The organism is Rhodanobacter sp. FW104-R8 (genome assembly GCF_001617365.1).
Taxonomy (GTDB): Bacteria; Pseudomonadota; Gammaproteobacteria; order Xanthomonadales; family Rhodanobacteraceae; genus Rhodanobacter.
The window spans coordinates 57672-236691 of record NZ_LVJR01000029.1; the positions used below are offsets into that span (position 1 = coordinate 57672).

175 protein-coding genes, 1 tRNA gene and 1 pseudogene (1 of these 177 running past the window's edge) are annotated in these 179020 nt (G+C 68.6%); 69 read left to right on the top strand and 108 right to left on the bottom strand.

Annotated elements, in window-relative coordinates; genetic code table 11:
* The 12 genes from argH to RHOFW104R8_RS09975 all read right to left on the bottom strand — a co-directional run.
* On the bottom strand, window positions 1–389 hold the beginning of the coding sequence (gene argH / locus RHOFW104R8_RS09920; protein WP_068097722.1) for an argininosuccinate lyase. Its footprint begins 907 nt before the window's first position; 389 of the gene's 1296 nt are visible here — the first part of the coding sequence; the start codon lies at window positions 387–389; its stop codon lies beyond the left edge, outside the window.
* Between the two features lie 85 nt (window positions 390–474).
* Entirely contained in the window at window positions 475–1434 is a 960-nt protein-coding gene (gene argC, locus RHOFW104R8_RS09925; protein WP_068097719.1) for an N-acetyl-gamma-glutamyl-phosphate reductase, read from the bottom strand.
* 61 nt (window positions 1435–1495) lie between these two features.
* Window positions 1496–2830 (bottom strand): acetylglutamate kinase, encoded by a 1335-nt coding sequence (locus tag RHOFW104R8_RS09930; RefSeq protein ID WP_068097716.1) that lies wholly within the window; start codon window positions 2828–2830, stop codon window positions 1496–1498.
* A 20-nt stretch (window positions 2831–2850) separates the two neighbouring features.
* On the bottom strand, window positions 2851–3984 hold the full coding sequence (locus tag RHOFW104R8_RS09935) for an acetylornithine deacetylase (protein WP_068097712.1): 1134 nt from the start codon (window positions 3982–3984) through the stop codon (window positions 2851–2853).
* A 13-nt stretch (window positions 3985–3997) separates the two neighbouring features.
* Complete coding sequence (locus RHOFW104R8_RS09940) at window positions 3998–4345, bottom strand: nuclear transport factor 2 family protein (RefSeq protein ID WP_068097704.1); 348 nt, start codon at window positions 4343–4345, stop codon at window positions 3998–4000.
* 20 nt (window positions 4346–4365) lie between these two features.
* Window positions 4366–4818 (bottom strand): GNAT family N-acetyltransferase, encoded by a 453-nt coding sequence (locus tag RHOFW104R8_RS09945; protein ID WP_068097703.1) that lies wholly within the window; start codon window positions 4816–4818, stop codon window positions 4366–4368.
* On the bottom strand, window positions 4815–5321 hold the full coding sequence (locus RHOFW104R8_RS09950; protein WP_068097702.1) for a DinB family protein: 507 nt from the start codon (window positions 5319–5321) through the stop codon (window positions 4815–4817). The genes RHOFW104R8_RS09945 and RHOFW104R8_RS09950 overlap by 4 nt, the downstream gene beginning before the upstream one ends.
* A gap of 1 nt (window position 5322) precedes the next feature.
* Window positions 5323–6513 (bottom strand): argininosuccinate synthase, encoded by a 1191-nt coding sequence (locus RHOFW104R8_RS09955; protein WP_068097700.1) that lies wholly within the window; start codon window positions 6511–6513, stop codon window positions 5323–5325.
* Between the two features lie 29 nt (window positions 6514–6542).
* Window positions 6543–7016: an OsmC family protein gene (locus RHOFW104R8_RS09960; RefSeq protein ID WP_068097699.1), complete on the bottom strand. Its 474-nt coding sequence runs from the start codon at window positions 7014–7016 to the stop codon at window positions 6543–6545.
* Complete coding sequence (locus RHOFW104R8_RS09965; protein ID WP_068097696.1) at window positions 7013–7636, bottom strand: FMN-binding negative transcriptional regulator; 624 nt, start codon at window positions 7634–7636, stop codon at window positions 7013–7015. The genes RHOFW104R8_RS09960 and RHOFW104R8_RS09965 overlap by 4 nt, the downstream gene beginning before the upstream one ends.
* 9 nt (window positions 7637–7645) lie before the next feature.
* Complete coding sequence (locus RHOFW104R8_RS09970) at window positions 7646–8653, bottom strand: N-acetylornithine carbamoyltransferase (protein ID WP_068097693.1); 1008 nt, start codon at window positions 8651–8653, stop codon at window positions 7646–7648.
* Window positions 8654–9080: 427 nt separating this feature from the next.
* On the bottom strand, window positions 9081–9608 hold the full coding sequence (locus tag RHOFW104R8_RS09975) for a glycine zipper 2TM domain-containing protein (protein WP_068097691.1): 528 nt from the start codon (window positions 9606–9608) through the stop codon (window positions 9081–9083).
* Window positions 9609–9802: 194 nt separating this feature from the next.
* Between RHOFW104R8_RS09975 and cysS the strand changes: the two genes are divergently transcribed.
* Both cysS and RHOFW104R8_RS09985 read left to right on the top strand, forming a co-directional pair.
* A complete protein-coding gene (cysS, locus tag RHOFW104R8_RS09980) occupies window positions 9803–11173 on the top strand; it encodes a cysteine--tRNA ligase (RefSeq protein WP_068097688.1) in 1371 nt (456 codons plus the stop codon).
* Window positions 11174–11248: 75 nt separating this feature from the next.
* Window positions 11249–11680 carry a SufE family protein gene (locus tag RHOFW104R8_RS09985; RefSeq protein WP_068097845.1) on the top strand — a complete coding sequence of 144 codons (432 nt, stop codon included), beginning with the start codon at window positions 11249–11251 and terminating at the stop codon, window positions 11678–11680.
* A 144-nt stretch (window positions 11681–11824) separates the two neighbouring features.
* Here RHOFW104R8_RS09985 and dksA read toward each other — a convergent pair whose 3' ends face one another.
* Entirely contained in the window at window positions 11825–12979 is a 1155-nt protein-coding gene (gene dksA, locus RHOFW104R8_RS17685; protein WP_068097686.1) for an RNA polymerase-binding protein DksA, read from the bottom strand.
* Between the two features lie 115 nt (window positions 12980–13094).
* On the opposite strand from dksA, the gene yidD reads away from it, so the two are divergent.
* Window positions 13095–13367 carry a membrane protein insertion efficiency factor YidD gene (yidD, locus tag RHOFW104R8_RS16960; RefSeq protein WP_407071439.1) on the top strand — a complete coding sequence of 91 codons (273 nt, stop codon included), beginning with the start codon at window positions 13095–13097 and terminating at the stop codon, window positions 13365–13367.
* Between the two features lie 236 nt (window positions 13368–13603).
* Here yidD and folE2 read toward each other — a convergent pair whose 3' ends face one another.
* From folE2 to efp, 7 genes are all read right to left on the bottom strand, one after another.
* Window positions 13604–14551 (bottom strand): GTP cyclohydrolase FolE2, encoded by a 948-nt coding sequence (folE2, locus tag RHOFW104R8_RS10000; RefSeq protein ID WP_068097681.1) that lies wholly within the window; start codon window positions 14549–14551, stop codon window positions 13604–13606.
* Window positions 14552–14670: 119 nt separating this feature from the next.
* Window positions 14671–15516 (bottom strand): phytoene synthase, encoded by an 846-nt coding sequence (locus RHOFW104R8_RS10005; protein ID WP_068097678.1) that lies wholly within the window; start codon window positions 15514–15516, stop codon window positions 14671–14673.
* Window positions 15513–16193, bottom strand: coding sequence for a phosphoglycolate phosphatase (gph, locus tag RHOFW104R8_RS10010; RefSeq protein ID WP_068097675.1), 681 nt, complete (start codon window positions 16191–16193; stop codon window positions 15513–15515). The genes RHOFW104R8_RS10005 and gph overlap by 4 nt, the downstream gene beginning before the upstream one ends.
* Window positions 16190–16894: a bifunctional 2-polyprenyl-6-hydroxyphenol methylase/3-demethylubiquinol 3-O-methyltransferase UbiG gene (gene ubiG / locus RHOFW104R8_RS10015; protein ID WP_068097842.1), complete on the bottom strand. Its 705-nt coding sequence runs from the start codon at window positions 16892–16894 to the stop codon at window positions 16190–16192. Before ubiG ends, gph begins: the two co-directional genes overlap by 4 nt.
* Window positions 16895–16972: 78 nt before the next feature.
* Window positions 16973–17224, bottom strand: a complete 252-nt coding sequence (locus RHOFW104R8_RS10020) for a YciI family protein (RefSeq protein ID WP_068097668.1) — start codon at window positions 17222–17224, stop codon at window positions 16973–16975.
* 13 nt (window positions 17225–17237) lie between these two features.
* Window positions 17238–18569, bottom strand: coding sequence for a TRZ/ATZ family hydrolase (locus RHOFW104R8_RS10025; RefSeq protein WP_068097665.1), 1332 nt, complete (start codon window positions 18567–18569; stop codon window positions 17238–17240).
* Window positions 18570–18801: 232 nt separating this feature from the next.
* Window positions 18802–19368 carry an elongation factor P gene (gene efp / locus RHOFW104R8_RS10030; protein WP_068097662.1) on the bottom strand — a complete coding sequence of 189 codons (567 nt, stop codon included), beginning with the start codon at window positions 19366–19368 and terminating at the stop codon, window positions 18802–18804.
* Window positions 19369–19487: 119 nt separating this feature from the next.
* Here efp and epmB point away from each other — a divergent pair, with 119 nt between their 5' ends.
* Both epmB and RHOFW104R8_RS10040 read left to right on the top strand, forming a co-directional pair.
* Window positions 19488–20510: an EF-P beta-lysylation protein EpmB gene (gene epmB / locus RHOFW104R8_RS10035; protein ID WP_068097659.1), complete on the top strand. Its 1023-nt coding sequence runs from the start codon at window positions 19488–19490 to the stop codon at window positions 20508–20510.
* A 134-nt stretch (window positions 20511–20644) separates the two neighbouring features.
* Window positions 20645–22687 carry a GGDEF domain-containing phosphodiesterase gene (locus tag RHOFW104R8_RS10040; RefSeq protein ID WP_068097654.1) on the top strand — a complete coding sequence of 681 codons (2043 nt, stop codon included), beginning with the start codon at window positions 20645–20647 and terminating at the stop codon, window positions 22685–22687.
* A gap of 88 nt (window positions 22688–22775) precedes the next feature.
* On the opposite strand, the gene rplS is transcribed toward RHOFW104R8_RS10040, so the two are convergent.
* From rplS to ffh, 5 genes are all read right to left on the bottom strand, one after another.
* Complete coding sequence (gene rplS / locus RHOFW104R8_RS10045) at window positions 22776–23171, bottom strand: 50S ribosomal protein L19 (RefSeq protein WP_068097651.1); 396 nt, start codon at window positions 23169–23171, stop codon at window positions 22776–22778.
* Window positions 23172–23217: 46 nt separating this feature from the next.
* Window positions 23218–23991, bottom strand: coding sequence for a tRNA (guanosine(37)-N1)-methyltransferase TrmD (gene trmD, locus RHOFW104R8_RS10050; RefSeq protein WP_068097648.1), 774 nt, complete (start codon window positions 23989–23991; stop codon window positions 23218–23220).
* Window positions 23992–24025: 34 nt separating this feature from the next.
* Complete coding sequence (rimM, locus tag RHOFW104R8_RS10055; protein WP_068097644.1) at window positions 24026–24541, bottom strand: ribosome maturation factor RimM; 516 nt, start codon at window positions 24539–24541, stop codon at window positions 24026–24028.
* Between the two features lie 2 nt (window positions 24542–24543).
* Window positions 24544–24798, bottom strand: coding sequence for a 30S ribosomal protein S16 (gene rpsP, locus RHOFW104R8_RS10060; protein WP_068097641.1), 255 nt, complete (start codon window positions 24796–24798; stop codon window positions 24544–24546).
* A gap of 184 nt (window positions 24799–24982) precedes the next feature.
* Window positions 24983–26362, bottom strand: a complete 1380-nt coding sequence (gene ffh, locus RHOFW104R8_RS10065; RefSeq protein WP_068098862.1) for a signal recognition particle protein — start codon at window positions 26360–26362, stop codon at window positions 24983–24985.
* A gap of 96 nt (window positions 26363–26458) precedes the next feature.
* Between ffh and RHOFW104R8_RS10070 the strand changes: the two genes are divergently transcribed.
* Window positions 26459–27259: an inner membrane protein YpjD gene (locus RHOFW104R8_RS10070; protein ID WP_068090656.1), complete on the top strand. Its 801-nt coding sequence runs from the start codon at window positions 26459–26461 to the stop codon at window positions 27257–27259.
* 32 nt (window positions 27260–27291) lie between these two features.
* Here RHOFW104R8_RS10070 and radA read toward each other — a convergent pair whose 3' ends face one another.
* The 6 genes from radA to RHOFW104R8_RS10100 form a co-directional block, all read right to left on the bottom strand.
* Window positions 27292–28677: a DNA repair protein RadA gene (radA, locus tag RHOFW104R8_RS10075; RefSeq protein WP_068090660.1), complete on the bottom strand. Its 1386-nt coding sequence runs from the start codon at window positions 28675–28677 to the stop codon at window positions 27292–27294.
* 117 nt (window positions 28678–28794) lie between these two features.
* Entirely contained in the window at window positions 28795–30189 is a 1395-nt protein-coding gene (locus RHOFW104R8_RS10080; RefSeq protein WP_068090662.1) for a replicative DNA helicase, read from the bottom strand.
* Between the two features lie 243 nt (window positions 30190–30432).
* Window positions 30433–30882, bottom strand: a complete 450-nt coding sequence (gene rplI, locus RHOFW104R8_RS10085) for a 50S ribosomal protein L9 (RefSeq protein WP_068090664.1) — start codon at window positions 30880–30882, stop codon at window positions 30433–30435.
* A 135-nt stretch (window positions 30883–31017) separates the two neighbouring features.
* Window positions 31018–31248, bottom strand: coding sequence for a 30S ribosomal protein S18 (rpsR, locus tag RHOFW104R8_RS10090; protein ID WP_007081973.1), 231 nt, complete (start codon window positions 31246–31248; stop codon window positions 31018–31020).
* A gap of 14 nt (window positions 31249–31262) precedes the next feature.
* Window positions 31263–31691, bottom strand: a complete 429-nt coding sequence (gene rpsF, locus RHOFW104R8_RS10095) for a 30S ribosomal protein S6 (RefSeq protein WP_068090666.1) — start codon at window positions 31689–31691, stop codon at window positions 31263–31265.
* 183 nt (window positions 31692–31874) lie between these two features.
* Window positions 31875–32201 (bottom strand): iron-sulfur cluster assembly accessory protein, encoded by a 327-nt coding sequence (locus RHOFW104R8_RS10100; protein WP_068090667.1) that lies wholly within the window; start codon window positions 32199–32201, stop codon window positions 31875–31877.
* A 155-nt stretch (window positions 32202–32356) separates the two neighbouring features.
* On the opposite strand from RHOFW104R8_RS10100, the gene asnS reads away from it, so the two are divergent.
* The 7 genes from asnS to RHOFW104R8_RS10135 all read left to right on the top strand — a co-directional run bounded on the left by asnS (window position 32357) and on the right by RHOFW104R8_RS10135 (window position 38442).
* The gene (gene asnS, locus RHOFW104R8_RS10105; protein WP_068090812.1) at window positions 32357–33757 is read left to right on the top strand and encodes an asparagine--tRNA ligase; all 1401 of its coding nucleotides are present in this window, start codon (window positions 32357–32359) and stop codon (window positions 33755–33757) included.
* A gap of 14 nt (window positions 33758–33771) precedes the next feature.
* Window positions 33772–34596 (top strand): MalM family protein, encoded by an 825-nt coding sequence (locus RHOFW104R8_RS10110; protein WP_068090669.1) that lies wholly within the window; start codon window positions 33772–33774, stop codon window positions 34594–34596.
* Entirely contained in the window at window positions 34593–34907 is a 315-nt protein-coding gene (locus tag RHOFW104R8_RS10115) for a hypothetical protein (protein ID WP_063089709.1), read from the top strand. The genes RHOFW104R8_RS10110 and RHOFW104R8_RS10115 overlap by 4 nt, the downstream gene beginning before the upstream one ends.
* Before the next feature lie 19 nt (window positions 34908–34926).
* Window positions 34927–35718, top strand: coding sequence for an SDR family oxidoreductase (locus tag RHOFW104R8_RS10120; protein ID WP_068090814.1), 792 nt, complete (start codon window positions 34927–34929; stop codon window positions 35716–35718).
* A gap of 99 nt (window positions 35719–35817) precedes the next feature.
* A complete protein-coding gene (locus RHOFW104R8_RS10125) occupies window positions 35818–37305 on the top strand; it encodes an aldehyde dehydrogenase (RefSeq protein ID WP_201028742.1) in 1488 nt (495 codons plus the stop codon).
* A gap of 37 nt (window positions 37306–37342) precedes the next feature.
* The gene (can, locus tag RHOFW104R8_RS10130) at window positions 37343–38008 is read left to right on the top strand and encodes a carbonate dehydratase (protein ID WP_068090670.1); all 666 of its coding nucleotides are present in this window, start codon (window positions 37343–37345) and stop codon (window positions 38006–38008) included.
* Window positions 38005–38442 carry a RidA family protein gene (locus RHOFW104R8_RS10135; protein WP_068090673.1) on the top strand — a complete coding sequence of 146 codons (438 nt, stop codon included), beginning with the start codon at window positions 38005–38007 and terminating at the stop codon, window positions 38440–38442. Before can ends, RHOFW104R8_RS10135 begins: the two co-directional genes overlap by 4 nt.
* 54 nt (window positions 38443–38496) lie before the next feature.
* On the opposite strand, the gene RHOFW104R8_RS16965 is transcribed toward RHOFW104R8_RS10135, so the two are convergent.
* The 3 genes from RHOFW104R8_RS16965 to RHOFW104R8_RS10145 all read right to left on the bottom strand — a co-directional run bounded on the left by RHOFW104R8_RS16965 (window position 38497) and on the right by RHOFW104R8_RS10145 (window position 41060).
* Complete coding sequence (locus RHOFW104R8_RS16965) at window positions 38497–38763, bottom strand: hypothetical protein (protein ID WP_201029459.1); 267 nt, start codon at window positions 38761–38763, stop codon at window positions 38497–38499.
* Between the two features lie 179 nt (window positions 38764–38942).
* Window positions 38943–39731 (bottom strand): N-formylglutamate deformylase, encoded by a 789-nt coding sequence (gene hutG / locus RHOFW104R8_RS10140; protein ID WP_068090675.1) that lies wholly within the window; start codon window positions 39729–39731, stop codon window positions 38943–38945.
* Window positions 39732–39800: 69 nt separating this feature from the next.
* Window positions 39801–41060, bottom strand: a complete 1260-nt coding sequence (locus RHOFW104R8_RS10145) for an FAD-binding oxidoreductase (RefSeq protein ID WP_068090817.1) — start codon at window positions 41058–41060, stop codon at window positions 39801–39803.
* 199 nt (window positions 41061–41259) lie between these two features.
* On the opposite strand from RHOFW104R8_RS10145, the gene RHOFW104R8_RS10150 reads away from it, so the two are divergent.
* Window positions 41260–42606: a hypothetical protein gene (locus RHOFW104R8_RS10150; protein ID WP_068090679.1), complete on the top strand. Its 1347-nt coding sequence runs from the start codon at window positions 41260–41262 to the stop codon at window positions 42604–42606.
* A 265-nt stretch (window positions 42607–42871) separates the two neighbouring features.
* Window positions 42872–43402, top strand: a complete 531-nt coding sequence (locus RHOFW104R8_RS10155) for a C40 family peptidase (RefSeq protein WP_082823595.1) — start codon at window positions 42872–42874, stop codon at window positions 43400–43402.
* Window positions 43403–43551: 149 nt separating this feature from the next.
* Here the strand turns inward: RHOFW104R8_RS10155 and RHOFW104R8_RS10160 are convergent, their stop codons facing one another.
* Window positions 43552–44037 (bottom strand): peptidylprolyl isomerase, encoded by a 486-nt coding sequence (locus RHOFW104R8_RS10160; protein WP_068090683.1) that lies wholly within the window; start codon window positions 44035–44037, stop codon window positions 43552–43554.
* A gap of 238 nt (window positions 44038–44275) precedes the next feature.
* Here RHOFW104R8_RS10160 and RHOFW104R8_RS17370 point away from each other — a divergent pair, with 238 nt between their 5' ends.
* Together RHOFW104R8_RS17370 and RHOFW104R8_RS10165 are read left to right on the top strand one after the other, a co-directional pair.
* Complete coding sequence (locus tag RHOFW104R8_RS17370; protein ID WP_153021634.1) at window positions 44276–44530, top strand: hypothetical protein; 255 nt, start codon at window positions 44276–44278, stop codon at window positions 44528–44530.
* Between the two features lie 210 nt (window positions 44531–44740).
* Window positions 44741–45418, top strand: a complete 678-nt coding sequence (locus RHOFW104R8_RS10165) for a bifunctional 2-polyprenyl-6-hydroxyphenol methylase/3-demethylubiquinol 3-O-methyltransferase UbiG (protein ID WP_068090684.1) — start codon at window positions 44741–44743, stop codon at window positions 45416–45418.
* A 9-nt stretch (window positions 45419–45427) separates the two neighbouring features.
* Here the strand turns inward: RHOFW104R8_RS10165 and RHOFW104R8_RS10170 are convergent, their stop codons facing one another.
* Entirely contained in the window at window positions 45428–46660 is a 1233-nt protein-coding gene (locus RHOFW104R8_RS10170) for an MFS transporter (RefSeq protein ID WP_068090685.1), read from the bottom strand.
* Between the two features lie 325 nt (window positions 46661–46985).
* Here RHOFW104R8_RS10170 and RHOFW104R8_RS10175 point away from each other — a divergent pair, with 325 nt between their 5' ends.
* Window positions 46986–48314 (top strand): DEAD/DEAH box helicase, encoded by a 1329-nt coding sequence (locus tag RHOFW104R8_RS10175; RefSeq protein WP_068090686.1) that lies wholly within the window; start codon window positions 46986–46988, stop codon window positions 48312–48314.
* Window positions 48315–48434: 120 nt separating this feature from the next.
* Here the strand turns inward: RHOFW104R8_RS10175 and fghA are convergent, their stop codons facing one another.
* Both fghA and RHOFW104R8_RS10185 read right to left on the bottom strand, forming a co-directional pair.
* Window positions 48435–49283, bottom strand: a complete 849-nt coding sequence (fghA, locus tag RHOFW104R8_RS10180; RefSeq protein ID WP_068090818.1) for an S-formylglutathione hydrolase — start codon at window positions 49281–49283, stop codon at window positions 48435–48437.
* A gap of 72 nt (window positions 49284–49355) precedes the next feature.
* Window positions 49356–50105, bottom strand: a complete 750-nt coding sequence (locus RHOFW104R8_RS10185) for an SDR family NAD(P)-dependent oxidoreductase (protein WP_068090687.1) — start codon at window positions 50103–50105, stop codon at window positions 49356–49358.
* 115 nt (window positions 50106–50220) lie between these two features.
* Between RHOFW104R8_RS10185 and RHOFW104R8_RS10190 the strand changes: the two genes are divergently transcribed.
* Both RHOFW104R8_RS10190 and RHOFW104R8_RS10195 read left to right on the top strand, forming a co-directional pair.
* Complete coding sequence (locus RHOFW104R8_RS10190) at window positions 50221–52062, top strand: DEAD/DEAH box helicase (protein ID WP_068090689.1); 1842 nt, start codon at window positions 50221–50223, stop codon at window positions 52060–52062.
* A 260-nt stretch (window positions 52063–52322) separates the two neighbouring features.
* A complete protein-coding gene (locus RHOFW104R8_RS10195; protein ID WP_068090691.1) occupies window positions 52323–53105 on the top strand; it encodes a dioxygenase in 783 nt (260 codons plus the stop codon).
* 18 nt (window positions 53106–53123) lie between these two features.
* Here RHOFW104R8_RS10195 and RHOFW104R8_RS10200 read toward each other — a convergent pair whose 3' ends face one another.
* Both RHOFW104R8_RS10200 and RHOFW104R8_RS10205 read right to left on the bottom strand, forming a co-directional pair.
* Window positions 53124–53510, bottom strand: a complete 387-nt coding sequence (locus RHOFW104R8_RS10200; protein WP_068090820.1) for a YkgJ family cysteine cluster protein — start codon at window positions 53508–53510, stop codon at window positions 53124–53126.
* 167 nt (window positions 53511–53677) lie between these two features.
* Complete coding sequence (locus tag RHOFW104R8_RS10205) at window positions 53678–54538, bottom strand: neutral zinc metallopeptidase (RefSeq protein WP_068090692.1); 861 nt, start codon at window positions 54536–54538, stop codon at window positions 53678–53680.
* A gap of 122 nt (window positions 54539–54660) precedes the next feature.
* Between RHOFW104R8_RS10205 and RHOFW104R8_RS10210 the strand changes: the two genes are divergently transcribed.
* Window positions 54661–55053, top strand: coding sequence for an MAPEG family protein (locus RHOFW104R8_RS10210; protein ID WP_068090693.1), 393 nt, complete (start codon window positions 54661–54663; stop codon window positions 55051–55053).
* 3 nt (window positions 55054–55056) lie between these two features.
* Here the strand turns inward: RHOFW104R8_RS10210 and RHOFW104R8_RS10215 are convergent, their stop codons facing one another.
* The gene (locus RHOFW104R8_RS10215; RefSeq protein WP_068090695.1) at window positions 55057–55833 is read right to left on the bottom strand and encodes a class I SAM-dependent methyltransferase; all 777 of its coding nucleotides are present in this window, start codon (window positions 55831–55833) and stop codon (window positions 55057–55059) included.
* Window positions 55834–55966: 133 nt separating this feature from the next.
* Between RHOFW104R8_RS10215 and RHOFW104R8_RS10220 the strand changes: the two genes are divergently transcribed.
* Complete coding sequence (locus RHOFW104R8_RS10220; RefSeq protein WP_068090699.1) at window positions 55967–56716, top strand: CPBP family intramembrane glutamic endopeptidase; 750 nt, start codon at window positions 55967–55969, stop codon at window positions 56714–56716.
* Here RHOFW104R8_RS10220 and RHOFW104R8_RS10225 read toward each other — a convergent pair.
* From RHOFW104R8_RS10225 to RHOFW104R8_RS10260, 8 genes are all read right to left on the bottom strand, one after another.
* Window positions 56700–57275, bottom strand: a complete 576-nt coding sequence (locus RHOFW104R8_RS10225; RefSeq protein ID WP_068090822.1) for a nucleoside triphosphate pyrophosphatase — start codon at window positions 57273–57275, stop codon at window positions 56700–56702. The two genes, RHOFW104R8_RS10220 and RHOFW104R8_RS10225, sit on opposite strands and share 17 nt — an antisense overlap.
* A 5-nt stretch (window positions 57276–57280) precedes the next feature.
* Window positions 57281–57730: a GNAT family N-acetyltransferase gene (locus tag RHOFW104R8_RS10230; protein ID WP_068090701.1), complete on the bottom strand. Its 450-nt coding sequence runs from the start codon at window positions 57728–57730 to the stop codon at window positions 57281–57283.
* A gap of 21 nt (window positions 57731–57751) precedes the next feature.
* Window positions 57752–58222 carry a 23S rRNA (pseudouridine(1915)-N(3))-methyltransferase RlmH gene (gene rlmH, locus RHOFW104R8_RS10235; protein WP_068090702.1) on the bottom strand — a complete coding sequence of 157 codons (471 nt, stop codon included), beginning with the start codon at window positions 58220–58222 and terminating at the stop codon, window positions 57752–57754.
* Window positions 58223–58236: 14 nt separating this feature from the next.
* On the bottom strand, window positions 58237–58623 hold the full coding sequence (gene rsfS, locus RHOFW104R8_RS10240; protein WP_082823587.1) for a ribosome silencing factor: 387 nt from the start codon (window positions 58621–58623) through the stop codon (window positions 58237–58239).
* A gap of 107 nt (window positions 58624–58730) precedes the next feature.
* Window positions 58731–59813 (bottom strand): nitronate monooxygenase family protein, encoded by a 1083-nt coding sequence (locus RHOFW104R8_RS10245; RefSeq protein WP_068090706.1) that lies wholly within the window; start codon window positions 59811–59813, stop codon window positions 58731–58733.
* Between the two features lie 92 nt (window positions 59814–59905).
* Window positions 59906–60178, bottom strand: coding sequence for a pentapeptide MXKDX repeat protein (locus RHOFW104R8_RS10250; protein ID WP_068090708.1), 273 nt, complete (start codon window positions 60176–60178; stop codon window positions 59906–59908).
* Between the two features lie 117 nt (window positions 60179–60295).
* Window positions 60296–60988: a DUF1345 domain-containing protein gene (locus RHOFW104R8_RS10255; protein WP_068090713.1), complete on the bottom strand. Its 693-nt coding sequence runs from the start codon at window positions 60986–60988 to the stop codon at window positions 60296–60298.
* A 21-nt stretch (window positions 60989–61009) separates the two neighbouring features.
* On the bottom strand, window positions 61010–61285 hold the full coding sequence (locus tag RHOFW104R8_RS10260; protein WP_068090715.1) for a GNAT family N-acetyltransferase: 276 nt from the start codon (window positions 61283–61285) through the stop codon (window positions 61010–61012).
* A gap of 145 nt (window positions 61286–61430) precedes the next feature.
* Between RHOFW104R8_RS10260 and RHOFW104R8_RS10265 the strand changes: the two genes are divergently transcribed.
* Window positions 61431–61856: an OsmC family protein gene (locus RHOFW104R8_RS10265; RefSeq protein WP_068090717.1), complete on the top strand. Its 426-nt coding sequence runs from the start codon at window positions 61431–61433 to the stop codon at window positions 61854–61856.
* A 13-nt stretch (window positions 61857–61869) separates the two neighbouring features.
* Here the strand turns inward: RHOFW104R8_RS10265 and RHOFW104R8_RS10270 are convergent, their stop codons facing one another.
* Entirely contained in the window at window positions 61870–62964 is a 1095-nt protein-coding gene (locus RHOFW104R8_RS10270; protein WP_068090722.1) for a 3-deoxy-7-phosphoheptulonate synthase, read from the bottom strand.
* 234 nt (window positions 62965–63198) lie between these two features.
* Here RHOFW104R8_RS10270 and RHOFW104R8_RS10275 point away from each other — a divergent pair, with 234 nt between their 5' ends.
* Together RHOFW104R8_RS10275 and RHOFW104R8_RS10280 are read left to right on the top strand one after the other, a co-directional pair.
* Entirely contained in the window at window positions 63199–64146 is a 948-nt protein-coding gene (locus RHOFW104R8_RS10275) for an oxygenase MpaB family protein (RefSeq protein ID WP_068090724.1), read from the top strand.
* Between the two features lie 52 nt (window positions 64147–64198).
* Window positions 64199–66067, top strand: a complete 1869-nt coding sequence (locus RHOFW104R8_RS10280) for a 3'-5' exonuclease (protein WP_235604399.1) — start codon at window positions 64199–64201, stop codon at window positions 66065–66067.
* 6 nt (window positions 66068–66073) lie between these two features.
* Here the strand turns inward: RHOFW104R8_RS10280 and nadD are convergent, their stop codons facing one another.
* From nadD to RHOFW104R8_RS10320, 8 genes are all read right to left on the bottom strand, one after another.
* A complete protein-coding gene (gene nadD, locus RHOFW104R8_RS10285) occupies window positions 66074–66733 on the bottom strand; it encodes a nicotinate-nucleotide adenylyltransferase (RefSeq protein ID WP_068090730.1) in 660 nt (219 codons plus the stop codon).
* 85 nt (window positions 66734–66818) lie between these two features.
* Window positions 66819–67829, bottom strand: a complete 1011-nt coding sequence (holA, locus tag RHOFW104R8_RS10290; RefSeq protein ID WP_068090732.1) for a DNA polymerase III subunit delta — start codon at window positions 67827–67829, stop codon at window positions 66819–66821.
* Window positions 67829–68377 carry an LPS assembly lipoprotein LptE gene (gene lptE, locus RHOFW104R8_RS10295; protein ID WP_068090824.1) on the bottom strand — a complete coding sequence of 183 codons (549 nt, stop codon included), beginning with the start codon at window positions 68375–68377 and terminating at the stop codon, window positions 67829–67831. The genes holA and lptE overlap by 1 nt, the downstream gene beginning before the upstream one ends.
* Window positions 68378–68382: 5 nt before the next feature.
* Entirely contained in the window at window positions 68383–71022 is a 2640-nt protein-coding gene (gene leuS / locus RHOFW104R8_RS10300; RefSeq protein ID WP_068090734.1) for a leucine--tRNA ligase, read from the bottom strand.
* Window positions 71023–71126: 104 nt separating this feature from the next.
* Window positions 71127–71717: a membrane integrity-associated transporter subunit PqiC gene (locus RHOFW104R8_RS10305; RefSeq protein ID WP_153021635.1), complete on the bottom strand. Its 591-nt coding sequence runs from the start codon at window positions 71715–71717 to the stop codon at window positions 71127–71129.
* Between the two features lie 38 nt (window positions 71718–71755).
* Window positions 71756–73444 (bottom strand): intermembrane transport protein PqiB, encoded by a 1689-nt coding sequence (locus tag RHOFW104R8_RS10310; RefSeq protein ID WP_068090738.1) that lies wholly within the window; start codon window positions 73442–73444, stop codon window positions 71756–71758.
* Window positions 73437–74090 (bottom strand): paraquat-inducible protein A, encoded by a 654-nt coding sequence (locus RHOFW104R8_RS10315; RefSeq protein ID WP_068090740.1) that lies wholly within the window; start codon window positions 74088–74090, stop codon window positions 73437–73439. Before RHOFW104R8_RS10315 ends, RHOFW104R8_RS10310 begins: the two co-directional genes overlap by 8 nt.
* The gene (locus tag RHOFW104R8_RS10320; protein WP_068090745.1) at window positions 74087–74704 is read right to left on the bottom strand and encodes a paraquat-inducible protein A; all 618 of its coding nucleotides are present in this window, start codon (window positions 74702–74704) and stop codon (window positions 74087–74089) included. Before RHOFW104R8_RS10320 ends, RHOFW104R8_RS10315 begins: the two co-directional genes overlap by 4 nt.
* Window positions 74705–74841: 137 nt before the next feature.
* On the opposite strand from RHOFW104R8_RS10320, the gene trxA reads away from it, so the two are divergent.
* The 7 genes from trxA (at window position 74842) to rapA (ending at window position 83126) form a co-directional block, all read left to right on the top strand.
* Window positions 74842–75705, top strand: coding sequence for a thioredoxin (trxA, locus tag RHOFW104R8_RS10325; RefSeq protein WP_068090748.1), 864 nt, complete (start codon window positions 74842–74844; stop codon window positions 75703–75705).
* Window positions 75706–75870: 165 nt separating this feature from the next.
* Window positions 75871–76323 carry a DUF4442 domain-containing protein gene (locus RHOFW104R8_RS10330; protein WP_068090749.1) on the top strand — a complete coding sequence of 151 codons (453 nt, stop codon included), beginning with the start codon at window positions 75871–75873 and terminating at the stop codon, window positions 76321–76323.
* A 199-nt stretch (window positions 76324–76522) separates the two neighbouring features.
* Window positions 76523–77188 (top strand): DUF502 domain-containing protein, encoded by a 666-nt coding sequence (locus tag RHOFW104R8_RS10335; protein ID WP_068090751.1) that lies wholly within the window; start codon window positions 76523–76525, stop codon window positions 77186–77188.
* Between the two features lie 150 nt (window positions 77189–77338).
* Window positions 77339–77563 (top strand): hypothetical protein, encoded by a 225-nt coding sequence (locus tag RHOFW104R8_RS10340; protein ID WP_343123787.1) that lies wholly within the window; start codon window positions 77339–77341, stop codon window positions 77561–77563.
* Between the two features lie 116 nt (window positions 77564–77679).
* A complete protein-coding gene (locus tag RHOFW104R8_RS10345) occupies window positions 77680–79809 on the top strand; it encodes a M13 family metallopeptidase (protein ID WP_068090756.1) in 2130 nt (709 codons plus the stop codon).
* 165 nt (window positions 79810–79974) lie between these two features.
* Window positions 79975–80181 carry a hypothetical protein gene (locus tag RHOFW104R8_RS18025; RefSeq protein WP_068090759.1) on the top strand — a complete coding sequence of 69 codons (207 nt, stop codon included), beginning with the start codon at window positions 79975–79977 and terminating at the stop codon, window positions 80179–80181.
* Window positions 80182–80285: 104 nt separating this feature from the next.
* Window positions 80286–83126: an RNA polymerase-associated protein RapA gene (rapA, locus tag RHOFW104R8_RS10355; protein WP_068090761.1), complete on the top strand. Its 2841-nt coding sequence runs from the start codon at window positions 80286–80288 to the stop codon at window positions 83124–83126.
* A gap of 42 nt (window positions 83127–83168) precedes the next feature.
* Here rapA and RHOFW104R8_RS10360 read toward each other — a convergent pair whose 3' ends face one another.
* From RHOFW104R8_RS10360 to RHOFW104R8_RS10380, 5 genes are all read right to left on the bottom strand, one after another.
* On the bottom strand, window positions 83169–84533 hold the full coding sequence (locus RHOFW104R8_RS10360; RefSeq protein WP_068090763.1) for an amino acid permease: 1365 nt from the start codon (window positions 84531–84533) through the stop codon (window positions 83169–83171).
* A 25-nt stretch (window positions 84534–84558) separates the two neighbouring features.
* Complete coding sequence (locus RHOFW104R8_RS10365; RefSeq protein WP_068090765.1) at window positions 84559–85176, bottom strand: rhomboid family intramembrane serine protease; 618 nt, start codon at window positions 85174–85176, stop codon at window positions 84559–84561.
* 159 nt (window positions 85177–85335) lie between these two features.
* Window positions 85336–86019, bottom strand: coding sequence for a C40 family peptidase (locus RHOFW104R8_RS10370; RefSeq protein WP_068090767.1), 684 nt, complete (start codon window positions 86017–86019; stop codon window positions 85336–85338).
* Window positions 86020–86200: 181 nt separating this feature from the next.
* Entirely contained in the window at window positions 86201–86935 is a 735-nt protein-coding gene (locus RHOFW104R8_RS10375) for a YggS family pyridoxal phosphate-dependent enzyme (protein WP_068090826.1), read from the bottom strand.
* Between the two features lie 37 nt (window positions 86936–86972).
* Complete coding sequence (locus RHOFW104R8_RS10380) at window positions 86973–88397, bottom strand: M20 family metallopeptidase (protein WP_068090769.1); 1425 nt, start codon at window positions 88395–88397, stop codon at window positions 86973–86975.
* Window positions 88398–88601: 204 nt separating this feature from the next.
* On the opposite strand from RHOFW104R8_RS10380, the gene RHOFW104R8_RS10385 reads away from it, so the two are divergent.
* The 3 genes from RHOFW104R8_RS10385 (at window position 88602) to RHOFW104R8_RS10395 (ending at window position 90071) form a co-directional block, all read left to right on the top strand.
* Window positions 88602–88964 (top strand): helix-hairpin-helix domain-containing protein, encoded by a 363-nt coding sequence (locus RHOFW104R8_RS10385; protein WP_068090773.1) that lies wholly within the window; start codon window positions 88602–88604, stop codon window positions 88962–88964.
* Between the two features lie 85 nt (window positions 88965–89049).
* On the top strand, window positions 89050–89523 hold the full coding sequence (locus tag RHOFW104R8_RS10390; RefSeq protein ID WP_068090774.1) for an SET domain-containing protein-lysine N-methyltransferase: 474 nt from the start codon (window positions 89050–89052) through the stop codon (window positions 89521–89523).
* A 5-nt stretch (window positions 89524–89528) separates the two neighbouring features.
* Window positions 89529–90071 (top strand): GNAT family N-acetyltransferase, encoded by a 543-nt coding sequence (locus RHOFW104R8_RS10395; RefSeq protein WP_068090775.1) that lies wholly within the window; start codon window positions 89529–89531, stop codon window positions 90069–90071.
* A gap of 33 nt (window positions 90072–90104) precedes the next feature.
* Here RHOFW104R8_RS10395 and RHOFW104R8_RS10400 read toward each other — a convergent pair whose 3' ends face one another.
* The 5 genes from RHOFW104R8_RS10400 to RHOFW104R8_RS10420 form a co-directional block, all read right to left on the bottom strand.
* Complete coding sequence (locus RHOFW104R8_RS10400; protein WP_343123774.1) at window positions 90105–91028, bottom strand: hypothetical protein; 924 nt, start codon at window positions 91026–91028, stop codon at window positions 90105–90107.
* Window positions 91028–93211 carry a M1 family metallopeptidase gene (locus RHOFW104R8_RS10405; protein ID WP_235604400.1) on the bottom strand — a complete coding sequence of 728 codons (2184 nt, stop codon included), beginning with the start codon at window positions 93209–93211 and terminating at the stop codon, window positions 91028–91030. The genes RHOFW104R8_RS10400 and RHOFW104R8_RS10405 overlap by 1 nt, the downstream gene beginning before the upstream one ends.
* A gap of 137 nt (window positions 93212–93348) precedes the next feature.
* Window positions 93349–94908 carry a flavodoxin domain-containing protein gene (locus tag RHOFW104R8_RS10410; protein ID WP_407071438.1) on the bottom strand — a complete coding sequence of 520 codons (1560 nt, stop codon included), beginning with the start codon at window positions 94906–94908 and terminating at the stop codon, window positions 93349–93351.
* Between the two features lie 261 nt (window positions 94909–95169).
* Window positions 95170–95484 carry a non-heme iron oxygenase ferredoxin subunit gene (locus RHOFW104R8_RS10415; RefSeq protein WP_068090777.1) on the bottom strand — a complete coding sequence of 105 codons (315 nt, stop codon included), beginning with the start codon at window positions 95482–95484 and terminating at the stop codon, window positions 95170–95172.
* Window positions 95481–96029, bottom strand: a complete 549-nt coding sequence (locus RHOFW104R8_RS10420) for a GNAT family N-acetyltransferase (RefSeq protein ID WP_068090779.1) — start codon at window positions 96027–96029, stop codon at window positions 95481–95483. Before RHOFW104R8_RS10420 ends, RHOFW104R8_RS10415 begins: the two co-directional genes overlap by 4 nt.
* A gap of 177 nt (window positions 96030–96206) precedes the next feature.
* On the opposite strand from RHOFW104R8_RS10420, the gene RHOFW104R8_RS10425 reads away from it, so the two are divergent.
* Window positions 96207–98252: a M13 family metallopeptidase gene (locus tag RHOFW104R8_RS10425; protein ID WP_082823589.1), complete on the top strand. Its 2046-nt coding sequence runs from the start codon at window positions 96207–96209 to the stop codon at window positions 98250–98252.
* A 66-nt stretch (window positions 98253–98318) separates the two neighbouring features.
* On the opposite strand, the gene panE is transcribed toward RHOFW104R8_RS10425, so the two are convergent.
* The 7 genes from panE to RHOFW104R8_RS10460 all read right to left on the bottom strand — a co-directional run bounded on the left by panE (window position 98319) and on the right by RHOFW104R8_RS10460 (window position 105675).
* Window positions 98319–99251 carry a 2-dehydropantoate 2-reductase gene (gene panE, locus RHOFW104R8_RS10430; protein ID WP_068090781.1) on the bottom strand — a complete coding sequence of 311 codons (933 nt, stop codon included), beginning with the start codon at window positions 99249–99251 and terminating at the stop codon, window positions 98319–98321.
* A 1-nt stretch (window position 99252) separates the two neighbouring features.
* On the bottom strand, window positions 99253–100167 hold the full coding sequence (locus RHOFW104R8_RS10435; RefSeq protein ID WP_068090783.1) for an acyltransferase: 915 nt from the start codon (window positions 100165–100167) through the stop codon (window positions 99253–99255).
* A 75-nt stretch (window positions 100168–100242) separates the two neighbouring features.
* The gene (locus RHOFW104R8_RS10440; protein WP_068090784.1) at window positions 100243–101490 is read right to left on the bottom strand and encodes a cysteine desulfurase; all 1248 of its coding nucleotides are present in this window, start codon (window positions 101488–101490) and stop codon (window positions 100243–100245) included.
* A gap of 52 nt (window positions 101491–101542) precedes the next feature.
* Entirely contained in the window at window positions 101543–102862 is a 1320-nt protein-coding gene (gene sufD / locus RHOFW104R8_RS10445; protein ID WP_068090785.1) for a Fe-S cluster assembly protein SufD, read from the bottom strand.
* Window positions 102859–103623: a Fe-S cluster assembly ATPase SufC gene (sufC, locus tag RHOFW104R8_RS10450; protein ID WP_068090787.1), complete on the bottom strand. Its 765-nt coding sequence runs from the start codon at window positions 103621–103623 to the stop codon at window positions 102859–102861. The genes sufD and sufC overlap by 4 nt, the downstream gene beginning before the upstream one ends.
* A gap of 91 nt (window positions 103624–103714) precedes the next feature.
* A complete protein-coding gene (sufB, locus tag RHOFW104R8_RS10455; RefSeq protein ID WP_162840149.1) occupies window positions 103715–105181 on the bottom strand; it encodes a Fe-S cluster assembly protein SufB in 1467 nt (488 codons plus the stop codon).
* Window positions 105182–105189: 8 nt separating this feature from the next.
* Entirely contained in the window at window positions 105190–105675 is a 486-nt protein-coding gene (locus RHOFW104R8_RS10460) for an SUF system Fe-S cluster assembly regulator (protein WP_068090791.1), read from the bottom strand.
* A gap of 144 nt (window positions 105676–105819) precedes the next feature.
* Between RHOFW104R8_RS10460 and RHOFW104R8_RS10465 the strand changes: the two genes are divergently transcribed.
* Both RHOFW104R8_RS10465 and murU read left to right on the top strand, forming a co-directional pair.
* Window positions 105820–106833 carry an aminoglycoside phosphotransferase family protein gene (locus RHOFW104R8_RS10465; protein ID WP_068090793.1) on the top strand — a complete coding sequence of 338 codons (1014 nt, stop codon included), beginning with the start codon at window positions 105820–105822 and terminating at the stop codon, window positions 106831–106833.
* A complete protein-coding gene (murU, locus tag RHOFW104R8_RS10470) occupies window positions 106830–107534 on the top strand; it encodes an N-acetylmuramate alpha-1-phosphate uridylyltransferase MurU (RefSeq protein WP_068090795.1) in 705 nt (234 codons plus the stop codon). Before RHOFW104R8_RS10465 ends, murU begins: the two co-directional genes overlap by 4 nt.
* A 272-nt stretch (window positions 107535–107806) precedes the next feature.
* On the opposite strand, the pseudogene RHOFW104R8_RS17815 reads toward murU, so the two are convergent.
* The 10 genes and pseudogenes from RHOFW104R8_RS17815 to RHOFW104R8_RS10520 form a co-directional block, all read right to left on the bottom strand.
* A pseudogene (locus RHOFW104R8_RS17815) lies at window positions 107807–108613 on the bottom strand (sterol desaturase family protein); the annotation flags it as partial.
* Window positions 108614–108829: 216 nt separating this feature from the next.
* Window positions 108830–109792, bottom strand: a complete 963-nt coding sequence (gene secF, locus RHOFW104R8_RS10480; protein ID WP_068090797.1) for a protein translocase subunit SecF — start codon at window positions 109790–109792, stop codon at window positions 108830–108832.
* Window positions 109793–109863: 71 nt separating this feature from the next.
* A complete protein-coding gene (gene secD, locus RHOFW104R8_RS10485; protein WP_068090798.1) occupies window positions 109864–111747 on the bottom strand; it encodes a protein translocase subunit SecD in 1884 nt (627 codons plus the stop codon).
* 100 nt (window positions 111748–111847) lie between these two features.
* A complete protein-coding gene (gene yajC, locus RHOFW104R8_RS10490; protein ID WP_068090799.1) occupies window positions 111848–112177 on the bottom strand; it encodes a preprotein translocase subunit YajC in 330 nt (109 codons plus the stop codon).
* Between the two features lie 165 nt (window positions 112178–112342).
* Window positions 112343–113485, bottom strand: coding sequence for a tRNA guanosine(34) transglycosylase Tgt (gene tgt, locus RHOFW104R8_RS10495; protein WP_068090800.1), 1143 nt, complete (start codon window positions 113483–113485; stop codon window positions 112343–112345).
* A 129-nt stretch (window positions 113486–113614) separates the two neighbouring features.
* The gene (gene queA / locus RHOFW104R8_RS10500; protein ID WP_068090801.1) at window positions 113615–114646 is read right to left on the bottom strand and encodes a tRNA preQ1(34) S-adenosylmethionine ribosyltransferase-isomerase QueA; all 1032 of its coding nucleotides are present in this window, start codon (window positions 114644–114646) and stop codon (window positions 113615–113617) included.
* A 66-nt stretch (window positions 114647–114712) separates the two neighbouring features.
* Window positions 114713–115315 carry a response regulator transcription factor gene (locus RHOFW104R8_RS10505; protein WP_068090802.1) on the bottom strand — a complete coding sequence of 201 codons (603 nt, stop codon included), beginning with the start codon at window positions 115313–115315 and terminating at the stop codon, window positions 114713–114715.
* 75 nt (window positions 115316–115390) lie between these two features.
* Complete coding sequence (locus RHOFW104R8_RS10510; RefSeq protein WP_068090805.1) at window positions 115391–116620, bottom strand: sensor histidine kinase; 1230 nt, start codon at window positions 116618–116620, stop codon at window positions 115391–115393.
* Between the two features lie 44 nt (window positions 116621–116664).
* Window positions 116665–117453, bottom strand: coding sequence for an ABC transporter permease (locus RHOFW104R8_RS10515; protein ID WP_068090807.1), 789 nt, complete (start codon window positions 117451–117453; stop codon window positions 116665–116667).
* 1 nt (window position 117454) lies between these two features.
* Window positions 117455–118384: an ABC transporter ATP-binding protein gene (locus RHOFW104R8_RS10520; protein ID WP_068090809.1), complete on the bottom strand. Its 930-nt coding sequence runs from the start codon at window positions 118382–118384 to the stop codon at window positions 117455–117457.
* A gap of 290 nt (window positions 118385–118674) precedes the next feature.
* Here RHOFW104R8_RS10520 and RHOFW104R8_RS10525 point away from each other — a divergent pair, with 290 nt between their 5' ends.
* The 3 genes from RHOFW104R8_RS10525 to upp all read left to right on the top strand — a co-directional run bounded on the left by RHOFW104R8_RS10525 (window position 118675) and on the right by upp (window position 121488).
* Window positions 118675–120186 (top strand): aminotransferase class III-fold pyridoxal phosphate-dependent enzyme, encoded by a 1512-nt coding sequence (locus tag RHOFW104R8_RS10525; RefSeq protein ID WP_068090810.1) that lies wholly within the window; start codon window positions 118675–118677, stop codon window positions 120184–120186.
* Window positions 120187–120337: 151 nt separating this feature from the next.
* Entirely contained in the window at window positions 120338–120721 is a 384-nt protein-coding gene (locus tag RHOFW104R8_RS10530; RefSeq protein ID WP_068098865.1) for a PsiF family protein, read from the top strand.
* Window positions 120722–120843: 122 nt separating this feature from the next.
* On the top strand, window positions 120844–121488 hold the full coding sequence (upp, locus tag RHOFW104R8_RS10535) for a uracil phosphoribosyltransferase (RefSeq protein WP_068096406.1): 645 nt from the start codon (window positions 120844–120846) through the stop codon (window positions 121486–121488).
* A gap of 114 nt (window positions 121489–121602) precedes the next feature.
* Here upp and pip read toward each other — a convergent pair whose 3' ends face one another.
* Window positions 121603–122562 carry a prolyl aminopeptidase gene (gene pip / locus RHOFW104R8_RS10540; RefSeq protein ID WP_068096405.1) on the bottom strand — a complete coding sequence of 320 codons (960 nt, stop codon included), beginning with the start codon at window positions 122560–122562 and terminating at the stop codon, window positions 121603–121605.
* Window positions 122563–122624: 62 nt separating this feature from the next.
* The gene (locus tag RHOFW104R8_RS10545) at window positions 122625–124016 is read right to left on the bottom strand and encodes an FAD-binding oxidoreductase (protein WP_068096403.1); all 1392 of its coding nucleotides are present in this window, start codon (window positions 124014–124016) and stop codon (window positions 122625–122627) included.
* A 122-nt stretch (window positions 124017–124138) separates the two neighbouring features.
* On the opposite strand from RHOFW104R8_RS10545, the gene serA reads away from it, so the two are divergent.
* On the top strand, window positions 124139–125371 hold the full coding sequence (gene serA, locus RHOFW104R8_RS10550) for a phosphoglycerate dehydrogenase (RefSeq protein ID WP_068096401.1): 1233 nt from the start codon (window positions 124139–124141) through the stop codon (window positions 125369–125371).
* A gap of 57 nt (window positions 125372–125428) precedes the next feature.
* On the opposite strand, the gene RHOFW104R8_RS10555 is transcribed toward serA, so the two are convergent.
* The 11 genes from RHOFW104R8_RS10555 to thrS all read right to left on the bottom strand — a co-directional run bounded on the left by RHOFW104R8_RS10555 (window position 125429) and on the right by thrS (window position 134628).
* The gene (locus RHOFW104R8_RS10555; protein WP_068096400.1) at window positions 125429–125764 is read right to left on the bottom strand and encodes a hypothetical protein; all 336 of its coding nucleotides are present in this window, start codon (window positions 125762–125764) and stop codon (window positions 125429–125431) included.
* 178 nt (window positions 125765–125942) lie between these two features.
* Window positions 125943–126692 (bottom strand): hypothetical protein, encoded by a 750-nt coding sequence (locus RHOFW104R8_RS10560; RefSeq protein WP_068096399.1) that lies wholly within the window; start codon window positions 126690–126692, stop codon window positions 125943–125945.
* A gap of 146 nt (window positions 126693–126838) precedes the next feature.
* A tRNA-Pro gene (locus RHOFW104R8_RS10565) sits at window positions 126839–126915 on the bottom strand.
* A 50-nt stretch (window positions 126916–126965) separates the two neighbouring features.
* Window positions 126966–127322: a MerR family transcriptional regulator gene (locus tag RHOFW104R8_RS10570; protein ID WP_068096398.1), complete on the bottom strand. Its 357-nt coding sequence runs from the start codon at window positions 127320–127322 to the stop codon at window positions 126966–126968.
* Window positions 127303–127602: an integration host factor subunit alpha gene (gene ihfA, locus RHOFW104R8_RS10575; RefSeq protein WP_063089695.1), complete on the bottom strand. Its 300-nt coding sequence runs from the start codon at window positions 127600–127602 to the stop codon at window positions 127303–127305. Before ihfA ends, RHOFW104R8_RS10570 begins: the two co-directional genes overlap by 20 nt.
* 1 nt (window position 127603) lies before the next feature.
* Window positions 127604–130033, bottom strand: a complete 2430-nt coding sequence (gene pheT / locus RHOFW104R8_RS10580) for a phenylalanine--tRNA ligase subunit beta (RefSeq protein ID WP_068096397.1) — start codon at window positions 130031–130033, stop codon at window positions 127604–127606.
* 21 nt (window positions 130034–130054) lie between these two features.
* Window positions 130055–131050: a phenylalanine--tRNA ligase subunit alpha gene (pheS, locus tag RHOFW104R8_RS10585; protein ID WP_068096395.1), complete on the bottom strand. Its 996-nt coding sequence runs from the start codon at window positions 131048–131050 to the stop codon at window positions 130055–130057.
* Between the two features lie 255 nt (window positions 131051–131305).
* On the bottom strand, window positions 131306–131665 hold the full coding sequence (gene rplT, locus RHOFW104R8_RS10590) for a 50S ribosomal protein L20 (protein ID WP_027493824.1): 360 nt from the start codon (window positions 131663–131665) through the stop codon (window positions 131306–131308).
* Window positions 131666–131676: 11 nt separating this feature from the next.
* Window positions 131677–131874 carry a 50S ribosomal protein L35 gene (gene rpmI / locus RHOFW104R8_RS10595; protein ID WP_008213504.1) on the bottom strand — a complete coding sequence of 66 codons (198 nt, stop codon included), beginning with the start codon at window positions 131872–131874 and terminating at the stop codon, window positions 131677–131679.
* A 283-nt stretch (window positions 131875–132157) separates the two neighbouring features.
* Window positions 132158–132682, bottom strand: coding sequence for a translation initiation factor IF-3 (infC, locus tag RHOFW104R8_RS10600; protein WP_317616006.1), 525 nt, complete (start codon window positions 132680–132682; stop codon window positions 132158–132160).
* A 44-nt stretch (window positions 132683–132726) separates the two neighbouring features.
* Window positions 132727–134628 carry a threonine--tRNA ligase gene (gene thrS, locus RHOFW104R8_RS10605; RefSeq protein ID WP_068096391.1) on the bottom strand — a complete coding sequence of 634 codons (1902 nt, stop codon included), beginning with the start codon at window positions 134626–134628 and terminating at the stop codon, window positions 132727–132729.
* 258 nt (window positions 134629–134886) lie between these two features.
* Here thrS and RHOFW104R8_RS10610 point away from each other — a divergent pair, with 258 nt between their 5' ends.
* Window positions 134887–135891 carry an NAD-dependent epimerase gene (locus RHOFW104R8_RS10610; protein ID WP_068096389.1) on the top strand — a complete coding sequence of 335 codons (1005 nt, stop codon included), beginning with the start codon at window positions 134887–134889 and terminating at the stop codon, window positions 135889–135891.
* A gap of 83 nt (window positions 135892–135974) precedes the next feature.
* On the opposite strand, the gene RHOFW104R8_RS10615 is transcribed toward RHOFW104R8_RS10610, so the two are convergent.
* From RHOFW104R8_RS10615 to map, 3 genes are all read right to left on the bottom strand, one after another.
* Entirely contained in the window at window positions 135975–136424 is a 450-nt protein-coding gene (locus RHOFW104R8_RS10615) for a CopD family protein (RefSeq protein WP_068096388.1), read from the bottom strand.
* Between the two features lie 61 nt (window positions 136425–136485).
* Window positions 136486–139128 (bottom strand): [protein-PII] uridylyltransferase, encoded by a 2643-nt coding sequence (glnD, locus tag RHOFW104R8_RS10620; RefSeq protein WP_068096387.1) that lies wholly within the window; start codon window positions 139126–139128, stop codon window positions 136486–136488.
* A 129-nt stretch (window positions 139129–139257) separates the two neighbouring features.
* The gene (map, locus tag RHOFW104R8_RS10625; protein ID WP_068096385.1) at window positions 139258–140022 is read right to left on the bottom strand and encodes a type I methionyl aminopeptidase; all 765 of its coding nucleotides are present in this window, start codon (window positions 140020–140022) and stop codon (window positions 139258–139260) included.
* Between the two features lie 314 nt (window positions 140023–140336).
* Here map and rpsB point away from each other — a divergent pair, with 314 nt between their 5' ends.
* From rpsB to dnaE, 16 genes are all read left to right on the top strand, one after another.
* Window positions 140337–141209 carry a 30S ribosomal protein S2 gene (gene rpsB / locus RHOFW104R8_RS10630; RefSeq protein WP_007512047.1) on the top strand — a complete coding sequence of 291 codons (873 nt, stop codon included), beginning with the start codon at window positions 140337–140339 and terminating at the stop codon, window positions 141207–141209.
* A 102-nt stretch (window positions 141210–141311) separates the two neighbouring features.
* A complete protein-coding gene (gene tsf / locus RHOFW104R8_RS10635) occupies window positions 141312–142193 on the top strand; it encodes a translation elongation factor Ts (protein ID WP_068096383.1) in 882 nt (293 codons plus the stop codon).
* 226 nt (window positions 142194–142419) lie between these two features.
* Window positions 142420–143142, top strand: a complete 723-nt coding sequence (gene pyrH, locus RHOFW104R8_RS10640) for a UMP kinase (protein ID WP_068096382.1) — start codon at window positions 142420–142422, stop codon at window positions 143140–143142.
* Window positions 143143–143214: 72 nt separating this feature from the next.
* Window positions 143215–143772 (top strand): ribosome recycling factor, encoded by a 558-nt coding sequence (gene frr, locus RHOFW104R8_RS10645; protein ID WP_068096380.1) that lies wholly within the window; start codon window positions 143215–143217, stop codon window positions 143770–143772.
* A 17-nt stretch (window positions 143773–143789) separates the two neighbouring features.
* Window positions 143790–144530 (top strand): polyprenyl diphosphate synthase, encoded by a 741-nt coding sequence (uppS, locus tag RHOFW104R8_RS10650; RefSeq protein WP_068096379.1) that lies wholly within the window; start codon window positions 143790–143792, stop codon window positions 144528–144530.
* Window positions 144531–144538: 8 nt separating this feature from the next.
* The gene (locus tag RHOFW104R8_RS10655) at window positions 144539–145357 is read left to right on the top strand and encodes a CDP-archaeol synthase (RefSeq protein ID WP_068096377.1); all 819 of its coding nucleotides are present in this window, start codon (window positions 144539–144541) and stop codon (window positions 145355–145357) included.
* 2 nt (window positions 145358–145359) lie between these two features.
* Window positions 145360–146535 carry a 1-deoxy-D-xylulose-5-phosphate reductoisomerase gene (locus RHOFW104R8_RS10660; protein WP_068096376.1) on the top strand — a complete coding sequence of 392 codons (1176 nt, stop codon included), beginning with the start codon at window positions 145360–145362 and terminating at the stop codon, window positions 146533–146535.
* Between the two features lie 36 nt (window positions 146536–146571).
* Entirely contained in the window at window positions 146572–147918 is a 1347-nt protein-coding gene (gene rseP / locus RHOFW104R8_RS10665) for an RIP metalloprotease RseP (protein ID WP_068096375.1), read from the top strand.
* 198 nt (window positions 147919–148116) lie between these two features.
* Window positions 148117–150534: an outer membrane protein assembly factor BamA gene (bamA, locus tag RHOFW104R8_RS10670; protein WP_068096374.1), complete on the top strand. Its 2418-nt coding sequence runs from the start codon at window positions 148117–148119 to the stop codon at window positions 150532–150534.
* Window positions 150535–150655: 121 nt separating this feature from the next.
* Window positions 150656–151684, top strand: coding sequence for a UDP-3-O-(3-hydroxymyristoyl)glucosamine N-acyltransferase (gene lpxD, locus RHOFW104R8_RS10675; protein WP_068096372.1), 1029 nt, complete (start codon window positions 150656–150658; stop codon window positions 151682–151684).
* Window positions 151677–152150 carry a 3-hydroxyacyl-ACP dehydratase FabZ gene (fabZ, locus tag RHOFW104R8_RS10680; protein WP_068096370.1) on the top strand — a complete coding sequence of 158 codons (474 nt, stop codon included), beginning with the start codon at window positions 151677–151679 and terminating at the stop codon, window positions 152148–152150. The genes lpxD and fabZ overlap by 8 nt, the downstream gene beginning before the upstream one ends.
* A complete protein-coding gene (gene lpxA, locus RHOFW104R8_RS10685; RefSeq protein ID WP_068096368.1) occupies window positions 152147–152920 on the top strand; it encodes an acyl-ACP--UDP-N-acetylglucosamine O-acyltransferase in 774 nt (257 codons plus the stop codon). The genes fabZ and lpxA overlap by 4 nt, the downstream gene beginning before the upstream one ends.
* Window positions 152921–152983: 63 nt before the next feature.
* Window positions 152984–154204 carry a lipid-A-disaccharide synthase gene (gene lpxB / locus RHOFW104R8_RS10690; protein ID WP_068096366.1) on the top strand — a complete coding sequence of 407 codons (1221 nt, stop codon included), beginning with the start codon at window positions 152984–152986 and terminating at the stop codon, window positions 154202–154204.
* 49 nt (window positions 154205–154253) lie between these two features.
* Window positions 154254–154874: a ribonuclease HII gene (gene rnhB, locus RHOFW104R8_RS10695; protein ID WP_068096365.1), complete on the top strand. Its 621-nt coding sequence runs from the start codon at window positions 154254–154256 to the stop codon at window positions 154872–154874.
* Window positions 154875–155088: 214 nt separating this feature from the next.
* Window positions 155089–155292 (top strand): hypothetical protein, encoded by a 204-nt coding sequence (locus RHOFW104R8_RS10700; protein ID WP_068096364.1) that lies wholly within the window; start codon window positions 155089–155091, stop codon window positions 155290–155292.
* 529 nt (window positions 155293–155821) lie between these two features.
* Window positions 155822–159361, top strand: coding sequence for a DNA polymerase III subunit alpha (gene dnaE / locus RHOFW104R8_RS10705; protein WP_068096410.1), 3540 nt, complete (start codon window positions 155822–155824; stop codon window positions 159359–159361).
* 121 nt (window positions 159362–159482) lie between these two features.
* Here dnaE and RHOFW104R8_RS10710 read toward each other — a convergent pair whose 3' ends face one another.
* Window positions 159483–159857, bottom strand: coding sequence for a YajD family HNH nuclease (locus RHOFW104R8_RS10710; RefSeq protein WP_068096359.1), 375 nt, complete (start codon window positions 159855–159857; stop codon window positions 159483–159485).
* Window positions 159858–160016: 159 nt separating this feature from the next.
* Here RHOFW104R8_RS10710 and RHOFW104R8_RS10715 point away from each other — a divergent pair, with 159 nt between their 5' ends.
* The 6 genes from RHOFW104R8_RS10715 (at window position 160017) to RHOFW104R8_RS10740 (ending at window position 165831) form a co-directional block, all read left to right on the top strand.
* Window positions 160017–160973, top strand: a complete 957-nt coding sequence (locus tag RHOFW104R8_RS10715; protein WP_068096357.1) for an acetyl-CoA carboxylase carboxyltransferase subunit alpha — start codon at window positions 160017–160019, stop codon at window positions 160971–160973.
* 319 nt (window positions 160974–161292) lie between these two features.
* Window positions 161293–162405 (top strand): hypothetical protein, encoded by a 1113-nt coding sequence (locus RHOFW104R8_RS10720; RefSeq protein WP_068096355.1) that lies wholly within the window; start codon window positions 161293–161295, stop codon window positions 162403–162405.
* A 177-nt stretch (window positions 162406–162582) separates the two neighbouring features.
* Window positions 162583–163317, top strand: coding sequence for an NYN domain-containing protein (locus tag RHOFW104R8_RS10725; RefSeq protein WP_068096354.1), 735 nt, complete (start codon window positions 162583–162585; stop codon window positions 163315–163317).
* A complete protein-coding gene (gene tilS / locus RHOFW104R8_RS10730) occupies window positions 163314–164615 on the top strand; it encodes a tRNA lysidine(34) synthetase TilS (protein ID WP_068096353.1) in 1302 nt (433 codons plus the stop codon). The genes RHOFW104R8_RS10725 and tilS overlap by 4 nt, the downstream gene beginning before the upstream one ends.
* A 75-nt stretch (window positions 164616–164690) precedes the next feature.
* On the top strand, window positions 164691–164948 hold the full coding sequence (locus RHOFW104R8_RS10735; RefSeq protein WP_068096351.1) for an exodeoxyribonuclease VII small subunit: 258 nt from the start codon (window positions 164691–164693) through the stop codon (window positions 164946–164948).
* Entirely contained in the window at window positions 164932–165831 is a 900-nt protein-coding gene (locus RHOFW104R8_RS10740) for a polyprenyl synthetase family protein (protein WP_068096350.1), read from the top strand. The genes RHOFW104R8_RS10735 and RHOFW104R8_RS10740 overlap by 17 nt, the downstream gene beginning before the upstream one ends.
* A gap of 63 nt (window positions 165832–165894) precedes the next feature.
* On the opposite strand, the gene RHOFW104R8_RS10745 is transcribed toward RHOFW104R8_RS10740, so the two are convergent.
* Window positions 165895–166296 (bottom strand): DUF4870 domain-containing protein, encoded by a 402-nt coding sequence (locus RHOFW104R8_RS10745; protein WP_068096409.1) that lies wholly within the window; start codon window positions 166294–166296, stop codon window positions 165895–165897.
* Between the two features lie 200 nt (window positions 166297–166496).
* Window positions 166497–167864, bottom strand: coding sequence for a metalloprotease PmbA (pmbA, locus tag RHOFW104R8_RS10750; RefSeq protein WP_068094938.1), 1368 nt, complete (start codon window positions 167862–167864; stop codon window positions 166497–166499).
* Between the two features lie 105 nt (window positions 167865–167969).
* Between pmbA and RHOFW104R8_RS10755 the strand changes: the two genes are divergently transcribed.
* Window positions 167970–168239 carry a DUF1653 domain-containing protein gene (locus RHOFW104R8_RS10755; protein ID WP_068094935.1) on the top strand — a complete coding sequence of 90 codons (270 nt, stop codon included), beginning with the start codon at window positions 167970–167972 and terminating at the stop codon, window positions 168237–168239.
* 29 nt (window positions 168240–168268) lie between these two features.
* Window positions 168269–168820 carry a ribosome biogenesis factor YjgA gene (gene yjgA, locus RHOFW104R8_RS10760; RefSeq protein ID WP_068094933.1) on the top strand — a complete coding sequence of 184 codons (552 nt, stop codon included), beginning with the start codon at window positions 168269–168271 and terminating at the stop codon, window positions 168818–168820.
* Between the two features lie 311 nt (window positions 168821–169131).
* Here the strand turns inward: yjgA and RHOFW104R8_RS10765 are convergent, their stop codons facing one another.
* From RHOFW104R8_RS10765 to rng, 4 genes are all read right to left on the bottom strand, one after another.
* Window positions 169132–170517, bottom strand: a complete 1386-nt coding sequence (locus tag RHOFW104R8_RS10765; protein ID WP_235604403.1) for a cytochrome C — start codon at window positions 170515–170517, stop codon at window positions 169132–169134.
* 165 nt (window positions 170518–170682) lie between these two features.
* Entirely contained in the window at window positions 170683–172122 is a 1440-nt protein-coding gene (gene tldD, locus RHOFW104R8_RS10770) for a metalloprotease TldD (protein WP_068094928.1), read from the bottom strand.
* 60 nt (window positions 172123–172182) lie between these two features.
* Window positions 172183–176076, bottom strand: coding sequence for a YhdP family protein (locus RHOFW104R8_RS10775; RefSeq protein WP_068094940.1), 3894 nt, complete (start codon window positions 176074–176076; stop codon window positions 172183–172185).
* 36 nt (window positions 176077–176112) lie between these two features.
* Complete coding sequence (gene rng / locus RHOFW104R8_RS10780) at window positions 176113–177585, bottom strand: ribonuclease G (RefSeq protein ID WP_068094925.1); 1473 nt, start codon at window positions 177583–177585, stop codon at window positions 176113–176115.
* Window positions 177586–177742: 157 nt separating this feature from the next.
* Between rng and RHOFW104R8_RS10785 the strand changes: the two genes are divergently transcribed.
* Window positions 177743–178447, top strand: coding sequence for an ATP-binding protein (locus RHOFW104R8_RS10785; protein WP_068094924.1), 705 nt, complete (start codon window positions 177743–177745; stop codon window positions 178445–178447).
* A complete protein-coding gene (locus tag RHOFW104R8_RS10790; protein WP_068094921.1) occupies window positions 178431–178952 on the top strand; it encodes a mismatch-specific DNA-glycosylase in 522 nt (173 codons plus the stop codon). Before RHOFW104R8_RS10785 ends, RHOFW104R8_RS10790 begins: the two co-directional genes overlap by 17 nt.
* Window positions 178953–179020 lie beyond the last annotated feature (68 nt).

The window sequence follows — 179020 nt, forward strand, 5'->3', positions numbered from 1 at the left end:
AGCGCGGCCAGCTTGTCCTTCAGCCACAGCCGCGTGGCGACCAGGATCTGGTCGTTGCGGCTGCGCCCGGTATGCACGCGGCGGCCGGCATCGCCGAGGCGCTCGGTCAGGCGCGCCTCGATGGCGGAGTGGCCGTCCTCGTAGCGCTCGTCGAGCACGAAGCTGCCGTTGCGGAAGTCTTCGGCGAGCGCGTCCAGTTCGCGCTTCAGCGCCGCCGCCTCGTCGGCGCTGACCACGCCGATGTTGGCCAACCCTTCCACATGCGCCTTGCTGGCGGCGATGTCGTGCAGGAAGAACTCGCGGTCGAGCAGCACGTCGTCGCCGGCGAGGAACTGCATGATCCTCGCGTCGATCTGGATGCCGGATTTTTGCCACAGCGGCTGAGTCATCGTGGGAGATCCTGTAGGAGCGCACCCTGTGCGCGATGGCTTGATGGTTGGCTCCGGGCGAAGCGGTCGCGCACAGGGTGCGCTCCTACGGCTCCACCGGAATGGCGGTGTACTCGTCCACGCCGATCGCGCGGTTAATGTTCTGCATCGCCTGGGTGGCGGCGCCCTTGAGCAGGTTGTCCAGTGTGGCCACGATCACCACGCGCTTGCCGTCGGCCGACAGCGCGAAGCCACCGATCTCGGTGTGGTGCTTGTGGGCGATGCGGCTGACCCATGGCGCCTCGTCCAGTACCGATACCAGCTTCTCGTCGCCATAGGCATGCCGGAAGCGCTGCAGCACTTCCTCGCGCTTCATCGGCCGCGAGAGATACAGGTTGCTGGTGACGGTGAGCCCGCGGAAGTGCGGCGCCACGTGCGGCATGAATTCCACCGGCACGCCGAGCTGGAACGAGGCTTCCTTCTCGTGCATGTGGCCGGTGAGCGCGTACGGCATCAGGTTGTCGCGCAGCTTGTCCGGATCGTTCTTGTCCGACGGCGTGGTGCCGGCGCCGGAATAGCCGGAGACGCCGAAGCACACCGGCGGCGCGGCCAGCAGGTCCTTCAGCGGCGCGACGGAAAGCTGCATGGCGGTGGCGTAGCAGCCTGGGTTGCTGATCCGTTTCTCGCCCCGCCACTTGCCGCGGGTGAGTTCGGGCAGGCCGTAGTACCAGGTCTTGTCGAAGCGGTAGTCGGCGGAGAGGTCGAGGATCAGCGTGTCCGGCTTCGCCGCGCCGATGGCCGCCACGAACGGCGCCGCCTTGCCGTTCGGCAGCGCCAGGATCACCACGTCGGCGCCCTGCGCCGCCACGGCGGCCGGGTCCAGGCTGGCGTAGCGCAGTCCGCCGGCGAAGCCGTCGACGTGGTCGGCCACGCACTGGCCGTCCAACTCGCGCGAGGAGACAAAAGCCAGCTCCAGCGCGGGATGCGCCGCGATCAGGCGGATCAGCTCCACGCCGGTATGGCCGCGCGCGCCGACGATGCCGATGCTCTTTTTGTCGTTTGTCACCGCTTCACTCCTGCCAAGCTTTTGCCCCTCCCCCTGCTTTACAGGGGAGGGAGTCGTTGTCTCATCCCACCAGCGTCGGCTGGCGTTGCGCGCAATGCGCCACGCAGCGGGCGATGGTGTCGAAGTTGCCGTCCAGCCCGTACCAGAACACCTTCCAGCGCGGCTGCTTGAGGCAGCCGTCGGACTCGGCGTAGTAGAAGATGTTGACCTGGTTGTTGTGGCGCGAGCGCCAGAACAACTGCGGATTTTCCTCGCGCATCACCTGCCACACCGCGCGGCCCAGGCCTTCGCCCTGCGCGTCGTCGAGCACGGCGAACTTGTCCAGGTACGGCAGGCCCTGCTCGTTGTCGACATGTTCCATGGTGAGGATCATCGCGGCGCGGTAGTTCTCGCTGACGTAGATGCGGAACGCCCTGGTGCGCTCGAAATAGTCCGGCACCAGGGTGCGGCCGAAGCTGGATTCGATCAGCTCGCGCATGCGTGCGCGGTCCACGCCTTCCCAGGAATCGAAGCGCAGCACCTTCTCGCCACGCCGCACCAGGGTGCCCGAACCCTTGTGGGTGAACAGTTCCTTGGCCAGCTCGGACGGCCGGGTGATCGACACCGACGAGGTCAGCGGCAGGTCGGCCAGCAGGTCGGCGATCTGCTCGATCTTCAGGCGCATGCCGCCGCTGATCCACGGCTGCGCCATCAGGTGGTCGAACTCGGTGCTGAGGTTGATCGAGTCGATCACCTTGCCCTGGCCGTCGAGCAGGCCGCCGGTGCCGGTGAGGAACACGATCTTGTACGGCTGCAGCACGCGCACCAGTTCGTTCGCGGCGACGTCGGCGTTGACGTTGAGGATCTGCCCCTCGTCGGTTTCGCCCAGGCTGGCGATCACCGGGATGGAGTTCGCGCGCAGGCTGGCCTCGATCGGCGCCAGGTTGATGCTCTCCACCTTGCCGACCAGCCCCAAGGTGTCGCGGTCGAGGTAGCTGGCCATGAACACGCCCGACGGCACCGCGGTGGCGCGGGTGTCCATCGACTGCAGCGCCTCGACCAGCTTCAGGTTCTGCTGCATGAACACGCGCCGCACGATGCCCAGCGCCTTTGGCGAGGTCACGCGCAGGCCGCCCACGGTCTGCTTCCCGATGCCGGCGGCGGCCAGTTCCTCGTCCAGCTGCGGGCCGGCGCCGTGCAGCACGATCGGGGTCAGTCCCACCTGCTGCAGGAAGGTGAGCGAGGAGGCGAGGTCGGCCAGCTCGTCGCGCAGCACCGCGCCGCCGACCTTGACCACGGCGAAGCGCTTGGCGTCCAGCTCGGAGAAGCGCTTGAGGTATTGCTGGATTTCCTTCGCGCTGCCCATGCTCGAGAGCAGGCGCACGATCGTCTTGCGGGTGTGCTTGTGCGTTTCCATGGTTATGTTTTCCTGTGCGTTCATCCGTGAACGCGAGAGTCAAAAAGCGGCCGTCCCTGGCCGCACTTTTCAACAAGACGAAAAGCAACTTCTGCGTAGTGTTGGAGCTGGTCGAGCGCGACCCATTCGTCGGCGCTGTGCGCCTGGGCGATGTCGCCGGGGCCGTACACGAAGGCGGTGTAGCCGGCGGCGGAGAACAGCGCCGCCTCGGTCCAGAAATCCACCGCGTTGCCCACGGGGATTCCCAGCTCGTCGGCGAGATCGCGCGCGGCCAGCCGGCGCGCCTCGGCGGTGGCGGTGTCGCCCGCCGGCAGCGAGGGGCCGCGGAAAGTCTCAGCGAACTCGGCCGGCATGGGCTCGACCAGGGTGCGGAAACGTTCCAGCAGGCCGTCGGGATGCATCGTCGGCAAAGGCCGCATGCCGAAGCGCACCTCCGCACTGGGTGCGATCATGTTCGCCTTGATGCCACCCTCGATGCGGCCGATGTTGAAACGCAGGCCGGTGAGTCCGCCGAAACGCTCGTGCGCCTGCGCCGCCACGAAATCCAGCGCCGCATCGCCCCAACGCACCGCCTGGTGCAGCGCGCTGTCGCCAGGCTTCTGCTCGCCCGAGGCGTGGCCGGCGTGGCCGGCGAAGCGCATCAGCACCGACTGGATGCCGCGATGCGCCAGCACCGCCTCGCCCTTGGTGGGCTCGGCCACGATCACCGCATCGTAAGCCGGCTTGTCCGCGAGGAAGCCGGCGATGCAGCGCGGATCGTTGGCCTCTTCGTCCGTGGTGAACAGCAGCGCCATGTCGCCGCTGCCGGCGTTCGCCACCGCCAGCAATGCCGCCGCCGCACCCTTGATGTCGCAGGCACCGAGGCCGATGGCGCGGTCCGTCGTCACGCGCAGCTCGTGCGGGCTGGCCGTCCACGCCGGCGAGTCGGGCACCGTGTCCAGGTGCACGTTGAACAGCAGCTTCGGCTGGCCGCGCATCGCATGCAGACCCACGGCGCCGGCGCCGTGGTCGGTAACCGCGACGTCGAAGCCGGGCAAGTGCGCGCGGATATAGTCGAAGATGCCCCCCGTGGTGATCGCGCGCGGAGGGTTGCGGGTATCGAACGACACCAGCGCCTTGAGGTGTTCCAGTGTGGATTGCAGTAAGTCGCTCATTTCGTCATTGCGCTCATTGCGGGTTCGCGGAATAGAACCACGCCGATTGGATCAATCCCTCGCATACCTCGAACACCGCCATGTTCTCCAGCGGCGGCTCGCCAAGGCCATGGATCAGCTCGTGGTCGAACACCTTGTTGCCGACCACGGTGCGCGAGATCAGCTCCGCCTTCAGCTTCGGATTGTTGAAGCGGTGCTCGGCGTAGAAAGCGGCCAACGCCGGCTTGCCCTGTACCGACGGCGTTTCCGTAGGCATGCGCCACGAACGGAAGTCGTCCGAAAAACAGGCCAGGAAGGCTTCGAGATCGTGGGGGTTGCACGCTTCGAACTGCCGAACCACAGGAGCGGCGATATCAGACATGCAGGAGTCCGCGTGGGAATTCATGGGATGGCCACCGCGCTTCCGGCGGCCTGGGTGTAGAGATCGGGGCGAAGGATTTCCATCAGACGTTCGGGCCGGGCGGACGGTGCGAAGCCGAATTTCTCGTACAGACTGTGCGCATCGGCCGTGGCGAGCATGAAGCGCCGCAAGCCCTGCAATTGCGGATGCGCCATGACCGCCGCCACCAGCGTCTTGGAGTGGCCATGCCCACGGTGCTCCGGCAGCACGAACACGTCCGCCAGATAGCCGAACGTGGCGCCGTCGGTGACCACCCGCGCGAACGCCACCTGGCGTCCGTCGACATAGCCGCCGAAACACAGCGATCCGGCGACGGCCCGCTCCACCGTTGCGCGCGGGATGTCGCGGCTCCAGTAGGCCTCGGTGGAAAGGAAGCGATGGATCAGCCCGATGTCGAGGCTGTCCTTGTCCGTGCTGACCTGCAGGATATTCACCGGCCGACACCTCCGTGCTCACGACGCCATGGCTCCGCCGCATGTAGATAGACATTGATCGTGTCGGCGGGGCGCGGCAGCGACAATGCATCGAGGATCTGCCCGACCGCGCCGCGGTGATAGGCGCCATGCACGATCAGGTGCTGCAGCATCTCGGCGCGCGACATATCGCCTGCCTTGCCGTCGGTGAAACGGAAGCGGATGCGCTCGCCCAGTTGTTCCGGAGGTAGTTCGCGCGCATAGCCGGCCAGCCACGCGTCGCCGGCGCGGATGCTTTCCGTCAACGCCGGCAGCTCCGGCGTATCCTCGGTGTTGGTGGCGGCATGCGGGTTCGGTTCGCCTGACAGATGCGCCGCAAAGATCCGATCCACCACGAACGTGTGGTTCATCACGCGAATGGCCTTGCGCCGCTGCTCGGGGAAACGCTCACCGTCGATGGCGAGCATCGCCTCCAGCATGCTGGCGTTTGCCCACGCCTTGTACGCGAACAGGGACGCGAACATGTCAGCGGTTGACCTCCGCCCACAGCGTGCTGCTCATGCCGAACAGCTTGATGAAGCCCTCGGCCTCGGCCACGCCCCAGTCGGCCGATTGCGCATAGGTGGCGCCCTTGGCGTTGAGGATGTGCTTCGACGCGACGGCCACGGCGTTGACCACGCCGCCGTTCGTCTCCAACGTAACCTCGCCGTTGACGGTGGACTGGCTGGAAGCGAGGAAGGCCTCCAGGTCGGCCTTCAGCGGGTCATGGAAGAAGCCCTCGTACACCACCTCCACCCACTTGCGCGCCACGTCAGGCTTGAAGCGGTTCTGCTGCTTGCTCAGCACGGCCTCTTCCAGCGCACGATGCGCCGTCAGCAGCGAGATCAGGCCCGGCGCCTCGAAGATGATGCGGCCCTTGAGGCCAATGGTGGTGTCGCCGGTATAGAGGCCGCGGCCCACGCCGTAGGGCGCGAACAGCGCATTGAGCTTCGCCAGCAGCTGGTGACCGGCGAGCTTCTCGCCGTCCAGCGACACCGCCTCGCCCTTCTCGAAGCCGATCTTCACGCGTAGCGGCGCGGCCGGCCATTCGGCGCGCGGCTTGCACCAGCCGCGCGCGCCCTCGCCCGGGGCTTCCCACTTGTCGATCTCGCCGCCCGACATGGTGACGCCCAGCAGGTTTTCGTTGATGGTGTAGGCCTGCTGCTTGGCGCGCACGCCGAAGCCGCGCTCCTCCAGGAACTTCTGCTCGTAGGCGCGCGTCTGCGTGTGCTCCTTCTGGATCTCGCGGATCGGCGCCACGATCTCGTAGTCGCCGAGCGACTTCACCGCGAGGTCGAAGCGCACCTGGTCGTTGCCCATGCCGGTGCAGCCGTGCGCGATGGCCTTCGTGCCCAGTTCGGCGGCGCGCTTCAGCGCAGCCTCGACGATCAGGTAGCGGTCGGACACCAGCAGCGGGTACTGGCCCTGGTAGCCCTCGCCCGCCCACACGAAGGGCTTCACAAAGCCAGCCCAGATCGCCGGGCCGCCATCCACGGTGACATGGCTGGCCACGCCCAGTTCCTGCGCGCGGTGCTCGATGAAGGCGCGTTCCTCCGCATCCACACCGCCGGTGTCGGCGAACACGGTGTGCACGGCCCAGCCGCGCTCCTTGAGGTAGGGCACGCAGAAGCTGGTGTCGAGGCCGCCGGAGAAGGCGAGGACGATGTCTTTGCTCATGGTTTGCTGATCCTGGAAAGATGGGAAGGTCAGGCGGATTCAACGACGATGCGCGGCTCGCAGCGCACCGGGAAATTCACGGAATTGGCGATGAAGCAGGCATGGTGCGCCGTTTCGTGTGCAGCCTCGGCCCTGGCCGGGTCGCTGGCGGCGCTGATGGTCACGGTGGGATGCAGCACCACCTCGGCGAAACGGCCGCCGTCGCCTTCGGTGGCCATCGTGCCTTCGGCAGCGTCCGCGTAGGCGGTCACCACCACGCCGGCCACGGTGGCCATGTGCAGGTAGGACAGCATGTGGCAGGTCGACAGCGCAGCCACCAGCATGTCCTCGGGGTTGTGCCTGGCGGCATCGCCGCGGAACGTGGGGTCGGACGAACCGGCGATCGCCGGCTTGCCGTCGATGCGGATCACGTGGTCGCGGCTGTAGCTGCGATAGCCGTCCGTACCGCTGCCGAGGTTGCCGGTCCACTCCACGTCGACGCGGTAGTGATGCTGGTGGTTCACGGTTTCGATTCCTCTTGCTCAGCCATCAACGCGGCCAGCTCCGCGTCACCGTCGCCGTCGCGCTCGCGCAGGCCGGCGACCACGCCGGCGCGGTTGCGCGCGGGATGGTTCTGGCTCAGCTTGAACTTGCCCTCGATGCGCCCGATCGCGACCTCGAGGCCGACGATCGCGCGCAGCGACTTCTCGATGTGATCGTCCGGCGCATCCGTGATCTTCCACGGCTGCGGCTGGCCGGCCTCATGGTGATCGGTCAGTGTTTCCAGCAGGCGACGCAGCCAGATGGCGTCGTCGATCACCCGCAGGCGGCCGTGCACGTGCACTACTGCATAGTTCCACGTCGGCACTTCGCGCCCGGTCTCGTGCTTGCTCGGGTACCAGTTCGGGCTGATGTAGCCGTCCGGCCCCTGGAAGATCAGCAACACCTCGGCGCCATCCAGCTGCGCCAGTTCGTTGCCGCGGGCGACATGGCCGTGCAGCACCTCGCCGACCAGCTCGAACGGCAGGTGGTTCGCCGTCAACCCGTCTGCCGCACGGGTCACCACGGTGGCGAACGGATACGCGCGGATCAGCCCGTGCAGGGCCTCGACGCGGGTTTCCACAAAATGCTTTGGCGTATACATGAGCGCTCCTCAGCCCTGACCGATCAGCGACGCCATCACCGCCTTCTGCACGTGCAGGCGGTTCTCGGCTTCGTCGATGGCGATGCAGTACGGCGCGTCCATCACCGCGTCGGTGGCCTTGACGTTGCGGCGCAGCGGCAGGCAATGGCTGAAGAGCCCCTTGTTGGTCAGCGCCATCTTGGCTTCGTCCACGATGAAGTGCTTGTGCGCGTCGCGGATGGGCTTTTCCTTGTCCCACTGGCCGAAGTACGGCAGCGCGCCCCAGCTCTTGGCGTAGACCACGTCGGCGCCCGCGTAGGCTTCCCCGATGTCATGGCTGACCTTGAGCGAGCCGCCGTTCTGCTCGGCGTTCAGACGGCCGAACGCCATGTAGCGCTCGTCCAGCACGTAGTCGGGCGTGGGACACAGCAGGGTCACGTCCATGCCCATCTTCGTGGCGATCAGCAGCGCCGAATTGGCGACCGCGGTGTTCAACGGCTTGGGATGGTAGGTCCAGGTAAGCACGTACTTCTTCTTGGTGAGATCGCCCAGGTGCTCCTTCATGGCCAGCGCGTGGGCCAGCTCCTGGCAGGGATGGGTGATCGTCTCCATGTTGATCACCGGCACCGTGGCGTACTGCGCGAAGGCCTTGATCACCTTGTCCTGGCGGTCCACCGACCAGTCCTGGAACTTCGGGAACGCACGCACCGCGATCAGGTCGACGTAGCGGCTGAGCACGCGCGCCACCTCGGCGATGTGCTCCTCGGTGTCGCCGTCCATCACGCTGCCCACCTCGAACTCGATCGGCCACGCATCCTTGCCCGGCGCCAGCACGATGGCATGGCCGCCGAGATGGAACGCGCCCAGCTCGAAGCTGGTGCGGGTACGCATCGAGGGGTTGAAGAACATCAAGGCGACGGATTTGCCGGCCAGCTGCTGGCCGCGCGGCGAGCGCTTGAACGCGGCGGCCTGCTCCAGCAGGGCGTCGATCTCGGCGCGGCTGTAATCCTGGGTGGTCAAGAAATGCCGAATGCTCATGAAGTCAGGCCCTTGCTCTTCTCGATGCGTCCGGCCACGAATGGCCGGGATGGGTGGATGGATCCACGTCAGGCTGTGTGGTCCGGCCACGGATGGCCGGGGTTTCGCGGACGGATCCGCGCAAAATGCACCAACAAAAAACCCGGCACGAAGGCCGGGTTTATCGTCGATGCACGTGAAACGCGTGCGACTGCCTACCCGGCCGAATATCCACCCAGCGGTCGGCGCGCACGCGACGTCATGCCAGCGGCCGCGCGGGCGCTGGTGAGTACGGTGGCGGTATAGACGGCTGTGGACATTGCGGAACCCGGATGACTGGCGCCCATGATGGCGGCAATTTCGCTGCCTTGCAACAAAAAAATCAGCCTCCGGAACCACAACGCCGCCAACGGGTGGCGGCGTTGTCGTTCCAGAAGCGGCGAGCGGGTCAGTCGGCCGGCTCGACCTGCACGCGCACGCGCAGGCGCTCGCCGGGATCGTAGCTCAGGCGCGAGGTGTAGATCTCGCCGCGGTAGCGGTATTCCACGTCGTAGCCGACGACCCGGCGCTGCTCGCTGACCGAACTGACCTGGCGGCACTGGGTCTGGCTCGTCTCATAATCGCGCCCCTGGCCGGACACCCGGTTGCCGACCGCACCGCCGGCGACGGCGCCGACCACGGTGGCGGCCTTGCGTCCGTCGCCCTTGCCCACGGTGTTGCCCAGCACGCCACCGATCACGGCGCCAAGCACCGTGCCGGCCGTGCTGTTGCCGCCCTCGTGGCGCACCACCGGCTGCTCATAGCACTCCTGCCGCGGTACTTCGGTGCGGGTGACGGCCTGCACCGGATCGGCCCGCAGCACGTCGGCCCAGCCGTAATGGGCATTGTCGTCGGCGCTGGCGTAACGCGCGTCCTGCGCATGGACGCCGGACGCCATCAAGGCGAGCGCCAGTGCGGAAAGCCACAGCTTGGTCATTGCGACCTCCAATTTCGGAACAACGGCGCGCATCTGCGTGCGGACTGGCAGCATTCCAGCAAATTCACGCTGAATACACCCTTAGAATCCGCCCCTGGCGGGGCTTGCGCGACCCGGCTGCTTACACCTTGTTAAGATGCCGGGCTGGCCGCGCCCTGCCACCGCCCGGCGCACCCATGTTGCGGATCCCACCGATGCCGATTTCGCTCTACAACAGCCTCACCCGCCGCACCGAACCGTTCGCCCCGCTCGATCCCGAGCGCGTGACGATCTACCTGTGCGGTCCCACCGTCTACAACTACGTGCATATCGGCAATGCGCGCGGACCGGTGGTGTTCGACGTGCTGGTGCGGCTGCTGCGGCGGCACTATCCGCAGGTGGCGTACGCGCGCAACATCACCGACGTCGACGACAAGATCAACGCCGCCGCGCAGCAGCAGGGCGTGCCGATCGGCACGATCACCGAACGTTTCGCCCAGGCGTACCGCGAGGACATGGCCGGGCTCGGCGTGGCGCCGCCGGACATCGAGCCGCATGCCACCACCCACATCGGCCCGATCATCGCGATGATCGAGAGCCTGCTCGACGGCGGCCATGCCTACGCCGCCGAAGGCCACGTGCTGTTCGACGTCGGCTCGTTCCCGGCCTATGGCGAGCTGTCCGGCCGCGACACCGACGAGCTGATCGCCGGCTCGCGCGTCGACGTGGCGCCGTACAAGCGCAGCCCCGGCGACTTCGTGCTGTGGAAACCGTCCACGCCGGAGCTGCCCGGCTGGGACAGCCCGTGGGGCCGCGGCCGCCCCGGCTGGCACATCGAGTGCTCGGCGATGAGCGCGGCGCACCTGGGCGAGACCATCGACATCCACGCCGGCGGCATCGACCTGCTGTTCCCGCACCACGAGAACGAGATCGCCCAGTCCACCTGCGCGCACGGCGGCAAGACCTTCGCGCGCTGGTGGATGCACAACGGCATGCTCACCTTCGACGGCCGCAAGATGTCCAAGTCGCTGGGCAACGTGCTGCTGCTGCACGACCTGCTGGAACTGCACCCGCCCGAGGCGCTGCGCCTGCGTCTGCTCAGCGGCCACTACCGGCAGCCGCTGGACTGGTCGGAAGCCGCCATCGCCCAGGCGACCAGCACGCTGGACGGCTGGTACCGCGTGCTGCGCGACCTGGCCGCGGTCGAACTGCCGGGCGGCGAATTGCCGGTGCCGGAGCGCATCGAGGCGGCCCTGTGCGACGACCTCAACACGCCGCAGGCGCTGGCCGAACTGTCCGTGCTGGCCGATGCGGCGCGCCAGTCCGGCAGCGCCGAGGCGAAAGCCGCCCTGCTCGGCGGCGGCGCCCTGCTCGGCCTGCTGCAGCAGGATCCGCAGGCGTGGTTCCGGCGGGGCGAGCATGCGGTCGACGCGGCACGCATCGAGGACCTGCTGCAACAGCGCCAGGCCGCCCGCGCGGCCCGCGACTTCGCGCGCGCCGACGCGATCCGCGACGAACTGGCCGCCATGCACGTCACCATCGAGGACAGCGCCCAGGGTACGCGCTGGAGCATCGCCAAGGCCTGATCCTTCCAGCAGCGCACCCATGTATGGGCGACGGCGCATTTCGCTTATCGCCGGCACCCGCGCGATAATATGCGCATGAACGCCATCGCCACCACCAACGCTGAACAGGCACAACAGGAGATCGCCGAGGAATTCGCCTTCCTCGGCGACTGGACCGAGCGCTACCAGTACCTGATCGATCTCGGCCGGCAGCTCCCGCCGTTCCCTGAAGAACACAAGATCGAGGCTTGGCGTGTGCACGGCTGCCAGTCGATGGTCTGGCTGGTGCCCAGCGGCGATGCCGCACGCATGCATTTCGAGGCGACCAGCGACTCGGCGATCGTGTCCGGCCTGATCGCCCTGGTGCTGCGCGTCTATTCCGACCGACCGGCGGCGGAAATCCTCGTCACCGAGCCGGCCTTCATCGCCACGATCGGCCTGGCCAAGCATCTCTCGCCCACGCGTTCGAACGGGCTGGCGGCGATGCTGGCGAAGCTGAAGGGTTACGCCGCCGCCGCGGTGAGTTAGGAGTGAGTGGAGAGGAGTGGGCAGTGAGAGAAAAGCTGGAGCGCAACACGCCGTTGCCTTCTCTCACTGCTCACTCCTCTTCCCTCACTTCTTAAAAAAAGCCCCGCATCGAGCGGGGCTTTTTTCGCGACGCGGCAGCGACGCTCAGTCGCCCATCTGCTTCTGCAGGTGCTCGCGACGCTCCTGCGCATCCAGCGACAACGTGGCGATCGGACGCGCATCGAGACGGTCGATGCCGATTTCCTCGTCGGTCTCCTCGCAGAAGCCGTAGCTGCCTTCCTCGATCCGGCGCAACGCCTTGTCGATCTTCGAGATCAGCTTGCGGTAGCGGTCGCGGGTGCGCAGCTCCAGCGAGTTCTCGGTCTCGCGGGTGGCGCGCTCGGCTTCGTCGCCGACATCACGCACTTCCTCGCGCAGGTTGTCCATGGTCTGGCGCGACTCTTCCACCAGCTGATCGCGCCAGTCGCGCAGCTTGTCGCGGAAGTAGGCCAGGTGCATCGGGTTCATGTACTCCTCGTCGGACGAGGGGTGGTATCCCTTGGGCAGGTTGATGATGCTGGTGGATGGCAGCGCATACCGGCCATCTTCGCGGGTGATGCCGTTGTCGAGTTTCTTTGCAGCGGATTTATTCATTGAGGACGACGAGTTTTTCGGGCTTTTGGAGGAAGAGGCATGGCCCGCGGCGGCTGGGGCTGCGCGCGGCGTCACCATGGCGGTTGCACTCGCCACCTTGCCCTTGAACAGGGTGCTGGCGGGTGCCGGGGATACGTTCTTGGCAGCGGCCGCCGGCGCTGGCTTGGCTGCCGGCTTGACCGGCTTGACCGCCGGTTTTGCAGGCGCCACCGCTTTCCTGGCGACCGGCTGGACGGCGGGCTTCGCCACCGGTTTTTTGGCTGCGCTGCCCTTGGGCTTGATGTTCTTGGCAACGACCTTGTGGACCGCCACCTTCTTGACGACAGCCTTCTTCGGCGCAGGCTTTTTCGCGACGACCTTCTTGACCGCCACTTTCTTCACCGGTGCCTTCTTCGCAACCGGCTTCTTCGCCGGAGCGGCCTTCTTCGCTGGCGACCTGGCGGCGCTCTTGCCTGCCACCGGCTTCCGGGCCGCCACCTTCTTTGCCACCGCCTTGCCGGCGGGTTTCGCCGCGCTGCGGCCGGCCTTCGCGGGGGCCTTGCTGGTGCCCACCGCCCGTCCCTTGGCTGCCGCCTTCGGCTTGCCGACCCTGGCATCACGCACCTTGGTCGAAGCCTTGCCCTTCTGCGCCTTGGCGGCGGTCGAATTACGCGTCGTTTTCGCCATATCCCTTCACCGTTTTTGGCCGTGGCGGCCGGGTGTTATAGCCCATGTGTCCTACACCAGCAAGCTTGCTTCTGGAATACTTGTACCACTACCTGCCGCAAGCCGTGCCGGCGTCGTGAATGCCTTGACCCGATTGATACTGTGGATGCTGCGTTTGTACAAGCGCTGGCTCAGTCCCCTGCTCGGCTCACGCTGCCGCTTCCACCCTACCTGCTCCGATTATGCACGGATTGCGGTCACGCGCTTCGGCCCGTGGCGCGGCATCCTGCTGGCTGGCTGGCGGCTGCTACGCTGCCAGCCATTGTGCACCGGTGGTCACGACCCGGTGCCCGAGCACTTCCATTACCCCCGCTGTCGTTCCCAAGTAGATTCCCCCGACGTCCGCTGACTGGTTCATCAAGAACGCAGTGAGGAGATCACCTGGATGCTGGTCGAAGCCCGCATCGACGTACGTCAACACTTGCGTCAACGGCCAGCGCGTGTGGAACGGTTCGACTGTCGACGACAGCATGCGCGGGCAGCGACTGGCATTCGACCGCTGAGCGGACCCTTTGGACGGGTACTGCCCGCCGGCTTATGACATGCAGGAGCGGCGGGCAGTGCCCACCCTACGCGGCGACTACCTCACGGCGTGGAGCCGTAGCCGCCTTCCACGCCCTTGCTCGCATAGGCCACTGCATCATGCGGATGCAGGCTTTCCTGATGCTCGACGCGGATGTGGAAGTCGCTCAACGCGGCGTCGGCGTCGAGCGCCTTCTGGATGCGCCGGGCGGCGTCCTCGCAGAACATCAGGTTGCTGCCGTTGGCCAATGCGAAGGCCTGCTCGTCTTCGCGCTTCACCGCCGTCTGCACCGGCGTGCCGAGCGCGTGCTCGACGCGGTCGATCAGGCCGATCAGGTGGAAGCCCGCGCCGATCACCGGGCGGGTACGCAGGCGCGCCACGCTGCGCTGGGCATGCGGGGTGGCGACGATGCCGCGCTCGCCGCCGAGCCAGGCCAGCACCGCAGCGTGGTCGAGCGGCTTGCCTGCGTCGAAGTCATTCGCGAACTGGTCCTGGATCAACTGCCGCGATAGCGCCGCCGAGGCCGGACAGGTGGAGGAATAAACCACCTCGGTGCCGAACTCGAGCAGGAACTCGTCGCCGGTGAGGCTCGCTTCTATGCATACCGGGTACGCGCGCCAGCCGCTGTTGGCGCTCTTCAGCGCGGGGCGGCGCACCAGGTGCTCGAAATGGATGCTGAGGCAGGCGCGGTCGGACAGGTCCCTGTGCGAATCGAGGAAGCCGCGCAGCAGCGCATGCAGCATCGACGCATTCAGCGTCTGCGTGCTCAGCGCCTGCTCGACCTGCAGGTACAGGCGCGACATGTGGATGCCGCGCTTGTCCGGCCGGTTCAGGTTGACGAAGGCGCCGACCCGCGCGCTGGAACGCTGCGCCTGGCCGTCGCCTGCGTCGAACAGCACCGGCACCTGGATGTCGGCCATGCCGACCCAGTCCAGCGCGCCGGCGAGATGCGGCTGTGCATGCACGGCGACGTCGGGCAGCAGGCGGGCGGTATTTTCCTGGTTCGGCATGGTGGGGATCCTGGCATCGGCGAACGGATCGCCGTGAAGCGCTCAATCTTGGGGCAAGCCGGCCGCCGCTCAATAGTGGCGTGGTGGAAACGCTGCGTCCCGGGGTCGTTCTACGCCATCTACCGACGCCATGCACGGGCGGCCTGCCACGCCTGCAGCGCGGTGGCCAGCCCGGTGCGCGCCTGGCCGGCCCGCAATACCGCCAGCGCATCGCCGGCCCGCGCCGCGCGCCGCGCCAGCCCACTGGCGTGGCGTGACTCCAGCGCGCGGAATACGCTGAGCGGCCCGGCCAGGGCGGCCGATGCCTTCCAGCTGGCCAGCAGGTCGTCCAACTGCGCCCTGATCGCCTGCTGCCGCGCCGCGCCGGCCGTGCGCAGCTGCGCGCGGCCCAGGCCATGGCGGGCCAGCCGCGCCATCGGCAGCGGCAGACGATCGCGTTCGACGTCCTGCTCCAGCCGCAGCAGGGCATACAGCAGATGGTTCAGCACGGCGACCCGCGATGCCCGCTCCGGCGACGCATCGGCGCCGTACCACCAGGCGGTTTCCAGCGCGGCCAGCGCACCGTGCAGCGGCAGCGCCGCCTCGACCTGCGCGGGGAAGTCGGCGGCGGTGCCCTGCTCCAGCTGGGCCATCGCGGCCAGCACCGGCGCCAGCCACAGCTCGCCGGCGAGGGCATGCGCCCGCTCCTCGTCGAACAGCACCTGGGTCAGCGGATGGCGCCCGCCGCTGGCCGACGCCCCGGCCAGCTCCTCGGCCCACCAGTTGAGCTTGGCCACCGCCACCTGCGGCTCGCGGATGCCGTAGGCGGCGCCGAGCAGTTCCTGTTCCAGCGCGGCCAGCGCCACGTGGCCGGGATAGCGCCGGCCATCGACGAAGGCCAGCGCCACGCGCTGCTGCGGCTGCACCGCCAGCCACTTGTCGATGAAGCCCTGCAGTACCGCGTTCTGTTCGACCAGTTCGATCATGCCGGGACCGGTTGCAGTTTCAGCAGGTCGGCCAGCTCGGCCGGATGGTCCAGCACGGCGTCGGCGCCCCAGCGGCGGGGATCGCCGCCGTCGAGGTAACCCCAACCCACCGCCACCGTGTACAGGCCGGCGGCGGCACCGGCCTGGACGTCGCGGCGGTCGTCGCCGACGAATACGCAGCGCGCCGGCGCCACGTCCGCGTGTTCGCAGGCCAGCAGCACCGGCGCCGGGTCGGGTTTCTTCACCGGCAGGGTGTCGCCGGAGATCACCGCTTTCGCACGCCCGGCCCAGCCGATGCGGCGCACCAGCTCATCGGTGAGGAAAGCCGCCTTGTTGGTGACGATGCCCCAGCGCAGGCCGTGCGCCTCGATCCGCGCCAGCAGCTCGTCGATGCCGTCGAACGCGCGCGTCTGCTGCGCCATCACGTCCTGGTACAGCTGCAGGTAGCGCGGCATCAGCGCTTCCAGCGCCGGCTCGCCACGCGCGGCGAACGCACAGCGCAGCACTGCGCGCGCGCCACGCGACACCACCTCGCGCACCGGCGCGTACGGTGGCGGCGGCACGCCCTCTTCCGCGCACTGCACCCGCAGCGCGGCGTACAGGTCGGGTGCGCTGTCGAGCAAGGTGCCGTCCAGGTCGAACAGCACACCCTGGAGGTTTTCGGGCAACGGCTTCATGCCGGCTTGGACGCGCTGAGCAGGTAATTGACCGCGGTGATCCGGCTCAGCCAGGCCTTGCGGCTGAGCGGGTTGTAACCCAGCCCGGAAACGTCCTCCAGCTCCAGCCCGGCATGGCGCAACAGGCGGCCCAGCTCGGACGGCTTCAGGAACTGCGCGTAGTGATGGGTGCCGCGCGGCAGCATGCGCATCACGTATTCCGCGCCCACGATCGCCGCGCCGAACGCGGCCGGCGTGCGGTTGAGGGTGGACATGAACAGCCGCCCGCCCGGCTTCAGCATCGCAGCCAGGTCGCTTACCAGTGCCGCCGGGTCGGGCACGTGCTCGATCAGCTCCATGCAGCACACCGCGTCGAAGCTTTCCGGCTCGGTCGCCGCCAGTTCGGCCGAGGACTGCACGCGGTAGTCGACGCCGAGGCTGGATTCATGCAGGTGCAGCTTCGCGACGTCGATCACCTTGTCACCCAGGTCGATGCCGGTGACCTTCGCGCCGGCGCGCGCCAGCGCCTCGCTGAGCAGGCCGCCACCGCAACCGACGTCGGCCACCTTCGCCCCGCGCAGGTCGACGCGGGCGGCGATATAGGCGGCGCGCACCGGGTTGAGGTCGTGCAGCGGGCGCGACTCGCCGTCGGGATCCCACCAGCGCGCCGCCAGGCTGTCGAAGCGGGCAATCTCGTCGGGGTTGACGTTGGCGGTGATCATGTTCGAGTCCACGGTGGGTACACGAGTTTATTGAAAAGTGCGGCCATGGATGGCCGCTTGCTGATTTTCGCACTCATTTCAGGCCAGCCATTCGTGCACCGTGATATCCCAGCCGCCACTGACATGGGCCGGGTCGTCGTGCACGAGCGCGGTCGCCTCGGCCAGGTCCGCCGCGTGCAGCAGGTAGGCGCCGCCGGACTTGTCGCTGAACCCGCCGGACAGTTCCACCCGGCCTTCTTGTCGCAAACCCTCCAGGAACGCCAGGTGCAGCGGCACCACGGCCGGGTCGAGGTGCGGCCGGCGGATCAGCAGGACCAGGTAACGGTTCATCGAAGGCTCCGGGTCAGGCCGAGGCGATGCGTTCGCGCCAGGCGCGCGTGCGCTCCAGGATCGCGGCGGTGTCCATGCCGACCAGCTCGCGCGCGGCCAGCTTGCGCTTGCCGGCGATCCACACATCGCTGACCTGGTGGCGGCCGGTGGCATAGACCAGCTGCGAGATGACGTGGAACAGCGGCTGGGTCTCCAGGTCGCTCAATCGCACGGCGGCGAAGTCGGCCTGCTTGCCAACCTCGATCGAGCCGATCCTCGCCTCCAGTCCGATCGCCTTCGCGCCGTTGAGCGTGGCCGCGCGCAGCGCGAACGCCGCGTCGAACGCCGCGGCGTCGCCGGCGACCGCCTTGGCCAGCAGCGCGGCGGTGCGCATCTCGCCGAACATGTCCAGGTCGTTGTTGGAGGCGCAACCGTCGGTGCCCAGCGCCACGTTGACGCCGGCCCGGCGCAGCTTTTCCGCCGGGCAGAAACCGGAGGCCAGCTTGAGGTTGGACTCCGGGCAATGCACCACCGACACGCCGGCCGCAGCGCAGGCGGCGATCTCGCCGTCGGTCAGCTGGGTCATGTGCACGGCGATCAGGCGGTCGTTGACCAGGCCCAGCTTCTGCAGGCGCTGGAACGGGCGCAGCCCACTCCTGGCCTTCTCGTCCTCCACCTCGTGCGCGGTCTCGTGCGTGTGCAGGTGCACCGGGATGTCGAGCTGGTCGGACAGCATGCGGATGCGCTCGAAGCTCTCGTCCGACACCGTGTACGGCGCGTGCGGCGCGAACGCCGTGCTGACCAGGTGGTCGCCGCGGAAGCTGTCGTGCACCTCGCCGGCGCGCTCGAAGTATTCGTCCTGGCTCTTCGCCCACGCGGTGGGAAACTCGATCACCGGCAAGCCCACCACGGCGCGGAAACCGAGCTTGCGGTAGGTGGCGCCGATCACGTCGGGGAAGAAGTAATTCTCGTTGGCGCAGGTGGTGCCGCCGCGCAGCATCTCGGCCACCGCCAGCTCGACGCCGTCGCGCACGAACTCCGGCCCGATCACCTTGGCCTCGGCCGGCCAGATGTGCTGCTGCAGCCACACCATCAGCGGCAGGTCGTCGGCGAGGCCGCGCAGCAAGGTCATCGGGTTGTGCGTGTGGCTGTTGACCAGCCCGGGGATCAGCGCGTGCTCGGCGAGCGAAACGCGCTCGCGCGGCGCGTAGGCAGCATGCGCGTCGGCGATCGGCAGCAACGCCACGATGCGCTCGTCCTGCACCACCACCGCGTGGTTCTCCAGCACCACCGCATGCGGCTCGATCGGCACCACCCAGCGGGCTTCGATCATCAGGTCGACGGGCTGTGGGATGGTCTGGTTCATCGCTCACTCGCTTGCAAAGGATGGATATGAGAAGGGGCGGCACACCGGAGTGGTGCCCGCCCCCAATCGTCACGTCTCAGTATCGTCATTCCGGCGAAAAGCCGGAATCCAGCGTCTTTCCACCGGAACATGGCGAAGGCTTTGTGTGCTTCGCACGAGTGTTTCACTGGATCCATGCCTGCGCAGGGATGACGTATCGGCAAAATCGCGCGCAAGCGCGCGGGCCAATACGTCACTTGACGCGGCTGACGTACTCGCCGGTGCGGGTGTCGACCTTGATCACCTCGTCGGTGCCCACGAACAGCGGCACGCGCACCACCGCGCCGGTTTCCAGCGTGGCCGGCTTGCCGCCGCCGCCGGAGGTGTCTCCGCGCACGCCGGGGTCGGTCTCGACGATCTTCAGCTCGACGAAGTTCGGCGGCTGTACCGCGATGATCTCGCCGTTGAACAGCGTGACCACGCACTCCTCCTCGCCCTTCAGCCACTTCGCCGCGTCGCCCACGCCGGCCTTGCCGGCCTGGTGCTGCTCGAACGACTCCTGGTGCATGAAGTGCCAGAACTCGCCGTCGGAATACAGGTACTGCATGTCGGTATCGGTGACGTCCGCCACCTCGAACGAATCGCTGGACTTCATCGTCTGCTCGGTGGTGCGCCCGGTCTTCAGGTTGCGGATGAAGATGCGGGTGAACGCCTGGCCCTTGCCGGGCTTGATGAACTCGGCTTCGGTGATGATCCACGGATCGTTGTTGTGAAGGATCTTCATACCCTTCTTGACGTCGTTGAGACCGGCGGTGGCCATGCAATGAGCTCCGAGATATATGAATTTCAATGTTCAAGGGCCCGAAACGGGCCCCTGCGCCGCTGCCGGCGGCTAAAATAGGTGGTTTGACGGGCCAGCCGGCCCAGACAAGGCCATACATGATAACCGCAAGCCCCGGCGCACGCATTACACCCGACGCAGCGGCGGCCGGCGCCGACTGGCGGCAGCTGTGGCGCGACGCCGTCACCGATGCCGGCGAACTGCTGGCCCTGCTCGGGTTGTCGCACCTCGCCGGGCAGCTGCCGCCGGCGGATGCCGGCTTCCAATTGCGCGTGCCGCGCGGCTTCGTCGCCCGCATGCGCCAGGGCGACCCGCGCGACCCGCTGCTGCTGCAGGTGCTGCCGCAGCTGGACGAGCTGGACGAGGTGCCCGGCTTCGTCGCCGACGCGGTCGGCGACCTGGCCGCGCGCGAGGCGCAGGGCGTGCTGCACAAGTACCAGGGCCGCGCCCTGCTGATCGCCAGCGGCAGCTGCGCGATCAACTGCCGCTACTGCTTCCGCCGGCATTTCCCCTACGGCGAGGAAATGGCCGCCGCCGGCCAGTGGCGGCAGGCGCTGGAATACCTGAGGCGGGACCGCTCGATCAGCGAGCTGATCCTGTCCGGGGGCGACCCATTGGCGCTGGCCACCGGCAAGCTGGAGGAACTGGGCCACGGCCTGGCCGGGCTGCCCCACGTCACCCGCCTGCGCATCCACAGCCGCCTGCCGGTGGTGCTGCCGGAACGGATCGACGACGCCTTCGTCGCCTGGCTGGCCGGCCTGCCGCTGCAGAAAGTGGTGGTGCTGCATGCGAACCACGCCAATGAACTGGACGCCAGCGTCGACGCCGCCTGCGCGCGCCTGCGCGCCGCCGGCGCCACCGTGCTCAACCAGTCCGTGCTGCTGCGCGGGGTCAACGACGACGCCGACACGCTGGCGGCGCTGTCCGAGCGGCTGTTCGCCGCCGGCGTGCTGCCGTACTACCTGCACCAGCTCGACCGCGTGCAGGGTGCGGCCCATTTCGAGGTCGACGACGACCGCGCCCTGGCGTTGACGGAGGCGCTGCGCGCGCGGCTGCCCGGGTACCTGGTGCCCCGGCTGGTGCGCGAAGTGGGCGGCGACGCCTCCAAGCGTCCCCTGTGAACCGGGCAGCGATCACCGTTGCGCAGTTTTTTGCTGGCGACAGGTGGCGGAATCCGCTACAAACAACAGGTCGCGACTGACCGACGAAGCCGCCCCGCACCGCCCGCGATGATCAACGGACAGCATCACGCCCCATGAAAAAAGACTACGTCATCAAGATCCTCTTCATCGAAAGCTCGCTGGAAGAGGCCGAGCAGATCATCAGCCTGCTGCGCAACACCGGCATCGCCGTGCGGCCGGCCCGCGCCACCAACGTCGAACAGATGCAGGCCGCGGTGAACGAGCTGGAGCCCGACGTGGTGATGTTCGACCCGGCGATCACCAGCATCGGCCTGGAAGAGGCGGTCAAGGTGCTCGATGCCTACGGTCGCGACTACGCGCTGATGGGCCTGGTCAACAACATCGACAACCAGATCGTGGCGGACCTGTTCGTGCACGGCGCCCGCGGCGTCGCCTCGCGCAGCCAGCCGAAGCAGCTGGTCGCGGTGCTGCAGCGCGAGTTCGAATCGCTGCAGACACGCCGCCAGGTACGCCGGTTGGAAACCGCCCTGCGCGAATCGGAGCGCCGCTGCGACGCGCTGCTGGATTCATCCACCGACGCGATCGCGTACGTGCACGAGGGCATGCACGTGCGTGCCAACCATGCCTACCTGCAGACGTTCGGCTACGACGATTTCGACGACCTGCTCGGCCTGCCGGTGCTGGACATGATCGACTCGGCCAATGCGGAGGAGTTCAAGACGCTGCTCAAGGGCCACGCGCGGCAGGAAAAGCTGCCCTCCCAGCTCACCCTGCATGCGCGCCGCGCCGACGGCAGCCAGTTCGACGCCTCGGTGGAGTTCGCCCAGGCCACGTTCGAGGGCGAACCCTGCCTGCAGATCGTGTTCCGCCGCCAGTTGGTCGACCCCGGCATGCTCGAACGGCTGCAGCGCGACCAGGTTACCGGGCTGTTCAACCGCGCCCGCATGCTGGAATGCATCGACGATGCCGTGACCGCCGCCGCCAAGGGCAAGAAGGGCCAGTCGCTGCTGCTGGTCGAGCCGGACAACTGGGCAGCGCTGGTGGGCGGCATCGGCCTGGGCAAGGCCGACGAACTGCTGGCCGGCTTCGCCGACCGCATCCGCATGCTGCTGGGCGCCGACGACGTCGCCGGCATGCTCGCCGAGCATACGCTGGGCGTGATCCTGGATTCGCGCACCGACGAGGCGATCAAGGAATGGATCACCCGGCTGCAGCACAGCGTCAGCAGCGAGATCTTCGACGCCGGCTCGCGCTCGATCACGGTCACCGCCAGCGTCGGCGGCAGCCTGCTGGGCGAGAAGAACGCGAACACCGAACTGCTGCTCAACCAGGCCAGCCAGGCGCTGCGCACGGCGCAAAGCCTGGGCGGCAGCCAGGTCGAGCTGCACGACCCCGCCGCGCGCGAAAAGGCCGACGAGGAACGCGAGCGCTACTGGCTGGACCTGCTGCGCAAGGCGCTCACCGGGGAAGGCATGGTGCTCTACCACCAGCAGACCATCAGCCTGCAGGACGCCGAAGGCGACTATTCCGAGCTCCTGCTGCGCATGAACGGCCCGCAGGGCGAGGTGCTGCCGGGCTTTTTCATGCCGATCGCCGAGAAGCACGGCCTCACCGGCGCGATCGACCGCTGGGTGCTCGACCAGGCCATCACGGCGCTGCAGGCGCGCGAAGGCCAAGGCCAGCAGACCACCTTCTTCATCAAGCTCACCGCCGCCTCGCTGCAGGACAACCAGCTGTTGGCGTGGCTGGGCGAGCGACTCAAGCAGGCCCGGCTGAAGCGCGGCCAGCTGGTGCTGGAAATGACCGAGAGCAAGGTGATGACGCTGCTGCGCCCCGCGCAGGAGTTCGTCAACGGCTGGAAGAAGCTCGGCGGCCGCTTCGCGCTGGAGCAGTTCGGCTCGGGCCTCAACTCGTTCCAGTTGCTCAACCACGTCGACGCGGATTACCTGAAGATCGACCGCAGCTATATGGCCGACCTGCCGCAGCACCCGGAGAGCCAGAAGAAAATCACCGAAATCTGCCACCAGGCGCGCGAACTGAAGCGCCTGACCATCGCCGAGTGGGTCGAGGACGCCACCAGCACCTCGCTGCTGTTCGCCTGCGGCGTGGATTTCGTGCAGGGCAACTTCCTGCAGCAACCGCAGCGGCTGGAGTAGGCGCCGGGCGAGCCGCGCCGGCGCCGCCACGAAAAAACCCGCGGATCGCTCCGCGGGTTTTTTCATGCTGCGGCAACTGCGGCGCGGATTACTCGGCAGCGGCGGCGGCCTTGGCGCTCGCCTTGGCGGCAGCGGCGGCGGCGATGTCTTCCTTGATGCGCGCGGCCTTGCCTTCCAGGTTGCGCAGGTAGTACAGCTTGGCGCCGCGCACCTTGCCCTTGCGCTTCACTTCCACCGAGTCGATGGCCGGGCTGTGCGCCTGGAACACGCGCTCCACGCCGGTGCCGTGCGAGATCTTGCGCACGGTGAAGGCCGAGTGCAGCCCGCGGCTGCGCCTGGCGATGACGATGCCTTCGAACGCCTGCACGCGCTCGCGGTTGCCTTCCTTCACCTTGACGTTGACCACCACGGTGTCGCCGGGGCCGAATTCCGGCAGCTGGCGGGTGATCTGCTCGGATTCGAACTGTTCAATGATCTTGTTCATGGCGCACCTGTCGGTTCACGTAAATCGCTATCAATGGCTGCGACCGTCACCCGGCCGCATCGTCTTGCCGTGCCTGCCCTCGCGAGGCATGTTCACGGCGGAATTCATCCAGCAGGGTCCGGGATGCCGCATCCAGTCCACGCTGTGACAACAAGTCGGGCCGCCGCAACCAGGTCCGTCCCAGCGACTGCTTCAGGCGCCAGCGGGCGATCGCCGCATGGTCGCCGGACAGCAGCACCTCCGGCACGGAACCCAGCGCATCGTGCACCGGTTTCGCATAGTGCGGACAATCCAGCAGGCCATCCGAGAATGAATCCTGCTCGGCGGACTGCGCGTCGTTCAACGCGCCATCCTGCAAGCGCCCCACCGCGTCGATGACCACCGCGGCGGCCAACTCGCCGCCGGACAGCACATAATCGCCGATGGAGAGCTCCTCGTCGACCTCGTGCGCCAGCAGACGCTCGTCTACACCTTCGTAACGCCCGCAGAGCAAGGCGATGCGCGGCAACTTCGCCAGCGCTTCCACCCTGCCCTGCGTCAGCCGCGCTCCCTGCGGACTGAGATAAACCAGATGCACCGGTTCCGGTGCCGCCGCGCGCATGGCCGCCAGGGTCGTGCGCAACGGCTCGATCATCATCACCATGCCCGGACCGCCGCCGTACGCGCTGCTGTCCACGCTGCGATGCCTGTCGGTGGCGTAGTCGCGCGGGTTCCAGGTTTCCACCTGCAGCAGCTCGCGCTGCTGCGCGCGTCCCACCACACCGACGGCGGCGCACTGGCGCACGAAGTCGGGAAACAGGCTGACGACATCGATGCGCATGATCCTTGACCCTTGGGCCCGCGACCCGGCGACGTCAGAATTCAGGATCCCAGTCCACCACCATGCGCCCTGCGGACAGATCCACCGAACGCACATACGAACCCTGGACGAAGGGAATCAGCCGCTCGCGCTCGCCGTCCCTCACCACCACCACGTCGTTGGCGCCGGTGGCGAACAGGTGACTGACCCGCCCCAGCTTCACGCCTTCCGTGGTGACGACCTCGAGTCCCTCGAGATCGACCCAGTAATACTCGCCTTCCGCAGGAGGCGGCAGCTGCTCGCGGGCGACATGGATGTCGGTACCGACCAGCGCCGCTGCCTGCTCCCGGTCGTCCACTCCGGGCAGCTGGGCCACCATGCCCTTGCCCTGCGTACGACCCTTCACTCCGCTGACCTGCGTCTCCACGCCGGGCGCTGCACCGAGCAGCCACGGCTGGTAGTCGAAGATCCGCATGCGCGGCTCGGCCCAGGATTCGATCTTGAGCCAGCCCTGCACGCCGTACAACCCGACGATGCGCCCGATCAGGACGCGCCGACCGGCTGCAGTCACGCTCAGGCAGCCTGCTGCTTGCCGGCTTCCTTGACCAGGGCAGCGACCTTGTCGGTCAGCTGGGCGCCCTTGCCCACCCACTCCTTGACGCGCTCGACGTTCAGCTCGAGGCGCTTGTCCTTGCCCGACGCGACCGGGTTGTAATAACCGATGTTCTCGATGTTGCGGCCGTCGCGCTTGTTGCGCTGATCGGTCACCACGACGTGGTAGAACGGGCGGCCCTTGGCGCCACCGCGCGAAAGACGAATCTTGACCATGGTAGAACTCCAGAATTGCCGAACCGGCGGCAGGCACACGAGAGCCGTGCGCGGTAAACGGGGCATTTTAGCGGTTTTTCGTCAAAATGGAAGGGTCGGGAAGCAGGAGTGAGGGAAGAGGAGTGAGAGAAGGCGTTTTGCTTTTCTCCGTCTCCTCACTCCTCTTCCCTCACTTCTCGCTCTTTCAGCGCATCGGCGGCAGCCCGCCCATCCCGCCCATGCCCTTCATGGCGCCGCGCATCTGCCGCAGCAGGCCCTTGGTGCCGCCCTTGGACAACTTGGACATCATCTTTTCCATCTGCATGTATTGCTTGAGCAGGCGGTTGACGTCGGCCGGCTGGGTGCCCGAGCCGCGCGCCACGCGGGCGCGGCGGGAGCCGTTCAGCAGATCGGGATAGCGGCGCTCCTTCTGGGTCATCGAGCCGATGATCGCGATCATCCGCTTCATCTCGCCGTCGTTGACCTTGGACTTCACGCTGTCCGGCAGGCTGGACACGCCCGGCAGCTTGTCCATCAGGCCGGCCAGGCCGCCCATGTTGCCCATCTGCTCCAGCTGGTCTTTCATGTCGTTCAGGTCGAAGCGCTTGCCCTTCATCACCTTCTGGGCCAGCTTCTGCGCCTTGTCCTGGTCGACCTTGCGCTCGACCTCCTCGACCAGCGACAGCACGTCGCCCATGCCGAGGATGCGCTGGGCCAGGCGATCGGGGTGGAACGGCTCCAGCGCGTCGCTCTTCTCGCCGGCGCCGAGGAACTTGATCGGCTTGCCGGTGACGTAGCGCACTGACAGCGCCGCGCCGCCGCGGGCGTCGCCGTCGGTCTTGGTGAGGATCACGCCGGTCAGCGGCAGCGCCTCGTTGAACGCCTTGGCCGTGTTGGCGGCATCCTGGCCGGTCATCGAGTCGACCACGAACAGGGTCTCGATCGGCGTGATCGCGGCATGCAGCGCCTTGATCTCGGCCATCATCGCCTCGTCCACGTGCAGGCGGCCGGCGGTGTCGACCAGCAGCACGTCGACCACCTCGCGGCGCGCGGCGGCGATGGCGTCCTTCGCGATCTGCACCGGATCCTGGCCCGCCGCGGACGGGAAGAACTTCACCCCGACCTGCTCGGCCAGCGTGCGCAGCTGCTCGATGGCGGCCGGGCGGTAGACGTCGCAGCTGACCACCATCACCTTTTTCTTCTTGCGCTCGGTGAGCAGGCGCGCCAGCTTGGCCACCGTGGTGGTCTTGCCGGCGCCCTGCAGGCCCGCCATCAGCACCACGGCCGGCGGCTGCTGGGCCAGGTTCAGCTCGGTGTTGGCGGTGCCCATCACCACGGTCAGCTCGTCGCTGACCACCTTGATCAGCGCCTGGCCCGGCGACAGGCTCTTGATCACGTCCTGGCCGACCGCGCGCACCTTGATCCGCTGGATCAGCGCCTGTACCACCGGCAGCGCCACGTCCGCCTCCAGCAGCGCGATGCGCACTTCGCGCAGGGCTTCGCGGATGTTTTCCTCGGTCAGCCGGCCACGGCCGCGCAGGCGGGTGACGGTGGCGGAAAGGCGTTGGCTGAGCGACTCGAACATGGCGGAACCGGCAAACGGGAAAGTGGCCGATTATAACGGAGCGACCGCCCGGCTTCGCATGCACGCCGGCGCGGGCCTGTGCGACACTGCGCGACCATGGTCATCCACGTCTTCGCCCTGCTCGCCATCGTGCTCTACCTCGCCGCTGCCGGCGGGCTGGCGCGCCCGCTGCTGGGTGGCGGCCAGCCGCTGAACCGGCTGGCGCTGGGCCTGGCCGGCACCGCCGTGTTGACCCACGCCGGCATCCTGCTAGGCATGCATCGCGGCGCGCTGGACCTGCACTTCTTCGCCGCGCTGTCGCTGGTCGCCTTCGTGGTGTCGGCATTGACCCTGCTGGTGAACGCCTCGCGCCCGGTCGCCGCGCTCGGCGTGATCGTGTTTCCGCTGACCGCCGCGCTCCTTGCAGCGGACAGCTTCCTGGCACCAGCGACCCTGCCGCAACCGATGGACTGGCAGATCAAGCTGCACGTGACAGTGGCCCTGCTCGCGTTCGGCGTACTGTCGATCGCCGCCGCGCTGGCGATCCTGCTGGCGATCCAGGAGCGTGCGTTGCGCCACCGGCAGTTCGGCCGCTGGCTGCGCGCCCTGCCCCCGCTGACGCTGACCGAAACCCTGCTGTTCCGCCTCATCGGCGCGGGTTTCACGCTGCTCACGCTGACCCTGCTCACCGGCGTGCTGTTCGTCGACAACCTGTTCGGCCAGCACCTGGTGCACAAGACCGTGCTCTCGATCGTGGCCTGGCTGGTGTTCGGCGTGCTGCTGTACGGCCGCTGGCGGCACGGCTGGCGCGGCTCCCGCGCGGTCAATCTCACCCTGATCGGCATGGCGGTGCTGGTGCTGGCGTTCTTCGGCTCGAAATTCGTGCTGGAACTGATCCTGCACCGCACATTACCCTGAGCATCCGCGCCGGCCGTCAGCCGGCAGCTCGCTCAGCGGCAGGCGTCGATCGCCTCGCCCAGCCGCTCCACCCCGACCACTTCCATCTCGCCCACGCGTCCCTTCTTGGGCGCGTTCGCCTTCGGCACGATGGCGCGGCGGAAGCCGTGGTGGGCGGCCTCCTTCAGGCGCTCCTCGCCGTTCGGTACCGGTCGGATCTCGCCGGATAGGCCGACTTCGCCGAAGGCAATGGTGTGCTCCGGCAGCGGCCGGTCGCGCAGCGACGACAGCACCGCCAGCAGCACCGGCAGGTCGGCGGCAGTCTCCTGCACGCGGATGCCGCCCACCACGTTGACGAACACGTCCTGGTCGTACGCCGCCACGCCGCCGTGCCGGTGCAGCACCGCCAGCAGCATCGCCAGGCGGTTCTGCTCCAGCCCCAGGGTGACCCGCCGCGGGTTGCCCAGCGAGGACTGGTCCACCAGCGCCTGCACCTCGACCAGCAACGGCCGGGTGCCTTCGCGGGTGACCATCACCGCACTGCCCGAGGTCGGCCCCGCGTGCGTGGACAGGAAGATCGCCGACGGGTTCGGCACCTCGCGCAGGCCCTTGTCCGACATCGCGAACACGCCCAGTTCGTTGACCGCGCCGAAGCGGTTCTTGAACGCGCGCAGCACGCGGAAGCGGCTGCCGGATTCGCCCTCGAAGTAGAGCACCGCGTCGACCATGTGCTCAAGCACGCGCGGGCCGGCGATGCCGCCTTCCTTGGTGACGTGGCCGACCAGGAACACCGAGGTGCCGGTCTCCTTGGCGAAGCGGGTGAGCTTGGCCGCGGACTCGCGCACCTGGCTCACCGAACCGGGCGCGGCGGTGAGCAGCTCGGTCCAGATGGTCTGGATCGAGTCGATCACCAGCACCCGCGGCCGGCTCGCCGCCGCCTGTTCGAGGATCCGCTCGATACAGGTCTCGGCCAGCGCCTGCAGCGGCTCCAATGGCAGGCCGAGCCGCTGCGCGCGTGAGGCCACCTGCGCCAGCGACTCCTCGCCGGTGACGTACACGCTGGACAGCTGCCCGCCCAGCGTGCCCAGCATCTGCAGCAGCAGGGTCGACTTGCCGATGCCCGGATCGCCGCCGATCAGCACCACCGAACCCTCGACCAGGCCGCCGCCGAGTACGCGGTCCAGCTCGCCGACGCCGGTCAGCGTGCGTGCCTCGGTGGTCAGCGCCACCGCGGTCAGCGGCGTGATGCGCGGCGCGCCGGCAGCGGCGCCAGCGTAGCTGGAGCGCTGCGCGCCCACCGACGGCTTCGCCGCCGAGGCCGGCGCCAGCACGATCTCGCTGAGCGTGTTCCACGCCCCGCACTCGGCGCACGCGCCCTGCCACTTCGGGTGCTCGGCGCCGCAATCGGTGCAGACGTAGGCGGTCTTGGCTTTGGCCATGCGGGTTCCCGACTGGATCCGTGGAAGAAGCGAGCTTAGCCCGCAATCATCGCAAGCAGCGAGACGCGGCGGCGGCAAAAGCTGTCGGCTTCCGCCGCCGGCTGCGCGACTGCCCGCTCAGTCGAACGAACCGACGAACGAATCCGCCGCGTAGTTCTCGAACTTGGTGTAGTGGCCCAGGAAGGTGAGCTTGCAGGTGTCGGTGGGGCCGTTGCGCTGCTTGCCGATGATGATCTCGGCGATGCCCTTGTCGGCCGATTCCTTGTTGTAGTACTCGTCGCGGTAGATGAACATGATCACGTCGGCGTCCTGCTCGATGGCGCCGGACTCGCGCAGGTCGGACATCATCGGGCGCTTGTCGGCACGCTGCTCCAGCGAACGGTTCAACTGCGACAGGGCGATCACCGGCACGTTCAGCTCCTTGGCCAACCCCTTCAGCGAGCGCGAGATTTCCGAAATTTCGGTGGCGCGGTTCTCCTTGTTGCCGGGCACCTGCATCAGCTGCAGGTAGTCGATCACGATCAGGCCCAGCCCGCCGTGCTCGCGATGCAGCCGGCGCGAGCGCGAACGCAACTCCACCGGCGACAGGCTTGGCGTGTCGTCGATGAAGATCTTCGCCTCGGACAGGATCGAGATCGCGTTGGAGACGCGCGGCCAGTCCTCCTCCTGCAGGTCGCCGTTGCGCAGGTGCTGCTGGTGGATGCGGCCGACCGAGGAGATCAGGCGGAACGCCAGCTGCGAGGCGGACATCTCCATCGAGAACACCACCACCGCCTTCTTCGCGCGCAACGCGGCGGTCTCGGCGATGTTCAGCGCGAACGCGGTCTTGCCCATCGAGGGGCGCGCCGCCACGATGATCAGGTCCGACGGCTGCAGGCCGGAAGTGAGGTTGTCCAGGTCGGTGAAGCCGGTGGTGACACCGGTGAGCTGGCCGCGGTTCTCGTAGCGCTCGGTGAGCAGGCGGAACGCATCCTTCACCGCCTCGCGCATCGAGACGGAATCCTTCTTGCCGCGCGCGCCGGATTCGGCGATGTGGAACACGCGCTGCTCGGCGCTTTCCAGCACCTCGTGCACGCTCTTGCCCTCGGGCCGGTAGCCGTCCTCGGTGATCGAGGTGCCGGCGTCGATCAGCTGGCGCAGCACCGACTTCTCGCGCACGATCTCGGCGTAGGCGGTGATGTTGGCCGCGCTGGGCGTGCTGTTGGCCAGCTCGATCAGGTAGCCGGCGCCGCCGACCATCTCGGCCAGGCCGTTGCTCTCGAACCAGTCGCCCAGGGTCACCGCGTCGCACGGCATGCCCTTGTTCGCCAGCTCGTTGATCGCCCGCCAGATCAGCCGGTGGTCCTTGCGGTAGAAATCGTCCTCGCCGAGCCGGTCGGCCACCTTGTCTAGCGCGTCGGGCGCCAGCATCAGGCCGCCCAGCACCGCCTGTTCGGCGTCGATCGAGTGCGGAGGCACCCGCAGCGCTTCGATGGCCGGCGAGGAGGACTTGCGTTCGGGCACGAAGGACATCGACTTACCTCTGCAGAATGACCCTACAACCGGCACGCCATGCGCCGACATCCCGCGGGCGGTTGCACCTCCAGCATCATGCGCGGCGATGTCTCACCCGTCGAGACAATAAGTCTGTGGACAAGTTGGGGATTGCTGGGGATAACGCTGCCATCCGCCGCGGCGAATCCCCGATCCCGGACCCCGAAAAACAAACGGGCGCCTCGCGGCGCCCGTTCGTCCCGTCGCGGATGGCGGACCGGCTTACTTGTCGCCGACCACGACCACCTTGACCGTGGTCTGCACGTCGGCGTGCAGGCTCACCACCACGTCGTACTCGCCGACGTTGCGCAGCGGGCCTTCGCCCAGGATCACTTCGTTCTTGTGCACTTCGTGGCCGGCGGCGACCAGTGCCTCGGCGATGTCGCGCGGGCCGACCGAGCCGAACAGCTTGCCTTCGGCGCTGGCGTGCGCGGCGATCGTCACCGCCACCCCGGCCAGGCGGGCCTTGCGGGCCTCCGCGTCGGACAGCAGGGTGTTGGCCTTGGCTTCGTATTCGGCACGACGCTGTTCGAACGCAGCCAGGTTGGCGGCATTGACGCGCACGGCCTTGCCCTGCGGCAGCAGGTAGTTGCGGCCGTAGCCCGGCTTCACGGTGACCTTGTCACCGAGGGTGCCGAGGTTGCGGACTTTCTGCAGAAGAATGAGTTCCATGATGCTTTCCTGTTCGTTAGCACCGGTGCGGCCCGATGCAGCCAGAGGACGGTTGTCCGAAGGATGTCCGATGTCCCGCCCGGCCGAAGCCGGACAGGACCACCCGTCGCAGCGCCAGGCTGCGGACGGTCACGCTCAGACGTCGTGGTTGTCGGTGTACGGCAGCAGCGAGAGGAAGCGCGCGCGCTTGATCGCGGTGGCCAGCTGACGCTGGTAGCGGGCCTTGGTGCCGGTGATGCGGCTCGGCACGATCTTGCCGTTCTCGGTGACGTACTGGCGCAGGGTGTTGAGATCCTTGTAGTCGATCTCCTTCACGTCTTCGGCAGTGAAGCGGCAGAACTTGCGGCGGCGGAAAAACTTGGACATGTCTGTGCTCCTGATCAATCGTCGCTATCGCGATCGTTGTCGCGGTCGTCGCCGCGGCCGCGGCCTTCGCCGTCACCCTCGTCGTCACGGCGGCGGGTGGACTTGGCGTCGTCCTTTTCCTTCGACTTCAGGATGAAGGACGGCTCGGTGTCGGCCTCGTCGCGACGGATCACCAGGTGGCGCAGCACGGCGTCGTTGAAACGGAAGCCCGACTCCAGCTCGCTCAACGCGTTCTGGCTCACTTCAATGTTGAGCAGCACGTAATGTGCCTTGGCCAGGTTGACGATCGGGTAGGCCAACTGGCGGCGGCCCCAGTCTTCCAGGCGGTGGATCTTGCCGCCGTCGGTCTCGATCAGCGCCTTGTAGCGCTCGATCATCGCCGGGACTTGCTCGCTCTGGTCCGGATGGACCATGAACACGACTTCGTAATGACGCAGGGTCATTGTGGTTTGACTCCTTGTGGATGCGGCCTTGCGGCCTCGCAGCCTCCCGCCGGTGCGGTGAGGCAAGTGTCCTGCCGGCGCCTGTTGGAGCGCGGACAGAAGCGGAATTGTATGCGGGACGGGGAGTTGGGCGCAAGAGCAGGCCGATGGCCGGAAACGGGCCCGCGTGTCACCCCGCCCGGCTCAGCCCACCGTGAAGCTCTCGCCGCAGCCGCATTCGCCGGTGGCGTTGGGGTTGTGGAACACGAAGCTGGCGTTGAGGCCCTGCCGCTGGAAGTCGATCACCGTGCCATCGACCAGGGCCAGGCTCTTGTCGTCGACGACCAGCGGCAATCCATCCACCTCGACCAGCCGGTCGCCTTCGCCGATCGCCTCGGCCAGGTCGACCACGTAGGCGAAGCCGGAACAGCCGCTGCGCCGGACCCCGAAACGCACGCCGGCCGCGGCCGGCGTGCCGGCGAGGAAGTGGCGCATGCGTTCGTTGGCGGCGGGGGTGATGGTGATGCTCATGACTAATCGATCCAGCGTGTGGCGGATGCCCGGGAAGGTCGCGGCACGGGCAACGGCTACATTATCATGCCGGTTTGGCCTTGCGCGCCGCCGCGCATGCGCCGTTCATCATCATTGCGCGCCGACATGCGGCGCTTCAGCAGGAGTTTCAACCGATGGCCGTGGTCAGTGTGAAGCAGGCTCTTTCCGGCAAGTTCGACGCCGGCAGTGCGGTGACCGTGCGCGGCTGGGTGCGCACCCGCCGCGATTCCAAGGCCGGGCTGTCCTTCGTCAGCGTCACCGACGGCTCCTGCTTCGACCCGATCCAGGCGGTGGTGCCCTCCACCCTGGCCAACTACGAGAGCGAGGTGAAGCACCTCACCGCCGGCGCCGGCGTGATCGTCAGCGGCACGCTGGTACCGTCGCAGGGCAAGGGCCAGGCCTTCGAGATCCAGGCCAGCGGGGTGACCGTCACCGGCTTCGTCGACGATCCGGAAACCTACCCGATCCAGCCCAAGCAGCACACCATGGAATTCCTGCGCGAGGTAGCCCACCTGCGCCCGCGCACCAACCTGTTCGGCGCGGTGACCCGGGTGCGCCACACCATGATGACGGCGATCCACCGCCACCTCACCGAACAGGGCTTCTTCTGGATCAACACGCCGATCATCACCACCTCGGATGCCGAGGGCGCCGGCGACATGTTCCGGCTGTCCACGCTGGACCTGGCCAACCTGCCACGCGACGATAAGGGCAAGATCGACTTCCGCAAGGATTTCTTCGGCCGCGAGGCGTTCCTCACCGTGTCCGGCCAGCTCAACGTCGAGGCGTACGCGCTGGCGATGAGCAAGGTCTACACCTTCGGCCCCACCTTCCGCGCCGAGAACTCCAACACGCCGCGACATCTGGCCGAGTTCTGGATGGTCGAGCCGGAGATCGCGTTCGCCGACCTCGCCGCCAACGCCGACTGCGCCGAGGCCTTCCTCAAGGCGATCTTCAAGGCCGTGCTGGAGGAACGACCGGACGACATGGCGTTCTTCGCCGAGCGCGTGCTGCCGGAGGCGATCAGCCGGCTGGAGACGTTCATCGCCCAGCCGTTCGAGCGCATCGACTACACCGAGGCGGTGGACATCCTGAAGCGGTCGGGCCAGAAGTTCGAGTACCCGGTAGCCTGGGGCATCGACCTGCAGACCGAACACGAGCGCTACCTCGCCGAGAAACATATCGGCCGTCCCGTGGTCGTGATGAACTACCCCGAGGCGATCAAGGCGTTCTACATGCGGCTGAACGACGACGGCAAGACGGTGGCGGCGATGGACGTGCTGGCGCCGGGCATCGGCGAGATCATCGGCGGCAGCCAGCGCGAGGAGCGGCTGGACTACCTCGACCGGCGCATGGCGCAGTTCGGCCTCGATCCCGTGACTTATAGCTGGTACCGCGACCTGCGCCGTTATGGCACGGTCCCCCATGCGGGCTTCGGCCTCGGCTTCGAGCGCCTGCTGGTGTACGTGTGCGGCCTGGCCAACATCCGCGACGCCATTCCCTACCCCCGTGCCGCCGGGACGGCCGAATTCTGAGCAGCCCATCCGCCATGCCGTCCAGACTCTCCGCCACCGTCGCCGCACTGGCCCTGACCGTCCTGCTGGGCGGCTGCCACAGCGCCAAGGCGCTGCTGCCGCCGAACCTGCGGCCGCCCTCGGAGAACACCGGCGACGCGCTGAAGCTGGCCCGGCTGCAGTTGATGCAGGCCTCGCCGTGCTGCAGCAGCTTCGCCGACTTCTCCTATCGCAGCATGCTGCCGTGGCAGCCGCAGAAGTTCGTGCTGGGCAGCGGCAGCATGGTGGCCAACCTCAACGGCACGCAGAGCTACTTCCTCGCCTTCCGCCTGCCCACCGACGTGAAACTGCCGTACCAGGTCGCCCTGAAATCGGAATTGAACGGGCGCTGGCTGCACGCCAGCTACCTGTTCGCGCCCACCATCGTGCTGCTGGACGAGGGTTTCCAGCCGATCCGCTCCGAGGACATCGGCCTGTGCGAGCACATGGGCTGGAGCGACGAAAGCTCCGGCGCGTTCGGCAGCTTCAAGATCGACAACCAGCAGGCGCGCTACCTGCTGGTCTACAGCTCGGCCGAACAGCAGGCGGGCAAGACCTACTGGGAACAGTCGCCCGCCTCGATCGCCACTTCCAGCGCGGCGTCGCTGCAGATGAACTCCACCGGCAGCTTCAGCATCCCGCATGGCCCCGATGGCACGTTGTGGGTCGGCAAGATGAACAAGACCTACGAAAACGCCCTTGCCAACGCGATCTGCAAGAAGGCCGCCAAGGGCGACGGCGTGCTCAACACCCTGCGTACCGCCTTGCCGCTGCCGTGGAGCGGTGACAACGGCAAGCCCAACCATCACGGTTCGCCATGATCGCCCTCTATCTCGCCCTGCTGGCGAGCGGTATCGGCCTGTTCGTGCTTTCGTACGTCGCGCCGTTCCGGGTCGCCGCCCTGCTGCGCCGGCGCTACCCGGAGCACTGGCAGATCATCGCCCCGCCGGAGCACGGCGGGCTCTCGGGTTTCCGCATCTGGGCCCGCATGCAACAGGTGCTGCGCTCGCCGGCGCTGCCGGCCCTGGGCGATGCGGCCATCGATCGCTGGCGTGGCGTATGGCGCTACAGCCAGTGGCTGGGCTGGCTATGCTGGCTCGGCGCGCTGGCGATGCGCCTGTGGCTGCACTGAGCAACCGGGGGATGTGACCATGCAACTGGATCTGACGGGTCGCCACGCGCTGGTCTGCGGTGCCTCGCAAGGCATCGGCCGCGCCAGCGCGATCGAGCTGGCCGGGCTCGGTGCCAGCGTCACCCTGCTGGCGCGCTCGAGCGACGCGCTCGAGACCGTCGCCGGAAGCCTGCTGCGGACCCATGCCGCGCAGCGGCACGGCTGGTGCAGCGTCGACATGCTGGACACCGCCCGCCTGCAGGCAACCGCGACCGGGATCGCCGCCGGCGCTCCGGTACACATCCTGATCAACAACAGCGGCGGCCCCCCGGGCGGCCCGGCCTTCAGCGCGGAGCCCGCAGCCTTCGAGGCGGCGTTCCGCCAGCACCTGCTGGCCGGCCAGGTGCTGCTGCAGGCGCTGCTGCCCGGCATGCGCGAGAGCGGCTACGGCCGCATCGTCAACGTGATCTCCACCTCGGTGAAGGAACCGATCGCCGGGCTCGGCGTATCCAACACCGTGCGCGCCGCGGTCGCCGGCTGGGCCAAGACCCTGTCCGCCGAACTGGCCGCCGACGGCATCACGGTCAACAACGTGCTGCCCGGCTACACCCGCACCCAGCGCCTCGACGGATTGCTTGCCGCGCAGGCCGCGGCCAGCGAACGCAACGAGGACGCGATCGCCCAGGCCATGCTGGCCTCGGTGCCGGCCCGCCGCTTCGGCGAAGCCGGTGAAGTGGCCGCGGTGATCGCGTTCCTGTGCACGCCTGCGGCCGCCTACGTCAACGGCGTCAGCATCGCGGTGGATGGCGGCCGCACCCGCGCGCTGAGTTGAGCCACTCGTCCCGCACCTCCCGCTTTTCCACTCGCTTCCCGCTTGCGCATACGCCGGCGTCCGGTGCAATTGCGGCACGCTGGTTTTAAGCTTGCACCGATGTCCATCCCACGCCTAGCCAACCTGATCGACGGCCGCCTGCAGGCGCCGCAGCGCGACGCATGGCTGGACGTGCATGAACCGGCCACCGGCGCGGTGTTCGCCCATTGCCCCGATTCCGGCGCATCCGACGTCGCCGCTGCGGTGGCCGCCGCCGCTCGCGCCGCTCCAGGCTGGGCCAGTACGCCGGTCGAGCAGCGGGCGCGCCTGCTGCAGCGGCTGGCTGACCTGGTCGAGGCGCGGCTGGAAGAGTTCGCCGCGCTGGAATCGCGCGACAGCGGCAAGCCGCTGAGCCTCGCGCGCCGGCTCGACATCCCGCGCGCGGTCAGCAACCTGCGCTACTTCGCCGCCGCGATCATCGGCTGGGGCAGCGAATCGCACGCGATGGAAGCCGGCCTCACCGGCGCCGGCGCGATCAACTACACCTTGCGCCAGTCGCTCGGCGTGGTCGGCTGCATCAGCCCGTGGAACCTGCCGCTGTACCTGTTCACCTGGAAGATCGCGCCGGCGCTGGCCGCCGGCAACACGGTGGTGGCCAAGCCGTCGGAAGTGACACCGTGCACCGCCGCCCTGCTCGGCGAGCTGAGCATCGAGGCCGGTTTCCCGCCCGGCGTGCTGAACATCGTGCAGGGCCGCGGGCCCGGCGTCGGCCAGGCGATCGTCGAGCATCCCCGGGTCAAGGCGGTCTCCTTCACCGGCAGCACCGCCACCGGCGCGCACATCGCCGCCACCGCAGCCGCACAGTTCAAGAAGATCTCGCTGGAGATGGGCGGCAAGAATCCGGCGATCGTGTTCGCCGACGCCGATCTTTCCGACGCGAACCTGGACACCATCGTGCGCTCGGGCTTCGCCAACCAGGGCGAGATCTGCCTGTGCGGCTCGCGCCTGCTGGTGCAGCGGTCGATCTACGACGCCTTCCGCCAGCGTTACCTGGCGCGCGTGCAGGCGCTGCGCGTGGGCGACCCGCACGACGCCGGCAGCGATCTCGGCGCGATGGTCTCGCGGACGCACTACGACAAGGTGCTCGGCTGCATCGAACAGGCTCGCGCCGAAGGCGGCCGCGTGCTGTACGGCGGTGAATCGATCAAATTGCCCGGCCGCTGCGCCGGCGGCTGGTTCATCGCGCCGACCGTGATCGAAGGCCTGCCGTCCGCGGCGCCGACAAACCAGCAGGAGATCTTCGGCCCGGTGGTCAGCCTGATCCCGTTCGAGGACGAGGACGAGGCGCTGGCGATCGCCAACGACAGCCGCTATGGCCTGGCCGCCTCGCTGTGGACGCAGGACCTCTCCCGCGCCCACCGGCTCGCCGGCCGGCTCGAGTTTGGCATCGTGTGGATCAACTGCTGGCTGCTGCGCGACCTGCGCACGCCGTTCGGCGGCGCCAAGCAATCCGGGCTCGGCCGCGAGGGCGGCAACGAGGCGCTGCACTTCTTCACCGAGCCGAAAAACGTCTGCATCGCCTACGGCGCGTCGTCCGTACACCCCTAGGGCGCGCGAGTGCGCTGGCCCCATACCCGGAATCCCGATGAACTCACTGAAAGACCTGCTCGCCAACAACCGCCGCTGGGCCGCTCAGGTCACCGCGCAGGATCCGACCTTTTTCGAGCAGCTCTCGCAGCAGCAGGCGCCACGCTACTTGTGGATCGGCTGCTCGGACTCCCGCGTGCCCGCCACCCAGATCGTCGACCTGCCGCCGGGCGAGATCTTCGTGCATCGCAACGTCGCCAACGTGGTGGTGCATACCGACCTCAACGCGCTAAGCACGATCCAGTTCGCGGTCGACGTGCTGCAGGTGAAGCACATCCTGGTGGTGGGCCACTACGGCTGCGGCGGCGTCGGCGCGGTGCTGAAGGAAAGCCGGCTGGGCCTGATCGACAACTGGCTGCGGCACATCACCGACATCGCCATGAAGCATGCCGACAAGCTCGATCCGGCGCAGTCATTCGCGATGCGCCATGCGCACCTGTGCGAACTGAACGCACTGGAACAGGCGCTCAACGTGTGCCACACCACCGTGGTGCGCGAAGCGTGGGAGCGCGGCCAGCAGTTGGCGGTGCACGCCTGGATCTACGGCCTGGACGACGGCCACATCCACGACCTGGGCCTCGACGTGCGCAGCCGTGAGCAATTGCCCGAGGCCTACCACCAGGCGATAACCCAGCTGACCCGTCGCTGGGAAGGTGCTGCATGAGCGACGACAGCATCCGCACCGATGCCGCCCCCGCGCCGGTCGGCGCCTACCCGCACGCGCGGCGCGCCGGCAACCTGCTTTTCCTGTCCGGCGTCGGCCCGCGCCAGCCGGGCAGCAACGCGATCCCCGGCAACGTCCACGACGCGGGCGGCCGGCTGGTCGGCTACGACATCGAGGCGCAGTGCCGGCAGGTGTTCGCCAACGTGCGGGCGGTGCTGGAAGCCAGCGGGGTGCACTGGGAGGATCTGGTCGACGTCACCGTGTTTCTCACCGACATGAAGCGCGACTTCGCCGCCTACAACCGGCTTTACGCCGAGTATTTCGCCGGTGTCGACGCCTGCCGCACCACCGTGGGCATCGACACGCTGCCCACGCCGATCGCGATCGAGCTGAAGTGCGTCGCCTTGATCCCGGCACGCGATCCGCAAAGATAGAGACACCCCGCCGGCTTGCGCCGGCAGGGTTCCGATTCACCGCGAGCCGGTCAATCAGCCAGCCGTCGACGCCGCGGCCGGAGCTTCGGCTGCGGGCTTGGCGCTCTTGTGGCTGTGATGCTTGTGGTGCGACTTCTTGTGATGCATGGCCTTCGGTGCATCGGCCTTGGGTGCCTCGGTGGCAGCCGGTGCGGCAGCCGGAGCCGGGGTTGAGGCCGGGGCCGCCTGCTGCGCGGGAGCCGCGGCAGCCTGGGCCAACACGGAACCGGAAAGCGCCACGCCAGCCACCAGCAGGGAAGCAAACAGAACTTTACGCATCATGATGTCGAGCCTCGGACTAATGAGTTATCGCGAACCCGGCCGGAACCCGGCAACTCGGGTGGCGCGACGGGACCGACGATGCGACGCTCACGGGATACTGAAACTGAACAGGTTGCGGGATGCGCTGTGCGACGGTCGCGCAGGATCTTGACTTTCGCTTCGCCCGATCCTTGTCGCAATTACTTGCGAACGGCCAGACAGGTCCGCAGCAACTGGCCGATCAACGCCTGCACCTCCGGCGCCTTCGCCTCGTCGTAGGCGAAGCTGTCCTCATCCATGTAATTGAGCTGTGCCAACTCCAGTTGCACGGCCTGCACGCCGGCGGACGGACGGCCATAGTGGCGCGTGATATAGCCGCCCTTGAAGCGGCCATTGACGGCAACGCTGAAGCGCGACTGCGCTTCCAGGCAGGCCTGCAGCTGCTCCTGCAGCGCCGCGCCGCAACTCGCCCCAGCCGCCGTGCCCAGGTTGAAATCCGGCAGGCGGCCCTCGAACAGCATCGGCACCCGACTGCGGATCGAATGCCCTTCCCACAGCACCGCATGGCCATGCTCGGCGCATAGCCTTGCAAGTTCTTGCGATATGGCCTGGTGATAGGGTTGCCAGAAGTCGTTTATCCGCCGTTTAACTTCCGCTGCATCCGGCTCGTTCCCTTCCAGGTACAGCGGCTCGCCGTCGAAGCCGATCGTCGGTGCCAGGCCGGTTTCGCGCTGCCCCGGGTACAACGCGTGGCCGTCGGCGGGGCGGTTCAGATCGATCACGTAGCGCGAGGCCTTCGGCCTCAGCACGCTGGCGCCCAGCGCCTGCGCCAGCGGTTCGTACAACCGGCCCACGTGCCAGTCGGTGTCGGGCGAGCGGCGCGCCGCCGGATGCATCCGTGCGGCGATGTCGTCGGGAATGAAGCTGCCGTCGTGCGGCAGGCTGATCAACAGCGGCACGCGGCCGCGCCGCAAGGTGAAGGTATCCATCGGCGCATTGTAGCCGCTGGGAAATCGGCACCTGGACTCCCCCTCGGTCCGGCCAGCGCCGCGAAACCGCTACAGGCGGAAGCGTGCCGGCGAGTAAGGCGTCGCATCGATGGCGGCCGGCGCGCCGGCGAGCATCGCCGCAACCAGTTCGCCGGTCGCCGCCGACATGCTGACGCCGAGCATGCCGTGCGCGGTGGCCAGCAGCAGATTCGACCAGCGCGTGCTGGGGCCGATGATCGGAATCTCATCCACGCTCATCGGTCGCCAGCCCCACCACTCCTCCTGCAGCTCGGGCCCCTCCGGCTCGTGCAGGCCGGTGGCCGCGCCACGCCGCAAGGCATCGAGCCGGGTGCGATTGAGGCCTTCGGCGTAACCGGAGAACTCCATCGTGCTGCCCAGCCGGTAGCCGCTGCGCCAGGTGGTGACGCAGACCGACGCCTCGCGCAACACCAGTGCGTGCCGTGGCGCGCGGGCCGGCCGCGTATAGGTCAGCGAATATCCTTTGCCAGGCTGCATCGGCAGGCGCAGGCCCAGCTGCTTCGCCAGCAGCGGCGACCATGCGCCCAACGCCAGCACCACCCGCTCGCCCTGGAATGCGCCGCGGCTGCTGTACACCGTGTCGATGCGGCCATGGCCGGTATCGAACCGCTCGACCCGCGCGCCGCTCTCGATCACGCCGCCCATCTCGACCACCCGCCGCGCCAACTCGGCCGCGTAGCGGTCCGGCCGCAACCGCGCGTCGCCGGGATGGTACAGCCCGCCCGCCACGCCCGGCTTCAGCGCCGGCTCCATCGACTCGACCTGCTTGCCGCGCAGGCGCTGCACCTCGATGCCGCAGCGTTCCAGCACGGCGACATGCTCGCGTTCGTCCGCCGCCAGTTTTCGCGCGGTGCGGTAGACGTACAACTCGCCCTCCTCGGCGAATTCGCAGTCGAGGCCTTCCCCGCGGACCAGCTCGGCCAGCAGCTGGCGCGAGCGCTGCAGGATCGCCGCCCGCGCCGTGGCCGCAGCAGCGAAGTCGCGCCAGTTGCAGTGCCGCGCGAAACCCAGCAGCCAGCGCAGCCGCGGACCATCGAAGCGGGGGTTGAGATACAGCGGGGCATCGGCGCTCAGCATCGAACGCAGCGCCATGCCGACCACTCCCGGCATCGTCAGCGGCGGCGCATGGCTGGGCGTGATCGTGCCGCAATTGCCGTGCGAACTGCCGCAGCCGGGCGTGCCCTGTTCCAGTACCCGCACGCGGGCACCCGCCTTCAGCAGGAACAGCGCGCTCGCCAGGCCGATGACGCCGCCGCCAAGGATCAACACGTCGCTGCGCGAAGTATTCATGGCACCCATTGTAGCCAGCCGGGCCGGAACCGCCCGCCTCCGCACGCTTGCGCGGCTGGTGAGCCACGCCATGCCTTCCCTGCTGCCTCGCCCGTGCGCACCCGGATCCAGCCGCTCGCTGCCGCGGCCGCCGAGCCGGTACTTGCCCCGCGGCGGGTCCGGGGAGCACGCTGGGCGCAAACCGTCCCGAGACCTGGCCATGCCGAAGCAGAGGCTCTTCCCGCTGGCTTTCATCGCGATGTGCCTCGCAGCATCATCGAGAGCCCCCGCGCTGGCACAGGATTACAGCCCGGCTGCGGTCGACATGTTCCGTGGCCTGAAACAGCAGCCCAACGATCTGGCCCGCTACGACTACCTGTTCGGCGCGATACCGAAACTTCCGGTCAACGACCAGCAACTGGCGATGCAGATGTTCGCCTCGGTCGAGAACGAACTGGGGCTCTACAACGAGGCTCTCCACGACTTTCCGCTGAAGAGCCGCGTCAAGCCGGACACCACCCTGCCGACGCCAAGCGAGTGGAAGGCCGCCGATGCCGCCGAGGCCATCGCCAGGCTGGCCTCCGACCACCGGCTGGTCCTGATCAACGAGGCGCACCACGACGCCCATACCCGGCTCTTGACGCTGGCCCTGCTGCCCCGCCTGCGCGCGCTCGGGTTCGACTATTTTGCCGTCGAGGCCCTCTCGGGCAAGGACGACCGGCTGGCGCAACGCGGCTATCCGGTCGAGGAAAGCGGCACGATGTACCTGCACGAACCCGTCTACGGCGAGATTGTGCGGACCGCGCTCAAGCTGGGCTTCATCCTGGTTGCCTACGATGCGGACGCCGGCGCGACGCAGGACCGCGAGGCCGGCCAGGCGAACAATCTCTATCGGGAAGTATTCGCCAGGGACCCCCACGCCAAACTCTTCGTGCATGCCGGCTACGCGCACATCGACAAGGCGAGGGGGCGTCTCGGCAAGGCCCAGCCGATGGCCATGTACCTGCAGCGGCTGAGTGGCATCGAGCCGTTGTCGATCGACCAGACCCAGTTCCGCGAGCAGATCCCCCCGGAGCAGGACGCCTACCGGCAACTGGTCACGGACTTTCCGCCCGACGGCCCCATCGTGCTGGTCAACCGCAGCACCGGCCAGCCCTGGAGCGCCCAGCCCGGCCTGTACGACGTCAACGTGTTGCTGCCCCCCGCCGACACCGGCGGCGTCCAGAGCGGTTTCATCCAGCCCCTGACGACCGTGCACGACGCCGACCGCGACCAGCTCCAGCTGGTGCGCCGCCTCGAAAAGCTGCGCCCCGCCTGGCTGACGCTGCGCGGCGAACGCATCCCGTATGCGATCGGCACCACGCTGTGCAGGACGACCTTCCCCTGCGTCGTCGACGCCCATTACAGCGACGAGCCCGACGAGGCCGTCGCCGCCGACCGCTACGCGTTCATGCAGGGCGATGCGACAAGCCGGCTGTATCTGCGCCCGGGCAGTTATCGCCTGCGCGCGCGGGATATCCGCGGCCGGACCTTGTCCCGGCAGGTCATTACCGTCGGCAAGCGCTGAGGCTGCCCTTGATACGGGCCTCCGGAGTGCCTCCCGCAATCAAAATATCCGAGCGGTTTCGATCCACGCCGGCCATGCGCGTGCCGGTGCGGTTCAACCTGACGTCGCTTGCGGATGGGTCGGCGGAGGCAAAGCTGACAAGTTGAATTCAAAAAACACGGAAGCGAATTGATTTGCATGTGAATTATTGAATTGATAACCTCGGCGCACTCCACGCCGAGGCTATCCCGTGAGCCCGCAGCCCGTCGCCCGATTCGCCCAGTCGCTGCCACGGCTCGCGCGCGCGGCGTGGCTGCTCACGGTGATCGCCTTGCTGTCCGCCTGCGCCGGCAGCCCGCATCGGCGCCAGCCTGCCGGAACCTCGCATTCGACACTCGCCGACCTGCCGCCACGCGCGCCTTCCGCCGCCAGTGCCGGCGAGGCGAACGACATCCTGTTCCGCGCGATCGGCCTGGTCGGCACGCCGTACCGCTGGGGCGGCAACACGCCCGCCGGCGGCTTCGACTGCAGCGGCCTGGTCGATTACATCTACCGCACCGCCGCCGGCATCAGGTTGCCGCGCACCTCGTCCGACATGGCCGCGATGGACGGCCGCAAGGTGCGCCAGATGACCCAGCTGGCCAGCGGCGATCTGGTGTTCTTCGCCATCGGCGGGGCGATCAGCCACGTGGGGGTTTACGTCGGCAAGGGCCGCTTCGTGCATGCGCCGAACAGCGGCGGCACGGTGCGGCTGGACGACATCGACGGGCCGTACTGGGGAAGCCATTTCGCCTATGGCAAGCGGGTGCTGGATTGAGGCTGGCTTGCGGCCGCTTTGCGCGACCGGATGCGACGAGCGGGGTATGAAGCGAACCTCGGCTCCCACTCCAACGCTCCCCTGCAGGGGGTGGGGGCAAACGAAACGGCGCCCGAAGGCGCCGTCGGTTTTACTCGGTGAAGCGCACTTCAGTGCGCTTCGGCACCCGGCGCGTGGGCGTGGCCGTGCTGGATCTCTTCCTCGGTCGCCTCGCGCACTTCGCCGATGGCGACGTCGAAATGCAGCGTCTTACCGGCCATTGGGTGGTTCAGGTCGACGTCGACCGCGCTCATGCCGACCTTGTGCACGGTCACCGCGCGTTGCCCGCCGTTCTTCAACTGCAGCACGGTGGTCATGCCCGGCTTGAGGCGGCCGGCCTGCGTAAAATATTTCTTCGACATGCGCTGGATCTGGCCTTCCTGACGCTCGCCATAACCCTCGGCCGGCGCCACGTCCACGCTCAGCGACTCACCGGCCTCGTGGCCGTCCAGCGCCGCCTCCAGCCCGGGAATCAGCTGGCCGTGGCCGAGCAGTATCCACAGCTGCTCGTCGCGGTCGTGCGAGCTTTCCACCTTCTCGCCATCCACCGTCAACGTGTAATGGATCGCGATGACCTTGTCCTTGCCAGCCTTCATTGCCTGTCTCGTCGGGAATCAAACCGTGAATTCTAGCAGCCGGCGGCCCCTCCGGTACCGGCAACGCAGGTTGCTGCGGCACAACTATTGACTCGCCCGCCCCGACTCGCAGTTTTTCGCGGATCGGTACACCACGCCCCCCCGCGAGGATCGAGCGATCGCCAGACACTGCAGACGCGTACGACTCCGGGGGCCGAGGCAGACGCCGTCTACCCAACCGCCTGGGAGGAAAACGCCAATGACGCATAAACCACTTGCCGCTGCGCTGCTGGGCGCCATCGGCCTGATCGCCAGGTCCGGCGCCTATGCCGCCACCCCACGCGAGTGCAAACCCAGGCCATGGGCTAGATCACCCCGGCCGCGATGGCCGGCCGCATCAGCCTCGACGTTCAACTCCGGCGCCTGCGGCGCGGCCAGTGCCGCCGGCGACTACGGCTACTCGCACACCGATGTGGCGGCGGCGTTCGACCCCGTCGGCGTGACCTGCCGGTAACCGGAGCGGCAGCAACCCGCGAGGGCCGGCCCGGCGGGGCGGCCTTCGTCTCCGGTGCAGGCGCAAGTTCGACAAAGCCGGTCGCGTCGATGACACTGCACGCGTGATGCAACCGCCATGGCGCGATGGACCGGTATCTTTCCATGGCGCACCGCGGGAAACGTCCGGGCGGAGATCCGCGAGTCGCCACCGCCAGGAAACCGGAGCCGGATGAACCGTCTTGCCCGCCAGCGCATCGCCAGCCTGTACGACGGCCGTCTGCAGCGCTGCTACGTCCGGACCAAGCTGGCCAGCGATCCGGTCTACGCCGCCGTCACCGCGCTCGTGGCGGGCAGCGCGTTGCCGCTGCTCGACATCGGTTGCGGCATCGGCCTGCTCGGACAGTATCTGCATGCGCACGGACATGCCCTGCCCTACCTCGGAGTGGACCACGACCCGCGCAAGATCGCCGCCGGCCGGCGTGCCGTGCAACACGCCGGGCTGGCCGCGACGATGGGCCTGCATCGCGCCGACGTGACCGAACTGCCGACGACGCGCGGCCATGTCGCGCTGCTCGACGTGCTGCACTACCTGCCGGCCGGGCGCCAGCGCGAGCTGCTGCAGGCCGCCACCCGGCACCTCGCGGCGCAGGGCCGCCTGGTCATCCGCAACGTGCTGCGCGAGGACAACTGGCGCTTCCATGCCACCCGGGTCGAGGAGTTCTTCCTGTCCAGCTCCGGCTGGATTCCCGGCGGCGCCCAGCACTATCCGACAGCCGCCGAAGTGTGCGCACCCCTCGGGGATGCCGGGCTCGACGTGCGCATCGAGCCGCTGCGCGGGCTCACTCCGTTCAACAGTTACCTGATCGTGGCGCAGCCGACGGGATCCGACGGCGGATTCCCGCCATGATCCGGTCGACTAGGCCCTGCGTTGGCCGAAGCCCACGCCGCGGGCCTCCGGCCCCAGCCACAACAGTACCGCCAGCAGCAGTGCCACCAGCACCATCCACAATGCCATCGCGAACGCCAGGTCGCCGCCATGCCGCTGCGCCAGCCAGGCCTGCGCAGTAGCGGTGACCGCCGCCAGCAGGTTACCCATCTGGTAGGCAAACCCCGGCAAGGTGCCGCGCACCGCTTCCGGCGACAGCTCGTTCAGATGGGTCGGCACCACGCCCCAGGCGCCCTGCACCATCACCTGGATCAGGAACGCGCCCAGCCCCAACAGGATCAGCGAACCGCCGTACATCCACAGCGGAATCACCGGTATCGCCAGCAAGGCGGCGACCATCATCGCCCGGCGCCGGCCGATCCGCTCCGACAGCGCGCCGAAATACAGGCCGCCCGCCAGCGCGCCGAGATTCAGCAGCGCCACCAGCACGAAGGCCGTGGCGGAGCCGGTGGGCAGGTGCAGGCTGGTCTCCTCGAAGGTGTGGTACATGTCCTGCGAGCCATGGCTGAACATGTTGAACGCCATCATCAGCAGCATCAGGTAGACCGCCAGCTTCCAGTGCCCGCGCATCGCCTCCAGCAGGCCGGGCCGCCTCGCCGCCTGCGCGCCTTCCTTCCATATCGCCGATTCCGGCACCTTGCGGCGGATGTACAGCACCAGCAGCGCCGGCAGCGCGCCGACCACGAACAGGCCGCGCCAGCCGATGTGGTCGACCAGCAGCCAGTTCGCCAGGGCAGCGAGGAAAAAGCCGCACGGGTAGCCGCTCTGCAGCAGGCCCGACACCGCGCCGCGGGCCTTCGCCGGTATCGACTCCATCGCCAGCGAGGCGCCGATGCCCCACTCGCCGCCCATCGCGACGCCGAACAGGAAGCGCAGCACCAGCAAGGCGGTGAGCGACGAGGCGAATGCCGTGGCGAGCTCGAACAGCGAGAACAGGACCACGTCGAGCATCAGGATCGGCCGCCGCCCGAAGCGGTCGGCCAGCCGCCCGAACAGCAGCGCGCCCAGCGGCCGTGCCGCCAGGGTCAGGAACAGCGCATAGGTGATCCTGGTGGTGCCCACGTCGAACTCCTTCGCCACGGTGACGATGACGAAGGTCAGCAGGAAATAGTCGAACGCATCCAGCGTCCAGCCCAGGAAACTGGCCAGCACCGTGTGCCGCTGGGTGGCATCGAGTTCACGCAAGGGCGCAAGCAGGGACATCGGCCTCTCCTCGAACGGGGTGTCGCGCCGCTAGCGCGCCGGCGACGATGGTACCGTGCAGCCGACGGCGCAGGCTGCCACCGATGCCGACAACGGACCCGGCGGATTCGCATCGGTCCAACGCCAGCGAGATCGTGGTGCGGCTGCCTCACTGAATCGATATCCGCACAGCGTTCAGCCTGGTGCCGCGCCATCGTACGGTGCGGCGGCGAATCGGCTATACTCGCCGGCGCAGTCATCACCTTGGCTGCTGCGACGCACCGTCGCCCCCTTCCCCTTAGTCTGCAACACGGTATGAACACTCCGGGTTGCTCAGGAGTGTTACATGTCCTTCGATTCGCTGGGCCTTGCGCCCGCGTTGCTGCGTGCGCTTGCCGATTACGGCTACACCACGCCTACCCCGATCCAGGCCGCCGCGATCCCCGCGGCGCTGGAGGGCCACGACCTGCTCGCCGCCGCCCAGACCGGCACCGGCAAGACCGCCGCGTTCGCGCTGCCGCTGCTGCAGAAGCTCTCGACCAGCGGCCAGACCATGACCCGCCGCCCGCGCGCGCTGATCCTCACTCCCACCCGTGAGCTGGCTGCGCAGATCCACGAGAACATGCGCGACTATGGCAAGCACATCCAGGTCAGCGCCACCACCATCTTCGGCGGCGTCGGCATGGGCCCGCAGATCAACGCCCTGCGCCGTGGCGTCGACATCGTCATCGCCACTCCGGGCCGGTTGATGGACCACATGCAGCAGCGCACGCTGGACCTGTCCGCGGTGGAGACGCTGGTGCTGGACGAAGCCGACCGCATGCTCGACATGGGCTTCCTGCCGGCGCTGAAGCGGATCCTCGCCGCGCTGCCGAAGAAGCGCCAAACCCTGCTGTTCTCGGCCACCTTCGCCCCGGCGATCAAGGCGCTGGCGCTGGACTTCATGCGCAACCCGCGCGAGATCTCGGTCTCGGCGCCGAACACCGTCACCACCCTGGTCAGCCACCAGGTGCACCCGGTAGACGCTTCGCGCAAGCGCGACCTGCTGCTGCACGTGCTGTCGCAGGACAGCCGCCGCCAGACCCTGGTGTTCAGCCGCACCAAGCACGGCGCCGACAAGCTGGTCACCTTCCTCAACGCCTCCGGCCTGCGCGCCGCCGCGATCCACGGCAACAAGAGCCAGAACGCGCGCACCCGCGCATTGAGCGATTTCAAATCCGGCCGCATCACCGTGCTGGTGGCCACCGACATCGCCGCCCGCGGCATCGACATCGAGCAGTTGCCGATCGTGATCAACTTCGACCTGCCGTCGGTGGCCGAAGACTACGTGCACCGGATCGGCCGCACCGGCCGCGCCGGCATGGAAGGTTTCGCGCTGTCCCTGGTCAGCCATGACGAAAGCGGCCTGCTGCACGACATCCGCAAGCTGCTGAAGCAGGACATCGCGATCACGCCGGTAGCCGGCTACGAGCCGTCCGCCCCGCTGCGGCTGGATGCCGGCGCGCCGCGGCCGAAACAAGGCGGTGGCGGCCAGCGTCAGCCATCGCGTGTGCCGCGCCAGGGCAAGACCGCCGGCGCGGCACGGCCGAACGGCTACGCGCCGCAGGGCCGCGGCGAGCATGCCGCCGGCAACCAGCGCCGCCGCACGAACCGCCGCCCGGCCGCCAAGGCCTGATCCGGAAGGCCTGATCCAGACCTTCCGAAAACCTGCGCGCCCCGACTGCAGGAGCGCACCCTGCGCGCGATAGCTCTGATGCCGATCAGGGCCAAGAGCTATCGCGCACAGGATGCGCTCCTACAACAGGCCCAATGCTGCCGCGTGATGGCGCAGGTGGTCGTCGATGAAGCTGGCGATGAACCAGTAGCTGTGGTCATAGCCGGCATGCCGGCGCAGCAGCAGCGGCTGCCCCGCCTCGGCGCAGGCCTGGTCGAACAGCTCGGGTTTCAGCTGGGCTTCGAGGAACGGGTCGGCCTCGCCCTGGTCGATCAGGATGCTGCCGCCGAAAGTCTGCAACCGCACCAGCTCGCAGGCGTCGTAGCCGGCCCATGCCGCCGGATCGTCGCCGAGATAGCGCGGCAGCGCCTTCCTGCCCCATGGCACCTGGCTGGGCGCCACGATCGGCGCGAACGCCGATACCGAGCGGTAGCGCGCGGGATGCTTCAGCGCGATGGTCAGGGCGCCGTGCCCGCCCATCGAGTGGCCGCAGATGCCGCTGCGCGCCGTGTCCACCGGGAACCGCGCAGCGATCAGCGCGGGCAGTTCGTCCGCCACGTAGCTGTGCATGCGGAAATGCGCCGACCACGGCGCCGCGGTGGCGTCGACGTAGAAACCCGCACCCTCGCCGAACTCCCAGTCGCCGGTGGCGCCATCGATACCGGTGCCGCGCGGGCTGGTGTCGGGCATCACCAGCACCAGGCCCAGCTCGGCGGCCAGCCGCTGCGCGCCGGCCTTGATCGTGGCCGTTTCCTCGGTGCAGGTGAGCCCCGCCAGGTAGTACAGCACCGGGCATCTGCCCCGTGCCGCCTGCGGCGGCTGGTACACGGCGAAGCGCATCGGCCCCACGCAACTCGTCGACGCGTGCCGATAGAAGCCTTGCACGCCGCCGAAACAGGCCTGCTCGGAGAGAATCTCGATGCCGTCCATCACCACCTGCTCAAGCAAATGCCAATGCCGATCATAAACCGTCCGCCCGGATGCGCCGGCGCAACGCGACGTTCAGCGCTCCTGGTCGGTGGGCCGCATCAGGATCTCGTTGATATTGACGTGCGGCGGACGCGTCACGCAGAACGCGATCGCCTCGGCCACGTCGCGCGATTGCAGCTGGCGCATGCCGTCGGCCCAGGCGTTGAGCGCATCCCTGGTGGCGGCATGGCCGATGTGGTCGCGCAGTTCGGTCTGCACCACGCCCGGCTCGATCACGCTGACGCGGATGCCGTGCCGGTACACCTCGCGCCGCAGCGCCTCGGAGAACGCCACGACGCCGAACTTGGTCGCCGAATAGGCGGCCGCATTGGGGTTGGCGATGCGCCCGGCGGTGGAGGAGATGTTGACGACGTGGCCGTCGCCGCGCGCCGTCATGCCCGCCAGCGCCGCCTGGGTCGAGGCGATCAGGCTGAGCACGTTGAGCTCCAGCATCTGCCGCCAGCGGCCGAGGTCGGCCTCGGCCACCGGCTCCAGGTACATCACGCCGGCGTTGTTGACGAGGACGTCCAGACGTCCGAAGTGCGCCTCGGTCTCGCGCACCACGCGCTGCGCCTGCGTCTCGTCGAGCAGGTCGGCCTCCAGCACCAGCGGTTCGGCGCCGAGCCCGGCGAGCTGCACGGCGAGCTTATCCAGGCGGTCGCGCCGACGGGCCGTCACCGCCACGCGGGCGCCTTCCTCGGCCAGCGCGATCGCGGTCGCCTCGCCGATTCCCGAGGACGCGCCCGTCACCAGCGCGACCTTCCCCTCCAGACGCTTCGCCATGCCTGAATCTCCTGTGCCTTGAACGCATTACGACGCGGGCCGGGTGCCCGCGGACTGCTACAATAACCCCCATTCTCCCGCACGCCGTCCGGTGTGCCACCCCGAGGTTCCCCCGATGTCATCCCCCTCTCCCGACTCCGCCCCGGCTGCCGCCGGCTTCACCGCGCTCGGGCTGGATCCGAATGTCCTGCGCGCACTGGCCGACGTGGGCTACGAGTCGCCCTCGCCGATCCAGGCCGCCACCATCCCGCCGCTGATGGAAGGACGCGACGTGCTCGGCCAGGCGCAGACCGGCACCGGCAAGACCGCTGCGTTTGCGCTGCCGATCCTTTCGCGGCTGGATCTCAAGCCCGGCAAGCCGCAGGCGCTGGTGCTGGCGCCCACGCGCGAGCTGGCGATCCAGGTGGCCGAGGCGTTCCAGCGCTACGCCACCTACCTGCCCGGCCTGCAGGTGCTGCCGATCTACGGCGGCCAGAGCTACGGCCCGCAGCTGCACTCGCTCAAGCGCGGCGTGCACGTCGTGGTCGGCACGCCGGGCCGCGTGATCGACCACCTGGACAAGCGCACGCTGGATCTGTCCGAGCTGAAGTACCTGGTGCTCGACGAAGCCGACGAGATGCTGCGCATGGGTTTCATCGACGACGTCGAGAAGGTGCTGCAGGCGACCCCGCCCGGGCGCCAGGTCGCGCTGTTCTCGGCCACCATGCCCGCGCCGATCCGCAAGATCGCGCAGCGGCACCTGAAGGAGCCGGTCGAGGTCACCATCAAGTCCTCCACCACCACCGCGGCGAACATCCACCAGCGCTACTGGTTCGTCAGCGGCATGCACAAGCTCGACGCGATGACGCGCATCCTCGAGGCCGAGCCGTTCGACGCGATGATCATCTTCGCGCGCACCAAGCAGGCCACCGAGGAACTCGCCGGGAAGCTGCAGGCGCGCGGCCTGGCCGCCGCGGCGATCAACGGCGACATCGCCCAGCCGCAGCGCGAGCGGGTGATCCAGCAGCTGAAGGACGGCAAGCTCGACATCCTGGTCGCCACCGACGTGGCCGCGCGCGGCCTCGACGTGGAGCGGATCAGCCACGTGCTGAACTACGACATCCCCTACGACACGGAGAGCTACGTGCACCGCATCGGCCGCACCGGCCGCGCGGGACGCAGCGGCGAGGCGATCCTGTTCGTCAGCCCGCGCGAGCGCGGCATGCTGCACGCGATCGAGCGCGCCACGCGGCAGCCGATCGAGCAGATGCAGCTGCCATCGGTCGAGGTGGTCAACGACGTGCGCATCGGCAAGTTCAAGCAGCGCATCAGCGACATGCTGGCGCAGGGCGACCTGGGCCAGTTCCAGCAGCTGATCGAGCAGTACGAGCAGGAGCACAACGTGCCGGCGGTCGAAATCGCCGCCGCGCTGGCGCGCATCGCCCAGGGCGACCAGCCGCTGCTGCTAGCGCCGCCGCCGAAGCGCGAGAAGCACGAAGCGGCCACACGCGAACACAAGCCGCGCGAACGCGATAGCGCCAGCCGCGCGCCGCGCGAACACAAGCCCCACGCGCACGAGAATGCGCCGCCGCGCGAGGGTGCCCACCGCCCGGTGCGCGCGCACGCCACCGAGCAGGGCAAGCGCACCTACCGCATCGAGGTCGGCCACGAGCACGGCGTGAAGCCGGGCAACATCATCGGCGCGATCGCCAACGAGGCCGGCCTGGACAGCCAGTTCATCGGCCGCCTCAGCATCCGCGACCATTACAGCCTGATCGACCTGCCCGACGGCATGCCGAAGGAGGTGTTCGAGCACCTGAAGAAGGTATGGGTGGTGCAGCAGCAGTTGCGCATCCACGAGTGGGACGGCAGCGACACCGGCACCAGCGCGCCGCCGGCACACAAGCCGGGCGGTTTCAAGAAACCCGGCGGCTTCAAGCCGCGGCCCGGCGGTGCCAAGCCGCCGCGGCGCAAGTAGCGACAGCGCGACAGACAGCGACGACACGGCATCGGCCGGGTCGCCGCCAACGGGCCACCACCCGGCCCAACCGTCGGACCTCGTCCAGGTCGCGCCATCAAGCCGCGGCTCGATTGGCTTGTGCCCGTTGTCGTGCAACGCTTGCAGGCGAGGAAGCCACGGGCGTTCGTCGCACGCAACGCTGCGTTCCTCGCGGCGATGGCTGCAAACGGCCGGTGCCGCCCCATCATGGTGAGATGGAATTCCACGGAACGTCGCCCATGAGCACCCTGCCCAGCCTGTACGTCTCGCACGGCTCGCCGATGACCGCGCTGCAACCCGGCCTCACCGGCCAGCGGCTGGCCGAGCTGGCCGCTGCGCTGCCACGTCCCAAGGCGATCGTGATGGCCAGTGCGCACTGGCTGTCGCGCCGGCCACAGGTGGGTGCCGCGACACAGCCGGAAACCATCCACGACTTCGGCGGCTTTCCCGCGCCGCTGTATCAGCTGCACTACCCCGCGCCGGGTGCGCCGGAACTCGCCGAACGCGTCGCCCACTTGCTGGACCAGGCCAACTTGGCGCCGGCCATCGACTCCGAACGCGGTCTCGACCACGGCGCGTGGGTGCCGCTGCGCCTGCTGTATCCGCAAGCCGACATTCAGGTGGTGCCGATCTCGATCCAGCCCGAACTCGGCCCCGCGCACCAGTACGCACTGGGCCGGGCGCTGGCGCCATTGCGCGACGAAGGCGTGCTGGTGATCGGCTCGGGCAGCATCACCCACAACCTGCACGACTTCGCTTCCGGCTACAGCGACCAGCGGCAGGCGCCGTACGTGAAGCCGTTCATCGACTGGATCGAGCACAAGCTCGCCGCCGGCGACATCGACGCCTTGCTCGACTACCGCCGCCAGGCACCGTTCGCCGAACGCGCGCACCCCACGGACGAACACCTGCTGCCGCTGTTCGTGGCGCTCGGCGCCGCCGGCACGGACGCCCGTGCGCAGCGGATCGACGCCGGCATCGACATGGGCTTCCTGGCGATGGACATCTACCGCTTCGATTGAAGCCGGAAGGAGCGCCGCTCAGGCGCTCTGCGGCAGCGGCGGCTCGCCGGCATCGAACGGGTCGAGCCAGTCCTCCGGGGTCAGTACAGGCAAGCCATGCGCGAGGCGCGCCTTGTCGCACTGCGGGCTGGCCGCGCCGAACTCCCACGACGGCTGCACCTCGCGGCATACCGACGGCCGCTGCGGGTAGATGCCGCAGTGCGCGGCCTCGCCCACCGTGCCGTGCAAGGCCACGCAACGCGGCTGCGCGGCGTTGGTGCCGCGCATCGCCAGGCGGTGCGGATCAAGCTTCTCGGTCAACTCCGGCGGCACCTTGCCACCGAGAAAGGCTTCCGCTTCCGACCAGTGAAACGCCACGCGAAAGAACGCGCAGCAGGCACCGCAACGCAGGCAGGGATGTTCCATCGAACCCATCAAGAGCGCCCCGAGGCGCGCAGGAGGCGAATTCTAGAGCAGCGGGCGTCCGGTGCGCAGCAGGGAAGCAAGCGCTCCCCCCTCCCTGCCCTCCCCTGCCGAACAGGGAAGGAGATTCCGAAAGCCGGCAACCGCTGCGCGGCTGCCGGCCTGGTTACTCATGGCTCGCCGGCGAAGGTATTGCACTGGGCGATGTCGCCGTCCTCGAAGCCGGCCTTGAACCACTTCACCCGCTGCGCCGAGGTGCCGTGGGTGAACGTGTCCGGGCGCACGCGACCCTGCGCCTGTTGCTGCAGGGCGTCGTCGCCGATGTGGCTGGCGGCGTTGAGCGCCGATTCGATGTCGCCCGGCTGCAGCCAGTTCAGGTCCTTCTGGCTGTGGTTGGCCCACACGCCGGCATAGCAATCCGCCTGCAGTTCCTGCCGCACCGACAGGCCATCGGCACCGTCCATCGGCGCGCCGCGGCGGCGCGCCTCGTCGACCTTGTCGAACACGCCGGTCAGCTTCTGCACGTGATGGCCGACCTCGTGGGCGATCACGTAGGCGCGGGCGAAATCGCCGGAGGAGTGCAGCTCGTCCTGCAACTGCTGGAAGAACGCCAGGTCCAGGTACACCTTCTGGTCGCCCGGGCAGTAGAACGGGCCCACTGCCGTGGTGGCGCCGCCGCAGGCCGTGTTCACGCCGCCGCCGAACAGGTGCAGCTTGGGCTCCACATAGGTCGCCCCGTGCGCCTGGAAGATCTCGCCCCAGGCCTGTTCGGTCGAATGCAGGACCGCGCTGACGAAGGCCTGCTGCTGGGGATCGACCTGGATGGGCTGCCCGGTCTGCGTGGGGGCGCCCGGCTGGGTACCGCCCTGGTCCAGCAGCGCCAGCGGGTTCTTGAAGAAGATCCAGCCCAGCAGCGCCAGTATGACCAATCCGCCCAGGCCCATGCGGCCGCCACCGCCGAAACGCGGGCCGCCGCCGTCACCGCTGTCGATCTCGACGTTGTTGCTGCTGCCGCCTTTTTGCCAATCCATCAGGAACCCCTCGTTGACTGGTGCGCGCGCCCCCTGCCGCGTGGCGACGATAACGCGTCGGCCACGGCGGCGCCATGCGCTGGCCGCGGTTAAAGTAGGCATCCACCCACGAGGATTCCCGCATGACCCACCTGCCCGCCCTGGTCACCCTGTTCGCCGTGCTGCTTCAGTTCGGCGTCATGTGGGCCGTCGGCCATGCCCGCGGCAAGCACGGCATCAAGGCACCGGCCACCAGCGGCCATCCGGCGTTCGAACGCGCCTACCGGGTGCAAATGAACACGCTGGAGAGCACGGTAATGTTCCTGCCCACGCTGTGGCTGGCGGCGAACTACGGCTTCAGCGGCTGGGCCGGCGTGGCCGGTCTGGTCTGGATCGTCGGCCGCGTGTGGTACGCGCTGGCCTACCTGAAGGATCCCGCCAGGCGTGGCCCCGGCTACCTGGTCGGCATGCTCGGCTGGGCTGCGCTGCTGGTCATGGCCTGCCTCGGCGTGGGCCGGGCGATGCTCGCCGGCTGAATGTCAGCCCAGCAGGCCGGGCGCGATCGCCGCCAGCGTCCACACGCGGTGCGGCACCGCCATCGGCTCGGCGGCGTGGTGGGCGGCCAGCAGGTCAGCCAGTTCGGCATCGAAGCGCTGCGCCCTCGTCTCGTCCAGCGTGGCGCCAATGCCGGCGCTGGCGCGGATGCGGCCGCGCCAGTCGGCGTGGCTGTACGACACGTCCAGGTCGAACGACCAGGTGCGCAGGTCGGTGAAGCCGGCCTCGGCCACGTCCTTCAGCCAGGCCGGGTACAGGCCACTGCCGCTGTGCATCGTCCACCCGGGGTTGCAGGCGAGGATCAGCCGTTCGGTGTCCTGCACCAGGTTGCCGTTCAGCGGCACCCAGTCGAAATGCGCGATCAGCAGCCGCCCGCCCGGCCGCAGCCACGTACGCGCCAGTGCCGCGCTACGCGGACGATCGAACCAGTGCCAGCACTGGCCGGCGGTGATCACGTCGAACGAGGCCGGCGCGAAGTCGGCGTTCTCGACCCGCGCACGCACCTGCTTCACCACGACGCCGGCGGCGCGATCCAGCTCGGCGGCCTGCGCCAGCAGCGGCGCGGAGTGGTCCAGCCCGGTGACCTCGCAGCCACGCAGGGCCAGCCCGCGGGCGACGCTGCCGGTGCCGGTGCCCAGATCCAGCACCGCATCGCCCTTGCGCACGCTGCCGTCGGCGAGCAGGCGCTCGAAGAAGGCTTCCGGGAAGCCGGCGCGATGGCGTGTGTAGTCGCCGGCGGTCCTGCCGAAGTCGGTAGCCATCGACGTCTCTCCCCTGTGGGCATCCGTGCCACCGGATGTTACCGGGATGGCCCGGCGCCGCAAGCGGCACCGGTACCCCTGACGAAGGCCCGATTGCGCCCGCAACCGGGGAGGCACTAGCTTGGTACTCCGCATGCCAGCCTTCCGCACCGACCTCTCGCCCCTGCCCGCTCCCGGCCTGTGGGCTGCCACGCTGGCGATCGCCGGCTACTTCGCGCTGCAGTTCGTCGTCGGCAACCTGTTCGCGCTGGCGCTCGGGCCGCTGCTGGTCGGGACGCACGCCGCCGCAGGGCAGCAGGCGGTGCTGGCCATGCTCACGCTGGGCGTCGCCGTGCCGCTGACGCTGTGGCTGGTGCATCGCCGCTGGACGCCGCTGTGGTCGCAAGCCGGGCCGCCGGGCTTCGGTTTCACCGCGCCGCGCCGGCGACTGTACTTCGTGGCGGCGTTGGCCACCGGGCTGGCGGCGCCGATCCTGGGCGGATTCGTCACGGAATGGCTGGCGCACGGCCACCGGGCGACCCAGGACATCCAGCAGCTCGGCGGCGCCACCCCGCTCGGCTTGCGCATCCCGCTGGTGCTGGTGGTGGTATGCGTGGGGCCGCTGGTGGAGGAGCTGCTGTTCCGCGGCGTGCTGCTGTCGGCCCTGATGCGGCGCTGGCCGGTCGGCTGGGCAGTGGCCGGCAGCTCGCTGCTGTTCGCGCTGGTCCACCTGCCGGGGCTGGCATACCAGTGGTACGCGCTGCCGAACCTGCTTCTGCTGGCGCTCCTGCTGGCCGGGTTGCGGCTGCGTTCGGGCTCGATCTGGCCGGCGGTGCTGGCGCATGGCGTCAACAACCTGCTGGCCGCCGGCGCCTGGTTCGTGGCGATCAATCCGCCAGGCTGATCCCGCCACGGCGCAGCAGCCGCGCGGTCTCGAACAGCGGCAACCCCATCACTCCCGAATAGCTGCCGTCGAGGTGTTCGACCATCGCCGCGCCGCGGCCCTGGATCGCATACGCGCCGGCCTTGCCGAACGGCTCGCCGGTGGCGACATAGGCGGCGATGGCCGGCTCGTCCAGGGTGGCGAAGCGCACCTGCGACACGCAGACCTCGCACTGCTCGCCGCTGGCGCCGACCAGCCACACCGCCGAGATCACCGCATGCGTGCGGCCCGACAGCCGACGCAGCATCGCGGCCGCATCGGCGCCATCGCGCGGCTTGCCGAACACCTCGTCGTCCAGCACCACCTCGGTGTCCGCACCGAGCACCAGCGCGCCGTCCACGTGCGCCAATGCGGCCAGGCCGGCTTTCGCCTTGTCGCGCGCCACCCGGCTCACGTAGTCCCGCGGCGATTCGCCTGGCCCACGCTGCTCGGGCACGTCGACGTCGAGCACGGCGAAGTCCATGCCGAGCTGTTCCAGCAACTGGCGCCGGCGCGGCGATTGCGAGGCGAGATGAAGCACCGGCGTCACAGCGTCAGGCTGTATTCGCAGAACTGGCGGTCGCGCTGCCAACCCAGCGATTCGTACAGCGCCTGCGCCGGCGCGTTGTCCAGCGCGGTGGACAGCGACAGGCTGGCCGCACCCAAGGCATGTGCATGCTCCGCCGCCGCCTTCAGCAGCGCAGACGCCACGCCTTGCCGTCGTGCTGTCGCGGCCACGAACAAATCGTTGAGCAGCCAGGTGCGCACGGTGCGCACCGAGGAGAACAGCGGGTACAGCTGGGTGAAGCCGAGCCCCGCGCCGTGCTCGTCCAGCGCCAGCAGGACCAGCGACTCGTGGTGGCGGAAGCGCTCCGCCAGGAAATCGCGCGCCCGCGCCGGGTCCGCCGGCTGGCCGTAGAACTGGCGGTAGCCGTCGAACAGCGGCGCCAGCGTGTCGAGGTCGAGGATCGTGGCTTGCCGGATATGGAAGGACATGGCGGCTGGGTTCCGTGGAATTCAGGCACGATGGTAAGGGTGGCCGGCCACGATCGTGGTGGCGCGATACAACTGCTCGGCCAGCACCAGCCGCACCAGCATGTGCGGCAGGGTCAGCGGGCCCAGCGACCAGCGCTGGTCGGCGCGCGCCAGCACCTCGGGCGCGTGGCCGTCCGGCCCGCCGATCAGGAAGGCCAGGTCGCGCCCGGCCATGCGCCACCTAGCCAGCTGTTCGGCCAGCTCTTCGCTGGACCAGGTTCTGCCGCGACCATCGAGCGCGACGACGTGGATGTCGTGCGGCAGCGCCGCGAGGATCGCGGCGCCCTCGTCCTGGATCGCCCGCGCATCGTCGCGGCCCTTGCCGCGGTTGCCGGGCTTCAGCTCGACCAGTTCCAGCGGCAATTCGTGCGACAGCCGCTTGCGGTATTCGGCAAAGCCTTCCGCCACCCAGCCGGGCATGCGTTCACCGACCGCGATCAGGCGCGCGCGCATGCCGGGGGTTCGGCTCAGCCGGCTTGTGCAGCGTCGATTTCGTGCCCGTGGTCACCCACCGTCCACAGCCGCTCCAGACCATAGAACTCGCGGATGCGCGGCAGCATCACGTGGACGATCACGTCGCCCAGGTCGACCAGCACCCATTCGCCTTCCGTCTCGCCTTCCACGCCCAGCGGCATCACGCCCGCCTTCTTGGCGAACTTGCCCACTTCGTCGGCGATGGATTTGACGTGGCGCGCCGAAGTGCCGGAGGCGATGACCAGCAGGTCGGCGATGGAAGTCTTGCCACGGACGTCGATCTCGCGCACGTCCTTGGCCTTCAGTTCTTCGAGCGCGTCGATGACCGACTTGCGCAGGGTGGCCGTGGTGACGGCCTTGTTGCTACGGGCTGTGCTCAAGAGGATGGGCCTCGATGCGGGATCGCAGCGCAATATGGCGCGGGCGCAGTATAACCGCCCCGCCGCAACGGCACGTCAAGGTACCAGCCGGCCCGAGGCGCGGCCGCTCAGTGCGCCAGCGAGCGCCTGGCCAGGCGGTATTCGTGCATCAGCCGCGCCACCAGTTCGGCGGCCGGCTGCGGGCGCACCAGGCCGGCGGCCTGGCCGCACCATTCGGACAGCAGGTCGCCCCGGCCGGCCTCGGCGGCAGCACGCCGCAGCGGCGCGGTGAGCGCGTTCAGCACCGGATACGGCAGGCCCGCGGCCGCCTGCGGCATCGCCTCGACGAAGCGGTTGCGCAGGCCGCGCGCGGCGCGCCCGGAGAAGCCGCGGATGGTGGTGACCTGGTGTTCCCCGGCCCGCGGCAAGTCCCGCTTCCACGCCTCGGCGGCCGAGCACTCCGGACAGCCGAGGAAGGCGGTGCCGAGCTGGCTGGCCGCCGCGCCGAGCGCCTCCGCCGCCAGCATGCCGCGGCCGTCCATGATGCCGCCGGCGGCGATCACCGGCACCTCTCTTGCGTACCCGGCCATCGCCTGCACGGTCAGCGGCAGCAAGGCGAACAGGCCGATCATCGCGTCCTCGGCCTCGTGCAGGAAGGTGCCGCGATGGCCGCCGGCCTCGGCACCCTGCATGGACACCGCGTCGGCGCCGGCGTCGGCCCAGGCGCACGCCTCGGCCACCGTGGTGGCGGTGCCGATCACGTAGATGCCGCGCCGGTGCAGCTCACGCAGCTGCGCCGGCGCGATCACCCCGAACGCGAACATCGCCACCGCCGGGCGCGCCTCGCACAGCGCGGCGAATTGCTCGGAGAAACGCGGCGCCCAGCGCGGCGGCAGGCTGGTGCGCACGTCGAGGCCTTCGCGCGCCATCAACGCATCGAGCTGCTCGCGCGCCTTCGCCACTGCCGCCATGTCGGCCTCGAATTCGTCCGGCAGCACGAACAGGCCGATCGCGTACGGCCGGTCGCCGAGCGCACGGATCTGCGCCGCCTGCTCGAGGATCGCCGCCGGCTCCAGGTAGCCGGCGCCGAGCGAACCCAGGGCACCGGCGTTCGACACGGCGGCCACCAGCGCCGGCGGCGTCGAACCGGACATCGGTGCCTGGATCAGTGGATGCTCGATGCCGAGCCGGCTGGCGAACGAGGTGTCCATGCGTGGCGACCTGCGGCGGAAATGGGCCAAGTATCCGCCACCGCCGAGCGCGGCAGAAGCCGCCGGCAGCTCCGCCCGCCGGCGGCGGTCATTCAGCCGCCGGACTTCATCGCCTCGCCTTTCATGGCATCGCCCTTCACCGCACCGTGTTTCATGGCGTCATGTTTCACGGCGTCCTTCTTCATCGCCTCATGCTTCATGGCATCGTGCTTCATGCCGTCGTGCTCCATGGGCGTTTGCCGCATGGCGTCGTGCGCCATCGCCGTGCTGGAGCTGGCAGCCATGGTGTCCTGCGCGAACGCGGATGCAGTGGCGAGGCCGCAAACCATGGCGGCGGCGAGCAGGGTGGCAAGTCGTGCGTTCATCGGAAGATCCTCGAGAGAAGGAAAGGGAAACGGCCACGCCGCCCCTCGCTTCCTTCGCCGCCCGCCGGCCGGCGGTTACCCGGCGCGGCTCGGAGCCTGTGAAAAATTCACGGTACCTCAGCCGCCCTGCCCGGCCACGATGTTCACCGTGATCGCGATGATGAACACGTTGAAGAAGAACGAGATCACGCTGTGCAGCAGCACCACGCGGCGCAGGTACTTGCTGGTGATCTGCACGTCGGAGACCTGGAAGGTCATGCCGATCACGATCGAGAAGTAGGCGAAATCCCAGTAGTCGGGCCGGGGCGTATCGGGAAATTCCAGGCCGGCATGCTTGCCGCCGAGATCGCCGTAGTAGCCGTGCGCGTAGTGCAGCGCGAACATCATGTTGAGGAACAGCCAGCTCAAGACCACGCTGAGCACGCCGACCGCCAGCGCCAGCATGCCGCCGCCCCTGGCCGCGTGCAGCTCGTTGCCCAGTGAGGCCAACACCACTGCGGACAACAGCACGCCGCCCCACAGCACGCCCCAGCGCCCGATATCCAGCATCTGCGCCCGGCTGCGCATGTGGTCCGGCGTGGCCCGGTTGAACAGGCGCGCCAGGCTGCCCAGGTAGACCACCGCAGCCAGGTCGAAGCCGAGCAGCAACGCCGTGGTCGGGCGCATGCCGAAGCCCGACAACACCACGATGCTGGCGACAAGGATGGCCAGCGCCGCGATCATCCATGGCCGGCCCTTCACGAAACGCCACGGCCGCCAACCACGCGGCTTCGCGGTGCCCGGCGTCGCCCCAGCCGAGGATTTGTCCATGCGTATCTCCACGTCAGGGGCTCAGCCGAGCAGGTCGTGATATTCCGGGTGCCGCGGCATCCACGCCGCCACGTACGAACAGGCCGGCACCACCTTCCAGCCCTCGGCGCGGGCCGCCGTCAACGCCGCCTCCACCAGGGCCGAGGCGATGCCGCGGCCGCCCACTTCGGGCGGCACGCCGGTATGGACGATCGTCATCACGCCGGACGCCAGCGTGTAGTCGAGTACGCAGGGCACGCCATCCACCTCGGTGTGGAAACGGCGGGCGTTGCGGTCGTGCTGGATGGCAAAGGGCATGCGGGCTCCGGATCGAAAGGCAATGGACAAGCATACGGCCCGGACGGGCGATTGCGCGTGAAGCCGCGGTGCCGGTTCGTTCGCGCAAGCTGCATGGACCTCCCGGCATGCTGGGCGCCTGTCCACCACCGCGCAGGAGAATCCCATGAAGAAATCCGCATCCGCCCACTGGTCCGGCAGCATCACCGAAGGCCAGGGCACGATGTCGTCCCAGTCCGGCGTGCTGCGCGAGGCGCCTTACGGTTTCAAGTCGCGCTTCGCGGACGGCCCGGGCACCAATCCGGAGGAGTTGATCGCCGCGGCGCACGCCGGCTGCTACTCGATGGCGCTGTCGCTGGGGCTGGGCAGCGCCGGCTTCACTCCCGCCAGCATCGACACCGAGGCGGTGGTGACCCTGCTCAAGGACGGCGACGGCTTCAGCATCACCGCGGTGGAACTGACCTGCCGGGCCAGCGTGCCGCGCATCGACGCGGCCACGTTCGACCGCATCGCGCAGGCGACCAAGCTGGCCTGCCCGGTGTCCAAGGTGCTGAAGGCCACGATCACGCTGGACGCGCGGCTGGAAGGCTGACCCGCGCGGCGACTCAGGCGGCGACCTCCACGGTACGGGACAACGCCGCCGCGGCTTCGTCCCGGCGCCGCTGGCGCACCGCCTGCGCCAGATGCTGCAGCACCTGCACCGAGCTGTTCCAGTCGATGCAGCCGTCGGTAATGCTCTGGCCGTAGTGCAGCGGCTGGCCGGGCTGCAGTTCCTGGCGGCCGCCGAGCAGGTGGCTTTCCACCATCACGCCGAGGATGCGCCGCTCGCCGGCGGCGATGCGCGCGGCGATGTCCTCGACCACCCGCGGCTGGTTCTCCGGGTTCTTGCCGCTGTTGGCGTGGCTGGCGTCGATCATCACCCGTGCGGCCAGGCCGGCCTTGCCGATCGCGGCGCAGGCCACGTCGACGCCGGCCGCGTCGTAGTTCGGCGCCTTCCCGCCGCGCAGGATCACGTGGCAGTCGCCGTTGCCGCTGGTGGCGGCGATCGCGGCCTGGCCATCCTTGGTCACCGCCATGAAATGGTGCGGCTGCGACGCGGCCTGCACCGCGTCCACCGCGATCTTCACATTGCCGTCGGTGCCGTTCTTGAAGCCTACCGGACAGGACAGTCCCGAAGCCAGCTCGCGATGCACCTGGCTCTCGGTGGTGCGCGCGCCGATCGCGCCCCACGCCACCAGGTCGGCGATGTACTGCGGCGTGATCATGTCGAGGAACTCGCAACCGGCCGGCACGCCCAGCGTGTTGATGTCGCACAGCAGGCCGCGGGCGATGCGCAGGCCCTTGTCGATGCGGAAGCTGCCGTCCAGGTCGGGGTCGTTGATCAGCCCCTTCCAGCCCACCGTGGTGCGCGGCTTCTCGAAGTACACCCGCATCACGATCTCCAGCGCGTCGCCCAGCTCGCGGCGCAGCGGCAGCAGCCGGCCGGCGTATTCCAGCGCGGCGCGGGTGTCGTGGATCGAGCAGGGCCCGATCACCACCGCGAGACGGTCGTCGCTGCCGGCGAGGATGCCGTGCAGCGCCTGGCGCGAGGCGTCCACGGTGGCCATCGCGGCGTCGGTGGCGGCGCAATCGCGCATGACCTCGGCCGGCGTGCTGAGGCGGGTGATGGCGCGGATGCGCAGGTCGTCGGTGGTGTGCATGGCGGCTCTCCTGGAGATTTTTCAGGTGGCGGCCATAAAAAAACCGCCAGTGGTGGCGGTTCGGTGTGGTTGTGTCGATCAGATCAAAATGATCGCGCCCGCGCCGCCGCCGTTGGCTTCGGATAGCCGTAAAACCAGAAATACAGGCGGGCGGTGGCGGAGGACATGTCGCCATAGATAACACAATGGACGTCCAAATCAAACTCCCGGCCGAGCTGACGCTAGACTGGCGGCATGCTCTCGCCTTTCGACCTGCTGACCCGGCCCGCCCGCGAACCGATCCGCCGCTGGGTGCTCAAGGCCTTCCCGCGCCCCGACACCGGCAGCCTCGACTACGACCAGCCGCACGGCGATCCCGGCTTGTTCGGGCCGCACAGCGCGACCTGGCGCGTGCACGCGGATTTCCCCGGCATGCTGGCCGGCGGCCTCGCCGCGCTGACCCTGCAGACCCTGCACCCGCTGGCGCTGGCCGGGGTGTGGGACCACTCCGATTTTCGCGGCGACCTGCTCGGCCGGCTGCGCCGCACCACCGCGTTCGTGGGCGGCACCACCTATGCGCCGCGCGCGCAGGCCGAGGCGCTGATCGAGCGCGTGCGGCGGATCCACCTGCAGATCACCGGGCATGGCGAGGACGGGCGCCCCTACGCGGCGAATGATCCCGACCTGCTGACCTGGGTGCACGTCAGCGAGGCGTACTGCTTCCTGCAGGGCTACCGCCGCTACGGCCACGTGGCGCTGCCGGCCGGCGCCGCCGACCGCTACTACGACGAGGTGCGGCGGATCGCCGAGGCGCTGGGCGCGCGCGAGGTGCCTTCGTCCGAACGCGAGGTGGCCGGCTACTTTCGCCGCATCCGGCCTGAGCTGGCGTACACCGAGCGCTCGCGCGTGGTGCTCGGCCTGCTCGGACAGGTACGCCTGCCGGTGCCGGCGGCCGGACTGTCGCGCGACCTGTTCCTGTTCGCCGGCCACGCCCTGCTGCCGGACTGGGCGCTCGCGATGCTGCGCCACACGCCATGGCAGCGGCGCCAGGCGCAACTGGCGGCGCACGCGCTGTGGTCGATCGCACCGGTGTTCCATGCCGCCCTGAAGGACGGCATCGCCAGCCGCGCCTGCCGGCGCATGGACATGGCGCCGGAGCAGTTGCGGCGCTGGGCGCAGCTCCGCGCCGTCGATCGGCATTGACAGCATCACCCTATCGGCTAACGTCGTCTCGACACCTCAGCCAGGGGCGCCTGTGGCAACACTCATTCCGACCCGCAACAGCTGCCTGCCGCGGATGACCGGCGGCGAGAAACGCGTCTCCGAACGGCTGGAGCAGAAGCTCGAGGACGACTACCTGCTGTGGTACGACGTGCCGGTCGGGCTGAAGCAGCGCCATCCGGACTTCGTGGTGTTCCATCCGCGCCGCGGGCTGCTGGTGCTGGAGGTGAAGGACTGGAAGGCCGACACCATCCGCCATGCCGACAGCACCCAGTTCACCCTGGTCACCGAGCGCGGGCTGGTCAAGGAATACAACCCGCTGCTGCAGGCGCGCTCGTACGCGCTGGAAATCGGCGTGGTGCTGGAACGCGATCCGGCGCTGCGCCAGCCGCAAGGCTCCCGCCACGCCGGCAAGCTGATCATGCCGTGGGCCTGGGGCGTGGTGCTGGCCAACATCACCCGCCGGCAGTTCGTCGACGGCGGGCTCGACGCGGTGATCCCGGAACACCTGGTGATCTGCCGCGACGAGCTGTACGAGACGGTCGACGCCGAGGCGTTCCAGGAGCGGCTGTGGGCGATGTTCCCGCAGGTGTTCCCGGTGACGCTGACCCTGCCGCAGATCGACCGCGTGCGCTGGCACCTGTTTCCCGAGCTGCGCGTCGAGCCCGGCAGCGGCCAGTTCGGCCTGTTCGGCCCCACCGACGCGGCGGTGCGCCCGCTGGAGATTCCCGACCTGGTCAAGGTGATGGACTCGCAGCAGGAGCAGCTGGCGCGTTCGCTCGGCGACGAGCACCGGATCATCCACGGCGTCGCCGGCTCCGGCAAGACGATGATCCTCGGCTTCCGCGCGATGCAGCTCGCGCGTGAACTCGCCAAGCCCATCCTGGTGCTCTGCTACAACAAGACGCTGGCCGCGCGGCTCGAACAGCTGATCGGCGAGCGCGGCCTGAGCGAGAAGGTGCAGGTCTACAACTTCCACAAGTGGTGCCGCAAGATGCTGGTGGCCTACCACGTGCCGCTGCCGCCCGGCAGCGGAACGGCGTTCGTCGATGCGTTGCCGCCGGCAGTGATCGCCGGCGTGGACCGGGGCCAGATCCCGCGTTTCCAGTATGGCGCCGTGCTGATCGACGAAGGCCACGACTTCGAGCCGGACTGGTACCGGCTGATCGTGCAGATGATCGACCCGGCCACCAACTCGCTGCTGGTGCTGTACGACGACGCGCAGAACATCTACGGCAATGCCGATCGCCGCAAGATCAGCTGGAAGAACCTGGGCGTGCAGGCGCAGGGCCGCACCACCATCCTCAAGCTCAACTACCGCAACACGCTGGAGATCCTCTCGGTGGCGCGCGGCTTCGCCCACGAGCTGCTCGAATCGCGCGGCGACGATGACAACGGCGTGCCGCTGATCGCACCGCAAAGCGCCGGCCGCCGCGGCCCGGTGCCCGAACTCGTGCGCACCGATACCGCCGTCGCGCAGCTCGACGTGCTGATCGCGCGGCTGCGCGACGAACACGCCGGCGGCCGCGCGTATTCGGACATGGCCGTGCTGTTCCGCAACCAGTGGGAAGGCGAGAAACTGCACGAGGCGCTGCAGCGCATCGGCATTCCCAGCCGGCTCGCCGACAACAGCGGCAAGCACACCCTGTTCGCGGTCGAGGACAGCGTGAAGCTGGTCACCATGCACTCGAGCAAGGGCCTGGAATTTCCGTTCGTGATCATCCCCGGCCTCGGTTCGCTGCCCAAGGAAGGCCAGCGCGAGGCCGACGAAGCACGCCTGCTGTACGTCGCGATGACCCGCGCCACCGAACACCTGCTGCTGATCCACCATGACGACTCGGTGTTCAGCAAACGCATCCGCGATTCGATCAACGAAGTGCAGGCGCAGCTGGCCGGCGCCTGATCCCGGCTACTGCGCGGCCGGAGTGCGGTACGGCGCCAGCAGCGCGGGATCGTCGAACAGGCCGGCCGGCAGCAGGTAGCGCGGATCGCGCCCGGCGGCGAGCAGTTCGCGGATGCGCGTGGCGGAGATTTCCAGCGGCGTCACCACCAGCTCGATCACCTTGCCCGACGGCAGCGCACGCAACGCGGAGGCATCGGCGATGCGCCGTCCGGCCACTTCGCGCTCCAGCTCATCCGGCAGGGTGTCGGAAACCCCGGGCCGGCTCAGCACGCCGAGATGCGCCGCGTCGAACAGCTCGCGCCAGCAATGCCACGTGGCGAGGCCGGCGAACGCATCGGCGCCAAGCAGCAGCACCAGCGGGCGCTCGCCCTGCTCCGCGCGCAACCCGTGCAGGGTGTCGATGGTGAACGAAGGGCCGTCGCGCTCCAGCTCGCGCGTGTCGAGCGCGAGCCGCGACTGGCCGCGCAACGCGGCGCGCAGGATCGCCACCCGCTGCGCCGCCGTGGCGATCGGCGGCACGCGGTGCGGCGGCACGCTGGCGGGCATCAGGCGCACTTCGGCGTCGAGCAGTTCGGCGGCTTCCCACGCCACGCTGAGGTGGCCCAGGTGCACCGGGTCGAAGGTGCCGCCGAAAAGGGCGAGCGGTCTGGTGGGTGCCTGCGGCAAGAGCCCTACCTCTCTCCGGCCCGCCCCTGCAGGCAGGGGAGGGAACATGTCGCGAACCCCTCTCGCCAGACAGGGCGGTGGAATGTCATGCCAGCGCCCTGGCGGCGCGCGGTTCGGCAATCGCGGCGATCAGCCGTTCGGCCTCCTGCCACGGATCGCCCTGTTCGCGGCCCTTGACCATGCGATCGATCCGCGAGGCGCGAGCCAGGCATTGCAGCCAGTGCTCGCGCGGCGCGCGGCGCAGGGCCTGGCGGAACAGGGTTTCGCGGGCCTGCCACAGGTGTTCGGCGCGGAACTGGGCGGCGAGGTCCGTGGCATTGGCCAGGCGCAGCGCTAGTTGCAGCTGGTTGACCAGCCAGCCCATCAGCGCCAGCAGCTCGTCGCCTTCGGCGCGCAGCCCGACCAGGATGCGCAAGGCGCGCGCACCGTCGCCGACGAAGGCGGCGTCGGTGAGCTTGAACACGTCGTAGCGGGCGCTGTCGGCGACCAGATCTTCCATCGCGGCGGCATCGACGCGGCCCTGCCCGTGCAGCACGGCGAGCTTGTCGACCTCCTGCGCGGCGGCGAGCAGGTTGCCTTCGACGCGCTCGGCCAGCAGCGCCACCGCGTCGGGCGTGGCGGACAGGCCGCGCGAGCCGAGCCGCGCGGTGAGCCACGCCCCCCACTGGTCCGGCCGCGGCGCGTTGAAGACCACCATCGCGCCGCCGGCATCGAGCTTCCTGCTCCAGGCGCCGTCGTGCTTGTTGCTCCACTCCATCGCGGTGACCAGCAGGGTGACGTCCGGGGGCGGGTCGTCGCAGAACGCGCCGATCGCCTTGGCACCGTCGACGCCGGGACGGCCAGTGGGCAGGCGCAGGTCGATCAGCCGGCGGCTGGCGAACAGCGACATGCCGGCGGCCGCGCGGGCCAAGTCGTTCCAGTCGAAATGCTGGCCCACCTCGAGCACCTCGCGCTCGCCGTAGCCCAGCTTGCGCGCCTGCGCGCGCAGGGCGTCGGCCGCCTCCAGCACCAGCAGCTGCTCGCCGGCGAGCAGGTAGACCGGCTGCAGGCGGTCGGCCGCCAGCGCCTTCTGCCATTGGCCGGGGTTGAGCGGCATCAGTGCGTGCTGGCGGCGCTGGCCGGCGCCACCAGCCCGTGCCTGGTGGCGGCCTGCAGGCGGAACAGGATCGCCTGCACCATGTCGTCGTTGAGGCTGCGCTGGATCTCCTGCACCTGCGCCGCGTTGCCGACGCTGTTGCTGGCGTCGTAGCTGTATTCGCGCGACATGTCGATGCGCTGGTGCGGCACCAGCACCTGCCCGTCGGGGCCGAGCACGTCGAACTGCACCTGGTAGCGCACCGCGTATTCGCTGATCCGCACGTAACCGCCGGCGCTCAGCGTCTCGGTGCTGAAGGCCGCCACCGGCACGCGCAGTTCGGCGATGCCGGTACCGCCGGCATCCTCGATGGTGCTGCCGGAGGTTTCCAGCGCGCGGGCCAGGTGGCGCTCGAACTCGCCGCCGCCGCTGACGCTGAGGTGCACGCGCTGCATCCCCGCGGGCAGCACCGCGTTCTCGCGCAGGTGGAAGCCGCACGCACCCAGCGCAAGCGCGGCGGCCAGCAGCAACGGGGCTTGGAACAGGCGGCGCGCTTTCATGAAGCTCATGGATTTCATCCTGCGACGATGTTGACGATCTTGCCCGGCACCACGATGACCTTGCGCACCGTCATGCCCTCCAGGAAATGCTTCACCTGCGGCTGCGCCAGGGCCAGCGCCTCGGCCTCCTCCTTCGAGGCGCCGGCGGCGGCCTCGATGGTACCGCGCAACTTGCCGTTGACCTGAATGGCCAGGGTCAGCGTATCGCGCACCAGCGCGGCGGGGTCGGCCTGCGGCCACGACTGGTCCTCCAGCACGGTCTCGGCGTGGCCGAGCGCCTGCCACAGGGCGTGGCTGATGTGCGGCACCACCGGGTTGAGCAGCAGCACCATCGCCTCCAGCGCCTCGTGGCGCACCGCGCGGCCCTGCTCGCTCTGGTCGCCGAACTTGCCCAGCGCGTTCAGCAGTTCCATCAGCGCGGCGATCGCGGTGTTGAACGCGTGGCGCCGGCCGAAGTCGTCGCCGACCTTCTGGATCGTCTCGTGCAACTGGCGGCGCAGCGCCTTCTGGCCGGCGTCCAGCGCCGACGGATCGGTTACCGGATGGTCGGGCTTCGCCGCATGCGCGGCCACCTCGCGCCACAGCCGCTTGAGGAAGCGCGCCATGCCCTCGACGCCGGCCTCGTTCCACTCCAGCGACTGCTCCGGCGGTGCGGCGAACATCGAGAACAGGCGCACGGTGTCGGCGCCGTACTTGTCCACCATGGTCTGCGGGTCGACGCCGTTGTTCTTCGACTTCGACATCTTCTCGGTACCGCCGATCTGCACCGGCTGGCCGTCCGCCTTCAGCACCGCGCCGGTGATGTGGCCCCGGTCATTGCGCTGCACTTCCACGTCGGCGGGGTTGAACCAATCCCGGCTCCCGGTTCCCGATTCCCGGTAGAACGTCTCGGCGATCACCATGCCCTGGCACAGCAGGTTGGTGGCCGGCTCGTCCGAGTGCACCATGCCCGCGTCGCGCAGCAGCTTGTGATAGAAGCGGAAGTACAGCAGGTGCATGATCGCGTGCTCGATGCCGCCGATGTACTGGTCGACCGGCAGCCAGTAGTTCGCGCGCCCGTCGATCTGCGTCGCCGCACCGGGGCTGGTGTAGCGCGCGTAGTACCAGCTCGACTCCATGAAGGTGTCGAAGGTGTCCGTCTCGCGCTCGGCCGGGCCGCCGCACTGCGGGCAGGTGGTCTTGCGCCACTCCGGGTCGGCCTTGATCGGCGACTGCACGCCGGAGAACGCCACGTCCTCGGGCAGTACCACCGGCAGCTGGTCTTCCGGCACCGGCACCGCGTCGCACTTGGCGCAGTAGATCACCGGGATCGGGCAGCCCCAGTAGCGCTGGCGGCTGACGCCCCAGTCGCGCAGGCGCCAGTTGACCTTGCGCCGGCCCTTGCCGGCGGCCTCGAGCACGCCGGCGATGTAGTCGAACGCGGCGCGGTAGTCCTTGCCGTCCATTGCGCCGGAGTTGACCACGCGCATGTCGGCGCGGGTCTTGTCCGAGTACCAGTCCTGCCAGGCTGCCGGGTCGTAGCGCTCGTCGCCGGCGGCGATCACCTGCCTGACCGGCAGGCCGTACTTGTGCGCGAACGCGAAGTCGCGCTCGTCGTGGCCCGGTACCGCCATCACCGCGCCGGTGCCGTAGCCCATCAACACGAAGTTGGCCACCCACACCGGCACCTTGTCGCCGCTGACCGGGTGGATCGCGTACAGGCCAGTGGCCATGCCGCGCTTGTCCTGGGTCTCCAGTTCCGCCTCGGAGACGCCGCCGTGCTTCAGCTCGTCGAGGAACGCGGCCAGCTGCGGGTTGCCCTGCGCCGCCTTCAGCGCCAGCGGATGTTCGCCGGCGATGGAGACGAAGGTCACCCCCATCAGCGTGTCGGGGCGCGTGGTGAACACGCTCAGCGGCGCGGCTTCGCCGTCCACAGCGAAGTGGATCTCCAGGCCCTCGCTGCGGCCCAGCCAGTTGCGCTGCATGGTCTTCACCGCGTCGGGCCAGCCCGGCAGCGTGTCCAGGCCGTCCAGCAGCTCCTGCGCGTAGTCGGTGATCTTCAGGAACCACTGCGGGATCTCGCGCTTCTCCACGATGGCGCCGGAGCGCCAGCCGCGGCCGTCGACGACCTGCTCGTTGGCCAGCACGGTGTGGTCGACCGGATCCCAGTTGACGACCGAGTTGCGCCGGTAGACCAGCCCCCGGCGCATCAGCCGCGTGAACATGCGCTGCTCGTGCACGTAGTAGTCGGGGCGGCAGGTGGCGAACTCACGGCTCCAGTCGATCGCGTAGCCCAGCGACTTCAGCTGGCTGCGCATGTGCTCGATGTTGGCGTAGGTCCACTTGGCCGGCGCGGTGGCGTTCTTGATCGCGGCGTTCTCGGCCGGCAGGCCGAACGCGTCCCAGCCCATCGGCTGCAGCACGTTCCTGCCCTGCATGCGCTGGTAGCGGCTGATCACGTCGCCGATGGTGTAGTTGCGCACGTGGCCCATGTGCAGCGCGCCGGACGGGTACGGCAGCATCGACAGGCAGTAGAACTTCGGCCGCGCCGGATCCTCCTTCACTTCGTACGCGCGCTGCGCGTTCCAGTACCGCTGCGCGGCGGCTTCCACGGCCTGCGGACGATAGGCGGCTTCATCCTGTTCGGGGGAGGTCGGGGCTTGAATGTCCTGCATGGTTTTCGAGTGCCGTCTGTGCGATGGATGCGCGCCGGTGCATGCCGGCTGCAGTGAACTGGCCAGACTAGCCCAGCGCAGGCCGGGCGCCAAGCCTGGAGCTTTCAGCCGGGCGGGCAGGCGGCCGCCCGGCCGCCGCCCAGCGCCCGCGCCGCGTCGGCGATCTGCGCCGCCAGCTGGCCGATCGCGCGCTGGTGGCCCTGCACCAGGGCGGGGTAGCCCGGCCCCACCGCTTCGCTGACGCGGCTGGTGCAGGCCAGCATGGCGGGCTGCGCGCCGTGCAGCAGGCGCACGCTCCAGGCGGCCTCGACCAGTGCATAGCTGCCGGGCGCCGAGTCGAACCGGCGCAGGTCCAGCTTGATCCGCAGCAGCGGCCTGTCGTTGCCGGGCAGGCCGCTGACGTCCGCGCTGCGCAGCTCGCGCGCGAGATCGGCCGACAACGCGCTGCGCACCTCGTCGCCCAGCGGGGCGATCCAGCGTTCGCTGCCGAGCAGGGCCACGCTTTGCCCGCCTTCGCGCACCACCAGTTGCGGCTGGTCCACCTGCGCCGGCACGCCGACCGGCAGCAGCTCGAACGGCGGCGACGATGGCGACGGCGACGGCGACGCAGCCGCTGCGTCGGCCGGTGCGACCAGCGTGTAGTAGTGCGTGGGTGCCGAGGCACAGGCCGCCAGCAGCATGGCGGCTGTCGCCATGCCCAGATGCCTTGCGGCCGGCTTTCTTGCGGCATGGATCATGGCTTGTTTCCTTGCGGCGGCTGGGCGGCCGCCGGCGTGGTGGTGGCTGGCTTCGCGTCCGCGCCGCGGCCGCGGATCAGCGCTTCCGGATGCGCGCCCAGGTAATCGGTCAGCACGCGCAGCGAGCGCGCCATGCGCTGCAGCTGCTCCAGCGTGGCGCCCAGGTTCTGCTGCAGCGGCGAACCGGCGGACAACGCGTCGTTCGCCGTGCCCATGGTCTGCTGCACGCCGTGCAGGGTGTCCTTGAGCGCCGGCAGGGTCTGCCCGTTGACCTGCCTGAGCGTGGTGTCGAGACCGGCCAGGCTGTGGTCCAGGTGCTGCCCGATGCTGTCGAACGGCACCTTGGCGAGCTTGTCCACGATCCCGGCCATCTGTTCCTGCAGCTTGTCGAAGCTGCCCGGCACGGTCGGGATGGTCAGCGGACGGGCCGTGGGATCGAACGCCACCTTCGGCGTGCGCGGCACGAAATCCAGCGCCACGTACAACTGGCCGGTGAGCAAGTTGCCGGTGCGCGCCTGCGCGCGCAGGCCGTGTTCGACCAGGCGGCCGACCATCTGCGACAGGTCGGGGTTCTCGCCGTTCGCCTTGGCCAGGGCTTCCAGCTTGTCGTAGGCGGCGCCCAGGCGCTGCGGATAGATCACCGCCCCCACCAGCACCGGGAAGCGCTGCTTCTGCTCGTCGTAATCCAGCCGTACCGACACCACCTTGCCGATGTTGATGCCCAGGAACTCCACCGGCGCATCCACCGCCAGCCCGCGCACCGACTGCTCGAAGCGCATGCGGATGTAGTGCGGCTCGCCGTCCGGCGGCGCCATCGCGGTGGCCTGGTCGTCGAACAGTTTGTAGGCCGTGTCTTCCGCGGCCGGCGTGCTGTCGTGCGGCCCGGGCGGATCCTGGAACGCCACGCCGCCGGCCAGCACGGTGGCCAGCGACTGCGTGTTGAGCTTCAGCCCGTTCGCACCGATCGACACGTCCACGCCGCTGGCGTTCCAGAAGCGGGAGGAACGGGTCACGAAGCGATCGTTCGGGCCGTCGATGAAGATGTGCAGCGACACGCCCTTGCCGTCCTTGTCCATCTCGTAGGACGCCACCCGGCCGACCTGGATGCGCCGGTAGTACACCGGCGAGCCGATGTCGAGCGAGCCGAGATCGTCGCTGTGCAGCACGAAGCTGCGCCCCGGCGCGCCGTGGTTCACCGCCGGCGGCAGCTCCAGCCCCTTGAACTCGTCCTCCGGTTCCTGCGAGTCGCCCACGTCGGCGCCGATGAATGCGCCCGACAGCAGGGTGTCGATGCCGGACACCCCGCCCAGCCCGATCCGCGGCCGCACCACCCAGAAGCGGGTGTCCTTGGTGGCGAAGCCCTCGGCGCTCTTCTCCAGCGCCACCCGCACCAGCACGTGGCTGCGGTCACTGCTGAGCTGGATCTTGTTGACCCGGCCGATCACCACGTTCTTGTACTTCACCGGCGTCTTGCCGGCATCCAGGCCCTCGGCGCTCTGGAAGCTGATGGAGATCTGCGGGCCGGCCTGCAGCCAGTTGTTGATTACCAGCGACAGGCCGACCACCGCCGCCAGCGCAGGAATCAGCCAGACCAGCGAGGCATTGAAGCGGCGCCGCTTCACCACCGGCCGCGGCAGATCGCCGCCGCCCGGAGGACCCTGTTCGATGGATGTGTCGTCAGTCATCGGTATCCTTGCCGTCCCAGATCAGGCGGGGGTCGAAACTCATCGAGGCCAGCATGGTCAGCACCACGGTGAGGCCGAAGAAGATCACGCCGGGCAGCGGTTCCACCAGGCTCAGTACGCTGAAGCGCACCAGTGCCGTCAGCAACGCCACCACGAACACGTCCAGCATCGACCAGTACCCGATCAACTCCACCAGCCGATAGAGTTTTGCACGTTGCACCCGCGCCCAGCCGCTGCCGAGCTGGCTGCTCACCAGCAAGGTGCCCAGCGCGAGGAACTTCAGCATCGGCACCACGATGCTGGCCGTGAACACGATGATCGCCAGGTTGGGCGCTCCCTTGACCCACAGCTCCACCACGCCGCTGATGATGGTGTTGTCGTCGATGTCGTTGAGGCTGGCGGTGCGCATGATCGGCAGCACGTTCGCCGGGATGTACATGATGAACGCCGCGATCAGCAGCGCCCAGGTGCGCATGTAGCTGTCGGCCTTGCGCCGGCGCAGCGTGCTGCCGCAGCGCGGGCACGCCATGGCGTCGTCCACGCCGTCGCCATCCAGCTGCGGGTCGCCGGGCACATTGCGGCAGACCAGTCCGCACACCGTGCAGGCGATCAGGCCGAGCTCGGTGGCGCGCGGCAGGGCACTCATGCGGAGTGCTCCGGCACGTCGTCCCATAGCTGGCGCAGGTCCACCCCGGCGAAGATGGTGATCAACAGGGTCAGTGCCGCGTACGCGTAGATGCCCGAATCCGGCATCACGTCGAAATAGGTGTGCGCCTTGACGATCGCCACCAGCGCACCCAGTACGAACACCTCGCTCATCGTCCATGGCCCGAGGCGGTGCAGGATCACCATCAGCGGCACGAAACCCGGCGCGCGACGGCCGGCGCGGGCGAACCACAGCAGCCAGCCCAGCATCGTCATCTTCATCAGCGGGAAGAAGAACAGCGTGGCCGCCACCAGCACCGAGACCACCTTGGCCTGCTCCTGCCACATCGCGATGATCATGCCCCACAACGTGGTGCTGCTGAACTGGCCGCTCAGGCCCAGCGTCACGATCGGCCACATGTTCGCCTGCACGAACACGATCAGCGCGGTCAGGGCCAGCGCCAGCAGCGTGTTCGCGCCCAGCCTGTGGTGGCGCTCCAGCTCCGCCCCGCAGCGCGTGCAGCACGCCACGTCGCCGCGCGACAGCAACTGCCGGCGGTAGACCGTGTCGCAGTGCTCGCAGATCAGCAGCGCTTCGGGAGAGCCCATGCCCATGCACTCGGTGCCTTGCTCGGCGTGACAATGCCGGGATTCTCGCAAATCTGCCGCCGGCGCGCTGAACGGGGCGCGACCGCTTGATATGCTGGCCGGCGCCCCGATCTGAAACGGCACCCGCCGAACTGGAGCTCCCCGTGACCGATGCCGCCGCCGTTTCCCGCGTGTTCGACGTGGACCAGCAGACCTTCGAAGCCGACGTGCTGCGCGCCTCGCTGACCACGCCGGTACTGGTGGATTTCTGGGCCACCTGGTGCGAACCGTGCAAGACGCTCGGCCCGATGCTGGAAAAACTCGCCGCCGAGTACAACGGCGCGTTCCGGCTGGGCAAGGTCGACGTGGACGCGCAGCAGGAACTGGCCGGCATGTTCGGCATCCGCAGCGTGCCCACCGTGGTGCTGGTGAAGGACGGCCAGATCCTCGACGGTTTCACCGGCGCGCTGCCCGAGGGCCAGTTGCGCGAATTCCTGTCGCGCCACGTGCAACCGCTGGAAGCCCCGGAAGCGGCCCCCGCCGAGGCGCCGCTGGAAACCCCGCAACAGGCCATCAACCGCCTGCAGCAGGAGATCGCCGCCGCACCGGGCAAGGCCGAACTCAAACTCGACCTGGCGCTGGCGCTGCTGCACGCCGGCCAGACCGCGGCTGCCGAAGCCGAACTGGCCGCGCTGCCGGCCAACCTCGCCACCGATGCGCGCGCGGTGCGCCTGCGCAGCGAACTGGAGCTGGCCCGTGCCGTGCAGGATGCGCCCACCGTCGCCGAACTGCAGCAGCGGGTGCAGGCCGGTGCCGACGACTGGGCCGCACGCGACCAGCTCGGCGTGCGCCTGCTGCTGGAAGGCGACGCCGCGGCCGGGCTCGAACAATTCCTGGTGATCCTGCAGCAGGCCCGCGGCTGGAACGACGGCCAGGCGAAGAAGCGCCTGCTCGCCGCGTTCGCCACGCTGGACGACGCCGAACTGGTGGGCCGCTACCGGCGGCGGATGGCATCGCTGCTGTTCTGAGCCGGCTTTCTGCGACGCAGCGTGGCGTAGGGCGGGCACTGCCCGCCGGCTTTTGCTCTCCGGCGACACGAAAGCGGCGGACGGTGTCCGCCCTGCGGCAAGCTCGCCCCATACTGCAGCGTACGTCCGGGTATGATCGGCCTTCCCCGCCCGGATTCCCCGCTCATGCGCGCCTCAACCTTCCGCCGGCTGCTCAACCTGTGGCCGCCGTTCCTGGTCAACGCCATCCGCCTGCAGTCGCTCAGCGACGACTACAGCGAGGCGAAGGTGGTGCTGCGGCTGCGGCCGTGGAACCGCAACTACGTGCGCAGCCAGTTCGGCGGCAACCTGTTCGCGATGGTCGACCCGTTCTGGATGCTGCTGGCGATGCACCAGCTCGGCAACGACTACTACGTGTGGGACAAGGCCGGCACGATCGACTTCGTGGCACCCGGCCGCGAGGACGTCTACGCGCATTTCAGGCTGGAGCCAGCCGTGGTCGACGAACTGCGCACGGCCGCCGCCGGCGGCGGCAAGGTGCTGCGCTGGTTCGAGACCGAGGTGACCACCGCCTCCGGCAAAGTCATCGCGGTAGTGCGCAAGCAGATCTACGTGCGGCTGAAGCCGAAGGCGCGCTGAGCACGGGTTTTGCGCGCCCACACCAAGCACAACCGGAGGCGGGAGTAGACGGGTGAACCGCCAAGGGGGAAACGAGTGATCCATCGCCACGTCTCCCTTGGCAAAACCAGGGGGAGACACGGGCTATAGCGTTTCGCACGCGCCGGGGGAGCGCCCCTGTCGCCTACAATGCGGGATTCGCGACTTCCCGGACCACCCCATGCCCCGCCTGCGCGTCAAACGCTACCTGCTGACCGGCCTGCTTACCTTCATCCCGTTGTGGGTGACCTGGCTGGTGTTCAAGTTCGTGCTGGGATTGCTGGCCGGTATCGGCGCGCCGCTGGTGGCCGGGCTGCTGAACGGGCTGGCGCTGGTGGCGCCGCATGCGGCCGAATCGCTGAAGGCGGAGTGGCTGACCTTCATCGTGGCATTGCTGGTGACGCTGGCGGCGCTGTATCTGCTCGGCTTCGTGGCGAACCGGGTGATCGGCCAGCGCTTCCTCAACGCGTTCGATTCCCTCCTGGCGCGCATTCCGCTGGTGCAGACGATCTACGGCGGCACCAAGAAACTGATGGCGGTGCTGCAGAACAAGCCCAGCGGCATGCAGCGCGTGGTGCTGATCGACTTCCCGCGCCGCGGCTTGAAAGTGGTGGGTTTCGTCACCCGGGTGATGGTCGAGGAAGGCAGCGGCCGCGAAATGGCCGCGGTGTACATCCCGACCACGCCGAACCCCACCGGCGGCTACCTGGAACTGGTGCCGGTGGACGAACTCACGCCGACCGACTGGACGATGGACCAGGCGATGGCCTTCATCATCTCCGGCGGCGCGGTGGCGCCCGATACCTTGCCCGCTTCGCCTGCGCTGCCGCACCGCGACGAATCGTAGAGGCGTCTTGCGGGAAACGCGTAGGGGACATTGCCCGCCGTTGCGCAGAAATACTGGAAGCACCGGGGCCGGCGGGCCGTGTCCGCCCTACGAGGCACAAGCCGAGAAGACTCGCTTGCGAGCGAGCGGCTGGAACAGTTGGCGCGCGCGATGCTGGCGAAAGATCCGGCACTCAAGGCCGCGTTCGCGAAGAAACTGCACGGCGACCCCGCCTTCGCCGCCGACAGCCGCGCGCGGCTGGCCTTCTTCTTCGAACGTTCCCGTGGTAACGCCGTCCAGCACGTGGGCGCCTACCCCGTGCTGCGCCTGGGCGCGGCGCAACTGCAATCGCTACCGGCCCCCACCGCATCCGCCCGCCGGCCGCCGCAACCCTGACCTTTGACACTGGGCCGCCCCATGACGTTTGGCCTAGCGTGAACGGCCATGCCCGCGTCAGGGGGACCCGACGGCGCGGCCAGACGACACCACCCATCACTCACCGAGGGATATCCATGACCAAGCAGTATCTGAAGCCCCTGGCGCTGGCACTGGCCGTAAGCGCGGCCCTGTCGCTGAGCGCCTGCGGCAAGCAGGAGCCGGCCGCCAAGGCGCCGGCACCGGCCAGCACCGCCCCAGCCGCCGCCGGCACCACGGCCGCCGCCAACCCCGGCAAGAGCATCTTCGACGTCAGCGAGCTGGATCCGTCCATCAACGCCTGCCAGGACTTCAACGGCTTCGTCAATGCCAAGTGGGTCGCCGCCAACCCGATCCCCGCCGACCGCACCCGCTGGGGCGCCTTCGACCAGCTGGCCGAGTCCAGCCTGAACACCCAGCACGCCATCGTCGAGAAAGCCGCCAAGGGCGCCGCCACGGCCCCGGCCGGCTCGATCGAGCAGAAGATCGGCCTGCTGTTCCAGTCCGGCATGGACGAGGCTGCCATCGAGAAGGCCGGCTTCGACCCGATCAAGCCGAAGCTCAACGCCATCGCCGGCCTGAAGAACGGCGGCGACGTGGCCGACTACATCACCAAGAGCTACGTCGAGGGCGACGGCCAGGTGTTCCAGTTCGGCTCCAGCGCCGACTTCCAGCACGCCGACATGCAGATCGCCTACGCGTTCGAAGCCGGGCTGGGCCTACCGACCAAGGACTACTACAGCGACGCCAAGTACAAGGACATCCGCGACGCCTACGTCGCCTACATCGCCAAGGCGCTGGAGCTGACCGGCGTGGCCGAGGCCGACGCCAGGAAGCAGGCCGACGACGTGCTGGCGTTCGAGACCCGGCTGGCCGCCGCCTCGCTGTCGCCGGTGGAGGCGCGCAAGCCGGAGAACCAGTACCACTTCGTCAGCGTCAAGGACGCCGACAAGGCCACCCCGCACTTCAGCTGGGACAAATTCTTCGCCGCCCAGGGCGTGACCGTCGACAAGGGCTTCTCGCTGTCGCAGCCGAAGTTCTTCGCCGAGTTCGACCAGCAGCTGGCCAAGGCGCCGATCAGCCAGTGGCAGGCCTACCTGCGCTTCCACACCATCGACGACGCCTCGCCGTACCTCAGCAAGAATTTCCAGGACAACAAGTTCGACTTCTACGGCAAGACCCTGGCCGGCCAGCCGGAACAGAAGGTGCGCTGGAAGCGCGTGCTCGGCACCGTCAATAGCTCGATGGGCCAGGCGCTGGGCCAGCTGTACGTGGCCGAGGTGTTCAAGCCCGAAGCCAAGGCGCGCGCGCAGGAACTGGTCGACAACGTGCGCAATGCGCTGAAGGCGCGCATCCAGAACCTCGACTGGATGAGCGACGAGACCAAGGCCAAGGCGATCGCCAAGTGGGATACCTTCCTGCCCAAGATCGGCTACCCGGACAAGTGGCGCGACTGGTCGGGCCTGAACGTCACCGGCGACAGCTACTACGCCAACGTGCAGGCGGCGAACAAGTTCAACTACGACTACGACATCGCCAAGATCGGCAAGCCGACCGACCGCAAGGAATGGGGCATGACCCCGCAGACGGTCAACGCCTACTACAACCCGACCGACAACACGATCAACTTCCCGGCCGCGATCCTGCAGCCGCCGTTCTTCGACGCCAGGGCCGACGATGCGGTCAACTACGGCGGCATCGGCGCGGTGATCGGCCACGAGGCCAGCCATGGCTTCGACGACGAGGGCAGCCAGTTCGACGGCGCCGGCAACAACAAGAACTGGTGGACCAAGGACGACCGCGCCAAGTTCGACGCGCGCACCGACAAGCTGGTCGCCCAGTTCGACGAGTACGCGCCGATCAAGGACAAGCCGGACGCGCACGTCAACGGCAAGCTGACCCTGGGCGAGAACATCGCCGACCTGGGCGGCCTCAACGTGGCCTATGACGCGCTGCAGGCCGCGCTGAAGAAGAACCCGGAGGAAGCCGGCAAGCAGATCGACGGCTACACCCAGGACCAGCGCTTCTTCCTCAACTGGGCCCGCGTGTGGCGTGGCCACGTGCGCGAGAAGCAGGCTCTGCTGTCCCTCAACGTCGACCCGCACGCCCCGGCCGCGCTGCGCGCGATCGGCGCCCCGTCGAACATGCCGGCCTTCGCCAGCGCGTTCCAGTGCAAGCCGGGCGACACCATGGTGCGTGCGGACGACAAGCAGGTGAAGATCTGGTAAGACCGATGCCGTCGTGGCCCAGGCCACGACGGCAGGCCTGATCGACCCCGGACGCCGCGCAGATGAGATGCGCGGCGTTTTTTGTGTGCCGATGCCGCGGCAGCCATCACTCCCGCGCCACGTCTCCCATCCATCGCACTCGAAGTTATTGCTAATCATTGGCAGTTGCTTTATTGCCCGTCACTCAGCAAGGCCGCTGCACGGGGCTGGCAGCCTCGCGCTGCACGATTCCGTGCGCCCCCGCACGGCACGTGCCTGGGCCAGCCACCCCAGGCGATCCTGCAGGAGACCGGCGCGGTCTCGCTGCTCGACGCGCTGCTCGCGCTCACTGGCGCGTACCACAACCTGTTGCGCCAGTGGAACGAGGCTTGAGCGTGCCCGACCCGCCACGCTGATCCGGGCCGAAGCGCGCGATGGTTCCCAGCGCGGGCCGCGGGGCGGATAATCGTCGGCCCTTGGCGCAATACGGCTGAAACATGTTTGTCCCTGGTCAACGCTGGATCTCCTCCGCCGAACCCGAGCTGGGCCTCGGCACCGTGCTGCGCGTGGAAGGACGCGGCGTGCAGGTGCTGTTCGCCAAGGCCGGGGTGCTGCGCCCCTACGCGATCGACTCCGCGCCGCTGGTGCGCGCCGAGTTCCGCGCCGGCCAGCGCATCGCCGGCAAGGGCATCGCGTTCCTGGTCGAGCGCGTCGAGATCAAGGACGAGCTGCTGATCTACCGCGGCGAGGGCCGCGAGCTGCACGAGGGCCAGCTCGACGACGAGCAGAGCGTGAGCCAGGCCGACGACCGCCTGGTCGGCGGCCGCACCGATGCCGTGGCGCAGTTCGAGCTGCGCCTGGAAGGCCTGAAACGGCGTGCCGAGGCACGCCGTTCGCCGATGTGGGGCCTGGGCGCGGCTCGCATCGGGCTGGTGCCGCATCAGCTGCGCGTGGCCGGCATCGCCGCCGCCCGTCGCCCGCCACGGGTGCTGCTGGCCGACGAGGTGGGCCTCGGCAAGACCATCGAGGCCGGCATGATCGTGGCGCGCCAGCTCGCCACCGGGCGCGCCTCGCGCGTGCTGCTGCTGTTGCCCGACACCCTGGTCTACCAGTGGTTTGTGGAGATGCTGCGCCGCTTCAACCTGAGCTTCGCGATCTACGACGAGGAGCGCTGCGAGGCACTGGAACAATCCGGCGACGCCGACAACCCGTTCGAGGACGAGCAACTGGTGATCGCCGACTTCGGCTTCCTGGAAAACTCGCCGAAGCATGCGCAGCAGTTGCTGGACGCGCCGTGGGACCTGCTGGTGGTCGACGAGGCGCATCATCTGGCGTGGTCGCCGGAGGCCGCCAGCCTGCGCTACACGATGGTGGAAAAACTGGCCGCGGCGATCCCCGGCGTGATCCTGCTCACCGCCACCCCGGAACAGCTCGGCCGCAGCGGCCACTTCGCCCGCCTGCGCCTGCTCGACCCGCAACGCTACAGCAACCTGGAAAGCTACCTGGCCGAGGCCGACAGCTACCTGGCGCTGTCGAAGATCGCCGACCGCCTGCTCGATGGCCAGCCGCTCGACGATGCCCAGCGCGCCACCCTGGCCGAGTCCTTCCACGGCGACAGCGCGCTCACCGCCCGCCTGGCCGACCCGGCCCGGCCCGACAACGCACGCGAGCTGCTGGCCGCGCTGATCGACCGCCACGGCACCGGCCGCGCGATGTTCCGCAACAACCGCGCCGGCGTCGGCGGCTTCCCGAAGCGCCGCCCCGAGTGGCACCTGCTGCCGATGGCTGCGGTCGACGACAGCACGCGCCAGGCGCTGCTGGCCGAATTCCACGCCGACATCCAGCAACCGCCGGCGCTGATCGAGGTCGACTACGCCGCCGACCCGCGCATCGACGCCCTGGTCGCCCTGCTCGACGCGCACCCGCAGGACAAGTTCCTGCTGATCTGCCGCAGCCACGCCAAGGTGCTGGCGCTGGAGGAAGCGCTGCGCACGAGGAGCGGCGTGGGCGTGGCGCGTTTCCACGAAGGCCTCAGCATCGTGCAGCGCGACCGCAACGCCGCGTACTTCGCCCAGCCCGACGGCGCGCGCCTGCTGCTGTGCTCAGAGATCGGCTCGGAGGGGCGCAACTTCCAGTTCGCGCACCGGCTGGTGCTGTGGGACCTGCCGCTGGATCCGGACCTGCTGGAGCAGCGCATCGGCCGGCTCGACCGAATCGGCCAGAAGCACGATATCGACATCCACATCCTCGCCGTGGCCGACAGCGCCCAGCACGTGCTGGCGCGCTGGTACGACGAGGGCGTCGACGCGTTCCGCATGAGTCCGGCGGACGGCCGCGAGCTGCTGCGCCGCTACGGCGAGCCGCTGACCCGGCTGGCCGACGAGCACGCCCGTGGCGACGACAACCGCGATCAGGAACTGGACGCCCTGCTGGCCGAGACCCGCGCCAGCCACGAGCAGATGGCCGAGCTGATCCGCGGCGGCCGCGACCACCTGCTGGAGCTGGCCGCCAGCCGCGACCTGCACGCCGACGAGCTGCAGCAGGCGTTCGCCCGCGAGGACCACGACCCCGACCGCGACGCCTTCGTGCAGCGCCTGCTCGAGGCGTTCGGCATCCATGCCGAGGAACTCGGCGGCCAGGTGCTGCTGCTCGACCCGCAATACCTGTCCACCGACGCCCTGCCCGGCTTCGCCGAAGGCCCGCAGTCGGTGACGTTCGCCCGCGAGGTGGCGCTGGCGCGCGAGGAACTGCCGCTGCTGCGGCTGGATCATCCGCTGGTCGCCGGCGCGCTCGACCTGGCGCTGTCCGGCGAACAGGGCAACGCCGCCTTCATGGTCGACGACGTGCTGCCGCCGCGCACCGCGCTGCTGCAGGCGGTGTTCGTGCTCGAATGCGTGGCCGACCGGAAACTCGACGCCGAACGCTTCCTGCCGGTCCTGCCGATCGCGGTCACCGTCGACACCCGGCTCGCCGAACGCGCCGACTTCGCGCCCAGCGAGATCGCCCTGCGCAAGGCCGGCGACCGCAACATCGAGGTGCCGCGCTACCGCAAGTTCCTCGCCAAGCTGGTGCCGCCGATGCTGGAACGCGCCGAGGCGCTGGCCGGCGCACGCGGGCAGGCGCGCATCGACGAGGCCGTGACCCTGGCCACGCAGACGCTGGATGCGGAACTGTCGCGCCTGCTGGCGCTGCGTGCGGTGAACCCGTCGGTCAGCAAAGCGGAAATCGCCGCCATCGCCGCCGAACGCAGCACCCTGCTGGCCGCCCTGCCGCAGTCGCGCCTGCGCCTGGACGCGGTGCGTTTCGTGGTCAGCGCCGACTTCCTCGCGCTGCGCTGACCACCACTGCATCGCGCGGGGGACGAACTGCGAACCGCCTTCTCAGGCCGCTTCCGCCGGCACCTTGCGCATGCGCCGCTCCACGCCGAACGCGTAATACGCCGCGGTGAGCAGCGCGATCCACGCCACGCCCACGTACAGCGCCACGCGAGTGTCGGGGCTGTAACCCAGCATCACCCATACGAAGGCGAGGAAGGCCAGGCACAGCACGCTGGACAGCGGCCACGCGCGCAGGCGGAACCCCAGCGGCTGCGCCTGCCGACGGCGGAAGCGCCAGTGCGCCACCAGCACCATGCCCCAGGTCCACACCGTGTTGAACGCGAGGATGGACATCATCATGCCGAAGATGCGCCCCGGCACCAGGTAGTTCATCAGCACGCCGAACAGCAGGAACACCATGGTCACCAGCACGCCGCGCACCGGCACGCCCTGCGCGCTCACCCGGCCCATCGCCGCCGGCGCCTGGCCCTTGCCGGCCAGGCTGTGCAGCATGCGGCTGCCGCTGAAAGTGGTGGAATTGAAGCTGGACAGCGCCGCGGTGATCACCACGAAGTTGATCAGCCCCGCCGCGCTGGGGATGCCCAGCCGCGCGAAGGTAGTGACGAACGGGCTGCTGTGCGCGTCCAGCGCGTTCCACGGATAGATCGCCATGATCACGAACAGCGAGCCGATGTAGAAGATCAGGATGCGCCAGATTACCGAGTTCACCGCGCGCGGGATGGTGCGCTCCGGCTGCGCCGCTTCCGCCGCCGCCATGCCGATCGTCTCGATGCCGCCGAAGGAGAACACCAGCACCGGCAGGGCCAGCACCATGCCGGTAACGCCGTTGGGGAACCAGCCGCCGTGCGACCACAGGTTGGAAAGGCCCACCGGCTGGCCGCCGTTGCCCCAGCCCAGCCAGATCATCGCGCAGCCGCCGGCGATCATGAGCACCACGGTGAGCACCTTGACCAGCGCGAACCAGAACTCCAGCTCGCCGTAGACCTTCACCGCCAGCAGGTTCAGTCCGCCGATCATCGCCACGCTGGCGAAGGCCCAGACCCACTGCGGCGAGTCGGGGAACCACGTCTTCATGTAGATGCCCACCGCGGTGCTCTCGGCGATGCCAACGCCCATCATCAGGATCCAGTAGTTCCAGCTGGTGAGGTAGCCGGCGAACGGACTGATGTACTTGTGCGCGTAGGCGCCGAAGGAGCCGGCCACCGGCTCGTGCGCGGCCATCTCGCCCAGCGCGCGCATGATGATGAAGATCATCGCGCCGCCGAACAGGTAGGCGAACAGCACGGAAGGCCCGGCCAGCCGGATGGTACTGGCCGAGCCCAGGAACAGCCCGGCGCCGATGCACATGCCCAGTGCCATGAAGGTGATGTGGCGCGGGGTAAGCTGGCGCTGCAGGGACTGGGTCATGGATGCTTTCGCGGCGTTGAAACGTTCAGCGTAGCAGACGCCGCCGTGGCTTCCACGGCAACCGCCCGCGCCAGTACTGGATCAGCACCAGGCCGCCGAGCATGCCGCCGAGATGGGCGAAGTGGGCCACGCCCGGCTCGATCCCGGTCACGCCCATGGTCAGTTCGGCGGCCGCATACAGGCTCACGAACAGCCACGCCGGCATCGGGATCGGCAGGAAGATCAGCATTACCTTCTCGTGCGGATACAGCATGCCGAACGCCAGCAACAGGCCGAAGATCGCGCCGGAAGCGCCCAGCGTGGGGCCGTACTGGGCTGGCGGGAAGAACCACAGCACCGCTAGCTGCAGCAGCGAGGCGACGATCGCGCAGACGAAGTAGTAGACGGTGAACTCGCGCGCGCCGAAGGTGCGTTCGATGGTGCCGCCGAACATGTACAGCGCCAGCATGTTGAACATGATGTGGGTGATGCTGCCATGCATGAACGCGCTGGTGACGATCTGCCACACCCCGAACAGGCCGCTGCCCAGCGGCCACAGTGCGAAATACTGCAGCAGGAGCGTGCCCGTCACCTGCTGCAGCAGGAACACGGCGATGTTGGCGATCAGCAGGTTGCGCGTGACCGGCGGCAGATCGAAAGGCATCGGGCGGTTTCCATAGGTGGCAGGCTCAAGCGTAAGGGCGGCAAGGCAACGCCGCCAGCGACGCCCCGTTCCGACCGCAGCCGCTGGCGATCGTTCACTCGTGGTGGCCCATGAAAAAGCCGCCTTGCGGCGGCCCCCGGAAAACCGGCGACGCCGGCCTCAGCCCTTGTCGGCCGCTGCCTGCGCCATCGCCTCCGGGCGTTTGGCGCCGGCGAAGCGCTTGGCCCAGTAAGCCTCGCTGAGGCTGGAGATCTCCACCGACTTGCCGGCGGACGGCGAGTGGATGAAGCGGCCGTTCGAGATGTAGATGCCCACGTGCGAAATGTTTCGCCTGCCGTGGGTGCGGAAGAACACCAGGTCGCCCGGCTGCATCTCGTCGCGCCTGACTTTGAGGCCGGCGAGGAACTGCGAGGCGGAGTTGTGCGGCAGCTGCACGCCGACCGCATGGGCGAACACGTAGCGCACGAAACCGCTGCAGTCGAAGCCCTTGGACGGATCGCGGCCGCCACGCACGTAACGGGTGTCGCGCAACTTCATCGCCACCTCGAGCAGCGCCTTGCGCAGCTCGGTGATGTCGTCGCTGCTGGCCGCGACGGCCGCCGCATCACCCGGGTCGCCCGGGTTGGCGGCCAGCGAGGCGGTGTCGGGAAGCACGGACTGCGCCAGCGCCGACGCCGGGCTGAACACCGGCAACTGCCCCAGCAGGGGCGAACCGGCACGGGCCATGAACGCCGTGTCGACGGCTGGATCGGTCTGGGTGGGAAGGTTCCGGGCCTGGAGCGGGCCGGACAGCAACAACACGGAGGCGAGCGCGGCGAAAACGGTCAGGTGCTTGATGGGCATGCCGGGAAAAATCCCTTGTTGTTCGCAGGATTGGCCGCCCAGCAGAAGCCGACGACGTGACAATGCAGTGAACTTAACAAGAAGAAGGCGTGCAGATGTTCGATTGAGGTTAACTGAACCCTGCCGTTTCAAAAAACGACACGCGCAGAAATTTCACGCAAGGTGCTGAATTTCCACGGTTTCACGCCTCGGATGGCGTTTCCGGCCAGTAATGCGAATCCGGATAGGGCCGGGCACCGAAGATGGCGGTGCCGATCCGCACCTCGGTCGCGCCCTCGGCGATGGCGAGCGGGAAATCGCCGCTCATGCCCATGGACAGCCTCGATACGGCATGCCCCCGTGTCGCCTCGCGGTCACGCAATTCGCGCAAGCGGCGGAAGCAGCCGCGCACTTCGGCCGGGTCGGTGGAATGGATCGCCAGGGTCATCAGGCCGCGCACGCGCAGGGTGTCGTAGCCGCGCAGGGCGTCCAGGAAGCCGGCCAGGTGCTCGGGCGGCAGCCCGTACTTGCTGGGCTCGGACGAGGTCTTCACCTGCACCAGCACGTCGATCGCGCGGCCCTCGTGCTGCAGCCGCCGGTCCAGCGCCTGGGCCAGTTCCAGTCGGTCCAGCGACTGCACCTCGCTGGCCAGCCGCGCCACCTCCTTCGCCTTGTTGGTCTGCAGGTGGCCGATCATCACCCAGGCTATGCCGCAATCCGCCAGCGGTGCGGACTTGTCGCGGATCTCCTGCACCTTGTTCTCGCCGAAGCGGCGCATGCCCAGCGCCACGGCGGCGCGGATCAGCTGCGGGCCGAAGGTCTTGCTGACCGGCAGGATGCCCACCCCGGCCGGGTCGCGCCCGGCCGCACGACAAGCCTCGTCCACCCGGCGGCGGACGTCGGTCCAGTTGGCGGCGAGACGGGCATGATCGGGCATCTCGGCATTCATCGCAGCGGCGGCCGGCGATGGGCCCTCAGGCCTTGCCTGCCTGCTCGAAATGGCGCGCCACCACCTCGGCCACCACCATGCTGACCTTCTTGCCGGTGGGGATGTGCAGGAACTCATTCGGGCCGTGCGCGTTGGAATGCGGGCCCAGCACACCGGTGATCAGGAACTGCGCCTTGGGGAATTTCTCGCCCAGCATGCCCATGAACGGGATGCTGCCGCCCTCGCCCATGTAGGCGGCCGGCGCGCCGAAGTGGTTCTGCGAGGCGTCGGCCACCGCCTGCTCCAGCCAGGGCGACAGCGCCGGCGCGTTCCAGCCGCTGCCATCCTTCTCCAGGGTGAAGCTGACCTTCGCGCCGTACGGCGGATCCTTTTCCAGCAGCTGCTTGACGAACTCGCCGGCCTTCGCGCCGTTAAGCGTGGGCGGCACGCGCAGGCTGAGCTTCACCGCGGTGAACGGGCGCAGCACGTTGCCGGCGCTCTCCAGTGGGGGGATGCCGCCGATGCCGGTCACCGCCAGTTGGGGGCGCCAGGTGCGGTTGAGCACCAGTTCGGCCAGGTCGTGGGTAACCGGCTGCATGCCCTCGACCCATGGGAACTTGCCGTAGACGTCGTCGCCGAGGACCTCGGCCGAGCGCCGGGCCTGCTCGACGCGCTGCGGCGGGATCTCGACGTACAGCTCCTTCGGCTTGATCGTGCCGGTTTCCGGATCCTCCAGCCGCGACAGCAGCTCGCGCAGGATGCGGAAGCTGGAGGGCACCACGCCGGAGGCGTCGCCCGAGTGCACGCCCTCCTCCAGCACCTGCACGCTGAGGTTGCCGCCGGTCATGCCGCGCAGCGAGGTAGTCAGCCACAGCTGGTCGTAGTTGCCGCAGCCGGAATCCAGGCACACCACCAGCGAGGGGTTGCCGATGCGCGCGGCCAGGTGGTCGACGTAGTACGGCAGGTCGTAGCTGCCGGATTCCTCGCAGGCCTCGATCATGATCACGCAACGGGCATGCGGCACGCCCTGTTCGCGCAGCGCCAGCAGCGCGGCCAGCGAACCGAAGATCGCGTAGCCGTCGTCGGCGCCGCCGCGGCCGTACAGCTTGTCGCCCTTGAGCACCGGCGTCCACGGACCCAGCCCGTCGGCCCAGCCGGTCATCTCCGGCTGCTTGTCGAGGTGGCCATACAGCACCACGGTGTCGTCGCCCTGGCCCGGCACCTCGATATAGATGAGCGGGGTGCGCCCTTCCAGCCGCACCACCTCCAGCGTGGCGCCCGGCAACTGACCCAGCTTGGAGCGCGCCCAGCTTTCCATCAGCTTCACCGCGGCGTCCATGTAGCCGTGCTCGGCCCACTTCGCGTCGAACATCGGCGACTTGTTGGGAATACGAATGTATTCAACCAGCTGCGGCACGATCTCGTCGTCCCACAAGCCGCCGACGAAACGCGAAAGGCGGGCGGTATCCATGGTGAAGCTCCATCAGGCAGACAAGACCGGCATTGTAACAGCGCGCCTCCACCGCACCGACACGCGATCGGAAGCCGCCCACAGGCGAAAGCGCCCACCACGCACGCCGGTCCTGCGGCGCCTCCCACTGTGCGGCCCTTCGCCACGCGCCATAGTGCGCCGGCGGCACCCGGATGCCGCCACCACCGCCCAAGGAGAAAGGCCATGTTCAACAAACTCGCCGCTGTCGCCCTTGCACTCGCCCTTGCCCTGCCGGGGCTGCTGCTGGCCGCCACGCCGGTCAACATCAACCAGGCCGATGCGGCCGCCATCGCCAAGTCGCTGGACGGCATCGGCCCGTCGAAAGCGGCGGCCATCGTGGCCTGGCGCGAGGCCCACGGCCCGTTCAAGAAGGCCGACGACCTCAAGCACGTCAAGGGCATCGGCAAGGCCACGATCGAGCGCAACCGGGCCGCCATCCTGCTCGCCGACGACGCTGCCACGGCCGCCACCGGAGCGGATGCGCCCGCCAAGACGGCGCGCAAGAGCAAACAGCGCGCCGTCGCGGAGGCGGCGGCCGGGGAATAACCGGCAGGGAACCGGGCGGCGCGGCCTGTGGCAGGCCGCGCCGCCTGCGCTACACTCGCGCGCCCCAACCCGACGCCGCCCTGCCATGATCCTGCCGCATTACCACATCGCCGCCTCCGCCATCCGCGGCGCCGGCAAGGGCCTGTTCCTCGACGAAACCGTGGCGGCGGGGCGCATCATCACCGCGCCGGACGACATCGGGCGGACCTACCGGCACGCCGACATCATGGCCTCGCCCGAGCTGCGCGCGCAGTTCCACGCCAGCGCGCGCTGGTTCGAGGACCGCTACACGCTGTCGCCCGACTGGCCGGACGAGTGCTACATCAACCACAGCTTCACGCCGAACGGGCTGTGGCACCTGGGTTTCGTATTCGCGCTGACCGAGCTGCCGCCCGGCAGCGAGATCACCGTGGACTACCGGCACCTGCTGCCGCCCGGCCAGGCCGAGGATTTTGTCGATTCGGTCACAGGTGAGACAATCACCGGCTTGTCCTGGCAAGAGAGCCTTGCCAGCAGTACCCGTGCCCTGGCCGAGCTGCTGGCTGTCGCCCATCGTTGAATGTGATGCCTGTTGAAATCCCCACCATCGAAACGGCGCGCCTGCGCCTGACTGCACTCACCGAGCGGCACTTCGACGACTACGCCGCGATGCTGGCCGACCGGGACAGCACGCGCTGGATCGGCGACGGCCAGCCGCTGGACCGCACCAACGCCTGGCGCTCGCTGGCGATGCTGCTGGGCCACTGGCAGCTGCGCGGCTGCGGCATGTGGGCGCTGGAGCTGAAGGGCAGCGGCGAGTTCATCGGCCGCGCCGGCCTGATGTACCCCGACGGCTGGCCCGACCTGGAAATGGGCTGGATGCTGAAGCCCGAGCACCGCCACCACGGCTACGCCACCGAGGCGGGCGAAGCCGTGCTGGAGTTCGCCTGGAACCACCTGCGCGCCCAGCGCGTGATCAGCCTGGTGCGGGTCGGCAACGAGGCCTCCGACCGGGTGGCCGAGCGGCTCGGCGGCGAACACATCGAGGACATGGACTTCTACGGCAGCCACAGCCACGTGTTCGCCTACTACCCGCCGCACCGCGGGCACCGCCGCGCCTACGGCTGAGTCGCGGGCAGCCGGGGCCGGCCGCGGGGCCGCTCACAACGGCTGCGGCATCCTGCCGGCGCGTCGGCCGGACGACAGCGAGCGCGCCACCTCGGCCAGCGCATACACCCGCGCCACGCGCACCCAGCCCAGCACCAGCACCACCAGCTGCGCCAGCAGCACGGCCAGCACGGTGCCGCTCACGCCGAGCGCCGGTGTGTGCACCCGGACGATGCCGAGCGCCAGGGCGACCGCATAGCCGACCAGGCTGATCAGCAGGTAGCTCAGCAGCGTGCTGAACGGCCGCCGCAGCAACTGCATGAAGCCGCGGCCAAGGGCCCGTGTGGCCGAGCGCAGGCCGCTGTTGGCGATGAACACGGCCCGGGCGGACTCCACGATCGCCTGCGCCAGCACGAACAGCAGCACGGCCAGTCCGGCCGCCGCGTGCACGGCGCGATCGGCCTGCGATTCCAGCACGGCACGGGCGCCGATCCGGTCCGCCGCGCCGAACACCACGCCGATCAGCGCCGCCATCGCCGCGTACGGCACGACCGACCACAGCATCAGGCGGAACATGCGGCCGTATTCGACGATGCCGCACTGGAGCAGGTGGCCGAAGCCCAGCACGCGCCCGGCACGCCCGCTGCCGACCAGCATGCCGTTGAGGAACGGCGACAGCAGCAGGGTCAGCAGCAGGCCCAGCAGGACCGCGCCCTTGAGCCAGCCGGTGCCGTCGCCCAGCGCCGACAGGCTGTCGCCGAACATCAGCGGGCTGAAGTGCCCGGCCCACGCCTGCGCGTGCACCGAATGGTCGAGCAGGCCGGCGAGCGAACGCCATAACGGCACGCCGACCACGGCGGTCGGCAACAGCAGCAGCAAGGTCCACAGCAGCAGCAGGCGCCACTGCATGGCGGCCAGCGGCGCGCGCGCGACCGCGGCGAAATCGACCCGGCGGGAAGCAAGTTTGCCCATCATCATCACAGCGACCCCACCAAGGCATAGAAGGCCTGCAGCAAGGCGGCGGCATCGGCGCTCCAGCGGCGCGAGGCGGCGCCGTCGGCCCTGCTGGTCAGGCTGTCGTCGAGCTTGTTCGCGTCGAGCAGGATCTTCTGCGCCGGATCGAGCTCGGCCGAGACCACCTTGGCCGGCCGGACGAACTCGAAACGGGCCCAGCGCCGGGCATCGCTCCAGCGCACGTCCTCATGGCTGCCGTCGGCGAACGTCACCCTCAGCAGCTGCGGCACCGGCGCGCCGTCGCGGCGCACGGTGACGGTGCTGCGCCACGGGAACGGGCCGCTGCCCGGCTTCGCCCCCGGATGCGCCTGCGCCCAGTCCTTGCGCTGCCTATCGATCTGCCTGTCGAGGGCGTCGGCGTCGAGCTCGCTGCGCTTGCCGTCCTTCATCGCGCTGCCGGGCTGCGGCAACACCTCGACCGCGTCGATGCTGGCGACCCGGTCGTCGATTTGCGCGGTGCCGTAGACGTACTGGTCGAAGATCGCATCGACCGCCTGCGGGTTGCCGGAGACCTCGGCCAGGGTGGCGCGCAGATCGGCTACCGAAGGATGGCGGAAGCGCCAGCGCCGGTAGTACTCGTGCATCGCGCGCTCCAGCGCGGGCTTGCCCAAGCGTTCCTCCAGGTCGTGCATGGCGGTGGCGGTGCGTGAATACACCTTGCCGTAGCTGCTGCTGGACAAGCGATCCCAGGCGTTCGCGCCCAGCGGGTCGGGCGGCTGGCGCAGGCCGGCGGTCAGGCGCTCGGCGACGAAGGGCGGGATCGCGGGCGCGATGCCGAGGCGTTTCATCCAGCCGCTTGCCGCCACGATGTCCTGGCCGCGCCCGCGCAGCATGCGCTGGTCCCAGTACTCGTTCATGCCCTCGTCGAGGATCGGCTCCTCGAACTCGTTCGAGGCCAGAATGCCGTAGAAGTAGCCGTGGCCGAACTCATGGATGGTGACGAAGTCGAGCATGTACTGGGTGAGCGTGCCCGGCTCGACCCTGGCATAGCCCTCGGTGGTGAAGAACGTGGGGTACTCCATGCCGCCAGCTTCCGCGGCGTTGTACGGCGGCACCACTGCCGTCACCGTCTTGTACGGATAGGCGCCCAGCGTCTTCGAGAAGAACGCCAGCGAGTCGATCGCGGCCTGGAGCACCGGCCTGGCGCTGGCGGCGTACTCCTCCGGGTAGAGCACCCGCACGTCGACCCTCGGGCTGCCCGGCCCCTGCCAGCTGCCGTCCAGCGTCTTGTAGCCCTTCGCAGCCACCCAGGCGAAATCGTGCACGTCGCCCTGCACGAAGTGGTACGTGCTGTTGCCGTTCGCCGTCTCCGGCGGTCCCTGCAGCTTGCCCACCGCGCCCACGGTGTAGTCGCCAGGCACGGTGAGGCGCACGTCGTACAGGCCGAAGTCGGCGTAGAACTCGCTGTTGAAGTGGAACTCGTGCACGTTCCAGCGCGGCGCGGTGGCGCCGCGTTCACCGGCCAGCTCCAGCACGCCGATCTTGGGGAACCACTGCGCCACCAGGTTGAAGTCGCCCCACCAGCCGGTGCGCTCGACCACCCGCGGCAGCTGGCTGAGGAAGTCGATGTCCAGCGTCAGCGTGCCACCGGCCGGCACCGGCTCGGCCAGGTCGATCTGCGCCACGGTCTGGTCGGTGGCCGGGCCGTGGTCGGGCTGCACGAAGCGCCATTTCAGCGCGGCGTCGCCCTGCTTCACCTGCTGCAGCTCGATCCAGCCCCATTCGCCCTTCTTCAGCACCGCCGCACCGCGCGAACGGCCGTGCGCGGTGAGCACCTCGCGCTCGGTGAACCAGGTGCTGCCCTCGTTCTGGAACGCGTTGAGGTACAGGTGCACGTAGATGCGGTCGACCGGGCGATCGCTGCGGTTGCGCCAGGTCATGCGCTCCCTGCCGGTCACCGCGTGCTTCGCCGCGTCCAGCTCGGCGTCGATGCGGTAGCTCGCCACGCGATCGGACAGGGTCGGCTCGCTGCCGCTGCGCCCGCCGCCCCAGGCATTTGCGGCACTGGGTACGGCGACGGCGGCGGCATCGGCGGCCGCGAACGGAATCGCGGGCAACGCCGTGCCGGTCGGCGCCGGCGTCGATGCGGCCGGCGGTGTCACGGTCGATGCTGCCTGCTGCGCTGGCGCCAGCCAGGGCCAGGCCATGGCCAGCACACACAGATATCCCCACTTGCGCACGACCTGCCGCATGACGGTCACCCCCTGGACAACCCCATCAGACTGCTCCCAAGTCCCACCATCGGCATAGGCCATTGGTCATGCCGGCGACGGCGCCGCACGGCTCAGTAGACATCGCGCCGGTACCGCCCCTGCTCGCGCAGTTGCCCGACCCGCGCGTCGCCCAGCACGTCACGCAACACCGCCTCGACGCCCGGCGCCAAGCCGGCGAGGCTGCCGCAGACATAAATCGCCGCGCCGGCGTCGACCCAGCGCAGCAGCTCGCCGGCTGCCTCGCGCAGCCGCTGCTGCACGTGGACGCGCTCGGCCTGGTCGCGCGACCAGGCAAAGTCGGCGCGCTCGATCCAGCCGTCCGCGGCCCAGCGCTCGATCTCCTCGCGATAGAGAAAGTCATGGGCCGCATGCCGCTCGCCGAACAGCAGCCAGTTGCGCCGACGGCCTGCCGCCATGCGCGCCTTCAGCAGCGCGCGCAAGGCCGCCAGCCCGGTGCCGTTGCCGATCAGGAGCAGCGGCCGCGCATCCTCCGGCACATGGAAATTGACGTTGCGGCGCACGCGCAGGGCGATCTCGGCACCGACCGGCGCATGCACGGTGAGCCAGCCGGAACCGAGGCCGAGGTAACCGCCGCGGCCGCGCATCTGGCGCACCAGCAGGTGGACCGCGCCATCGGCCGGCAGCGAGGCAATCGAATATTCACGATGCGGCAGCAATTGCAGCATGGCCGCCACGGCCGCCTCGTCCAGGCCATCGACCTCGCCCGCCTCGGGCAGGCGGCAGCGCGCCAGCAGCTCGGCCAACGGCAGCCGCTCGCGGCCGAACGTCACCGTCGCGCCGCCGTCCAGTCCCTGCAGCGACAGCCAGTCCGCCACCTTGCCGGGCGCATGGCGGGGACCGACCTCGACCAGATCGCCGGCCTGCCAATCCGCGCTGCCATGCAGCGGCTGCAGCGCCAGGTGGAAACAGGGTTCGCCCACGCTGCCGGGATTGAGCAGGCGCCGCTCGGTCAGTCGCCAGCGCTGATACCTCGGCGCTTGCCAATCCGGCAGGTCGGCGGCACCGGACAGCATCGCCAGGCGATGCTGCCAGTGGCGCAAGGCGGCTTCGTCCTCGCTGTCGACCTCCACCGGGTCGAACAGCGGCTGCGCACCACTGGCCTGCAGCCAGCACTGCAGCTGGCGGCCGAAGCCGCAGAAATCCTCGTAATCGCTGTCGCCCAGTGCAAGCAGGCCATAGCGCAAACCGGCCAGCTGCGCCGGCCGCCTCATCGCCAGACGGCCGAAGGCCTGCGCCATATCCGGCGGCTCGCCATCGCCGGTGGTGCTGACCACGAACAGCACGCGCACCGTGCGGCGCAGTTCGTCGACGGTCAACACGTCGATGCCGTCCAGCCGTACCGGCATGCCGGCCAGTTGCAGGCTCTGCAGGGTCTGTCGCGCCAGTTGCTCGGCAAAGCTGGTCTGGCTGGCATAGACCACGCGCACGTCCGTTCCGGCCGCCACGGTGGTTGCGGCATCGGCAACGGCGACCGTGGCGGTGGCAGCGTGGCCGACCGCGGCATCCTGCACGCGCATCGGCTTGCGCGGTGACGGCAGCCGCCGCTGACGCACCCAGTCGACCAGGCTCGGCACCGAACTGATCCAGTGCCATGGATGCAGTTGTCGCATCCGGAATGGGGAGTACGACAACCACGCGGCTGCCGGCGATGTCGATTGCGGCTCCATCGGTTTCCGTGTTTCGCCCCCCGCAGCGCCGCAACCATGGCGGCCGGCGAGGGTTTGGCGGCGGTCATGCGCGACACCGGCAGGCAGGCCGCGCGAACCGCTCCATTTAATCGCAAACAAGAATCAATCTCAACAATTAACCGCCCCCGCCGCCATCCCGGGGCACCGGCCATGCCTGGCGGGTTCCGCTGCATCCGGCGGGCTTCAGCGGTCGTCGCGGGTCCAGATCGCGCCGTCTTGCTCATGCACCGGGAAGCTGGCGATCGGCTCGTACGCCGGCGGTTTCGTCACCGCGCCGGTGCGCAGGTCGAAGCGCGCGCCGTGGCGCGGGCATTCCACCTCGAAGCCGAACACCTCGCCGCCGGCCAGGTCGCCGCCGTCGTGGGTGCAGATGTCCTCGACCGCGTACAGCGCGCCATCGATGTTGTACACGGCGATCGGGGTGTCGCCGTCCCACACCACCTTGTATTCGCCCGGCAGGAAGTCGCTGCGGGTGCCGACCCGGACCCAGCCGTTCATGCGGCGGCCCCGTCGAAATCCTTGCGCAGCACCTCGAAGCGCAGGTCGTCGCGGCGCGGGATGCCGAAACGCTCGTCGCCGTAGGGGAACGGCTGGTATTCGCCGGTGCGCCGGTAGCCGCGGCGGCCATACCAGGCGATCAGTTCCTCGCGCTGCACGATCACCGTCATGCGCATCCCGCGGCAATGCCACTCCTCGCGCGCGATCCGCTCCGCCTCGGCCAGCACCTGCTTACCGAGGCCGCCGCCCTGCCCGGCCGGGTCGACCGCGAACATGCCGAAGTAGCCGTTGTCACCCTGGCGTTCGATGTGACAGCTGGCGACCAGCCGGCCGTCGCGTTCGGCCAAGAGGATGCGGCTGCCGGGCCGCTCGATCAGCGCGCGCACATCGGCCGCATCGGTACGCTGGCCGTCCAGCAGGTGCGACTCGGTGGTCCAGCCGCGCAGGCCGGATTCGCCGCGGTACGCGGATTCGACCAGGACCACGATGGCATCGACGTCGGCAGGGGTCGCCGCGCGGAAAACGGGAAGGGTCTGTGCGCTCATCGTCGCGATGATAGTGCGCCGCCCGGCGAGCCCACCATGACCTGGAACAGGCAGCCGGGCGTGACCTTCGACACTGGGCAGTTCCCCGCCCTGCTGCCTAGCCTGCGAGCTTCGCAATATGTTGCGACACCCGCCACGACCGGACGCCCGCGTCCCCCGACCCGAAGGAAACCACCCATGAAGCACCGTTGCATCAAGCCGCTGGCATTCGCCCTGGCGATGACGCTGGGCGGCAGCGCGCTGGCCGCCTCCACCGCCTCCACCACCGCATTCGACGTGGGCGAGCTGGACGGTTCGATCAAGGCCTGCACCGACTTCAACGGCTTCGTCAACGCGAAGTGGGTGGCCGCCAACCCGATCCCCGCCGACCGCACGCGCTGGGGTTCGTTCGATGCGCTGCGCGAGGACAGCCTCAACGTGCAGCACACCATCGTCGAGAAGGCCGCGCACGATGCGGCTGCCGCCAGGCCGGGCTCGATCGAGCAGAAGATCGGCTACCTGTACGCCTCCGGCATGGACCAGGCGGCCATCGACCAGGCCGGCTTCGACCCGATCAAGCCGCAACTGGCGCGCATCGCCGGGCTGAACAGCAGCGCCGACGTGGTCGGCTACATCCGCGACAGCTACGCCCGCGGCGAGCCGGTGCTGTTCCGCTTCTTCGGCAACGCCGACTTCAAGGACTCCAACCGGCAGATCGCCTACGCCGGCCAGGGCGGCCTCGGCCTGCCCACTGTCGACTACTACAGCAAACCCGACTACGCGAAGATCCGCACCGCCTACGCCGCGCACATCGCGAAGCTGCTCGAGCTGGCCGGCGTCGGCGCCGCCGATGCGCAGCAGCAGGCCAAGTCGGTGCTGGCGTTCGAAACCCGCCTCGCCGCCGTGTCGCTGCCCCCGGTGGAAATGCGCAACCCGAACAACCGCTACCACTACGTCAGCATCGCCGAGGCCGACAAGGTGACGCCGGGCTTCGACTGGGCCGCGTTCTTCAAGGCGCAGGGCGCCGACGTGAAAGACGGCTTCTCGCTGTCGCAGCCGAAGTTCTTCGCCGAGGCGCAGAAGATGTTGGGCGACGTGCCGATGGCGCAATGGCAGGCCTACCTGCGCTACCACGCGATCGCCAACGCGGCGCCGTACCTGTCCACGCCGTTCCAGCAGGAAGACTTCGCGTTCAACGCGCAGACCCTGAACGGCCAGAAGGAAATGAAGCCGCGCTGGAAGCGCGTGCTCGACGCCACCAACGACGGCATGGGCATGGCGCTGGGCCAGCTGTACGTGGCCGACAACTTCTCGCCGACCTCGAAGCAGCGCGCCGAGGAACTGGTCGCCAACCTCAGCGCGGCTTTCCGCACGCGCATCGAGCAGCTCGAATGGATGAGCGACGAGACCAAGCAGAAGGCGCTGCAGAAATGGGCCACCTTCGTGCCGAAGATCGGCTACCCCGACAGGTGGCGCGACTGGTCCGGCCTTGTGCTGACCCCGGGCAACTACTTCGGCAACGTGCAGGCGGCGAACAAGTTCAACTACGACTACGCCATCGCCAAGATCGGCAAGCCGGTCGACCGCGCCGAGTGGGGCATGACCCCGCAGACGGTGAACGCCTACTACAGCGCGCAGAAGAACGAGATCGTGTTCCCGGCCGCGATCCTGCAGCCGCCGTTCTTCGACGCCAGGGCCGACGATGCGATCAACTACGGCGGCATCGGCGCGGTGATCGGCCACGAGATGGGCCACGGCTACGACGACCAGGGCAGCAAGTTCGACGCCCAGGGCAACAACGTCAACTGGTGGACCGAGGCCGACCGCACCGCGTTCGAGACGCGCACCGCGAAGCTCGGCGCGCAGTTCGACGGCTACGAGGCGCTGCCGGGCAAGCACGTCAACGGCCAGCTCACCATGGGCGAGAACATCGGCGACCTGGGCGGCCTCAACGCGGCGTACACCGCGCTGCAGATGGCGCTGTCGAAGAACCCGGCCGAGGCGAAGCGCAAGATCGACGGCTACACCCAGGACCAGCGCTTCTTCCTCAACTGGGCCCGCGTGTGGCGCGGCAACATCCGCCCGGAGGCGCAGCTGACCCTGCTCAACACCGACCCGCACGCGCCGGCGCGGTTCCGCGCGATCGGCGCGCCGTCGAACATGCCCGAGTTCGCCCGGGCGTTCCGCTGCAAGGCGGGCGACGCGATGGTGCGCGATGGCGCGAAGCAGGTGAAGATCTGGTAATCAGGCGCACCTGAATCCGCCCGGAAGCCGCGGCCGCGAGGCCGCGGTTTTTTTGTCGGGACGGCCTCAGGCCTGGAGCGATGCCCGGCCGGCCTCGTAGACCTTCAGGTGGGCGTAGACCACCGCCAGCAGCGAACGCCCGTCGAGCGGCTGCCCGGCACGCGCCAGCATGTCGCCGATCACGTGGTCGGCCTCGATCGGGTAGCCGTGCCGCAGGTCGCGCAGCATCGAGGCGGTCAGCGTGGAGCCGGCCTCGGTCAGCACGCTGCGGGCGCGCTGCAGGGTCTGCTCGCTCGGCGCATGGCCGGAGCGCTCCGCCACCGCACGGCAATCCTCCAGCAGGTCCAGTGCTGCCGCGGTGCCACCCGGCGCAGCCACGATCTCGCCGATCGAGCCGCGCATCAGGCAGGTGATCCCGGCCAGCGAGGCGAGGAAGATCCACTTGTCCCACATGTCCTGCAGGACCGTGCCGCTCGGGCGCGCGTCGAAACCCGCGCCGGAAAGGGCTTCGGTGATCCGCCGCATGCGTGCCGACGCGCTGCCGTCGCGCTCGCCGAAAGTGAGGCTGTGCGACTGGTTGAGATGCCGCACGGCGCCCTGCCCGTCCAGCGTGGCGGCGATCACGCACTGCCCGCCCAGCACGTGCGATGCGCCGAAGCGCGCGTCCAGCAAGTCGAGCTGGCGCATGCCGTTGAGCAGCGGCAGGATCGTGGTATCCGGCCCCACCGCCGGCGCGATGTCGGCCATCGCCTGCTCCAGGCTGTACGCCTTGCAGCTCAGCAGGATCAGCTCGTACGGCGCGCGCAGCCCGCTCGCCAGCACGGTGGGCGGCGAAGGCAGGTCGGCGTCACCGGTGGCGCTGCGGATCAGCAAGCCATGCTGCGCCAGTTGCGCCGCACGCTTTTCGCGCACCAGGAATGTCACGTCGCGCCCGTGCTGCAACAGGCGGCCGCCGAAATAGCCGCCGGTGGCGCCGGCGCCAACGATCAGAATGCGCATATCAATTTCCCGTCGGTGCGGCATCCGCCGCCATCAACATGCTTGCGACCTGGGCGTCCTTCTCGCGCCACAGCGTGTTCACCCACGACTTGACGCGTCCGCGAAACGCCGCGTCCTCGTCGTAATTGCCCAGCAATCCGGCCTCGATCGCCCGCTCGCGCACGTGCACGCGGATATCGCGCACGCGGCCGGCGATGAGATCCGCCATCGTGCAGCGGCCTTCGGGGTAGACGATGGTGACGTCGAGGATCGCGTGCAGCGCGTCGCCCATCGCGTCGAGCACGAAGGCCAGGCCGCCGGCCTTCGGCCGCAGCAGGTGACGGTAAGGCGAAGATTGCGCGGCATGCTTGGCCGGCGTGAAGCGGGTGCCTTCGACGAAATTCATCACCGACACCGGCATGTGGCGGAATTTCTCGCAGGCGCGGCGGGTGGCTTCCTTGTCCTTGCCCTGCAGTTCCGGGTGCTTCAGCAGGGTTTCTCGCGAGTAGCGCTTCATGAAGGGGAAATCCAGCGCCCACCAGGCCTGCCCCAGCAACGGCACCCAGATCAGTTGCTGCTTGAGGAAGAAGCGCAGGAACGGGATGCGCCGGTTGAACACCCTCTGCAGCACCGGAATGTCGACCCAGCTCTGGTGGTTGCACAGCACCAGGTAGTTGCCGTCGCGACGCAGGCCCGCCAGCCCCTCGACCCGCCAGCGGATGCGGGTGAACAGGTCGAACAGGAAGCCGTTGACCCCGATCCAGCTCTCCGCGATGCGCACCAGCACGCGCGAGCAGGCCTGCCGGATCGCCGGCACCGGCACGACCAGCTTGACCAGTGTGAAGGCGAACAGCGGCAACACGTGCAGCACGATGTTGCCGGCGAGCAGCAGCAACGCCAGCGGAATGCGGATCAGGCCGGGAAGCTTGGCGAGCATGGGGTCGGTCGTGACGGAGGGAACGGGAAGCATAATGCCGGCGGCGGCGGCAAGGCCATGCGACCTTCCGCCGCCTCACAGCAGCAGCTTGCGCACCTTGAGCAGGGCCACGATGAACGCATCGATCTCCTCGCGGGTGTTGTAGAACGCCAGCGAGACGCGCAGCGTGGCGGGCACGCCGTAGAACTGCATCAGCGGATGCGCGCAATGGTGGCCGGAGCGCACGGCGACGCCCTGCAGGTCGAGCAGCGTGGCCAGGTCGGTGGCCTGGGCGCCTTCCAGCAGGAACGAGATCACCGGCTCCTTCTGTGCCGCTTCGCCGATGATGCGCAGGCCGGGAATCCCGTGCAGGCGCTCGGTGGCGTAGTGCAGCAGCTGCTGCTCCCACGCATGGATCGCCTCGAAGCCCACCGACTCGTAGTAGTCGACCGCCGCCGACAGCCCGACGAAACCGGCGATGTTCGGCGTGCCGGCCTCGAACTTGTGCGGCGGGGCGGCAAAGGTGGTGCCGCTGAAGCGCACCTCGCGGATCATCTCGCCGCCGCCGAAGAACGGCGGCATCGCCTCCAGGTGCTCACGCTTCGCCCACAGCACGCCGGTGCCGGTGGGGCCGAGCATCTTGTGCCCGGTGACCGCGTAGAAATCGCAGCCCAGCACCTGCACGTCGACCGGCCGGTGCGGCGCCGCCTGCGAGCCGTCCACCAGCAGCGCGATGCCGCGCTTCCTGCACTCGCGCGCGATCTCGCGCACCGGGTTGACCGTGCCCAGCACGTTGGAGACGTGGGTGACGCAGGCCAGCTTCACCTCCGGCGTCAGCATCTCGAGATACTTCTCCACGATCAGCTCGCCGCGCTCGTCGATCGGCGCCGCCTTCACCGTGGCGCCGCTGCGCGCGGCGACCAGCTGCCACGGCACGATGTTGGCGTGGTGCTCCATCACCGTGGTGAGGATGCTGTCGCCGGGTTTCAGCTGCGGCAGCGCGTAGCTGTAGGCGACCAGGTTGATCGACTGGGTGGTGCCGGTGGTGAGGATCACCTCGTTGCGCGACGGTGCGTTGATGAAGCGCGCCAGCTTGTCGCGCGCGCCCTCGTAGGCGGCGGTGGCCTCCTCGCCCAGCTGGTGCACCGCCCGCGCCACGTTCGCGTTGTGTTCGCGATAGTGGTTGTCCACCGCGGCGATCACCGATTCGGGCTTCTGGCTGGTGTTGGCGTTGTCGAGATACACCAGCGGCTTGCCGTGCACGGAGCGCGCCAGCAACGGGAAGTCCGCGCGGATGCGCCGGACGTCGAAGACGGTGGGCGTGCTGGCTTGCGATGCGGTCATCTTCGGCGTTTCCGTAAGTGGTTTCCTCCCCTGCCTGCCGGGGAGGAGAGAATCACGCGGGCAACTGGGAGATCAGCAGGCCCGACAGGTGCTCGCGCAGCGCTGCGTTCGGCAGGTCGTCCAGCATCGCGCGGCAGAACGCGGCGGTCAGCAGCGCGCGCGCCTCGCCCAGCGGGATGCCGCGCGAACGCAGGTAGAACAGCGAACGTTCGTCGAGCTGGCCCACGGTGGCGCCGTGCGCGGCCTTCACCTCGTCGGCGTAGATCTCCAGTTCCGGCTTGGTGTCGATCTCCGCGCCCGACGACAGCAGCAGGTTCTTGTTGCTCAGGTTGGCATCGCTGCCGTCGGCACCGGGCGCCACCACGATCGCGCCGCGGAACACGCCGCGCGCACGGTCGCCGGCCACGCCGCGCCAGTGCGAGCTGGAGGTGGTGTCCAGCGCCTGGTGGCGGATCGCCAGCTGGGTGTCGATGTGCTGGCGGCCGTGCGGCATGAACACCCCCCGGGTATGGAACTGCGCGCCGTCGCCGACCAGCTCCGCCCGCAGGTCGTGGCGCACCAGCGCGCCGCCGAGTTCCAGCACGTGCAGCGTCGCTTGCGCCCGCGCGTGCAAGCGCAGGCCGCTGCGGCGGATCAGGTTGGCGCCGGCGGCGGCATCCTGCAGTACCACGTGCCGCAGGCAGGCGTTGTCGCGCAGTTCGATGTCGCTGACCAGGGTGGCCAGCTGGGCCTGTTCGCCCAGGCCCGCATGCTGCTCGATCAGGTCCAGTTCGGCACCCTCGCCCAGCTCGATCACGTTGCGCACGTGCCAGGCCGTCTCGGCGTCGGCGGCCGTGCCCACGAAGACGAGCTGCACCGGTGCAGCGCTCCTCGTGTGGGCGGCGACCCGCAGCACCACGCCGTCGACGGCGCGGGCGGCGTTGATCTGCGCGAACGCGTCGCCGGCCTCGCGGCCGTGTCCGACCAGGGCCGCCCGCGACAGCGCGAAACGCAGCGGCTCCGCGTCGCCGCGCAGCGCCTGCGACAGCGGCTGCAGCGAAACCCCCGCGGGCAGCGCGTCGAGCGCCGACAGGTCGGCGCGGAACGCGCCGTTGACGAAGACCAGCCGCGGCCCGTCCACGCCGGGCAAGGCGAATGCCGCGGCATCGACCTCGCGGGTGGCCGCCGCCGCATCGCCGTCGGCGAAGCGGCGCTGGGCAAGCCCGCGCAATGCGGTGTACTTCCACGCCTCGATCCGCGTGTCGGGCAGCCCGCTGGCGGCGAACGCGGCGCGATGCTCGCGCCGTGCCGCATCCAGCCAGGCGGGACCGCCGGCCGGCAGCGGCGCGTCCAGCAGCGATTCGGCCAACGGCAGCGGTGCCGGCTGGTTCATGCCACGGCTCCCGCCGGGTGGCTCTGGCCGATCCCGGCGTAGCCATGCTGCTCCAGCTTCAGCGCCAGCGACTTGTCGCCGCTCTCGACGATGCGGCCGCCGGCCAGCACGTGCACGAAATCCGGCACCACGTAATCGAGCAGGCGCTGGTAGTGGGTGATCATCAGGAACGCGCGGTCCGGCGAGCGCAGCGTGTTGACGCCCTGCGCCACCTGCTTCAGCGCGTCGATGTCCAGGCCCGAGTCGGTCTCGTCGAGGATCGCCAGCCGCGGCTCCAGCACCGCCATCTGGAAGATCTCGTTGCGCTTCTTCTCGCCGCCGGAGAAGCCCTCGTTGACCGCGCGGTGCAGCAGCTCGTCGGAGATCTGCATCACCTTCAGCTTCTCGCGCACCAGCTTGAGGAACTGCATGGAGTCCAGCTCCTTCTCGCCGCGCTGCTTGCGCTGCGCGTTCAGTGCCGCGCGCAGGAAGTAGGTGTTGTTGACGCCCGGGATCTCCACCGGGTACTGGAACGCCAGGAACACGCCGGCCGCGGCGCGCGCCTCCGGCGAAAGCTGCAGCAGGTCGATGCCGCCGTAGGTCACCGTGCCGGCGGTCACCTCGTAGCCCTCGCGGCCGGACAGCACGTTGCCCAGGGTGGACTTGCCGGCGCCGTTCGGCCCCATGATCGCGTGCACTTCGCCCGCGTTCACGGTGAGGCTGAGCCCCTTGAGGATTTCCTTGCCCTCGACGCGGGCGTGCAGGTTTTCGATTTTCAGCATGATTTCAACTCGACACATTCCGTAGGAGCGCATCTTGTGCGCGATGGGGTTGCCGGCGAGGTCGATCGCGCACAGGGTGCGCTCCTACACATCAGCCGACGGCGCCTTCCAGCGACACCTCAAGCAGCTTCTTCGCCTCCACCGCGAACTCCATCGGCAGCTCGCGGAACACCTGCTTGCAGAAGCCGTCGACGATCATCGACACGGCGTCTTCCTCGCCGATGCCGCGGCTGCGGCAATAGAACATCTGCTCGTCGGAGATCTTCGAGGTGGTGGCCTCGTGCTCGACGATCGCGGTGGGGTTCTTCACTTCCATGTACGGGAAGGTGTGCGCACCGCACTTCTTGCCGATCAGCAACGAATCGCACTGGGTGTAGTTGCGCGCGCCCTCGGCGCCCTTCTCCATCTTCACCAGGCCGCGGTAGCTGTTCGAGCTGCGCCCGGCGCTGATGCCCTTGGAGACGATCTTCGACTTGGTGTGCTTGCCGAGGTGGATCATCTTGGTGCCGGTATCGGCCTGCTGGAAGTGATGGGTCAGCGCCACCGAGTAGAACTCGCCCACCGAACGGTCGCCGCGCAGCACCACGCTGGGGTACTTCCAGGTGATCGCCGAGCCGGTTTCCACCTGGGTCCAGCTGATCTTGGAATCGTCGCCGCGGCAGTCGCCGCGCTTGGTGACGAAGTTGTAGATGCCGCCCACGCCGTTCTCGTCGCCGGGGTACCAGTTCTGCACCGTGGAGTACTTGATCTGCGCGCCCTCGAGCGCCACCAGCTCGACCACCGCCGCATGCAGCTGGTTCTCGTCGCGCTTCGGCGCGGTGCAGCCCTCGAGGTAGGAGACGTGGGCGCCTTCCTCGGCCACGATCAGGGTGCGCTCGAACTGGCCGGTGTTCTGCGCGTTGATGCGGAAGTAGGTGGACAGTTCCATCGGGCAGCGCACGCCTTTCGGGATGAACACGAAGCTGCCGTCGGAGAACACCGCCGAGTTCAGCGCGGCGAAGAAGTTGTCGCCGGTGGGCACCACGCTGCCCAGGTATTTCTGCACCAGCTCGGGATACTCGCGGATCGCCTCGCTCATCGAGCAGAACAGCACGCCGGCGTCGGCCAGCTGCTTGCGGAAGGTGGTGCCCACCGAGACCGAGTCGAATACCGCATCCACCGCCACGCCGGCCAGCGCGGCGCGCTCGTGCAGCGGCACGCCCAGCTTCTCGTAGGTCTCCAGCAAGGCCGGATCGACCTCGTCCAGCGACTTCGGCTTCGCCTTCGGCGCAGCGTAGTAGCTGATCGCCTGGTAGTCGATCGGGTCGATGTTGAGCTTGGCCCAGTCGGGCTTGGGCATGGTCAGCCAGTGGCGATAGGCGCCGAGCCGCCACTCGGTCATCCATTCCGGCTCGTGCTTGATCGCGGACAGCGCGCGGATGGTGTCCTCGTCCAGGCCCGGCGGCAGGCCGGTCATCTCGATCTCGGTGATGAAGCCGGCGCTGTAGCTGCGGCCCAGCGCTTCGGCCACGCCGGCGTTGTCGCGCAACGCGGTGGCGGTGCTGCCTTCGTTGATCATGGTGTCGTTCATTCGGTGGTGATCCGTGCGGCCTTCGCCGGCATCGCGATCTGGCTCACGGGCACGGCGGCAATCCGTCGCGACGGCCGCGGTTGCGGCTTGAGCATGTCGGCCAGGCTGACCGCGCGCAGCGCGTTGTCCAGCACGTTGTTGATCAGCTGCCAGCTGCCGCGCACGCCGCACTGCGATTCGCGGTCGCACTGGCCCTCGGCCACGCCGCACTCGGTCATGCCGATCGGGCCCTCCAGCGCCTCGACGATCTCGGCCAGCGAAATCTCGCCGGCCGGCCGGGCCAGCCGGTAGCCGCCGTTGACGCCGCGGAACGATTCGACCAGGCCGGCGTGGCCCAGTGCCTTCAGCAGCTTGCTTACGGTGGGCAGCTCCAGCCGCGACTCGTCGGCGATCTGTACCGCGCTGAGCACCTCGCTGGGGTGCGCAGCGATGCAGGTCATCACCACGGTGGCGTAATCGGTCAGTCGGCTGACGCGGAGCATGGGGGAGGCTCGGGCTGGCGTATTTGAATCGGTACCAAAATGGTACTGATTTGCCGCCGCGCGGTCAATGCCGCCATGCGCCATCGCCTCGCCAGCGCGCCGGCGGCTCGCTAAGCTGGCGCGGTTCCGCCATCGATGGTTGCCATGATTTCCACGCCCGACCGCGCTACCGCCCGCCTCGCCTGGACCCGCCGCGCGCTTGACGACGCCGCGTTGACGCTGGAGCCCGCCTCGGCCGACGCCAGCTTCCGCAGCTACTGGCGCACCCGCCACCAGGGCCACGGCTGGATCGTGATGGATTCGCCGCCGGCGCAGGAGGATCCGCGGCCGTGGCTGGAAATCGGCGCCCGCCTGTCCGCCGCCGGGCTGCACGTGCCGGCGGTGCGCGCGCAAGAACTCGAGCAGGGCTTCCTGCTGATCGAGGACCTCGGCTCACGGCTGTACCTGCCCGCGCTGAACGACCGCACGGTGGACACGCTGTACGGCGATGCGATGGACGCGCTGCTGCGCATGCAGCGCGACGTCGACGTGACCGGCATGCAGCCCTACGACCACGCCTTCCTGCAGCGCGAGCTGGAGATCATGCCGGAGTGGTTCCTCGGGCGGCACCTGGGCTGCACGCCCGCGTGCGGGGAGTGGGACGTGCTGGAGTCGGCATTCACCGTGCTGCTGAAGAACGCGCTGGAGCAGCCGCGCCGCTTCGTGCACCGCGACTACCACAGCCGCAACCTGCTGATCACCGCAGCCAACAGCCCCGGCATCATCGATTTCCAGGGCGCCCTGGTCGGCCCGGTCACCTACGACCTCGCCTCGCTGCTGCGCGACTGCTACATCGCCTGGGATCGCACGCGGGTCGACGCCTGGGCGGAAGCCTACCGCCTGCGCCTGTGCGAGGCGGGGCTCGTCGATGCCGCGGTCGACCGCGAACGCTTCCTGCGCTGGTTCGACCTGACCGGCCTGCAGCGGCACATCAAGGTGCTCGGCATCTTCTGCCGGCTGTACTACCGCGACGGCAAATCCGGCTATCTCGACGACCTGCCGCGTGTGTACGGGTACGTGCTCGACGTGGCGGGGCGCTACCCCGAGCTGGCCGATTTCGCGGCGTTGCTCCGGCGCCGTGCCGGCGGGCGCGACCTGCGCTTGCCGGTGGCCGCATGAGACACGCGCTGATCTTCGCCGCCGGCCTGGGCGAACGCATGCGCCCGCTGACCGACCGCACGCCGAAGCCGCTGCTGCCGGTGGGGGGCAAGCCGCTGATCGCGTGGCACCTGGAAAAGCTGGCCGCGGCCGGCGTGCACTACGTGGTGATCAACACCTCGCACCTCGCCGAACAGTTTCCCGACGCGCTGGGCGACGGCTCGCGCTGGGGCCTGCGCATCCGCTACGCCTACGAGGGGCCGCTGCCGCTGGAAACCGGCGGCGGCATGCTCAACGCGCTGCCGCTGCTGGGAGCGGAGCCGTTCCTGGTGGTCAGCGGCGACGTGTGGAGCGACGCCGACTATGCCGCCCTGCCCGCCGAGCCGGCCGGCCTGGCGCACCTGCTGATGGTGGACAACCCCGCACACCATCCCGGCGGCGATTTCCAGTTGGATGCTCAGGGATCGCTGCACGCCGACGGTGCGGCGCGGCTCACCTACAGCGGCATCGGCGTGTTCCGCCGTGAGCTGCTGGACGGCTGGCGCGAAACCGTGGGCGACGCGGCGGGCGTCGATGCGAAACCGCCACGTTTCAAGCTGCGACCACTGCTGGAAGCGGCGATGGCACGCTGCGCGCTGGCCGGCTCGCTGCATCGCGGCCACTGGACCGACGTGGGCACGCCTGCGCGGCTGGCGCAGCTGGATACCGAGCTTTCCGGCTGAGCCACGGCACCCGTCGCCCGCCCTTCGGCATGTGTCAAGGGAATCTGGCTGGCTTCCAGCCGATGCAGGTCGAATTCGCGCACCGGCATGTAGCGTTCATCGAAAGCCACGTCGCCCGGTCGCCAGCCCGCGCGCCGGCGGAACGCGCCCCAGAAGCGGCGCAGCACGTACAACTGCTGGCCCACGAGGCCGTGGCGGTTGTCCGCATCCACCATCGGGTCGCCCACGCCGGTGGGGCGCAACGGCTCGACGAACAGCGCGGTGCCGAACAGGATGTCCCAGACCGGGAAGATGAAAGCGAAGTTGCAGTGATGCAGGCCGGGACGGTCCGGGTCCACCCGCATGTGGTGCAGCCGGTGGTAGTGCGGGTCGACCAGCAACTTGTCCAGCACCGGCCCGAAGCGCAGCCGCAGGTTGGCGTGGTCGAGGTTCTGCAGCAGCTCGCCGCTGAGCACCAGCAGCACGTAGTCAGTGGGCGACACGCCGACCAGCAGCGCGACGGCGGCCACGATCAGCGCCTCCAGCAAGTCATCGAGGTAGTGGTCGCGGTCGTTCGACCAGCAGCCCAGCTGGCGCTGGCTGTGATGCAGGCTGTGCAGCGCCCACCACCACGGGATCGTGTGCTGCAGGCGGTGGATGGCGTAGTACACCAGGTCGTAGAACGCGTAATAGACCAGGAACAGCAGCACCGGGTGCCACCCCAACCATGGCAGCAGACCCTGCAGGCTGAGCACGCCGCCCGTGTTGTCGCCCGCGCCGCCGATCGGCCGCGCCAGCGGCGGCAGCGCCAGATAGGTGAACAGCGGAAGCACACCGAACAGCTTGAGCAGGGTGTAGGCGCGATCGACCGCGGTGGCGCGGCGGTCGGCCCAGCGCTCCGCCGGCCACAAGCCTTCCAGCGGCCTGAACACGCCGGCGATGATCGTCACCTGCATCGCGGTGAGCAGGAAGTACTGCGCGATCTCGTGCGGCGGGTCGGCGACCAGTCGGGAAAGATGCAGGGCGGCGAGAACCGGCTCGACCACGCGCAACGCCAGCCAGTTCACCACCGCCGACCAGAGAGCGAGAATGGCGTGCATGGTCGGGGAAGGAGACTGCCGGACCGATTATAGGACTCCGGCTGCGGCGTGGCCGTCGCAAGCTTTCGCGATGACGGCATGGCGCCCCCTGAAAAACGAACGGCCCGGTGGAGACCGGGCCGTTTCGTTTCGTGGGCTACCCCTCTGCCCTGTGGGCATCTCCCCTGCGAGCAGGGGAGAGAACAGCGGAATCACCCGCTTTGCGGGCGATGTTACTCATGGGCGCCGCGCCAGCTCCGGGTTGTCGCGGGTGACCGGCATCAGGTCCTTCTTCGACACGCCCAGCCACAGCAGGATCGGGCTGGCCACGAAGATCGAGGACAACGTGCCGACCACGATGCCGATCAGCATGGTGATGGCGAAGCCGTGCACCGCGGTGCCGCCGAAGAAGTACAGCGCGCCCATGGTGATGCCGGTGAACAGCGAGGTGATGATGGTCCGCGACAGGGTGTTGTTGATCGAGCGGTTGAGGATCTCCTCCGGCTCGGCCTTGCGCGCCAGCCGGAACAGCTCGCGGATGCGGTCGAACACCACCACCTTGTCGTTGATCGAATAGCCGATCACCGCCAGCACCGAAGCCAGCACCGTCATGTCGAACTCGCGCTGCACCAGCGCGAGGATGCCCAGCGTCACCAAAGTGTCGTGCACCTCGGTGATCACCGCGGCGATCGCGAAGCGGCGCTCGAAGCGAACCCACAGGTAGGCCATGATGCCGAGGATCACGAACACCGCGGCCACCGTGCCGTCGCTGCGCAATTCCTGGCCCACCTGGGCGCTGACGTAGTCGCGGCTCTTCAGCCGCGCATCCGGGCGGGACACATGCAGCACCTTGATCACGTCGGTGGCGATGCGATCGAGGTTGAACTTGCCGGCGGCGTCGACGGCACCCGGGTCGTCCTTCGGCTGCAGGCGGATCGACACCTCACGGGTACCGCCCAGGCTCTGCACCATCGCGTTGTGGATGCCGCCCTTGTCGAGCGCATCACGTACCCCGGAGATCTCCACCGACTGGTCGTAGTCGACCACCATCGACACGCCGCCGGTGAAATCCAGCCCGTAGTTGAGGCCCTTGAACGCGATCAGCCCGACCGAGGCGACCATCAGGAAAATGGCGATGGCAATGGTGTACTTGCGCATCCCCAGGAAGTGGATGTTGCTGTCGTGATTGAAGATTTCCATGGTGGATTCTCTCTATGGAAGTCCATTTCCGGGCAAAAGCGGCCATCCATGGCCGCACTATTCAATAAGCCCTAGACCGACAGCGTCTTGAGCTTGCGGTGGCCGTGGATCGCCGCGGTGAACGCGTGGGTCAGCGTCACCGAGGTGAACAGCGAGGTCAGGATGCCGATCATCAGCGTCACGCCGAAGCCCTTGATCGCGCCGGTACCCATCGTGGTCAGCGCCAGGGCGGCGATCAGGTGGGTGACGTTGGCGTCGAGGATGGTGGACCAGGCCTTCTCGTAACCGGCGCGGATCGCCGCGTGCGGACTGGAGCCGTTGCGCAGTTCCTCGCGCACGCGCTCGCAGATCAGCACGTTGGCGTCGATCGCCATGCCCAGGGTCAGCACGATGCCGGCCACGCCCGGCATGGTCAGGGTGACGCCGATCAGCGACATCACCGCCACCAGGATCACCAGGTTGAAGAACAGCGCGATGTCCGCGACCAGGCCGAACAGCTTGTAGTAGATCGCCGCCGCCAGCAGCACCAGGGCCAGGCCCAGCAGCACCGCCTTGAAGCCCTTGTCGATGTTGTCCTGGCCCAGGCTGGCGCCGATCACGCCTTCCTCGACGATGTCCATCGGCGCGGCCAGCGCGCCGCCCTTGAGCAGCAGGGCGAGGTCGGAGGCCTCCTTCGGGCTGCCCAGGCCGGTGGTCTGGAACTGCCTGCTGAAGGGGCTCTGGATGGTGGCGTCGTTGATCACCGTCTCGGTGACCTTGGGCACGCGCACTTCCTTGCCGTCGATCACCTTCGTCTCGTAGACCTGCTCCACGTACAGCACAGCCATCGGCTTGCCGACGTTGGCGTTGGTGAAGTCGCCCATCTTCTTGGCGCCGGCCGCGTTCAGGGTGACGTCGACCTTCGGCGTGCCGCTCTGCTGGTCGATGCCCGAGGAGGCATCCACCAGCTGGTTGCCGGTCACGATGATCTGCTTGCTCACCAGCACCGGCAGGTTGCTGCCGCGCATGTAGTACAGGTTGGCATCCGGCGGGATGTTGCCGGTGCGCGCCGCTTCCGCCGCGCGGGGGTCGCCGGGCTGGCCGATGCCGGGCCGGTACTGCAAGGTGGCGACCGCGCCGATCAGCTTCTTCGCCTCGGTCGGGTCCTGCACGCCGGCCAGCTCGACCACGATGCGGCTGTCGCCCTGCTGCTGGATCAGCGGCTCGGACACGCCCAGCGCGTTGATGCGGTTGCGCAGCGTGCCCAGGTTCTGGGTGATCGCGCTGCGCGACAGCTCGCGCAGCTTCTCGGGCTTGACCGTCACGTTCAGCACGTAGCGGTCGCCGGTGCTGGCGCCGGAGGACACCAGCAGGTCGGTGTATTCGTTGGCGATCGCGTCGGACGCGGTGGAGCGGTCGTCGGCCGAGCGCAGGATCACCGCGATGCCCTGGCCGCCCGCGGCATTGCGGGTGACCGATTCGTAACGGATGTTCTTGTCGCGCAGCAGCGCGCGGATGTCGTCGGCGTAGCTGTTTTCCTGCTTCTCGATCGCGTCCTTCTGGTCGACCTGCATCAGGAAGTGCACGCCGCCCTGCAGATCCAGGCCCAGCGGCATCGCACGGGCGCCGATCGCGCCAAGCCAGCCCGGCACGTTGGACTGCAGCTTGAACGCCACCGTGTAGCCGTCGCCCAGCGCCGCCTTGATCGCGTCGGCGCCGCTCTTCTGCACGTCGGAGTTGACGAACGTGGCCAGCAGGTGGTCGCCCTCCACGAACACCCGGGTGACCGCGATGTTCTTGGCGGTCAGCGCCGCGGTCACCTTCTGCTGCACCGACTGGTCGATCGGCGGTGCGTCGCGGTTGGCCGTGACCTGCACCGCCGGCACCGGGGGAAATGCATTCGGCAAGGCGTAGATGACGCCGAACAGCATCACCAACGCGACCAGCGCGTACTTCCAGCGGGGAAAATCACTCATGATCCGGTCCTTTGCGATCGTCCGTGATCGCGAACGTCAAGAAGCGGCCGTCCGTGGCCGCGCTTTCGATGGGAATGCATCACCCTCGGGTGCCGCCGGCTCACGCGGACTTCAACGAGCCCTTGGGCAGCACCTGCTGGACCGCGGCTTTCTGCACCTTGACCTTCACGTTGGGCGCGATCTCGACCGTGATGAAGGTCTCGCCCACCTCGTCCACGCGCCCGGCGATGCCGCCGTTGGTGACCACCTCGTCGCCCTTGGCCAGGCCGGCGATCAGCGCGCGATGCTCCTTCTGCCGCTTCATCTGCGGGCGGATCATCATGAAGTACATCAGGCCGAACAGCACCACCATCATGATGATCATGGACATGCCGCCGCCCTGCGGCTGCGGAGCAGCCTGGGCGATCACGGGAGAGATCGGAAAACTCATGGTTTGTCTCGCAAGTTATGGCGCCGCCGGGGATTTCAGCTGAACGCTCGATAAAAGATTCTCGATTATGCCATGCACCCCCGGGCCATGCACGATGCCGCTGGCTGATCCCTGATGAGGGCAGCCGGCACCCGATGCAAGGCCATTTCGGCGGGTTCGCGCCCCCTACGAAACCGCAGCGCCCCGGCGACGGGCGTAGAACTCCGCCACGAACGCCTCCAGCGTGCGGTCGGCGATCGCCCCGCGCAGGCCGGCCATCAGGCGCTGGTAGTAGCGCAGGTTGTGCACGGTGGCGAGCTGGCTGCCGAGGATCTCGTTGCAGCGGTCGAGGTGGCGCAGGTAGGCGCGGCTGAAGCCGTGGCTGCAGGCGTAGCAGTCGCAGCCTTCCTCGATCACGCCGGTGTCGGTGGCGTACTTCGCGTTGCGGATGCGCAGCGTGCCCTCGGCGGTGAACAGGAAGCCGTTGCGCGCGTTGCGGGTCGGCATCACGCAATCGAACATGTCGATGCCGCGGCGCACCGCCTCGACGATGTCCTCCGGCCGGCCCACGCCCATCAGGTAGCGCGGCCGGTCCGCCGGCAGCAGCGGCACGGTGAAGTCCAGCGCATGGTTGCGCTCGGCCTCCGGCTCGCCCACGGCGAGGCCACCCACCGCGTAGCCGTCGAAACCGATGCCCGCCAGGCCATCCGCCGAGCGCCGGCGCAGGTTCTCGTACACGCTGCCCTGCACGATGCCGAACAGCGCGTTCGGCGGCTTTGAATCGACACGCTGCAGCTCGTCGAAAGCGCGGCGCGAGCGTTCGGCCCAGCGCAGGCTGAGTTCCATCGAGTCCGCCGCCACCTTTTCGGTGGCCGGATACGGCGTGCACTCGTCGAAGATCATCGCGATGTCCGAGTCGAGCGTCGTCTGGATCTGCATCGACACTTCCGGCGACAGGAACACCTTCGAGCCGTCCACCGGCGAGGCGAAGGTCACGCCTTCCTCGCTGATCTTGCGCTTGTGCGCCAGCGAGAACACCTGGAAACCGCCCGAGTCGGTGAGGATCGGCCTGTCCCAGCCGATGAAGCGGTGCAGCCCGCCGAACTTCCCGATGACCTCCAGCCCCGGACGGAGGAACAGGTGGAAGGTGTTGCCCAGGATGATCTCGGCGCCGATGTCGCCGACGTCGCGCGGCGTCATCGCCTTGACCGAACCGTAGGTGCCCACCGGCATGAACGCCGGCGTCTCCACCGTGCCGCGGGCAAACGCGAGGCGGCCGCGGCGGGCGGCGCCGTCGGTGGCGTGGATGTCGAACTGGAGGGAAGTCATCCAGGCATTATCGCGGGTTTGGCCAGGCCCCGCACTGCATGTAGGAGCCCACCCTGTGGGCGATGCTCTCGATGCGGGCTCGCCAAAGCATCGCCCACAGGGCGGGCTCCTACACAGGCGACGTGCCGATCACACGCCGTGGGGCAGGATCAGCATGGCGTCGCCGTAGGAGAAGAAGCGGTAGCGCTGCTCGACCGCGTGGCGGTACGCGCCGAGCATGAACTCGCGCCCGGCCAGCGCCGACACCAGCATCAGCAGGGTCGATTGCGGCAGGTGGAAGTTGGTGATCAGGCCGTCGATGCTGGTGAAGCGGTAGCCGGGGAAGATGAAGATCTGCGTCTCGCCGGCGAACGGGTGCAGCTCGCCGTCCTTGCTGGCGCTTTCCAGCGCGCGCACCACGGTGGTGCCGACGGCGATCACCCGCCCGCCGTTCGCGCGGGTGCGGCGGATCTGTCCGATCAGGTGCGCTCCGACGTTGAGCCACTCGCGGTGCATGCGGTGGTCCTTCAGGTCGTCCACCCGCACCGGCTGGAACGTGCCGGCGCCGACATGCAGGGTGACGTAGCCGAACTCGACGCCGCGCTCGCGCAGCCTGGCCAGGATCGCCTCGTCGAAATGCAGGCCGGCGGTGGGCGCCGCCACCGCGCCGGGCTCGCGCGCGAACACGGTCTGGTAGCGCTCCATGTCGCTGGCGTCGGCGTGCCGCACGATGTACGGCGGCAACGGCATCTCGCCCAGCTTCAGCAGCAGCTTCTCCAGCGGCTCCGGCGCCTCGAAACGCAGCCGGAAGAAGCTCTCGTCGCGGCCCAGCACCACCGCATGGCTGCCGTCGGCCAGCTCGATCCGCGCGCCCTCCTTCGGCTTCTTGCTCACGCCCAGCTGCACCACCGCCTCGTGCGCGCCGGTGACCCGCTCGATCAGGATCTCCACCGCGCCGCCGGTGTCCTTGCGCCCGTACAGCCGCGCCGGCAGCACGCGGGTGTCGTTGAACACCAGCAGGTCGCCCGGCCGCAGGAAATCGGGCAGCTCGCGGAACCGGCGGTCCTGCCGCGACTGCGCCGCCACGTCGAGCAGCAGCAGCCGGCTGGACGAACGCTCGGGCAGCGGCGCCTGCGCGATCAGCTCGGGCGGCAGGTCGAAATCGAAATCGGACTTCTTCAAGGCAGGTGCGGCCGGGATCGGGGAACGGGGCATTATCCCGCAGCGCGCCGATTCCGGCGCAACCGCCTACAACCAGCCCTTTTGCCGCGCCAGCCGATAGGCCTCGATGCGGTTGGCGACGCCGAGCTTGCCGATCGCCTCGGACAGGTAATTGCGCACGGTGCCGTGCGACAGGTTCAACTGCGCGGCGATATCGCCCGCCGACTGCCCTTCGCCGGCCAGTCGCAACACCTGGCGTTCGCGGTCGTTCAGCGGATCGGCTTCGGACCATGCCTCCAGCGCCAGCTGCGGGTCGATCGCGCGGCCGCCGCGATGCACGGTGCGCAAGGCCTCGGCGAGGTTCTCGGCGGGAGCGTCCTTCAGCAGGTAGCCGGACACGCCGGCATCCAGCGCGCGGCGCAGGAAACCGGGACGCGCGAACGTGGTGACGATGACCACCTTGATCGGCAGTCCCTGCCGCTGGATGCGCTGCGCCAGTTCCAGCCCGGTCAGGCCGGGCATCTCGATGTCGGTGACCAGCACGTCGGGCTTCAGCCGTTGCAGCTCGCGCCACGCCGCCTCGCCGTCGGCGGCGGAACCGAGCACCTCGATGTCGCTCTCCAGGTTCAGCAGCGCGGACAGTGCACCGCGCACCATCGCCTGGTCCTCGGCCAGCAGCACCCGGATCATGCGATGGCTCCACGGCGTCCGCGCGAGTGAAGGATTGGCGTCATGGTCTGTGCGGGCATGGGAACACGAATGGGCTCACGCGACGGGGCGATCCGGAAGCGGGTGCGCCAGCGGCCCGGCCGTCGACGGATCCGGCGCCGACCGGGACGATTCGACCAGGCGCATGATCGGCAGCGGCACCACCACCCGCAGACGCGATCCCTGGCCGCGCGGCGACTCGAACGCGAGCGTGCCGCCGAGCGCGCGCACCCGCTCGCGCATGCCGCTCAGGCCATTGCCGTCGCTCGCGATGCCGCCGCGGCCATTGTCGCTGATCTGCAGGCAGACGCTGCCCCGCTCGCGCGCCATTTCGACCCGGGCCCGGCTGGCACCGGCGTGGCGCGCGATGTTGGTCACCGCCTCGCGCAAGACCAGCGACAGGCCACGCTCGATGTCGCCCGGCAGGTCGGCGGGCAGCTCGCCGTAATCCAGATGCACCCGCGAGGATTCCAGCAGCAGCCGCGCCGAAGCCATCTCGGCGGCGAGATCGGTGGCGCGGATGCCGGTGACGGCGCAGCGCACTTCCGCCAGGGCGTGCCGCGCGACCTTTTCCGCTTCCTCGACCTCGCGCCGGGCGGCCTCGACGTCGCGGTCGAACAGCTTGCGCGACAGTTCCAGCTTCAGCGTGATCAGCGACAACGTATGCCCGAGCAGGTCGTGCAGGTCGCGTCCGATCCGTTCGCGCTCCGCCGTGGCGGCGAGCCGGCGCACCTCGTCGTGCGAAAGGCTGAGCGCAGCGTCCTTCTCGTGGTGGATCTGCTCGACCGTGACGATGGTGCAGATCACGAACACCGTGACCGGCATGATCACCAGCAGCGACTGCGGATAGCCGATCCACCAGGCCAGCGCCACGTAGATGGCATTGAGCAGCAGCACCTGGATCACATAGCTGCGGAAGCGCCGGATGTCGCAATGGGTCAGCATCACGCAGGCGTACACGAAATAGCTGAGCCCGCTGGGATACCAGCGCAGCAGGCCGAAACACAGCGCTGCCATGCCCCACGCATGGAGATACGCCGTTCGCCGCGGAGCCAGCTGCACCTTGGCGAACAGCAGCAGGAACACCGGATACGAGCCCAGCGTGCACAACAGCCACGTCAGGGTGTAGCCATGCAGGCCACGATCGAACAGCGGCGTGATGAAGATCCACAGCGACCACAGCAGGTGCACGCTGTCGGCCCACGGCGACTTGCCGCGGCGCAGGTCGTCGGCCACCGCGGAATCGGGTGCCGGCATGAACCATCGGGCGATCGAGGCGGGGATCATGGCATGGTCTGTCGCTGGCGGTCGGCTCTGCTGGGCATGCTACTTCAACCGTACCGGCGCAAGCGCCGCGCCGCCATCAAAAGGAAGGCCGCGGCAAAGCCGATCAGCGCCAGCACATGGCCACGCAGCGGGCCCTCGTTCATGCCCACCGCCGCCAGCGCCAGCCGGTCCAGGTGGTAGCTCGGCCACACCGGCGCGATCCGCTGCAGGAACGCCGGCAGCATCGGCAGCGGCATCCACAGGCCGGACAGGAACGACATCGGCAGGTAGATCAGGTTAAGCATGCCGGGCGCGCCCTGGCCCTTGATCAGGGTGCCGACGAACATGCCCAGCGCGCAGAACGGCAGCACGCCGAGCATGCCGGTGAGCAGCAGCGCCCCGGCCTGCGCCGGGGCCAGCGCCACGTGGCCCAGCGACAGCGCCATCGCCAGCAGCAGCAGGATCAGCACTCCGGCAGCCACCATCGCCATCAGCATCTTGCCCAGCAGGTAGGCACCCGGCGGCATCGGCAGCGCGCGCTTGAAGGTCAGCAGGCCGCCGTCGCGCTCCAGCGCCAGCGACACGCCGAAACCGAACAGGCCCGGGCTCATCACGCCGAACACGCCGTAGCTGGCCAGCAGGTAGCGCGCTGCGTCGGCGCCGTTCGACTTCGCCATCAGCACGCCGAACAGCAGGTAGAACATCGCCGGAAACAGCATCACCGGCAGCATGAAGCCGGGGGCGCGCAGGTAGCGCAGGCATTCGCTGCGGGCCTCCTCCAGGTAGGCGCCGATGACACGGCAGTGCGGCATCGCCGGCGGGGCCGCTTCGTTGGCAGGCATGACGGTTTCCATCTCAGGCAGCCTCGCGCTGATCGTTGGCCGCGACCCCGGCGGCGTCGCGGGTGAGTTCGGTGAACGCCTCGGCCAGGCCGGCGCGCTGCACTTCCAGTTCGCGCAGTTGCGGGTCGGCGTCGAGCAGGCGCCTCACCACGGCCTCGGCCTCGGCGGTCCCGATGTGCAGGCGTTCGTTTTCCCGACGCGCCTCGCTGACCTCGGGCCAGCCCCGCACCACCTCGAGCGGGACCGTGCCGAGGCAGCGCACGCGTTTCAGCGCCACCCGCGCGCGCAGCTCGTCGACCGTGCCTTGATGGATCATCCGTCCGCGCGACATCACGCAGACGCGGTCGGCTAGCGCCTCGGCCTCTTCCAGGTAGTGCGTGGTCAGCAGCACCGCGCAACCCTCGGCGACCAGCCGGCGGATCGCCGCCCACAGCCTCTGTCGCACCTCGATGTCCATGCCCACGGTCGGCTCGTCGAGGAACAGCAGTTCGGGCCGGCCGCACAGCGCCAGCGCGAACTGCACGCGGCGCTGCTGGCCGCCGGAAAGTTTCGCGTAGGGCCGCCGGAGCAGGTCGGCGACGCCGCCCAGCTCGGCCGACTCCTGCAGCGTGCGCGGGCTCGGGTAGTAGCTGGCGGTCAGCCGCAGCAGCTCGCCCACGCGCAACGTGGGCGGCAACGCGGCGTTCTGCAGCATCACGCCGATCCGGCGGCGCGCCTCGATCCGCTGCGGATCCTGGCCGAACAGCTCCACGCTGCCGCCGTCGGCGCGAAGCAGGCCCAGCAGCAGGCCGATCGCGGTGGTCTTGCCGGCGCCGTTGGGGCCGAGCAGGGCCAGCAGTTCGCCGCGGTGCAGCTGCAGGTCGGCGCCGGCCAGCGCAGTGAGCCGGCCGTAGTGCTTGATGGCGCCGTCGAGGCGGGCGATCGGGTCGTGGGCGTGTGGCATGGAAGTCCTCCGCTGCCGTGCATCCTGGGCTGCACCCGGCCCCGGCCGACAGTCGCCGGCGTCAACCGGCGCGGATGACAGCCGTCACCCGCTGCGGCGGCACGGGGTTACGGCGGCCTGCGCCGCGGGGTATCCTGACAAGCGTCGGGGCTCCCGGAAGCACGCCGGACGGCGGCATGAACGCCGAACATCCCGGGGAAATGCGTTCCACCTGGGTTCCCGCCGCGTATCAACCAATATCCGCCGATCCGGCACGCCGTGCCGCCCGGCGGAGCTACGGAGGATTCATCATGGGTGTGATCAACCAGCTGCGCGAACTGCGCGAATTCGGCGGCAAGCCGCGGACCACCGGCCTGGGCGACGCCATCATCGAGCGCATGGCGGCGAGCGATCCCCTGTTGAGCGAGGCGATCGCCGAAGCGGTGGCACGCCATCGCGAGCTGCGCGCCGAGCTGGGTGCGGCTGGCATGGCTGATTTCCTCAAGCTGGATGAAACCGAGCAGCTCGCCCGGGCGCAGGCCGGCTTCGTCAACTTCTACCCGGACGACGCGATCAACCCGTACCTGCCGGCGGCCGCGCGCGGCCCGTGGATCGTCACCCTGAAGGGCGCCGTGGTGCACGACAACGGCGGCTACGGCATGCTCGGCTTCGGCCACAACAACCCGGCGATCGAGGCTGCGCTGGCGCGTCCGCAGGTGATGGCGAACGTGATGACTCCCAGCGTCTCGCAACTGCGCTTCACCGCGGCGCTGAACAGGGAGCTGGGCCGCAGCCGCGGCGGCAGCCCGTACGCGCGCTACCTGTGCCTGAACTCCGGCTCCGAGTCGGTCTCGCTGGCCTGCCGCATCGCCGACGTCAACGCCAAGGCGATGACCGATGCCGGCGGCCGCCATGCCGGCCGCACGATCAAGCGCCTCGCGGTGAAGGGCGCGTTCCACGGCCGCACCGAGGCGCCGGCGCTGTATTCCGACTCCAGCCGCAAGACCTACCAGCAGAACCTCGCAAGCTACCGCCACGAGGACACCCTGATCACGGTCGAGCCGTACAGCGTCGAACAGCTGAAGGCGGTGTTCGCCGACGCCGACAAGCACGGCTGGTTCATCGAGGCGATGTTCCTCGAGCCGGTGATGGGCGAAGGCGACCCCGGCCGCGCGGTGACGCCGGAGTTCTACAAGGCCGCCCGCGCACTCACCGAATCGCACGGCACCCTGCTGCTGGTCGACTCGATCCAGGCGGGCCTGCGCGCCCATGGCGTGCTGTCGTTCGTCGACTACCCCGGCTTCGAGGGCCTGCCGCCGCCGGACATGGAGACCTTCTCCAAGGCGCTCAACGCCGGCCAGTACCCGCTGTCGGTGCTGGCCGTCGGCGAGCGCGCCGCCGGGCTGTACCGCAAGGGCATCTACGGCAACACCATGACCGCCAACCCGCGCGCGCTGGACGTGGCGCTGGCCACGCTGGGCGAACTCAGTGACCAGGTGCGCAGCAACATCCGCGAGCGCGGCAAGGAATTCGTCGACAAGCTCAACGCGCTGAAGGGCGAGCTGGGTGGCCTGATCACCAAGGTGCAGGGCACCGGCCTGCTGTTCTCCTGCGAACTGGCGCCGGAGTACAAGTGCTACGGCACCGGCTCCACCGAGGAATACCTGCGCGAGCACGGCGTCGGCGTGATCCACGGCGGCATCAACTCGTTGCGCTTCACCCCGCACTTCAACGTCACCAGCGCGGAGATCGACCTGATCGTCGCCCACGTGCGCAAGGCGCTGCTGGAAGGCCCGCGCAAGGCCAAGGCCGAGGCCGCCTGACGACAGAGGCCCACACCGGCTGCGGCGATGTACGACACGTCGCCGCAGCTGAATACTTCATGCACGCAAGGTTTTACGGACTGCCGTGGCGGCGTCCGCCCTGCATAGACTGACAGGGCCGGCAATCGCCGGTCACCAGGGAGGAGTCACCATGTCGTTGTCACTTCGTCTGCTTGCCATCAGCGCCACCCTCGCCTTCGCCGGCGCCGCCTTCGCGGCTGCTCCGGCCAGCACCGCCCCGTCAGCCGCCAAGCCGCATTCCGCCCAGCAGCAACGCATGGTCGACTGCAACAAGCAGGCGACCGGCAAGAAAGGCGACGAGCGCAAGGCCTTCATGAGCTCCTGCCTGAAAGGCCAGAGCACCGCCGCCGCCACTCCTGCCGCCGCGGCACCCGCCGCGATGCCTGCGGCCCATGAGACCCAGCAGGAGAAAATGAAGTCCTGCAATGCCGACGCCAAGACGAAGGCGCTCAAGGGCACGGATCGCAAGGCGTTCATGAGCAGCTGTCTCAAGGGCGCCCCCGCCACTCCGTAATACCCCGGCTCCCGTCGCCTCTCCGGCCCCGCCGGCGCATGCATGTCCATGCGTGCGCCGGCGGGGCCGCTTCGTTAAGCTCCCCGACTGTCGCGCCCCCGACGCCCGGAAGACAGCCGCCCATGAAGATCGCCGAAGTCCGCCATCCGCTGATCCAGCACAAGCTCGGCCTGATGCGCCGCGCCGGCATCAGCACCAAGGATTTCCGCGAGCTGGCCTCCGAGGTCGCCGCGCTGCTCACCTACGAGGCCACCAAGGACCTGGAAACCGTCGAGGAGCAGATCCAGGGCTGGGCCGGCCCGTTGCTGGTGCACCGGATCAAGGGCAAGAAGATCACCATCGTGCCGATCCTGCGCGCCGGCCTGGGCATGCTGCCCGGCGTGCTCGACATGATCCCGGCCGCCAAGGTCAGCGTGGTCGGCCTGCAGCGCGACGAGCATTCGCTGCAGCCGGTCGCCTACTACGAAAAACTCAGCGGCCGCATGGACGAGCGCATCGCCCTGATCGTGGACCCGATGCTGGCCACCGCCGGCACCCTGGTCGCCACCGTCGAGATGCTGAAGGCGGCGGGCTGCAAGCGCATCAAGGGGCTGTTCCTGGTCGCCGCGCCGGAAGGCCTGAAGCGCATCGAGGCGGTGCATCCCGAGATCGAGATCTACACCGCCGCGATCGACGAACGCCTGAACGAGCACGGCTACATCCTGCCCGGCCTCGGCGACGCCGGCGACAAGATCTTCGGCACCAAGCAGTTGCCGGCGAACGATTGACCCGACACCTACAGCGTAGGAGCCCGCTTGCGGGCGATGCTTTTGCCCGACCCCAAATGGCGATCAAGGCAGGAGCATCGCCCGCAAGCGGGCTCCTACCCGCCATCGCTCGCCTCAGCGGCGGAAGCGGTCGGTCGCCTCCACCAGCTCGTGCACGTTGCCCGGCTCGAACGCCGAGTGGCCGGCATCCTGCACGATGCGCAGGTCGGCCTCGGGCCAGGCGCGATGCAGGTCCCACGCGCTGCGCAGCGGACAGACCACGTCGTAGCGGCCCTGCACGATCACCGCCGGGATGTTGCGGATGCGCTCGACGTTGCGCAGCAACTGGTCGTCGTGCTCGAAGAAGCCGCCGTTGACGAAGTAGTGGCACTCGATGCGCGCGAAAGCCAGCGCGAACTCGTCCTCGGCGCTGGACTCGATGTGCGACTTGTCCTGCCACAGGAAGCTGGTGGCGCCCTCCCATACCGACCAGGCGCGCGCCGCGTCGATGCGCGCCTTCGCGTCCGGGCCGGTCAGGCGGCGGTGGTAGGCGCTGATCAGGTCGCCGCGCTCCACTTCGGGGATCGCCGCCAGATAGGTTTCCCACGCATCCGGATACAGCGCGTCGCAGCCCTTCTGGTAGAACCACTCCAGCTCCCAGCGGCGCAGCATGAAGATGCCGCGCAACACCAGCTCGGTGACCTTGTCCGGATGCGTCTGCGCATAGGCCAGCGCCAGCGTGGAGCCCCACGAGCCGCCGAACACCTGCCAGCGGTCGATCCCCAGATGCCGGCGCACGCGCTCGATGTCGGCGACCAGGTCCCAGGTGGTGTTGTCGGCCAGTTCGGCGTGCGGCGTGGACCGGCCGCAACCGCGCTGGTCGAACAGCACGATGCGGTAGACCGCCGGGTCGAAGAAGCGCCGGCATTTCGGATTGGTGCCGCCGCCCGGGCCGCCGTGCAGGAACACCACCGGCTTGCCGTGCGGGTTGCCGCTCTGCTCGTAGTACAGCGTGTGCAGCGGCGAGACCGGCAGGAAGCCGCTGTCGAACGACTCGATCTCGGGATACAACGAACGCAGCGGCGACGACGGCATGACGGCTCCCTCGAATCAACAGACAAGCCGCCAAGCCTAGCACGGGCGCGGCTTGCGGGCCTTCAGCCGTCCGCGAACAGCTTGCCCGGATTGAGGATACCGTTGGGATCGAACACCTTGCGCACGCCCCGCATCAGCGCGATTTCCGCCGCGCTGCGGGTGCTGTCCAGATACGCCCGCTTGACCAGGCCGATGCCGTGCTCGGCCGAGATGCTGCCGCCGTGGCGCTGCAGCGTCGCGGCCAGCAACGCGGTGACGTGTTCGCACTGGGCGATGAACGCGTCCTCGGCCAGGCCGTCCGGGCGCAAGACGTTGATATGCAGGTTGCCGTCGCCGATATGGCCGAACCAGACCACCTCGGCCCGCGGATACTCGCGCGCCAGCAGCGCCTGCATCTCGTGCAGGAACGCCGGCACCGCACTGATCCGCACCGACACGTCGTTCTTGTACGGCCGCCACGGCGCCAGGCTTTCGGTGATGCCCTCGCGCAGCCGCCACAACGCGGCAGCCTGCGCCTCGCTCTGCGCGATCACGCCGTCGCTGACCCAGCCACGCTCCAGCGCCTGCTCGAACGCGGCCAGGGCGGCCTCCTGCTGCCGTTCGTCGGCCGCGTCGAACTCGGTCACCACGTAGTACGGGTGGTCGCCGGCGATGGCGCGCTGCGCGCCGTGGGCCAGCACGTGCCGCAGCGCGTGGTCGGTGAAGAACTCGAACGCCTGCAGCGGCAGCCGCGTACGGAACAGCGCGAACACTTGCATCAACGCATCCATGTCCGGCAGCGCCAGCAGCATCACCTGCGACGGCGGCGGCGGGTCGGTCAGCCTGAGCGTGGCCTCCACCACGATGCCCAGGGTGCCCTCCGAGCCGACCATCAGCTGGCGGAAATCGTAGCCGCTGGAGTTCTTGATCAGGCCGCGGTTGAGTTCTAGCAATTCACCGTGGCCGGTGACCACCTTCAGCCCGGCGATCCACTCGCGCGTATTGCCGTAGCGGATCACCCGGATACCGCCGGCATTGGTGGCGATGTTGCCGCCGATCGAGCACGAGCCGCGCGCCGCAAAATCGACCGGATAGACCAGCCCATGCCCGTGCGCGGCCTCGTGCACGTGCTGCAGGATCACCCCCGGCTGCACGCTGAGCGTGCGATCGACGGCATCGAAACCCAGCACCCGGTTCATCCGCTCCAGGCTCAGCACCAGCTCGCCGTTCGCCGCCACCGCGCCGCCGGACAGGCCGGTGCGCCCGCCGGACGGCACGATCGCCACGCGCCGCTCGTTCGCCCAGCGCATGATCGCCAGCACCTCTTCCGTGCTGGCCGGCAGGGCGACCGCCAGCGGCGCGGGCGTCCAGCGGCGGGTCCAGTCGCGGCCGTAATGCTCCAGGTCGGCGGATGCGGTGAGCAGGCGCAGCCCGGGCAAGCAGCCGGACAATTCGGTGAGGCGAGGGTCGGACATGCTGGGCTCCGGAATCATGCCCACAGCCTGCCAGCCGCCTCGCGCCGCGTCCAGTGTTGCAGTGCCGCAAATCGTCTCCGACTCTGGCATAGTAGGGCCTCCACCCCTTGCCAGGACCGACGATGCAGACCTCCTACCCCCGCCAGGACATCAAGGTATTGCTGCTGGAGGGTGTCAGCGCCAGCGCGGTCGAAAGTTTCCACCGTGCCGGCTACAGCCAGGTCGAACTGCATGCGAAATCGTTGCCGGAAGCCGAACTGAAGGCGCGCATCAGCGACGCGCACATCATCGGCATCCGCTCGCGTACCCAGCTCACTGCCGAGGTGCTGGCGCAGGCCAAGCGGCTGATCGCCGTGGGCTGCTTCTGCATCGGCACCAACCAGGTGGACCTGGGCGCCGCGCGCAAGCTCGGCGTGCCCGTGTTCAACGCGCCCTATTCCAACACCCGCAGCGTGGCCGAACTGGTGATCGCCGAGGCGATCATGCTGCTGCGCGGCATCCCGCAGAAGAACGCGCAGTGCCATCGCGGCGGCTGGTCCAAGTCGGCCAGCGGCAGCTACGAAACCCGCGACAAGGTGCTGGGCATCGTCGGCTACGGCCACATCGGCACCCAGGTCGGCGTGCTGGCCGAGAGCCTGGGCATGCGGGTGATCTTCCACGACATCGAGACCAAGCTGGCGCTGGGCAATGCCCGTGCCGTCTCCAGCCTGGACGAACTGCTGGAGCGCGCCGATGTGGTCACCCTGCACGTGCCGGAAACCCCCGCCACGCAGCTGATGATTCGCCACGGGCAGCTGGCGAAGATGCGCGCCGGCGCGATGCTGATCAACGCCTCGCGTGGCAGCGTGGTGGACATCGACGCGCTGGCCGCGGCGCTGCGCGAGGGCCACCTGGCCGGCGCGGCGGTGGACGTGTTCCCGAGCGAGCCCAAGGGCAACGACGACCCCTTCGTCTCGGCGCTGGTCGGCATGGACAACGTGATCCTCACGCCGCACATCGGCGGCAGCACGCTGGAGGCGCAGGACAACATCGGCATCGAGGTCGCCAGCAAGCTGATCCGCTACAGCGACAACGGCTCGACCCTGTCGGCGGTGAACTTCCCGGAAGTCACCCTGCCCGAGCACCCGCACAGCCGCCGCCTGCTGCACATCCACCGCAACGTGCCGGGCATGTTGTCGCGCATCAACGAACTGTTCTCGGCCGGCAACATCAACATCGACGCGCAGTTCCTGCAAACCGACGGCGAAGTCGGCTACGTGGTGATCGACGTCAGCGCCGACGAGGCCCAGGCCAGCGACCTGAAGGCGAAGCTGGCGGCGATCCCGGGCACGCTGCGTAGCCGCGTGCTGTACTGACGACACGAGGGGCGCCGCAGCGCCCCTCGTGTCACCACCGCGACACGCCGGCCGATCTCAGTGGCCGATGTCCTTGCTGACCTGGTTTTCCTGCTGGTTCAGCGTCTTCTGTTCCTGCTTGGTGACGTGGCTGTGGTCCTGGCTGGCCATGTCGCGCTCTTCCTGGCGGATCTGGCGATCGTCCTGGTGCAGCTTGGCCGCCTGGGCCTTGCTCATGTCGCCTTCCTTCACTTCTTCATGGATGCGCGCGTTCTGGCGATGCAGGCGGTTGTTGACCTGTTCGCGGCGCGGATGGTGCTTCTGCCACTTGGTGTCGACGTCCTTCGCGACGCACACGGTCGTGCCCGCGACGGCAACCAGCAGGGTGGCGACAAGCAGGGACTGGATCTTCATGGTGTGTCTCCGTCGGTTCTGGTTTGGGATGACGGACACCGGCGCCACCGGCGTCCGTGAGGCGCATCCTACGGAGCTGTTCCGACGCGGCGCCAGTGGGTCGCACGCGCCGCCCATGCCTGCGGTTCAGATGCCTTCCTGGGGACTGAACGCAAGAATTAGCGATGCGCTCTTCGCGTCAACCGGAGCGGCCGGATACGCGTGTCCGCCCGGTTTGGGCAGGCCTGCCTGCCGCCATCTTTTTCTCCGACGCCAGCTTCGCCGCGGCGGCGCCTGCCGATCCCTTGCGCGCGCCGGCCGACTTGGCAGAGACACGGCTGCGCTCCAGGCGACGCTCCTCGCGGAACGCGTCCGCATAGGCCTTCAACTCGTCGCGCTTCTTCGCGCTGGCGTCCGGCCCGGAAAGCCGACCCTCGTCGATGCCCTGCAGCATCCGCTGCAGCAGGTCGTAGTCGTGGTAATCGCGGTAAGGCTTGAGGTCGAGATCCGCCGGCACCCTGGTCAGGCGCTCGTCGCCGACCGACTTCACGTACTTCTGCATGAAGCGGTCGTAGGCGGCCCAGGTGATCCGCTCGGCGTTCACCGCCGCTTCCTCGGCGCGCGTCGCGATCTGGTGCGCATGCAGATAGTGCAGGCCCAACTGGTCGATCAGGGTCTTTTCCACTTCCTCGTGCAGGATCAGGAAGCGGTCCACCTCGACGGTGCGCCCGCGGAACGTGAAGCTCTTCGGCAGGTGACGGTCGATGTAGATGGTCTTGCCGTCCTTGCTGTAGCCGGCGAGGTAGGGAATGTCGTGCGTGCGGTCGAGCTTCTTCACCCGTCGCAGGATCGCGTCCAACGCACGATCCAGCATCAACGCCGAAACGTACCAGTCGGGAGCCTTCAACTTCACGTGCGGCGCGCAGGGATGACAGCTGTTCGACGGCATGACGGTATCTCCCGGATGTGGAAAGCTCCAGCCGGAGCCTACCCCACGGCACGCACCCGGTGCACCACCGTCTTGCCCGGCCGCATGCACCGCCGGCGAAAACAGGAAACGGCGCCAGGGCGCCGTTTCTGTCGAATCTTCCGAATTGGTCGGGGCGGCCGGATTCGAACCGACGACCCTCTGCCCCCCAGGCAGATGCGCTACCAGGCTGCGCTACGCCCCGACGCTACGGCAAGCTGGCAAGTCTAGCAGCTTGTGCAGGCGGTCCGGAAGTCAGCGGCGCAGTAGCGCCAGCACTTCCTCCAGTTCCATCCGCACCTGGCGCACGATCTGGTGCGACATGCTCGCCTCCATCCGCGCCTGCGGGCCTTCCAGCCGCGCGCGCGCGCCGGTGATGGTGAACCCTTCGTCGTACAGCAGCGAACGGATCTGGCGGATCATCAGCACGTCGTGGCGCTGATAATAGCGGCGGTTGCCGCGGCGCTTGACCGGATTGAGCGCGGGAAACTCCTGCTCCCAGTAGCGCAGCACGTGGGGCTTCACACCGCACAACTCGCCGACCTCACCGATGGTGAAGTAGCGCTTGGCCGGGATGGCAGGCAGTTCGGTGTTATTCCCTTGGTCCAGCATAGCCCTCGACTCTTACCTTGAGTTTCTGCCCTGGCCGGAACGTCACCACGCGCCGGGCGGAGATCGGGATCTCCTCGCCGGTCTTCGGGTTGCGCCCCGGCCGCTGGTTCTTCAGCCGCAGGTCGAAGTTGCCGAAACCGGACAGCTTCACCTGCTCGCCGCTTTCCAGGGCTTCGCGGACCACCTCGAAGTAGGCGTCCACGAATTCCTTCGCCTCGCGCTTGTTGAGGCCCACGTCGAGGAAAAGCCGCTCGGCCATTTCCGCCTTGGTCAGCGCCATCTCATCCTCGCAGCTTCGCCTTGCATGATTGCTCCAACGCAGCTATCGCTTCACGTACGCAACGGTCCGCGTCGTCGTCGGTAAGGGTGCGTGAAGCGTCCTGCAAAATCAAGCCCATAGCGAGGCTTTTTCGGCCTGCTTCGACTCCCTTGCCGCTGTAGCGGTCGAACAGGCGCAATTCCTTCAGTCGCTCGCCCAGCGTGCGGCGGACCGTCTGCTCGATCTGTGACCAGCTGACCGATTCCGGCAGGTCCACCGCGATGTCGCGGCGCACCGCGGGGAACCTTGGCACCGCCCGTGCCTGCGGCAGGCGGCGCGCCAGCAGCGGCTCCAGGGCCAGCTCCAGCACGTGCACGTCGGCACCCAGGTCCAACACCCTGGCCAGCTGCGGGTGCAGCGCGCCCAGGTAGCCCGCCGTCACGCCATCGCGGACGATCCGCGCGCCACGACCCGGATGCAGCCAGCCCGGCAGGCCGTCGGCATGCACCGACCAGCGCCGCGGCTCGCCGCCCCAGGCGATCAGGGCGTCCAGGTCGCCCTTGAGGTCGTGGAAGTCCAGCGCACGCGCCAGCTCGCCCCACTGCTCGGCACGGGCATTGCCGCAGGCCACGATGGCCAGGCTTGGCGTTTCCACCGGGGGACCGCTTTGTTGAGAAGTCCGGCCAGGGATGGCCAGTTCTTCGCGCGGGGATGCGCCTTGATGAAATACCCGCGCCAGCTCGAACAGCCGCACCCGCTCCTGCTGGCGCGCGCGGTTGTGGCGCAGCGCCTCGATCAGCCCCGGCAGCAACGATGGCCGCATGATCGCCAGGTCGGCCGACAGCGGATTGGCCAGCGGCACCAGCCGCTCGGTGAAGCCCCAGTCCGCCAGCAGGTCGGCCGCCACGAACGACAGATTGACGGCCTCGTAGTAGTCGCGCGCGGCCAGTTGCTCGCGCAGCGCCAGCTCGCCGATGCGCGCCTCCGGCTCGATCGCCAGGGTCAGCGCGCCGGCCGGCGTCGCGGTGGGAATGTTGTCGTAGCCGAAGATCCGCGCGACCTCCTCGATCAGGTCCTCCTCGCGCTCGATGTCGAAGCGGCTGCTTGGCGCGGTGATCCGCCAGCCGTCGGCGGTCGCCTCCACCCGCATGCCCAGCGCGGTGAAGATGCGTACCACTTCGGCATCGGCCACGTCCACGCCGAGCACGCGCTTCAGGCGCGCACGACGCAAGGGGACCGGCGCGGGCCGCGGCAGGTCGGCCGGGTTCTCCGCCACCAGCACGGGGCCGGCCCGGCCGCCGGCGATCGCCAGCAGCAATTCGGTGGCACGCTCCAGCGCACGATGCGGCAGCTCGGGATCGACGCCGCGCTCGAAGCGGTGCGAGGCATCGGTGTGCAGGCCCAGCTTGCGGGCACGGCCCATGATCGCGGCCGGCGCGAAGTGCGCGGACTCCAGGAAGACGTTGCGGGTGGCGTCGGTGACGCGCGAATCGTAGCCGCCCATCACGCCGGCTACCGCCAGTGGCTTCTTCTCGTCGGCGACCAGCACGAACCCTTCGTCCAGCTTCGCCTCGCAGCCGTCGAGCAGCTTCAGCGTCTCGCCGCTGCGCGCGTGGCGCACCACGACGTCGCCTTCCAGCGTGTCGTTGTCGAACGCATGCAGCGGCTGGCCCAGTTCCAGCATCACGTAGTTGGTGACGTCGACCACCGCGCTGATCGGGCGCAGGCCGGCACGGCGCAGGCGCTCGGCCAGCCACAGCGGCGTGCGTGCGGCCGGGTCGATGCCCTCGACGATGCGGCCGAGATAGCGCGGCGCATCCTTGCCGGCTTCCAGCCGGATGCCGCGACGGGCCTCGCTGGTCACCGCTGCCGGCCCCTGCTCGCCGGTTTTCACGCGGCTGCCGAACAGCGCGGCCACGTCGTGCGCGAGGCCGTAGAGGCCCAGGCAATCCGGACGGTTCGGGGTGAGCTTCAGCTCGATGCTGGCATCGGGCAGGCCGAGGTAGCCCGCCAGCGGCTGGCCGACCGGCGCATCCGGCGGCAACTCCAGCAGGCCCGAGGCGTCGGCGTCGAGGCCCAGCTCCTTGGCCGAGCACAACATGCCGAACGACTCCACGCCGCGCAGCTTGGCCGCCTTGATCGTGATGCCGCCCGGCAGGACCGCGCCCACCGTGGCCAGCGGCACCTTGATGCCCACGCGCGCATTCGGCGCGCCGCAGACGATCGTGAGCGGCGCGCCCTGCCCCGCATCCACCTTGCACACCCGCAGGCGGTCGGCTTCCGGGTGTTTTTCGGCGGCGACGATCTCGGCCACCACCACGCCATCAAGGCCATCGCCCAGCGGGGTGAGCTCTTCGACTTCGAGGCCGGCCATGGTCAGCGCACGGGCCAGGGTGGCGCGGTCCGCCCGGATCTCGACCAGCTCGCGCAGCCAGTTTTCGGAAAATTTCATGTCGTGTCCCTTGCCTGGCGTTTACGCAAACTGCTTCAGGAACCGCAAATCGTTCTCGAAGAACGCACGCAGATCGGTGACGCCGTAGCGCAGCATGGCGAAGCGCTCGACGCCCAGGCCGAAGGCGAAGCCGGTGTAGCGCTCCGGATCGATGCCGCAGTTCTTCAACACGTTCGGATGCACCATGCCGCATCCCAGCACCTCGAGCCAGCGCGTCGAGCCGTCCTCCGCGTCCCAGCGGATGTCCACCTCGGCCGAAGGCTCGGTGAACGGGAAGTAGCTGGGGCGGAAGCGCATCTCGAAGTCGCGCTCGAAGAACGCGCGGATGAACTCGGCCAGCGTCCCCTTCAGATCGGCGAAGCTGGAGGTCTCGTCGACCAGCAGGCCTTCGATCTGGTGGAACATCGGCGAATGGGTCTGGTCCGAATCGCTGCGGTAGACCTTGCCCGGCGCGATGATGCGGATCGGCGGCTGGCGACCGGCCATCGAACGGATCTGCACCGGCGAGGTATGCGTGCGCAACAGGCGGCCGTCGCCGAAGTAGAAGGTGTCGTGCATCGCGCGCGCCGGATGGTGCGGCGGGAAATTCAGCGCCTCGAAGTTGTGCCAGTCGTCCTCGATCTCCGGACCGTCGGCACGCTGGTAGCCGAGCCGCGCGAAGATCGATGCGATGCGCTCCAGCGCGCGGGTGATCGGATGGATGCCGCCGCGCGCGCCATCGCGCCCGGGCAGCGTGATGTCGAGCTTCTCGGAGGCAAGGCGACGATCGAGTTCCGCCTGCTCCAGGCTAGCTTTGCGTGCACCCAAGGCGTCGGACAGGCGCTCCTTGACCTTGTTGACCTCGGCGCCGCGCAGCTTGCGCTCCTCCGGCGCCAGCGCGCCCAGCGTCTTCAGCGCGGCGGTGACGATGCCGCTCTTGCCGAGCAGGCCGACGCGCAGCGCGTCGAGCGCCTCCAGCGTGTCGGCCTTGTCGATTTCGGCCAGCGCCTGCGCGGCGCGGCTGTCCAGGTCGTCCATAGTGATGCGCTTCTCGCTGCTTCCCCTCTCCCCTTCGGGGAGAGGGCAGGGTGAGGGGCCACTCTTGCGTTGTCGCCGGTTCGAAGCGTGCTTTGATAAAGGATGGGGCAAGCCCCGAACCCTCACCTCAATCCTCTCCCAAAGGGAGAGGAGGCAATCGCAGAGAGCATTTTTCCAACAAAAACGGGGAGGAGGCGTTGGCCTCCTCCCCGCTTGCTTTACATCATATCGTGCTGGCGCCGCAGCGCCCGACGATCAAGCGGCCAGACTGGCCTTCGCTTTCTCGGCGATCGCGCCAAACGCCTTGATGTCGTGCACGGCGATATCGGCGAGGACCTTGCGGTCGACCGTGATGCCGGCCTTGCTCAGGCCATTGATCAGGCGGCTGTAGGACAGGCCGAACATGCGCGCGGCGGCGTTGATGCGGACGATCCACAACGCACGGAACTGGCGCTTGCGCTGCTTGCGGCCGATGTACGCGTACTGGCCGGCCTTGACGACGGCCTGGTTGGCGACGCGGAAGACCTTGCGACGGGCGTTGTAGTAGCCCTTGGCGCGGCCGATGATTTTCTTGTGACGACGACGGGCGGTGACGCCACGCTTTACACGAGCCATGGTCTATCTCCTCACAAGTACGGCAGCATGCGAGCCACGCCCGGGGCGTCGCACGCCTTGAGGTGGTTCGGGGCACGGAGACCACGCTTCAGCTTGGTCGACTTCTTGGTCAGGATGTGCGACTTGAACGCGTGGCCGCACTTGATCTTGCCCGACGCGGTCTTGCGAAAACGCTTCGCCGCCGCCCGGTTGGTCTTGATCTTGGGCATGGTAATGCTCCTTGTGTGGGACTCGTCCGCTCGGGACGGCCCGGTTTCTGACTGATCTGGCGGCGGCATCCCGGGAGGGATCTGGCCACGCTTTCCTTCCTGCCATGATCGGTGCACGACCCTTCCAAGCGGGTCGAACCGGCGATTATACGGAGTTCAGCCCCCGGATACCAGTAGGAGCGCACCTTGTGCGCGAATGCTCTTGGCACCGATCGCCATCAGAGCATCGCGCACAGGGTGCGCTCCTACCGGAAGCAGCCCGGCGCGATGGGCGCCGTGATGCCTATTTCTTCTTCGGGCCGATCATCATGACCATCTGGCGCCCTTCCAGCCGCGGGAAGGATTCGACCAGGCCGTTCTCGCCGACGTCTTCCTGGATCTTCTTGGCCAGGTTCTGGCCCAGGTCCTGGTGCGACATCTCGCGGCCGCGGAAGCGGATGGTGACCTTGACCTTGTCGCCTTCCTCGAGGAAGCGAAGCATGTTGCGCAGCTTGATCTGGTAGTCGCCCACGTCCGTGACCGGACGGAACTTCACTTCCTTGATCTCGACCTGCTTCTGCTTCTTCTTGGCGGCCTGCGCCTTCTTCTGGGCTTCGAACTTGAACTTGCCGTAATCCATGATGCGGCAGACCGGCGGATCGCCGTTCGGCTGGATCTCGACCAGATCCATGCCCGCTTCCTCGGCCGCGCGCAGCGCCTCGTCACGGGAGAGAATGCCGAGCTGTTCGGAATCCGGGCCGATCACGCGCACGCGCGGCACGCGGATTTCCAGGTTACGACGATTGCCCTTGTTGTCGGTGGTAGCGATACCACGATCCTCCAGAAGAAGTGATGAAACAGACCGCCCGGCGCTCAGCGCCGGATTTCGGTCTCCAGTCGTTCCACGAAGCCGGCCAGCGGCATGCTGCCCAGGTCCTCGCCGGAACGGGTACGCACGGAAACAGCACCCGTCTCCTTCTCGCGATCACCGACCACGAGAAGATAAGGCACTTTCTGCAGCGTATGCTCGCGGATTTTATAGCCGACTTTCTCGTTGCGCAAATCCGATTGTACCCGGAAACCTTTGTCGACAAGGGTTTGCGTCACTTCGCGGACGTAATCGGCCTGCGCATCGGTGATATTGATCACCACCGCCTGTACCGGGGCCAGCCAGGCCGGCAGCAGGCCGGCGTGGTGCTCGATCAGGATGCCGATGAAACGCTCCATCGAACCCACGATGGCCCGGTGCAGCATCACCGGATGCCGCTTCTGCGAATGCTCGTCCACGTACTCGGCGCCGAGCCGCTCGGGCATCATGAAATCGACCTGCATGGTGCCGACCTGCCAGGCCCGGCCGATCGAGTCCTTCATGTGGTACTCGATCTTGGGGCCGTAGAACGCGCCCTCGCCCGGCAGTTCCTCCCAGGCCACGCCGGCGGCGGAGAGCGCCGCGCGCAAGGCCGCCTCGGCGCGATCCCACACCGCATCGTCGCCGATGCGCTTGTCCGGGCGCAGAGCGATCTTCAGGCCGATGTCCTCGAAGCCGAAGTCCGCGTAGACCTGCATCGCCTGCCGGTGGAACGCGGTGACTTCCGACTCGATCTGCCCGGCGGTGCAGAAGATGTGGCCGTCGTCCTGGGTGAACGCGCGCACGCGCATGATGCCGTGCAGCGCGCCGGACGGCTCGTTGCGGTGGCAGCCGCCGAACTCGCCGTAGCGGATCGGCAGTTCGCGGTAGCTGTGCAGGCCGGTGTTGAACACCTGCACGTGGCCCGGGCAGTTCATCGGCTTCAGCGCGTAGGTACGCTTCTCCGACTCGGTGAAGAACATGTTTTCCTGATAGTTGTCCCAGTGCCCGGATTTCTTCCACAGCGACACGTCCAGCACCTGCGGGCAGCGCACCTCCTGGTAGCCGCTCTTCCTGTACACGCCGCGCATGTACTGCTCGACCTGCTGCCAGATCGCCCAGCCGTTCGGGTGCCAGAACACCATGCCCGGACTCTCTTCCTGCTGGTGGAACAGGTCGAGTTGCCTGCCGATCTTGCGATGGTCGCGCTTCTCGGCCTCCTCCAGTTGGAGCAGCCAGGCCTTGAGGTCCTTGTCGTTGAGCCAGGCGGTGCCGTAGATGCGGCTGAGCATCGCGTTGTTCGAATCGCCGCGCCAGTACGCGCCAGCCACCTTCATCAGCTTGAACGAATGCAGCTTGCCGGTGTTCGGCACGTGCGGGCCGCGGCACAGGTCGGTGAACTCGCCCTGCGTGTACAGCGACAGGTCCTCGCTGGCCGGAATACCCTCGATGATCTCCGCCTTGAAGTTTTCGCCGATGCCGCGGAAGAACGCCACCGCCTCGTCGCGCGACTTCACGCTGCGCGTCACCGGCAGTTGCTCGGCGACGATCTTGTGCATCTCCGCCTCGATCCTGGGCAGGTCGTCCGGGGTGAACGGGCGCTCGTAGGCGAAGTCGTAATAGAAGCCGTTGTCAATCACCGGGCCGATCGTGACCTGCGCGCCCGGGAACAGCCGCTGCACCGCCTGGCCCATCAGGTGCGCGGTGGAGTGGCGCAGGATCTCCAGCGCCTCGGGACTCTTCTCGGTGACGATCTGCACACTGGCGTCATGCTCGATCGGGAAGCTGGCGTCGACCAGCCGGCCGTCGACCTTGCCGGCCAGGGTCGCCTTGGCCAGGCCGGCGCCGATCGAGGCGGCCACGTCCTGCACGGTGACCGGATGGTCGAACGGTTTCCTGCTGCCGTCGGGTAGCGTGATTTCAATCATGGAGGCTTCTCTGGAAAAGCAAAAAAGGGCATGACGCCCTTTCTTTGATGACGAAGAAACGAAGGCGTGCTGGCGGTCAGTCGTGGAAGCGGGTAGTTGCCATGTCGCACACTCGGCCGGCGCGCAGCGCGGGCCACCTTGTCTGGTGATGGATGCAGAAACGCTAGTTTAGCCTGGATGGCCTGTCAATCCGCAGCCGGCGTGGCTTCGCCGGCCGTCGGCGGCGATACAATACCCGCGATCTCCCGAGGACACTCCATGCGCATCCTGGTCACCGGCACCGCCGGCTTCATCGGCGCCGCCCTGGCGCAGCGCCTGCTGGCGCGCGGCGACGTGGTCCACGGCTACGACAACCACAACGACTATTACGATCCGGCGCTGAAGGAAGCCCGCCTGGCGCGCTTCATCGACCACCCGAACTACACCCACCAGCGCGCCGACCTGGCCGATGCGGGCGCGGTGAACCATGCGTTCGCCACGTTCGGGCCGCAGCGCGTGGTGAACCTCGCCGCGCAGGCCGGCGTGCGCTATTCGCTGAAGAACCCGCAGGCCTACGTGTCGAGCAACCTGGTCGGTTTCGTCAACATCCTCGAAGCCTGCCGCCACGGCGCCGTGGAGCACCTGGTCTACGCCTCGTCCAGCTCGGTCTACGGCGCCAACCGCAAGCTGCCGTTCGCGGTGGAGGACGCGGTCGACCACCCGGTCAGCCTGTACGCCGCCAGCAAGAAGGCGAACGAGCTGATGGCGCACACCTACAGCCACCTGTACGGCCTGCCCACCACCGGCCTGCGCTTCTTCACCGTGTACGGGCCGTGGGGACGGCCGGACATGTCGCCGATGCTGTTTGCCGACCGGATCAGCCGCGGCGAACCGATCGACGTGTTCAACTTCGGCCGCCACAGCCGCGACTTCACCTACGTCGACGACATCGTCGAGGGCGTGATCCGCACGCTGGACCACCCGGCCGAACCGGACCCGGCTTATGACGCCGAGCGGCCGAACCCCGGCACCTCGAGCGCGCCGTACCGCGTCTACAACCTCGGCAACGACCAGCCGGTGCAGCTGCTGCGCTTCATCGAGCTGCTGGAACAGAACCTCGGCCGTACCGTGGAAAAGCGCCTGCTGCCGATGCAGCCGGGCGACGTGCCGGACACCTGGGCCGACGTGTCGGCGCTGCGCCGTGACGTGGGCTACGCGCCGCATACCTCGATCGAGGATGGCGTGGCGCGCTTCGTCGCGTGGTACCGCGAGTACTACAACTGACGTGTAGGAGCGCACCCCGTGCGCGATGACTCTTCGTCACGTAACGGAAAGCTCGCGCACAGGGTGCGCTCCTACACGCTACCTCAAAACGGCTTGGCGATTACCAGCCAGATCACGCCCAGCAGCAGCAGCACCGGCGGCTCGTTGAGCCAGCGCAGCGCGCGCGAGGACGGCAGCGCGCCGCCCTTTTCGCTGCGCTTGAGCAGCCGCCCAGCCCAGATGAAGTACGCCAGCAGCACGGCGACCAGGGTCAGCTTGGCGTCGATCCAGTGCGTGCCGGCGGTCACGTTTGGCAACGTCTGCGGAAACACGCGCCAGCCCTGCCACAGGGTCAGGCCGAACAGGAACGCGATGCCGAACATGTTGTGGCCGAACTTGTACAGCCGCCGCCCCATCAGCTGCAGCCGCGCCAGCACCGCCGGCTCGTCCGCCGCCTCGGCCATGTTCACCAGGATCCGCGGCAGGTAGAACACCGTGGCCATCCAGGCGATCACGAACAGCAGGTGCAACGACTTGATCAGCAGGTAGGTCATGGCGAAGCCGCGTGGCCGCTGCAATGCGCAGCGGCCGCGATGATAACGCGCAGACCGCCGCTCAATCCCGCGCCGGACCGATCCGTTCCAGCAGCGCCTGCAACAGGCGCCCCTGCAGCGCCTCGTCGAGCGGCGCGTCGTGGCGGTCGGTGAGCTGGAAGAAATCCTCCACGCGCTCGCCGAAGGTGGCGATGCGCGCGTCGTGCACGCGTACCCCGGTGGCCAGCATCACCTGCGCCACCGCGGCCAGCAGGCCGGGACGGTCGGCACCGATCAGGGCCAGCTGGGTGCGGCCGCCGGCGGCGTGGAAACTGATCTGCGGGGTCATCTGGAAATGCTTCTGGTGGCGCGACATGCCGCGCTTGCTCGGCTGCACGCCGGCCGATTGCGCCAGCGCGCGCTGCAGCCGCTGCTGCAATTCCTCCGCCCGCGCCGCGCTCACCGGCTGCTGGCTGTCCGCATCGAGCAGCAGCAGGGTGTCCAGCGCCATCCCGGTCGGCGAGCTGAGGATGCGCGCCTCCAACACCGAGAAACGCAGGCGATCCAGTACCGCGGTGATGGTGGCGAACAGGCCGTCGCGATCGGGCGTGTAGACGAACAGCTCGGTGCTGCCGCGCACCGACAGCGGATGCACGGCCACCAGCGGCAGCGCGCCCTGCGCCCGCAGGATCGCCGCGGTCTGCCAGGCGATCTGCTCCGGCCGGTGGCGCAGGAAGCTGAGCTGGGGGAAGTCGGCCCAGACCCGCACCACGTCGGCCTCGGCATGCCCCTCGTTCAGCAGCAGCGCCAGCGCATATTCGGAGCATTCGCGCGCGCGCGCGCCGATGTCGCGCGGCAGTTCCACGTCGCTGCGCAGGGCGTAGCGCGTGCTGGTGCACAAGTCGGCGAGCAGGCGGTCCTTCCAGCCGTTCCACAGCCGCGGGCTGGTGCCGATAATGTCGGCCACGGTGAGCAGGTACAGCTGGCCTAGCCGCTCGCGGCTGCCGACCACGTCGGCGAACCGGTGCACCACGTCCGGGTCGGTGATGTCCTGGCGCTGCGCGGTGGTGCTCATCAGCAGGTGCCAGCGCACCAGCCAGGCGACCCGCTCGACGTCGGCCGGCGGCAGCCCGAGCCGGCTGCAGAACGCCCGCGCATCCTCCGCGCCGAGCACCGAATGGTCGCCGCCGCGCCCCTTGGCGATGTCGTGGAACAGCCCCGCCAGCAACATCACTTCCGGGGCGGGCAGGCCGTGCCATATCTCGCAGCCGAGCGGAAACTCGCGCTTCGCCGCCGGGTCGGCGAAGCGCGCCAGGTTGCGCAGCACGCGCAGGGTGTGTTCATCGACCGTGTAGACATGGAACAGGTCGTACTGCATGCGCCCGAACACCTTGCCGAACGCCGGCAGGATCGCCGCCAGCAGGCCGTGCCGGTTCATCCGCCACAGTGCCTCCACCGCCGGCGCACCACGGCGCAGCAGCTGCAGGAACGCGGCCAGCACCTCGCCGTCGTCGGCCAGCGCATCGCCATGCGCGGCGGTGGCCTGGTGGATGCGGCGCATGGTGTCGGCGCTGAAGCCGACCACGCCAGGCTGGTCCAGCCGCGCGATGAAGATCTCCACCAGGGCAGCCGGCCGGCGCATGAACAGCTGCGGGTCGCGCGCCGCCAGGCGCTTGCCGTAGCGGATGAAGTCGGCACCCACGGGCACCGCCTCGCCCGGGGGCTCCAGCATTTCCACGAAGCGCTCGGCGACCTGCATGCCGAGCCGCTCGACCTGGCTGGCGGCGCGGTAATAGCCCTGCATGAACTGCTCGACGCCGAGGTTTCTTTCGTGTTCGTCCTCGAAGCCCAGCCGCGCGGCCAGCGCACGCTGGTAGTCGAACAGCAACCGCTCCTCGGGCCGGCCCGCCTCCAGGTGCAGCGCGTAACGGTAGCGGCGCAAAGTGGCCTCGGACTGCTCCAGCGCGGACTGCTCGGCCGGATCGAGCAACCCTTCCGCCACCATGTCGGCGAGTTCGCCCGCATGCGCCAGCCGCCGGCCCAGCCAGCGCAGCGAATCAAGCGTGCGCAGGCCGCCGGGCCCGTCCTTGAGGTTCGGTTCGAGGTTGTAGGCGGTGTCGTCGAAACGGGCGTGACGGGCATCGCGCTCGGCCAGCCGCGCCGCCAGGTACGCCGGCGCCGGCCACAGCGCGGGATCGTCGACCACGGCACGCAGCCGCGTATCGAATGCCGGGTCGCCCGCCAGCCGACGGGCGTCCAGCAGGCTGGTGAACACGCTGGCGTCCTGCGCGGCCAGCGTGCGGCACTGCGCCGGGTCGCGTACCGCATGGCCCACCTTCAGGCCGATATCCCACAACGTGGCAAAAAACTGCTCCAGCGCGCGCCGCCGGGCCGGCTCCGGCGCCTGCACCAGGGCCAGCAGGTCCACGTCCGAATACGGAAACAGCAGGCCACGGCCGTAGCCGCCGACCGCGAACAGCGCCGCCCCGGTCACGTCGCCGAGGCAGGCCGTCCATACGTGCGCCACTACCCGGTCGACCGATTCGCCGCGCCGCCGCGCCAGCATGCTGGCATCGGCGCCGTCGCGAAACGCCGTGGCCAGCGCCCGGTCGACGTCGCCCAGCAGTTGCCGCAGTGCCCGCCGCGCGTCGGCCGAGACGCCCGAACGCGGCACCGCCGCCGGCAGGCGCGGCAAGGGAGGAAGTACTGGGGAGCCGGTCGGCATGCGAAAAGCGGGGAGTGAGTGAAGAGAAGTGAGGAGTGAGAGGGGCAGTCTGCCATGTCTCCACAGCATCCGGCTTCAGGCGCCACGTGCCCGGCTCTCGTTTCTCACCCCTCTCCGCTCACTCCTGCTTCAAGCGTCGGGCCAGGGCGTGAGGATCTCGAAGCCGTCATCGGTGACCGCGATGGTGTGCTCCCACTGCGCCGACAGCGAATGGTCCTTGGTGACCACCGTCCAGCCGTCCGGCAGCTGGCGGGTCTGCGGCTTGCCGGCGTTGATCATCGGCTCGACGGTGAAGGTCATGCCCTTCTTCAGCTCCACCCCGGTGCCGGGCTTGCCGTAGTGCAACACCTGCGGCTCGTCGTGGTAGACCTTGCCGATGCCGTGCCCGCAGTACTCGCGCACCACCGAAAAGCCGGCCGCCTCGGCATGCTGCTGGATCGCGTGACCGATGTCGCCCAGGGTGGCGCCCGGGCGCACCGCCTGGATGCCGCGCATCATCGCCTCGAAGGTGGTGTCGACCAGCCGCCTGGCCAGCACCGACGGGGTGCCGGCGACGTACATGCGGCTGGTGTCGCCGTGCCAGCCGTCCTTGATCACGGTGACGTCGAGGTTGACGATGTCGCCGTCCTTGAGCACCTTGCCCTCGTTCGGGATGCCATGGCAGATCACGTGGTTGACCGAGGTGCACAGGGTCTTCGGGAAGCCGTGGTAGCCGACGTTGGCAGGAATCGCCTTCTGCACGTTCACGATGTGCTCGTAGGCGCGCCGGTCCAGTTCCTCGGTGGTGACGCCGGGTTTGACGTATTCCTTGAGCATCGCCAGCACTTCGGCCGCCAGCTTGCCGGCGACACGCATGCCTTCGAGGTCTGCGGGGGATTTCAGGGTAATGGCCATGGATTCCACTTCATATGGCGACAGAAGCCCAGGAAATCCAGCAACTTGCCGCGCCGCCGGCGGACCGGCTACAATCTCGGAGTTTTGCAGACCTGACAGGCCCGTCTTGACGGCCCGGCCAGCGCAAAGCGAACCGGGATTGTAACCCCCAGCGGTACAACACCCCAACCAACGCCACACACGCATCGGCACCGCCTTCGGGGTGCCGCGCCTCGCCCACCGACAACATCGGGCCAGTCGCGGTCGAAGCCGGGGATGCGTGGAGGTCCCAACCCCCGAGCCTGTCACCAGGCTCAACAATCGGAGTTACACCCATGGCCCAAGTCACCATGCGCCAGATGCTCGAAGCCGGCGTCCATTTCGGTCACCAGACCCGTTACTGGAACCCGAAGATGGCCCCGTACATCTTCGGCGCCCGCGGCAAGATCCACATCATCAACCTCGAAAAGACCCTGCCGCTGTTCACCGACGCGATGAACTTCCTATCGGGTCTGGCCCAGAAGCGCGGCACCGTCCTATTCGTCGGCACCAAGCGCTCGGCGCGCGAGCCGCTGGCCGAAGAGGCCGCCCGCGCCGGCATGCCGTTCGTCACCTCGCGCTGGCTCGGCGGCATGCTGACCAACTTCCGCACCGTGAAGCAGTCCGTTTCGCGCCTGAAGGAGCTGGAAGCGGCCGAGACCGACGGCAGCTTCGAGAAGCTGGTCAAGCACGAAGTGCTGGCCCGTCGCCGCGAACGCGACAAGCTGCAGGCCTCGCTGGGCGGCATCAAGGACATGAACCGCCTGCCCGACGCGCTGTTCGTGATCGACATCGGCCACGAAGACATTGCCGTGCAGGAAGCCAAGAAGCTCGGCATCCCGGTGATCGCCGTGGTCGACACCAACTACAACCCGGAACTGGTCGACTACGCCATCCCGGGCAATGACGACGCGATCCGCGCGATCCAGCTGTACGCCCGCGCCGCCGCCGACTCGATCCTCGAAGGCAAGGCCGCCGCGCCTGCCGCCGCCCAGGGCGACGCCAACGACTTCGTCGAGCTGGACGAGGAAGGCAACCCGGTCGCCAAGGTCGATCGCAAGCCGGCTCCGCGCCGCGACGCCGCCCCGCGCAAGAGCGCCCCGCGCCGCGATGGCGGCCGTGACGGCGGCCGCGGCCCGCGCAACGACGGCGCGCCTGCCGCCAAGTAAGCGCGGCGACGGCGGCCCGGCGCCGCCGTCGCATCCGCACGCGATAACCGCGCGGTGGCGCTCCATCGCCGCCGCGCAACTGACGCATTCAGAGGATTGACGATGAGCAATATTTCCGCACAACTGGTCAAGGAGCTGCGCGAGCGGTCCGGCGCCGGCATGATGGAATGCAAGAAGGCGCTGGTCGAGAACAACGGCGACATCGAAGCCGCGATGGAGTGGCTGCGCAAGTCCGGCCTGGCCAAGGCCGACAAGAAGGCCAGCCGCGTCGCCGCCGAAGGCCGCATCGTGGCCGCCCAGGCCCCGGGCAAGGCCGTGCTGGTCGAGATCAACTGCGAGACTGACTTCGTCGCCAAGGACGCCAGCTTCCTGAAATTCAGCGACACCGTCGCCGACGTCGCGCTGAACTCCGGCGCCGCCGACATCGACGCGCTGAAGGCGGCCGCCTACCCGGGCGCCGCCAACGTGGAAGAAGCCGCCAAGACGCTGATCGCCACCATCGGTGAGAAGATCGACGTGCGCCGCCTGGCCCGCGTCGCGACCAACGGCATCATCGGCAGCTACATCCACGGCGGCCGCATCGGCGTGCTGGTGGCGCTCAAGGGCGGCTCCGAGGAGCTGGCCAGGGGCATCGCGATGCACGTCGCCGCGATGAACCCCGCCTATGTCCGCGCCGAGGACGTGCCGACCGACTTCCTCGCCAAGGAAAAGGAAATCGCGCTGGCCGCCATGTCTGACAAGGAAAAGAACAAGCCCGCCGACATCCTGGAGAAGATCGTCTCCGGCAAGGTCCACAAGATCGTCTCCGAGGTCACCCTGCTCGGCCAGCCCTACGTGCTGGACACCAACGTGACCGTGGCCGAGGCGCTGAAGAAGGAAGGCGCCGACGTCCTCTCGGTGGCCCGCCTGGCCGTCGGCGAAGGCATCGAGAAGGTGGAAGAGGATTTCGCCGCCGAAGTGATGAAGCAGGCCGGTTTGAGGTAATAGTCGTCCCTGACCGGCAGACCGGCCATCCATGGCCGGACTGTCTAGAAAAAGCGATGCTTCGAATCGAGGGCCGCGGGAAACCGCGGCCCTTTTCGTTTCCACGGTCTCCGGAGACCCGGCGGCGCGCACCCGCATTTTTCGCTCCTTTCCGTTCGCGCCCGCCCCGTCGCCACCCGCCCTCCGCTACAATGTGACGGTTTGCCCCACACAATCCGGAGACCCCATGAGCGACCAGCCGAAGTACCACCGCATCCTGCTCAAGCTCTCCGGTGAAGCGCTGATGGGCGACGCCGACTACGGCATCGACCCGAAGGTGATCGGCCGCCTCGCCGACGAGATCATCGAGGTGCGCAAGGCCGGGGTGCAGGTGGGCGTGGTGATCGGCGGCGGCAACATCTTCCGCGGCGCCGGCCTCGCCGCCGCCGGCATGGACCGCGTCACCGGCGACCACATGGGCATGCTGGCCACGGTGATGAACGCGCTGGCGATGGCCGACGCGATCGAGAAGCGCGGCGGCTACGCACGCGTGATGAGCGCGATCCAGATCCACGACGTGGCCGAGGACTACATCCGCCGCCGGGCGATCCGCCACATCGAGAAGGGACGCATCGTGCTGTTCGCCGCCGGCACCGGCAACCCGTTCTTCACCACCGACTCGGCCGCCGCCCTGCGCGCGGTGGAAATCGGCGCCGACCTGCTGCTGAAGGCCACCAAGGTCGACGGCGTGTACACCGCCGACCCGGCCCGCCACGCCGACGCCACCCGCTACGAACAGCTCACCTACGGTGACGTGATCCAGCGCAACCTGCAGGTGATGGACACCGCCGCCATCGCGCTGTGCCGCGACCACGGCATGCCGCTGCGCATCTACGACATGACCGTGCCGGGCAGCCTCATGCAGATCATGCGCGGCGAGCCGATCGGTACCCTGGTCGACGGCGGCTGACCGCGCCGCAGCAAGCCTCGCCGGCCTCCACTGCTATAATCGAACGTTGCCAGATTCACCGGGAAGCGCCACATGCTCAACGACATCAAGAACGACGCCCAGACCCGCATGGGCAAGAGCATCGAATCACTCAAGCACGACCTCACCCGCATCCGCACCGGCCGCGCCAGCACCGCGCTGGTGGACGGCATCAAGGTGCCCTACTACGGGTCCGACATGCCGTTGACCCAGGTCGCCTCGGTCACGCTGTCCGACGCGCGCACGATCATCATCACGCCCTGGGAAAAGACCATGGTGGCGCCGATCGAGAAGGCGCTGATGGCCTCCGACCTGGGCATTACGCCGACCACCGCCGGCACCGTGATCCGCCTCAACATGCCCGCGCTCACCGAGGAGCGCCGCCGCGAGCTGGCCAAGCACGTCGGCCACGAGGGCGAGAACGCCAAGATCGCGATCCGCAACGTGCGCCGCGACGCGTTGCAGCAGGTCAAGGACCTGCTCAAGGAAAAACTCATCACCGAGGATGAAGACCGCCGCGTCGACGACGAGATCCAGAAGCTCACCGACCGCGCGGTGAAAGACGTGGACGCCGTGGTCAAGGCCAAGGAAGAGGAGCTGATGGCGCTCTGAGCGCCATCGCATCCGTCATGCCCGGCGCTGAAGCGGCCCAGGTTCCGCGCCATATCGCCATCGTCATGGACGGCAACGGCCGCTGGGCCAAGGGCCGCCACCGCCCACGCAGCTTCGGCCATGACGCCGGCCGCAAGGCCGTGCGCGAGGTGATCGAGGCGTGCCTGCGCGAGGGCGTCCGGGTGCTGACCCTGTTCGCCTTCTCCAGCGAGAACTGGCAGCGCCCGCAGGACGAGGTGGGTGCCCTGATGGGCCTGTTCGTGCGTGCGCTGGACAAGGAAGTGGACGAGCTGCACCGCCACGGCGTGCGGCTGCGCTTCATCGGCGACCTCGACGCGTTCGACGAGCCCCTGCACAAGCGCATGCACGCCGCGATGGCCCGCACCGCCGGCAACGACAAGCTGCAGGTGAACATCGCGGTGAGCTACGGCGGCCGCTGGGACATCGTGCAGGCCAGCCGCCAGGCCGCCGCCGCGGTGGCGCGCGGCGAGCTGCGAGTGGACCAGCTCGATGAGGTCCGGCTGGGCCGGTGGATGAGCCTGGCCGAGCTGCCGCCGCTGGACCTGTTCATCCGCACCGGCGGCGAATGCCGCATCAGCAACTTCCTGCTGTGGCAGGTCGCCTACGCCGAGCTGTACTTTACCGACACCTTGTGGCCCGATTTCGACCAGGCTTGCCTGCGCCGGGCCATCGAAGACTATGCCCGCCGGGAGCGCCGCTACGGCCGCACCGGCGAGCAGGTCGCCATCCCTTCCTGAGGATTCCCATGCTGCTTCAGCGCACCCTCACCGCCCTGGTGCTCGCGCCGCTGGTGATCCTGATCATCCTGCTGTCATCGAACGCCGTGTTCGCGGTGATCGTCTCGCTGGCCTTCCTGGCGGCCTGGTGGGAATGGGCCCAATTGAGCGGCCTGCGCAGTCAGGCGTGGCGCATCGGCCTGCTGCTCGCGGCGGCATGCGTGTTCGCGTGGCTGTGGAGCGCGCGCGCCACCGCGCTGGCCCCGCTGCTGCTGGCCGCCGGCGTGGCCTGGTGGCTGCTGGCCTGCCTGTGGCTGCGCCACTTCGCGTTCGGCGCGGCGCCCACCCGCGAGAACCTCGCGTTGAAACTGCTGGCCGGCGCCTTGGTGATCCTGCCGGCATGGATGGCCCTGGCCTGCATCCATGCCCGCGTGCCGCACGGCCCCTGGTGGACCCTGCTGGCGCTGGTGATCGTGTGGGCCTCCGATATCGGCGCCTATTTCAGCGGCCGCGCGTTCGGCAGGCGCAAGCTGGCCCAGCAGATCAGCCCGGGCAAGACCTGGGCCGGCGCGTACGGCGCGATGGTGGCCGGCGTGCTGGTGGCGACAGCGGGTGCCTGGCTGCTCGACGTGCGCGGCGCCCGGCTGGTGGCGCTGGCACTGCTGGCGGTGCTCACGGTCGCCGTGTCGATCGTCGGCGACCTGATCGAGAGCCTGATGAAGCGGCATGCCCAGGTAAAGGATTCGGGCAGCATTTTTCCCGGCCATGGCGGCCTGCTGGACCGACTGGACAGCGTATTCGCCGCGCTGCCGGTATTCGCCGCCGGCCTGCTCCTGCTGGACCTCTGACCATGCGCAACGTCGCCGTCCTCGGCGCCACCGGTTCGATCGGCGGCAACACGCTCGATGTCATCGCGCGCCACCCGCAGCGTTTTCGCGCCACCGTGCTGACCGCGCATCGCCAGGTCGAGGCGCTCGCCGCGCTGTGCGTGCAGCATCGGCCGGAGCTGGCGGTGATCGCCGATCCGGCGCTGGAAGCCGAGCTGGCGCGCCGCCTCGCCGCCGCCGGCGTGCGCTGCGAGGTGGCCAGCGGCCCCGCTGCGCTGACCGCCGCCGCGGCCGGCGGCTTGTGCGATACCGTGGTGGCCGCGATCGTCGGCGCCGCCGGGCTGGAGTCGACGCTGGCGGCAGCGCGCGCCGGCAAGCGCCTGTTGCTGGCGAACAAGGAATCCATCGTGATGGCCGGCCCGCTGCTGCTGCAGGCGGTCGCTGCTGGCGGCGGCGCGCTGATCCCGGTCGATTCCGAACACAACGCGATCTTCCAGTGCCTGCCGGGCGGACGCCCCGAACTGCGCGAGAGCGGCGTGCGCCGGCTGGTCCTGACCGCTTCCGGCGGACCGTTCCGTGGCCGTACCCGCGCCGAGCTGGCCGACGTCACGCCCGCGCAGGCCTGCAAGCACCCAAACTGGGTGATGGGCCGCAAGATCTCGGTCGATTCCGCCACCCTGATGAACAAGGGCCTGGAGGTGATCGAGGCGCACCACCTGTTCGGCGCGCCGGCCGAGGCGATCGACGTGGTGGTGCACCCGCAGAGCCTGGTGCATTCGATGGTGGAGTACGTCGACGGTTCGGTGCTGGCCCAGCTCGGCAACCCGGACATGCGCACCGCGATCGCTTGCGCCCTGGCCTGGCCGGAACGGGTCGAGACCGGGGTGACGCCGCTGGACCTGGCCGCCTGCGCCCCGCTGCAGTTCGAGCGGCCGGACCTGGCCACCTTCCGCTGCCTGGCGCTGGCGTTCCAGGCGCTGCGTGCCGGCGGCGATGCCCCAGCCGTGCTGAACGCCGCCAACGAGATCGCGGTGGAAGCCTTCCTGGCCGGCGCGCTGCCGTTCCTGTCGATCGCCGACGTGGTCGAGGCCGTGCTTGCGGAACTGCCGGCGCAGGCCGTGGTCGATGTTGAAACCCTTCGTGAACGCGACCGCACGGCCCGGGAAACGGCACGCCGCGTTCTGCGCAATGCTTGCTGATATTCTTGTCTCGATGACTTTTCGCCACGGTACTTGATGACTTCCTTCTTCGGCTCGGTGTTCTGGTTGCTGGTCACGCTGGGCGTGCTGGTCACCTTCCATGAGTTCGGCCACTACTGGGTCGCGCGCCGCTGTGGGGTCAAGGTGCTGCGCTTCTCGGTCGGTTTCGGCAACGCGATCTGGAAGCGCATCGGCCGCGACGGCACCGAGTACCAGATCGCCGCGATCCCGCTGGGCGGCTACGTGAAGATGCTCGACGCGCGCGAGGGCGAGGTCGACCCCGCGTTGCGCGGGCAAGAGTTCACCGGCAAGCCGGTGTGGCAGCGCATCGCCATCGTCGCGGCCGGGCCGGGCTTCAACCTGATCTTCACCATCGCCGCATTCTGGCTGATGTTCATGCTGGGCCGCCCGGACGTCGCCCCGGTGGTGACCGCGGCGCCGCAGAGCATCGCCGCCAGCGCCGGCATCCAGCCGGGCGACCGCATCCTCAGCATCGACGGCCGCAGCGTCGGCACCTGGACCGATGCGATGGATGTGGTGGCCAATGCCCTGCTCGGGCGCGCGCCGCTGCCGCTCGCCGTGCGCGGCCAGGACGGGCGCATGCGCGAACTGGTGCTGCCGCTGGACGAATTGCCGCCGGGGCAGGACGTGGGCCAGTACCTGGGCAAGCTCGGGCTAAAGCTGGCGCCGCCGCCGGCGATCGCCGCGACCGTGATGCCCGGCCAGCCGGCCGCACAGGCCGGCATGCAGGGCGGCGACCGCATCCTCAGCGTCAATGGCCAGGCGGTGGGCGACTTCGCCGCGTTCGGCAAACTGGTGCAGGCCGAGGCCGTCAGGTCGCCGGTGCTGGCGGTCGCGATCGAACGCGCCGGCCGGCCGCTGCAACTGAACGTCACCGCCAGGTGGGAGTCGCTGGAGGGCCAGCCGCCGAAGTGGGTGCTGGGCGTGGGTGCGCCACCGGTCGAAACGGCCACCGTGAGTTACGGCCCGGTCAGGGCCATGGCCGCCTCGCTCGGCGCCACCTGGCGCAACACCACGCAGACCTTCAGCATGCTCGGCAAGATGCTGACCGGCGAGGCCTCGACCCGCAACCTGTCCGGCGTGATCGGCATCGCCGAGGTCGCGAACGCCTCGGCCAGCATGGGCCTGCCGTGGTTCCTGCAGTTCCTGGCGCTGGTGTCGCTGAGCCTGGCGATCCTCAACCTGCTGCCGATTCCGGTCCTGGATGGCGGGCACCTGCTGTATTATCTTGTGGAGTTGATCAAGGGCAGCCCGGTCAGCGAACAGACGATGGTTGTGGGCCAGTACATCGGCCTGGCCCTGCTGTTCACCCTGATGGGGCTGGCTTTCTACAACGATATCCACCGCATGCTGCTGTCGTGATACCGATGCCCGACGCCTGCAGCATGCCGACGACACGCCTGCCTGCGTCCGCCGCAGCATGGCGCGGCGGTGTGTCAACCCGTGCACTACCCTGGTGGGGTGCGGATTCCCTTTCGAGGCAGGGCCTGTCCCTGCCTCATGCGTTGATCGGGGCGGCTGCGCTGGCCGCTCCATCGAAATAACCCAACGGAACCGACGATGAAGCGTATCGCCGCGCTGATTTTGCTTGCCTCCCTCTCCGCCAATGCGTTCGCGTTCGACCCGTTCGTGGTGTCGGACATCCGCATCGACGGCCTCAGCCGCATTTCCGCCGGTACCGTCTTCAACTACCTGCCGATCAACAAGGGCGACCAGCTGACCAACGAAGGGGCGCAGCGCGCGATCCGCGCGCTGTACCGCACCAAGTTCTTCAGCGACGTGGAATTCGACCGCGAAGGCAGCATCCTGGTGATCAAGGTGGTCGAGCGGCCGTCGATCGCCAAGCTGACCCTGCGCGGCAACAAGGACATCAAGACCGACGACCTGAAGAAGGGCCTGAAGGAGATCGGCCTGTCCGAAGGCGAGACCTTCGACCGGCTGGCACTGGACAACGTGCAGCAGGAACTCACCCGGCAGTACTACAACCGCGGCAAATACAACGTGTCGGTCGACCCGCACGTGACGCAGCTGGACCGCAACCGGGTGGCCGTCGAGATCGAGGTCCGCGAGGGCAAGGCGGCCAAGATCAAGGAGCTGAACATCCTCGGCAACCACGCGTTCACCGACAAGCAGATCCGCGACGGCTTCGAATCGAACACCACCAACTGGATGTCGTGGTACTCGAAGGACGACCAGTACTCGCGCGAGAAGCTCTCCGGCGACCTGGAGAAACTGCAGTCCTACTACATGGACCGCGGCTATGCCGACTTCGGCGTCGACTCCACCCAGGTGGCGATCGCGCCGGACAAGCGCGCGATGTACATCGATGCCAGCATCAAGGAAGGCGAGGTCTACAAGGTCGCCGACGTCAAGCTGCTCGGCGACCTGATCCTGCCCGAGGCGACCATGCGCCAGCTGGTCTTCGTCAAGACGGGCGACACCTTCAACCGTGGCGCGATCGAGGCGAGTTCCAAGGCGATCAAGGGCCTGCTCGCCAACATCGGCTACGCCTACGCCAAGGTCACGCCCATCCCGAAGCTGGACAAGGAAAAGCGCACCGTCGACCTGACCATGTACGTCGAGCCGGGCCAGCGCGTGTACGTGCGCCGGGTGGTGTTCCAGGGCAATACGCGCACCGAGGACAACGTGCTCCGCCGCGAGATGCGCCAGCTCGAGGGTTCCTGGTACTCGCAGGCGGCGGTCGACCGCTCCAAGGTCCGCCTGCAGCGGCTCGGCTACTTCAAGAAGGTGGACATCGACAAGAAGCTGGTGCCGGGCACCCAGGACCAGGTGGACGTCAGCGTCAAGGTCGAGGAGCAGTCCGCCGGCAGCATGCAGTTCGGCATCGGCTACTCGCAGTACTCCGGCATCATCCTCAACGCCTCGGTGTCGCAGAACAACCTGTTCGGCACCGGCGACAGCTTCTCGATCAGCGGCGAGCGCAGCACCTACTACAGCCGCATCGGCCTCAGCTACTACAACCCGTACCTGACCGACAGCGGCATCGGCATCGGCTACAGCGCCTCGTACTCGAAGACCGACTACGGCAATACCGACTTCGCGAACTACGCCACCAGCGCCAAGAGCTTCTCCAGCTACCTCGGCATCCCGATCAGCGAAACGGACGGCCTGCGCGTGGGCCTGGGCATCAGCAGCAACAAGGTCAACCTGTTCTCCGGCTACAGCCCGCAGGTGCTGCTCGACTACCAGAACGAGATCGGCAACAAGACCATCCATACCTGGACCGGCACGCTGGGCTGGAACCACGACACCCGCAACGGTTACTGGGCGCCGACCCGCGGCGGCCTGATCTCCGCCTCGACCGACGTGGCGCTGCCCGGCTCGACCGTGCAGTACTGGAAGCTCTCCACCGAAATCAACCATTACTGGCCGATCGGCAAGGGCTTCGTGCTGTACCTCGACGGCCAGGTCGGCTACGGCAAGACCTACGGCCACAATGGCATCAGCGACGACGCCTTCACGGCGCTGAAGGACGCCAGCCTGGCCCAGAACCCCAACCATGTCATCACCGACATGCGCCAGGACCTGCCGTTCTGGCAGAACTACTACGCCGGCGGCGTGCGCGACGTGCGCGGCTACCAGGACCAGACGCTGGGCCCGCGGGTCTGTATCGACGGCAGCACGCCCAATGCCAGCGGCCTGTGCAATGGCGGTTACTACGCGCAACCGATCGGCGGCTCTTTCAAGGTGCTCGGCACCGCGCAGGTATTCCTGCCGCTGCCGTTCCTGAAGGACGTCAACACCGCGCGCGTGTCCTGGTTCATGGACGTCGGCAACGTCTACAAGGATTACAGCAGCTTCAACGCCTCGGACCTGCGTGCCTCCACCGGCCTGTCGCTGCAGTGGCAGGCGCCGATCGGCCCGCTGATCATCAGCTTCGCCGTGCCGCTGCGCACGCAGGCCGCGGACCGTCACTACGAGGAACGGATCCAGTTCACCTTCGGCAGCCAGTTCTGACCCGACCGAAGGCCGGGGGAACCCAGGGAAGCGCGGCCATGCCGCGCTTTCTTTTGCCGGAGTGGCGCACTGCAGGCCGGGACGCCACCCCCTACAATGGCCGGCAGGTTCCGGAGCACGCATGAGCGCAATCAACTACACGGTGGCCGATCTCGCCGAACGGTTCGGGCTCGGCTTCAACGGCGACGGCACGCGCGTCATCGACGGCGTCGCCACGCTGGCGGGTGCCCGCCCCAGCCAGCTAAGCTTCCTTTCCAACAGCAGGTACACCGGACAGCTGGCGGGGACCCATGCCGGCGTGGTGGTGCTGCACGAGGAAAACCTCGCCGACTGCCCGACCGCCGCGTTGGTCGCCGGGGATCCCTATGTCGCCTACGCGAAGATCGCCGCGCTGTTCGAACGGCTGCCGGCCGCGCCGGCCGGCATCCATCCCAGCGCGGTGGTCGCCGACGGCGCACGGATCAGCGCCAGCGCCAGCATCGGCCCGGGCTGCGTCATCGCCGACGGCGTGGAGATCGGCGACGGCGCCGTGCTCGGCCCGCACTGCATCCTCGGCGAGGACTGCGCGGTGGGCGCGCAATCGCGGCTGGTGGCGCGGGTCACCCTGGTCACCCGGGTCACGCTGGGCAAGCGTGTGCTGGTGCACCCGGGTGCCGTGATCGGCTCGGACGGCTTCGGCCTGGCCTTCGAGCGCGACCACTGGGTGAAGATCCCGCAGCTCGGCGGCGTGCGCATCGGCGACGACTGCGAGATCGGCGCCAACACCACGATCGACCGCGGCGCGCTGGAGGACACCGTGCTGGAGGAGGACGTACGGCTGGACAACCAGATCCAGATCGCCCACAACGTGCACGTCGGCGCGCACACCGCGATGGCCGGCTGCGCCGCGGTGGCCGGCAGTGCGAAGATCGGCCGCTACTGCATGATCGGCGGCAACGCCGGCGTGCTCGGCCATCTCGAACTGGCCGACCGGGTTACCATTACCGCCAAGAGCCTGGTCGCGCACTCGATCCGCGAGCCCGGCGAATATTCATCCGGCGTGCCACTGCAGGACAACCGTCAGTGGCGGAAGAATGCGGCGCGCTTCAAGCATCTGGACGAGTACGCGCGCCGGTTGTCGGCGTTGGAGAAGGACAATAACGATGAGTGAGAACAAAGGCGCCCTGCCCATGCCGATCAACGTGGAGCAGATCCAGGAACTGCTGCCGCACCGCTATCCGTTCCTGCTGGTGGATCGGGTGGTCGAGATCGTGCCCGACGTCAGCGTGGTCGCCATCAAGAACGCCACCATCAACGAGCCGTTCTTCCAGGGCCATTTCCCCGGCCATCCGGTGATGCCGGGCGTGCTGATCGTCGAGGCGATGGCGCAGGCCGCAGGCTTGCTGACCCAACTCAGCCGCCGTGCCAAGGGCGACGACGGCAGCCCCCTGTTCTACCTGGTCAAGGTCGACAACGCGCGCTTCAGCGCGCCGGTGGTGCCGGGCGACCAGTTGCGCCTGGAAGTGACCCAGAAACGCCTGGTGCGCGGCATGGGCCTGTTCACCGCCCGTACCCTGGTGGACGGCAAGGAAGTGGCCAGCTGCGAACTGATGTGCGCCGCGAGGACCGACAAATGATCCACCCCTCCGCGCTGGTCGACCCCTCCGCCGTCCTCGGCGCCAACGTCAGCGTCGGCGCCTACAGCGTGATCGGCGCCGAGGTGGAAATAGGCGACGGCACGGTGGTCGGTCCGCACGTGGTGATCGAGGGCCCCACCAGGATCGGCCGCGACAACCGCATCGCCCAGTTCGCCTCGCTCGGCGGTGCACCGCAGGACAAGAAGTGGCAGGGCGAGCGCACCGAGCTGGTGATCGGCGACCGCAACCTGATCCGCGAATTCACCACCATCAACCGCGGTACCGGCGACGGCGGCGGCGTCACCCGCCTCGGCAACGACAACTGGGTGCTCGCCTACGTGCACGTGGCGCACGACTGCCAGATCGGCAACAACGTGGTGTTCTCCAACTACGCGGCGCTGGCCGGGCACGTGACGATCGGCGACTGGACGATCCTGTCCGGCTATTCCGGCGTGCACCAGTTCTGCAAGGTCGGCGCCCACGCCTTCATCGGCATGGGCTGCCTGGTCGGCCACGACGTGCCGCCGTTCGTGATGATGGCGAACGAACAGCAGGGGCGCCCGCGCGGCATCAACAGCGAGGGCCTGAAGCGCCGCGGCTTCGACGCCACGCGCATCGCGGCGATCAAGCGCGCCTACCGCACCCTGTACATGGCCGGCCTGTCGCTGCCCGAGGCGCGCGAGAAGCTGGTCGAGCAGGCGCGCGAGAGCGACGACGTGCGGGCGATGCTCGAGTTCCTCGACCAGAGCGAGCGCGCGCTCGCCCGATAAGCGTATGGCGCTTATCGGGAAATCAAACGCGCGCCCCGGCTCTTGCTTCACGAAGGAGACGAAATGCAAAACATCGACGTCTCCACGCAGGCCCCCCTGATCGCCATCCTCGCCGGCGAGGACTCCGGCGACCAGCTCGGCGCCGACCTGATCGTGGCGATGCGCCAGCGCTATCCGCAGGCGCGCTTCGTCGGCATCGGCGGTGCGCGCATGCAGCGCGAGGGCTTCGACTCCTGGTACGACATCCGCGAGCTGTCGCTGTTCGGCTTCAGCGAGGTGGTCCGCCACCTGCCCCGCCTGCTGCGGCTGCGCAGGGCGCTGGTCGCGCGCCTGCTGCGGGAGCGGCCGGCCGTGGTGGTCGGCATCGACGCACCCGACTTCAACCTCGGCGTGGAGCAGCGGCTGAAGCAGGCCGGCATGCTCACCGTGCACTACGTCAGCCCGTCGGTCTGGGCCTGGCGCGAGAAGCGTGCGGAGAAGATCGGCCGCAGCGCCAGCCGCGTGCTGTGCCTGTTCCCGATGGAGCCGGCGATCTACGCGAAGCACGGCATCGACGCCCGCTTCGTCGGCCACCCGCTGGCCGACCGTTTCGCGCTGGTCTCCGACCGCGTCGGCGCGCGCGAGATCCTGCAGCTGCCGCAGCAGGCGCCAGTGCTGGCGGTGCTGCCCGGCAGCCGGCTGTCCGAAGTCGGCCGGCTGGGCCGGACCTTCATCGACGCGGCGAACCGGGTGGCCGCCGCCGTGCCCGGGCTGCGCGTGGTGATCCCCGCTGCCAACCCGCAGGTGCGCGCCCGGCTCGAGGAACTGCTCGCCGGCGAGCAGCACGGCGAGAGCGCACCGCTGCTGCTGGACGGCCACGCGCACGAGGCGATGCTGGCCGCCGACGTGGTGCTGCTGGCTTCCGGCACCGCCACGCTGGAGGCGATGCTGGCGAAGCGCCCGATGGTCGTCGGCTACCGCGTCGCGCCGTTGAGCTACCGCATCGCCCGCGCGCTGAAGATGCTGAAGACCGACGTCTACGCGCTGCCGAACATCCTGGCCCGCGCCTGCGGCCTCGGCGACGGCCTGCTGGTGCCCGAACTGATGCAGGACGACTGCACCGCCGACAAACTGGCCGCCGCCACCCTGGCGCTGTTCAAGGACAGCGAGCGGCGCGGCGCGATCGTCGCCGCGTTCGAGCAGTTGCACCAGACCCTGCGCGGCGGCCTGGAAGGCCACGCGGGGGATCGCGCGGCAGCGGCGATCGCCGAGCTGATCGACGGCCGTAATCCCAGCCATGAGTGAGCGTTCTGCGAGCATCCGCACCCCACCTCAATCCTCCCCCACGAGGGGGATGAGGCAAACGCAAGAAGCGCGGGACTCGATTGAAGCGGGTGTGCTCGTCGCCGGCGTCGACGAGGCCGGCCGCGGCCCGTTGGCCGGCCCGCTGGCGGTGGCCGCGGTGATCCTCGATCCGGGCCGTCCGATCCCGGGGCTGAACGACTCGAAGAAGCTCAGCGAGGCGAAGCGCGAGGCGCTGTATCCGCTGATCGTCGAACGCGCGCTGGCGTACTGTGTGGTGCTGATCGAGCCGGACGAGATCGACCGCCTGAATATCTTCCAGGCCACCATGGCCGGCATGAGCCGGGCCGTTTCCGGCCTCGCGCCGGTCGCCCACGAGGCGCTGATCGACGGCAACCGGCTGCCGAAGGACCTGCCTTGCCCCGGCCGCGCGATCGTCGGCGGCGACGCGCTGGAACCGGCGATCAGCGCGGCCTCGATCCTGGCCAAGGTCAGCCGCGACCGCGTGATGGTGGCGCTCGATGGCGAGCACCCGGGCTACGGTTTCGCCGTGCACAAGGGCTACCCGACCCCGGCGCACCTGGCCGCGCTGCAGCGGCTCGGGCCGTGCCGGCAGCATCGCCGCAGCTTTGCGCCGGTACGCCTCTGGCTGGACCAGGCAAGGCTGTTCTGATCGCCGCGCGGGCCGCGGATCGCGTACCCGATGAGATTGATCGGCATAGGCCATCCGTCTATGCAACTTCCCCCCGCCCGGGAGCATCATTGGCATCAGGGAACGCAACCCGCACGGACGCATCCGCAGCAGCGGCGATGTCCAGCCAGTGCTGACCCGCCGACCCGCTGCCACAGGCGCCCCGACGCGCCACGCAGATCGCAGGAGTCGTGCCATGATGCCTCCGTCCTACCGCCCATCCGCTCCACCGATGCCGGCCAGCACGCCCGTGCCCGAACCGGCCAACCCCGCACTCGACGGCGTCGACGAAGCGCCGCCGCCGCATGCCGACTACAACCTCCACCCGCTGGCGGTGAGCAGTCTCGAGCACTATGTGGTGCCCGTCGAAGAGGAGGGCGAACGCTTCCACGTCCGCTGAGCCACGCCGCTTCCCTTGCCCCGGGGCGTGCCGCTACGCCGGCGCAAGACCGGGCGACGCACCGCCGGATGCGCTGGGCACGACCCAGGACGAAAAGGCGGTGAGCGTCTCCTCGCTGCACGGCAAGGTGGTGGTGGTCAGCTTCTGGGTCACCTGGCAGACCTGCGTGCGGACCGTGCGCGCCCTGTACCCGCGCCTGCCCGGCCTGTTGATGACCCGGGACCGCGACGGCACCCTCGGCAAGCCCTGCGGCACCGACAAGGGCATCCTGATCAGGGTGATGCTGCATGCATCGCGACGGCACCTGGCCCACGTGCACGCGGGCTGCGGCGAAGACATGCTGGACAGCCTGGTCGCCGAGATCAACGCATTGATGGCCGAGCCGGCACCGTCGGCGGTAGCCGCCGCGCCGGGCTGGCCGGCAGCTTCCGGCGAGGCGCCGCCGCGCTTCGCGCAAACCGCACGGAAGTCAATCTTGCCGCTGGGCAAGGTGCCGGGTAGCCTGCGGGGACTCACCGCGCAAGAACGCATGACCGTCCGCTATACCCACCTGCACCTGCACAGCGAATACTCGCTGGTCGATTCGACCATCCGCATCAAGGCGCTGGTCGCCGCCTGTGTGCGTGACGGCATCCCGGCGGTGGCGCTGACCGACGACAGCAACATGTTCGCGCTGGTGAAGTTCTACAAGGCATGCAGCGCCGCCGGCATCAAGCCGATCGGCGGCTGCGACCTGTGGATCTCGGCGCCGGACGACCCGCGCCCGTGGCGGCTCACCCTGCTGTGCCAGGACCGCGGCGGCTATCTCAACCTGTCGCGGCTGGTCTCGCGCGCCTGGCAGGAAGGCCAGCACGGCGGCCGCGCACTGGTCGAGGCTGGCTGGCTCACCGCCGGCGCCAGCGACGGGCTGATCGCCCTGCTCGGCCGCGAGAGCGAGGTCGGCCGCATCGCGCTGAACCAGGGCATCGAGGCTGCGCTGGCAAAACTGCGCCGGCTGGCGCGACTGTTTCCCGAGCGGCTGTATCTGGAGCTGACCCGCTGCGGCCGCGACGGCGAGGAAAACTGGAACACCGCCGCGCTGGCGCTGGCCACCGAACTCGGCCTGCCGGTGGTAGCCAGCAACGACGTGCGCTTCCTCACCCAGGACGACTTCGGCGCGCACGAGGCGCGCGTGTGCATCAACCAGGGCCGCGTGCTGGCCGATCCGAAACGCCCGCGCGAGTACAGCGACCAGCAATACCTGAAAACGCCGGAGGAGATGGCCGCGCTGTTTGCCGACCTGCCCGAGGCGCTGGAAAACACCGTTGAACTGGCGAAACGCTGCAGCCTGGAACTCAAGTTCGGCACCTACTACCTGCCCGACTTCCCGGTGCCCGAGGGCCACGACCTCGACAGCCATATCCGCGAGCTGTCGCGGCAAGGCCTGCGCGAACGGCTGGCCGGCGCGCCGCTGGCGGCCGGCCACACGCTGGCCGACTACGAGGCGCGGCTGGAGCGCGAGCTCGACGTCATCGTCAAGATGGGTTTCCCCGGCTATTTCCTGATCGTGGCGGACTTCATCAACTGGGGCAAACAGAACGGCATCCCGGTCGGTCCCGGCCGCGGCTCCGGCGCCGGCTCGCTGGTGGCCTGGGCGCTGAAGATCACCGACCTGGACCCGCTGCAGTTCAACCTGCTGTTCGAGCGCTTCCTCAACCCCGAACGCGTGTCGATGCCCGACTTCGACATCGACTTCTGCATGGACCGCCGCGACGAGGTGATCGACTACGTGTCGCGCAAGTACGGCCGCGACCGCGTCAGCCAGATCATCACCTACGGCTCGATGGCGGCCAAGGCCGTGCTGCGCGATTCCGGCCGCGTGCTCAGCATGGGTTACGGCCAGGTCGACAAACTGGCCAAGATGGTGCCGCCGCGGCCGCTCGACCTCACCCTGTCCGATGCGCTTGGCCGCTCGGAGAAGTCGAAGAAGGAACCCGATCGCGTCGTCAAGGAGTTCTGCGAAGCGTACGAGCAGGACGAGGACGCCCACGCGCTGATCGACCTGGCGCTGAAGCTCGAAAACCTCACCCGCAACGCCGGCAAGCACGCCGGCGGCGTGGTGATCGCGCCGAGCCCGCTGACCGACTTCGCGCCGCTGTACTGCGAAGCCGGCGGCGGCGGCGTGGTGACCCAGTACGACAAGGACGACGTGGAAGCGGTCGGCCTGGTCAAGTTCGACTTCCTCGGCCTGCGCACGCTGACCATCATCGACTGGGCGGTGAAGGCGATCAACGCGCGCCGCGCGAAAGCCGGCGAGACACCGCTGGACATCGCCGCGCTGCCGCTGGACGACGCGCCCACCTACGAGCTGCTGAAGAAGGCGCAGACCGTCGCGGTATTCCAGCTCGAATCCTCCGGCATGCAGCGCATGCTGAAGGACGCCAGGCCCGACCGCTTCGAGGACATCATCGCGCTGGTGGCGCTGTACCGCCCCGGCCCGATGGACCTGATCCCCAGCTTCGTGGCGCGCAAGCACGGCCGCGAAGAAGTGGAGTACCCCGACCCGCGCGTCGAGCCGATCCTGCAAGAGACCTACGGCATCATGGTCTACCAGGAACAGGTGATGCAGATGGCGCAGATCGTCGGCGGCTACTCGCTCGGCGGGGCCGACCTGCTGCGCCGCGCGATGGGCAAGAAGAAGCTCGAGGAGATGGCGAAGGAACGCGCCAAGTTCCGCGAGGGCGCGGCGAAGGACGGCCTGACCGGCGAGAAGGCCGATGCGATCTTCGACCTGATGGAGAAGTTCGCCGGCTACGGCTTCAACAAGTCGCATGCGGCCGCCTATGCGCTGGTCTCCTACCAGACCGCCTGGCTGAAGACGCACTACCCCGCCGAGTTCATGGCCGCCACGATCTCCTCGGACATGGACAACACCGACAAGGTGGTGACCTTCCTCGACGAATCGCGGGCCATCGGCATCGCCGTGCAGCCGCCGGACGTCAACGCGTCCGAGTACATGTTCGTGGCGATCGAGCCCAGGACGATCCAGTACGGATTGGGCGCGATCAAGGGCGTCGGCCAGGGGGCGTGCGAATCCATCGTCGCCGAACGCGCCAACGGCAAGTACACCGACCTGGCCGATTTCTGCCGCCGCGTGGACCCGACCCGGCTCAACCGCCGCGTGCTGGAAGCGCTGATCCTGTCCGGCGCACTGGACACGCTCGCCGCCAACCGCGCCAGCCTGATGCTGCAGCTGCCCGACGCGATCAAGGCCGCCGAGCAGTACCTGCGCGACCGGCAGTCCGGCCAGAACGACATGTTCGGCACCGCCATGGGCGCGATGACACCCGTGCTGCGCATCGACCTGCCCACCGTGCCGGAATGGCCGCTGGAACAGAAGCTGCAGGGCGAGCGCGACACGCTCGGGCATTACCTGTCCGGCCACCCCACCGACCCGTGGATGGACGAACTGGCGCAGCTGTCGACCTGTCCGCTCGGCGAGATCGCCGACCGCTACCAGCCGCCGAAGCCGCGCAAGAACGACGAAGGCGACAATAACCGCTTCCGTCGTGGTCCCGACACGCCATGGACCGTCGCCGGCATGGTCACCGCCGTGCGCAAGCGCGGCGACAGCGACGCCTTCGTGCGGCTGGAGGACGGCACCGGCGTCATCGAGGTGAGCTTCTTCGGCGAGCTGTACCAGCAGATTGCGCCGCTGCTGACACGCGACGAGATGCTGGTGGTCGACGGCGGGCTGCGCATCGACGATTTCTCCGGCGGCGGCTTCCAGCTGCGCGCGCGCAGCGCCTGTTCGCTGGCGGACGCCTGCCGCCGCCACGCGCGCCTGTTGCAGCTGAAGTTGAATGGCATCGGCCCGGACTTCGTCGGCCAGCTGCAGCACGCCCTGGCCGGCTACCGCGGCGGCCGCACCAGCGTGACCCTGCACGGCTACCGCAACCAGGGCGCCCAGGCCGACCTCGAACTCGGCGAAGCCTGGCGCGTGGAAGCCATCCCCGACCTGCTGCGCGCGGTGCGCGCCCTGCCCGGCGTGAAAGCGGCGCGACTGCGCATCGTCAAGCAGCAGGATTGACCCGCCTTGCTCCCTCCCCTGCTTCGCAGGGGAGGGCTGGGGTGGGGTCGCTCTTGATCTTCCTTGCCAGTCCCGACAACCCCCACCCAACCTCCCCCTGCAAAGCAGGGGGAGGAGAAAATCATTTGCTGCCCCGCTCCAGCATTGCCTTCAGGTCGGCGAACGGGTTGCCGGTGGCCGGCGGGGCGTCCTCCACCGCCAGCACGCCGCCGCGCACGTGGTCGATGTGACGCGCGTGTTCGTTGTCGTGGCAGTACACGCACAGCAGTTCCCAGTTGCTGCCGTCAGGCGGGTTGTCGTCGTGGTTGTGGTTGCGGTGGTGCACGGTCAGTTCCTGCAGGTTCGCGCGGGTGAACTCGCGCGCACAGCGGCCGCACACCCACGGGTACATCTTCAGCGCACGCTCGCGATAACCCAGCTCGCGCTGCTCCGCGTTGCGCCGCGCCTCGGCCACGATGCGGTCGAGCCTGGCCTCGTCGATGGGTTTGCTGGGCATGGCATGGCTCCGGCTGACGGCTTGCGGTGAGGCGGACGATAGCGCAATGGCGGCTCGGCGACGGGCTTTTGTCCACCCCGTCACAGCCATACGGCGGCGTTCTCGCGTTTTCCCGCAGGACGGTATACTGAGCCGCTTCTGTGCCATGAATTGCAACGAATGAACCCCAACTTCCTCGATTTCGAACAACCGATTGCCGAGCTGGACGCGAAGATCGAAGAGCTTCGCCACGCCAGCCATGGCCAGGCGTTCAACATCGACGAGGAAGTCGGCCGCCTGCGCGAGAAGCTCAAGGTCAAGACCGCGGAGATCTTCCGCAACCTCAATTCGTGGCAGACCACCCAGCTCTCACGCCACCCGGCGCGGCCGTACACGCTCGACTACATCGGCGTGATCTGCGAGGAGTTCCACGAACTGGCCGGCGACCGCATGTATGCCGAAGACGCCGCCATCGTCGGCGGCCTCGGCCGCATCAACGGCCGCCAGGTAATGATCATCGGCCACCAGAAAGGCCGCAATACCAAGGACAAGGTACGCCGCAACTTCGGCATGCCGCGTCCCGAGGGCTACCGCAAGGCGCTGCGCCTGATGAAGATGGCCGAGCGCTTCGGCCTGCCGCTGCTGACCCTGATCGACACCCCCGGCGCCTACCCCGGCGTGGGCGCCGAGGAGCGCGGCCAGAGCGAGGCGATCGCGCGCAACCTGCTGGAAATGGCCGAGCTGAAGGTGCCGATCGTCTGCACCGTGATCGGCGAGGGCGGCTCCGGCGGCGCGCTGGCGATCGGCGTGGGCGACCGCACCAACATGCTGCAGTACGCCACCTATTCGGTGATCTCGCCGGAAGGCTGCGCCTCGATCCTGTGGAAGAGCCCGGACAAGGTGAGGGATGCCGCCGAGGCACTGGGCATGACCGCGCCACGCCTGCTGGAGCTGGGCCTGATCGACAAGCTGGTGCGCGAACCGCTGGGCGGCGCCCACCGCAATCCGCGCTCGATGGCGATCCGCCTGAAGGCGGTGCTGCTGAACCAGCTCGACGAACTCGAGGCGATGCCGGTCACCGACCTGCTGCAGCAACGCTACAAGCGCCTGCGCAGCTACGGCGCGTATCAGGAATAAACGGGGCAAAACCTCCGTTACGCGCGGTTCCGGTCACATGTGCTGCCGGCCAGGAGTTTCGGGGCGGCGCTTTCGGGGTGAACCCTTGGTTATCGACGCCCTTGAGTAGCACGGTTTTAACGCGAAACACACCGCCACTTACAGCGCCGGGACTAGACGTCCGCCCATCCGTTGCGCAGCAACGGTGGTCCCCAAGGGCCATAAGCGAACGCGCGAAAGATTCCAGTCAGGGATGTCCTGCCCAGCAGGCCATCGCACCACCGCCGGGGGGAGCCTTTGGGTCTGCTTGTCGCGGTTTGACCCGAGTGGAGGGCTTTCCATGACACACGTTTCGGCACCAACGACGACGCCACGGCGCGTACTGGCCGCGCTTGCCATTGCCACGGCAATCGGCGGCATTTTCTTCTCCCCCGCTGCACCGGCCCGCGAAGAGGCGCACGGCACCATTCTCATTGCGGATCAGTTCAACAATCGCGTCATCGAAATCGACCGCGACACCCACCGTGTGCTGTGGCGTTTCGGCAACGGCTCGGACTTGCCGGGCCCCAGGAGCATCGTGGGCGTGAACGATGCCGAGCGCTTCAACGGCTTCACGTTGATCTCGGGCACAGGCATCCCGCCCAGCAACCCGGCGCTCCCCGGCTGTGCCGACCCGGTCAGCGGCTGTCCCGACAATCGCGTACTGATTGTCGATCGCGGCGGCGACATTCTCTGGCAGTACGGCAAGGCAGGCATCACCGGTTCGGGTCCGAACGAACTGAATACCCCGGTGCACTCCCTCTTCCTGACCGGCTTTCCGCGTCATCCGGGTGCGCACGTGCTGATCACCGACCAGGGCAACCAGCGCGTCATCCTGGTCAACCTGGGGCACAAGATCGTCTGGCAATACGGCACCACGGGCGTGGCCGGCAACGGCCCCAACCAGCTCAGCAATCCGAACAGCGCGGAAGTGCTGGAAAACGGCCACATCCTGATCGCCGACGAGAACAACAACCGGGTCATCGAGGTCACTCCCGACCTGCAGATCGTGAAGCAGTTCACCGCCATGGGCACGGTGAACGGCGCCGCCTTCGCCAGCCGGCTGGACAACGGCGACACGCTGATCAGCGACTCCAACAACAACCGCATCGTCGAAGTCGACGGCAACGACCACGCCGTCTGGCAGTACCTCACCAGCACCGACCCGGGCAGCAACCCAGCGCCCTTGCCGACGCGCGCGCTGCGTTTGCGCAATGGCGATACGCTGATCAGCGATCAATTCAACCAGCGCGTCATCGAGGTCACGCCCGAAGGAAAGATCGTGTTCCAGCAGGGTGCGCTCAATGCGCCCGGCGACGGTTTCAACCAGCTCAACGGCCCCTACGACGCCAAGGCGGTTGGCGACTTTACCGGCATCACGCCACCGTATGGCTTTGACCGCGACATCCATTGAAACCCGGCGCGTTGCCGTCGAACGAGCATCGAGCCCCGGCCACTGGCCGGGGCTTCGCTTTAATCGGCCCGCCCCGTGACTGGCCCGTGGAGCGGTCCTCAAACGCATGAACAGCGTTGTGGCATTCCGCCAAGGCGCTACCATCCCTGTCATTCCTAGGCCGCCCAGGAGCCCGTCATGGCCCACGACAAGCTCGCCGTACTGATCGACGCCGACAACGCCCGCCCGGCGATCGTCGAAGGCCTGCTCGCCGAAGTGGCGAAGTACGGCACCGCACACGTCAAGCGCATCTACGGCGACTGGACCAAGCCCGACCTCAACGGCTGGAAGGAAGTGCTGCTGCGCCACTCGATCCAGCCGATCCAGCAGTTCCGCTACACCGTCGGCAAGAACGCCACCGACTCGGCGATGATCATCGACGCGATGGACCTGCTCTACGCCGAGCGCTTCGACGGTTTCTGCATCGTCTCCAGCGACAGCGACTTCACCCGGCTCGCCTCGCGCATCCGCGAATCCGGCCAGACCGTGTACGGCTTCGGCGAGAAGAAGACACCCGAGCCGTTTCGCACCGCCTGCGACAAGTTCATCTATACCGAGGTGCTGGCCGGCACGACCGAGACCGAGACCGCGGCCGCGCCGAAACCGCGCTCGGCGAAGGAACTGCGTGGCGACACGCGCCTCATGAACCTGCTGCGCGGCGCGCTGGAGGCAGCCTCGGACGACACCGGCTGGGCCAGCCTCGGCACCATCGGCAGCATCATCAGCAAGCAGTCGCCTGACTTCGACTCGCGCAACTACGGCTACGCCAAGCTAAGCGGCCTGATCAAGGGCATCGGCCTGTTCGAGACCGAGGAACGCCAGATCGGCAACGGCAAGCATCTCTACGTCCGGCCACGCGACAGCAAGAAGTGAGCAATCGGCTGCAAGCGCATCTGCTGGCCTCCCTGGCGGCGCTGCCGCCGGGCCCGCTGTGCGTCGCCTTCAGCGGCGGCCCGGATTCCACTGCCCTGCTGCACGCGCTGGCACAACTGCCCGAAGCCCGCGCGCGCGGACTGCGCGCGCTGCATGTCGATCACGGCCTGCACCCGGACAGCGCGGCCTGGGCCGCACACTGCGAACGCTACTGCGCCGCACTGGACGTGCCGTGCAAGGTGCTACGCGTGCAGGTCGACAGCGGCAGCGGCATGGGCGTGGAAGCCGCCGCCCGTGCCGCGCGCTACGCCGCGCTGTCCACGCAGTTGCACGATGGCGAATGCCTGCTGCTCGGTCACCATCGCGACGACCAGGCCGAGACCGTGCTGCTGAAGCTGCTGCGCGGCGCCGGCCCGGAAGGGCTCGGCGGCATGCGCGCGCTGCGCCCGTTCGGCCGCGGCCAGCTGTGGCGGCCGTTGCTGGCGCTGTCGCGGCAGCAACTGCACGATTACGTCGCGGCGCGGCAGCTGGATTGCATCGACGATCCGTCCAATCGCGATACGCGCCTGGCGCGCAACCGGCTGCGCCACGAAATCCTGCCGCGACTGGCGCAACACTGGCCGCACGCGGTGGATTCGATCCTGCACAGCGCCGCACTCAGCCGCGCCGCCGCCGATGCGCTGCGGATGCAATGGCTGGCCGCGTTCGCGGCGCTGCACGACCCCACCAGCGGGAGTCTGGACGCCCACGGCTGGCTGGCGCTGGCCCCGGCGTTGCGCGAGCCGCTGCTCGACCACTGGCTGCACCTGCGCGGCCTGCCCGCACCCACCGCCGCCCAGCGTCGGCAGATCGAGCGCCAATGCGGCGCGCGCCCTGGCCAGTTGCCGTGCATCCGCTGGGCCGGCGCCGAGCTGCACCTCTGGAAAGGCCGCCTGTGGGCCTTGCCGCCGGGGTATGCCATCGACACCGGTTGGCAGGCGCCCTGGCGCGGCGAGCCGGTGGCGCTGCCCGACGGCGGCGAACTATCCCTGACTGTCGAAGGGATCCGTCTTGCCGAGCCGCTGCTCGTGCGCCTGCGCCGCGGCGGCGAGCGCATCCGGCCCGACGGCGACGCGCATACGCGCGAGCTGCGCGACCTGTTCCAGCAGGCGCAACTGCCGCCATGGCAGCGCAACGCCTGCCCGCTGCTGTATGCCGGCGACGAACTGGTCGCGGTGGCCGACCGCTGGATCAGCGCCCGCGGCTCGGCGATTTTCCGCCAGGCCGGCGCGCCGCCGCGCTGGCGTGCGGGACGCTGACCCAGGTCACGCCGGCGGCGTTCCGCGGCCCGCGCGGATTGATTCCGGACGGCCGCTGCGCTAGCGTTGCGGGCCATGGCCAAGACCGCTCCCGCACCCGGCAAGACCCCGCCCGCCGCCGACTTCGAACACTCCCTCGACGAGCTGGAACAACTGGTCGCGAAGATGGAAGGCGGCGAGATGAGCCTGGACGAATCGCTGGCCTCGTTCGAGCGCGGCATCGGGCTGTTCCGTCATTGCCAGCAGTCGCTGGAGCAGGCCGAATTGCGCGTGCGCCTGCTGCTCGACCCCGAAGCCCCCGACAGCGCCCAACCGTTTGAACCCGAACTCTGAGCTTGGTCCCGCCCTGCAAGCATTGATCGTCCGTGCCGAACAGGCGCTGGACCACAGCCTGCCCCCGGCCGAACAATCCCCCGCCGAACTGCATCGCGCGATGCGCTACGCCGTGCTCGGCGGCGGCAAGCGGCTGCGCCCGCTGCTGGTCTACGCCGCCGCGCACGCGCTGGGCGAAGACGGTCCGTCGCTGGATGCGGCCGCCTGCGCGGTGGAGCTGATCCACGCCTATTCCCTGGTGCACGACGACCTGCCCGCGATGGACGACGACGCGCTGCGCCGCGGCCGCCCGACCTGCCACATCGTGTTCGGCGAAGCGATGGCGATCCTCGCCGGCGACGCGCTGCAGGCGCTGGCGTTCGAGATCCTCGCCGACGACGGCTCGCAGCGCACCGACCCGTCCACCAGCATGGCCATGCTGCGCGCGCTGGGCCGCGCCTGCGGCGCCGAGGGCATGGCCGGCGGCCAGGCGCTGGACCTCGCCGCGGTCGGCCATCCGCTGACCTTGGACGAACTGGAGCACATGCACGCCTGCAAGACCGGCGCGCTGATCCGCGCCTCGGTACAGCTGGGCGCGCTCGTCGCCGGCGCCGGCGGCGGCACGCTGCGGGCGCTGGACCGCTACGCCCACGCGGTCGGCCTGGCGTTCCAGGTGCGCGACGACATCCTCGACGTGGAAGGCGAATCGGCGGTGATCGGCAAGACCGCCGGCAAGGACGCCGCCGCCGCCAAGCCCACCTTCCCCTCGATCATCGGACTCGACGCCTCGCGCGCCCGGCTGGCCGAACTGACCGACACCGCGCTGGCCACGATCGCGCCGCTGGGCAAGCGCGCCGAACTACTGGAAGAGCTGGCGCTGTACGCCGCCCATCGCCATTACTGAGCGAATCGCGATCCATGAAAAGGGCGGCTTGCGCCGCCCCGCTTCATCGCGCGAAGCACGCCTTCAGCTGACCAGTCGCAGCGTGAACGGATAGCGGTAAGTAGTGCCCTCGTTCGCCTTGATCGTGGCGATGATGACGAACACCAGCCAGCCGATCGCCAGCACCGCCAGCACCAGGAAGCCGATCAGGATGAAGCACAGGATCCAGCCCACGATGGCGGCGATCGCCACGGTGATGTTGAAGTTCAGCGCTTCCTTGCCCTGGTCGTTGACGAACGGCATGGTGTCCTTCTTGATCAGCCAGATCACCAGCGGACCGATGATGCTTCCCAGCGGAATGATCACACCGGCCAGCGCGGACAGATGCGCGAACATCGCCCACTGACGCTCTTCGGCGGAAGGTGCCCCGGCCATCGGCGGTTCGTTCGACGGGGGCGGAATGACGGACTCGGGTGGAACGCTCATGCGCATCTCCTCAACGTCGAAAATTCGCCGGCCGCTTGCCGGTCAGGAAGATGCTAGCAAGCCTCGCCCGGCTTTGCCGCATGAATCTGCGCCCGGTCGTGCACGACGCTCCTGCTTCGTAGGGCGGACACTGTCCGTCGGCTCTTCGACGATACATCACGGCCCAAGAGCGGCGGGCAGTGCCCGCCCTGCCAACCAGGCTACTCGCCCGCCACCGTCATCCGCTCCAGCAGGATCGAGCCGGTGAGGATGTGCGAGCGCGGGTCGACGTCCGTGCCCACCGCGACGATGCCGGCGAACATCTCGCGCAGGTTCGCCGCAATGGTGATCCCCTCTACTGGGTAGGCGATCCGGCCGTTCTCGACCCAGAAGCCGGCCGCGCCGCGCGAATAGTCGCCGGTGACGGTGGACACGCCCTGCCCCATCACCTCGGTCACCAGCAGGCCGTTGCCCAGGCGCCGCAGCATGCCGTCGAAATCGCTGTGCTCGCCGTCGGCCGCGCCCGGCTCCACGATCAGGTTGTGGATGCCGCCGGCGTTGCCGGTCGACTGCAAGCCCAGCTTGCGCGCCGAGTAGCTGCCCAGCACGTAGCGCGCCAGCACGCCGCCTTCGACCAGCGCACTGTCGACGGTGGCCACGCCCTCGGCGTCGAAGTTGCCCGAGCCTTGGCCGCGCGGCAGGTGCGGCCGCTCGTCGATGTTCAGCCAGGCCGGCATCACCGGCTTGCCCACATGGTCGAGCAGAAAACTGGCGTGGCGATACAACGCACCGCCGCTGACCGCGCCAAGCAGGTGGCCGATCAGCCCGCGCGCCAGCTCCGGCGCGAACAGCACCGGGCACTGCCGCGTCGACAGGCTGCGCGCACCCAGTCGCGCCAGCGTGCGTGCGGCGGCCTTGTCGCCCAGCGCCTGCGCGCTGATGAAATCGCCGGCCGCGCGCACGCTGTCGTACCAGTAGTCGCGCTGCATGCCGTCCTCGTCGCCGGCGATCAGCGCCAGCGACAGCGAGTGCCGGGTGCCGCGCTCGCGCCCCACGAAGCCGTGCGAGTTCGCGTACACCGACAGGCCCTGCCCGGCCTGCACGCTGGCGCCGTCGGAATTGCTGATGCCGGCGTGCGCGCGGCCGGCGTCCTCGATCCGGATGCCCAGCTCGATCGCCTGCGCGGTGTCGATGTCCCACGGATGCCACAGATCCAGGTCGGGAAACGCCGTGGCCATGCGCGTCGCATCGGCCAGCCCCGCAGCCGGGTCGGCCTCGGTATAGCGGGCGATCGCGCAGGCCTGGTCCAGCGTGGCCTGGATCGAATCGGGGTTGAGGTCGGCAGTGCTGGCCGAGCCCTTGCGCTGGCCGAAGTACACGGTGAGCCCGAAACCGCGGTCGCGAGTGTGCTCCACCGTCTCCACCTCGCCCAGGCGCACGTTCACGCTGAGCCCGGTATCGATGCTGGCGGCCACCTCGGCCTGGCTGGCGCCGGCGGCTCGGGCACGGCGGATCACGTCCTCGGCCAGCTCGGCCAGGCGGTCGAGTTCGTGCAGGCTGGGGGCCGGGCTGATGGCAACTTCGCTCACGTCGGGCTTTCCTGGGGATTAGACGGGTAGAATAGGTGGTTCGCAGCCGCTGGCATCTGACATGGGGCCACGGCGGCGAAATGAAAAGAGCTGCGGAGAACGCCCATGCAACCTACCGCCGGCATCTATCGCCACTACAAGGGCCAGCGCTACCGCGTGCTGGGCACCGCGCACCACAGCGAAACCATGGAGCCGCTAGTGGTCTACCAGGCGCTCTACGGCGATCATGGCCTGTGGGTGCGTCCCGCCGCGATGTTCAGCGAGACCATCGAACTGGACGGCGAACCGATCGCCCGCTTCGCGCTGGAACAGGCTGAGCTGGACCCGGCCGGACAAGGCCCGACCGGGCTGGCCAGCAATGACCCGCACGCCTGATCCGCCCGCTTTTCTTCTGGAATGATCCCGTGAGCCCGAGCCGCAGCCGCAACCAGACCGAACTCGACGACGCGGACTACGGCCCCAGCCGTACCCAGCAACGCCGCGAAGCCCTGGCCATCCTGACCCTGGCCGGCCAGCTGATCGAGCTGCAGCCGAGCCGGCTGGCCAAGCTCGCGCTGCCGGAAGACGTGCGCCGCGAAATCGACGTCACCCGCCGCATCACTTCGCACGGCGCGAAGAAGCGCCAGCTCGCCTTCCTCGCCAAGGTGATGCGCCGCTACGGCGACGACGACTTCGCCGCAGTGCGCGCCGAACTCGGCGAGAACCGCGAGAAGCAGCGCCAGGAAACCGCCGCGATGCACCGCCTGGAGGCGATGCGCGACCGGCTGGTCGCCGAGGACGAAAGCGCGCTCTCCGAACTGATCGCCGAGTACCCCCAGGTCGACCGCCAGCGCCTGCGCTCGCTGGTGCGCCAGGCGCGTATCGAGAAGGACACGCCGAACAAGCCGCCGCGGGCGTATCGGGAGATATTCCAGTTGCTGAAGGATCTGCAGGCGGGCGATTCGGTCGAGGGCTGACGCATCAGCCCGTAGGAGCGCCCCTGTCCACAAGGGACTTCCTTCGGTCGTGCGCGATGCCTTTGCTCTCCGTGGCATTCAGAACAAAGGGCTTTCGGCCACTTGCGGCAGCCGAAAGCCCTTCGCTTTGCTCTACCAATCAAGCATCGACATAACTTCGCGGCAATCGCCCTTCGACTTCACTGCACCTGCCCTGGGCTCGTCGAAGGACTCATGGCCAACGAACTCTGTTGCCATATGGACGTCCGTCCGATCTCAATGGGCATCCACGACCGCGTGCAGCAGCGCCGCCCATTTTCATCGACGCACGCTCAGATCGCCAACCACACGTAGAAGTAGAGCGTGTTGTTGTCGCTGGCGTTGCGTCCTGCTCCGTCGATGTTGTGCACGCGTCCGCTGAAACGGTTGAAGTACGTGTACTCCAGGCCCAGCCGCACGTTGGCCCACGGCTGCGCCCATGAGCTGGACTGGCCGAACGGGCTGTAGTCGAGCTCGACGCTTTCGCCTTGGGTGTTCGGTGAGCCGTCGTTGCCGTAGAGCGTGGCGTCCTTGCTGCCATTGTCGACGAAGGTTGCCAGGGTCACGCCGTAGGTATGGCGGTACCAGTAGCTGCCCTTGAGATTGAGCGAGTGCAGGCTGTTGTGCAGATGGTCCGATCCGCCGCCGCCGTAGGTGGCATCCAGGCGTTGGCTCTCGTGGACGTACAGTCCGTCGACGGTGATCGTGTGATCGCCCTTGATGTACATGTAGCTGGAATCGATGCCGAAGTCGCGGAACCGGTCCGTCGGCCCGGGCAACGCCACCGCGTCACCGACCGCATTGCTGCCGACCTGTCCGCGGCGCATGTTCAGCATGAAGCCGCCGAGAGAGAGGCTGCCGGTGGGCAGGTTCCACGTGTAGGCCAGGCGCGCATAGGGCGTGACCCCGCTCAGGCGGCCGTTGAAATGGCCATTGACGCTGCGCAGGAAGGCCGGCGACAGCGAGCGATAGCCGCCCAGCTCCATGTACCAGGCGCCATCCAGCTGCATGTAGGCGCTGACACCGACCACCTGTGCGGCGAGGCCGCCGAGCAGCATCGGCTGGGCGGGTGCCCCGGGGGCCAGATCGGCCGACATGTAGGGGTACTTCCACGCCGGTGCGGTGTTGAACACGTCGCTGACGGTGGGGTTGTTGTTGAGCGAGATACCCCAGATGCCGCTATGGCTGCCATGGCTGAACATGCGCGCATAGCGCCAGTCCATATTGTCCCAGCCGAGCAGGCCGCCATTCTCCGAATAGGTCGCCTGCGCGAAGACGCCGATGTGCTCGCTCAATCGGCCGGCCAGGAACGCCGACACCTGCTGCAACTCGGTGTTGTTGTTGGTGCCGAAGCCCTTGGCCGGGGCCTCCGTCTGGGCTTTCTGCGTGTGCGTGAACGACTCGACCAGCATCGCCGAAAGCGGTACGTCCGTCTGGTCGCCAACCTTCATGGTGTAGCCCATCAGCTTGAACTGGCGCCCGAACTGGGTAAGTTCCGGCCCGAAGCCGCCCACATGGCAGGCGACGCAGGCCTGCTGGGTCTGTCGTGCGTATGAAGGCACCGCCGATGCCAGGGTGGGTACCCCCAGCCACGCGAGTGCGATCAGCACGATCCAGCGCGGTGGTCGGCAGAGGGCGGCGAACCAGCTCGAAACCCGGGTATTCCAACGAGTGTACATATGCATGTTCCCCACGGTTCCAGTGTGATGACTGGATGTGAGTGCAGTCTTGGACTAGCGGATGCCCGGGATATTGATTCCAGTCAAAAGTCCGGCCTTCGGGCACTGGAACACAATGTCGCAGGCAGGCCACAGCGGACGCGCACTGCCGTTCCCGCCGACGGTTCAGGACGCGGTGCCGCCCACCGTCATCGAGTCGATCTTCAGCGTGGGCTGGCCCACGCCGACGGGTACGCTCTGGCCGTCCTTGCCGCATACGCCCACGCCCTCGTCCAGCGCCAGGTCGTTGCCGATCATCGACACGCGGTTGAGCACTTCCGGCCCGGAGCCGATCAGCGTGGCGCCCTTCACCGGGCGGGTGATGCGACCGTCCTCGATCAGATACGCCTCGGACGCGGAGAAGGTGAACTTGCCGTTGGTGATGTCGACCTGGCCGCCGCCGAAATTCGGCGCGTACAGGCCTTTTTTCACCGAGCGGACGATCTCGGCCGGATCGTGCTGGCCGGCCCGCATGTAGGTGTTGGTCATGCGCGGCATCGGCAGCGCGGTGAACGATTCGCGGCGGCCGTTGCCGGTGGGCGCCATGCCCATCAGGCGCGCGTTGAGCTTGTCCTGCATATAGCCTTTCAGGATGCCATCCTCGATCAGGGTGGTGCATTCGGTCGGGGTGCCTTCGTCGTCGATGCTGAGCGAGCCGCGGCGGCCGACCAGGGTACCGTCATCGACAATGGTGACGCCCTTGGCGGCCACGCGCTGGCCGATGCGGCCGGCGAACGCGGAGCTGCCCTTGCGGTTGAAGTCGCCTTCCAGGCCGTGGCCGATCGCCTCGTGCAGCAGCACGCCGGGCCAGCCGGGGCCTAGCACCACGGTCATCTGGCCGGCGGGGGCGTCGACCGAATCCAGGTTCACCAGCGCCTGTCGCACCGCCTCGTCGGCGAAGCGCAGCGCGCGGCCGTCCTCGATCAGCTCGCGGTAGCCGTAGCGGCCGCCGCCGCCGGCGTAGCCCTGCTCGCGCCGGCCGTTCTGCTCGGCGATCACCTGCACGTTGATGCGCACCAGCGGGCGCACGTCGGCGGCGAGGGTGCCGTCGGAAGCGGCGATCAGCACGGTATCGATGGTGGCGGCCATGCTGACTATGACCTGCTTCACGCGCGGGTCGCGCGAGCGCGCATAGGCGTCCACCTCACGCAGCAGCGCGATCTTGTCGGGGTTCGGCAGGCTTTCGACCGGGTCGATCGCCGGGTACAGTGCCCGCGCGCCGTTCAGCGCCAGCGGCTTGCCGGCGCCGCGGCCGTCGTGCGCGATCGCACGCGCGGCCTTCGAGGCTTCCAGCAGCTGCGGCAGCACGATCTCGTCGGAATAGGCGAAGCCGGTCTTCTCGCCCGAGATCGCGCGCACGCCCACGCCCTGCTCGATCGAGTGGCTGCCGTCCTTGACGATGCCCTCCTCCAGCGTCCACGACTCGCTGCGCGAATGCTGGAAGTACAGGTCGGCGGCGTCGATCGCGGGGCCCATCAACTGTGAGAACACGCGATCGAGGTCGCCGGTGGCGATGCCGCCGGGGGACAGCAGCTTGCTTTCGGCGAGGGCGATCAGGGAATCCATGGGGCGTCGTTGGCCTGCGGTCGGTGCGGAATGCTTCACATGGGGCTGCCGCCGGCCGCTTTAAAGCTTGGGTGCGGGCGGCAGCACCGAGCCGGCGGCGGCAGGCAGGGCCGGAACGGCGGCCGGCGGAGCGGGTCGATTGAGCAGCGGCGGCGTGGTGGGCGCGGGACCGCCGCGCTTCTCGACCAGGGTGATTACCGGCTTGTCCCAGCTGCCGGTGATCCGGTAGCGCGCGCTGGCCGCCTGGTTCAGGCCCCGTCCGAGGATGCCCTGCACGGCGAAACCCGCCGCCGCCCCGACCGGGCCGCCGACCATCGCGCCGACCAGCGGCAGGCTGTTGCCGACGTGCGGCACCACCACCATCTGCTGGTCGTAGTCGCGTAGGCGCAGCCCGGTGCGGCCGTTGACGCTGACGCTCGCGGCCGGGCCGGCGATCACCAGGTTGTCGGTGACGGCGTTGCCGTTGGCCAGCTTGAAATCGCCGGTGATCGAGTCGAACGCCAGCCCCTTGCCGAACACGTCGCCGAAATCGAGGGTGAGCCGGCGCGGCAATTCGGCCAGCGAGACCAGCCCGAGCAGCCGCCCCACCCCGGGCGACGACGCCTCGGGGATATGGCCGTCGCTGACCTGGATGGTGAGGGTGCCGTCCATGGTGGCCAGCGACAGGTCGCTGGGCGCGCCGGGCCAGCTGGCATCGAGCTGGTCGCGTGTCTTGCCGCCGTTGACCAGCCCGTCGTAGCCGAACGCACCGAGCATCGCGCCGAGATCCTCGGCGGCGAAGCTGATCTTCATGTGCGTATGGCTGCTGCTGGCGTTGCCGTTCCAATCGCCGCTGGCGTTGACCTGCACGCGGCTGGACAGTGCGCGCAGTTGCTCGATGCGCATGCCCTCGGCGGTGGGCCAGGTTTCCAGCCGGGCCTCGCCGAGCTTCGATTCGCCCAGGCGCAGATCGCCGATCCACAGATGGAACGGCGGCAACGCGGCCGGATTGATGCCGGTGTTGGCGGGGTCGCGCGACGACGCGGCGGCGTTGCCGGCGGCCGGAGGAGGCGGAGCCTTCGGCCAGTACAGCCGCTGCAGCCGCGCGGTGACGCCGCGCTTGTTCAGTTCGGCGGCCGGCACGGTGAAGTTGCCGGCCATCGCCGGGCCGTCCACGTCCACGCCGAGCGCGTCCGGCTGCGGCACAGCGTGCAGCTTCAGCGCGCCGAGCGGGCGGCCGAACCACTCCGCCTGGTCGGTGCTGACGTCGAGGCTTTCCAACCCCGGGCCGTTGCCGCCGCTGGCCGCCACCGTGTGCTGCACCCAGCCGGTGACGTCGAGCTGGCTGGCATGGCCGCGGATGCGCAGGTTGCGCGGCGGCAGCGTCTCGGGCATCTGGCTGCCGAACGCCAGCGTGCCGGCCAGCGGCCGCTGCTCCCCGGCAGCCAGGCGCAGATGCCCGCGCATCACCTCGCCCAGCCCGAGCCGCAGGTCGCTGCCGTCGACCGGCAGCCTCATCGTCAGGTGCAGCGGCAGGCTGGCCGTTGCCGGTTTGTCCAACGGCGCCGGCAGCCCCAGCGCGATGCCGTCCAGCGAGGAATCGACGCTGAGGGTCTGCGCCAGCGCATCGCTGCCGGCCACGCGCGCGATGCTGAAGCCGATGTCGAAGTTGCTGCGTCCGTCGGCCAGCTTGCCGATCCAGTCCAGCGACGGGTAATCCTGCACCAGCTCGGCCATGCGGTAGCTGCCCTGCAGCTTCGCCGCGAGGATCGTGGCCGGGTCGCCGGTGGCGCCGGCGACCGCCAGCCGCAGCTTCGACGGCTGGCCGCGGAAGCCGGCGTCCAGCGGGCCGGCCTGCAGGCCGTGCAGGTCGAAGGTCAGCGGGCCGTTGAGCTTGTCCAGCTGGAGGTTCCATGCCGGCGCACTGAGGTCGGCGTCCTTCAGCTGGGCGGTGCCGCTCAACTGCGCGCTGGCGGCGTCCTTCAGCGGCATGGCGAGATGGAACGCGAACGTGCCGCTGCCGCCCAGCTTCAGCTTGGCCAGCGTATCGGCCTCGCGGCTGGCGATCGGGCTCCTGCGCGCAAACTCCAGCAGGCTCGCGCCGCTGCCGCCGCCTTGCACGTTGAGGTCGAGCAGGCCGTCGTGGAAATCCGGGATCAGCGCCACTGCCTGGCTCGCTTTCACGCCGAGCGACTGGCCGCCGCTGGCCTCGACCAGCATGCCGTTGTCGATGAAGTTGGCCACCGCGCTGACGTTTTCGGCGCGCGGCCAGTCCTTGCCGTAGTCGAAGGTGAGGTTGCTGATCGCCGCACGCGCCTCGAAACGGCCCTCGTTGTGGCGGAACGGCCAGTCGCCGAGATCGCCGCGCAGCAGCACCTGCGCCTGGTCCAGATGGCCGGACACCAGGGCGCGGTCCAGCCAGGCGACGGTGGCCGGCGACATCGAGTCGATCGGCCAGAACAGTTTGGCGGCGACCACGTCGGACGGGTCGAGCGAGGCATACAGCTCCAGGAACGGGTGGCCGCCCTGCGCCGGCAACTCCAGCTCGCCGCGGGCCTGGCCGGCATAGCCGACGCCGGCGAAATCCAGCGCATCCACGCCGATGTGCCAGTTGCCATCCTGCGGCCAGGCAGCCAGCGTGCCGGACAGCCGGGACAGCACGAACGGCTGCCGGAACGTGTGCGGGAACGTCAGCGTGACGGCCTGCGCCGGCAGCTCCAGCGACAGCGCGCCGGCGTCGCCGCGCAGCTGGCCGTGCAGGTTGCTCACGCCGGGCAGCTTGCCGACCGGGTCGATGCCCAGGCCGCTGAACGCCACGTCGACCGCGTGCACGCCGTCGGCGCGGCTCCATTGCAGCGCGACCCGGTTGAGATCGCCGCGCGGATGGCCTTGGCCCAGCCACGGCGCGAGCGTCGGCGGCAGCTCCGGCAGCAAGGCCAGCCACGGCAGCAGCGGCGCCAGCTGCAGCTCGCGCGCAGCGACGCCGGCGCTGGCCTGCAGCGTACCGGGCTGGTGCAGGCTCAGCGCCAGCGCACTGGCGTCGTCACCGGCCCAGCGCACCCCATAACCGTCGCCGGTCTGGTGCACGCCGAGCAGCCCGTGCAGCGCCGCCACGCTGGCGCTGCCGCCGGTGGGCGCGCGCACCGTCAGGGTAGCCAGGTCGAAGCGGGTCAGGCTGCGGGTCAGCCGGCCCGCGCGCCAGTCGAGCCAGGCGCTCAGCCGGCCGCTGCCGTGGTCGACCGCGTAGCCGCCCATGTCGACGCCATCCAGCAGCGGCTTCAGCTCGGCACCGTCGACGTCGACCCAGACCTGGCCCGCACTGCCGTCCTCCCGGAAACGGCCGGCCGTGCGCACGGCGGCGCTCACGCCATCGCGCCGCAGCACGCCACCGAAACGGATCTGGCGGCCCTGGTGGCTCAGCCGCAGCTGCTTCGACAGCAGGGTGTAGCGCTTGTCCAAGGTGGCGTCGGTGACCACCACGCGCAGATCTTCCAGCCACAGGTCGGCCGACAGCCGGCCCAGCGACAGCGGCTGCCGGCTGCCGCCACCGGCCAGGCCAATGCCGTTGACATGCCAGCCGGCGGCATCGTGCAGCAGGTCCAGCTGCAGGCCGCGCACGTGCAGGTTGAGCAGGTGGCGCGACGGCAGCAGCCAGCCGCCGAAGTCGAATTTCAACTCGGATTCGGGTAGTTGCAGCACGGCACCCGTCTCGCCCGGTGCCGCACCGATGTTCACCCCGTGCATCACGAACGCCGGGCCGGCGGCCGTCCAGCGCCCTTCCATCGAGGCGAAGCTGACCGGTCGCTGCAGCCGCGCACTGAGCTGCACGGCCACCCAGTCCGGGTGCCGCGCCAGCAGCGGCAGCAGCAGTTGGGCCAGTGCCGCCAGCACGGCGAGCAGGATCAGCGCGACCCCGGCCACCCAGCCCGACGCACGGGCGCAACCATGCAGCCGCCGCTGCCATGACGCGTTCACGCGCGACTGCCCCACTCGGATCCGCAGTCGCCGGATTTACAGCAAGACGACATCAAACTGTTCCTGCGAATAATGCTCTTCGGCCTGGAAGCGTATGCTCTTGGAGATGAACTCTTCCAGTTCCGCGACCGCGCTGGATTCCTCCTCCAGGATCCGGTTGACCACCGCGGGATTGGCCATCACCAGCAGCTTCTGTGCATTGAACTGGCGCACCGCGCGGGTGATCTCGCGGAAGATCTCGTAGGTCACCGTCTCGGCGGTCTTCAGCACGCCGCGGCCGTTGCAGGCCGGGCACGGCTCGCACAGCTGGCGGGCCAGGCTTTCGGTGGTGCGCTTGCGGGTCATCTCCACCAGGCCCAGCGCCGACATCGGGTACACCGTGGTCTTGGCATGGTCGCGCATCAGCCCCTTGCCGAGCATGCGCAGCACCTGGCGTTTGTGTTCCTCGTCGTTCATGTCGATGAAGTCGATGATGACGATGCCGCCCAGGTTGCGCAGGCGCAGCTGGCGCGCCGCCGCCTGCGCGGCCTCCAGGTTGGTGCGGTAGACCGTCTCCTCCAGGTTGCGCGTGCCTAGGTAGGCGCCGGTGTTGACGTCGATGGTGGTCATCGCCTCGGTCTGGTCGACGATCAGGTAGCCGCCGGACTTCAGCGGAACCTCCTTCTTCAGCGCGCGCTGCATCTCGTCCTCGGCGCCGTACAGGTCGAAGATCGGCCGCTCGCCGTCGTAGTGCTCGACGCGGTCGTCCAGGCTCGGCATGAACTTGTGCACGAACTTGGTCACCTTCTCGAAGGTCTCGCGCGAATCCACGCGCACCTTCTCGATGTCGTCGTTGAGCATGTCGCGCAGGCTGCGCAGAGGCAGCGAGAGTTCCTCGTACACGCGCTCGCCGACCTTCGCCCGGGCGATGTTCTCCTGCACCACCCGCCACACCTTGCCGAGGTAGGTCACGTCGAACGCCAGCGACTCGGCGCTCTGCCCTTCGGCATTGGTGCGCACGATGTAGCCCAGCGGGGCGTCGCCGATCAACGGGGTCAGCACGTCGCGCAGCCGCTGGCGCTCGGCCTCGTCCTCGATCCGCGCCGAGATGCCCAGGGTGCGCGCGTACGGCAGCAGCACCAGGTAGCGCGAGGGGATCGACAGGTGCGCGGACAGCCGCGCGCCCTTGGTGCTGATCGGGTCCTTCACCACCTGCACCACGATCTCCTGGCCTTCGTGCACCAGTTCGCTGATCGAGGGCATGTGGCCATTGCCGTTCGATTCGGCGCCTTCGGCCGGCGCCGGGCGCACGATGTCGGAGGCGTGCAGGAACGCCGCGCGCTCCAGCCCGATCTCCACGAACACCGCCTGCATGCCGGGCATCACCCGTTGCACGCGGCCCTTGTAGATGTTGCCGACATAGCCGCGCCGGGACGCCCGCTCGACGTGCACCTCCTGCAGCATGCCGTTTTCGACCACCCCGACCCGCGTCTCGCGCGGGGTCACGTTGATCAGGATTTCTTCACTCACCGCATACTCCCCGGGCAGGTGATCTTTATAGCGGCTGTGGCCACGGACTGTCGATGAACCACGGCGGAAAAACCGCCTTCCCCCGCAAATGCCGCACAATGGACGGCGGGCGGCGCGGCCTGCCGCCACCAGACGAACCACCCGGGAGCCCCAAAGCATGACGACGCCCACGGCGACGCCGACCCTGCTGGCATGGAGCGGCGGCAAGGACTGCCTGCTGGCCCTGCAGCGGCTGCAGGCCGATCCGCAATGGCAGGTGACCGCGCTGCTCACCACGGTCAACCGCAACTACCAGCGCGTGGCCATGCACGGCGTGCAGCGCGAGGTGCTGCTGGCGCAGGCCGCCGCGCTCGGCCTGCCGCTGCTGGAGGTGATGCTGGACTGGCCCGGCAGCAACGAGGCCTACGAGGCGGCCCACGCACAGGCGCTGGTCGAGGCGCGGATGCGCTGGCCGGGGATCCGCCACTGCGCGTTCGGCGACCTGTTCCTGGAAGACGTGCGCGACTACCGCGTGCGCCAGCTCGGCCGCGACAACTGGCGCGCGGTGTTCCCGCTGTGGGGCGAGGACACCGCTGCGCTGTCGCGCCGCTTCGTCGGCGAGGGCCATCGCGCGATGCTGTGCTGCGTGGATACCCAGCAGCTCGACGCGGATTTTTGCGGCCGCCACTACGATGCCGCCCTGCTCGACGCGCTGCCGGCCGGCGTCGACCCCTGCGGCGAGCGCGGCGAATTCCATACGCTGAGCTACGCCGGGCCGCTGTTCCGCCGGCCGCTGAAGCTGCGCCGCGGCGAATCGGTGCTGCGCGACGGGCGCTTCCAGTTCACCGATTTCCTGCTGGACGAGCATGCCGCGGCGGGCTGAACGCCACATCCTGCCCGACCTGCTGCAACCCGGCCTGGCGCTGGTGTTCTGCGGCACCGCGGCGGGCAGGCGCTCGGCCGCCGAGCGCGCCTACTACGCCCATCCCGGCAACCTGTTCTGGCGCGCGCTGTTCGAAGCCGGCCTGACCCCGCGCCTGCTGGCGCCGGCGGAGTTCCCGCTGCTGCCCCGCTACGGCATCGGCCTCACCGACCTGGCCAAGCGCCATGCGGGCAACGACGACGAACTGCCGCGCGACGCGTTCGACGCGCCCGCCCTGCTCGCCAAGATCGGACGCCACGCCCCGCGCCTGCTCGCCTTCACCAGCAAGAACGCGGCGCGCGCCGCGCTCGGCCACGCGGCCAGCTACGGCCTGCAAAGCGAAACCATCGGCAGCACGCAACTGTTCGTGCTGCCGTCGCCGTCCGGCCAGGCGCGCGGGCACTGGGACATCGGCCCGTGGCTGGCGCTGGCCGCGCTGTACCGCACCGTCCACGACAATCCGTAGATACTGTTATCGAGATCAAGCCCCATGAAGGATTGGGTCGAACGGTTTGCCGGACTTGAGGACGCCGA

What these genes read in the sequence shown, in the direction of transcription:
- RHOFW104R8_RS09930 (WP_068097716.1), bottom strand. Translation starts at nt 2,830, where the DNA reads ATGGAAACGCACAAGCACACCCGCAAGACGATCGTGCGCCTGCTCTCG.
- RHOFW104R8_RS09935 (WP_068097712.1), bottom strand. Translation starts at nt 3,984, where the DNA reads ATGAGCGACTTACTGCAATCCACACTGGAACACCTCAAGGCGCTGGTG.
- RHOFW104R8_RS09940 (WP_068097704.1), bottom strand. Translation starts at nt 4,345, where the DNA reads ATGTCTGATATCGCCGCTCCTGTGGTTCGGCAGTTCGAAGCGTGCAAC.
- RHOFW104R8_RS09950 (WP_068097702.1), bottom strand. Translation starts at nt 5,321, where the DNA reads ATGTTCGCGTCCCTGTTCGCGTACAAGGCGTGGGCAAACGCCAGCATG.
- RHOFW104R8_RS09955 (WP_068097700.1), bottom strand. Translation starts at nt 6,513, where the DNA reads ATGAGCAAAGACATCGTCCTCGCCTTCTCCGGCGGCCTCGACACCAGC.
- RHOFW104R8_RS09965 (WP_068097696.1), bottom strand. Translation starts at nt 7,636, where the DNA reads ATGTATACGCCAAAGCATTTTGTGGAAACCCGCGTCGAGGCCCTGCAC.
- RHOFW104R8_RS09970 (WP_068097693.1), bottom strand. Translation starts at nt 8,653, where the DNA reads ATGAGCATTCGGCATTTCTTGACCACCCAGGATTACAGCCGCGCCGAG.
- RHOFW104R8_RS09975 (WP_068097691.1), bottom strand. Translation starts at nt 9,608, where the DNA reads ATGACCAAGCTGTGGCTTTCCGCACTGGCGCTCGCCTTGATGGCGTCC.
- cysS (WP_068097688.1), top strand. Translation starts at nt 9,803, where the DNA reads ATGCCGATTTCGCTCTACAACAGCCTCACCCGCCGCACCGAACCGTTC.
- RHOFW104R8_RS09985 (WP_068097845.1), top strand. Translation starts at nt 11,249, where the DNA reads ATGAACGCCATCGCCACCACCAACGCTGAACAGGCACAACAGGAGATC.
- dksA (WP_068097686.1), bottom strand. Translation starts at nt 12,979, where the DNA reads ATGGCGAAAACGACGCGTAATTCGACCGCCGCCAAGGCGCAGAAGGGC.
- folE2 (WP_068097681.1), bottom strand. Translation starts at nt 14,551, where the DNA reads ATGCCGAACCAGGAAAATACCGCCCGCCTGCTGCCCGACGTCGCCGTG.
- RHOFW104R8_RS10005 (WP_068097678.1), bottom strand. Translation starts at nt 15,516, where the DNA reads ATGATCGAACTGGTCGAACAGAACGCGGTACTGCAGGGCTTCATCGAC.
- gph (WP_068097675.1), bottom strand. Translation starts at nt 16,193, where the DNA reads ATGAAGCCGTTGCCCGAAAACCTCCAGGGTGTGCTGTTCGACCTGGAC.
- ubiG (WP_068097842.1), bottom strand. Translation starts at nt 16,894, where the DNA reads ATGATCACCGCCAACGTCAACCCCGACGAGATTGCCCGCTTCGACAGC.
- RHOFW104R8_RS10020 (WP_068097668.1), bottom strand. Translation starts at nt 17,224, where the DNA reads ATGAACCGTTACCTGGTCCTGCTGATCCGCCGGCCGCACCTCGACCCG.
- RHOFW104R8_RS10025 (WP_068097665.1), bottom strand. Translation starts at nt 18,569, where the DNA reads ATGAACCAGACCATCCCACAGCCCGTCGACCTGATGATCGAAGCCCGC.
- efp (WP_068097662.1), bottom strand. Translation starts at nt 19,368, where the DNA reads ATGGCCACCGCCGGTCTCAACGACGTCAAGAAGGGTATGAAGATCCTT.
- epmB (WP_068097659.1), top strand. Translation starts at nt 19,488, where the DNA reads ATGATAACCGCAAGCCCCGGCGCACGCATTACACCCGACGCAGCGGCG.
- RHOFW104R8_RS10040 (WP_068097654.1), top strand. Translation starts at nt 20,645, where the DNA reads ATGAAAAAAGACTACGTCATCAAGATCCTCTTCATCGAAAGCTCGCTG.
- rplS (WP_068097651.1), bottom strand. Translation starts at nt 23,171, where the DNA reads ATGAACAAGATCATTGAACAGTTCGAATCCGAGCAGATCACCCGCCAG.
- trmD (WP_068097648.1), bottom strand. Translation starts at nt 23,991, where the DNA reads ATGCGCATCGATGTCGTCAGCCTGTTTCCCGACTTCGTGCGCCAGTGC.
- rpsP (WP_068097641.1), bottom strand. Translation starts at nt 24,798, where the DNA reads ATGGTCAAGATTCGTCTTTCGCGCGGTGGCGCCAAGGGCCGCCCGTTC.
- ffh (WP_068098862.1), bottom strand. Translation starts at nt 26,362, where the DNA reads ATGTTCGAGTCGCTCAGCCAACGCCTTTCCGCCACCGTCACCCGCCTG.
- RHOFW104R8_RS10070 (WP_068090656.1), top strand. Translation starts at nt 26,459, where the DNA reads ATGGTCATCCACGTCTTCGCCCTGCTCGCCATCGTGCTCTACCTCGCC.
- radA (WP_068090660.1), bottom strand. Translation starts at nt 28,677, where the DNA reads ATGGCCAAAGCCAAGACCGCCTACGTCTGCACCGATTGCGGCGCCGAG.
- RHOFW104R8_RS10080 (WP_068090662.1), bottom strand. Translation starts at nt 30,189, where the DNA reads ATGTCCTTCGTGCCCGAACGCAAGTCCTCCTCGCCGGCCATCGAAGCG.
- rplI (WP_068090664.1), bottom strand. Translation starts at nt 30,882, where the DNA reads ATGGAACTCATTCTTCTGCAGAAAGTCCGCAACCTCGGCACCCTCGGT.
- rpsR (WP_007081973.1), bottom strand. Translation starts at nt 31,248, where the DNA reads ATGTCCAAGTTTTTCCGCCGCCGCAAGTTCTGCCGCTTCACTGCCGAA.
- rpsF (WP_068090666.1), bottom strand. Translation starts at nt 31,691, where the DNA reads ATGACCCTGCGTCATTACGAAGTCGTGTTCATGGTCCATCCGGACCAG.
- RHOFW104R8_RS10100 (WP_068090667.1), bottom strand. Translation starts at nt 32,201, where the DNA reads ATGAGCATCACCATCACCCCCGCCGCCAACGAACGCATGCGCCACTTC.
- asnS (WP_068090812.1), top strand. Translation starts at nt 32,357, where the DNA reads ATGGCCGTGGTCAGTGTGAAGCAGGCTCTTTCCGGCAAGTTCGACGCC.
- RHOFW104R8_RS10110 (WP_068090669.1), top strand. Translation starts at nt 33,772, where the DNA reads ATGCCGTCCAGACTCTCCGCCACCGTCGCCGCACTGGCCCTGACCGTC.
- RHOFW104R8_RS10115 (WP_063089709.1), top strand. Translation starts at nt 34,593, where the DNA reads ATGATCGCCCTCTATCTCGCCCTGCTGGCGAGCGGTATCGGCCTGTTC.
- RHOFW104R8_RS10120 (WP_068090814.1), top strand. Translation starts at nt 34,927, where the DNA reads ATGCAACTGGATCTGACGGGTCGCCACGCGCTGGTCTGCGGTGCCTCG.
- RHOFW104R8_RS10125 (WP_201028742.1), top strand. Translation starts at nt 35,818, where the DNA reads ATGTCCATCCCACGCCTAGCCAACCTGATCGACGGCCGCCTGCAGGCG.
- can (WP_068090670.1), top strand. Translation starts at nt 37,343, where the DNA reads ATGAACTCACTGAAAGACCTGCTCGCCAACAACCGCCGCTGGGCCGCT.
- RHOFW104R8_RS10135 (WP_068090673.1), top strand. Translation starts at nt 38,005, where the DNA reads ATGAGCGACGACAGCATCCGCACCGATGCCGCCCCCGCGCCGGTCGGC.
- RHOFW104R8_RS16965 (WP_201029459.1), bottom strand. Translation starts at nt 38,763, where the DNA reads ATGATGCGTAAAGTTCTGTTTGCTTCCCTGCTGGTGGCTGGCGTGGCG.
- hutG (WP_068090675.1), bottom strand. Translation starts at nt 39,731, where the DNA reads ATGGATACCTTCACCTTGCGGCGCGGCCGCGTGCCGCTGTTGATCAGC.
- RHOFW104R8_RS10145 (WP_068090817.1), bottom strand. Translation starts at nt 41,060, where the DNA reads ATGAATACTTCGCGCAGCGACGTGTTGATCCTTGGCGGCGGCGTCATC.
- RHOFW104R8_RS10150 (WP_068090679.1), top strand. Translation starts at nt 41,260, where the DNA reads ATGCCGAAGCAGAGGCTCTTCCCGCTGGCTTTCATCGCGATGTGCCTC.
- RHOFW104R8_RS10160 (WP_068090683.1), bottom strand. Translation starts at nt 44,037, where the DNA reads ATGAAGGCTGGCAAGGACAAGGTCATCGCGATCCATTACACGTTGACG.
- RHOFW104R8_RS17370 (WP_153021634.1), top strand. Translation starts at nt 44,276, where the DNA reads ATGACGCATAAACCACTTGCCGCTGCGCTGCTGGGCGCCATCGGCCTG.
- RHOFW104R8_RS10165 (WP_068090684.1), top strand. Translation starts at nt 44,741, where the DNA reads ATGAACCGTCTTGCCCGCCAGCGCATCGCCAGCCTGTACGACGGCCGT.
- RHOFW104R8_RS10170 (WP_068090685.1), bottom strand. Translation starts at nt 46,660, where the DNA reads ATGTCCCTGCTTGCGCCCTTGCGTGAACTCGATGCCACCCAGCGGCAC.
- RHOFW104R8_RS10175 (WP_068090686.1), top strand. Translation starts at nt 46,986, where the DNA reads ATGTCCTTCGATTCGCTGGGCCTTGCGCCCGCGTTGCTGCGTGCGCTT.
- fghA (WP_068090818.1), bottom strand. Translation starts at nt 49,283, where the DNA reads ATGGACGGCATCGAGATTCTCTCCGAGCAGGCCTGTTTCGGCGGCGTG.
- RHOFW104R8_RS10185 (WP_068090687.1), bottom strand. Translation starts at nt 50,105, where the DNA reads ATGGCGAAGCGTCTGGAGGGGAAGGTCGCGCTGGTGACGGGCGCGTCC.
- RHOFW104R8_RS10190 (WP_068090689.1), top strand. Translation starts at nt 50,221, where the DNA reads ATGTCATCCCCCTCTCCCGACTCCGCCCCGGCTGCCGCCGGCTTCACC.
- RHOFW104R8_RS10195 (WP_068090691.1), top strand. Translation starts at nt 52,323, where the DNA reads ATGAGCACCCTGCCCAGCCTGTACGTCTCGCACGGCTCGCCGATGACC.
- RHOFW104R8_RS10200 (WP_068090820.1), bottom strand. Translation starts at nt 53,510, where the DNA reads ATGGAACATCCCTGCCTGCGTTGCGGTGCCTGCTGCGCGTTCTTTCGC.
- RHOFW104R8_RS10205 (WP_068090692.1), bottom strand. Translation starts at nt 54,538, where the DNA reads ATGGATTGGCAAAAAGGCGGCAGCAGCAACAACGTCGAGATCGACAGC.
- RHOFW104R8_RS10210 (WP_068090693.1), top strand. Translation starts at nt 54,661, where the DNA reads ATGACCCACCTGCCCGCCCTGGTCACCCTGTTCGCCGTGCTGCTTCAG.
- RHOFW104R8_RS10215 (WP_068090695.1), bottom strand. Translation starts at nt 55,833, where the DNA reads ATGGCTACCGACTTCGGCAGGACCGCCGGCGACTACACACGCCATCGC.
- RHOFW104R8_RS10220 (WP_068090699.1), top strand. Translation starts at nt 55,967, where the DNA reads ATGCCAGCCTTCCGCACCGACCTCTCGCCCCTGCCCGCTCCCGGCCTG.
- RHOFW104R8_RS10230 (WP_068090701.1), bottom strand. Translation starts at nt 57,730, where the DNA reads ATGTCCTTCCATATCCGGCAAGCCACGATCCTCGACCTCGACACGCTG.
- rlmH (WP_068090702.1), bottom strand. Translation starts at nt 58,222, where the DNA reads ATGCGCGCGCGCCTGATCGCGGTCGGTGAACGCATGCCCGGCTGGGTG.
- RHOFW104R8_RS10245 (WP_068090706.1), bottom strand. Translation starts at nt 59,813, where the DNA reads ATGGACACCTCGTTCGCCAGCCGGCTCGGCATCGAGCATCCACTGATC.
- RHOFW104R8_RS10250 (WP_068090708.1), bottom strand. Translation starts at nt 60,178, where the DNA reads ATGAACGCACGACTTGCCACCCTGCTCGCCGCCGCCATGGTTTGCGGC.
- RHOFW104R8_RS10255 (WP_068090713.1), bottom strand. Translation starts at nt 60,988, where the DNA reads ATGGACAAATCCTCGGCTGGGGCGACGCCGGGCACCGCGAAGCCGCGT.
- RHOFW104R8_RS10260 (WP_068090715.1), bottom strand. Translation starts at nt 61,285, where the DNA reads ATGCCCTTTGCCATCCAGCACGACCGCAACGCCCGCCGTTTCCACACC.
- RHOFW104R8_RS10265 (WP_068090717.1), top strand. Translation starts at nt 61,431, where the DNA reads ATGAAGAAATCCGCATCCGCCCACTGGTCCGGCAGCATCACCGAAGGC.
- RHOFW104R8_RS10270 (WP_068090722.1), bottom strand. Translation starts at nt 62,964, where the DNA reads ATGCACACCACCGACGACCTGCGCATCCGCGCCATCACCCGCCTCAGC.
- RHOFW104R8_RS10275 (WP_068090724.1), top strand. Translation starts at nt 63,199, where the DNA reads ATGCTCTCGCCTTTCGACCTGCTGACCCGGCCCGCCCGCGAACCGATC.
- holA (WP_068090732.1), bottom strand. Translation starts at nt 67,829, where the DNA reads ATGCCGCTCAACCCCGGCCAATGGCAGAAGGCGCTGGCGGCCGACCGC.
- lptE (WP_068090824.1), bottom strand. Translation starts at nt 68,377, where the DNA reads ATGAGCTTCATGAAAGCGCGCCGCCTGTTCCAAGCCCCGTTGCTGCTG.
- leuS (WP_068090734.1), bottom strand. Translation starts at nt 71,022, where the DNA reads ATGCAGGACATTCAAGCCCCGACCTCCCCCGAACAGGATGAAGCCGCC.
- RHOFW104R8_RS10305 (WP_153021635.1), bottom strand. Translation starts at nt 71,717, where the DNA reads ATGGCGACAGCCGCCATGCTGCTGGCGGCCTGTGCCTCGGCACCCACG.
- RHOFW104R8_RS10310 (WP_068090738.1), bottom strand. Translation starts at nt 73,444, where the DNA reads ATGACTGACGACACATCCATCGAACAGGGTCCTCCGGGCGGCGGCGAT.
- RHOFW104R8_RS10315 (WP_068090740.1), bottom strand. Translation starts at nt 74,090, where the DNA reads ATGAGTGCCCTGCCGCGCGCCACCGAGCTCGGCCTGATCGCCTGCACG.
- RHOFW104R8_RS10320 (WP_068090745.1), bottom strand. Translation starts at nt 74,704, where the DNA reads ATGGGCATGGGCTCTCCCGAAGCGCTGCTGATCTGCGAGCACTGCGAC.
- RHOFW104R8_RS10330 (WP_068090749.1), top strand. Translation starts at nt 75,871, where the DNA reads ATGCGCGCCTCAACCTTCCGCCGGCTGCTCAACCTGTGGCCGCCGTTC.
- RHOFW104R8_RS10335 (WP_068090751.1), top strand. Translation starts at nt 76,523, where the DNA reads ATGCCCCGCCTGCGCGTCAAACGCTACCTGCTGACCGGCCTGCTTACC.
- RHOFW104R8_RS10340 (WP_343123787.1), top strand. Translation starts at nt 77,339, where the DNA reads ATGCTGGCGAAAGATCCGGCACTCAAGGCCGCGTTCGCGAAGAAACTG.
- RHOFW104R8_RS10345 (WP_068090756.1), top strand. Translation starts at nt 77,680, where the DNA reads ATGACCAAGCAGTATCTGAAGCCCCTGGCGCTGGCACTGGCCGTAAGC.
- rapA (WP_068090761.1), top strand. Translation starts at nt 80,286, where the DNA reads ATGTTTGTCCCTGGTCAACGCTGGATCTCCTCCGCCGAACCCGAGCTG.
- RHOFW104R8_RS10360 (WP_068090763.1), bottom strand. Translation starts at nt 84,533, where the DNA reads ATGACCCAGTCCCTGCAGCGCCAGCTTACCCCGCGCCACATCACCTTC.
- RHOFW104R8_RS10365 (WP_068090765.1), bottom strand. Translation starts at nt 85,176, where the DNA reads ATGCCTTTCGATCTGCCGCCGGTCACGCGCAACCTGCTGATCGCCAAC.
- RHOFW104R8_RS10370 (WP_068090767.1), bottom strand. Translation starts at nt 86,019, where the DNA reads ATGCCCATCAAGCACCTGACCGTTTTCGCCGCGCTCGCCTCCGTGTTG.
- RHOFW104R8_RS10375 (WP_068090826.1), bottom strand. Translation starts at nt 86,935, where the DNA reads ATGCCCGATCATGCCCGTCTCGCCGCCAACTGGACCGACGTCCGCCGC.
- RHOFW104R8_RS10380 (WP_068090769.1), bottom strand. Translation starts at nt 88,397, where the DNA reads ATGGATACCGCCCGCCTTTCGCGTTTCGTCGGCGGCTTGTGGGACGAC.
- RHOFW104R8_RS10385 (WP_068090773.1), top strand. Translation starts at nt 88,602, where the DNA reads ATGTTCAACAAACTCGCCGCTGTCGCCCTTGCACTCGCCCTTGCCCTG.
- RHOFW104R8_RS10390 (WP_068090774.1), top strand. Translation starts at nt 89,050, where the DNA reads ATGATCCTGCCGCATTACCACATCGCCGCCTCCGCCATCCGCGGCGCC.
- RHOFW104R8_RS10395 (WP_068090775.1), top strand. Translation starts at nt 89,529, where the DNA reads ATGCCTGTTGAAATCCCCACCATCGAAACGGCGCGCCTGCGCCTGACT.
- RHOFW104R8_RS10400 (WP_343123774.1), bottom strand. Translation starts at nt 91,028, where the DNA reads ATGATGATGGGCAAACTTGCTTCCCGCCGGGTCGATTTCGCCGCGGTC.
- RHOFW104R8_RS10405 (WP_235604400.1), bottom strand. Translation starts at nt 93,211, where the DNA reads ATGGCCTGGCCCTGGCTGGCGCCAGCGCAGCAGGCAGCATCGACCGTG.
- RHOFW104R8_RS10410 (WP_407071438.1), bottom strand. Translation starts at nt 94,908, where the DNA reads ATGCGACAACTGCATCCATGGCACTGGATCAGTTCGGTGCCGAGCCTG.
- RHOFW104R8_RS10415 (WP_068090777.1), bottom strand. Translation starts at nt 95,484, where the DNA reads ATGAACGGCTGGGTCCGGGTCGGCACCCGCAGCGACTTCCTGCCGGGC.
- RHOFW104R8_RS10420 (WP_068090779.1), bottom strand. Translation starts at nt 96,029, where the DNA reads ATGAGCGCACAGACCCTTCCCGTTTTCCGCGCGGCGACCCCTGCCGAC.
- RHOFW104R8_RS10425 (WP_082823589.1), top strand. Translation starts at nt 96,207, where the DNA reads ATGAAGCACCGTTGCATCAAGCCGCTGGCATTCGCCCTGGCGATGACG.
- panE (WP_068090781.1), bottom strand. Translation starts at nt 99,251, where the DNA reads ATGCGCATTCTGATCGTTGGCGCCGGCGCCACCGGCGGCTATTTCGGC.
- RHOFW104R8_RS10435 (WP_068090783.1), bottom strand. Translation starts at nt 100,167, where the DNA reads ATGCTCGCCAAGCTTCCCGGCCTGATCCGCATTCCGCTGGCGTTGCTG.
- RHOFW104R8_RS10440 (WP_068090784.1), bottom strand. Translation starts at nt 101,490, where the DNA reads ATGACCGCATCGCAAGCCAGCACGCCCACCGTCTTCGACGTCCGGCGC.
- sufD (WP_068090785.1), bottom strand. Translation starts at nt 102,862, where the DNA reads ATGAACCAGCCGGCACCGCTGCCGTTGGCCGAATCGCTGCTGGACGCG.
- sufC (WP_068090787.1), bottom strand. Translation starts at nt 103,623, where the DNA reads ATGCTGAAAATCGAAAACCTGCACGCCCGCGTCGAGGGCAAGGAAATC.
- sufB (WP_162840149.1), bottom strand. Translation starts at nt 105,181, where the DNA reads ATGATCAACGAAGGCAGCACCGCCACCGCGTTGCGCGACAACGCCGGC.
- RHOFW104R8_RS10460 (WP_068090791.1), bottom strand. Translation starts at nt 105,675, where the DNA reads ATGCTCCGCGTCAGCCGACTGACCGATTACGCCACCGTGGTGATGACC.
- RHOFW104R8_RS10465 (WP_068090793.1), top strand. Translation starts at nt 105,820, where the DNA reads ATGATTTCCACGCCCGACCGCGCTACCGCCCGCCTCGCCTGGACCCGC.
- murU (WP_068090795.1), top strand. Translation starts at nt 106,830, where the DNA reads ATGAGACACGCGCTGATCTTCGCCGCCGGCCTGGGCGAACGCATGCGC.
- secF (WP_068090797.1), bottom strand. Translation starts at nt 109,792, where the DNA reads ATGGAAATCTTCAATCACGACAGCAACATCCACTTCCTGGGGATGCGC.
- secD (WP_068090798.1), bottom strand. Translation starts at nt 111,747, where the DNA reads ATGAGTGATTTTCCCCGCTGGAAGTACGCGCTGGTCGCGTTGGTGATG.
- yajC (WP_068090799.1), bottom strand. Translation starts at nt 112,177, where the DNA reads ATGAGTTTTCCGATCTCTCCCGTGATCGCCCAGGCTGCTCCGCAGCCG.
- tgt (WP_068090800.1), bottom strand. Translation starts at nt 113,485, where the DNA reads ATGACTTCCCTCCAGTTCGACATCCACGCCACCGACGGCGCCGCCCGC.
- RHOFW104R8_RS10505 (WP_068090802.1), bottom strand. Translation starts at nt 115,315, where the DNA reads ATGATCCGGGTGCTGCTGGCCGAGGACCAGGCGATGGTGCGCGGTGCA.
- RHOFW104R8_RS10510 (WP_068090805.1), bottom strand. Translation starts at nt 116,620, where the DNA reads ATGATCCCCGCCTCGATCGCCCGATGGTTCATGCCGGCACCCGATTCC.
- RHOFW104R8_RS10515 (WP_068090807.1), bottom strand. Translation starts at nt 117,453, where the DNA reads ATGGAAACCGTCATGCCTGCCAACGAAGCGGCCCCGCCGGCGATGCCG.
- RHOFW104R8_RS10520 (WP_068090809.1), bottom strand. Translation starts at nt 118,384, where the DNA reads ATGCCACACGCCCACGACCCGATCGCCCGCCTCGACGGCGCCATCAAG.
- RHOFW104R8_RS10525 (WP_068090810.1), top strand. Translation starts at nt 118,675, where the DNA reads ATGGGTGTGATCAACCAGCTGCGCGAACTGCGCGAATTCGGCGGCAAG.
- RHOFW104R8_RS10530 (WP_068098865.1), top strand. Translation starts at nt 120,338, where the DNA reads ATGTCGTTGTCACTTCGTCTGCTTGCCATCAGCGCCACCCTCGCCTTC.
- upp (WP_068096406.1), top strand. Translation starts at nt 120,844, where the DNA reads ATGAAGATCGCCGAAGTCCGCCATCCGCTGATCCAGCACAAGCTCGGC.
- pip (WP_068096405.1), bottom strand. Translation starts at nt 122,562, where the DNA reads ATGCCGTCGTCGCCGCTGCGTTCGTTGTATCCCGAGATCGAGTCGTTC.
- RHOFW104R8_RS10545 (WP_068096403.1), bottom strand. Translation starts at nt 124,016, where the DNA reads ATGTCCGACCCTCGCCTCACCGAATTGTCCGGCTGCTTGCCCGGGCTG.
- serA (WP_068096401.1), top strand. Translation starts at nt 124,139, where the DNA reads ATGCAGACCTCCTACCCCCGCCAGGACATCAAGGTATTGCTGCTGGAG.
- RHOFW104R8_RS10555 (WP_068096400.1), bottom strand. Translation starts at nt 125,764, where the DNA reads ATGAAGATCCAGTCCCTGCTTGTCGCCACCCTGCTGGTTGCCGTCGCG.
- RHOFW104R8_RS10560 (WP_068096399.1), bottom strand. Translation starts at nt 126,692, where the DNA reads ATGCCGTCGAACAGCTGTCATCCCTGCGCGCCGCACGTGAAGTTGAAG.
- RHOFW104R8_RS10570 (WP_068096398.1), bottom strand. Translation starts at nt 127,322, where the DNA reads ATGCTGGACCAAGGGAATAACACCGAACTGCCTGCCATCCCGGCCAAG.
- ihfA (WP_063089695.1), bottom strand. Translation starts at nt 127,602, where the DNA reads ATGGCGCTGACCAAGGCGGAAATGGCCGAGCGGCTTTTCCTCGACGTG.
- pheT (WP_068096397.1), bottom strand. Translation starts at nt 130,033, where the DNA reads ATGAAATTTTCCGAAAACTGGCTGCGCGAGCTGGTCGAGATCCGGGCG.
- pheS (WP_068096395.1), bottom strand. Translation starts at nt 131,050, where the DNA reads ATGGACGACCTGGACAGCCGCGCCGCGCAGGCGCTGGCCGAAATCGAC.
- rplT (WP_027493824.1), bottom strand. Translation starts at nt 131,665, where the DNA reads ATGGCTCGTGTAAAGCGTGGCGTCACCGCCCGTCGTCGTCACAAGAAA.
- rpmI (WP_008213504.1), bottom strand. Translation starts at nt 131,874, where the DNA reads ATGCCCAAGATCAAGACCAACCGGGCGGCGGCGAAGCGTTTTCGCAAG.
- thrS (WP_068096391.1), bottom strand. Translation starts at nt 134,628, where the DNA reads ATGATTGAAATCACGCTACCCGACGGCAGCAGGAAACCGTTCGACCAT.
- RHOFW104R8_RS10610 (WP_068096389.1), top strand. Translation starts at nt 134,887, where the DNA reads ATGCGCATCCTGGTCACCGGCACCGCCGGCTTCATCGGCGCCGCCCTG.
- RHOFW104R8_RS10615 (WP_068096388.1), bottom strand. Translation starts at nt 136,424, where the DNA reads ATGACCTACCTGCTGATCAAGTCGTTGCACCTGCTGTTCGTGATCGCC.
- glnD (WP_068096387.1), bottom strand. Translation starts at nt 139,128, where the DNA reads ATGCCGACCGGCTCCCCAGTACTTCCTCCCTTGCCGCGCCTGCCGGCG.
- map (WP_068096385.1), bottom strand. Translation starts at nt 140,022, where the DNA reads ATGGCCATTACCCTGAAATCCCCCGCAGACCTCGAAGGCATGCGTGTC.
- rpsB (WP_007512047.1), top strand. Translation starts at nt 140,337, where the DNA reads ATGGCCCAAGTCACCATGCGCCAGATGCTCGAAGCCGGCGTCCATTTC.
- tsf (WP_068096383.1), top strand. Translation starts at nt 141,312, where the DNA reads ATGAGCAATATTTCCGCACAACTGGTCAAGGAGCTGCGCGAGCGGTCC.
- pyrH (WP_068096382.1), top strand. Translation starts at nt 142,420, where the DNA reads ATGAGCGACCAGCCGAAGTACCACCGCATCCTGCTCAAGCTCTCCGGT.
- frr (WP_068096380.1), top strand. Translation starts at nt 143,215, where the DNA reads ATGCTCAACGACATCAAGAACGACGCCCAGACCCGCATGGGCAAGAGC.
- uppS (WP_068096379.1), top strand. Translation starts at nt 143,790, where the DNA reads ATGCCCGGCGCTGAAGCGGCCCAGGTTCCGCGCCATATCGCCATCGTC.
- RHOFW104R8_RS10655 (WP_068096377.1), top strand. Translation starts at nt 144,539, where the DNA reads ATGCTGCTTCAGCGCACCCTCACCGCCCTGGTGCTCGCGCCGCTGGTG.
- RHOFW104R8_RS10660 (WP_068096376.1), top strand. Translation starts at nt 145,360, where the DNA reads ATGCGCAACGTCGCCGTCCTCGGCGCCACCGGTTCGATCGGCGGCAAC.
- rseP (WP_068096375.1), top strand. Translation starts at nt 146,572, where the DNA reads ATGACTTCCTTCTTCGGCTCGGTGTTCTGGTTGCTGGTCACGCTGGGC.
- bamA (WP_068096374.1), top strand. Translation starts at nt 148,117, where the DNA reads ATGAAGCGTATCGCCGCGCTGATTTTGCTTGCCTCCCTCTCCGCCAAT.
- lpxD (WP_068096372.1), top strand. Translation starts at nt 150,656, where the DNA reads ATGAGCGCAATCAACTACACGGTGGCCGATCTCGCCGAACGGTTCGGG.
- fabZ (WP_068096370.1), top strand. Translation starts at nt 151,677, where the DNA reads ATGAGTGAGAACAAAGGCGCCCTGCCCATGCCGATCAACGTGGAGCAG.
- lpxA (WP_068096368.1), top strand. Translation starts at nt 152,147, where the DNA reads ATGATCCACCCCTCCGCGCTGGTCGACCCCTCCGCCGTCCTCGGCGCC.
- lpxB (WP_068096366.1), top strand. Translation starts at nt 152,984, where the DNA reads ATGCAAAACATCGACGTCTCCACGCAGGCCCCCCTGATCGCCATCCTC.
- rnhB (WP_068096365.1), top strand. Translation starts at nt 154,254, where the DNA reads ATGAGGCAAACGCAAGAAGCGCGGGACTCGATTGAAGCGGGTGTGCTC.
- RHOFW104R8_RS10700 (WP_068096364.1), top strand. Translation starts at nt 155,089, where the DNA reads ATGATGCCTCCGTCCTACCGCCCATCCGCTCCACCGATGCCGGCCAGC.
- dnaE (WP_068096410.1), top strand. Translation starts at nt 155,822, where the DNA reads ATGACCGTCCGCTATACCCACCTGCACCTGCACAGCGAATACTCGCTG.
- RHOFW104R8_RS10710 (WP_068096359.1), bottom strand. Translation starts at nt 159,857, where the DNA reads ATGCCCAGCAAACCCATCGACGAGGCCAGGCTCGACCGCATCGTGGCC.
- RHOFW104R8_RS10715 (WP_068096357.1), top strand. Translation starts at nt 160,017, where the DNA reads ATGAACCCCAACTTCCTCGATTTCGAACAACCGATTGCCGAGCTGGAC.
- RHOFW104R8_RS10720 (WP_068096355.1), top strand. Translation starts at nt 161,293, where the DNA reads ATGACACACGTTTCGGCACCAACGACGACGCCACGGCGCGTACTGGCC.
- RHOFW104R8_RS10725 (WP_068096354.1), top strand. Translation starts at nt 162,583, where the DNA reads ATGGCCCACGACAAGCTCGCCGTACTGATCGACGCCGACAACGCCCGC.
- RHOFW104R8_RS10735 (WP_068096351.1), top strand. Translation starts at nt 164,691, where the DNA reads ATGGCCAAGACCGCTCCCGCACCCGGCAAGACCCCGCCCGCCGCCGAC.
- RHOFW104R8_RS10745 (WP_068096409.1), bottom strand. Translation starts at nt 166,296, where the DNA reads ATGAGCGTTCCACCCGAGTCCGTCATTCCGCCCCCGTCGAACGAACCG.
- RHOFW104R8_RS10755 (WP_068094935.1), top strand. Translation starts at nt 167,970, where the DNA reads ATGCAACCTACCGCCGGCATCTATCGCCACTACAAGGGCCAGCGCTAC.
- RHOFW104R8_RS10765 (WP_235604403.1), bottom strand. Translation starts at nt 170,517, where the DNA reads ATGTACACTCGTTGGAATACCCGGGTTTCGAGCTGGTTCGCCGCCCTC.
- tldD (WP_068094928.1), bottom strand. Translation starts at nt 172,122, where the DNA reads ATGGATTCCCTGATCGCCCTCGCCGAAAGCAAGCTGCTGTCCCCCGGC.
- RHOFW104R8_RS10785 (WP_068094924.1), top strand. Translation starts at nt 177,743, where the DNA reads ATGACGACGCCCACGGCGACGCCGACCCTGCTGGCATGGAGCGGCGGC.
- RHOFW104R8_RS10790 (WP_068094921.1), top strand. Translation starts at nt 178,431, where the DNA reads ATGCCGCGGCGGGCTGAACGCCACATCCTGCCCGACCTGCTGCAACCC.